The organism is Aquimarina algiphila, from assembly GCF_947494415.1.
Taxonomy (GTDB): Bacteria; Bacteroidota; Bacteroidia; order Flavobacteriales; family Flavobacteriaceae; genus Aquimarina; species Aquimarina algiphila.
The window spans coordinates 288,358-519,043 of sequence record NZ_CANLVC010000008.1 but is presented as its reverse complement, the minus strand read 5'-3'; the positions used below and the strand labels follow the sequence as shown (position 1 = coordinate 519,043).

Genomic DNA, 230,686 nt, shown 5'->3' with positions numbered 1-230,686 from the left:
TTATACTTTTTTCTTTTTAAAATATTAAGTGTGTGGTTTTTTGCAGTGGTATATAACCATGCTTGAGGATTTTCTGGTATTCCGTGCTGTTGCCAATGATCTACAGCCTTTAATAATGTCTCCTGCACGATATCTTCAGCAGTTTCAACATTGTTAGTTCCAATATATCGAGTAACTACAGAGGCTATTTTTCCATATTCATTTCTAAAAAAATGTTCGGTAAGCTCTAAAGTATATTTTTTATCAATTTCATTCATTCAGTATTGTCTATATGGGGAGAGATATCCTATCAGTCATCAATTTTTTTCAATGTTATTTCAATAGCGGTTTCCAAAATTGGTTCCATGATAGCATATCCCTTTGCATTTGGATGTACACCATCATCCCCTAAATCTTTCTGTAAACCATTAGATGTATTTACCATAGCACTAAAATAATCTACATAAGTAATGTTATTTTGGTCTGCATATGATTTTATCATTGTATTAAGTTCTATTACTTTTTCTGCTGGTTTCATCTTTTTTTTCCACGGAAAATTATTTGCGGGAAGTACAGAGCATACAATGACCTTGATGTTGTTAGATTTTGCCAACTCTGTCATTGAAATGATATTATCCATAATCATTTGTAGTGTTGAAGGGCCTGTATTGCCAGCAATATCATTTATACCAGCCAGAATTACAACAATTGATGGTTTTAAATGAACAACATCTTGTCTAAAACGTAATACCATTTGAGGAGTAGTTTGACCACTAATACCTCTATTTATATAAGGTTTATTATTGAAAAATTGTGGCCTTTGTTGTAACCAGAATTCAGTGATAGAATTCCCCATAAATACAACTCGATGTTCTCCGGTAGTAGGCAACTTTAATTCACTATTTTCTTTTTGAAATCGTTTAAGGTTTGCCCAATCCTGAGCTAGCAATGATGTAAACATAAATAGAGTAAATAAAGTGCAACAGGTAATTTTTAAGATATTCATAAGTTAGATAGTTATCGTGATGTGTTAAGTGCTGTTATTCATTAGTTTAGTTCTTTAGGATACCTATCTGCAATGAGATTGAGTTCGATGTTATGCTCCAGATATGATTTTAATCCCGCTAACACCCAGGTAAACCCTCCTGTTGCATCCCTGATTTGACTTATTAATTCATCTGGAGTACCTTTAAATCCAGTATTCGTAATAGTAACAAATGTTTTAGATGCTCCTAAAGATTTAAATGTCCATTCTACAATAGCTTCGGGATCATCTCCCCATTGGATACGGATTTTTTCATTAGTTATAATGAGAATTGCTAATACTGAAACGGTATGATTAAACATTTCCCAGGTCCAGTCGGTTGTTTTACCTTCTTTAAGTATTTCCGAGCCTTTTGTGAACCAAAATTTAGAAGTAATTTCTGGATCTATGAATGCATCAAAAACATCTGAAATTGGTTTACGAATAAGCATTGCAGCTTTGGCAAAATGATTAGTTTTTACTGACATGTTTTTTTATTTAGCAATTCGACACAAGAATTAGGTAATGTACATATAATGAATGGTTTGATTTACTCTAATTGTTCTGTAAAACCAAATGTATTTATGGTGGCGTATGTGCCAATTAATCCAATTACAGAAGCTATAACATCATTAATGTCAAATACATTATTTCCTCCAAGATTATGCCATTTTAGTTCTTGGGATATGACATATAATGATGCTATGCTAACCGCTATCAAATAGATATAAACATCTTTAATACTATGTGTCTTGTTTAAATAATGTCTTAATCGTAATAATAACGCTGTAATAATAAGTGTTCCAAATATAGCTTCGATAGTATTAGGAATTGAGAGCACAATGACTTTAAAAACCATGTAAAAGTTATTATCTAAGACCCATGGTCTTAGATAGAATTTATTAAGCACAAAGACCAAAAAAGCTATTCCAAACAGATATCTAACATATTTTTTGACTTGCATTTTTTAATACTTAAACTATTGTTCCTTTTTTTCAGAATATAAATATCGCAATCCATTTGTAAAGCCAGGCCCAAAAACGGTTCTATGAGTTTCATTTCTCATCACATCTACTTTTAATTCAAGATTCTTTTGTCTTTTAGAATTAAGAGTAAAAACAAAGTCCATTTGTAGATTTTGAATTCGTGTTTCAAGCATTCCTGAAGCCATATAAAGCTTAGTCGGTTTTAGGTTAAGTTCTGTTTCCTTTGCTTCTTTAATTAATAAATTATCTTTAAACCAAAGGGATGGGCTTAATAATAGATATTTGTTAAATAAATGAGGTTTCTTAAGCATTACGTAGCACCCATAAAGTCCACCATAAGAATGTCCATAAATAGCTCGTTCTTCTTCTTTTACTCTATAGTTTTTTGCGATAAAAGGGAAAAGTTCGGACTCTAAAAAATTAGTAAATTCTGGAGCCCCACCAGTTGGGTCAACATATTGTTTACCGCCAATTCTTAAGTTTTTATCTTCGACAGGAGTTAAATCTCTACTTCTTAATTTGTAAAAATCATCGTAGTCTGTACCATAGGCAATACCAACAATCAGGACTTTTGGAATAAGCTTATCTTTTATTAATCTCTGAACAATATAACTTACTCCTCCAAAATTTGTTTCTGCATCCAAAACGTAGAGTACAGGATATTTTTCTGATCCATTTTCATAGCCCTTGGGGAATTTAATCTTGATTTTATAGTTCTGTCCGTTATATGTTGATGTTAATTCTTTGACTTTTGTATTTGCTAGAACAACTTCAGAATTATCAACCAAATATTCTAATGTATTAAGCTGATGTTCTATAGAGTCTATACGTTTTTTTAGAGCATTATTTTCATTTTTCACAAGGTCAAACTCAGACTGAGGTATTCCACAACTTGTTAGAAATATAACGAATACGATGATTATATGCTTGTTCATTTGTACTACAATATATGTTATGAATTAAAGTTCATTTTCCTTTTTCTCCTTCATTTTTTCGATCATTTTGGAGGCATGAGTGTTTTGAGGGTTTAATTCCAACGATTTCTCATAGTTTTCTATAGCCAGATCAAGTTCGCCAATATTCATACAAGCTTCGGCATAACTATCGTAAACATTAGAACTATCAGGGTAGAGTAGTGTATTGACTTTAAACACATCTTGAGCAAGTTTTAGGTTGTCAGTATTCATTAATCGATATCCTAATCCATTTAAATTGTTTTCTGCAATAACAGGATTATTTGGATTGGCCTGTATTAAGGTTTTATACTCTTTTAATCCATTTTCAAAGTCACCAGAAGCTAGAAATTCTAATGGAAGTTTTTGATCTTCATTTAATCGTTTTAAAGTGGCTTCGATTTTGCCATCGTCAGGATTTAAAAGCAACGCCTGAAACTCACCACTTTCTTTATCCATCTTAAATTGAATCGGTCGTTCATTATCTCTACTTATAAATGTACTGTCAGAAATTTTAAATAATTCAACAGGTTTTTCGCCGATACTTTTTCTAAACAGATGCTGGTTAGAGTAATATACTTCGGTTACTCTGTTTTGATCTATCTGATAACGACCACTAATTTTGGAAAGATTTGTTGTATCTATTTCCATTTTCTTATATGTTGGGACATAGTTATCCCATGCATAGGTGTTGGCCACTGATCTAATTAATTCACTAATAAAATCTGGATGATTAGAATTGGTGAGTACAACGACTCCATATCCTTTGTCTTTATGAGCTATTAATTCACTAGAGAATCCTTCATCCCATCCACCATGACCAAAGTATATTTCATTTCCTTTTTTTGTAATGAAAATACCTAGGCCTACAAATTTCTCTACAAAAGGGGTAAGCATTTTAGTAGCCATTTCTTGCGATACTACAATTTTACTATTTCCTTTTATGCTTTCTTGGATATTGACTGCAAATTTCGCAAGATCTTCTGCTGTTGTCCATAATCCTGCAGCAGCCATTTCTGGGTAAGTATGTCGTTTACCATTTGTCATTGAACCATCTGGTAAATATCCTGTTGCTGCCATTTGTAATTGTTCTCCTTCTAAAGGCTGATTATAGGTACTATTATTCATATTTAATGGTTGCAATACCAAATCATTCATTAAGGACGGAAATGATTTACCTTCTACATCCATCATCATTTGTTGCATTATTGTGTATCCTCCACCAGAGTATCGAAAACTTTTTTCCGGGACCTTATCAACAAATATTGGAGCAGAATTAGCAGGGGGCGCTCCATTAAGTACTTGAACAACTGTTGGTACAGGAAGATCAGGACTATATCCTAAAAAACCATGTACAGTAACTCCTCCAGAATGATTTAGAAGGTGTTTGAGTGCTACTTTTTTATCTTTAGTAAATTCGCTATCAGGTAGTTTCCAAGATTGCAGATAGATATTTACATCTTCATCCAAATTAATTTTATTTTGTTCGACCATTCTTAATGCACCATATGCCGCTACAGGTTTACTAATTGATCCAGCCTGAAAAAGAGTTTGCGATGTTACAGGTTTTGCATTCTCTTTATCTACAATACCGTAACTTTTTACCCATTCAATCTTATAGTCTTTAATCACAGCAATACTAACACCTGGTACTCCGTAATGTTCCATACGTTCTTCTATAGTCCATGTAGAGTCTCCTTCTATATGAACCGGGTGTCCAAGACCAGTTTCTACCATTTTAATATAGTCTGGAGGAGTAGCAGTTTTGGTTGGAGTAGAACAGGAAATAAAAAAAAATGGAGCCCAAAAAAGGAAAAGAATTTTTTTCATGATAGTGTGATTTTGTGTGTGATTTTAGTTTTTGATTTATGAATTGTATGTACTTTTTTGATGAGTATGTTTGACAGTTGATAAAGTTACTAAATAAAAAGTAGCCGTATGTATATATTATCACGAGACACCCCTGTCTATGATGACTGGTTCTTATCAAGATCAAAATTAAAAACAACAATAGGGTCTTTGTCTTCTACACCTCCTGCAGCATAATAAGTTTTTCTAGCGGCGACATTAGAGTGTTCTGTAGCTACCCATGCCTCATGGCAATCTAGTTGTTTTGCATATTCGCATAAATAAGCTGTAATTTTTCTTCCTATGCCCATATTTTGATATGTTTCTATAACCCCCACTTCATTTATAAATAAAGAAGGATTCTTATCCGGATGAATGTAGTGAAATGCAGATGCCATGGCGATAATTTCTTTCTTATAATATGCAAGTATCAAATGATGTCTAGGGTCGTTTAGAAATTCTTTGGCACGATTTATTTTAATTGGGAGATCAAATAATTGTGTGCCAACATTTTGCATTGCAGGAAGGTCAGATATTGTGGCTACTTTAAAATATAACTGATCGAGCATGTTGAATATTTTTAAATTTTTATGACCTAAAATTTAAAAGTTAATAGGTTACAATTTAGGCAAAACTAAAAAAGGATTATGTGAAGGTTTAATTAAAGTTTACAATGATCAATACTATAATGATTTATTGAGAAAGCAGAATCAGGTACGTTTTACACTAGGTTTTTCTAAAACATGAGTTGCCTAATCGAAAAGTATACTTCCCTCATTTGTGATTTCCAAAACCCTATTGGTAAAGTACTTTTAAGTGTAACTAAAAACTAACGACTATGAAAAACTCACTACTTTTTAAGTGTATCACTATAACTGTACTGATGTTACTTTGCTATTCAACAGTGTTCTCACAAGATGGAACATTAACTGGAGTATTAGCAGATAATGAAGGATTGCCGCTTCCAGGGGTTAATATTATGATAAAGGGCACTAATGTAGGTGTTCAAACTGATTTTGATGGTAATTATAGTATCAATTGCAATGTGGGAGATGTCTTAGTATTTAGCTATGTAGGGTTTTCTTCTAAAGAGGTTATAGTAACAGCAGAGCTGTTAGGGCAAATAGAAACTATTGCTATGACCAAAAAAGAAGCTGTATTGCCAATGCAAAGCACTGCATATTCTGATGCTATACAAAAAAAGACTAATACACGCTTTAATATCCCTAGCTTTAATGAAAGCAAGTATACTTTTAATCAAAGAGGATCTTATTTTCAATATAACAGGATTAAAGGGATAGACATTGAAAAAGAAAATAATAAAGTTGACCTTACTTATTTTAGTCCGGATATTTTTTACGAAGTTGGATGGAATTCGACTACCAGTTTACAGTTTGTAAAACAAAATAATTTACCTAATCTGCAACGCACGTTTAGTCAAGGACAGCCCTTTAATGCTGAATCTACTTTTTTTGGACCAGAAAGCGGAGTAGTATTTTCTTATGGACCAAGACTAAACAGTTTACAATTTGATGGGATTGCATATCCATTTGATCAGAATGGGAGATTAATACCTCTATCAGATACCGGGGGTGAAAAAGCTAATGACTATGATAACAGTATATTTAAAACGATTACAAAAACCAGTAATAGTGTTTTTTTTAATATCACTACCGATAAGAATTTTTATGGAGTAACTTACCGGGATAAAAGAAACAAAGATATCTTCAATACAGAACGAAGTCGTTTTCAGGAGATAGAATTAAGATATAACAATCCTAAAAATTCTGATAAAAAAGTAACATGGGATACTTTTATTAAGTATGCCAAAAGAATTGATAATCAACCTAACCTTAATGGATTTTTAAATACTTTATTACTTAATACATGGGCTACCCCAGTCAGTTTTGAAAATCAACAAGGGAGTAGACTTATCACAGATACACAGCGTAGTTTTAGTCCGGAGCATTTTAATAATCCCTTATGGTTATTAAAAAATAATAGGAATAGGTCTGTTAATAGCATGTTTTCTGCAAGTATTCAAAATGGTTTTAAATTAGGAGAAGATACCTCGTTATATACCAATATAAATCATAGTTATGTCTCAAATAAACAAAGTTTTGGATTGATTCCAGGTACAGTTGGGTATAATGATGGATTTAGTAGTGATAAGGCTTTTGATACGAATACTTTTAATGCAGAAACTACCTTTAAACTTAATCAATATCTTGATGAATCAGATATTGATTTTACTTCGAAAGCAAGTTATTCTTATAAAGGGTTAAGATATAACTTATCAGAGCGCAGTGGTTTTGATCCTTTTTCTTTCCAAAACCCAACAGATAGCAATATTACAACTCAGAAACTTACTAGAAATACACTTCAATTATTTAATATAATAAGTTATACCATATCAGATTGGGATACAACCATAAAGTTGAGTAATACTTCCTATGTATCATCTGTTCAAAATAACAAATGGTTTTTACCAAGTATAGCGTTAGAGACAGATCTCGCTGATCTATTTGATATGAATGGGGTTGGAGAGTTTAAAATTTCCACAAGCGCAGATTTTAGTGTAAAAGATACTCCTCTGTATTATAATAATCAAAGTCACAATAGTTTAAATATAACCCCGCTTCAAAGTCAAGGTTTAATAGCAAATAATGACTTGTTTGTAAGTGATGCTTTACAGCTAGAAGAAAAAATAAGCTATTCTATAACTACTCAGATTAGGGCCGATGCTTTTAATAAGCCTATAAATTTTGGACTAACATACTATAACAATACGATTGATGAAAGTGTATTTCCTGTGTTAGAGGGAGAAGGATTTCAACTTCAGAATATTGCAGATATTAGAACCTATGGTTTCGAAGCAAATTTAGAAGTATTTGTAAATACATATAATGACTTTTCTTACGCTCCCGGAATTGTTTTTTCATTATACAGAAATAAAGTATTAAAAATACAAGGAAATCAGGAGCGTATTCCTATTGCAGGTTTTACAACCATATCAAAAAACCTGATTAAAGGACAACCTGCAGGCGTATTAGTCGGTACCGCCTATCAACGTGATGCGCAGGATAATGTCATTATAGATGATAATGGATTCCCTTTAATAGCTCAAGACTTACAAGTTATTGGTGATCCTACACCAGATTTTGCAATAGGTTTTTCTAATCAATTTAACTGGAAAAGATTTAAGCTCAATTTCTTAATAGATTTTCAAAAAGGTGGAGATGTGTGGAATGGTACTCAGAGTGCCTTGAATTATTTAGGAACCTCTCAGCAATCTGCAGAAGAAAGAGAGATTACAGGTTTTTTGTTTGAAGGAGTAAATCAGCTAGGGCAACCTAATACAATAACTGTGGACTTTGCTAACCCATCAAATACCATTACAGAGAATCGGTTTGTACGGTATGGGTTTGAAGGTGTCGGAGAAGAGGGAATTGTAGACGGTAGTTACCTCAATCTAAAATCAATTAACCTTTCCTACTCTATAAAAAAACCTGATGATCGAGATTTTATACGTGAGTTTGATATAGGGGTTTATGGAAATAACTTATTCACCTATTCACGATTTAGAGGGGCATCACCGTATAGTAGTTTGTTTGATCATACATCAGGACAAGGTCTTCAGTTTTTTAATACCCCAATTGTGAGTGAAATAGGAATACAAATCAAAATAAAATTATAGCATTATGCGTACATATAAACAAAACATAAAAAAAAGCATCTTGATTTTAATATTAAGCATAGCTTCAATTTCATTTGTTAACCATTCAGATAATCAAGAGCTTATTGAGGATATTTATACTCATGTTGATCGTCCATTTTATTTTCCTGGAGAAACGATCTGGTTTAAATCTTATGTTGTAGATAGTGAACATAAAATTACAACAATAAGTGATGCTATGTATGCCGAACTAATCTCACCTAAAGGGACCGTGGTAAAGCAATTAAAGATCAGAATAAATGAAGGATATGCCTATGGTAATTTTGATACAAAACAAGATTGGGTAGGTGGAATATACACCTTAAAAATGTATACTAATTGGATGCGTAATGCTGGCGAAACCTCTTTTTTTACTAAAAAAGTTACGATTCAAAAGGTAATTCAACCCGAATTACTACTTCAACTCAAATTTGAAAAAGAAGGATACGGAAAAGGTTCTAAAGTAATTGCTAATTTTGAAGTCAAAGACCTTAAGAACAACCCGCTATCTCATAAAGAAATTCAATATGAAGTTGCAGTAAAAGGGAAGAAAATTTTATCAGATACTGTCGAAACAGATATAAATGGTAAAGCAAAACCAACTTTTAATTTACCTAAGGATTTATCTACGATAGACGTTGTTCTTAATGTATTAGTTTCTTATAACGGCTCAACAGAATCTATATCACGCAGTATTCCTGTGGTTCTTGACACAATTGATCTTCAATTTTTTCCTGAAAGTGGAAAAATCATTGCTGGAACCAGAAATCAAATAGCATTAAAGGCCTTAAACGAGTTTGGTAAACCCGTTGATGTATCTGGTAATATTATAGATGATACAGGTGCGATTGTAACCAATTTTAGTAGCTATCACGATGGTATGGGAAGTTTTATGATGAATGCTATTTATGAAACTTCGTATTATGCACAAATTACAGCACCTTTTATTTCTGAAAAGAAAATACAATTACCCAAAGTATATGAAAATGGCTTACGATTTTCTGCAATCACGGATAGTATACAAACCACATTAACAGTTTTTTCTACATTAAAAAAATCCATGCATCTTGAGGTTGCTAATGCGAATAAAGTGTTATGGAAACAAAATATAAAGTCTGATCAGCAAAAAATAATGATTCCTACGGCAGATTTACCTGTGGGAATTACAAGATTTACCTTTTATGATGCTCAGAAGATACCAATAGCAGAACGATTAGTATTTATTAATTCACATAAAAAACTAAAGGTTGAAATTACTACTAATAAAGAACATTATGAAACCAGAGAAAAGGTAGAGGTACAGCTTAAAACTACTGATGATAAAGGAAATCCTATTCCTGCAAATTTATCCATTGCTGTAGCAGATCATAAGTTACTTTCTTTTGTAGATGATAAACAAGATCATATACTATCTTATTTACTGATGTCTTCAGAGTTAAAAGGAAAAATACATAAACCTGTATTTTATTTTGATCCAGAAGAACCTAAAGCTATTAAAGCTTTGGATTATGTAATGCTAACACATGGTTGGAGAGATTATATAAAACCAAATACTTCGACAGAGGACCCGGCATTATACCTTCCAGAAAAAGAAGCGATTCACAGTGGTACTGTTGTTGATACAAAAGGAAATCCTGTAAAAGCACATGTGTTGTTGTTTGATCAACAAGGAAATAAAGTATTAGTATTTGATACTAATAAGAATGGAAAATTCTCTTGTAAGCTAGGAAAAGCAAACACACATATTATGATTGCTTACACCGATGATCATAAGTCATTACGTATTATAGAAACGACTACAGAAAAAGGCTATGATGTGCAAGCAAGGAATAGATTAGAGGATATCAAAGATAATAGTAGAGTAAAGTCTTTTAGAGGAGTGAAATCTCCTGTACAAAAGATTATTAGAAAGAAAGCTAAACCTGCACCAATTGAACTTTCTGAAGATAAGTCACAATTGGAAGAAATTGTAATTGTGGGTAATGGAATACAACAAAAAAGAATGATTTCTGGATCTATTAGTACTGTAAAAAACGAAGAACTAGAAGGGCAGGCGGCAGGAAGCTTTGTAGACGCATTACAAGGAAGAGTTGCAGGAGTAAATATAGTGAATGCTGATGGTATTTATGGGAGTAGCTCAAAAATAATGATAAGGGGCACGAGTAGTATATCAGGTAATAATCAACCGTTGTTTGTTATTGACGGAATCCCGGTTGCAAATGATGAAGTAGGTAACCTGGATGCAGATGTTATAGAATCAATTACAATATTAAAAGATATAGCAGCAACATCACTGTATGGAAGCCGAGGAGCTAATGGAGTAATTGTAATTTCATCCAAACATAAAAAATACTTCCATAACTGGGGAAAGAAAAAATTGAATAATGCAAAATTTAATAATTATGCTTACCATTATTTGTATAAAGGTAGGTCATTAACAAATTATACTCCCCGAGTGTTCTATGTCCCTGTATACGATAGTAAGATGTTACCAGAAGAACGTACAGATTTTAGAAAAACGATTTATTGGAACCCAGTTGTGCAAACGAATGATAAAGGAGAAGCAAACCTGTCTTTTTATAATTCTGACGCGATTACATCATTTAATATCATTGCAGAAGGAATAGGATATAATGGATTAGTGGGAAGAAAAGAAAAGCAATACAGCACTAAGAAACAATTAACTATTGATTTTAAGATTCCTAATTATATGGCACTTCAGGATACTATAAGGTTGCCTTTGACTATTAAAAATGAATCTTCAGATGTACTAGAGGCAGAGGTCGATCTTCATCTTCCAAAAGGGATACAACAAATATCATCTTTTGATTCAGAAATTAAACTTCAACCTAATGAAGTAAGACAAGTATATGTTGAAGTAGTTCCTCTTTCAGTAAGAGCAAATAACAGAATAGTATGTTCTGTAAAATCAGAAATGTATAGTGATACTGTAAATAAAGAAGTCACAGTAATAAGTCCATATTTTCCAACGGAAGTTTCTGTGTCGGGATCGCAAAACAAGGCATATACTTTTGATGTAAATTCAATAGTACCCAATAGCCTTACAGCTGATTTCACCATTTACACTGATATTGTAGGAGATGTGATGAACGGGATAGAATCTCTTATTCGTCAACCCCATGGATGCTTTGAACAGACTTCATCTAGTACGTATCCAAATATTATGGTATTAAAATACCTAAAAGAATCAGGTAAAAGTAATCCTGAGATCACTGCTAAGGCAATGAAGTACATTAAAGAAGGATACAAAAGACTGATTAGTTTTGAAACCAAAGAAGGAGGGTTCGAATGGTTTGGTCATACACCACCGCATGAAACTTTAACTGCTTATGGAGTATTAGAGTTTACAGAAATGAAAGAGATCTATCCTAAGGTGAATCAGAAAATGATTGATCGAACCGTAGATTGGCTTATGAGCAGAAGAGATGGTAATGGAGGATTTAGAAAAAGTAAAAAAGGGTATGATAGTTTTGCCAGTTCACCAAAAGAGGTTGCTGATGCCTATATTGTTTATGCGATTAGTGAAGCAGGTATACAAGTGGATATAGAAAAGGAATATCAAACTACTTATACAAAGGCATTAAAAAGTAATGATACATATCGTATGGCATTATTAGCCGCTGCGAGTTTTAATTTCGGAAATAATAATAATGGTAATATGCTATTAAATGCAATTACCAAAAATATTGAGGAATACAATTTTAAAGCTTTACCTGTAGAAAATACAATTACACGTTCCTATGGAGATTCAAAATATGTAGAAACAGCAGCTTTTGTTGTTTTAGCAATGCTAAAGGCAGAAAACAGAGATGATATATTGATTACAAAAGGGATTGAATATATTATTAGTAAAAGAAATGGAGGAAGGTTTGGATCTACACAGGCAACATCGATGGCACTCAAAGCATTGATTGGATATACAAGAACACAAAGAAATAAAATAATTGCTAATCATGAATCTGTACATTTAAATCTCAATGGAAATACAATTTCCAAGAAATTAAAAATTAATGAAAAAGGACAAGTCGTTATTGATGGTTTAGAAAGTTATATCAAAGAAGGAAAACAAGAAATGACGGTTCGGTTTAACAATAAAGATATAACTTTTCCTTATGAAATGAATATACAATGGGATAGCCCTGTACCAGATAGTTCTGATGAATGTAAATTACAACTAAAAACTACATTGATGAATACGCGATATGAAGTTGGAGATAATGTAAGAATGACAATAGAAGTAAATAATCGATCTACACGCGGAATAGCAATGCCAATGGCAATAGTAGGGATACCATCTGGAACGACACCACAGCCATGGCAACTTAAAGAATTAGTAGAGCGTAAAGAAGTAGCGTATTATGAAATTTTTGAAAACTACCTGATTTTTTATTGGAGAGAGTTTACGGGCTCAGAATCTAAGACAATTCATCTAGATCTAAAAGCTGATATCCCTGGAGTTTATAAAGCTCCTGCAAGTTGTACTTATCAATATTATGCCGATGACTACAAACATTGGATTTCTGGAAACACAGTTACCATAGGAGTGAAGCAATAGAAAGAACTTAATGTATAAATAAAATGAAGAAGAGTGTAAATAAAAAAACCAGGAATCTCAAAGAGAATCCTGGTAAAACATACCATAGAAAAGTGTGAAAAGATACATGTTTTACATGCTATTTCTACATGTGTTTTGATGCGTAATCATATTTAAAAAAAGCTGGTTAATGATTCTCTTTTAAACCGGGAACCTAAATCTACTCTAACAAGATTCCCGGTAACAAGTAGAAGACAAATTAACATTGTATTTACAGCCCCCCGTAAAATACTTCTACTATGTTGTGTGAACAGTGATAATGTGTTAAGTATTGGTTTTCATTAATTCGTAATTTCATTTATATAAGTGTGCAAATTTTGATATAGCATTCATTAAGCTCTTGGTCTATAGTATAATAGATATCATAATGTATCATTATACTCATAGATATAGCATCTACAAATATTATAGTGCAGATAACTGGTGGTTTTCTTTTATGGATTTTAGATGGTGATTGGTCTTAAGGACAATATTATTTTCGATATGATACATTTGATTTTGCTTCTTTTCGTTAGAAGTAGAACAATCCAAACTTATCATATAGAAAATCATTGGGGTTTTAACTACAGGGTTCATGATGGTTGGTGTTATAAACTTATGTTTACTAATAAAATTTTGTAGCGATCTTCTGATGTAAATTTAGGAAATAACTTCATCTTTGAATTATGGTAAATTCTCATGGTCTTGATGGTAAAACTCTATTATATAGGTGTATAGAACCGTATTTTTATATTTTAATGCCTTTGTTTGTAGTATGTTGAAAGGTATATGTGTGTACGGAAAACCGTAAAAATTACATTTATTTTTTATGAATTAATTAACATTTGTTTAAGTATTGTGTTAATTAAGTGTTAATAAAATGAAGGTTGCTCCAAAAAGCAACAATTATATAAGTTCACTATCCCCAATAAATACGGGTAATGACAAGTAAATTCAATTAAAAATGAATGTTTATCAAGAATATGCAACGTAGTTCTGTAGATATAGGGTTTGGACTATAAAATCGTACCAGTTCGAGTGATAAAACATTTCAAATATTATATCTATGTAGAGGATAGTTTTGATATTCTGGACTAAAAACAGCTTCTCAATAGTTCTGCTGAGTTTGCCCAAGTATAATTTCCTCAATTTTATTACAAAAACACTCGAACTGACGATTTTAAAACAACCTAACCCTTATACCAAACTATGTTTGTTTAAGGATGGAGTAAAGATAATGAAGGAGTTATGTAATATTTCGGGGTCAAAAACCCTATTTCTTACAGGGGAATAACTGTGTGTTATACCGTCTCGTGTATGAGCAGTAGCGGATTTAAGCGACTGCATTTCGGATATCAATATACTTTAATTTAATGAAAAACGGTTCGAGTTAGCACTCAAACCACTATTACTTATACACATTGTTGTGTGTAGTTATTTTTTAATTTCATTTTCTAAATGAACTAATTTCAACTCTTTATGATAATTATCAATTCTTCCATAAGCAGTTCCATCTACTAATAAGATAACTATTAGCATAGCAATCGTTGTTATACTAATTGCACGCCAAGTTGGTGTGTTAATAAAAATAATTAACAAGGCTGCCACAATGATTATAATCGGAATAACTTTAAAAACGATTGTATTATATTCTTTCAGAGTGGCTTCAGCACGAGTGATTTCTGATTCTATAAATGCTGAAGCATCCTTATTGTAAGCAGTCTCAAATTGTGTAACCCTTGACTTGTTGGTGAAAAATAATCCAAGTCCAATTGTTAAAAGTAGAATACCTGCCACCAAGCTAGGAATTATGTACGCTTTAGCCATTTCCGTTTTTCCTAACTGCCAAAAACCTAAACTAGCTGCCATAAACGCGAGTCCGAAGAGAATGAAAAATGGGGTTGAAAATAATTCGGCTTTTGCCCAATCTATTGCTGTTTTTAATATATCCATAGTTTTAATTCATTTTATATTTTTCTCTGAATTCCTTTGGGCTTATACCTTCCTTCTTTTTGAATAATCTTGAAAAATATTGAGGATATTCAAATCCTAACTCATAAGCTACTTCCGAAATATTTTTATTCGGTTTCAATAAAACATTCTTTGCTTCATCAATTAAACGTAAGTGTAAATGTTCGGTGGTAGTTTTACCCGTTTCTTTTTTCAAAGTATCGCTTAAGTAACGTTGTGAAACTGACATTTTATCTGCGATTTGTTCTATACTTGGAATGCCTTTTTCTTGCAATTGCCCAGATTCAAAATGTTCAGTTAAATACTGATTGAATTGTTCTAATAAATCGTTCGTTATTTCTTTTCGGTTAAAAAACTGTCTTTCATAGAATCGGTTGGCATATTTGAATAATGTGCTTAATTGAGAAATAATAATTTCTCTACTAAAGACATCTTGATTATTTTGATATTCAATTTCAATATTTTCTACTATCGATTCTATTTGCTTTTCTTCTTTTGGTGAAAGGTGTAATGCTTCATTTACAGAATATGAAAAGAAACCGTATTTTTTTATTTGTAGAGCTAATTCCGTTCCTTTCAAAAAATCTTCGTGAAAGTTTATTGAAAATCCTTTTCGCTCAAAAACTACACTATTATCCCATTGCAAGACTTGTCTTGGTGCAATGAAAATCAAAGCTCCATTAGTGAAATCATATTTTGTTCGTCCGTAGTTTAAATCTCCCTCTACATATTTTTTAAAACTAATGGTATAGCAATCATTGGTAATTGGTGGCGAACTCTCTCTTGGACAAGGTAAGTAGCCATCGCCTTTTGAGTTGAACACGCTCAACATAGGATGCTCTGGTCGAGGTAGTTCTAAATAATCTAAATACGATGATAATGTTTTAAAATGTTGCATACTACAAATTTAGATATTCCATTTTATACCTGTTTCCTTTTCTGAAAGTTCCCATAGTTTTTTAGCAACTACTTTATCTTTGGCGTGTGGCTCTAATTTATGCTCTCCTACAGGACCTACAGTATTCATTCTTTTTGTTGGTCCATAAAATCCACTTTGGTCAAGGTTTGATTCTGTAGCACACATTAATTGTGGATAAGCACCTTTTTCAGCCGATTGTACTAACGGTGATAATTTCATTAGTTGCCAAACAAATCGAGTCATTAAACTACCACTGGTTTTAATTAATGAAGTTTTGGAAGCGCCTGGATGACAAGCATAAGCCTTCACATCAGATTTTCCTGCTTGTTGTAAGCGGTCTTGCAATTCATAAACACACATGATTTGTGCTAATTTACTTTGGCTATATATGCCATTTGGACTGTAGTTTTTATCCCAATTCAAATCGTCAAATTGTATGGTTTTGATCCCTAAATTATAACCCATACTACCAACGGTTACTATTCTCCCTTTAGATTTTTCTATCAGAGGAAATAATAAAGCTTGAAACGTGAAATTTCCGAAGTGGTTCGTTCCCATCTGACTTTCCCAACCATCTACAGTAAGTTTCTGTTTTGGTACTTGGGCTATTGCAGCATTGCAAATTAGCGCATCGATTTGAGGAACTGTTTTAAGAACCTGTTCAGCTGCTTTTTTTACGGAAGCTTGTACAGCTAAATCCATTTTTAAAGCTAAAACGTCTATGTGGCTACCAACTTCTTGTTTTAAAGTTTTAATGGTGTCTTCTGCTTTCTTTGGGTTTCGATTAAGCATTACCACTTTTGCTCCCTTTGATAGCAATATTTTCGCTGCTTCAAATCCTGTTCCGCTTGTAGTCCCTGTTAGGATATATATTTTGCCTTTCAAATTTTCGATTCTATCAGGTGTCCAACCTTTGTTCCCAAATTGATTTGTTTCCATTTTTGTCTAAGTAATTAGTGTTAAAAACTATAAGACAAAGGTCGGATAGAAGAGTACTTGTTTCCTTATACGGATTTTCGAATGTTGTATACTTTTTGGTTTGAGTGGTAATTACACACAACTGTTGAGTATAGAACATTGATATCCCTAATAGAAATATTACCTATGGATTAATACCTTCAACACATAATAGCATTTAAGTTATTTCACAAACTTTTACTCACTTAACTCTACGCGTTGTGAAACGGCATCCAACCAGATATAACTAAGATCAGCACCAGCACTACCATGACAACTCATACAGCTTCGGTTACTGTGTTGTTCTGTTTTTCCGTTTACGGTGCAGTACGTCGACATAAATGATTCAATAACACTATTACGTAAAAAACGAGGTACCATTGTAAAACAATCATTTTCGACACCATTATCCTTACAATTAAGCTTGCTAACTTGGCCATTTTGTTGCCTGCCATTTAGAGCCCATTGGGTGTCCACTAATATATAGTTGGCAAAAGGAGAATCAATTTTTTTAAGTTCTTCCTGAAATGCCAGGTTCATTTTCTGTGCTGCATTATCAATAGGTACAATACGAGTAAGTTGATTAGGTTGGTTTGTAAATTCTTTTGCCAGGCGATTAAGATCTACATTAGGGCAACCTTTTACAATACTATCTCTACTCAAGAATGGGAGTTGATAGCAGTTATCAGGTTCTTTTAACTTAGGATTATAAAAAGTCCCTGTGGGGTTTTGTTGTCCAACATCAGGAACATTATCTTTATGCTCAAAGGTGATCCAGATCCATTGTGGGGCAAAATATGTCTTACGTGCGATATGTAAACCTACCAAGGCCATAGGAGCTCTTCTACAGTATACAGAATCACCTTCGGCTTCATAGATCAATGCATTTCGAACCAGGAATTTCTTTTTTGCAGCTTCAAGATTTTCTGCATCTCTATGATTACAATCAGCTGTTAGACATAATTCTTTCCAAGCGGATTTGATTTCTATCGATCCTTCATTATAGGTAGTATCATCCCGAGTGTCAGGAAAATTTACTTTGTTAACATCTCCTTTTGGCCCACTGGGTGTGAGATTAAGGCTTGCTGCACGACCATTGCCGATGATATATTCGAATTCTGTACGATTAAATAAGACTTCGTAGCGTACTCGGCTGCTATCTTGATCTACCAAGTATCCAAAAGAACCCGCAAAAGCTTGTCCGGTTTCATTAAGGACATCTCTGGTTTTGGATTGCATTGTAATCACAAAATCATGATCTTCATTCTCACAATCTTTTCCTTTGGGAGCAGGTGGAATCTGATTCCAAGGTTGGTTGGTTGGATTCCATGTTATATCTCCAGGTTGAAATACTTCGAATGTAGGCTTATAAGTTTCCCAAACCATTGCATCATCTTTATTAGCTGTAAAAGGGAGTTGAGTATCGGGTTCGCCTCGTTGTGGTTTTTTGGTATCAGGGTTGACACCTTTATTAGGCCAGTTTAAAGCAATAAAGGATTTCCAGGCATAACTATCAAACATTAATTGTGCTATTTCTGGCCCCAAGAATTTAAATACTTTTGTGGGGTCTGCAGGAACATCCTTTGGTAAGGTAGATGTGATTTGAGTATCCATAATATACTGCTCAATTTCATTAGAGAACTGTCCCATATCTTTTGGTTCTTCTGCAGTAAGTAAGGCTGCTTCTTTTGGAGGCTGAGGTCTAAAACGATCACAATAAGGAGTAGTACTAAACTCTGCAAAAGGATTACGAATATCATCTAGAGACCTTACATAATCAGTATTAAACCCCGGAGCATGACAATTCACACAGAACGCACTTACATGAGCCTGTATATCCTTTGATTTATCACTAATTTTACCATCTTCTATATCTTTTTGAAAGAAGAAACCATAAAACCAATTCCCACCATAACAATCAACACCGTTGTAAGAAGCTAAATTTGCTGTTGCACAATAGTTATACTTTGGATCTGGCTTGTATAATACGGTAATGGCAGCTAACGTACTATGATCAGAACTAATAATTCGATTGCTAATGGTATCAGAACGATAATTTTGTTTTACAATAAATGATCCGGGAGGAAACTCCAAAGGTTGAGTGATCGTAGAATCAACTGCCTGGGTTAAAAATTCATGTGCTATATTATTTACATAGGTTCTTACCCAACGTCCATGCACTGGTAAACCTAACCTTTTTAGGGTATTAGAATCATGCGATATTTCTGTGCCTGGAAATAAATGCCAGGAGGAATTTTCGGGATAATTTTCCTTTTTTAAAAACTTCATTACAGCAGATAAATCAGGAAGAACATCTCTGTCGTTAATAGGAGTGTAGTTGTCTTTTTTACAAGAAGAATATAAAATGAATATCGAGATGGTAAGAACCATCATTAGTATAGTTTTGGCAGGTTTCATAAGTAAGAGTATTAGTGTGTATGGTTATCAACATATCAGTTTAGAGTAAAAAAAATCCCCACTAAATCATGAGTGTCTAGAAAGTACATGTATAACAAACAGTTAAATTGAGCAGAGTTGATAATCAAGAATAATTTTTCTCAACTTTGCTCGAGATAACAGAAATGTTAACTTTCAGACAGTTTCATTTTTTAGTGGGGGGAATACTACTAATTTAGTATTTTCTTATCATAATCTCAAATAATAAATGAAGTATGATCTTATAAAGATACGTAATATTTTAGGATAAATTCAATACTAAAAATGTATTTTCGCTTCCTTATAAATGATTGTTATTTGGCCACAACTTCTCAAAATATTTTTCTAACCAAGAAGGAAAAACTTAGATGTATTCAATGCGGTAAACGCATCCCTGTTGGCAAATCATTTGTTGCAGAAAGTGAAAAACATAAAGGAACTTGTTTTAGTTGTTCTCCGTTTGGCGGATATGTATTGTTACCACCCGGAGATGCTGCAATGACTCGTAGATCTAAAAAACATTCTACCTTATGCGCAGTAGTATGGGCATGGAATCAACGTCGTAAACGTTATGAACGACAAGGGCAACTAGTAGAAGAAATTGCTATAGAGAAAGCAAAAATAGAATGTCAGAATGATCAGAATATTCGTGCAGAAAAAAACAGAAAAGCTGCTATTGTTAGAGAACAACAAGACAGAGAGTATATTATCAAGTTTGCCATTGCTATTAGAAGACGGTATCCTAATTGCCCTGTGAAACGAGAATTTGAAATAGCAAAACACGCATGTCAAAAATATAGCGGTAGGGTAGGACGTACTGCAAATGCTAAGGAATTTGATGTTAAAATGATTGACCTGGCAGTAGAAGCACATATACGACATACCGAAACTAATTATGATGACCAGTTTGGGCAAGGAAAACGTAAAAAAGAAATCCGAACAGATATACGATCAGATATTGACCAGATTCTAAGACGTTGGAAACGTACCTTCTGAAAATGGAGTATAATAATAAAATTAAAAAGAGGCTGTCTAAAAAGTCAATTCTTTTTGTCAAACTGAGCTTGTCGAAGTTTTTAATATTTTGATTTTCAATATGTCTTCAACAGGTTCAGACTGAAAATTTTGAGTTTTTATATTTTTTAGACAGCCTCTTTTTTTATATCTATTTATAATGAGAGTTCTTATCTATATACAGTATATTCTATTACACAAGAATTATTCTCTCTATCATTGCATGTCCAAAATATGATATCTGCACTAATAAAGGCTGCTCCGGCAGAACTGGTTAATTGATCTACATGCGCTTGTAAATCATCTTGATAATGGTCTAGATTAATGTCACTATCACCATCAACATAATAGATCATGCTTTTGTAGTGTGTAGAAACAGCTCCTGTTGGCGGCCATATACGAGGGTATGAAGTACATTCTTTTACATAACGCTCGAACTCAGATGCAGCATTATCACTACATCCTTCATCCCCGTGAAGTGTGCAATTAGCCTTAGCTTGCGTAGGAACTAATTTACTTAATTCCTCTTTTGTAGCCTGACGATATTCTACAGTACCCACTAATTCCAAATACGGGTTAGTTTTTACAACTTCTGGTTCCTCTGTATCAGTTTCACAAGAGGTAAGCAATACTAAGAATACGAATAAACCGGATAAGATTTTTGAGTGTAATTTCATTTTATATTATTTATTGGTTAATACTGCTACTAAATAACTAATTATCTGTCTGATAATCTTAGGTTTATGTTTTAAGAATATGTAAAGAAACTAATTCGTTTTATGGGGAAATTTCACCTATTTATAATAATAAGTTAATGAGTAGATAATATATTCTGATTACTACACTAAAATATTGGTTTTTAGTGTGTAAGATGACATGGTGTTTTGTAGTAGATAATCAACTTTTTTAAGGAGTAAGTATGTTTTTTACTATTAATAAAACATATAGAAGGTAACAAAATGCTTTTTTAAGACACTCTATATATAGTAGCAGTAGTCATACTATTATGAGCGTATTAATTCTTAAAATAATTAGCAAATGTCAAGAGAAAATTATAGTATAAAGTTAATGACTTTAGAAGCATTATCTTTAGAAGAAGTAAAAGCACCAACTATTCCGGTTGATATTGCCTTACAAGAGGCAGAAAACTTATTTGTGTGGGCATATGAAGATAAAATTATTTTGGAGAGTAAAGGACTAGATTGGGATACATATTTTGAAGACTTGCCCGTTCGTATAGGTGCATGCCGATATGCACAAGCAGTTTGGATGAAAGAACGTTATACCAAGAAAGAAATTCTAAAAAGATGGAGAACAGAATCTTCTAAGGCATATGAATTTAAAAATGAGGTACTAGCTGATTTATATTTTAAGTTTAGAAAAGATGCTGAGGTATTGGACCGACTAGATAAGATTACACAGGCAGAAGGTGATGATGATATCATCCAGGATCTAATGGATATTAGTGTGTTGGGTAAGTCAAATGCACCAGAACTGGAAAAGATGAGATATGATCTTAGAAAATTTAATATTGCAGAGCAGAAGTCTGATTATCTGGCAGAATTACTTTTTAAAGCTAATGACGATACTTTAGATGATGTTAAAGCCAAAGATTTACGAGATCGAGCATTTACACATCTTAAAGAAGCTATAGATGAGATACGTGATACAGGTAAATATGCATTTAGAAAAGATCCCGAACGCTATATTGGATACGTACAAATACGCATACAAGAAAAGAAAATAATGCCTCACTATAACTAAATTGATGCATTTGCTACTGTTAAAGTGTTGATTTGTAATACATATTATATATAAAAACTTAGAACTCCCTGCCACAACGCCAGTAAGCATAAAATGCTATTATACTAACTGTCAGTACCCATTCACTGAGTATACGTAAAATGCAAAATATAAAACGTAATCCTTTGGTGAGTAAGCGTTATCATCACGATAAAAAAAAGTTTTTGGCTATAACGACAGCCTGTCATTATAGTATTTTATCATATCAAAAATGAATTAAATAAAAACAAATGCTTAGTTATTAGGGAGTTAAAATTTAAAATTAACACAAGATTAATAATAAAAGTGTTAAAAAGATGAAGAATCGGTATTGTAATTGATTTTGTACAAGCTCAAACAAATGTTGAATTTAAAACAAAAAAGTATGAGTAATGTAGTAAACAACCGATTATCGGTTACCGTAGATTCACAAGTGATTACAGAAGTAAAAAGCAAAATAGATGAAATTAGTACGCTATTGCCTTTTTTAACAGGTTTGACCAAAGATGAGCGTAGAAACCTACCAAAGATCAATAGAAGTAATAAGGTATTTGTAGAAGATGCACTAGACAGTATGCGACAGAACGGAGATATCTTGCCAAATTTTATTAAACTAGGAGAAGTAGAAAAAGATTATTCATTATATAATGATCTTAAGGTACTGGCTTTAGAATTAGCAGAACTATCAGAAAAAGTAAATGATACCAGAATACTTGCCGGATCAGAAGCGTATAGTACTTCATTACTAGCGTATAAGATGTTTGGTGTTGCTGCTAATAGTGGTGTACCAGGAGCAGAAGCTTTACATAGCAGATTAAAAGAACGTTTCTCTTCTAATGGAAATAGTATTACAGAAGAAAATGAGCAAGAAGACCAAAACCAGAATCCCGATAATGAAACGGATTCATCTGGCGGCAATAGCACTGCAGAATCGGACTTCGACTCCGCTCAGTCCTCGTAAACAATTGCACCCTGAGCGAAGTCGAAGGGTGAAGTAGACGGGCTTCGACTACGCTCAGCCCTCGTAAGCAATTGAACCCTGAGCGAAGTCGAAGGGTGAGGTTACTCGAAGGGTCGAATTCAGAGACTCTGGAAATATATTAATCAAACACCCCCAATAGTTGGAAACAACTATTGGGGGTGTTTTCGTTTTAAACATTAATGATTATTTCTTGTCTAAATCATACCCAATCTTCCAAAAATACATATCTACAATTTTCATAATAGGATAATAAAAATTTGTTTTTGATAATAATTGTTGTTGAATATCAGAAAGTTCTTTTTTATTCTCTTTTATAAAATTAAAAAGAGCTATTAAAGAGTTTTTATTTATAGTGGAAGCTACTATTCCTTCTTTGATCGCTCCATCTTTAAAAAACCTATCATAGGCAGGTATACAACCTAAAGTCCCCAACAATATTTTGCTAATTAAGGTGTCGGTAGGAGAGATATGTTTGGTTTTATTATCTAGTATATAAGTTATATTCTTATAATAGTCTTGAAGTTTTTTAATTAGGTCTAGAATATTTTCTGTATCCTGAAATTTGACCTCTTTATCTGGTATGCAACGTAGATTAACGAAATTGATAAGTATCTCTACGGCACCTTGGTGGACTAAATAATCCTTTTGTAATAAACCGCTAGATCCTCGATACATACCCCAACTTGCTAAATAAAACCCTAAATGTAGACTTAATATTTTGATATTTTTTACCTCACCAAAAGCACTGTAACAATGCTTCCAAGAATTGTAACGATGGTTTGTGTCGCTAGATAGATTTAAGTAGGTATTAACAATTGAAACCATTCTAATTTATTCCCGTTAAATAAGCTTTCAATTCTAATAAAATTTGATTGGATTGTAGATTATTAGAAGGAGGTAATAAGTTAATCCAAATAGGTAGATATAACTTTTGTAAGTTGTTATGTTTATTAATAAACTCTTTTACCGCTGTATAGGAAGAAATTCTTGTTCTACAACAGCATACAATTACATCGCAATTTTCTTGATGGATTTCATTTAAATGTCTTTTTACAGGTTCATATTCATCTCCTTGAGTGAGTATTCCAATTCTAAAACCATTAATCTCAATTATTGCAATTCTGTCTGGTGGATGAAGTTCTGTTATACTTATATTAGTCAAATTTGGATTACTATTTAACCAATCAATTAGCTTATTAAGAATAGTTGTTTTTCCTACTTCACTTTTTCCTTTCAGGATAATAATTTTTTTCATGTGTATGAATTTAGACTCTATTAAATAATCCTTTATTATTACATTCTTCTAAAAACTTAGATTTTAAAAAACCTAGACTAGAAAGCGGATAATTTTTGGCTTCTTTAACCTGTGATTGAAAATATTGTTCAGGAGTAAGTTCTCCTTCTAATTCGTTATAATTCTCATATTCTCCAACTATTGAGTTAAACCAGGTCAAGCCTGCATTAGGGCTGCATAGTAAAGCAGAATACCGCTCATCTAATCCAAAAATCCGTTTCCAAGTCTCAATTTGTTCTTCTGATCCTTCTTCACAAGATATTTCAAGATCAATTTCCTCGGGTTTGATGGTGTCAATTTTAGCAGAGTTTAATTTTACATCTATATTTATTTTTGGAATAGTATCCGAATATGGATAAAAGGATAGTGTTCTATTCTTTTTTGAAATCATCGGGTCAATATTTTTAATACGATTCTTAAAAATCGGCATCTTAGAAAGCTTATAAGAACTGTTACATTCATGACACATAGGTGCCAGATTATAAAAGTTAACAGCTATAAAAGGATATAGCCCCTTAGGAATATAGTGATCATAGGCTTCACGCGTACTATGATTATTTCCTTTGATGGGATGAATAGCACAAAACGGACAAATTCCCTTATTGTTCACTATCATAAACTCGCGGTAATGATCCGGTATCGTCTTCTTGCTAAAGAAATCAAATGCTTTTAAATTAAAAGGAGAACCTTTACCGTAGAGTTTAGAATAAAACTCTTTTAGTAACCTCCCTAAATTAGGATAATGTCCGTTAATTTCATTAAATGTAATAGGAATCAATTCTTTGTTACAGCATAAGTTTTCTATGTTATTATTTATGATGTAACCTTCTTTTAATCTACTTTTAAAAGGCTCTTTTATTTTTAAAAATTCTTTATAAATAAATTCAATTCTACTTGTGAAAAAATATCCAGTATCAGCATCTTCTGCTTCTAAGACAATATAGATGTCTTTTAGTTTTTGATTCCCATTTAATTTGTCTAATGACCAATCTCCATCAGCTTTCATCCAAACCTCAAAAAACAGAAAATCCAAATAGGTCTGTAACTCTTCTACTTTATGGTTGATGTATGTATATGGAAAGTGCATTGGTTACTTTTATTTTTTATTCATACTATCTACGATCTCATTGATTACAATTAGGCGTTCTACAGATTCACCTAATTCTTTTTGTATGCGTTCTATTAAATCTTCTTTTTGAGTATCAGTTTTCATCATAGGTAACTCTGATCGTAATTCTTTTAACCTAGCTTGTGCATATTCTCCTATAGTATTGGGCATTTTAAAGATTCGAATACCAATTTTGTTTATAGATGTTCCAAAAGTTTGAAATTCGGGTCGTATTACTTCATCTACTTTTAACGTTTTCTCATTCTTTTTAAAAACATGGACATATTTCATATCAGTATCAGAGATCAAAAATGGAGAATGTGTAGTAATTAACATATCTCTTAATGGAAGCTTGTTTTTAAGGCTAGTTTTATTTTCGTCTTGTTCTTGATTAAAACAATTTCGCAAGCTAGAAATATATTTTGCCTTCCAATCAGGGTTAAAATGAGTTTCTGGTTCGTCTAGGAGAAATAAACTTTTGGTATTACGAAACAATAGACTGAGCCCAAGCGTATGTATAAACTGATGTTCTCCATCTGATAGACTTTTGGTATAAATTGTTTTGTCTATATCAGTTTTCTTAATCAAAACATTTTTAAATCGTAAGATTCGATCTTCTTCTATGGGAACTTGTGCAATATCCTGATTTATAAAAGGGTTTACTGATTGATATGCATTTTCCTTGTTCTTAGTACTAATGACATAATTGTTAAGAATAATGCCTAGTTGAAAAAACTCGAATAGTTTTAGTGGATCATTCTCGAAATGTAATTGAAAAGCCATTTTGGTGGCATTGTCAACTTTAAAATCAAAAATAATATATTCATTTGCTTTGGCGGATTTCCCATTCGCGAAACTATCGTCAAAGGAGTCATCAAAATATAATTCATCATATTCATCTTGCTGATACTCATCCCAGCAAGTTGCACAACGTTTTAATTTTTCTATATAAGACCGTGTTCTAATTGTTTCTGTTTTTCCTTCATCAGATAAATGTAAATTTTCAATAAGTGGAATAGGTGTATCTGCAAACTCTGTAGCATTATCCGTAGTATTGATGTCCGTAACTAAAACTTCGGTGTCTGTTCTAAGAATTAGACGAAACGAATCGATAGCTTCTAGTTTTACATACTCACGAAACGGTTCTAAAACAGAAGAATGAGTATCCGTTTCTGGATCATCAAACATCAAAAGACAGGTAAGCATAATAGCCTGACTGAATTGTTCATCCAGAAAAATTAAAGAGGACTCAGGAGATGGGTCCGTAAATTCCTGAGATTCTAGATTACTATAGTATTCATCATATTGCAACAGTCTACTTTTAAAAAAAGGAATACTTAGGGTTTCGTTATGTCCCGATGCATACCCAATAACATATCTGGGTAACAAACTTTTGATTTGTTGTCGTGAAAGTTCATTGTATTCTTTCTCAAAATCATCCAGATTTCTAATAGTAATAAACGGACGATTATTATATTTTTTGATTATTCTAATTTGTGCTACAATTTCAGGGTCGGCTTCTGGAAAAAACTCAGTATCTAAATACGTAAAATACTCTAACTCATATGCATTCACTCTGGAAGTATTAGGATCAAATTTTTTGATAAAATATTCAGGCTTATTATTGAGATACATGCCATCCAGGTGATAAAATATTTCTGCTAGAGCTTCTAATACGTTAGATTTACCACTACCATTACGTCCTGCTAGTAAATAGGGATTGAAATCATCGGTTTTGGTATAATCAAAATCCCTTAAAAAATAGATTTCAAAACCTTTTTTTAAGGAACGGAAACCTTTTGCATTATTTATTTTAAGCCTTAAAAGCTTCATCCGTTAGTTTTAATTTTATTCGACCCTTTTGTTCGTCAAATTCTTGTTTAATGAGTGGAGGAGTAGCTTCAATAAATTTGAAAATTACTTTCTTCCAGGATTCATATTCCATATCGAAATCCTTTTGGATAAAATAGGATTGAAACTGGTCTTGCAAATCTTGATAATCAAAGCTTTTATCTTTAAAATGATCTTTTAATAAAAATTGATAAAAAAGGTCATCACCTCTAAATTGAAAATCCAAGTCTTCCTGAGTTGCTTGAATTTCATCTGGAATACCATAAAAGTCAGCCAATGTCATATTGGTTATGTCCCTTTTGGTTTTTGTATTATTACTAGATTCTTTTAAATAAGATTTGTCAATCTTTATTTTTTTATAAGTCTTTTGCTCCTTACTAATCTTTTTGGGACTGACAACTTCTTCATCCGCCAAAAACTCATCTCTTAATACTACTTTACTCAAATCAAGCTCTCCTTTAAACACATCTTGACTCAATCTACCATATAAGTTTTCAAGCTCATTAAGATGGTTTTGATATAATATTTTTGTTTCTTCTACTTTTTCAACTATTTGTGCGAATTGATTTTGAATTTGCAATGGAGGCAATAAAATTTGAATATCTTTTATTTTTCTTAAAGTCAATCGTTTGATTGCTCCTCCAGCCATTTTTGATATTATTTTTTGTTTAACAATTGGATTATTAAGCCAAGAGTTTAAGTATTCTTTTAGAATCAATGATCTATCGGGCTTTAATAGCGCAACACTAGATAGCAAACTGAATTCAAAGTCATAAGTGTTAATACAAGATTTTCCTGTTGTAGCCCCATCTTTAATATATAGAATATCTCCTTTTTCAGGATTACAACGAGAAAAAATTACTTTATGGTCCTCTTTAGAAATGTACCAAGGTTTTGACCAAAAATCTAAATTATTTTCACTAATATGTTTTGCCGTGATATATGGGATACCTTCATCTTGAATAGGAGGAGAATGATGGGTGCCATCAGTTATTTTAGTGCAAACTTTATTTAAGATAGTCTTTTTCCACCCCTTTTCATTCTTTACGGGATCCCCAAACATCTCCAAAAAGGTACTTTTTACCAGTTCATTAAGTAAGTCAATGCTTTGTTTACGTTTGGCAATCAACACTTCACAATCGGTTAAGACTTGGGCAATGCGTTTTTGATTGCTTAAGGAAGGTTTATTGATTTTAATACCTTTTATCTGTTTAGCAGATAGATGTTTTACTGTTGTGTAAGTGGTTTTTCTGTGAATTTCTTCAAGTTCTTTAGGTAAAAAATGAAGTAAATATTTTTTATTTAGCTCATTTATTTTAGGTACTATTTTACATACCCGTTGATTTAAAAGAGCTTTGCCATAATTCCATTCAACACATTTAAAATCACCATCCATACCTACTAGAATATCTCCATCATTTATTACGAACTTTTCATGATAAGGCCCGGAATAATATTTGCCAGAAAAACCAGAATTAACATCTCGAACTCTTATCAAAGGTAATCCATCACCTAAACTATTGAAGAATTTTGGTTTAAATGCGTAACCAGACAAAATATCAATATATTGATCAAGTACATTTTCGTTTCCCATTATGCAAACAACTCTTTTAATTCTTTCAATTTTTCATTGATTTCTTGCTCTAACCCCCTTACTTGTTTACCATCTTCATCGGTCCCCCCTAAAAGCTTTAAAAGTATTTTTTCAGGCTTTTCATATTCGATCTCTTCAAAAACTTCTTCTTTATAACGGGCAAAACTTAGGTCGTAGCCTTCTGCCTTTATTTCTGCTTTGGGAACAAAGAAGTGTTTTCCTTTATGGTCTGCCTTTTCTCCTTCGACAGGCTTAGGGTGACTTTCTTTTCGTGATCGGTATTTTTCTAAAATATCTTGTAGATCCCCATATCCGTCTAATTTGTTACGCTTGTCATCCAGGCTGTACCCATCATTTTCCATATCGTAAAACCAGACCTTTTCGGTTTCTCCACCTTTAGTGAAAATAAGTAGAGCAGTGCTTACTCCAGCATAGGGTTTAAAAGCTCCACTGGGGATGGTTACTACAGCTTTTAGTTCACTTTTTTCGATCATCAATTTACGAGCTTCTTTAAAAGCTTTTCCAGATCCAAATAAAACACCTTGTGGGATAATTATTCCTGCAGTACCTCCCATTTTTAACATTTGATAGATACGCTCGATAAACAATAATTCGGTTTTGGTAGTGCCTAATTGTAAACTTTCATTAATATCTCCTTTATCGATATTACCTGTAAAAGGAGGATTGGCTAGTACGATATCATATTGACTAGTTTCATTATATACTTTGCTTAAGGTATCCGTATAATCTACTTGTGGAGAGCCAATACCATGCATCATTAGATTCATTAGTCCTAAACGTACCATGGTTTGGTCAATATCGTATCCCTGTAAACTATTATCTAGTATAGTTTTTACATCTTCAGTAAGTTTTGCACTTTTACTAGAGCGTACAAATCCATCTTCATCTTTAGGACGTTGTTCTTTTTCGTCATCCAATTGTGTTACTAAATATTGATAGGCATCCAGTAAAAAACCACCAGTACCACAAGCAGGATCTGCAATACGATTACCCAATTGAGGTGCTACCATCTCTATCAATAATTTAATAATGTGTCGTGGAGTACGAAATTGCCCATTTTTACCAGCACTGGCAATTTCACTTAATAAAAACTCATAAACATCTCCCTGAATATCCTGGAAATCCTGTCCTTTTTCTTCGGCATCTTTTTCCATCTCTTCATAGATCTCATCTATGATTTTGACAGCTTCGACCAATAAAGAGGGTTTCGGTATGATAAACACCGCATTGCGCATATGTTTTACAAAAGGGGAATCTTCTTTATCCAATTCTTTAATAAAAGGAAACACATACATTTGGATAAGTTGAAGCATTTCTTCAGCTTTAAGTCTTTTGAATTCGCTCCAGCGTAATCGTTGTTTATCAATGCCTTTTTCTTTCTCTATTTTTTCAATTTCTTTCTTTCCTGCACGTTCTTTAGGTCGATCTTGAGGTAGAATGTAGATGCTTTCAAAACGAGAAACAAATGGATCTCCTGTAAATTCTGCTTTAGATTGTGCATCGAGATCGTTCTCATCTAGCTTTTTCATAAAGAGCAAATAGGTGATTTGCTCAATAGCTGTTAGGGGATTAGAGATACCGCCACTCCAGAACTTGTTCCATAGTTCTTGTATTTTGGATTTGATGGTTGGATTATGCTGTAATAGACTCATTTATGCTACTAATTGTTCTGTTAGGGTTACTATTTCTTTAATTTCGTTGGGTGTAAAGATACCCTGAATTCCTTTAGGATGTATAACGGTAAAAGGAGCTTCTAATAAATTTCGTTTGTGTATTTGACCTCGTTCTATAACATAATCTCGCAACAGATTGAGAAACTCAATTTGTCGTGTAGTAAGTTGTGTCTGTTTTGTAATAAAAGCAGCTACTTTTTTACTCACGGTTTCCTCAAAACTTTCTAAAACTTCAATACCTAGAACGTGTTTGATAAACTGTATAAAATTTGCGTGTTGGTTTTTATACACTTTTTGTAATAATGCTTCGGTGATATGTGGATCTTCGTTGTAGAGTTCTTCAGCTAATTCTTCTGCTTCTTGTGGGGTTATAGAACCACCATTTTTTATTTTTTGAAGAATTGGATTTCGATCCAGCATTTCAGTAATTTTCTCTTCTACCATTTCGCGGTAGCGAGAAATACTCACGGATTCATGTTGGGGACCAAATTCTACGAATTCTTTGGTGGTAACCAGATCCTTAAGGTTTAAGTGATCTATACCAGAACCTCCTGAAACCTTTTCGATATAACGCATCAAAGGTGCAAGTTTTTTCGATAGTATATCAAACGTTGGATCATCAATAATTGCCCAGTATTTGTTAGATAGTGCTTTTTTAATTAATGAGGTTTCCTTAGCGACGGTATTGACCGATAGGGGTAACAATGCAACTTGTTCCTGTATATCTTCTTTAAGAATTTCAAACCGTTCCTGATCTTTCTCCAAAAAAGCTAAAGAGGTTTCTAATACATCTTTTTTAAAGCGCATTGCTTTAAAATCCACCTGAGAAACCGTTCTAAACAATGGTAAGATGATATCTCTCAAAAAGTCGAAACTTTTAGATTCTAGAGTTTCCCAAAACTCAGCTTTTCTTACTTTAAAAATTGCGGATTGTGCATCTTGGATTGCCACAGATTCTTGCGGTAATTGTGCCAATTGTTTTCTCAAAATTTCTATCTCTTTAAATGCAATATCTTTTTCATCGAGTTCTAAAGCTACCTCAATTTTGTCAATTCGAATACTTGCAAAACGAACTGGTAAAGGAATCTGAGTTTTATTTTCTTTTCCTTTTGGATTGAGTTTAAAGTATTCAAAATTATCCCAGCAGTCCAGAATCAAGAAATTATCTTTTTCCGTACACCAGGGTTTCATTGCCGTAGGTTCGAGCAGTCGAGTTCCACGACCAATCATCTGCCAAAATTTGGTATACGAAAAAACTGGTTTTGCAAACACTAAATTGACCAATTCACGCACATCAACACCTGTATCCAACATATCTACACTGATGGCAATACGTGGCATGTCATTCATTTTGAATTGATCCAACAGACCTCCTTTACCATATACTCTTGGGTCATCAGATACTAATACTTTGGATAATTCACCATTATATTCTGGGTAGAGTTTTTCAAATATTTCTTCTATCTGTCTGGCTTGTGCTATAGATTGGCAGAAGAAGATGCTTTTACCAGGTAATACTCCGTTGGAATCTTTTATAGATTCCTCCATAAATTCCCGTACGATCAATGCGTTTGTTCCACGGTTTCTGACAGATTTTTCTAATTGCTCGCCTTCATAGTTTATTTCTTCAATATCTCGGCCTTCGTATAATAGCTTCTTTTGATCTTCTAGGGATACGGTTCGTTTGTTAATTCCTTCATCCTGAAACTTCGTATGAATCTTCATTACTTGAAAATTGCATAGGTAAGGAGGGATGTTATTTACTGCTTCTTTATAGGAGTATGCAAACGTTGGCAAACCATCTTCGCACTCAAATAATTGGAATGTATTGTGATCGATAACATCTGTGGGAGTAGCTGTAAGACCTAAAGTAATGGTATTAAAATACTCTAAAACCTCTTGATAGGTGTTATAAATGGATCGGTGACTTTCATCAATTACAATCAAATCGAAAAAGTGGGAAGAAAGTGTATTTTCTTCATCTCGCACAATATTCAACATTGTTGGATAAGTGGACACATAAATCCTACGATCGGTTGCTATAGATTTCTCACCACGCTTAGGCCATGTTGGTTCGTTTGGTAAATGTTCTTTAAAAGCTTCTAATGCTTGATCACGTAAAGCGATTCTATCCACTAAAAACAACACCCGTTCTGCCCAACTAGCTCTCATTAAAACATCGGTTAATGCAATGCATGTTCTTGTTTTTCCAGTACCCGTTGCCATAACTAACAAAAACTTAGTTCGTTTTTGCTCAATGGATTCCATAACCTTTCGAATGGCTTGTATTTGATAATCACGACCGGCGATATCCGTATTTATTAATTCTGCGGCTAGTGGTTTTTTACGTTTTCGTATAAACTTATAGCGTTCCAGATCATCACGAGAAGGAAAACCAATTACTTTTTTAGGTGGGTAATTACCCAAATCCCAGAAGTAAATATCCAATCCGTTGGTATAAAAACAAAAAGGGAGTTCTCCACTTTCCTTCTCGATATCAAGAGAATACTGTTTAGCTTGTTCACGTCCTATTTCAGCATTCTTAGAAGTACGCTTTGCCTCAATAACTGCTAAAGGTTTGCCATCTTTACCTAATAATACATAATCACTAAAGGTGGTATTATAAGTAGTGTGAGGTTCATTAGTGCCAGAAATAACAGAATATTCTTCTACAACCTGAGTTTGATCAGTAATATTCCATCCTGCAAATGCAAGCTGATTATCAATTAGCCGTTTTCGGGTTTGAGCCTCGTTCACAAATAGTCTTTAGAATCAATGTTTTATATAGAAAAGACGTTAGGGCGTCAGAAAAGTAAAAATAGAGTTCTTTAATTTGTAAACCAAAAATATTTAATTTTTACTTTTCCTCACTTTTCTTAGCCTTCTTATAAATCCCAAAAGGAATCCCTAAGCGGATTCTCCCTACAAAATAATCAGATGCTTTTGCATCATATAAAGCATTTTCCCAACCTATATCAATACCGAACGATAAAGAGGTGTTATCACTTTTTGTTTTTCTAAATAAAGGACCAAAAAGTATGGTGTAGTTATTTTCATAAAAAGTGTTGTCTGGTCTGGTAATAAGATAATCGTGTCTTGCAGAAATATTGAATCCCAAATTCTTCTTTTTGCCTAAGAAGTATGCTAGGTACCCATAAAATTTGCCAGTACTTACAGTTTTTTCAATTTGATCATAATTACCTAAAACGATTCCGTTTTCGTCTTTGATAGAACTATTAGTATTATTTAAAAACAATGATGGTGTTCCATCAATTAATGTGCTATTAAGAATTGAACCTGTAGTTATAGATGTCCCAACTTGCCAAAACCTAATACGTCTTTTATTATTTGTAATGTAATTGAAATCAAAAAATGTAGTTGTAGTAAGTTTATTTATTTTATCTGTAAAATCTATATTACTATTGCTTAGCAAAGGATCAATGTTTTCTTCTGTAAATGAAAATGTACTATTTCCGATACTAGTGCCAATACGAAACCACGGAAAATAATAACCATACGTTATATCATTATCTTTGTCATATTTATATAGGATTTCTTTTTTAGCAAATTTTTCTAACTCTGTAATGTCTTTTGATTTGTTGACTATAGAATCAAAAAACTTTTTTTGTTCATCTAGTTGAGAATAAGCTTCTTTCAACTTACCTCTTTCTATTAAGCTTTTAATTTCTGGAAACAATTTTAGCTCATTTTTTAGGTTTGATAAGATATATTCTTTATTTGGTTCTGAAACAATTGATTCTTGAATAGATTGAATGGTGTTTATGATATGTTTTGGTTCATCTACAGAATGAATTCGACTTATCCAAAGTTTATATTTGTTACTATATATTTTTCTATTATCGATTATACTTTTACGTTTACTTTTTTTAGTATAGTAAAACTGACCAGAATATTGGGGAGGTTTTATTACAAATGTGGTATTAAAATTTACGTCATTATTCCAGCTTTCATCAGAATAAAAATCAAATAAAGTACCTTGCCCTTTAATAGTAGTACCGGCTATACCATATAGTTTCCATTTACTTTTAGTGTAAATTTTATAGCTAGCATTCATGGTTACATTTGTTTTGTCCTTATTTTGTGTATACCCAAATGCAGATGCGTTTGTAACTAAATCGGTACTACTAAAAACAACAGTATTAAAGGCATTTAAAATATTTTCGTTAAGAAGTTTTGGCTGAACAGCTAAATCAATTTCAATTTCGCCTTTCGAATTAATTGTGTAATAATTATTAATAACTGTATCAAGAGCAGTATTAAAGTTCGTGATAAGCTGATTTTTATCTTGACAATATCCTATTGTTATGATAAAATTCATCAATAATGCAAGAGTAATTTTCTTCATTTTTTAAGTTTTAAATTAAGTGGATAATAACCTAGAGTTAAGGATGATTTAATTATCAAGCTAAATAAGTAAATAAAGGGATTATAAAGTATACCCAGTATTAGGTATTTTGATTACTTTTTTAGTAGAAAACACACAGGTAAGACTGATTATACTTGCGTTATTCATTTTTACCTTCTTTTAACAAAACCACCAAAACCCACTTATCTAAGTGGGGGAGAGTACCTATATAAGTAGGGGGTGTTATGGTTATGCATGTGTTAGGGGTACTTATAGTAGTGGGGTCACTTGTCTCGAACCTAGGTATGGGGTACTTCAAACAGAAGTGATAGGTATGCAAAAGGGAAGTGCCACTTACATAAAAGGGAAGTGTCACTATGCTCAGACAGAAGTGCGTCTTCCTAAAAAGGCAAGACAAGCCACTCTTAATAGTTGGGGTACCCACCTATACAAGTACCCATGTTTATCGATTTTCAGTGTTAAAAAATGAAACTACCAAGTGGTATTGGTATACAGGTAGCACCAAAGATATGGATAGGAGATTGACGCAATATCAAAACGGAGAAGGAGCGAACCATACCAAAAAACGATTGCCTGTTATCTTGCTTTATTACGAAAAATATGATCGTATCGATACTGCGTTTTACAGAGAAAAACAAGTACAAGGATGGTCAAGAGCCAAAAAAGAAGCATTAATGAGAGGGGAGCTGGAGGGGTTACATGATTTAGCAGAATGTAAAAATAATACACATTATTTGGTTTTCAGAACCCCGGACTTCGGCCTTGGTTTATCCTGAGCTTGTCGAAGGACCAGCCCTCGAAATATAACGAAAATACCGATCACTGAGCCCTTCGACTGAGTCAGGGAACACTTAGCCGAAGGGTGATTTCGCTATCTCTTATGCTACTTGATGTATCGTATGAATTCCGACTTTTTCCTGCTTTCCTTTTAGTAGTACACTTCCTAAAAATTGAGATGTTAAATGCGCACTCATTTTTAAATCCTGCATTAACTTTTCTGAAATTAAAAAAGGAACCTTATATGTATTACATTCATCTTGTATTCTGGCAGAAGTATTAATAACATCCCCGTGATATGCAATTTCTTTTTTAATGACTCCAACTTCAGTTACCATTAATTTTCCACCGTGGAGTCCTGCTTTGAATTCTGGAACAACACCATACTTATTTAGGTAATATTCAGATTTATTTCGTTTTTTCTCCTGGAAAGCAAAAAATAGATCTATACAATTATTATTAGTTAACCCTTTTTTATACGGCCAACTTAGGACAACTTCGTCACCAACATATTGATAAATTTCAGCATTAAATTTTGGAACCACAGCATTAAGATCATAAAAACAATCCTGTATAAACTGACTGTATTTATAGTGTCCTAGATTTTCTGCGATACTCGTAGAGTCTTTTAAATCTAAGAACATAAATATTCTTTTTTCTTCCTGCGGAGTTTTATATTTTCCCATCAATATTTTAAGAAACGTACCTTTTCCGAATTTTTCATTAGCAATTTTAATAAATGAAAACACAAAAGAAGCTAATACAATATATAAAATAGCGGACCAAAAAGGTTTGTTTTGTGCCCACCAACCAGAATCTGTATTTGGATTCGTGTTATTCAAATTAGAAAAAACATCAGTAACTATAGTGAATACAGCTATTGTAGCTATAAAATGAAAAATTGTTCTGGTAATAACATTATTGGCTAATGATATTCTGTTAGTCATAAACTTGTCAAAAAGAAGATCTACATGAGTATAAAGAACACCTATTAAAACACCTATACATGTTAATTTTATTAAGGATTGTAACGCTCCGAATATTCCACTATGCGCTCTAATAACCATAAAGTCTTCTTCTTCATCTATTCCGTAATACCTTAATATTGAATATAATCCCATAGCAATAGCCCAAAAAAATACTGACTGTGAAAGTAGCTGTTTATATTGTTTCAACTGATGGTTCATAATATCGTATCGTTTTGTTTAATTTATATCAGCATCAGATAAAATATACTATCCAGTGCTTTTCTATACCTAAAACATATAAACGGGAAAGTTCCCTACTTTTTATTTATTTTTTTTGTATAACAGCTTAGTTTTTAAAGCTCTATGCTTCAGTTTCCGGGACTTTGGCTTCGCTCAGCCCTCGGATGAGAATGAAATTAACGATCACTGAGCGTAGTCGAAGTGAGAGTAAACATGTCAAAAATATCAAGAGGCTTCAAGAGGATGGTTACTGAGTCAGTCAAAGTACAGTCCCCGATACGACCAAAGGGAAGAATGTAAATCCGAAGGGTGAGGCTCTCGAACCCTGAGGTGTCATACCGAACTTGTTGAAGTGCTCTCGAAAAGTAATAAAACCGGACTTCGGCTTCGCTCAGCCCTCAGAGAAAACCCAACCCGAACCCTGAGCCCTTCGACTTGACTCAGGGAACACGTAGTCGAAGGGTGAGCGCCTCCATCAATAATCTCAAAACAAATTGTACATTTGATGATATAACCTATAATTCTATGAAGAACGTACTTTTTTATATGCTGTTGACGATGACTTTTAGCACTACAGCACAAGAAATTATAACATTAACTCCGAGTATTGAGATTTTAGATCTTAATCCTGCCGACGAAAAAGAATTTAATCGTAATAAGAAAGCATGTGAGGAAATTTGGGAACGTATGTCAAATGGACTTAAAGAGGAAGATCTTACTGCATCAGAGAAAGCAGAATTAGAAATGGTAGATGAAACGATGGCTAGTTATTGGGATATAGAAGGACAAGGATGTAGTTGGTATTGTGGGGGTGGTCCCACTACAGAGACTGCTTCATCTACATTACCTTCTCAGGGAACTGTAGATTATAATGTAGATAATATACATGACCTTAATTATAAAAATGTTTGGGTCGAAGGTGTTGCGGGATATGGAGTAGGAGAATATATTGAGTATGGATTTAATCAATCCAGCCCTAGGATAACTGAAATTATTGTTGTCAATGGACATGTTAAAAGTGAAAAAGCATGGCGTAACAATAGTAGGGTAAAAAAGTTGAAAATGTATATAAAAGGAGAGCCTTATGCAATCCTTAATTTGACTGATCAACGTGCAGCTCAGCATTTTAAAGTAGATACTATTGGTTTTTTAGATCGAAATATAGATTATATAGCTGCCAAAAAACTTCCTCAGTGGAAAATGAGGTTCGAAATTTTAGAAGTATATCCAGGAGATAAGTATGAAGACACTGTGATCTCTGAGATTTATTTTGATGGAATTGATGTGCACTGTTTTGCAAAAGGAACCTTAGTCACCATGGCTGATGGTCATCAAGAGCCTATAGAAAATCTTAAAATAGGAGATAAGGTACTTTCTTTTGATCGGGATACCAATACCAACATGTCGGCTACTATAGAAGAACTAGCAAACCCAATTCATGAAGATTTAATTAAGATTTCCTTGGCTGATGGTACTTCTATTACCTGTACAAAAGATCATCCGTTTTTATCTGCTGATGGAAACTGGTTATCATATGCTCCACAAAAAACGCAAATGGATTATCAATTTGATACTGTAGAACAATTGACAATTGGTATGATTTTAAAAACCAATGAAGACGAACACATGATTACTGATATAGATCAGGTATTGGGATCACAACAAACCTATACTATTGTACAATTAGATAAAGGAACTACCTTTTTTGCTAATGATATAGTTGTAGGTACAGAACCTTTAAGAATATTACCAATGTGTAAGAAACATAAAATGATTACAGAATAAGAAATGAGAAAATTAATAACACTATTCCATAAAACATAGTGTTAGAATGCCTTATCATAATCTACAGAATTAGCTCAGATTTGTATTCCATGACTATTGTATTACAAAAATTGAGGAAGTAATGAAAAATCATAATTATTTTCTTGCCCAAACTAATAAGGGGTTTTCAAAAGGATTTTGTATCTTAATTATGAAATAAATACAAACCTTAAAAACAGCATTAGTTATGGAATTTATGGAAATTACAGACAATAAAGGGAATTTGCATTATATTAATCCCAGTCACATTTCAGCGATGTGTGAAATAGAAGGCAAGTGTAAACTTAATTTAATGGGACAAGATTATATGTTCACTAAAGAAACTATGGAAGAAGTAAAGGTTCATCTTATTTCGTTTCGACACTAACATAAATAAGGTATATGCCAAAAAAAGGAAAAGAAAAGAATACTCAAAACAAGGCAAAACATGCTAAGTTGATGAATCGTAAAAAGAATAAACTCAGAAAAGAGAAAGAAGCCAGAGCAGAACGATTAAAAGCTTTAACTCAAAAAATAAATCAACAAAAAGATACCGAAACTTCTCATGAATAATTGCCATTGCGGTAGACCAATAGCTTATCCTTCTTGCTGTGGAAAAATTCATCATGATATTACTGCTGCATTAACAGCAGAAGATTTGATGCGTTCGAGATATAGTGCTTTTGTATTAGCCAAAGGTGATTATCTCATAAAAAGTCATCATAGTAGTACAAGACCATCACGCAAAGAAAAGAAATCAATAGTACGTTGGGCTAAATCTGTGAATTGGGTTAAACTAGAAGTATTACAAACTTCTAAAGGAGCACCACAAGATACTAAAGGCACAGTAGAGTTTAAGGCATTTTATTATGATGATACAGGTATGCAAATGATTCACGAACATTCTAGGTTCATCAAAGAACATGGATATTGGGTATATGTCGGTGTAGTATAAGTAATGTATTGTTCTGTATAGTTTGTATATAAGATACTCAGGTTTCGAGAGCCTCAACCTTTAATACAGCCAAAATAAGCATGCAGATCCGAAGGGTGAGATTACAAGTCTAGTATTGAAACAGCATCTAAGTATTACATTCCGCTAAAAACAAATCGCTTTAAAAAGTATAGATGTTTTGTAAATCGTTCGGTTTTTTGATCTAACAATACTCTTACTTCAGAATTTGACATTTTCTCGAGGAGTTCTTCTTGTAATGGATGTGCTTTTTTATGTATTTGATCAATGGGTGCATGAAAATAACTTTGTAACTGCTGTGCTTCTTTGGATTCATCAACAAAATATCCAAATAGAGAAGTAGTTAAGTGTTTGTATTTACCAATAGGGAGTGCTAATAGAAAGAGCACAGATAAAATTTCGATATCATCACTGGCGTTGGTATACCCAAAATTTTCATGAGCTTTTACAATTCTGTAGATGTTTATAAAACGTTTTATTGCTCTTGGACTTGATCCAATAACAATGGACATATCTTGTAGAAGTTTTATTTCTTGCTCAGAGAATTGTAAGGACTCTATAGTCTCCTTGGTTTCGATACGTTCTATATCTTTGATGTCTTCTTCTGTAGTTTTTATCGGATATTCTGGTGTAGGAATAGTGCTTTCTATTTGTTCGACATCGGTATAACTACTATCATCAATACTAACATGTTCTTCTTGCTCGATATCTGTAATTTCATCGCTAATTATGGGGTTTATCTCAGCCAAAGTCTTAAGCATATGTTTTACACTACTATCTGCTGGAGCCTTTAAATTAAAAGGGACCTGGAATATCTTTTCGAGATAACTTGAAGGATCAATCATTTCTATCTCCGGACTTTTTTCATTCTTTACAAATTGTAACTGATGCTTTTTTATTAACGCATTCTTTACCCATCGTGGATCGACACCTACTACAACAACAAACAGTGGATATGCCATAAGAAGATTAACAGCTTCTAAGACTTCAACAACACGTTCTTCCGGACATCGATCCAGATCATCAATGTAGAGAACAATACGTTGTAAAGGGCGTTCGAATTTTTCTCTAAAATCTTCGATTTTCTTACTGTTTTCGAGCTCTTCGTGATGATCGGTAAACAGATTACTCAAGATTTCGAAATCTTTTCTAATAATAGATATAATCCCTAAATGTTCTTCATACTCTTTACTTGCTGATCTTTTTTCGATAAAAGTATGTAGTGCCTCAGTAGATAAGGTGTTATTTAGCCTAAACTCAATCTCTGTTTTTTGTTTTGTTGTGATGTTAATTTGTTGATTGATATCTACAATCTTGTCTTTGATTTTTTCAATCTCGAGTTGTAATGCTTTTTCTTTTTGTTTAAAGGAAAATATAGCATCTTCTTTTTTAATCTCATATTCTTTTTTGATATTCCAAAAGGAGGCAATGAGGGGTTGCAGTTTTTTATAGACAACAATTCCACGAGTATACAATCCACCCAAAATAGTGAAAAGAGATAGCATTTTGGTAGTGAAACTATAATCAGGTTCGAGTATAGTATCTTTGGAGAAATTAAAATCTGTAAAACCTATGGCGCTAACGATAAGTTCTAAAGCCAGTGGAACCAAGACGACTATAAGTATAATGCCTGTAAGCCAGAGTAGGTTTTTCCATAATTCTCCGGTTTTGAAGAATATTTTTAAGAAGGTTTGCGTTGATCTTGTTTGTTGGTAAAGTTCATCAGGGTTTTTCCAATATTCTTTTGGGATTACTTTTGCCAATTCTTCTTTACTTTTAATTATAGAGGGGTTTTGGTGAACGGCATCTTTAATTCGTGTTTCTACCTGAAAATCATTATTTACCTTTTCTATGACTTTGGTAATCGTAAGATTTTCAATTTCATCTATTTTTTGTTGTAACTCCTCTTCGATGTTATCTTTCTGTGCTACTAAAGTTTCCAGTTGAATATTTATATCACTTTCTTCTTTTTTCAGCTTTGCTAACTCATCATTGGTGATATGTAACTCACTGGTAAGCATTTCTTCGATTTCCTTTTTATAAGCATCGGTGGGAGAATTATTGCTAATGTACTGTTGTAACCCTTCAAAAATTTTGGTAATGATACCTGCCCAAAGATTGGCATCCATATAAGACCATGCATTAAAATGTACATGAGCTATACCTTCACAAAATCCTTTTTCTGGATTAGCATAAGACAACAGTTCAATACGTTCTTTTAGTTTTTTCATAAAAAAACTTTTCCCAGAACCCCATTTTCCAAATAATGCAATTGCCAGAGGAGGAGTAAAGCTTTTTGCAGCAATGACCCGTGCAAATGCAGAGACGTCTTTGGATATATTAAGATGATCTGTTCCAGAATCGATATCGCTAACCAAACCAGCAATCGTTGTAATTTTAGTTACTGTAGTGATTGATGGTACTTCTGTATTGGACTGACTAAGACCTGAACGTTGATCAGTGTCTAATTGAGAAAGTATAGTAAGTAGATGTTCTTTTTTAGGTTCAGAAATGATAGCTCTATAGGATCCAAGCCCCTCAATATCGGTTTGTAAATCCTTAATTGACCAATCCACAGTAAGGTGTTTACCATTATTGTTATTCCCCATTACCGTTCCGAATCCTTTTATTCGAATGTATGATTTACCATTTTTCTTTGCAAAGGTAGATTTCATGATTAGAATATCTCCGGGACGAACATTGTTTACAAGATCAATATATTTCTCATCATATGGATTCTCCCAGGTATTGTTTCTAAAGAAGAGTTCTTTTTTGTCTTGTTTGCCCCAGGAAGACCCAACTAGATAGAACTTACCAGAGAAACCCTCAATAAAATCGTCTCCTTCTGACAAGGGGGCTTTTTTAGTTGTTTTTTGCTTTTTAAGCGGTGCTTTTTGAACATTTTTTGTTTGCTGTACAGGAGGTGTCTGTTTTTTTTGTTTATAAAAATCAGTATCAATTGTTTTTGTTTGCTCTAAGGAATTAAACAACGCTTTACCTTCCTCGCTAATAGGAATTGAGATAATAAAACTAACATTTGCTTGTGATAAATGATTTGAATAGTTAAGAAGTACATCAAGTGTAATTTGGAGGCTTTTAGAAAAGCTTAATCCCCCTTTACCAGTTCCCATAAGGGGTAACCATATTTTTTTATTGGATAACGATTTTAAATAGTATTGTATACTTTTAGCAAGGTTTTCTTTTAGAGCATCTTCTACTTCTCTCTTTTTTTCTACAGTGACTATAAATAGAATAGATTTAAGTCCTCTGTTGTCTTCGACCAAATCGAAACCCTTTTCAAGATCAAGGTTCTTAAGAATGCTAAGATTGTATCCATATGATTTTATAACCAAGCGATTAAGAAGACCCGCAGTAGCTTCTGTACTTACTGTAGTAAAAGCAATATCAGCATCTGTGGGCACAGACCCCAAACTAATTTCGTAGAAATTGCCTTTATTTATATTTTCAATCATAGTGTAGCCTAAATTCGTTGGTGTTTGGTGATGTTCAATAGTCTTTTTATAACTATATGATTATATGATATAGTATATCTCTTTTATAGTATTATTTACAATGTGACGACTATTGATCATTCAATTCAAAAATGAACATTTAGAATTTTTAGATTCAGTGGGGTGCTATAGAAATAGCTTCAATATATAAAAATAGAACTCCTTAGTTTGTAAACAAAAAAAAACCATAATAAACATCAAAAAAACTATTCTGTATCCATAAAAGTCCCTATAAACAAGGAGGCGTTTTCACGGAATATAGGGTGTTGACTGATAGTTAGATGTGATATTTTTGATATGAATATGAAAGTTACTAATGTATTTATATTCTAAGCCTTAAATAATAAAAGTGATATAGGTCATGAAATTTCGTAATTACTTTTTTCGTAAAAATAAATCAAAACTCATTGTAAGCCCATTAATTCTTAAGCATTTAGAATTGATTGAAAAGGCTCCATATAATGATAAATCTACTCGGGATAAGATTTGTAGACAATGGAAAGAGTGTATCAATAAAGATGTTTCTTTTATATATCAGCTCTATAACGTATTGATTCATAAACTAGAAAATTTTGATGGAGAAGCCTCTGAAGAAACAAAGAACTTATATAAATTTCTGACTATATTTTCATCAAGCGATTATATATCTCTTAGTGGAGAAAAAACAAAACATGCTATTTCTAAAAACAATGAAGAACTGATTCGTCATATAAAGAAATTGTTAGAAATTCCTGATTTCCAAATTATAGAAATCAATGTAAAAACTTATAACAAAGGAAATCTTGGTGATTTGATTCAAAAAATATTTGCTTTGTATTTTTATCATACATCTTACTTAGATGAAAAATATAGAAGTGAAATTTCTCAATATATACTACCGCTCTATAAAGCGTTTCCCGAGAATAAGAATACTTTGATTACTGCATTATTAAGATATCATCCCAATGCGATTGATAATTATGCAGAACTCATTATGTTCTATATAACACAGAAAAATACTAAAGGAATTTTGACTGGTATAGCTCTGAAGATGTTTGGTTTAAATGCTGATAGAGAAGATTTTGAACATAAAAATGCAGTAAAAATTATCAAAGCTATACTTGATAAAAGTGATTCCTGGACTGAGGATGTAAAAAGCTTTTTTATTGACACTTTTTTCTTTAACTGCTTTGATATAAAACTGAATACAAAAGAAGAGCAACTACAAGAAGTTAATGAAAAAATAGAAGAGCTAAAATCTATAGGAATACATCAAGGTGTTAAACATTATAAAAAAGAAAAAAAGAATATTGAAGACCATTTTGAAGCTATTAAAGAAAAAAGATGGAATGATGCTGTACAACGAATAGCTGTAAGTAAAACTACGTCTGAATCTATACGATTGGTTATTCGCGCTTTTACAGGAAATTCTAAAATTAACTATCTCACTTTACTAATCTGTGATAGTAACTCATATAAAAACGAACCTAAAAAGTATACCTCATCTCAAAGCCCCAAAGTCATTTTTAAAGATTTTGCCTTAAAACTATGGGTGATTGAAGAACTAATGTATAATCAGAATCTATTAACACCAAAATTTGATATTGCAGAATTTGTAAAGGAACATGAAAAAAGACAAATTGATATAGAAAGTGATGGTTATAATATTATTCCAGAGATAAAAGCATATTTTCAAAACTTAGATATTCCACAAGAATTGCTTAACCAAGTGACAGAGTTGTATATGGATGATGGTTTTGGTGGAGGAGCACAAGTGTATTATCAATTATGGCCATTTTGGGATCCGGGAGTAGGCGATGAGATTATTCCGATTTCTAATACAGCTATTGATGATCTAGAGTTTTTACCAAATTTGAAAAAGATTATAGGGTTAGAAAGTAAGCCTGATAATCAACGACTTGTTCAGGGTATAGAAGAAAAAGGTGTTGTGTTAATGTTAGAGAATTGATTTTTGTAAATATTTGATTTTTAATTTCTTATAATGCTATGTTTACACTGTAAGTTTAAGTGGTTTTTGCAAAATATTGATTCTTTAATAAGCTTAATTTAGAACAAAAATATGCTATCTCTATTTAGATAAGTGATATACAAAGTAATTATGTGGATGAATTGATCAAAGCCAAGAATAGGGAAAAAAACACGAGGTTTTTCCTGGTATTTAGCAGCCAGTTTACTAGTGAAAAAATCAGTAACACCATGTAAAATGCAATTAAGCAATACATAGGTAATAGCAGTTTCTATAGGAAATAATAACAAACCACATACTAGAAGCACAGCAGTATAAGTGATGACATGTATAAAGAGCCATTTGAAATTCTGGCTTTTTCCTAATGCCATTTTTGAAGTTTGAAGAAGAAAATCTCCCACCCAATGTGCTAATAGAATCCACGTAAAGATCATACCTAAAAGGTATTAATTCAGTAGGTTATAACCTAATTGTTAACATAAAGTTTTTATAATAGTAATCCAAAATGCAAAAAGAAACGGTAAACTTAAGTATATTGTAGTAGAAACGTGTTTTTGAATCAAATCGTTAGAAATCTACACTTTTTGATATAATATCTGCACACTATTGTGCAATAAATATATATCTAATTTTAATACTATCAGATGTTTCGTACGTTCCGCCATAGATTGCTATTCTGGTTTTTGGTTTTCATTAGTTTTAGCTTTGTGATTATCATGCTTTCTATTGCGTACCTTAAAAAGCGGGAACATATTTTAAAACGAACAGAAGCTATAGAACAATCGCATGTTATGCTTTTAAAAAGCGTAAAAGCACAACAAGATTTCTTCAGTTATGCAACCAAAGATCAACAATTTTTTAAGACAGGAGACAATAAATACCTAGATCAATATCTCAAATTGCTAGATAGCACAAGATCTTATCTTATGCATGTAGATTTTAAAGATGAAGGAGCATTGGTTGGTGGGATAGATTTTATTAAATCTGATATTACAGAAATTGATGCAGTTTTCTTAGAACTGATTGTCCAAATCCAGGCACGTGGGTATAAGAATTTTAACTTGGAAGGGACAATGAGAAAAGATGTGCACTGGCTTGAAAATATAGAGGAAATTGCTTTAGAAGATATTCTTTTTCTCAGAAGACATGAGAAGGACTATATAATGCGAAATGAACCCATTTATATTACCCAACTTACTCGGCTAGTAGATAAGCTTGCTCAAGAAACTGTGGCAAATAAGAAGATAACCAAAGCCCGAAAAAGTGAAATACTGTCTTATCTATTAGGGTATCGTAATAAATTTTTGCAATTAGTAGAACTAGATCAACGAATTGGGATTAGGGATAACTCTGGATTGAAACAAAAACTGGATCAACGAATCACTATTTGTGAAGCCGATTTTAGTGATATTGTTGTTCATGCAAAAGAATGGGCCAATGCAGAATTTAAACAACTTACAATCACTTTTGGAATCATTTCATTTTTACTCATGATAGTAAGCGTGTGGATAAGTTCATTAATTTCTAGAAAAATAACAAAACCACTTACAGAACTTACATTACACATCACCAGATTTGTAGATAGCAATTTCACATTAGAAACAGAGCACCCTGTAGTTCGCACACAAGACGAAATTGGGAGTTTGACAAGAAATTTTTCTTTTTTGAAAGATGAAGTCATTTCGCGTTTAAAGTTTTTTAAACAAAAAGTAGACGAACGTACTACAGAACTAGCAAATGCTAATAAAAAACTACTTCGTCTTAGTGAAGCCAATAGTCGTTTTGTACCACAAGAATTTTTGCATAATCTAGGGAGAGAAAGTATAGAAGAAGTGCAATTAGGAGATCAGGTTGAACGGGAAATGACTGTGATTTTTTCTGATATTCGTGAGTTTACAAAGATCTCTGAATCCTTGAGTCCACAGGAAAATTTTGATTTTATTAATGAATATCTTAGTGGTATAGTCCCTATTATAAAACGAAACGGAGGATTTATAGATAAGTTTATTGGAGATTCTGTAATGGCACTCTTTCCTGAAAACCCTGATGCAGCGATACAAACTGTTTTTGAATTTGAGGATTTTCTTGAAATTTTTAATCGTAAACTTATAGAAAAAAACCGTTTGCCGATAGAAGTTGGTACTGGTATTCATACAGGAAACTTAATCTTAGGTACTATTGGACATGATCACAGGCTAGAAACTACAGTGATCTCTGATGCGGTAAATACATCATCACGAGTAGAAGGGTTAACAAAGTATTATCAATCCAAGATTATCGCTACAGAGGCAACTTTATCAAAACTAAAAAATAAGCATTCTTTTAACTATAGGTTTTTGGATAAAGTCAAAGTAAAGGGTAAATCTAAAACACTTTCGGTTTATGAATTTTTATCATCTCGCGAGCATATAAAACTAACCTATTTAAAAAGCTACAACACTGCGGTAAAACATATAAAAAATGAAGAGATCGTAAAGGCAACTACAATTTTTACTAAGCTTCGTAAAAAATATCCAGGAGATAAAGCAATAAAAATCTTTTTGGATAGGTGTCATAATTATATAGAACAGAAAGCATCTTCTTGGGATGATATAACCAATATGATTACTAAATAATTAAAAATACAATCTGTGAAAAAATATGATCTTGTTGTAATAGGTTCAGGACCAGCTGGCGAAAAGGCAGCGGTAAAAGCAGCATACTTTGGATATAAAGTAGCCTTAATAGAAAAAGAACACAAATTTGGCGGGGCAGGGGTGCAAACAGGTACTTTGCCTTCAAAAACACTAAAAGAAACCGCACTGTATCTATCAGGAATTTATCAAAAAGGTGTTTTTGGAGTAGATAAAGAGATTGGAAGAGCAACCGGAGTTCATGACTTCTTATACCGAAAAAATGTGGTGACTAACCATATGAATAAAATCGTAAAATATAACCTAGAAAAACATGGCGTTGATTTGTACGAGGGATTTGCCAGCTTTATAGATAAACATCATCTAAAAATATCTGGAGATTTAGAGCAAACTATAGAAAGTAAATACACCCTTATTGCTACCGGTTCCTATCCATATCATCCAGAGTATATACCCTTTGACCATAAAAGAGTATTAGACTCTGATTCGATTTTGAGTATAACCAAGTTTCCTAAGTCAATATGTGTGTTAGGAGCAGGTGTAATCGGTTGTGAATATGCTACCATATTTGGTGCTATGGGAGTAAAAACCTATATAGTTAACGATAGAGATAAAATTCTCGGTTTTTTGGATAGTAAAATCTCTGAAGGGCTGGTAGATCAGATGAAGAAGAATGATATAAAGATTTTGTTTAATAATTCTGTTATTGATTTTGAATTACCAGATGATGATGACAAACCACTTAGACTCGGTCTTAAATCAGGAGAAACTCTTAACGTTGATATGTTTTTGTTTGCCGCAGGTCGCAGTGGTCAAATAAAAGGCTTGAATTGCGAAGGAATAGGCGTTAAAACAGGTAATAGAGAAACCGTTGTTGTAAATGAAAAATTTCAAACTAACATCCCGAATATCTTTGCAGTAGGAGATGTAATAGGGTTTCCAGCTCTTGCGAGTACGAGTATGGAGCAAGGACGTATTGCTGTTACACATATGTTTAATACAGCCGACCTGGAGTCTCTGGCAGATATTTTTCCATATGGTATTTATACAGTTCCCGAAGTTTCTATGGTAGGCATCACAGAGGAGCAAGCCATAGAAACAAAGATTGATTACGGTGTTGGATATAGCTATTATCGTGATACTGCTAGAGGTATGATTATGGGAGACACAGATAGTGGATATTTGAAATTAATTTTTGAAAAAAAAACAAAAATTGTTTTAGGAGTGCACATTATAGGGCATTTTGCAACTGAATTGATTCATTATGGGATGCAACTAGTACGGGAACAAAAAACTTTAGACCATTTGATCGCTACAGTATTTAATTACCCTACATTGCATGATTTATATAAATATGCAAGTTATGATGGACTGGGAAATATAGCAGGTAAAAAAGTTAAAAAAGCAGGTGAATTGATTTAATTGGATAGGTAATATTACAATTTAGCATACCATTTTGCAATAGTATTTTGTGCAGGTTTATATCGAGGAGAAAAACCTAAACTTGTTGGAGCACTATCTTCTGGAGTTCTTGTGTCCCATTGCCAGATATATGTTCCTGCAAACCATTTTTTATTCCAAAGCTGTTTGAATAAGGCTTCATAAGCAAGATGCTGTGTTTGATCTGATTTTTTCTGATATAAAATACCAAGAAAAGATCCCCATTCCCATGGTCGTATAGTTGCTGAAACTTCACTTTTGTAACCAATTTCAGTAAAAAGTATGGGTTTATTATGGGCTTTTGACAGGGATTCTAATTGTATGATATGCTTATCCCAACCTCTTTTTAAGGTTTCGAGATCTGGTTTTGATGTTTTAGTGATAGGAAAATATGCCTGAATTCCTATATAATCTAATTCTTCCCAGAAGTCAATAAGTTCGAACTCTCCATCCCAATTAGCCGCATAAGTAAGTTGCCCATGATATATAGTTTTGATTTCTTTGATTAAAGATGTCCAGCGATCAGGCATGTGTTTTAATGAAGTTCTCAACTCCGTACCTACGCATAATAATTCTACACCTGTTTCTTCAGCCATTTTTGCATAGTGTATTAGATTATCTCGATAAGAATCAAACCATACATTCCACTCATTTTTGGATTTTAATGCAATATCAGAACGCCACCCATCATTAACCCATATATGAGGTTTTAACTGAACATGGATGCCTTTTGCTTTAAGTTGGCTTATGGTTTTTATAAATACAGAATCTCGACGTGACCATTTTCCTATGATTTCAGGAGTTCCCATTGTAGTAATATATTGATCTTTTTGGGCTATGAAAGGGATAACAGCAACCCACTCTATGTTATTTTTAACCAATTCAATAATGGGTTTTTCATTATCCGAACTCCAACCAAAAACACTCATTCCACGGTGTTTTTTATCAATTTTATAGTGGTCTTTGATCGTATTACCAGTATTTTCTACAGTATAATCCCATTCGTATATAAAGTTTTCTGAACTGTTTGCATACACGATGGATTTAAAAATAAGAAAGAGAAATAAAACAGGAATGATTACCCTTAGTACCAATCGTTTACTCATTGTCTTTATACCGTGGTTACGAAATACGCTAATAAAATACCTAAGAATCAAAAAAAGTATATATAATACAGCAAAGAGTACATGTAAACTTATTAAAAATTGAGAGTTGAGAAGAAGTTCAGAAAGTTCCCGAAATGATTTACCTAAACTTAACTCTGCTCTAAATAGTAACAATGACAAGATCAATAGTATAGATATGAGCCAGGTCACTAGATATACTTTAATTGTAGAGAAGAGTTCTTTTTTCATGATATAAACACAGAAACGTATAGTATTAGAAGAGGAATAGATAGAAATGTTACATTGTAAATTTATATTTCCATTTTTCTGTGAAGAAATGTTTTAATGACAACTATAAAAAAATGTAACAAATGTATCTGATTATTTTGTAATGCATTATATTTAAGCATTATAACACAATTTAATCAAGAATACTACACATTCGTCTTATGTAACCTCCCCCTTTTATTATTTAACCTGTTTTTTTAAGAAATAGGTCTTGTATTGTTTTAAAATTTTGGAATAAGATGTTCAAAGTTGAAAAATGAGAGTATTCATGTTTTTATCTTAGTTTACCCTATTAAAGATAATGCATGAAATAGTATGTGAGACTGTGTTATAATTAATAAACCCCACTTAGTAAGTACTTAATAATCTAGCTAATTAAAGTAGTAATGAGTGTAATAGTAAAAAATATTCATATTCCGATTGAGGAATATGACTTTTCAAACCATCACTGTGACGAGAATTCAATATTTATAGGGAGAGAGCAGGCACAGAGAAAATTAAGAAGAAGAATAGATCCACGGGGGAAAAATAAAGATTATAGAGGTGCTTATTTGGTTGCAGGATATAGAGGGATGGGAAAGTCTACTATGGTAGATAATGTGATTAGAGATATCAATAAAAATGAACAAGATTCAGAATTAAATAAGATGAATTCATCTATAGATAATAATGAATCTTTAATTATACCAGTAAAAATATTCCTTTCTCAAGGAGAACTGAGGGATTATGACTTATTACGGCAGGTCTTTATACAAATGGTCGATAAAATCATTTCAAAGAGAGAACCGTTCAATAAGAGTATATTGAGAGTTATAGCGGGTATTATCTCTTTTTTATTAAGTTTTCTTATAATCTATTCCCTTCTATATGGAGTAAAATTAGGGATTATAAATAGTGATCATCAAACATTGATTACCCAGAACCAGACTCTGGTTATTTTATTTTTTTCATTGATATTCATTATTTTATTTGTGTTGGTTAATATCGCTTTAACATGTGCTTATCGAAAAATTCATAAGAAAAAAATTGATTTATATTCAAAAATTGGTCAAGTTAAGAAAAGGATAAATTCAGATTTAGAAGTAGAAAATAAAACCACAAACAATACTGCTTTCTCTGGTTTGGTTAATGAAAGTTCTCTTTTAAATAAGGTGACTGCACTTATCCAAGATATTGGAGAAAGACCTTATAAGCAATCGTTTAATAGATTTACAACAAAAGAACTCGAATTTGAGATTAAAGAAGTACTGAGGTTGTATAAAAATGTAAGAAAGGGTAGGGAAAAAGGATGTATACTTTTTATAATTGATGAATTAGATAAATTAGAAGCAGAATTTGTAGAAGGGGAAAATGATTATTTTGAATTAGGAAAATCCAGAACAGATTTAAGAAAGGAAACACTATCAAAGCTTCTTGCTAACCTAAAAAGCTTTATTCACAGTGCTGATGCTAAGTTTATTTTTATTGGTGGTGCAGAAATGTATGATGCTAGCTTAGCTGATGTGGCAGATCGTGAGTCTTTTTATAGTAGTATTTTTCATGAGGTGATCTATGTCAATAGTTTTTTTAAGGATTTTGAAAAAAGTAAGACAAGAATTACCCAAATGGTAGAAAACTACTTAGTACGAATTATTTTGGGGAATTTTATGGTAGATGAAATGATGAAAGATGACGTAGCTTCAGTAAACTATTTGACATTGTTATACCAAAAATTAGAAGGTATAGACCATAGAGATAGAATCTTTTATCAAATACATCAATTTATCGTTTATCTTACTTATAGAAGCAATGGTAGCCCGAAGAAACTTAAAGAACTTGTAGAAAATTATATGGGGTCTTTAACAGATGAGAAAAATGATAAAGAAAAAGACCTGATTTTACCAAGAAGGAAAGATTCCCGTAGTAATTTATTTTTATCCATCAGCTATAAAGAACAGCATAAAATAGGGGTGCTATCATCTATTTTTTACCCGTATATGATAGAGAATGAAAAGTACCTTAAAGAACTTAATGATAAAAACTTATATCTATCTGCTTTCTTAATGGATCATATTTTAAAATTTCACAAATCAGCATTTTCATGGAGAGAGTTAGAATTAATGCCAGACATTATTATTGGAAGTAAAGGGCCTCATTTAAGAGAGACACTTAAAAACCTGATATCATACTTGTCAATAAAACATATTAGAAGAACAACGAATGCGATGTTTCAATTTAAGTTTCGTAGTCGATCTGCGATGGAATTAAAATATATATCAAAAATATCAGACGAAAGTGAGGCCGCATTTAATTTTACTTTGGATGAATCATATCACATTAAATCATTCTTTAAAAGAAAATTAAAACAAAAGATGGAGTTCTATAAAGATGCTACATCATCAAATATAGATTCATCTTTTATTAATACATTAAGTTATTTGAACTCTACTATTGCTGATATTCATTTTTATGATGAAGATTATGATGCTGCCATACGCTATTATGCAGATGCTATTCAGCCATTAAGAGGTACAAAGGATCTTCATCAACATCAAATGATGCTTTATACCAGAAATCGATTGTTACTAAGTTTGTGTCTTGAAAAGTCGAAGAGATATGATTCTACATATTCGATACTACGCAGTATTACTTTAGATACAAAAGAATGGGTGTTCGATTCTAATGAGGATACTACATTAAAGTATTGGGATTATAAAGAATGGGAAAGCCCTTATAAACGAATGCAATTATTTTTAAGGCCTCATCTCGCATTATTAATGGTACTCGAAAAAGATAGATCAGACGGTATTACAGAAAGTAATTTAGAGAGAAATATTCAAGAATATACCAAGTTTATGGGAGTAATCGATTTGTTCCCTTTTAAGAGTTTTATTTCCGGACTTACATATTACGACTTCTTTGAAAAAAATACTACAGGAGACCATAAAAGAACACAAACATTACTTGCAGATTATTATCAAAGCGTAGGAACTATACTGTACTATAAAAATAGAAATTATAAATCGCTTTATGAAAAAGGGTGTGAAGGTATCTTAAATGAATTTTTAAAAGTTGGTGGATTGAGCAAGGGAAGTATGAAGAATAGAAAGATAGTCATTAATGGGGTAGAAGTAGAGAACCTAAAGAATTACTCTAGTTTGGATAATGTTAGAATACACTTTGGGAAACAGGAATCCAAACATTATTATCCCTCATTTAGTGCGTTCTTTTATTATACAACTTCTTTAGGGCACCTTATAAGCCCATATCTTGAAAATATAAAGTCCATTTTTGGACTTAAAGACTTAAGACCTAAAGATCAAATCATAATACTGGAGAAGTTAATCTTTGAGACCAGAAGCAAACATATTCTTAATGGGAAACAGAAACAGTTCCTTGGTTTAGTTTTAGGGAAATTAGCAGATACTATTTTATCATGCTTAGGAAATAATGAAATTAAAATATCCAGATTAAAGGGGGCATTAGGTTCGCAGAAGTTACATGATTTAACATTAAAAAATCTTACTGCGAAGTCATGGGGGTTGGAACGAAAGGGAAGTAAAGAACGTTTATCTTTTAATGATTTATTTTCCATAAGGAGTGTATTCTATTTTAATATTATTAGTTATAGGTTGTATTATCAAGCAGGGAAATATCATGATGCTTTATTTTATATTAAGAAATGTATGTATATCATAAATGCACATCTAGTTAGAACTCGAGATATTGATAAGGAAATAATAATATTTGTTAAAAATTTTGTGCAATATCTCGTTAAGGAATCCAATAAAGTTTTAACGAATTATACATTGTGGATAACAAAACATAATTCATTGTATGATGATATCATACAAAGTGTTAAGGGAAATGAGGTTAGAGAAAAGGAATTTGATTTAATTTCTGAAGATGAGAAAGAAATAAGCCGAATATATGAAAAGATTAATCTTAAATTTCATCCATCTTGTATCTTATCTAGATATAAAAGAGAACCTGAAATCCAAAGTATATTTGCTAGGATACAATTTTTGAAACATAAAATTGATTGTTGCTTTTATGAGCAGTTAGATTTCTTAACTAATAATGTCACTGTTGATATACATAATGAAGTTGTAGTAAAAAAGCTTAATGCCAGTTTTAAAGAAGTTAATTTTTGTTCGAAGAACTTAATTAATATAATAAAAACGTATGGCTTTAATTATATAATGAGTTATTCTTATATGGGAAGCTTGTATTATAATTTAATTAAATGGACAAGGTTAGTTGTTCAATTACAATCTCAGGAACCATTTGAGGAAACTTACAGTAAATGGGATTTTAAAGATATAGGGTTATTAAAAAATGAAGTTAAGAAATATTATAAAAAAGCAATACGACTTCATTCTGAGGGAAGTGAATATAAAACTGCTATCAAAGAAATGTATATACTAGAGGATGATTTGAACGATTCTTTGGTACATTTCTGCGCATCTTTAGAAAGAAGTTTAATCAATACCGGGGTAATAGAAAGGAAAATAGAAAGAATACCAATATTATGATGTGAACGAGGGACCGAATGGCATTTAGATTATTAAAAAATTATCTCGTATACTTGCTCTTTTTAACAATTAAGAAAATAGTATAGCATTATGATAAATAGAATATTGATATTATCAATAACTATAATTTTTACGCAACTATTATCTGCTCAAGATTATGTAGATATAATAAAGGCTGACTATGCGACAGTATTTGGTGCAGGTTTTGAGAATAATGATAGTGCAGATACCAATGTTAATTTACTTGATATTGCAGTTACATATCCCATAGTGGTTTCTGAAAAACTTGCTGTAATTACTGGTGTGGATTATAATCAACATGGCTTAGATCTAATACCAAATGGAGAAGGAGTAACCTTAAATAATATTACTTTAAAAGCCGGTGTTGCTATTAAACACAATGAAAAATGGTCAGGGACCTATCTCTTTTTGCCCAAAATAGCAAGTCAGGAGTTACATACAGATGGAGATCAATTCTTTTTTGGAGGGTTGGCTCTACTTAAATATCAAAAAAGTAAACGTATGCAGTATCGCATTGGAGCGTATGCCAGTAGCGAAGGGTTTGGTGTAATTATGACTCCTGTTATAGGATTATATTACCTAAACGAGAGTGAAACATGGGAGGTTACTGCTAATTTACCAATCAATGCTGATATTAATTATCGTTTTAATACTGCTGTAGCTGTGGGGTTTGGTTTCCAGGCACCGGTGCGCTCTTATAGTCTTAAACGAGAAGATAATATTCCAGATTTATATACCCAGGTATCTAGTATAGAAGCAGGACCTTATGTACAACATAGTTTTTTAGAAAAAAGTGTATTGGTACGTTTACAAGCTGGGTACTCAAGTGTATCTTATGAAGTCTTTCAAGAAGGAGATACCTTGCCAATTCGCCTTTCTGCTATAGAGTTTGGAGATGATCGTAATTTACTTAACCCAGAAATGACAGGAAATCTGTTTGTTAGAGTAGGTGCTACGTATCGTTTTCACCTAAATAAAAAGAAAGACTGATATTGTTTTCTTAGAGTGATAAAACTAGTATCTTTAAAAGGATAAAAAGTATCATATCACACTTAAAATCAATATGCTATGGCAACTAATGAAATTAGAAAAGAATACACAAACGGAGAAATTACAATTATCTGGAAACCGGGGAAATGTACCCATTCTGGAATTTGTGTTCATACATTACCTAAAGTATATCATCCAAAGGATAAACCTTGGATACAACCAGAAAATGCAACCACTGAAGCTTTGAAAAATCAAATATCAAATTGTCCTTCAGGTGCTTTGACCTATAAAATGAATCAGAACAACTAATCAAGATATCTTCATCTTTTTTGTTTTGAATTAAAGAAGATGTTTTCTGTTTTATAGAAGAAAATTTAATAAAAAAGCACCTTGCCAAGAACAAGGTGCTTTTTTTGAATTTGGCTAATTCAAATATTACGCCTTACAGAATGATATAAAATCTCTTATAGGTCCAGGTCCAGATTCTCCATTGGTAAGTAACACTGATGCTGTCAACTCAATAGTGAATGCACATGATCGAAGATCATTAACAGTTTGCGTACTTGGTGTAAACTGCAATTGTGTTGTACCAAAAGTTTCTGGAGATGCCATTAACGAAATTGGAGGAAAACTAAAACTTTGTCCAGGTTTATTTGGTCCAGTGATTTTAAGTGCTAATGAACCTAGATTTTCATTTCTACCATGATAATTTACATATAATGCATCTATGATCTTAACACACTCATCAGGCGTTTCACCTACAGTTATAATTTCTTGAATATTTACTGATACTGCTGCTATTTGATTATCTTCAGTATCGGGAGCCCAGCTACCATGTTTGTTTACATTATTATATCTAACATTGAATACGGCAATTGGTTTTGAAGTACCTGCGACTGCCTCGCTAGTAGAATTGTTTACCTGCCTTTGTTTCATACGTACTGCAACATATTTATTGAATACCTGTGGTACAAGAGGCGCAGCAGTCATAGGAGGTGCAGGAGGTGTTATAGGCAGAGGAGGTGTAGTCTTCGTACCTATTGAAGAAGGAGGAGCACTCATATCAAGAAAGATTGTACTAAAGATTTGTGTGGTTGCCAACTTAAGGATTTCTGCATCCTGATGTGCTTCAAAGTTAGCTTGTTGCGGTACCCGTATCCAATTATCAACGATATCCACATTATTACTTAATGGATCTGGATGATTAATATAAACAGGATCTTTTATCCAGGGATTTATAGGATTGAAAGTCTCTATTAAAAAATTACCTATCATTGTTGTTGGTACAGCATTAGAGTTTACAGGTGTCCATGTTCCAGTTAACGGTGATGATGGAGAGGATACTATTTGATATTCAAACATGTATTCCATGGGTTGCCCGTTTAATTTTTTGCTAAGACTACCTACCAGATTAATAGTACTATAAAATGCAAAATCACCAGGTTTTGTTTTACCGGTTATACTATCGATATCATCTTGTATATGTATATATTTAGCTTTTCCAAAATGTGTAAATGTAGCCGGAATTGAAATTTCTGGAATAATAATTTCACCTTCAAAACAAAGTGTAACACATAAACATGGACCTACATTATTTCTTTTATCAGATGGTTTTTCAAATACTATAGGAGTTCCATCAAATTCTAGTTCAAAATATACATCTGGTCCACTATTAAATGGAGGGAATGGTGTTTCTACATTAATAACAGGAGAAAGAAATGTTTGCTTAAAATCTTTACTTGTGTAATCAATTCTAAAATGCCCTGTACTATCTGTAATGGCAGAACCTAGTTCATCATCTTGAAACCAATCATCATCCATAGCAATTACTTTTACTCCGGGAAGAGGAATTTGGTCATTATTACAATTTAACAGCCGTCCGCAGATAACCCAGGCATCAAATAATTCACGCATTCTGCACCAGAAACGTTGGTTAATACAATATTTCCAGTAAAATACAATGTCATCGTTAATTTGTCGCCATCTTGGCTGTAGTGTGGTGATATTAAATTGTATTGGATCACGATCCTTACTTTTTTGATTAAATACACGTTTTGTTACAACATCGATCATCAAAGGACCATCATACTGTTCATATTTTCCTTTTAGTTCTGTTTTATAGTTTCCTTGCTCATCAATTTCAGCTTCGGCAATTAGTAATTTGGCTTTGGCTTTGATTTGTTTTTCATCTAAAATTTGTAAAGTGTTTTTTGGATCTGCGGCTACATTTGTAATGATACTAAGATCAAAATTTTCTACGCGATAAAAACGTACTATAGAACCAAATAATGGTTCTTTACAATCTTTGCATAATTCCCCTGCAAGATTTCCTTTAAGAATAAACCCCATGTTGTAAAAAGTTTTAAGATTAATTTGTTGAATGCTCAAAACTATCTATCCATAACTATTTGTAAAAGAGTTTAATAACTCATTAACATTGGTTGATTCCCCTTTTTTGAACAAGTGGTTTCACGGTAGTGTTTTAGGGTTAAGTTCCTGATTAAATATGATGTAATATTTTTTCTGTTTGATAGAAGGAGTGATTTTGATATTACAAATTATTAGATCATAAATTAGGGAGTGGTAAAATATGTTAAAAACTTGTTTTTAGTTTTTGAAAAAAATGTGATTTCTTTGCCATCGGGAAAAAAAGAAATATTGGAAAATCAGGAAAAAGAGAATATAAAGGTATACACGCGCTATAACTTTTTTAATAAAACCTATTGTGTATTTAGGGGAGTACCTCTAAGAGAAATCAGAAAAAGAAAACCCAATTATAGGAGTGAATCTGGAAGTACTTACTATTATACAAAACATGGAGTGTATCGAATGTCTAACCACTGGGGTAGAGCGGCAAAATGTCAATGGCGACTGGTATCTGATTTTCCTGCTGAAATTGATGATTTAAGGTTAGGATTTGCTGAATGGGGAGATTTTAGAGAAAATCTGGATCCCGATGTTGATGCATATTATATTTCGGTTGATTTTGAAACCAAAAAGGTTGGCTATATGCATAAGGATAACCCAAATTATGATCAAGTAGCAGTATTACGTTCTGCAGATGCTACTCGAAAGTTAATTAAACAAATTAAAAACCTTCTTGAAACCTATAAATGGGCAAAATACTATGACTATGATGATTTGGATGAGTTTAGAGGGGAAGTAGTTACCAGGCTCATTAATAGTAATATTTCTTTGAATGAGTTGAGAAGGGAATTGGTGTAATACAAAATATAAATTATTGTACCTCTCTGGAGCGTGTTTGAAATCTCTTATAATTCTGGTAAAGGAACATACGAGTTGTCGTTAGGAACTGTGAGGAAATCGCGTTCCTTCCAACGCATTTTTGCAGCTTCTATTTTTTCTTTACTAGTAGATACAAAATTCCAGTAGATGTGTCGTTCTTCTTCAAAAGCTTCTCCTCCAAACAGTATGACATGAGTATCTGGAAGTAAAGTGATACTACAACTATCTTCAGTTTTAGAAACCAGCATATTTCCTTCTGGGATATGATCTTCACAAGCCTTGATTGCTCCTTTTACAATACAAATACCAATTTCACCTTTCAATTCTCCTTTAATATGTAATTCATGTAAGTGTTTTGATTTAACATCAATCATGAATAATTCAGAATATACAGGAACAGGAGAAGTATAACCATAACCTTTTCCTGCGATTAAACGAAATTCTGCTCCTCCATTCTGCCATACAGGTAAATCCTTGGCATCAAAATGATAAAATTCTGGATCAATCTCTTCAAAGTCTTTAGGTAATGCAATCCATATTTGATACCCATGAGCAGTAAATACTCCATTATTTCTAAGGTCCTGTGGAGTACGTTCTGTATGAGTGACCCCTTTGCCGGCAACCATCAAATTTACAGATCCGGGAGAAATTCTTTGGTTAGTACCAATACTATCTTGATGCATAATTTCTCCTTCGAGCATATATGTCAGAGTAGATAATCCAATATGAGGATGTTGATCAACATCCATATAATGACCTTCTTTGATTTCGGTTGGTCCCATATGATCAATAAAAATAAATGGGCCTACCATTCTCTTTTTTCTAAAAGGAATAAGTCTTCCTACTAAGAAATCACCAATGTCCCGACTTCGTTCTTCAATAATTAACCCTTGATTTGACATAGATAAAGAAGTTTTGATACTGCATTTAAAGATATGGTATTTACATACGAATTATGTTAAAAAAATATTAACCGAGAATACAATATTCTACTCAATATAATGGTTTACAAATTATAATGTGCAAAGACTATGTATATTGAATTTGGTAGCTCTTTTACTTTAAAATAATTTACTATCTTTTCATTCGTTTTTAAATACGAACAACTAATACCAATCAACCTTAAACCTACTCATGGAAATTTTTTCTTCTTATAATGTCATTATTGGAATTTCACTAATCATTATTTTATCTTTTATTTTTAATGGTGTTGCCAAAAAAACTAGTGTACCAGCGGTACTTTTATTAATTATTTTAGGAATCATTTTACAGTATGTACTTAAAGCTTTCGGAGGAGACTCTATTGATTTTTTCCCAATGCTCGAAGTATTAGGTATTGTAGGTTTGATTATGATTGTACTAGAAGCAGCTCTCGAATTGAAGTTAAAGAGTGATAAATTAATGCCTATTCTTAAATCAATGGCAATCGCATTAATTGGTTTAGTAGCTTCAACATTTATAGCGGCAGTAATACTAAAAGCTTTGGTTGAAGGCATGACGATGCAATCAGCTTGGTTATATGCAACTCCATTATCGATATTATCAAGTGCTATTATTATCCCTAGTGTAAGTGGGTTATCAGAAGCTAAAAAAGAATTTCATGTTTATGAAAGTACGTTTTCTGATATATTGGGTATTATGCTATTTTATTTCTTAACCGGAAGATTAAATCCTGCAGAAGATGCAGGAGTTGGTGGTTTTTTTCTAAATCTAATTCTTACCATAGTAATTTCGCTTGTAGCGAGTTATGCTATTATCCTAATTTTCCAGAAAATTAAAAGTCAGGTAAAACTATTTTTGCTTATCGCTGTGTTATTACTATTGTACGGTTTAGGGAAAAAGATGCACTTATCCTCTTTAATTATTATTCTGATCTTTGGGTTAGTAATTGCAAATATGAAGTTGTTTTTCCAGGGGAAACTTAGGGGGTATTTGGATTTTGAGAAAGCAAAATCTATATATCATGAACTGCATGTAATTACCGCAGAAACAGCGTTTGTTGTGCGTACGCTATTCTTTGTGATTTTCGGAATCACAATTGTGTTATCATCATTATTAAGTCTCAAAGTTACCTTAATTAGTGTTTTAATATTAATCTCGATTTATGCAATTCGATATGGGTTATTACGTCTCTTTATGGGAAAAGATATTTCGCCACAGTTATTTATAGCTCCACGAGGATTGATCACCGTACTTCTTTTTTATGCTATTCCGGCAGAAGCTGCTATAGAGGGATTTGAACCTGGAATATTATTATTTGTGATTATTGGAACTAGTTTAATTATGACATGGGGAATGATACGTGATAAAAAACGAAATCCTACCCCTGTAGAAGAAGCAAATGAAGAGTTAGAAGAAGGTGTAGAAGAAACAGAATACTTCATTAATAATACAACAGACTTAAGTGAAATTGATGATGCAGAAGCATCAGATGAATATGAAACTGAATAATGAAACGTTTACATCGATTAACTGCAATATTAGTAAAATTGCAATCCAAGAAAATTGTTCAAGCAGCAGAACTAGCAGACAAGTTTGAGGTAAGTTTACGTACCATATATAGGGATATGCAGGCATTAACAGATGCAGGAGTGCCTGTTGGTGCAGAAGCAGGTACAGGGTATTATCTCGTAGATGGATATTCTCTACCACCAGTGATGTTCACAGAAAAAGAAGCTAATGCTTTATTAACAGCTTCTAAAATTATAAGTACTAATAATGATCAATCGCTAATCGATGAATATCAGGAAGCTGTAGAAAAAGTTATTGCAGTGCTCAAAACTACACAAAAGAAAAAGCTCGAAATTTTAGAACAACGGGTTTTTACGTATAATAGAACCAAAATTAATCCAAGTACTTCTTTATCTGTAATCCAACAGGCAATTACAGATTTTAGAGTTCTCGAAATTCAATACACTAAAGCATCAAAGGAATTTAGTAAAAGATTAGTAGAACCTTTAGGAGTGTATTTTACGAATAATACCTGGATTATGATTGCACATTGTCGATTGAGAAAAGATTATCGAGAATTTAGAACTGATCGTATTATAAACCTTATTGAAACACAAGAATTATTTCCTCCAAAACATTTTACATTAGAAGAATATTATAAACTTAGATATGAGGACTGGATTACTTCCGAACACTCTGATTATGAGCATTCATTACCTAAAGAAAACCAGTGACTCCTGCGATTATCAAGTAGATTTTTAAAAATTGTTTTATCTGTAAAAACACTCCTGACATAGGGTTGTCATATGCTCAATTTAGTTTTGATGAAAATTATAAACCACAAAAAGGTTAATTCTCATTATCATGATCAACCTATTGTTTAATTGTTCAACAAAACTTAATCACAATCCTATGTCAGTGAAAACCAAACCAGGAGTAGTAGAACTCGTATTATTTGAAGTAAATCCAGGATATTCAAAGAAAGATGCAGAAACAGCATTGGCTTCTCTTAATGATGTATTAAAATTATATTATGGATTCATAGAGAGAACCACAGCCAGTAATGGAGAAGGTAAATATGCAGATATTGTGTACTGGAGTGATATGAAATCTGCTAAAGAGGCGTCTACCGAAATCATGAAAAATGAAAAGGCCCTCGAGACTTTTAGTGTTATAAAACCTGAATCTGTTCAAATGTATCATTTTGATGCATTTAATCAATTTGAGGAATAACTTTTTAATAGTAAATATAATTTTAATGCTATCATTTTTAATAGATTTGATAGCATTTTTATCTTAACATATGATTCCAGAACATATTCTTAATAGAAAAGGAGCGCGCAGCTTAAAAGATCTTGATCCAGAAGTAATAGAGTATTTAAATAAAGGGTTGATAGAAACCGCCAATCTCATGGAATGGTTGGCTGTTGATCAATTAGTATTGTTAAAAGGTATCCTTGATACTCTTGGTAAACCTGAGTGGTATGATAGTTTTTATCAAGCCGTGTCTGCCCAAAAAAAGCCATCTGCAAATGCCAATACCAAAATTATAGGAGTAACTTTCTTACAATTGACTAATGATCAAAACATATTAGCATATCTTTCTAAGCATAACTCTGATGTTCCAAGATGTTGGGCTGCATATTGGGCCGGCATAAAGGAAGTAGATATCACAAAACGTTTAAAGGCTATTAAACCATATGCTGCTGATTTACATTTTGGAGTTAGAGAAGTAGCAATATTTGCCACTAAAGAAGCCATTATAGAAGATTTGGATACTGCTATTGCCATATTATCAAAATGGACCTCGAGTACAGATGAAAATATTAGAAGATATGTTGCAGAAGTTACCAGGCCCATAGGTGTATGGACTAAGAAAATTGACGAACTCAAGGAAAATCCCGAAAAAGGAATTATTTTACTAAATCCTCTTAAATCAGATTCATCTAAGTATGTAAGAGATTCTGTAGGAAACTGGTTAAATGATGCTAGTAAAACAAGACCTGATTGGGTTAAAAGGATATGTGATCAATGGAAAGAAGAATCTCCCACAAAAGAATCCCTCTATATTCTTAAAAAAGCATTACGTACAATTCATAAATAATACAGCAACTACTTATTTAGAATATTTCATGTGATATTGAGATAATAGTATCAAATATGAATTTTTTTAGTTATTTTTTTATTAAATAATTATTATCCCTGCTTCTTTTTGGGATAATAATAGGGGAATTTTATCTGCTTTTTTATAGCTTTAACAGATCTTAAAAATAGAGGTAGAAGGTTAAAAAAAGGCTGTTTTATTCATGAATATTCTCCACACAAGTTTTGAATGTTATCCTATTGCAAAAGTTGGCGGACTTGCAGATGTTGTAGGTGCTTTGCCCAAATATCAAAACGATTCAGGCATAAATGCAACTGTAGTAATGCCATTTCCGGATAATAAATTTACACAAGAAGCAGAATTAAAAAAAGTTCATAGCGGAACCATTCATTTAGGAGAAGAAATTCATCAATATTCAATACAAAATATTGTTTCTCCCGATTTAGGATTTATGGTCTCACTTCTTCATATCCCAAGAGTATTAGATAGAGCTAATATATATGGATATAATGATGAAGCAGAACGATCAATAGCTTTTCAATTAGCAGTGTTGGATTGGGTAGTTACAACTCAAAGTATTCCTGATATAATACATTGTCATGATCACCACACTGCATTGATTCCTTTTTTAATGAGTCATGCAGAGCCTTATGAAGCACTTAGGAGAGTACCTTCTATATTAACGATTCATAATGCGCAATATCAAGGGCAACTATCATATGATAGATTAGAATATCTCCCACCATTTGATAAAACACAGATAGGTCTTTTGGATTGGGATAATTGTATTAATCCACTTGCATCTGGAATTAAATGTGCATGGAAAGTAACTACAGTGTCTCCTAATTATATGAAAGAACTTCAAAAACAAGCCAATGGTTTAGAAGCTTTGTTACGAAGTGAAAATAAAAAATGCACAGGAGTTCTTAACGGTATAGATACTAGTACATGGGACCCTGAGACAGACCCAATGGTAGTGAAGAATTATAAAATGACAAATGTTGTTTCTGGAAGAAAAGAAAATAAGAAGTGGATTTGTGATCATTTTAATTTAGATATAGAAAAACCTCTTTTTGCATTTATCGGAAGACTTGTGGGAGAGAAAGGTGCTGATTTATTACCAGAGATTAGTAAAGAAGTTCTACAAAAGAATGAAGTAAACGTTTTGATTTTAGGTTCTGGAATTCCAGAAGTAGAAGAGCAATTACAATCATTGTGTAAAGAATTCGAAGGCACATATAATACATTTATTGGCTATGATGAAAAACTATCTCATATCATTTATGCAGGTGCAGATTTTTTATTAATGCCATCAAGGGTAGAGCCTTGTGGACTTAATCAAATGTATGCATTGCGATATGGACTAATTCCAATTGTTAGAAGAACAGGAGGACTCAAAGATACCGTAATTGATATCGGAGATGGAGGTTTTGGAATCTGCCATGATAGTGCTTTGGTATGGGATGTTTGTTATTCTATCCAACGAGCAGTAACACTCTATAATGATCAAAAAAAATACAAGGCTATTCAGAAAAAAATTATGAAGATCGATCATTCTTGGGATCGATCGGCAAATCAATATAAATATATATATGAATCACTAATACAACGCAAATGATCAACAAAAAAGTTCTCGCTATTATTTTGGGCGGAGGCCAGGGCACTCGATTATCACCTCTTACAGATCAACGATCTAAACCTGCAGTTTCTATTGCAGGAAAATATAGATTAGTTGATATTCCAATTTCAAATTGTATTCATTGTGATATAAAGAGGATGTTTGTCCTTACGCAATTTAACTCTGCTTCCTTAAATAGGCATATTAAGAACACATATGTTTTTAGTAGTTTTAGTGATGCTTTTGTTGATATTCTGGCGGCAGAACAAACTCCTGATAATAAAACATGGTATCAAGGAACAGCGGATGCGGTAAGACAATCGATGCATCATCTATTAAATCACGAATTCGAATATGCATTAATTCTTTCTGGAGATCAATTGTATCAAATGGATTTTAATGAAATGCTAGATTCACATATTGAAAAAGGAGCAGATATTTCTGTAGCTACTATTCCTGTTAAACCCAAAGAAGCTACACAATTTGGGATTCTTAAAACCGATGATGAAAGTTTTATTTCTTCTTTTACTGAAAAACCAAGTTTAGATAAATTACCAGGTTGGGAATCAGAAGTGAGTGAAGAAATGAAAAATGAAGATAGAAATTATCTTGCTTCTATGGGGATATATATATTTAATAAACAACTCTTAATCGATATTTTATCAAATCCAGATACTGTTGATTTTGGTAAAGAGATTATTCCACAATCAATTAATAAAAATAAAGTTTTGGCTTATCAATACGAAGGCTATTGGACAGATATAGGAAATGTTTCAGCTTTTTTTGAAGCAAATATTAACTTAACAGATGACATACCTCAGTTTGATTTGTTTAATAAGAGCAATAGTGTATTGACAAGACCCCGTATATTACCTCCTTCTAAAATTTCTGGAACATTACTCAATAAATCGATGATTGCAGAAGGTTGTATTATTAATGCTAAAGAAATAGATCGTTCTGTAATTGGTATTCGTTCTAGAATAGGAAAAGATACGGTCATAAAAAACACCTATATGATTGGTAGTAATTTATATCAGGATATTAGTGAATTAGAAGAAGATAAACAGAATGGATTGCCTCATGTAGGAGTAGGAGATAGATGTTATATTAAGAATACTATAATTGATAAAGGCGCCAGAATAGGTAATGATGTAAGTATAGAAGGAGGTTCGCATTTAGAAGATACAGAACAAGATGCATATGCAATAAAAGACGGAGTAGTAGTGATTAAAAGTCGTTGCGTTATTCCAGATAATTTTAAAATATAATACTAATTGTATATGGGTGGAGTAACTCCCTTTAGCTTCTTTTCAGAATTTGATATCAATCTTTTTAAAGGAGGTAATCATTATCGGTTATATGAGAAATTTGGATCACATATTACAACAGTAGATGGAGTAGAAGGTACATATTTTGCTGTTTGGGCACCAGCAGCAAAATCTGTCTCTGTAATTGGTGATTTCAATTTCTGGGTTGAAGGAGAACATCAATTGAATGTGCGATGGGATAAATCGGGTATATGGGAAGGTTTTATACCTGGAGTTGGAAAAGGAAATGTATATAAATATAAAATTCATTCTAATGAGAATGATATTAAAACTGAAAAAGCAGATCCTTATGCGAGACGATGCGAGCATCCTCCTAAAACAGCTTCAGTAGTTTGGGATGATGATTATGCCTGGGAGGATAAGGAATGGATGCAAAAGCGCAAAAGACATAATGCCAGTGACGCACCTTACTCGGTATATGAAGTACACCTGGGATCCTGGAAGAAAAGGATAGAAGAAAATCGTTCTCTTTCTTATACAGAATTATCTGATGAATTAGTTGCATATGTAAAAGAGATGCAGTTTACTCATGTAGAGCTGATGCCAATTATGGAGTATCCTTATGATCCTTCCTGGGGGTATCAGTTAACAGGGTATTTTGCTCCTACATCACGTTTTGGTTATCCAGAAGAGTTTAAATTACTCGTAGATAAACTACATCAAAATGATATTGGGATTATTTTGGATTGGGTGCCATCACATTTTCCTGAAGATGCGCACGGACTTGGCTTTTTTGATGGTACCTGTTTATATGAGCATCCTGATAAAAGAAAAGGATATCATCCCGATTGGAAGAGCCTGATCTTTAACTATGAACGTAATGAAGTAAAAAGTTTTCTGATTAGTAATGCTATTTTTTGGTTAGATCAATATCATGCAGATGGATTACGTGTAGATGCTGTAGCCTCTATGCTTTTTCTTGATTATTCTAGAGATGAAGGAGAATGGGAACCTAATATATATGGGGGTAGAGAAAATCTTGCAGCTATTGCATTTATGAAAGAACTGAATATTGAAGTGTATAACAGTTTTCCGGATGTACAGACTATTGCAGAAGAATCTACATCTTTTCCTATGGTTTCTAAACCTACATATTCTGGTGGATTAGGATTTGGAATGAAATGGATGATGGGATGGATGCATGATACATTACAATATTTTGCTAAAGAACCCATCTATAGAAGACATCACCAAAATGATCTTACATTTAGTATGACTTATGCTTTTACCGAAAATTTTATGCTGCCCCTATCACATGATGAAGTAGTGTATGGTAAACGTAGTATCATTGGTCGAATGCCGGGAGACGAATGGCAGCGGTTTGCTAACCTAAGATTGTTATATAGTTATATGTTCACTCATCCGGGGACTAACCTTCTTTTTATGGGTGCAGAATTCGGACAGCATGATGAATGGGATTTTCAAAAAAGCCTGGATTGGCATTTACTTCAATATGATTATCATAAAGGAATTAAAGAAATAATTACCGATCTCAATATTTTATATAAAAATAATCCTGCATTATACGAGCAACAATTTAGTAATTCTGGTTTTGAATGGATTAGTTATGATGATCATGATAATTCTGTCATTGCTTATATACGAAAAGGAAACAAAGACGAAAAGTCATTGATTGTAGCTTGTAATTTTACACCGGTTCCCAGAACCAATTATCGTATAGGATTACCTAGACAAGGAAAATTAGTTGAATTGTTTAGTAGTGATGATTCAAAATATGGAGGTAGTGGTATGAGTACAGAAAAAGAACTTGTAATTGAACAAAAAGATTGGCATTATAGGTCATATTCTGTAGAGATTACTATTCCACCATTAGGTGCTGTTGTTTTTAGTATAGAATAATAAAAAGACGATTAGATAAAGCTGTATAGGAATGAAAATTCAAATCATATATTGTCATCCAAGTGAAAAATCTTATACCCATGAAATTTTAGAACAATTGAAGTCTAGTCTTGAAAAAGAACATTTAGAATTTGAAATTTCAGATTTGTATGAGATGAATTTTATAACTGATATGAATGAAGATGAATATGAAAGAGAAGGGTTTGCAAAAATTGAATTACCCATTCCGAATGACGTAAAAGAAGAGCATCAAAAGATAAACAAGGCAGATTGCATAATTTTTGTTTATCCAGTTTGGTGGAGTGATTGCCCTGCAAAATTAAAAGGTTGGTTTGATCGGGTTTATTCTGTTGGTTATGCTTATGGGAATGAGGAATCAAAACCTGAGGCTAAAATGAAAACTATAAAATATGGATTAGTTATTTGTACTGCTGGACACCCAAATCAATTTTTAGAAGAAATTGGAATTGCAGAAAGTATGAAAAATGTGATGATTAATGATAGGCTTGGAAAAAGATTTAATAAGAAAGAAATGATAATTTTAGGAGGAACTTTGGACAAAGAAAAAGTAATACAGGGTCATTCAGAAATTATAAAATCAATTGGAAAAAAGATAAAAGAATACTGTATCTAATAACTTAGTTTTTATACTTTTTAAATAGGATTAGGTCATATAAACAATCCTTAAAAAGAGTAATAATTAAACAATTGTTAATTAAGAGTTATTTCAAACGTTTTCGTGATTTTTTCTTAATAAATAGTAGTAAAAATGATTCCAAATATGACTTAGAAATTGTTCTTTTACTATCCCAACATCTAACGAAAAATAGATCCATATGATTGTTAGCACAGAACTTGAGCAAAAAGGAAATTTGTTTCCAGGAAAGATTATTTCTTTTTCACAAAATGTAGATAAATTAAACTTTACTACAGAAAATGGTGTAATTCTACAGATTACTATTCTAAGAGGAAGTGTAATCCGATTTAGGTATGCTACCGATAACAATTTTGAAAATGATTTCTCATATGCAATAAGTGAAACCGGAGCTAGAGGATATAGTATATTAGAAGTTGAAGAAAATGATGAAGCATATACTATAATAACTTCAAAGATTGAAATCAGAATTGCTAAGGCAAATATTCATGTCACTATCTTTGATAAAGAAGGGAATGTCATTTGTAAAGACGATTGGGGTTTTCATTGGGAACAGAGTTATGAATACGGTGGTAACATCGTCAAAATGAGTAAATCTGCACCTCAAGGTGAATGCTATTATGGTTTAGGAGATAAACCAATGCACCTTAATCTAAAAGGAAAACGTGTTGAGAATTGGGCGACTGACCAATATGCTTTTGGTAAGGATCAAGACCCTTTATATAAAAGTGTTCCCTTTTATATTGGTTTGTATGAAGAAAGAGCATACGGAATCTTTTTCGATAATACCTTCAGAACTTTTTTTGATTTTTGTCATGAACGACGAAATGTAACCAGTTTCTGGGCACAAGGAGGAGAAATGAACTATTATTTCTTTTATGGTCCTGATATGCAAGAGGTGGTTACTCGATATACAGACCTTACCGGTAAACCAGAATTACCCCCTTTATGGGCTTTAGGATATCATCAATGTAAATGGAGTTATTATCCAGAAAGTAAAGTAAAAGAAGTTACCAGTAAGTTTAGAGAACTTCAAATTCCATGTGACGCTATTTATTTGGATATTGATTATATGGATGGGTTTAGATGCTTCACCTGGAATAAAGAGTATTTTCCTGATCCAAAACGTATGGTTGCTGAACTGGCAGAGGATGGATTTAAAACTGTTGTCATTATTGATCCGGGAATCAAAATCGATGATGAGTATAGTGTCTATCAAGAGGCCATGGAGAATGATTATTTCTGTAAGCGAGCAGACGGACCCTATATGAGAGGAAAAGTATGGCCTGGAGAATGTTATTTCCCAGATTTTACCAAACCAGAAGTAAGAGAATGGTGGGCAGGATTGTTTAAAGAGATTATAGACGAGATCGGGGTAAAAGGAGTCTGGAATGATATGAATGAGCCTGCTGTTATGGAGGTTCCTGGTAAAACATTCCCTGATGATGTACGTCATAGTTATGATGGTAACTACTGTAGTCATAGAAAAGCACACAATATATATGGTACTCAGATGGCCAGGGCTACGTATGAAGGAGTAAAGCGATTTGCTTATCCAAAACGCCCTTTCATCATTACCAGATCGGCATATTCTGGAGCACAACGTTATACATCTTCCTGGACAGGGGATAATATTGCAACCTGGGAACATTTATGGATTGCTAACATTCAGGCGCAGCGTATGAGTATGAGTGGGATGTCTTTTACAGGTAGTGATATTGGTGGTTTTGCAGAGCATCCAACAGGTGAACTCTATGCCAGATGGATCCAATTAGGAGTTTTTCATCCGTTTTGCCGTACCCATTCTTCTGGAGATCATGGTAATCAGGAACCATGGACTTTTGGAGAAGAAGTTGTAGATGTAACCAGGAAATATGTAGAGTTACGATATCAATTATTACCTTATTTATATTCTATGTTTTGGGAATATGCAGAAGCAGGGATTCCGATGTTAAAATCTTTGGTCCTTTATGATCAGGATGATTTACAAACACACTATCGAACAGATGAATTTATTTTTGGAAACCAGATTTTGGTGTGCCCGGTATTAGAACCTAATGCAAAAGGAAGAAGAATGTATATCCCTAGAGGAAATTGGTATAATTACTGGACTAGAGAATATGTAAAAGGCGGAATGGAGCAGTGGGTAGATGCCGATTTAGATGTCATACCATTATTCGTAAAAGAAGGCGCTATTATCCCAAAGTATCCGATTCAGCAATATGTGGGTGAAAAGAAGATCGAAGAGTTGAAACTTGAAGTCTACTATAAATTAGGAAATAAAGAAGTTTCTAAGGTGTACGAGGATGCTCAAGATGGTTATGATTACGCCAAAGGAAGATTTAGTTTAAGAAGTTTCTCATTTACTGGTAAAGAAAATGAAATTATTATTCAACAACATAAAGACGGAACGTATGTTACTGAATATGAAACGATGCAAATTGAATTAATTGGTTTGCCTTTTGAGATTAAAGAAATTGAAATAGATAATGTGGTGGTTTCTTTTGACAGTATAGATTTTAATGTAAAAAATAATGTATTGGTAGTACCTAAAGATTTTACTGAGCTTCATATAGTAGCTTAGTTTTTAAAGATTCGTTAGGGTTTTGATAAGCTCTTGATTTAACAAGTGAATCAAAAGAAGGAAAATTCCATTCTTTGATATGTCCTTTTTTATCCTTTGATATAATGCTTGTATTATCAAAAAAAGCTGCAGATGTTATACTGTATTCGTGTCGAATTAAGCTAGGGATTTGAATGAACTGATTTTTATCGTCTAGTTTTTGATAAATTTGAACCGTATTATCACTACTTGCTGTAAGTACTAAATCGTTATTATAAAAATCTACATCTACAATGTCACCTGTATGAGATCTTAAATTTTGTAACACTGTATATTTTGATGTTGTCTTCATCCAAATAATTGCAGTATTATCTGCGCTTCCTGAAATGGCATACTTTTTATCTCTTGAGTAATCTATATCATACAGATAATCAATGTGTTTTTGTAGAGTGCTCTGTGTTTCTTTACTTAAAGAATTTAGCAAGTGAGCTTTCTTTTCGTTAAGCGATGATACATCATTATTAGTTGGTTTTAAATGATCTCGTTCGGGAAGTGCATTTATAGTATCAGCAATAGGGGTAATGTTCCATATTTTAAGAGTTTTGTCGTCACTACTGGTAGTTATATAGTTTGGGTTCTCTTTCACAAAAGAGACATTTTGAATTGGTTTCGAATGTCCCATAAATTGTTTCAGTAACATGTTGTTTGTACTCAACAAATTAGCTCCATTATCTCGACTACCCAAAAGCATTTCACCTTTTTGATTAACATCAATGGTATTGATTTGCTCATCATGTACATAGTTATTTTTTACTTTTAACGTTTTTAAATTAAGCGTTTTAATTCGCCCTTTCAATCCTAATAATACAGTGGTTGCGGTATCTTTGTTATTTATTTTGAAGGTATGGATGCGATCATTTTCTTCTAATTTGAGGTTACTTTTTACAATGTTGTTTTTTAGTCTACTCCAATTACTAAAATATAATTTGTTAATCCCATACAAGACTAAATAATGTTCTGGATTGTTTTTAAAGGTCTTTATTTTTCTTACTTCTCCATTAAATTCTTTGACGACACTTATTTTATAAGTGTTATTTGGTAAATCTAATTCTAGTTGTATAAGCTTATTATCGATTCCTATTAAAAAAGAATATCCTTTTTGATGCTCAATATCATTTAGTTTCTTTGCATCCCAGATAACAATTTCAACATTTTTATTTTTATCTAGAACCTGTTCTTCTCCTTCTTGGTTAAGGAGTTGTACTATTATTTTGTCATCTTCATTAGCTGCGTTTTTGGCAATCAATGTCATTAATTCACTACCGCCAAAAGGTTTAAATGGTTCAAAACCAAGTAGCTTTTCCGTTTTTTCAAAAATTGTATTGTTTTGAGCGTTCTTTTCTTTAAATGATATAGATTTTAGGATTAATGAATCAGATGTTAAAGTAAATATATACAACTTATCGTCTTGTACTCGGGTTTTTGTAGCTAATAAGGTATCACCTCCCAAAGCGACACTATTATGATAGAAAGGGATTTTGTTGTATTCTTTGTAAAAATCATTTTTGAAATCTTTTACAATATTAAATATTGAATCATTTTCTGAAAAATTTGAAGTTGATTCATTATCCATAAAATTAGTAATCAAATGCCACCATTTCTTATTTTCACCTTCCTTTTTAAGAATTTTTTCTGACTCTAAAATATGATTAAATGAACTTGTTCTATCTATATTATAATCTCGCAGAGCATACCCCATCTTTTCATGGATTTTCATCGATAATTTGTTAATTGTATTTTCTTCCTCCAATCGTATTAAAGAGTACGCTAAAGCTGCCAAAATAAAAAGCAAGCAGGTCATAATAAATGGATAATACACAAACCTTTTTAATCTTTTTTCTAGTCTTTTTTGCTCTAATTCTTCTTTTTGAGTTTCTTCAATACTTTCTTTAAGGAATTGTTTTTTAAGTAGGAGACGATCTGCATTGTCATCGGTCATGATATACTCCATACATTGATTCATTCGTTCTATCTGTTTAGTAGATAGTAAATCTCCTTTGTCCTTAGTGTCCTGATATATATCAAAAGAAGAGATAAAATCTTTTTTAATCAACAACATAAAGTCATCTTCCGTTCTTATTTTACTAATTACTTTAGCAATAATATCATGGCTTAACTCTGTATAATCTGCCCCAAGATTTTGGTCTGTACTTACTTTTAAAATACCTTTCTCTTTTAACTTATTAATGATTTCAGATATGGTTCCATTGTATTCAAGATCATTAGTTTCACCCCAAATATCTTTTTGAATTTTATCTAATATTTTCCGATTGCTTATGACATAATAATTGTCTTTTTCGACTTGTATAGGTATTCTTTTTTTAAGATCGTCTTTAGTTTTAAAATGTCTTAAAAACTTTATCACACTATCTTTATGTTCAACTCTATCATTTAGTTTGTTACTGGTGTTTTTTATAATTTTATTATTAACCTCTCTTATGTAGTTTTCTAAAACCTGCTCGATAGATCCAAATTCTTTAATCTCTTCTTCTTTAAATTCTAGGGGTAAATGTTCTTTGTTGTTTTGTGATGATTTATCTCCATAAGTCCTATAATAATCCACCTTATATAAACTATCCAGATATACCTGCAAAAAGGGGAGGTGGTAACTAGTGGATTCATTATCCTTAATTTTAATTTGATTAAGAATTAATTCTATTCTACTATCTTTCTCTGTATCAGATAACGTTTCTTTTGTGTGATCTTTGTATTGATTGATATTAAATTCTTGAAAGGATTTTTTTATAATATTTTTAATAACGTCCTTATTTGGATGCGCTAATCGTATTTTTTTATAAAATATATGCGGAACATAAGACTGTAATTGATCCAGATGCCCAAAATATTCTTCTCGTAAGGATATGATAATATTAAATGGGATTTTATACTCAAAAATTAGTTTTAAGAATAATCCAAACTTATTAATTTCCTCTTCGGTTCCATAAACAAAAAGCTCTTCAAATTGGTCAAATATAATTAGTGGTGTAAAAGGTGTTTGTGAGTTCTTTGTTCTATTACCCATGAAGTAATCATAGATTTCATTAGATATAGTGGTTACTTGTTTGTTATCTTCTCTTAATTGTTCTAATAAACCTTTTCTTTCGGTAATGAATTTTTGTAATCGCTCTTTGTATTTTGCAATCAATTCCTGGGTGCTCAATGAATCATCTACAGAAGTATTATCAGATGGTTGAGTCGAAGTAGGTACGATCTTATCTTTTCGTTTTAGCTTAATGATTTTTTCTTCCACACTTAGCATCATTCCTTCAATATGCTTAATAGATACTAATACTTTGTTTAAATCTGATTGCGCTAAAAAAAAGTCATCAATTAATTTTGATTGATTATTTGCGATCTTACTTTCAAAACCTTGATGTATAAAAAGTTTTTTCTTGATGGCTTCAATAAGGTCCTCATCTCTTCGAATACTCAGTACTTTTTTCTCTCTTTTAATTCTATTAAGTAATCCACAATAGATGAGACTGGTTTTGCCAGACCCAGAAGGCCCATGTAAGATCATAATGGATGAATCTTTATACAATTCAAAAAAATCCATACTTTCTTTATCTCTGCCAAAATAACTTTGAAAATCATCTTTTTTATAAGAATCAAGAAATTTAAAGGGAGATATTACTTTTCTGTGTGGCATAGCTAGGAATTAGAGATTAGATTCTTTATGTATTCAAAGTGATCTCGTATTTTTTTCTTCTCTTCTATCTCAATAATATCTTTTTTACCATCTTTATATAAACCAAGAATCATGTCTTGATTTAATGGAACTTCAATTTCTTCTCCAAGTTTTTTCTTTTTTGAAGTGTTATCTCTATCTACTCTTGCATTAATGACCTCTTTATATATTAATTTATCAGTAGCTTCTGAGTACCGATCAAGGTAGTATAGTTTTATTTTATCTTTGGCAACAGAGGTAGAATTTACATCCAAATAGAAAGGAGATAAATTGAGTTCTCTTTTTGGTTTTCCTGTACCGTTTTTTGTAGTGCATATATAGACAGAATGCACATCTATATCCAGAGTTGATTCCTCATCAGTTACCTCAAATACCACACTTTTCTTATTGTCTAAGGCTGTTGGTCTATTACTAACAGGGTAATAAGATCTATTAATCACATAAGAACGTTGATTATCATATTTAAATTGATTATAAAAAACATCATAAATAGATTCAATACCAAGGTTTCTAAGGAATTTAAAATTTCGAATAAACTTTTCCAGATATTGTTCTGTTCTTATATAATCTTGTTTACTATTTTTATTATGCTCTAGATGAGTAGAGAAAAAATCTGATACTTCTTTGAATACCTGTTGATTCTCCAGGACACAAGTCTTTAATTCTTTCCAAAGCGGATTTTTATCCAAATATTCGTCCGGAATATTGTTATAAATGTAAACAAGGTCTTCAGAAATTTTATACTGTACATTTGATTCCCATCCAAGTTCTAAATTGTCTCTAAGCGTTTCTTTTAATTGTGAGCTTAATTTGGTTCTAAATTTTGGTTTATCTTTTGATATTGACCAGATTATGGAGTATGCAGAAAATTTAAGAAAATTGAGAAATTCTTTAAACATACTTCTAATAACCCAATAACGCTCTTTGGTTAATTCCTGATAAACACTGTTGTTGATATCATTAAAATCTGATAATATTTCTAGATGTATACACAAAAAATAAGGGTAATATTTATATAACTCTTCTTCTAGGTTTTCTTCCTGTCTGATCTCATCTATTAACTCTTGAAAGTTCTTTTTTACAGGAAAAGTATCTGGATCAGTATGCCATTGTTCGATCTCTTTATTGATTTTGAAGTAATAGTTATTTACTTTTTGCTCAATAGTTTCTGCTGCTCCCGAACCTCTTTCTGTGTCATTAGGAGCTTTATAATGACCTTGTAAAAATCCCTTTGCTTGCTTAAAAACGTCATCTATTTTTTCACTTTCATTGATGTTATCTTTATGATTTAATAATAGTTCATAAAATTTGGTAGATAAGGTATAAGCAAAGTGATCATATACAGGAGTATTGGTACCTATGACTACGGGTATATTATGTAAAGCTTCTACTATTTTATGAGTAGAGCAGCCATTTATGAATACCATTTTTAATTTAGGAGCATTATTTAAAATCTCTATTAATCCTTTATCATTGAATATTTCATCACTTAACTTGATCGCTTTATCACCATCATCATGATGACCGCTAAAATGAAATATGGTCATATCATTAGTAAGTAATTGAAGTTTACTAATAAATCCATCGATACCTTCATTAGGGATAATTTCTTTACTAAAGATATTTTTATGTTTTAGTAAAAGAACATCAATAGCTTTACGCTCATCATCTAAACTGTGTAATGGAGCTTGATCATCATTTTCAAATACTCCAACAAAATATTCATTCATTGTTTGTGTATTTTTTAGACCTAAAAGTCAATTAATAATGGATTTGCCTGGTTATCATCAAGCATAAATTTTGGTATTTTGATTTGCTCTGTACCCGATACAGAAGTACCATTAAAGGATCGTATATTATCTAGCCATTGACCTCTCGAAAATTTTCCGGTTTCAGGATCAATATTAATCTCTACGCAGGTAAAAGCATAGGTTAGGGGAGTGTCTCCTTTAAATTTAACTTCATTTTCTGATACTTTTTCAATGGTAAGTTTAGTATCAATATTTGATAGATATTCTTGTATTAAAGGAATATTTATTTCGGCATGAGTTTCATTGCTCTTATATGTTGATAAAGAGAAATCAGTACTGGTCAAGACATCTGTAATTAAAGCTAATTGTACATCTTTTTTACTTGTAATGTCTGCAATAAAAATATTATCAGAGTCACCTTTGATTTCGTTAGATACCAAAATATGTCCTAATTCTAATGTGTCTATATATTTTCTAATCACATTTCCGAAAGAAAATGCCATTTTCCCCGAACCTTTTACAGAAGCTCCTATCGCAGCCGGATCTAGACCAAAAGCTTTAATAAAATTGCCTAGAATATCAAACCCTATTTTGAAATCAATTTTTTTGGTTTTTACATTTGAGACTTCTGATACAGGTGCAGTTTTTATGTGAATCGAATGTTTAAACCCGTCTTTTACCAAAAATTTGAATTCACCTAAATATTTTTGTTTTTTATTATGTACTTCTAACATGCATAATGGCTGTATTCTAGCTTCTGGAACTCTAAGTGGGTTTGCATCAAAAAGATCTCTTATTTGATCAGTAATATTGTTTTTACATATTCTCATGATATACATATTCTAATTGGTTAATAGCTTCTATAAATTTTCTACCGACTTTGGCAAATCCAACATCATTAGGATGAATTTCATCATACCATTCATCTTTTTTTACCAAATGTCTCATATCAATATATGTGGCATTTTTATGTTTATGGGTTACTTCTTTTAGCAAGTCATTAAACTTGTCAATTAAATACTTAATCACATTGGTTCTATCTTCTTGTAGTGTAATTCCTTTTTGGATTAAATATTTATTTACCCAACCTTTTTTAATGGTTTTGACATTATGATCTGCACGAACATAATCGTACCCATGTACAAATACTTGTTCGACAAAATCAAAGTCATGAATTCGATTAAAAAAATAGTTGTAGGTTGCTTCTATATCTTTGGTTTTTGTATCATAAAAATCATTTAGATATGCAGATGGCGTTAAACCAGATGGCATTCCTTTTTTGAGAATATTTACAATTTCTGGGCCTATGATATCGTTTCCACCACCACTTATTAATACATATTTGGGGCGTTCTTTTTCTATTTCTTTAAGAAGTTGTCTACTTGTTCTATAATTTTGTAATTCATCACCGGCAGCAGCTATACTGCGTAAAGGATATTTTTCCATAACATAATCCAGAGTATCTTTTACCAAAAAAGGGAACAAAAACCAGGAGTCTCCTTCTGCAACAATCACAGGTAATTCTGGTAATAATCGCTTTGATTTCTTAAATTTTCGATATCTGCGCTTATCATCTAGATAGTTAGCTATGTCTATCGTAAAACCAGATAAATTTTTACTGTTGATATCTTTATCTCCCAGAACATTAGCTGTATTCATTTTTGTTTCTATTGCAAATCCATTTTGTTTTTTTTCTGTGTATAGAGAATTAATAAACGGAGCCAAAATTTCATGATTACAATACCAATCCCAATGATCAATTAATTTTTTACTAACAATATTATATGAGGGATTAATAAGGTTTAATGTGGATGTGTATACTCCCCATTTCGTTTTTTCTGGTAAAAAGTCAGAAATTGCACCATGCCCCATTAAATTACCAAGGTGAGTTATTGGAGGTTGAACTCCTATCTGAGTCATATTGGGTATTGACGAAGTAATATCTTCTTTGTTATTAATGATAAACTTATAATGTAGCCAATCATGTTTCCAATTATAAATTTCTTTATAAGTATCAAATGACCAACCAGCATAGGCAGAACTAGTATGCTCATAAAACATAATAGATTCTTTGGGTCTAAGCCTTTTGGTTTTATGATCAAAAGGATCAGAAGAAATTGCCAAATCAGATCCCAATAGTAATGTGGTAACAAAAATGGTTTCCTTTGAAGTATTGGAAACTTTTATCTGATATTTTTGATAAAATTCATCATTACGTGTTAATTGGTCCGTAAGCGTAGTTAAATTAGATTCGGTATTGGTTATGTCTAACCATTGTTGATCCTTTTCTAATCGAATTTCAACTTTAAGTGGGATTTTTGAAAAACCTCCATCTGGATTTTCAAGGGTACGATAATAATTCCATTTAATTAAAGTATTCAATTGATGAGAAAGCATTTTTTTTACTTGATCTAATTGAGTATCTAATAGATCTATTTGTACCGCTAGAGGTCTGTATTGATCATTTGGTAAGTTGATATAAACAGTTTGGTTGAATATTGTAACAAAAAAAGAAGCCTGATCAGCGCTACAGAGGTTAATATTTGGTATGTCTTCTACAATTAGTTTTATATCATTTTCTGCATATTTATCATGATCAAGATTTGAAATAAAAATACCAAGAGATTCATAAATTGTTTCTGAAGAGACAGGATATGATTTTTTGTAATCTAGTAAAACCCCATATTCCATAGGGTCTTGAATTAGAGAATCCTCAAGAGTAACCTCTTTGACTTTTGCAGTAAATGTTGTGTGTTTATTTACGTTAACCGTAATTTCAGATCCTTCTTTTATTCCAAAAAGAAATCCTTTGTTATAATACCAACCATTTTTATTATTAAAGAATATCTCGCCTTGATCAATTTGAGTTTGTTTGGGATATAGGTTCAACCACGCGGAATAGTGATTGTTTTTTCCTTGACCCTGTACACTAATAGTTGGTGTTTGTTTTTTATTAGTTATTCCCTTAAGACTTATTTTTGCCCATTTTGTAATATCAAGATAGTTTATTTTGTTATTTTTTGTTTTAAGAAGTTGTAATAAATATCTGGTAAAAACACCACCTTTAGCATCTTCCCATGAAGATTCAGATGCAAGGCAAGCAGAAATGTTTACTGAGTTTTTATACGGAATTAATGAAGCAAGCTTTTGTGATTTGATTTGATCTTCATCGATCTCTTGTGAAAAGATAAAATCACTATATTTTCTTGAAGGAAATATACCATTTAGTCTTCTTTGTCTGGAACCATTATCTTTTTGAGGGTTAAATGCTCTAACCATATCTCCAGAATGGCAACAATCAAAAACTGTAATTATATGCGGGTCATTTTTAAATATTGAAAATAAATACCGCAATTCTTTATCTGCTAACAAAAAATTATTTTCGTTTTCACCTTCATTATCATAACAAACCAGACATTCTATTGTCCCAGAATGAGCGTCACTAAATCGACCCGAACTTTCTTCTAACGCTCCATGACCACTATAATAAAGAAAGACTGTGTCTTTATTCTTGGCTTTGTTGAGAACTGTATTTATATTCTTAACGATATTAGACTTGGTGGCAGTTTTATCTGTAAGTTTTTGAATTGAAATAGTATCGTAGATTTTTTCACCTTCAAGATTTTTGAGATAGATTTCGAATTTGTTCACATCGTTTACACATTGCCGCAAAGGGCTTATATGATATTCATTGATTCCAATAAGTAATGCATACAGGTTCATAATCGTATATTATTTTAATTGCTAAACAAAAACGATTGCAGTTAAGAAAAACCATTAGTAGTGAATATGACAGAAGGTATTTGGTAAATAGGGGATGGGGTAGTTAAAATGATTTTTTATAAATATTGATAATCAGATAGTTGTGCCCTTTTTCACTATTATAAATATAAGGATATTTATTGTTTTTTGAAAAGGAATAACACCCAAATATAAAAAGGTAAAAACCCCTTTTATGATACAGTGATTCGGTTTAATGAGCCTATCATCGAAAAAATTATACTTTCATCGAAAAAAAGCCAATACAAAAAGGTCAAATGAATTATATAAACCGAGATTTTTGACTATTTTTAACTTACCAATAATTATTATAGTATATCTATCATGAAAATTAGAAAAATTTTAGCTTCATTATCCATCTTATTGCTTATGTCTTGTGGGGCAACAAATCCATTTACTGGTAAAAAAACGTTGTCGTTAGTGCCAAATTCGCAAATATTACCCATGGCTTTTCAGCAGTATAATCAATTCTTAGGAGAGAATAAGGTTGTAAAAGGAACTTCTGATGCAGAAATGATTAAACGAGTAGGACAGAAAATAGCAAAAGCTTCAGAACGATACTTAAATGCAAGAGGGTATGCTGGTTATCTTAAAGATTATAGATGGGAATATAACCTTGTACAGGATGAGACCGTTAATGCATGGTGTATGCCAGGGGGAAAAATTGTTTTTTATACAGGAATTTTACCAATAGCAAAAACTGAGACAGGAATTGCAGCTATTATGGGGCATGAAGTTGCACATGCACTAGCTAATCACGGTCAGCAAAGAATGAGTGCAGGTAAAATACAACAAGTAGCAGGAGCGGCTACCGCAGTAGCTATAAGTGGTAAAGATCAACAAACACAACAGATTGTAGGAACAGCGTTTGGACTTGGTTCTCAATTTGGTGTAATGCTACCTTTTAGTAGAAGCCATGAAACAGAAGCAGACGAAATCGGAATATTGTTAATGGCAATTGCTGGATATAATCCTGATGAAGCTGCCGAATTATGGAAACGTATGAAAGCAAATAGTGGCGGACAAGCACCACCAGAGTTTATGAGCACCCATCCATCAAGTGATACGCGTATAGCAAATCTCACAGCATGGGCTCCGGGAGCAAAAGCTGAAGCAAAGAAATTTGGGGTTACAACCTTTAAATAATTGTAAAGTTTATATTCTTAAAAAGATTATACTTATTTTAGAAGCTGTTCTGAGAAAAATCAGAACAGCTTTTTTAGTTTCATCGATCTCGCTTTGTACAAGTTTTTTTCGGTATCAGGAGGGATTTATTTTTAATTTCACACTACATGAGTAAAGTATTACCTAAAGGACATAAGAAACTGTTGAACGCCTGGGCTTTTTATGACTGGGCCAATTCTGTATATAACTTAACCATTTCTTCTGCGGTTTTTCCAATTTTCTGGGGAGCATTAACTATAACAAAAGTTAATGGTGTTATTACAAATGATACGGTTCGGTTTTTGGGTTTTGATTTTAATAACGATTCCCTTATAAGTTATGTAACCGCATTAGCTTTTTTAGTAGTTTCTTTTATAAGTCCATTACTTTCTGGTATTGCAGATTATGTAGGAAATAAGAAAAACTTTTTAAAATTCTTCTGTTATTTAGGTGCAATATCATGTATAGGTTTGTATTGGTTTAGCTTAGAACACTTATGGTTCGGGTTGCTTTGTTACTTCTTAGCACTGATTGGTTTTTGGGCAAGTTTGGTGTTTTATAATTCTTATTTACCAGATATTGCTTTTCCCGAACAACAAGACGCTATTAGTGCAAAAGGGTATTCCCTAGGCTACATAGGAAGTGTAATTCTATTGATTATCAATCTTGTAATGATTTTAAAATACGATTGGTTTGGTTTTGAAGATGAAGGAGTACCGACTAGGTTATCCTTTATTATGGTCGGAGTATGGTGGATTGGGTTTAGTCAATACACCTATTATTATCTTCCAAAAGGAAATAAAAAAGATGTGTTAACCAAAGCTGTAGTTTTTAATGGTTTTAAGGAGCTAAAAATGATATGGAAAGCACTTAAGAATGACATAAAACTTCGTCGATATCTAAGTGCATTTTTTGTATATAGTATGGCTGTGCAGACTATTATGCTTATCGCAACTTATTTTGGTATTGAAGAGTTAGATTGGGGAGAACAGAATGCTACAACAGGATTGATTATTAGTATTTTATTGATTCAATTGGTTGCTGTGCTTGGAGCATATCTTACTTCTAAGGCATCCTCTAAATTTGGAAATATAAATACCTTGATCGTGATTAATTTTATATGGATTGGGATTTGTGTATTTGCATATACAATTACTACGCCAATGCAATTTTATATTACTGCTTCAATTGTTGGTTTGGTTATGGGAGGAATTCAGGCCTTATCGAGATCAACATATTCAAAATTTTTACCAGAAGATGCGATAGATACAGCTTCTTACTTTAGTTTTTATGATGTGTCTGAGAAGATCGGTATTGTAATCGGGATGTTCTCGTACGGAATTATAGCTCAAGTAACCGGGAGTGTTCGTTATTCGATACTATTCCTGATCTTATTTTTTGTAGTTGGTCTTGTCTTATTATTTAGAGTACCCAGAAAAAAATCGTAATGCTGTTTATGAGGTTACTTGGATAGATTTAATGATTTCAGTAATTAGTTGGTAAGAATATTTTTATCCTTTTTTTATGTATTTCATCTAGTTTCAGTGACTTATTAATTCGTATATTATTATATTAATTTTGAAATATAATAATATTGGATACGTTAACGTTATTAGCTACTTTTATATAATAAAACCCACAATAATGAAAAAACTTATGTTTATGCTGGTAGTAGTGCTACTAGCCTCTTGTAATACCACTCAACAGACTGTTATTGCAGCAAAAAAAACACTTAAAGGAGAGTGGTCTTTAGATAAAATTTCTTACGATCGTTCGGGGGTGTTTGATGTTAATCTTTATAATGATGCTTCGGCTGAATGCTTTACAGGAAGTATTTGGAAATTTATTCCTAATAATAATACTGGAAAGTATGAAGTAAATCAAGGTAGTTGTGTTTCTACGGGGGCAAGAAATTTTAGATTTACAATTCCTAAGCCAGAAGGAAATGGAGATTATAGCTTTTTATTTAAACCAATAAATGAAAAGAAAAAAAGCACCAACAATAATGCTGGTTATAGAATGCTTTTACAGCATCTTGATAATGCTACAATGACTTGGACAATGACGGTAAGCCTAGAAGGGAAACCTTTTGTGATTACAATGAATTTTAATAAAATACAATAAATCAAATCTTTACATAATGAAGACAAATCTAAAAAAAATAGGAGTTGCCTTAATAACGGTTGCACTTTTGACAAGTTGTGAAGCTGTTAAAAACTCAAACAATACACAAAGAGGTGCAGTAATAGGTACTGCAGCCGGAGCTGTTCTTGGAGGTATTATCGGAAACAATGTGAAAAAGAAAAATTCTGCACTTGGTGCTGTTATTGGCGGTGTAGTTGGTGGTGTTGCTGGTGGTGTTATCGGTAAAAAAATGGATAAACAAGCTCAAAAAATCGAATCAGAAATACCAGGAGCAGAAGTTACACGTGTTGGAGAAGGTATTGATGTAGTATTTGATGAGAATAGTGGAGTTTATTTTGCTACGAATCAGTCAACTATTAATGCTAAATCTAAAACAAACCTTAATAAACTAGCTGGTATTTTTAAAGAATATCCTGATACTAATATTATTGTAGAAGGGCATACTGATAGCACGGGTGATGATAGTTATAATATGTCATTATCTCAAAAACGAGCAAATGCCGTTACAAACTATTTGGTATCTCAAGGAATAAGTAAAAGCCGTTTGACAACATATGCTCATGGTGAAACACTTCCAAAATATGATAATGGTACTGCAGAAGGAAGAGCTAAGAATAGAAGAGTTGAACTTGGAATTGTTGCTAACGAAAAAATGAAGAGAGATGCGCAAAACGAAGTAAAACAATAATTCATTTTGTAAGAAATCGTTAAAAATCCCGACTATTTAAGTCGGGATTTTTTTATGCTCAAAATTTATGTATCTTCAATAAATGAATGAGAATTCACATGTACTAATCATCGGTGGGGGACTAGCTGGATTAACCAGTGCTATTCATTTAGCAAAGGCCGGTGTGCTAGTTACGCTCATAGAAAAAGATACGTACCCAAAGCACAAAGTATGTGGCGAATACATATCGAATGAGGTGCTTCCTTACTTTGAATTTTTAGATATAAATCTTGAAAAAGTACAACCTGTTACTATTTCAAACTTTGTTATAACAACTCAAAAAGGAGATCGTATTCAAAGTACATTACCCCTTGGTGGTTTTGGGATTAGCAGATATACATTAGATTATTATCTATGGGAAAAAGCAAAAGAAGTAGGAGTCAGGTTGATAAATGATCAAGTTATAGATATACAATATCAAAACGATACCTTTTCAGTAAAGACAAATAGTAACATAGTTCAAACTTGTGATTACGTTATTGGAGCATACGGCAAGAGGACCACACTAGATAAAGCATTGAAACGAGATTTTAGCTTTAAAAAATCTCCCTGGTTAGCGGTAAAAGCTCATTATAAAGCAAATTTTGATAGCAATACAGTTTCATTACACAATTTTAAAGGCGGATATTGTGGACTTTCTATGGTTGAGGATCAAAAAGTAAATGTATGCTATTTGGTGAACTATGATAGTTTTAAAAAGCATAAAAACATTAATGTTTTTCAGGATGAAGTCATGAGGCAAAACCCTTATCTGAATACTTTTTTTAGTAGTTCAGAGCTTTTGTTTGATAAGCCAATAACTATAAGTCAGATTAATTTTGAAAAGAAAAATCCCGTAGAAGATCATATTTTTATGACCGGTGATGCAGCAGGACTTATTCATCCATTATGCGGTAATGGTATGGCTATGGCTATCCAAAGTGCACAGTTGTTGTGTGAATTATTAATTAAAAACCATAATGCTGAAGTTGCAGGATCAAGAAAAGAAATAGAGAGATTATATATTGAAAAATGGAATAACACTTTTTCCAAAAGATTATATGCAGGCAGAATTTTACAAAAAATATTGCTAAATGGTAACTTACAACAGATATCGTATGCAGTAGCCAATGCAATACCTTCAATAGTTCCAAAAATTATAAAACAAACCCATGGGGAACCTTTGATATGCTAATCAATTTACAACATAGAAGTAATGAGTTAGAACTTATGGATGACCCAGAAGTCGAAGATAAAGCCCTAGAAACGGCTTTATCTGATATTTCAAGGGTAAATAAATTATTAGGAGGCAATAGTATTACAATTAGAGCAGTTCATAAGTTGATTGAAGATACAGATTCTTCACAACAGCTTACTATTCTTGATTTAGGATGCGGTGATGGTGAAATGTTACGGTCTATCGCAAAATCATTGAGAAAGAAAAAAAGGAATGTAAAATTGATAGGAATCGATTTAAGCGAAAAATGTTTGACTTATGCCAGAAAACTAAGTGTATCTTATCCAGAGATATCATATCAAAAACAAAATATATTAAACCTAGAAGCTTCAAAGTTTTCTTATGATATCATTCTGTGTACATTGACATTACATCATTTAAAGTGCAATGAAATAAGAGATGTGATGAAAAAAATGATAGAACTAGCCAAGGTGGGTGTGGTAATAAATGATCTTCACCGTAGTGGTGTAGCATATTATTTGTTTAAGATATTTAGTTTCTTTTTTATTAAAGGATATATTGCAAAAAATGATGGACTGATATCTATAAAAAGAGGATTTAAAAAAAAAGAATTGCTGCAGTATGCCATATCGATGAATCTGCAACATTATAATATCCATTGGAAATGGGCATTTAGATACCGATGGGTAATTATGACAAAGGAAAGTTAACACTAAAAAAGTAAGAAAAATTGAATGTAAAAATTGCTACTGTTGCAAAACAATTACCACAATACATGCGGGAAACCAAAGAGATTTTACCTTTTGTTTCTGAGTGGCTGTCTACACAGAATGATCGTTTCAAACGAAAAGTAATCAAAATCTTTGAGAATTCTGCGGTAGATCGACGTTATGGTATTATGAGTATTGAGGAAGTTTTTAGTGCTACTACTTTTGAAGACAAAAATGACATCTATGTTAGAGAAGTCAAAAAACTTGGCGTGTCTGTATTAAAGAAAGCATTGGATAAAGTAGATTGGGATCCTAAATCTTTGGATTATATTATTACTGTAAGTTGTACAGGTATTATGATTCCGTCTATAGATGCTTATATTATTAATGATCTTAATCTCAAGCAAGATATTGTACGTTTACCTGTTACAGAAATGGGATGCGCGGCCGGAGTTTCAGGAATTATTTATGCTCGTAATTTTCTTCAGGCAAATCCTGGTAAGCGTGCGGCAGTAATTGCGATAGAATCACCAACAGCAACATTTCAGTTAGATGATTATAGTATGACAAATATGGTGAGTGCTGCAATTTTTGGTGATGGAGCAGCATGTACACTATTATCCTCAGAAGAGGACGCTATAGGGCCTAAAATCCTGGGGGATGAAATGTATCATTTTTACGATGCAACAACCATGATGGGTTTTAAATTAACGAATGGTGGGTTACAAATGATATTAGATCCTAAAGTTCCTGAAACTATTGCTGAGCATTTTCCTAATGTGATTCATCCTTTTTTAAAAAAATATAATAAGACAATTGAGGATGTTGATCATCTTGTTTTTCATCCTGGAGGAAAGAAAATAGTGCAGACCGTAGAAGAACTTTTTGGACATCTTGGTAAAAATATAGAAGATACTAAGGCGGTTCTATTAGAATACGGTAATATGAGCAGTGCTACTGTTTTATACGTTTTAGAACGATTTATAGAGAAAAAGCCATCACCAGGAGAGATAGGGCTTATGTTAAGTTTTGGTCCCGGGTTTTCAGCACAAAGAATACTATTAGAATGGTAATAATACATTATTTTTATTTCCACCTAAGAAAATCTTTACTATGAATAAGGAGTTTACAAATAAAAATGAATGGGTACTCATATTAGGAGGAAGTACAGGTCTTGGACTTGCATCAGCTCAAAAACTGGCATCTCATGGTATGAATGTTATTATAATACATCGAAATCGTAAAAGTGAAATCAGTCAGATTGAGGAAAGTTTTGAAGGTATTAGGAACCTAGGAGTGGATTTACTTTCTTTTAATGTCGATTTGTTACATCCTGAAAAACGAAATCTAGTAATAACCGAAATTAAGAATCATATAGGTCAAGGGAGTATAAAAGCATTAATACATAGTGTTGCCAAAGGAAATTTGAAACCAATGGTAAATACTGATCAATTACTAAAGAATGATGATTTTCATCTTACCATAGAGGCAATGGCTATTAGTCTTTATGATTGGGTAACTGCTATTTTTAAAGCACAATTATTTGGAAAAGATACAAGGGTGATTTCTTTTACCAGTGAAGGAAATACAAAAGCATGGAAGAATTATGCAGCAGTTTCTGCTGCAAAAGTAGCTCTTGAGGCAATTACAAGAAGTATTGCTCTAGAATTTGCTCCTTATGGTATCAAAGCTAATTGTTTACAGCCAGGTGCGGTTGACACACAATCTTTGAGGATGATACCTGGTCATGAACAAATCATTAAACACAGTCTGTTGCGTAATCCTTATAATAGGCTTACAGAACCTGATGATGTAGCTAATGCAGTGTATTTGTTGTGTAAAGATGAAGCCTTTTGGATTAATGGATGTGTTATTCCTGTAAATGGAGGAGAGCATCTTTCGTAATAATATGATATAACACTATATAAATAATCACTTTGTTAAATATTTATATTAAAATATAGTATTAATAAATCAAGTAAAGACACAATGAAATATATATTTATTCTGTTATGTTTACCGTTATTGGCAAATACAACAATGTCATGTAAAAATGATGATGATAGAGCTTCTGATATGACGCCGGATATTGATGCAAATGCTACCGCAGAGATTGTAAGTGTAGTAGTCTCTGGAGATGAAAACAGCTATTCTTTTAATGTAGGAATCAAAAGCCCTGATACAGGATGTAATCAATATGCAGATTGGTGGGAAGTTATTTCTGAAGATGGTAAATTGTTGTATCGTAGAATTTTGGCTCATAGTCATGTCAATGAGCAGCCTTTTGTTAGATCTGGAGGTTCTGTTGCTATTTCAAAAGATCAGATAGTGTATGTCCGAGCACATATGAATACTAGTGGATATGGGACAAAAGTCTTTAAAGGCAATGTGAGTCAAGGGCTTGTAGAAAGTGTTTTGGATAAGACTTTTGCAGCTGAATTAGAAACAACGCAACCACTTCCCAATGGTTGTGCATTTTAAAATTAATATACGTTGAAGAAGGAAGATATTATACAGAAATTGCCCTATAGCAAACCTTTTTTGTTTGTAGATGAGATTATTGAGATTGACGATGATCATATCAAAGGGGGATATACATTTCTGAATGACGAATATTTTTATGAAGGTCATTTTAAAGATAATCCTATTACTCCTGGAGTAATCCTTACAGAGTGTATGGCCCAAATAGGAATGGCCTGTTTTGGAATTTACCTTTTAAAAGGTAAATGGGATCAGGGAGAATGGAGTGTAGCAATGACTAGTAGTGAAATGAATTTTAATAAACCCGTTTTTCCAGGAGAAAAAATAATAGTGATTGCAGATAAGGTGTATTTTAGGTTTAATAAACTAAAATGCAATGTAGCTATGTACAATGCAGATGATATTTTGGTGGCAAAAGGTGTTGTAGCGGGTATAGCATTTAAAAAGTAAAATAATCACATGAGTTTAGGATATTCTTTAGTAAAATTAGTACTTAAGTTAAAAGGGGAGAAAAAAACATGGTCTCAGGATCCGATTGACTATATCAAAAAAAGAAAGCAAGATGTTCATGTGCCAAATAGAAGACTGTTTTTGGGTAGTACATATGAGATCAAAGAGCATCTTCAAAGTAAAATAACATATATCACTCCTAAAAATATCAAAACAGATATCCTTTTAATGTATTGTCACGGAGGAGCTTTTGTCTATGGACCAACACAAGAAAATTGGAAAGCATTAGCCAAAATAGCTAAAGAGACAGGGGCTAGAGCATGTATGATAGATTATCCTAAAGCACCAGAGCACACTATAGATGTAATTACAGATAATGTATACCAGGCATATATAGAGGCAACTAAAGTGTATAATGCCTCAAAGATTATTTTACTAGGGGATTCTGCAGGTGGAAGCCTGATACTTACATTAGCTCAGCGATTACAAAGAGAGCAAAAAAATACTCCTAACTGTTTGATTCCTATTTCACCACTGGTAGATGCAAGCGTAACAAATACCAAAATACCAGAAGTTGATGTAAAAGATATTATTCTAAGTCTTAAAGGAGTAAGGTCTGCAAATACTATGTGCGCTGGATCCCTGTCGTTAAAAGATCCTTTGATTTCGCCTTTATACGGAGAGTGTAGTAATCTGCCCCCAATACATCTTTTTATGGCTACAGATGATATACTTACGCCTGATCAGGAGTTATTTGTCGAAAAAGTGAAACAAAATAAGGGAGAGATCGATGTTATTGTGGGAAAAGGAATGCCCCATGTTTGGCCTATTTTGCCAATAATGCCCGAAGCAAAAGTTGGATTGCAAAAAATAATAACCATTATTAATTCGGTTATAAATGATAAGTAAACGGCGTGTAGTGATTACAGGTTTGGGTGTAGTAGCCCCTAATGGAACGAACGTTTCAGTTTTTAGTAAAGCTATTCAAAATGGTACAAGTGGTATACGTTTGATTGAAGTATTAAAAGAGCTTAAATTTTCATGTCAAATTGCTGGTTTACCGAATTATAAAAAAGATTACTTAAACAATTACTTTAATTCAATTCAGCTTAGAGGATTACAGGCCTCAGGGATGGAGTACGGTGTGATTTCGGGTATAGATGCATGGAAAGATGCTGGATTATCGATTAATGATACTGATACTCCGTTATGGGATGCCGGAGTTATTTTTGGTACAGGAATATTAGGAGTTGATAAATTTAGAGAAGCAATTTATAAGGTCGATGAAGGAAATGTAAGACGTCTTGGTAGTACAACCGTTATTCAAACTATGGCTAGTGGTATTAGCGCATTTTTGGGAGGTATGTTAGGGTGTGGTAATGTTGTAACTACAAATTCCTCTGCATGTAGTACGGGTACAGAAGCAATTTTAATGGCCTATGATCGAATAACAAGTGGTTCGGCAGAAATCATACTTGCAGGAAGCACTAGTGATAGCGGGCCATATGTATGGGGAGGGTTTGATGCTATGCGTATTCTCCCATATAAATATAATGATACCCCTGTAGAAGCTTCTCGACCTATGAGTGCAAGTGCTAGTGGTTTTGTGCCAGGTAGTGGAGCAGGGGCTCTTGTCATCGAGAGTCTGGATAGTGCTCAAAAAAGAGGAGCGACCATTTATGCAGAAATTTTAGGCGGACATGTAAATAGTGGTGGGCAACGTAGCGGAGGAAGTATGACTGCACCCAATAGTGAAGCAGTACAGCAATGTATAAAGAGAGCGATAGAGAAATCAGGGATAACAGCGGATGAAGTTGATGCGATTAATGGACACCTTACAGCGACTACAAAGGATAGTGCAGAAATACAAAATTGGTGTGAAGCATTAGGCAGAAAAGGAGCTGATTTTCCTTATATTAATTCATTAAAAAGCCTTGTTGGACATTGCCTCGCGGCTTCTGGAAGTATCGAAAGTGTAGCTGCAGTATTACAATTAAAAGAAAAGTTTATTTTCGGAAATATTAATTGTGAAGATTTGCATCCAGACATTGAGTCTTTGGTAGATAGAGATAAGATACCTACAAAAACACTTGATTTTTCAGCAAATATAATAGCAAAAGCCAGTTTTGGATTTGGGGATGTAAATGCCTGTGTTATCTTTAAAAAATATTAATAATTATGTTGAATTTCGTTTTACATAAGAATTGACATAATAGTACTAATAACAAAAATGATTTATGACTAAAGAAGAATTATTATCTAAATTGAAAATTATCATAACTCCGTACGTTCAAAATCAGGAAGGGCTTAAAAACCTTACTGAGAACACTGACTTTATAAAAGATCTGGAGATTAATTCTGCAAATTTGGTTGATGTAGTGCTGGATGTAGAAGATGAGTTTGATATTGAAATTGATAATGAAGCGATGGAAAAAATGTTAACGGTGAAGGCTTCAATAGAAGTAATAGAACATAAACTTGCTGTAAAGTGATTGGTAATGATATTGTAGATCTTGCACTTTCCAGAACAGAAAGCAATTGGAAAAGAAAAGGATGGGTGCAAAAGATATTTACTGCGATAGAACAACACTATATTTTTGAAGCTGATCATCCTGAAATACAAGTTTGGAAGTTTTGGAGCATGAAAGAGGCTGTTTATAAAGCCCATCAAAGACGATTTGGACATCTGCCAAAGTATAATCCAAAAGATTTTAATTGTACGTTAGGAGGGGAGGTAACGATTGGCAAGTGTGTCTATAAAACCTCTACAATGATTACAGAAAAATACATTTATAGCATAGCAAAAGCATCTAATATCGAGTATGATACTCAGATTTTTGATGAAACACTAAGAATGCATCCCTTGTTATTACAAAAGATTGCTGAAAACTATAAGATAGATTCGTCTATAGTTACAATTAAGAAAGATGGTAATGGAATCCCTATGGTACGTATAGATCAAAAAGCAGAAGACATTCCAATTTCCATAACACACCATGGCCAATATTCAGCGTTTGTTATAGGGCTAGAATAAAGAATATATAAATCAGGATTTAGAAAATCACTTTTGTATTGGGTAAAGCTGTTTTGATTCTGGCTTGTTCTTCCTCAGAGAAATGATTATTGCTTAATTCTAATACTTCTAATTTTGAAAACCCTTTTAGGTCTTTTGGCAGTGATGTAAACTCGTTGTTTCTTAATAAGAGAACTTTTAGACTTTCTGATTGATCAATATTCTTTACAACTTCTGCCATGTGTAGTTCTGGATTTTTATCTAATACCAAACCTTTCAAATTTTTCGCTAAAGCAATTTCTGCAGGGACAGATTGCAGGTTATTATACTTCAAATCTAATATACTTAGAGATTTCATTTGAGCAATAATCTTAAATGTATACGGCAAATCTAAGTTAGGGTTATTAGCGAGACTAAACTCTTGCAAAGTATTAAGGTTTTTTATGTTTTCAGGAAGTCTTTGTATTTTATTCCCATCTAATACGAGTTTGTCTAGTTTTTTAACTTTAGTTAAAGTAGTGATTACTTTTGGGAGCTGTAACTCTAAATTATATCCTAGATCAATCTCTCTTAGTTTAGGCCATTGCAGTATAACTTCGGGTAGTTTTTTAAATTGGTTCTCTCTTAGATTAATAACATCGATATGATCTAAATTTTTAAGATTCATAGGGAGTGATGTCAATGCATTTTTAGAGAGTTTTAATAGTTCTAATGTATTCAATTTCTCTATGCCATTAGGAAGAGTGGTTAGCTTACAATTGGTTAAGAATAATACCTTTATTTTTGGCAGTTTAATGATCTGCTTCTCAAAATCAACCAGGTTTTCTTTATTCAAGTCTAACCATACTACCTCGTTAGTTGTAGTTAGAGCATCTTTAAAAGAAGTATATCGCGTTGGATTTTGACCATACGATGTGGTGAATATAGAGCTTAATGTAAGCAAAATGATAAAAGTAGTTATTTTCATAACTGGTAGGAATTTTATAAAAGAGCCAGAATTATTTATTGAATAACAGGAAAGTAAAAGCGAACATCTAGCTTGTTTTTTTCTCGCTCATCGTGTATGTTAACTCCAAAATCGCTGGTGTAAATTGTGGTTTTACCTAATAATTTTTTATCATCAAGAGAAAAGGTGATGATCACTTCTTTCTTGGTTTCTTTAATGGTAAGCATACCAATAACTTTATAGGTGTTCGTATCAAAAGGAACAACTTGTGTGCTTTCAAATTTGATTTTAGGATATTTTTTCTTGTAAAAGAATTTTTCCCACATGAGATGTCCGTCTCTTAAAAAATTATCGGTATCTAATGTTTTAATTAGCGCAGTACCGCTAAAAGATGCATTGTCGGGATCAGAAGGATTAAAATCTATTTTAAAATCTAGGCCAGAAATAGTCCCGGATGTTTCTTCTGAAACAAAATCAAAAGAAATCCTTGATTTTTCCTTGTCAATAGTCAATCCTCGATAATCATTAATCAAAGCATATTCGCTGGTATTATTAGATATATTGATTTCATTTGGAAAATCAGTTTGAGCAAATCCTTGTGAGATAAGAACAGTGAGTAAAATACTTATTAAAGCTTTCATGGGAGTATGATAATTATTTTTAAAGATAACAAGAATCAAGAATCATTCCAAGGCTTATCAAATTTAGATATTGCTTGTCGGGGGAAATTCACTAGTTGATATTAGGTGTTTTGCCTCTTTCATCTTGGGATTGAACAACATAGTTTTGATAAAAGGGTATTACAAAGAATTATGTTAAAAATTACAGGCTAACCATAGAAACATATGAGTTTGTAGGATTTTGGATTACAAGAGCTCTTAAAATAAATATAAAGTGATACAAATGAATAGATTAAAAGTAAAAAAAGTAATAAATTAGAAAGACCATTGATCGTTAGCCAATTCATGAACCTAAAAAGTTGAATTATGAGTAAAGAAAAATCTAGAAAAAAAAGACGCTTTGCAGATTTCCAGACAAAATATCGTAGATCTTCAAATTTTGGATATGGATCAAAAAGAGATCAGTTTGCCATCGCAGGAAATGGGGAGTTATTTGCTCCGGAGGATGATGAACAAAATAATAAATCTCTGAATTCCTAATATAACATCTTGAGATCATGAATACACCTTTTTTTGGTGTGATAAATACTTCGTTTGTGACTTTTGTTACTTCATAAAAAAATAAGGTATTGTACCTTTGTCTAAAATTATATGAAAAGCTATTTGATAGAGAAGGAACAATAGTATAATGTTATGGGATAGAGTCATAAATATTTTTAACCTCTAGTTGCTCTAACTGCTAATCACCTGCGTAGTGATAATAAATCGTTACTTCTTTCTATTATATATTAAGCTGCCATTATACGTGTCAAATACATGAAAATATTAATTATTCTATGGGCCATATTTTCATATGGTTCTTTTAGCTATCAAAAAGAAGATATAATTAAAATTATAGATATTGAAACCTTCAAAAGTGCAGTTATAGGTAAAGATGTACAACTCATTGATATTCGTACTCCAAGAGAATATAAGGCTGGTTTTATAGATGATGCTATCAATATTAATAGTTATGATGCTCAACAATTTTCTATAGCGTTTCAAAAATTAGATAAAGAAAAGCCAATCTATATATACTGCTACTCTGGTGGTAGAAGCAATCGTGCTAGTAAGAAGCTGGCTGCAATGGGGTTTAAAAAAATCTTTGATTTTAAAGGAGGATATAAGGCATGGAGCAATCAATAACTATTAAGAATACTATAAAACTTAAAAAAATGATGGACAAAGAACAATATGAGAGTATTGCCAAAGAAATTCATAGTGATACTAGTCCTGTAGGGATTGATGCTAAAAAAACTCATATTCTGATCCTTCAAAAATTAATAAAAATTGAAGAACGATTGGATCGCTTGGAAAATAAATTACAATAGAATTATTCATATATAGTTATGTATGTAATTGATATTGTTGTTGTTATGTTTTTTGAGTAAATACATGTAACATTTGTCACAGTATTTTATTTTTTTTCAGAATATATTTGTGTTTATAGTTCTTAGGGAATTTAATTGCTAAAAAAGAAACTAAGTAATTTGGGAAGCTGTCATAAAAGGCTCAAACTTCGACATTGTCAGATTGAATTTTATCAAAACACATTTGTCAAAATGTTTTGTTTTTCTGGATTTCAGAATTCAATTGGATAGAGGAGTATACTTTTTTGACAGCTTTAATATTTTAGTAACCGATATATTTATTTTCATACGTTAAGGATATGAAATTAAAAACTAAAGACATTGGTTTTGTAGTTATACAGTTTTGTTTATTTATCATCTATCTGTTTGATAGCGATTTTTTAAATTTTGATGTATTACATTTTATACGAATTATAGGTATATCTATAGCCATTTTGGGTGGATTTCTTATACTCATTGCTACAATACAACTCAATACAAACCTATCTCCGTTTCCTAGCCCAAAATCAGGCGCTAACTTGATACAAAATGGGGTTTATCGTTATATAAGGCATCCAATTTATACCGCAATTCTATTGATCACTTTTGGCTATGGGATATATATAGGATCTCTTTTTAAGATATTAGTGACTATTGTACTCTATGTTCTTTTTTATTTTAAATCTGTATATGAAGAAGAACGTTTAGCAAAGATGTTTTTACAGTATACCTCATACAAGAAGCGTACAGGACGTTTTCTACCAAAATGGTTAAACTAGATTATGCGTTTATCATTTTTTTTGCAGATACTTTTAAATACATAAGGATTACAATAGATAATATCGAACAGACTAAAAAGCCTATAAATAGAGGTAGAGTAGAGGTTATAACAAACCTTCCGATATAGGTGCTAATAGGAACGGCCATTATAGTAGATATAAATCCTGTTATGGCGGCACCTATTCCTGCAATATGACCGATAGGTTCCATGGCAAGAGCTCTTAAGTTTCCAAATAAAAATCCAATCGCAAAAAATTGTATTCCGAAGAAAATCAATAGAATAACAACATTAGGGTTTGGTGAATTATGAAACAAAACGATATATAGAAGAGAAATAACAAAAAAAGCAAATAGGGAAGTGGTTACCAATTTTTCCATTCCGTACTTTAATACCAGTGTCCCATTAAGGAAAATAGCAGATCCAATAGCTATAGCCAAAAGGCCAAATATATATGGAAATTCTTCTTTTAGGTTATACTGTTGCTCAAAAATCTGTTGCGAAGTACTTAAATATACCATAAACGAACCTACTATAAAACCAGAGATGAGCGTATATCCCATTGTTGTTTTATATTTTAATAGTTCTTTTAGCCCATCCAAGAAAATATTAGAAGTAAATTTTATACGTTTTGAAACGTCGAGGGTTTCTGCTTGTCGTTTCCAGAACCAAAAAGAGACCAACAGACCAAAAATTAATTGTATGTAGAAAATAGCTTGCCAATTATAGTGGTCTAATACAAATTTACCCAAAGCAGGAGCAATAATAGGTACGAGAAGAAATACTACGGTAACAAATGACATAATACGTGCCATATAATCACCACTATAGATATCTCTAATCATTGCTATTGCGATCGTTCTGGGTGCAGAAAGTCCGATTCCTTGTAAAATCCTTCCTACCACCATCATTTCTATACTTGTAGCAAAAATGCATATAAAACTTGCAATGATAAAGAGTAAAAATCCCATATAGACTACAGGTTTTCTACCAAAACTATCAGATATAGGCCCAAAAAAGAGTGGGCCAATACCAAGTCCCAAAAAGATCATGGTAATTAATAATTGATTATCTGCGATTTGTGTGACACCAATAGTAACTCCGATAATATCTAATGCAGGTAGAAGAGCATCTATGGCCAAAGCAACAATAGACATTAAGGATGCCATGAGTGTTACAAATTCGAACTGAGCGAGCTTCTTTTTTAACATCCCACAAAAGTAGCCGTTTTACTATTGTTAAATGATAAAGTAATGTTATAATTATTTAGGATTTGTAACGTGTATATTTTTTTATAGTTATTTTAATAAAACTGTATTAACCAACATGATGAAAAACAACTTCTTTTTAGTATTATCATTCATATCTAGAAAAAATAAAAATTACATTATAACTACTGCGATGGTATGTGCTGCTGTTTTTTTTGGAGATACTATAATGGCACAAAATGAAAGCTATACTTCTGTACCTGCCAGAAGAAAAAGTAGACTAACCATCGACGGAGTTTCTTATGTTGGTCGACCGAGTCTGATTACTCATTTTAGTCCGGGAAAACAATCTAGTTTTACCATTGACTATGAATTTAGTTCTAATTTTCATGCAGAGTTAGAAGGCCATTATTATATTTATGATTTAATGGATGTTTTTATTGTTCCTTTAAAAGCTAAACGATATGTATCTGATAAGTTGTATGTTTTTACAGGAGGAGAAGTGGAGTTTACCAGATCTTTTAGCTATGGAGCAGAACCAATTCCGCCGATTTTTAAAATGATTAATGGAGTTGGGTATGATGTAAATGCTAATTTTTCTTTAGAAGTAAAACAAGATTTTAATTTTAATACGTCGACTCTGGCACCATATAATAATCCAAATATGTTTTCGGTAAAAGGTAAGTTTAAATTTTAATTAAGAGTTAATCACTGATTTACTGTGCTTTATAGCCGTAAGTCATGCTTAAAAAGCGTATATTTGGTATGAAAATTGATAGATGTAGCATATAAATCATGATAAAATGAAGACTCTTTTTTTAGTACTTATAGGCGGGATATTGATAAGTTGCGGAAGCACTCAAAGTATTGAGGTTACTGAAGCACAGCGTAAAGCATTAGATGAAATAGTAACTCAAAAGAAGTATGAGATTATCTCTGATTGGGCTTCACCGCTTACTACGACAAGTGTTAATGCCGTAGCCAATAGTGGATTACTTCCTCCGGGAAGCACGGTAAACAATATTAGTTTGATAGGCAACGGTAACCATTTTAGAATGGATGGAGATAGTGTTGATGTATATTTACCATATTTTGGAGAGCGTAGATTATCAGGTAGATACAGTACAGATGCTGGTATAAAGTTAAAAGGAGCATATGATAATTATAAGGTAGAATATAACGAGAAAAAACAACTGTATTTGATCAAATTTAATGTTGACGATATTCAGGAATCCTATAGAATTATTATACGGTTATACGCTAATTTAAAGAGTGACATTAGCGTTAATAGTAATTATCGAACTACCATTAACTATAGAGGAAACGTATCTAAACTATCAGAAAAAAGTACAGCTACAGTCACTACACAATAGATTATAATAAGTGTTTTTTAATAGAATCTTGTATTGTGGTAGGATCTTGTTCTACCAAAAACTTCATGAATATATAGATGCCCAAAATATGTGCTGAAACAATAAAGAATGTACAGAAATTATTCAATAAAAATAGCTCATTAATAACGGTAAAACCTACAACAAATTGACATAAAAAAGCCGATATGAGCAGTTTAATACCATGACTATAAGTGTCTGATACATATATGTAATAGGAAATTCCAGCATATAACAATAATGTCAAAATTGTAGATACAATATAAGGAATAGCATTGGGTAGTAATTCTAATACTAAGTCTGAAATTGAAAAAATAAGATACCCCAGTAAACCAATACTAATGAATAATGGAAGTGTCATTGTCGTTTTCCATCGAAATGTAATAGGTGCACAGTACTTTTTTAATGCTAAAGAAGAAAATAAGGCATAAATAATGATACAAATGCACATATCTGAAAAGTAATCTGTAAAACTTACATATATTAAGTGGTCTGATATCATTAAAGACATAATACTAATGATAAAAAAGAAATTTATTTTTAGATGTTTTCTTTTAAAAACTTGGTATAAATAGGTAAGCAATAGAAATAGTAACGTGATCGGAAGCAAAATGCTCAAATAATGTTTGTCAAAAAAAAGCGACGTTATAATAACTGTGAGACAACTGAGATATAAAAAATACTGTAGGGGGTTAAATTCTTTCAATATAAAAGTATGTTAGAAACTTAATTGAATATAGCAAAATAAAATGAATCCTTATTAAAAGAGTGTGATTGTAATCAGAATTTATGGAATTAAAAGAGTATAACAAATTTAACCGATAGGGAGCTTCCTAAATATTCTATTTTACATAATATAAATTATAGTACAAATGTATATTATAGCAAATTGACGCATACGTAGTATTTTACATAATTACAGATATCATAACACGCAAGTGTTTTATATCGATAGTAATTATGTAAAAGTCAATTTGCGAAACGTTAAGCTCATTCGTAGCTATAATGTAATACTATGTAAAATATCCCAGGATAATTCTATTTCATAGCAATATTAGCTACTGGGGTCATTAAAATTATTTTAAGACGTTTATGATAGTACCAAAAAAAGCAAACTCTTTTATTTAGGTAGCTTATAAATCGCGTATTTGATAAAATATACGTGATAAAAGTTTTTACGCGATTTTTCGCGAGGTTTATATTGTTTTAAGAGCTCAAGATTGCTATCGCAGTTCTCGTGACGTTGCCGCATAAGTATTTTTAAAGTTTATAGTTTGTATCTCTGCAAACATTATCCAGCCGCATCATCTCGCAGCTTTACAAAATTGATTCACAGGATCAATTTGGTAAACTCGTCTATGCACATGCTAACAACAGAACACAGATTAAACATTTTGAGGGTTTGCATTTCTTTTTGTCTTGACCCTTCGATAAACTCTCAGGGTAAATGACAAAAGAACAAAAAAACCTGTGCTGAGCTTGCCGAAGTATCAAGGCTGCACAAAACTTTGGAAACAGGGCTTAAATAATAAGGTCTGGGAGGCCTTATTATGCAAGAGCCAGCTGGTGCGCTGGAGCGCAGTCGCTATATTTTAGAAAACATTCTAACTCATAAGATTGCTTAGAACTAGAATGAATTTGCATAGCCTTGATTAAACCTTAGTACTTGATCTCTAAAATATGGACGCTCCTTTGCCTATTGTTTATGCCAAAGTTTTCTGAGGCCGTTTTTAAGCTTTTAGATTCTATTTTACATAATGTTAAAAGATTATTCTTCCCATACAATACTAATAACAGTGTTAAATATTGGTGTAACAATACAAAATTCATAAAAATTAAAATCATTATCATTCTCCCACTTTTTTAATTCTAACCAGGTAGATTTCCATATAGGTTGCTTGGATTTTTCCTTCGTATGAATTTTACCTTTTTCAAAAAATTCCATTGCCACAGAATCTTCAGGTGGTGATAATTTAGTGTAATCAGTAATATAGTGCGGGAAATCGTCATTTCTCATCCAATATTTTACTGTTTTATTATAAGAATGGAATAAACAAATTGGATGATCACCTAATTCTAAATACTTAAATGCAACTGACGTTAAACTAGTTTTAAAATAACTTGATAGTTCTCTCAATAATTGAGGTGAAAATTTTTTCCCCTTTTGCTTGTCTTTGAAAATCAAACTTGGCATTAAGAGTTCAGATGCAAATTGGTTTGCCTCATACTCTACTCTACCATTTCGAGCTTGTTTCTCCTTATTATCAAACCAAGACATGGTAGCCTCATTATCATTATGTATATCAATTCCCTTATGCATTACTAAATGGCCAATTTCATGAGCAATCGTAAATCGCCTTTTCTCTTCAAAAGAAATATTATTATTAATTTCAATAATTGTGTTTTTCTTACCGAAAATAATACGCCCATCAGAATTAACCATTGGTTTGTGAACAATTGTAGCTCCTAAACCGCTAGCAAATAAATCTAACGGGAAATCAATTAAATCATCAAATCCATTATCAATTAATAAATCCCTAGCATAAGCAGAACCTTTTGTGTATCTAATCAATTTCTCCATCTAATTCATCCATCAAATCCACTAAATTTTTACCTTTAATTATTTCCTTTATTTCTTCTTCTGTCAACTTATCTAAATTTCTGAATTGAACTGAAAGCTCTTTATCTTCAATTAATTTTTTTAATGAAGCTATTGGTTTATCAATATTCTTTTCAATAGCTTCTTGAAATTTAGATACAATAGTGTCTAATAAATTATCTGTTTTTTCTTTTACTATGATGGCTTTATTCATAAACTTAATTCTTTTTGAGAATTTAGATATTTTCTCATCTTCTTTTGATACATCTACTCCATCATCTTTTAAAGATTCTTTAATAATATCAACATCTAGATTTAAATAAAATTCTGTGATGCCTTTATCTATGTTATTCTTTAACTTACTCATGATTTTTTTTGTAAAATGTTTTTACGCCTTTTTTGTAAACGTTTTAAGGCATTGTAAATGGTGGTAACATCTAGCTCAAGAAAATCAGCAATTTCTTGAGGTTTGAATATTTCATCACACCAACACTCAAAGATTAATATTTCGAGGTCAGTTGCTCCTGAAACTTTTAGTTTATTTAAAAAGTCCTGTTTTTCGGTTTTGTAATCTATTTTTTGCGTAGTTGTATCAACAAAACTAACTTCATCTGGAATTACGGGAATATCTAAGATATACGATTCATCAATGATTTCTTCATCAGGAGTGTTTTTACGTCTTTCTCGCTTTTCAATTGAAGCAGAAATATCGCTTTTAAGTGATCCAAAAACGAATCCTTCAAAATCAATTTTACTTTTATCCCAATTTCTAACACCAGATAGAGCTTTTTCAAACACAGCGAACACAAAGTCTAATGGTTCTAGTCCATCATAGTTTTTTTTATTATATCCTAATTTGCTAATAGTAAAGGCTTGCATTCTTCTTATCAAGCTATCTATATCACAATTTTTAAGGACTTCAGATATTTCGTTGTTAATTTTTAACATAGAAGCGCTTCTATTTATTATATGCTCATAGATTTTAATTTTTTTCCATATACATGGCAAATTATGAAATATTATGAGCATATAACTTATAGAGCACTAAATATTAATTCAAAAAAATAAAAAAAATGGCTAAAAATAAACCCGTTGGAGACAATGCAAGAAAAGGAGCTGTAAAGAAGCGTTCACAAATTAAATCCAAAAACTAATTTATTTGTAAAAAGAAATACGGAAACTGGAAGATTTATGGATGTAAAAACTACAGGAGGAAAATTTAAAGGAGTAACTAATGAATCAAAGAATAAATGAGAAGTATAAAATATAGGTTTTTGGGTTACTTTTTTGCAATACTGGTGTCTATAAGCTATCTGGTTTATAGATACTTCATCTTGGAAAATGTCTCAGATTTTCATAAAGAAATTCTAGTTACCACAGCTATAGGCTTTATAATGACGGCAATCGTAGGTATATATGAAATAGTTAAAAATAATGGTAAATACTTTTGGTTAGCAATTAAATGCTGGCTCTTTGTTCCTAATAAAATTGTTTACGTGTCATTAAGCTATTTGATAAGAATAAAATTGCCAGGATCTGAACGATATTTATTAGTCAAAGGGAGTAAAATAAATCAGTATCAACCGGTAGGTGGAGTTTATAAATTGGTAGGCAATAAAGACATATATAAAGAATGGAATGCATTGAAAAAAGCAGATACAAAAAACCCAAGAGATTTAAGGTTTTTTATTAAAGCAAAGCATTTACCAGATGTTTTGAAATGGTTTAGATCAGGAAAAGATAGAGAAATTGGAGTATGGCGAGAGTTCAGAGAAGAATTAATAGACAATAACATTTTAAGTAATGAAAACTTTAAATCTATTAGAGCTGAATATTTATACTCAAGAGAAAACCTATTATCTAAACAGACAAGGTTTAACAACGAAAGTTACCACTCCTTAGTTTACAACATTTTTAATATTGAATTAAATGATGCTCAACTCAATGAATTAATAAGTCTTGAACAGAAAAAAATATTTACAAAAAAATATGCTTTTGTAACCGAAGATGAAATTAGTAAGGAGTGCTTTAATAATAGTAAAACAAGAATTGGTCAACACGCTAAACACATTAAATAAAAATGAATTTACAACAATATTTACACGAAAATAATCTTCAAAGAGAAGATATTTTAACTCGAATTGCAGTCTCGCTGGAGCTAGATGACACTAGAAAGCAAAGAATGGAATCAGCTTACAATGCTATATATGATATATTAGAGAAGGATGAAGTGTTTTTTTCTAAAGTTGATTTTTTAGTATATCCACAAGGATCAAAAGCTATTGGTACTACGGTAAAACCAAGAGGCAAAGAGGAATTTGATTTGGATATTACTGTTGAAATTAGAGATCCTTATTATAACTATTCTTCATCAGAAATTTATAATCACTTAATAAGGGTTTTGAGTAATAATGATATCTACAAAGAAAAATTAGTGCCTAAAAATAGGTGTGCTAGAATTAATTATGTTGGTGATTTTCATATGGACATACTTCCTGGTTGTATTGTAGTTTCTGGAGATAGTAAGATTATGGTTCCTGATAGAGAATTAAGTTCTTGGACGTCTTCAAATCCAAAAGGTTACGTGAATTGGTTTACTCAAAAAGCTGAAACTGTAGTAATTTCAAATCTTAATAAAGCATTTAGAACATTTTCCGCATTGAATGAAGCAAAGGCAGAGCAAGAAGATTTACCTAATGAGGACACATATAGGAAAGAACCGCTTAAAAGAGCTGTACAACTAACTAAAAGATATAGAGATATTTACTTTGAAAAGAACCCTGATTATAAAACATCAAGTATTGTTCTAACCACAATTTTTGGTCAATTATACGAAGGTGAGTCCTCTATTTATCAAACTATTGATAATGTACTAAATAAGATTGTAACCCAATATACAGATTATCAATATTTGTTTGAAAGTCAAGGTGTCTATAAAAGAATAAAGGTTTTAAATCCTGTTAATTCTGATGAAGATTTTACCGATAAATGGGATAATGAAAAAGAATACTACACCCAATTTATAGCTTTTGCAAAGAGTTATAAGGAGAAATGGGAGAAACTTAAAAACGGGAATTTTGGAGTTGCTGAAGAATTGTTTGGTAGTGATAGAATTAAAGGAGTTTTAACAGAACAATTGAAAGAGATAGCGAAAAATGAGGAGAATCAACTAGAATCAGCCGGTGTAACAATTATGTCTGGTAATACATTTGTAGATAGATCTGGGAATATCAATAGTACTGAAGGTTATAAAAGTAAAGAGAATAGAAATTTTGGTGGTATTGAATAGAATTGATTTGAGCAAGAAATATAGACACCCAAACATATTAAAAGACTTTATTAGTGCATATATTCAACAAAAATTAATTGAAGATAACTTTGATTGGGTTAAGTCTTTTGTAAAGGATGGTAAACTAATAGGAACTGGTAAAATAAAGCCAAAAGGTTGCAAAAATACTTATGATATAATTTTTGAGTATGATCCAAATAAAAAAGATAGGAAAGAAAATATTTTTGTACGAGATGAAAAGATAAAGTTCGGAAAGGTACCTCATTTATATAATAATAATAGTCTTTGCTTGTATCATCCAAGCGACTTTTCTCCATTTATCCCATTTAATTTTGTTGATGTAGTCCCTTGGATTTCAAAATGGCTTGTTACTTATGAGTTATGGTTAAAATACGGTGTTTGGTTAGATAAAGAATTTAAACATTAATAAATCATTCATAAATTAGAATCTAATATAAAATCATCACAATTAACTTAAAATAATATTATGAAATATTCTCAAATTCAATTCGGTAAAGATCTATATGATTTAGATTATAATGATCTAGTTCAATTCTTTGACACAGAAAAGGAAGAAACATTAAATTTAGAATTTAAATCATACCCCGCTCAAGGCAATGCAGCAGAGAAAGAGAATTCTGTATTCAAAGCTATTTGTGGGTTGTTGAATTCTGAAGGCGGAATTATTATTTGGGGAGCTCCTGTTGAAGGACGGAATGCTCAAGGGAACACAACGGCTGAGGGAGCATTAACACCATTTACCACAATTTTAGATAGGGACCGATTTATTAACAAAGTTACTGGTTTAATCACTCCGCTTGCAATTGGTATAAGAGTTCAGCAAATTAATGACGCTAACAATGATTCAATATTTGTAATTGAAGTAGAAAAAAGTGATTTCAAGCCGCACCAATTTAAAGATAAATATTATATCCGCTTAGATGGACAGACTAAAGTTGCTCCTCACTACCTAATTAGTGCAATGATGAAAAGTGTGGATTTCCCAATTATTAAAGGGCATTTAAGATTAAAAAATATAGAAAATCTAGATGGTCATAGAATTTCATTAAGATTCAGAAAACTTATATTTAATACGTCTCCATTCAATAATGATTTAAATGTTTTTATAAGAGTAGTTGCATCTCCAGGTGTTATCATTGTCAATAATGAACAATTTGCTGGGAATTATCATAGTCCTGGTTTAAATATATTGAGTAATGGTAGACCTAGTATGTCCGAATTTAACTTAATAATAACTTCGCAACAATTGATTCAGCGAAATAATGAAGTACAAATAATGTTGAATTTTGGTGGAGAAAAATCTCCATCTAAAGTTTCGTCATATAAATATTCTCTTGCAAATTTAACGCTAGGAAACGTAGAAGATGAAAATACTTTTTTAATTGAAAAAAAAGAAAACTCTCTTCCTTCAGACGCTAACAATAAAACAGCAGAAGATCAAATAAATGAACTTTTAGATTTGTAATACCATTCCACACACATTCCCCTACTCTCCTATCCCTTCGACAAGCTCAGGGGACACGTCGAACAGGCAATAAGTGTTGCATTACTCTTTTTAAAACAACATTTGAGGAAGAAAACTTTTAAGAAGCTTTAGTGTAGATAAACTTTGCTTTTCCCAAAGCAAAGTGACATAACGCAAGTACATTATAGTACAAATATAATATATGAGTAAAACGGCAAATAGAACTTTTTCTGTTCTATTTTACATAGATGCAGATATAGCGCCTTTAGGTCTATATCGTTAGCATTTATGTAAAAGCCGTTTTACGCACGCAAGTTTATTATTAGTAGCTATAATGTTCACATCCACATCAACCCGCAGATTTTAAGAATTGATCATAAAATCAATTCTTAAAACTCGTGTAAAATATCTCAGGATAATTCTATTTCATAGTAATCGTAGCTACTTGGGTCATCATAATTCTAGAAAAACTATTGCTGAAACATACTGCTAAGTATATTTTATTCCATTTCAAGTAGCAAATCACTCCACAATGTTTTTTTAAATTTTCGAGAGAAAAAACCAACATGTCCAATTTTAGCGACCTCTAACTGTTTAGGCGTAATCTCACAAATTTTAATTTGAGCATTCTCATAATATTTAAGCAATTTATTAGATGTTATTTTATTGGCTATTGGGTCATCAGAAATTTGAATTGATGTTAATGGAATTTTAATTTGATCATAACGGTGTAGTTTTTTAGATTTTTTTAAATCATCTTGAAAATAATTTTTATTCTTACTCCATTTCCACCATCTCAAAGCAACTCCCTTAGGAACATCTTCCCCTAATTTGAACTTTTTCATTTTAACATATCCAAAAATAAAAGAGTGTATTAGTATAAAAAAACTCCAAACAGGAGGCATAACCCACCTATAAGGCTTACTCATATCTTTCCAATATGCCGTTGAGGAAGCAATTAAAAATAATTGGTCGATTCTAACATTATTTTCCATCAAGCCTACTAAAGCCCCACCAATACTGTGTGCAATCATAATTTTTTTATCGCTAGGATACTTTTTCACGACCCAATCAAAAACACCTGCCATATCTAATTCGCCCCAATCAATAATATCAGCTTTAAACCCTTTTAGGTTAGCAGGTTTTGATTTCCCTATCCCTCTATAGTCAAATGTAACTGTTGTATATCCGTTTTGGGTAACATAAGTTGCAAAATTTGAATACAATTCTTGTGATAATCCAATTCCGCCTTGAATCTGCACAACCCCTTTCCGTTTATTGTTTGGTTCGCGTACTATAATAGATATTTTGTACCCGTCTTTTGTTGAAATTTTTAATTCTTGAGTGCTCACTGTATATGGGGTATAGATTTGTACTATTTATTTATAAAAGTACTTATTTTATAGCAATTATTACACTGTTAGGTCCAGTCAAAGGCATCAAGTTTTTAATTACTGAATTATTCATAGGAAGTGTTCCTGAACATATTGAAAAGACAAAACAGAAATTGAATATTTAGATAAGTTCGCCATTCCACACACATTACACTCCCCTCCTGCTACTTCGACTACGCTCAGCACAGGCTGGCTCGTATAGTAAGTGTTGCATTACTCTTTTTTAAAGAAGCATTTTGTTATAAAACTTTTAAAATAAACTGTAGAACTAATAAACTTTGCTTAGGAGTAGTTGTTGGATGCGCTCTTCGGTTAAATAACGGCCAAGAAACAGATCAAAGTGAAGCTATTCTAGTAAATTTATAAACAAAACCAAATAAGTAAAATGGAAAATTTTAATGAGATATTCAAAAGCCCCAAAGCCAAAGAAATGGGAAATAAATTAAAGACAATTATTGAATCCTATTTTGGAAATGTAGAGGGTAATATTGTTGGCGGAGCAAAAGTAAAATTAGTTCTTTTTTCAAGAAATGGAAAAAATAACGTGTTATGCGGGATTCAGGAGGGGAATGATGAATCTTGTATGCTTTATGTACATCATGTAAATGAAATTAATCACGAAAGATTGAAATTCAGCGGTAAAGGTAAACACGCCAAACGTATTAAATTTGTTGATATTAAAGACATTCTTGTAAATGATATAGAGTGGTTATTATCTATAGTTAATGAAAATGCTCCATTTTAATAAGTAACAATACGGTTCGATAAAACAAATAAGTTTTATCAATCAAATCTTGGAAGATTATACCTAAGAGTTGTTTATAAATGAAAAGGTGACAGTTTTATCTTAGTTTATCAGTGACCTGTATACCTCTAAATATTAAATTCTTCTCATATTAAGTCAGGTTACACTCAGTTAAAATAGTATAACTATAAAAATTTATGTTATTAATACAATAGAGTTCCAATTCTTCATTAACAATTTATATTAATAAAAACACATAAACTGTTGTAAAAATTTGTGTAATGAATATTTATTCATAATTTTGATTTATGTCTGATACCAAAACAAAACGTCTTGATCAAATTTTTGATGCAACCCTTCGGCTTACAGGAAAAGTTGGGATTGCAGGTTTAAAAATGTCCAATATTGCGAAAGAAGCATCAATGGCCACCGGTACACTTTACATCTATTTTGAAAATAAAGAAGAGCTACTAAATGCTTTATATTTCAAGTTACAGAAAGAAAGTGCTCCCGCAATTATTAATGATATTAGCCATCTTGCAATTAACATCCAACTATATAAGATGTGGAAAATTGCTCTAGAACGTTTGGTTGATAACAATCTAAGAATAATTTTTTTAGAACAATTCGTTATTTCACCATACATTTCAGAGTCCAACAAGGAAATAGATACTGGATTTAAAAACTACTTGAAACAGATATTGGAACAAGGGAAATCAGAAAATTTGATTAAGGATGCCAATAGTGATATGCTCATTGCATTGATAATTGGTTTTGTAAGAAGCTTTTCGACCCATATAGTCAATGATTGCAATGGTCATCTCAGCGAAAAATCTATTGATGAATCGTTCTCTCTATGTTGGGATGCTATAAAGAAATAAAAAAAATTTAACTATAAAATGAATAAATATTCATAAAATAATAGATTATGAAATTGAAACTAATCATACTGAACCTAATCATACCCATAATTTTTATGCAAGCATATACACAAACTTCAAAATCAAAAACCCACGAACATCAAAAAAATAGTTTCACTATGGACAAAACAAAGAAAATTAATATCAATGGAGAAAGCCTTGCGTATTTTGACAATGAGAAAGGAAATACAACATTGTTATTTCTTCACGGCGCATTCATCAATAAGGAATATTGGAACGAACAATTATCCTATTTCTCGAAAAACTATCGGGTTATAGTAATTGATTTGCCTGGTCACGGAAAATCTACTCATAATAAAGAAGATTGGACGGGTCCGAGATTTGGAAAGGACATCAGCAAATTCATTCAAGAATTGGCTATAAAAAATGTGATAATTATAGGACACTCTTTCGGTTCGGACGTTATGCTCGAGACCGTTGCTATCAATGATACCGATATTATTGGTTTAATTGAAATCGACCATATGAAAAACGTGGGTATGGAATTACCCAAGGAGGTCGTCGATCAAATAGTCCAAGGGTTGAACGCCGACTTTGAGAATACTTGTCAGCAATTTGCAAAACAGGCATTGTTAAGCGAAGCAACAGACTCTGGAATCGTTTCACGATTATTGGCGGATTATAAAGAAATGAATCCCGAAATAGGCATTCCCCTACTTGAGTATGGTTTCAGTTATCCACGGCGTGAAGCAGAACTCTTAAAAGAGCTAGAATTAAAGTTATATTCCATTCACGTGAACTATGCACCTACAAACGAAGAAAGCCTTAAAAAATATCTTACTGATAATTATGAATTGCATATTATAGAAGGTACTTGTCACTATCCGATGATTGAGAGTCCAGAAAAATTAAATACTTTGCTTGAAAAGCTTTTTACTGAAATAGTAAAAAACGAATAATATTGGAATTATTTAGGCTAAGTTAAATCTTTGTAGTGATCATAGAATTAGATCTAACAATCTAGTCTAGTGTAGGTGTTCATAGTTTGGATTTCTCTTTTTATAAACAATAGTATATCTTGACATTTATTTATTAAAGATCAAGATATACTATTTGCCTTGGTGATCATAATTCTACCAGTTTAGCCAAAGCATATGTATCTAAAAAAGCGTCAACATTTACAATTTTACCATCATCATTTAGTTTTAATTTCCAGGCATATTCATTGATATAGTCATTCCCGTCAACAGCCTTTGCCCTACCTTTCCATTGAAACCATACAATGTCTTCGGATGCATTAATGTCTATAAGTTCAGGCTCTAGAGCAGTGGATAGAAATTCATTAATAGGTATAACGGCTTTATCCATAAATTCCTTTTTGCCTTTATAGATGCCAGAATAAGGGGCATTACCAGTAACTCGCCAAATCATATCTTCATCCAGTAAGTCAAAGAAGCTACCTTTGCCCGAAATCCAATCCTCGACTGCTTTTTGAACTATGCTGTGATTTTTTGATTCCATATTCTCTGTCACGGTATTTTTATTTGTTTTTTCTATAGTGTTTGTTCTTCTTTCTTTGCAAGAAAAAAGAGCTAGCACCATTATTATTACAATTGCTTTAATGTTCATAGTTTACAATTTTAATCTTCTCTTTTATATAATATCATTCCACCGTGATAGAGTATACCATCCTTAAAATCCCCATCTGCAGTAAAGCCTGTATCATCCTTATACTCGATATGGTTTCCCTTTACCCAATATTTACCTTGGTAGGCACTTTCTGTATGGCCACGAGCTTCATCATAGCGTCCATTAGGTAATAAGTTGTGGCGTACGTGATTATCTTCCGTTACCCACATCCCTATATATTCTTTTGTTTCTTCTATTGTTTTCTTAGTTTCCATCTCTTCATTCTTTATTGCTTCTTTATCTTGGCTTTTACATTCAGTAAAGGTTGTCATTGTTATTAAAAGACCCATAATCGCTATTTTGCTAAAATCCATTTTATTCCGTTTTAATTTATTCTACTAAATTGCTTTAGAAGTACTAATGCTTATTAACTCTCTAGGTTGACATCCATCAGGTGCGAGTATCCCATAATTTTGTAAACGCGTTTTGTCAAAGCATCTCGTGTTGCATTTGCAGGCTCAGCCACATAATCCGAATAATCGATTGTCGGTCTCAAAGGACGGCTTCCTTTTGGCATTCTAATGATTTCCAAAATTTTATCCGCTACACCTTCAATGGGTGCGTTTTCATTGCGAAACAAGTTTCGAAACCCTTGTTCATAGGCATCAAAATCTTTCTTAAGTTTTGCATACGGTTCATCCAGAGATGAATCTTTTGGAAATTCGGCAGTTTCAAAGTGTGAAGTCCCGTCAATGAAAAGACCTGGCATTAGTATACTTGACTCAATGCCGAAAGGATTAAGCTCGAAAGACAAACTTTCTGCAAGTACTGCCTGAGCTGTTTTTCCTACCACATAAGGCGTTACAAATGGCGCAGTTATCGCCGTAACACCACTTCCTATATATAGTAATAATCCATCACGTCTTTCTCGCATATATGGCAAAACTACACGGTTTAGGATGTGTGTGCCCAAAAAGTTGACATTCAATGAATTCATGTATTGCTCTGGCGTAAACGCTTCAGCGAATCCAACATATAAATGTGCAGCGTTATGAATGAGAATATCCAGTTTACCATTTTTCGTTATGATTTTTTCAACCGCTTCTTTACAGGATTCTTCCTTAACAATATCCAAATCTACTATATGTACTTTGGCACCTACACTATTTGCATAGTCCTGTATTGCTGCCGATTTTTTGATATTACGCGTCTTGGGATCTCTAATTCCTGCCCAAACCGTAAACCCTTCTTTTACTAATCGTTTTGAGGTAGAAAGTCCAATACCAGAACCCGCACCTGTTATCAATACTGTTTTATTACTGGTTTCCATTTTTTATTTTTTTAATGTTATTTATTTCTTCTGAAGAGAAAAAGAGCTATTTCAAAAGACATATCATCTTTTACGAAATAGCTCTTCTCAAGATCATAGGATTAAGAAGCATTTACATTTTCATAATCTGTAGAAACACCAAGCGATTTATGAACCTCCATCATTTCCTGAAGACTAGCTATTTTTTGATTTACAAACTCATAAGCGTCACTACCTAGATAGAGATGTATCGGTGGATTATCCATCTTTGAAAGTTCTATAAATACATCGGCTGCCTTTGCTGGGTCGCCAGCTTGATTGCCGTGAATATCCTGAGCGTGAACCCTAACCGTTTCTCTTGCGGATTCATAAACATCGATAGTACGTTCCCCCGTTTGCATTGAATCGCTACTGAGGAATTCCGTTCTAAAATATCCGGGGGAAACACAAGTCACACTAATACCCAGGGGCTTCACTTCGGCTTCTAAAGCCTCGCTGAAACCTTGTACTGCAAATTTTGTTGCGCAATAAATACCATATCCAGGGAACGTTGCTACGAACCCACCTATGGACGCGATGTTCATTATATGTCCAGAACCCCTTTCTCGCATACTAGGAAGTACATTCCTGATTACGTGCAGAGAACCGTAGACATTTACGTCGAAATTCTGATGTACTTCTTTGTGCTGTAATTCTTCAATAGCACCGCCCAATCCATAGCCGGCATTGTTGACTACAACGTCTATTTCCCCGAAATAGCTTAACGCTTTGTCAATGGTGCTTTTTACATCATTTTCATCGGTTAAATCCATTGATAACGGTAAAAAATTATCGCTCTTTTCAGAAACTTTTTCGGTTAGTTGCTTTTTATTTCTTGAAGTTGCCGCAACTTTATGTCCAGATTTCAGTAATTTCTCAACCAGATTTAAACCTAATCCTTTTGATGCACCTGTAATGAACCATACTTTACTCATAATTATTTATTTAAGATTAATACTTTTTGTCTCAAACAAAATTACGGTGGCCAAGCGCCTATTCTCGTATGTCAATCAAACCAACACTTATAGATTTCAAACAATGGTGTGGAATTTAAGCTTTCGCAGAAACCTAAAAGTTACTTTTGATTTAAACTGCCTGACGAATGGACGTAGGCGTTGTAGCAGTCTGCTTCTTAAAAAATGTGGTAAAATGAGCAGGTTCATCAAAACCTAACGAATAGGCTATCTCGGAAATTGACCAATCTGTTAGTCGAAGTAAAATATGAGCTTCGGAAACAATACGTTCTGTGATAAGTTGTGTCGTAGTTTTACCTGTTGTTTTTTTAACCGCCCGATTCAACGAATTTACGTGAATCGAAAGTCGCTCTGCGAAGTCGCTTGGGGTTTTTTCAGTGATGCAATAATTCGTTGACTCTACTGGAAACTGACGTTCTAAGGCTTCTTTAAAGATGATTGTTATTCGAGTGCTCGCATCTAATTTGGTGGCTCTTATTCTGGTAGGTTGTAATTTTAGGGCGTAATGGATGATATCTGAAACCTTACTCTTTATTACTTCATATTTATAGTGGTATGTAGAGTCTATTTCTGTTATAATTTGCTCAAAAACCTGACTTATATAATTATCTTGTTCTCTTGTCAATTCAAAATTGGGATGCCCATCAATGCTAAAAACTGGCAGATTCGATGGACTTTCGTGTATAGAATTCAAAAGAAATTCCTCTTTAAAAATCAAAAAGCTTCCTGAGCATTCCCCACTACCTTGCACAAAGGAATAAGGCACTTGCGGATTAAAGAACATCAGCGTGCTTCCATTAGTCTCAATACTTCTATCGGCATAATGAAAGGTATGTTTGCCACGTATCAATGTAATTTTATAGAAGTCTCTTCTCGTGTAACTAACAGGCTTGGCATTTGGACTTAAACTTTTTTCGAGGTCAAATACATTAAAATGCCCGATTCCTGAAGGTTGAAACCTGTCCGTTGCCAATCCTTTGTTCTTATAAAATTCGGTCAAATTTTCCATATCCCTTTTTTTACAAAATTAGAGATTGTTACTTATATATTTCAAACCGATTTAAAAAAGTAGTGATAAAACGGATTTAAAATCGGTTACTGATAATTAATCCATTACTACAAACTATTTATTCTAATATTAATCGCCTATCCAATCTTCCTGTATCATTTCCATATTAGAAACACCTCCCGAAAGATTTCCAGCGTATACCGCTTGGGCAACCGAACGTATAAAAGTCGTGTTATCCCCACAGGCGAACACACCAGGAACCGATGTTTTTTGGAACATATCCACTTCGATAAACCCTTGCTCATTGATTTGACATCCTAATTTCGAAGGTATAACCGAATGCTGCTCAAAAGGTACTCGCGCATAAAGCGCCTTTAGGGTTTCCGAAGTACCATCACTGAATTTTAGTTTTTCAATATGGCCTTTTGTATGCTCAATAGAAGTAATAGGCTTTTCAATTACGACGATGTTGTTTTGGTTGAGTTCATTAACTTGGTCCTCACTCAGTTCGGATTTTCCGTTGGTGTAAACGGATAGCTCGTCCGTCCAGTTTGAAATCAACTTTGCTGTTTCAAAAGCACCGTCCCCATTTGCGAGGATCCCTGTTTTTACCTTTCGTACTTCATAGCCGTGGCAATAAGGACAATGTACTGCGGTGATTCCCCAGCATTCAGCAAAACCATCTATTTTGGGTAGAATATCCTTTATACCAGTAGCGAAGACAAGTTTTCTACCCTGAAAAGATTGACCGGATTGCGTTATAATTTCAAAACTATCTTTCGTTTTTTTTCCTTGTACTGCAAAATCCTTTAAAAATTGTACCGTTGGATATTCCAAAACCTGTTCTTTTGCTTTTGCGGAAATAGATGCGGGGGCAGCGCCATCTTGCGTAATAAAGTTATGGGAATATGGAGTTTGCTCGTTGCAAGGACTTCCCGCATCGATGATAAGAACGTTTCTAAGTGACCTTCCTAAAGCCATTGCTGCAGAAAGACCTGCATAACTACCACCTATAATCAGCACATCAAATTTTGTTTCTTTTGTCATAATATCTAATTTTTTAAAAGCAGATAACGGCAAGGGTAGCATTACTACCGCTGACGCAAATAAACTTTGTTTTATAAATTTTCTTCGGTTTCCCATTGTGTTCTCAGATTAAGCTATGGTGTAAATCATTAATGGCTTCTTCGATAGAATCCCCATACCCTTTTATAATTCCATCACCATTTAAATCAGTAAGTACCACTGTATATTTGGAATTTAGGACTTCTATTTTTAAGTGTTTTAAATCCATTGGATTTATGGAACACGTTTGTACTGTATCTATTAATTCATTCATTATCATGGTGTTCTAACATCAAAACTCTTATTACTACTAATTAAAAACACAGATTAGTTATTGACTTTTGCAATAAAATCAATAATCAATTTGGTCGTTTCATCAGGTTTTTCTTCAACAATATAATGTCCAGACTCAGCCACTGTAGCAGTAGTTATAGAATTTACCCCTACTAATTCCAAACTTTTTCTCATTTCTGGCAAAGAACTTTCCATACTGTATTGGGCACCAACAAGCAATACAGGAAAATCAATGACAGCTGTATGTGTAATATTAAACAAGGCATCATCGGAAAATGCCCGATACCATTCAAATCCAGCCTTTAGACTTGCCCGGGTAGTGTAGGCTCTAGCGTGTTCCTCAATAACATTATTGTCTATAGCCTTTTTATTTACAGAATGACCATGCATAAAAAAACGGAAGTATTCCTCTTGATTACCGATGACGAGATTTTCAGCAAGTGGTTTTTGGTTGTGAAACAAAAAATGCCAAGCGTGTTCCGTTTTTATCAATTCATCCCACGTACCCAAACCTGGTAAGGGTACATCCAATATTCCTAGACCAACTATATTTTTGGGATATAATCGAGCATAAGCATAAGCTACCATTCCACCGATATCGTGTCCCACCACGATTACCTTATCGAGGTTCAGATGTTCAACAAGTTTATTAATGTCCCCAGCCATTGAAGCCTTATCAAATTTATCCTCAGGCGCGGTTGAACCATTTATACCTCTTAAATCGGGCGCAATTATAGTGAGTGACTTGTCTTTTGAAAGTTTAGGTATTATATGTTTCCACATATAGGAACTTTCTGGCCAACCATGGAGTAAAACTAGAGCATTAGTCCCAGAGCCAGATTGAAGGTAGTGAATTTGTTGACTGTCGAAATTTGCAATCTTATCGCTTATATTGTTGTTTTCTTTGATTTGAGAATTTATTGATTGAATAGCAAGAAGTAGAAAGACAACTACTGCTGATAAATTTAAAATTGATTTTTTCATACATATCTTAGATTAATTATATGTCACAATTTTGAGACATATAAGTGTAAATTTTTTTAAGGTGCAATTCCTTTTATAAATGATTTCCAGGCAAAATTTTTGATATTGGATTTTGATGATTTGCTAGTATCATTCGCATTTACTGTACTATTAATAATTCCAGCGTGTAAATTTTGAATCCACTGAACCGTCATTTGTTTATTGACAACACCACTTTTCTGCAACTCTTTAACGATGTTCGTAAAACTGTTATATATGAAATCATAGTCAGCACAATCTTTATTATTTTTATTATGGCTATGACCATCTTGCTGATGAAGTTTATAGAAAAACGAATACTTTGCACCACAATCAATACCAGCGTATAGCATATTTTCCAACTGAATCAATGGGTCGTTAGAACTTTTTATAGCAGCTATCATTGCTTTCTTGCAACTTACTTCCATTTCTCTCTCACAAACAGCAACCAATTCATTACGGTCTTTAAAATACCTATGCAAAGTCCTTCGGGTAATATTAGCATTGTCAGCCACCTTTTGAAGGGGTGCCGAATAATCGGAATTGAAAACTTTTATTGCAGATTCAATAATTCTAGATTTTGTCTCTAATATCATATAATACAAAAATAAAATAATTTTTACATTGTCACAAATATGTGACATTAAATTATTGATAAAATTCAACTTATCACACTTAGTCAATTCCTTACATTCCCAAAAAATCCTGTCACAAATATTAACGACATTTAAATAATTTCGGTACATCGAAGGCCTAGACATATTTGATTTTTATTTCCTCTGTAGTAAGCTGTACTTTGCTACCTCTCATTTAATTCTAAATTTTCCCGTTTGAAGTGTATGCACTTATCTTGTTTTTTAATCAAATCTGTACATAAACGTTAAATTTTAAGATTTTTAAGAAGAAAAAACGGCTATAAATAAAAATCAACCCTTCATAATAAAGAGGTTATGCATTGTAGCGGGAACAGATATCGAATCTTTGGCCTTCGTCGGGTTATGAGCCATTTCGGTTTCATCAAAAACATATTAATTATCAGTAACTTATATTTTTTGAAGCACCTAAAAACTTGCAAATACCCAAAATATGGTCCAGACCAAGCTATTATATATGGGTGAGGTCTTCCGAATTCTTGATAGAGTACTTAACTTTTTTTAATTCTATCTTAAGTACATCTTCTAAAATAGGAATAGAGAATCTATTTAAAATCTTTATTGGAATTGAAGAGAATTGAATCCATTTGACATTAGAGCTACTGCTTTTTTCGAACTGATATTGTTCACTTTTTCCCATAGCGAACATTGATAATCTATTACCTAAGGTTCCTTTATTGAAGCCTAACTTTTTAAAATATGTATCAGAAATTTGAATATCTCCATTTTTGATTCTGAAATTTAAATCACTTAAATCTTTTAGTATAAAAGCTCTTTGTGTTGCCATAATCATATAAACTTAGAATTAATAACTAGTAATTTGAAAAGTAATCAATTTAATTAATAAAAATCACATAATCAACTAGTAAATAACACGTTATAGTGTTTTAATGATTGTAGATATATGACAAAAAACAGAAAAGGAAGCCCTAGCCTTTAAAAGTATGTTTTCGAAAAATATACTAGAATAATAATCTTCATTTTAAAATAGAATATCAACTAATAATAAAATACATCTTGAATTCATATTGTAATTCACAACCTTGATTTCTTCTTAAACACCCTATTAAACAACCCTATTAAACTTATTTAATATAACGCAGAAATCTTGATTTTAAATTGGTAGTTACATACTTGCATTTTATATAATTGCAGATATAATATTGTTTTAAAAACATTTTGAATTGAATTTAAAAATGACTTAAAACCATTTTTCTTAAACGTACACTTATAGGAATTTCATAATCACCAATAATGATTTGATTTTCTACGATTTTATCTACTTTATATTTTGATACTATATATGATTTGTGTGTTTGAATAAAACTATCTTCGGGTAATTGATCTTTAAAACTCTTTAAAGATATATGTGTAATTATAGTCTCTTTTGGTGTTACGACTTTGATATAATTTTGCATTGCTTCTGCAAACAGAATATCCTTTATATTTATCTTTTTAAGCTGTCTTTCACTTTTTAAAAAAAGTATGTTTTTTTCATCAGAACTACCATAATAACTATTGACTTTATTAACTGCTTGTAAAAACCGTTTAAAAGAAATGGGCTTTACTAAATAATCTAAAACATTATACGTAAAGCTTTGCAAAGCATATTCTTTATATGCAGTGGTCATAATAATTGAAGGAGATTTTTTTAAGCCTTTTAACCAATCAATACCTGATAATATTGGCATATTGATATCTAAAAAGATGATATCAATTTCATTGCTTTCAAGATAATGATTTGCTTGCAATACATTTTTACATAGCGCAACAACATTTAAAAATGAAATCTCATTACAATACTCTTTAATGCCTTCTCTTGCGATAGGTTCATCATCGATGATTAAACAATTTAGCTGTTTCATTCTCTTATGTTCTATAAATCTATGATCAAGTCAGCCATAAATCTTGAGTTTTTCTTGCTTATGGTTAATTCATGTTTATCTGGATAGACTAACGATAAGCGTCTTTTTACATTTATTAAACCGATGCCCCCAACATCATATTTACCAGTTACGTTATCAAAAGTATTTGTACAATGTAGCGAGAGCTTACCTCCTACTTCTTTAATCTTTATATCAATTCTATTATCATTATTATTGGTGTGATTACTACAATGCTTAAACGCATTTTCTATAATCGGAATTAATAATAATGGCACTATTTTTTTTGTAGCATTCTCAAATTCTATATTGTAAGTAAGCTGAATATCTGAACCTTTACGGGTTTTTTCCATCTTAATATACTGCAATACAAAGTCTAATTCCTTCTCTAAGATAATTTGAGTACCGCTTTCATACAATTGATAGCGTAGTAGTTCTGAAAACTGAAGCAAGGTATCTTTAGCCAAGGTATCGTTTTTACCTATTAAGTGATAAACATTATTAATTCCATTAAACAAAAAGTGAGGATTTAACTGTGCTTTTAGATATTTTAATTCTGCCTTAAACGATTCTTGTATTAGTAGTTGTTTTTCTTTTTCAGATGTTTTGTGCGCTTGTCTAAAGATGTAATAAAAACCAGCAACACTATAGAATAGGTTAACAAAAACAGTAAGGCTAAAGTTATCCATAAACTCATCTGTATCATAGATTTCAAATATATCATACAGCATGTAATCAAAATAGGTTTCAATTAGCGAAACTACCAGGCATATAGAAAAAGAAAGTACATAGTATGTTGCTTTTCTTTTAAGCATATACATTTTTGGCACCAACCAAAACACTTGTATATAAAACAAAAAGAAATTGGTAAAAATCCCATAGGTATAGGCATAGGCTAAACTATTATGATCCTCAGAAACATTATTAAACCCATTCCAATCTGAATGGACAACAAAAGCAAACAACAAATAATTTAATATCCAGAACAGCAGATGTAGTGCTATTTTCTTTATTGATTTGATGTTGCTCATTGGTATATTTTGTGCAAAGAAACATATTATTTATTTGTAATACAGCAATTATTACGTTCGTCAATAATTATTCAACGGTCATCAAATTACTAATATTTTAAAGCGTTTTTACCCATTTCTTTGCTCGAAAACTATAAATAATGAAAAAAACGCCCTTAAAAATGACAAAATTCAATCGCTTACATTCTATAACTACTACAGTTCTAGTTGTAATATTCTCAATCCTTATATGCTCATGTTCTAATGATGATGATGGGACACCTCCTAAAGTTATTACCGAACTATCGCAAGACATTAAAGATTTAATTTATTTCAAAGGAGACGAAAAAGCCCCTACGGTGCTGATAACTATCCCTGGTGGCCCTAGTACAGAATTTGCTACAGATGTAGTAGACCAGTTTTCTGGATTTCTTAATCCAAAGGATATTTTAACTGTAACTGTACATCAAGCACAAACATTAAATCCTGATATAGTAGCTGGAAATGATATCACATTAACCCAAGCTAGTTCTTTTAATACAGAAACTATAGAGATGCTTTCTAAAGTGACTACCTATTTTAAAGATCAAGGTAGAACAGTGTATGTTTTAGGATTATCATTTGGTTCGTTTATAACACAAGACCTCATTGCAAAAAAAGGAATAGATAGCGCTGATAAGTATCTTATTGTTACAGGTAGATTAGATATGAACGATGTTATTTGGCAAGGGGCTGCCGAAGGAAGAAATGGATTTTTTGAAAACGGTGTTACTCCCATAGTAGAAACAGACCCAGCTCTGGACATAAAAGATAGAAATCTTAATAGAATAAGTGCCGGATTCTCAATGAACAGGTATACACAACTTTTTAATACCATTTCGGACTTGTCGAACGTAACCTACATTTATGGGGAAATAGATCAAGCTGTCGGCAGTCTTACGCCTAGTGAGGTACAGTTTTTAGAGTCAAAAAACACCAACGTAATCGTTGGTCCTGGAGATCATACTACCACTCTTGAAAATTTCATAGTGCAAGGTTTTAAAGAAGCCTTCGGAATTGAATTATAACAGTAAATAGTAACACGATAATTCAAAAACATGAAAAAATATAGTATTGCTTTGCTATTAATCTATGCCATAAATTTTCAAGCTCAAAGCCAGACTAACGATTCTTCTTTTTTAAATAGAACCGAATTTAAAGTCGGCTATTATGGTAATCTATTATGGGATAACGGTATTAATTTGGGTGCTGAATATCTCTGGAAAGAAAGGAAAAATAGTAAAGAAAAAAAGAAAGGACAAAAAATAATTACCCATCAATTTTTGTTTAACGGAAGCATAGGGTATTCGACCAACTTCGCTAATAAAACAGATAATGGTTTACATACTTATTATGGACTTATATGGCGAAGAACAAGTCCAAAAAGATGGCAGCTACACGTAGCGTTAAACCCATTGGGGTATTATCGCTCATTCTTACCAGAGACCTATGAAGTTAAAGGAGATAATGTAGAGAAAGTGTTTCTGCCTGGACGTGGGTATTATAATCCTACCCTTTCTGTTGGAATAGGCAGACAGCGCAAAGGGAAAATACGTTCTGCCAGTTATTTTAATATCACTTTTAGTCCACGCTTTAACTACAATGCTGGTACGTTCCCTACGCTTTTCTTACAATATGGTTTTCGGTTTAATTTTAAAAACAAAAAACAATGAGACAATTAAATACATCATTCTTAAAAATAGTATTCACAGTAATTACAATATGTTTAGTAACTGCTTGCTCTAAAGATGATAATCTTAATAATTTGAATGAAACCATCTTTGTTCGTCATAAAAATGCAGATATGCCTGCATACATAAAAGGAAACGCCAGTGAAAAGGTTTTCTTAATCACATTACACGGTGGTCCAGGTGATATAGGATTAAGTTTTTCTGGGGAGGCGTTTAACCAAATAGAAAATCAGTATGGCGTTGTATATTTTGATCAACGAGGATCGGGTAATTCACAAGGGCATTACTCTGAAAAAGATGTAAGCATAGATCTTATGGCAGAAGACGTATTAGCACTGATAAAAGTGATGAAACGTAAATTTGGTAGTGATTCACGTTTCTTTTTAATAGGACACAGCTGGGGTGGAACACTAGGAACAGCTACCCTACTAAAAGATCAAAGTGACTTTAAAGGATGGATAGGTTTAGATGGAGCATATAGTCCAGCTAGATTATATGATCAATATATAGAAACATTTACGACTACCGCAAACACCCAAATAGCATTAGGTAATAGTGTTGATTTCTGGAAGTCTGTTTTAGAACTTGTATCTCAAGTAGATCCGGTAATTAATTTCGATGATAATCAAAAACTTAATATGAAGGCTTTCAAAGCGGAGAAAGCATTACATGAAGATGGTTTTATAGATTTTGATGATAACGGATCAGAAGGTGTAGGTACATTCTTTAGATATAACTTTTGGACTAGAAATTGGAATACTCTTCAAATAGGAGGTACAATAGATGATCAAGGTCTATTTCAAACCCTTGATTTCACGAGTCGACTTCCAGAAATAACGATACCATCCCTATTTATATCAGGTAAATACGACATGATAGTGCCTGTAGCTTCTGCTCAAACTGCTTTTGAAAACATAGGTTCAGCGTCCAAAGAATTACTCATATTTGATAGATCTGGTCACGCTCCGCTGTTTAGTGAACCCGACCTGTTTACTACAGAAATTCTTCGTTTTATGGATGAACATAAATAATGTTTTATGACTACATATATTTAACGTTGCCACATCATAAGCAATGTTACCTTTTTAAATAATAACATAAAAAATAAAATGATGAAATTTAAATTAATAACAATGGTAGTAGTATTCACATTGTTTATAACTACAATTTTTTCGCAAGACACAGTAAAACAAGAATTTGAAGTAAAAGTAATTACAAGCGTAGAATCTATTATACCAGATGGATTAGGTAGATCACGATTAATTTCATCAGTTGATAAAAGAGACTATAAAGAATTTACTTCTTGGCGAACAAAAGATGATAATACTAGAAATAAGTCTAAAAGAAAAGATATTAGAGTAAAGGGTTTTGAAGAAACAAAATTATTAAACTTTTATAATCTAGCTGGTATACGATTTCAAAATATAGCAGCGAATGATGCCGTAATTTCCTCAAAATTAACTGCAATGATTTCTCAAGGTTGGGATTTGATATTCGTAACAAGTGCTGTAGAAAGTGATGCAGGAGAAAAAGATGGAAATGGTATTTTTATTACACGCTATATTTTTAAAAGAAAATTGAATTAAAAAAAAGTCCTAATTCGTGTAATTCCTCTGTTTCTGTACTTCTACAATCACAAAATTAACTTTTCGTTTTGTTTTGTAATCTATATTCGCATCAATTAATTAAAAAACATAAATTATGAAAAAATTAGTATTCATAACTATTATTACAGTTTTAGGATTATCCAATGTTAACGCTCAAGAAATTAAATTTGGAGTTAAAGCAGGTTTAAACCTTGCTTTTATCACTGGAGACAACGCAAAAAATATTGATCCTAACACAGATTTTCATTTTGGAGCCTTAGCCGAAATTAAGGTTTCAAACAAATTCTCTTTACAACCCGAATTATTATATTCCGGACAAGGATTTAATACCAATATTGATTCTGAAGGCAGAATTGCACTAAACTATTTGAACATTCCATTAATGGCAAAGTACTATGTCACAGAAAGGTTGAGTCTAGAAGCTGGACCCCAAGTTGGTTTTTTACTTTCTACAAAAGGAGGTGCAGAAAGTGATAAAGACCTTTATAAAACAATGGATTTTGGAGTGAATTTTGGTTTGGGCTATACTCTTGATAACGGTATCTATTTTAGTGCAAGATATAATCTAGGATTATCTAACATTAATGATGTAGATGGTTTTTCTGACAAAAATAGAAATGGAGTATTTCAACTATCCGTTGGATATTTCTTTTAACACCTAAACTTTTATGTCAAAATCATAATCATGAAAAAAAAACATAATCTTATTACTTCTAATTATCTCATTAGTATTAGTAAGTTTTAGTTATAAAAATAGTATCGAGAAAAACGTAATGCTAACCAGACACAAATTCCCCTACTCTCCTATCCCTTCGACAGGCTTAGTGTGACAGCTCATGGTAATACATAATGCAAGTACATTATAGTACAAATGTATTGTTTTGTCTTTTAGTAGAGGGTTGTCCATTTGATAGCTATCATTCTATACTATATAAAATATTCCAGAAACTGTTGTAATTCTTTTTAATGTCTAATACTTGGGTTATTAAAATTTGAAATACTCGATTCTCTGATTAAAATTTGCAGTTATAGTTTACTCATTACAGTTGTTTTTTTGATCAAAATTGATTCTCTATTCAGAAGCCTTAACTTTAAAATCACCATTACTTCTTATATAAATTACAGTTTTTTTATCTGTTGAAATTTTTGATGTCGCGTTTTCTTTAACTCCAAAATAAGAACCAGGTTCTAGCACTTTTTTTGTGTCTTTTGTAGTAAACTGATGTGTTAGTCGACCAGAAATAACTACTGCTCTAAAATTTGGACTTAAATTTTTGATGCTTCCATTAAAACCAGCTGGTAATCTTAAAAGTGTTGCACGTAATTGCTTTTCATTGTGAACTCCCCATAAAAAAGCAGTTTCTATATTACTCTTTTCTGCTACCCATTCTATATCATTAGCAGTTAACCAAACCAAATTGGTTTCATCCACATTAACTGGTCTTTCACCATTATCAAAAGCTTCAGAAGTTGGCTTCACCAAATAAGGACCTTCTTGAATATCTAAAAAAGCCATATTCTCCTCACCATCTGCTGCAGTAATATGTGCTTCACCTGCCGGCTGTTGCCAGTAAGAACCTGCTGGTAACCATTGTTTTTCGGCGTTTTCATCATCGTTGTGTAACAATCCTTGTATTACCACACCACGATACGTAATGTTGTGAATATGTGGTGGTGACGAAAATCCTTTTTTAAATTTTACTAAAAATCCTGCGGGTTCATTTTTAGTACGATCTCCCCAAAGTTTTCCTGCAGCCGGACTTTTATCACCACGTAACGGATTTAACCAACCCCATTCTATGTTTTCGACTGTAACAACTTCATTTTTAGAAGTTCTATCGTCTGTTGTTGGTGTTTGTGCTATTAAGCTTAGATTAAATAAAACAATTAATATTGACGTGATTAATGTTTTCATTATTTTATTAGATTTATTGTACTATATTTTTTATAGTGATAAAAGTATATATAGCATTTAGTTCTCACAATAACGGTCAAAAAGGATAGTAGGAAATAATTCAACAAAATTTTTATTATCAACTAGTTAACAAGTTATTTTTTTGCTATAAAAAGTATAGTTATGTTGTTAAATATAGTATTGTACTTTTGCGCTTTCTAATAAAGTTATTTATGTATAAATTTAAAGGTAAAGAATATCCATATTGTGCCAGTTTAACAATGTTATTAAAATTTCAAATACGCGATTCTCACGGATAAGATAATTGACTTTTTAGAATGGCGCAAAACTATCTTTGGGGCCATCTGGCACACTCCAACGCTGGCGAGCTGTTATATTTTCTGGTACATCAAATTTCGATATTGAATCAGCAGAACTACCATAGCTATTTGTACTACCTCGTGGGATTTTCATACGATCTCCATATAACCACACCACCAAGTTACTTCGCTGTCCACTGGTAATTGGATGTGTAACATGTGGGACATTACCTCTGTGGATTATTGCTTTACCTGGTTCAAAAATAGTCTGTACAGTTTGTCCTGTAGCTTTGTCATAGAAATCAACTTGTGAACCTATAAATTCTTCATCAGGTAAATTAATATTGATATTCAAAGTTGCAGCTGAAGCGTCTGTGTGCGGTTGTAAATCCTTATCCTTATCGGGATTGTACTGAATTGAAAAACCAAATGTTTGATTATCATATCCATAAGTACCTAGTAATAATCGAGCAATCGGACGCATATAGCGGTTCATTATGTCGTTATAAAATGCTTGAAAATTAGGTGCAGCCAGATGTCCTTCAGATCTTGGGTCAAGCATAATCCCATAACGATTTAACTGAATACCATACGGAGCGCGTTTAGGAATTTGTGAGTTCGCTACAGCTTCTAAATAATTACGGAATTCTACTAAACGTTCAAGATCAAAAAATTGTACGCTATAAACATCTGGAATAATTTCTTCCCATAAATCTGCAACAGCATTTTCTTTTTCTGGGTTTTCCCATGCATCGTTAATAGCTTGTCGTAAACGTGGATCAAGTAACGTTTCATCTGGAATCAGTAAAATATCTTTGTTTTCGATTTCCCATTCTGCCCATGCATCTTCAAGCAATTTTTGGTTACTGTTCCAAAAATGCGAGACAGATGCTTCACGTTTTAGTGATGCTTCACGAGATGGCAGAGTGAGCGCACGAGCTTGTGCGAGTGCTTTATTTTTTTTCATTTTTTAATCTTAAAGTTTTTTATAATGGATGCCCAATTTTTATGAGCACCCATTGTAATTATTTAATAAAAATCAATTCTTAATCTCTTTGAATTTCTTGTAAATCAATTAACATACTTTCCCAATTCTTTTGATTATTATGGTCAAATTGTGCTCCATTTTCATCTGCAATCGTAAAACGTTTAATAGCTGGTGTTTTACTTGTTGCCTGAAATAATTGATATGCTTCTTCTTTTAAAGCATCTGCAATTGGTAAATCAATAGATGCGTAAACTGCACGTTTACAAGCCTTGATAGATTCTGCTGGAAATTTTGAAATACGCTCTGCTAATGCATCAACATATGCTCCAATTTCATCTGCATCTAACGCTTTATTAATTGTGCCAAATTTTTCTGCTTCATCAGCATCCCAATCTCTAGCTCCTAAAATAATTTCTAAAGCTTTACCAAGTCCTGCTTGTCTTGCCATACGAGATGCTCCACCACCACAAGGTAAAATGCCCATACCTACTTCCATTTGCATAAATTTAGCCTTCCCTCTAGCTGCAAAACGCATATCTAATGCTAGAGCCATTTCGTGTCCGCCACCACGTGCAAAACCTTCAATTTTAGCAATAGTTGCTTGTGGTACATTACTTAATCTTTCTAATACAGATTGTAAGTCAAGTAACTTAACTTCGTTTCTTGGCACAGCTTCTTCAGACATATCTCTTAATAAGTTAGTATCATAGTGACATACCCAGTAACCAGGATTAGATGATTGAAAAACAACCACTTTTACGCTTCTGTCTCTTTCTAATCGTAGGCAAAGACTACTTAAGTCTGCTAACATTTCTTGTCCTTGTACATTTACAGGTCCAAAGTTGATATCTACTGTTAGAATTCCGCCTTTTTGTTCTGCCGTGAATGTTTGGAAATTTTTGTAATCCATTGTGTTTATTTTTGAAAATTAATTGTTAATTGAAGCAATTGTATTACTATTATAATGCAAATTTACCCTAGGATCTTTGGTTAGTTTTGGTAAGAAAAAAAGAGGTTTTAGTAAAAAACGAGGAGTGGATATTATTACGAGCCTTTAAGGTTTGCTTGATATGCTCTCGCAGTCATTCCTTTGTATACTGTGAATGTTTTATCTAAATGACTACTATCTGTAAATCCTAATTCGTGAGCAATTTCTGAAACAGTTGAATTGGTGTATTTGAGACGTGTTTCTGCCAACGTTAACTTGTAATTAAGTATATACTTTTTTAAGCCAATTCCCATTTTATTTTTAAAGTATTGACTAATGTAATTTTCTGAAATATGGAATTGATTTGCCAACTCTTTCTTTGAGAGTTTTTCAGAATCATGAACATGATAATGAATGTAATTTATAATGCTCTGAATTTTGGAATCTATGATATCTGTTGAAATAAAGCTTACGTTTCTAGATATGATGTGAAGTATGGAGTGTAATACAGATTTTAAGATAGTTTCACTTTTCAAATTTTCATCATTATACTCGTTGCATAGTACGGTGAATAATGAAAGAATACTACTTTCATCAGTTTTCGATTTAAAGTCTAAATGAGAGGTTCTATTTGCTCCGTGCAGTATAGTTTCAATTTTTTTAAACCATTGTTTTCGTTGAACCTGATTTTCACCTGATAACATATCATCAAAAAAACTGTTAAGAAATTTGACAGCACAAACCGTTGTGGATGTTTCAATTTCAAAATTGTACTGATCATTAGGTATTAAAATAAAAATTTGATTGTCATTATATGCAACTCTATGATTATTTATAATTAGTGCGCCCGAACCTTTTTCAACAAATAATATTTCAAAAAATCGAATAGGCGTATACTGGCAAAATGCCAGCGTAGTCATTTCTTCAAACTTTTGAATCACAATATTTTCGAATATGGTTCTGGGCATTATTTATTTCTAATTGATTATATCTTCTGTTTTTCTTATTAATTTCGAAATTAACTCCGCATCATATGCATCAGGATGTGCTTTAGCAAAATTTCCTTTTGGATTGCCTTTGTCGTTATCAAAATATTTACCCGTAATATCTATGTACTCTTCAGAAACAGCCAAATCATATAATATATCTGCGCCTTTTGTCGCTGGAGACCAATGTTGCCCATAAGCTTCATTAGCCATTCGAGTATTTAATAAAGAACCTGGGTTTACAGCTATAACTGAAATAGCATCGTGTTGTTTTGCAAAATTAAAACTCCACATAGTAAGTGCTAATTTACTTTGCCCGTATGCTTCACCTGCATTACTAATTTTCATTCCTGCCAATGCAGCATCAGTGACATGCGTTTGAGCGGCTGAACTTAAATTTACGACGCGCGTTTTATTTCCTTTCTGCAATAAAGGTAACAAAGCATTAGTTAATATATATGGCGCTAAATAATTTACAACTAATCTAATGTCATATCCTTTGAATCCAGTAGTTACAGATGTCTTAAATATACCTGCGTTATTAATTAGTACGTCTATTTTAGAAACTCTGTTTTTTAAGTTCTCTGCCATTATAGAAACAGCCTCTAAATCAGAAAAATCAGCAACAAAACCATCTACATTTTCATTGTTTGAAGCCTCTTTTATTTCTGAAATAACTTTCTTTAATTTTTCCGCATTTCTCCCATGAACATAAACTTCATGACCATCTTTGGCTAGTTTAATGGCTGCAAGCTTTCCAATTCCATCTGTACTTCCTGTAATTAATATGGTTTTACTCATAGTATATATCTATTTCTAATTTTAGATACTTAAATTTTAGGTTCATCCTCAAAGCACAAATTTAGCTAGAGGACAAATACTCCAATGAGTAAAAATTAATGCAATTTTAGTAAAAAACAAGGATTTAATTAACTATAACATCTTAATGCTTAATTAAAGTTGATGTTTACGTTCTATTGTATAATTCCATTCCATACACATTGCACTTCTCTCCTATCCTTTCGACAACACTTCGAAAGGCTCAGGGAAATACATAACCCGCAAGTACCTAATAATGTAATACTATGTAAAATAGTCCTCGTGTATAAATTCAATATTTTGTCAAAGTACCCAAAAAACAAAACTTCTGGGTAGTTTAAATATTATCATTTATCTATCCATTTTCTGAAATCTTTAGTAGATGCTGTACTTGTGATTAAAGAATCAGATAAACCACTTATTCTTATAGACAATCTATTTTTACTATAAGGTAATATTTTTTCTATAAAGCTTATGTTGATTATATAGCTTCGATTGATTCTAAAAAAATGTTCTGGATTTAATTCGCCAGATAATACACCTATGGACTTTGAAATACTATGTAAACCTCCATTACTATCTTTCAGTTTACAAAAATCTCCACAAGCTTCTATATAACAAACATTTTCTGTCTTTACTAGTTTTATACCTTCAGCCTTTTTTATAGCAAATCGTTTCTTAAAAGTATGTTTTTGCTCAATAAGACCTTTAAATTGCTTAAAAAAGTCTTTTTCATTGAATTTTTCATGAAATAAATTTTGATATTTTTTTATTGCTTCATAGATATTTTTTTGAGTATAAGGTTTTAAAACATAAGCAATTCCATTGGTTTGGAACGCTTTTAACAAATGTTCATCAAAAGCGGTACAAAAAATTATTGGTACTGAGGTTTTAACCGAATCAAAAATATCGAATGACATCCCTCCAATTATTTTAATATCAGATAAAATTAAATCATAGTTCGTTTTTTCAAGAGATTTTATGGATTCTTCAATAGAGCGAGTATGCGTGTATTCAAAATCCGATTGTAAAGATTCAGTAACACAAGTAAGTAGTTTTTTAAATGCTGGGATTTCGTCCTCTATAATTAAAATGTTCATGAGTTTTTAATGCTTTTAATCCACAATTGTTAATAAAGGTAGTTTTAGAATAAAAACTTTTTCAGACTGCTTAATATCAATCATTTTATCTGAAAGTAATTCATAACGTTTCTTTAAACTTTTTAACCCTGTACCAAAAGATTCATTAACTTCTCTTGATTTAGCAATAGTATTGGTGATTTTTACTGTTTTGTTTTCTATTAAAATTGTAGTTATAATAGGAGCATTGATTTGTGGTTGATTATGTTTAACAACATTTTCTAATGCAGTTAATAAAACTCCACTTGGTAAGTATCTATCTTTAACAATACTTTCTTCTATTATATTAAACCGATAGTCATTTTCAAACCTTGTCTCTATGAGATAAATATAATTTTTAATTAATAGAATTTCATCTTCTAAAGTAACAATATCTTCTTCATGCGTTTTGATTAAATAACGATATAAGGAAGCAAGGTTTGAAATATATTCTTTTACTTTTTCTTTAGGTGAATAATCAACAAGTGCATCAATAGTATTTAAACTATTATATAAAAAGTGTGGATTGAATTGAGATCTTAATAACTTTAATTCTAGTTCTTTTTGAGTATTCTTTAATTCGATATTATCAATCTTATTATCGTAATAATTTTTACCAAATACAAAACTCATTAGGAAAAAACCATCTGCAGATCTTCTAAAATTTTGAATAAGCATAATGTCGAAAGACGGCATTTTCCAACGCGGAGTCGAGGTATAATAATCCCTTAACATATCTATAAAACCAATTACTTCTATTAAAAAAAAACCAAGTAAAATAAAAATAATATAGCTTTTTTTTATTATTAAAAATTCATTGATTAACCATTTAAAAACAAAAATTAGTGCTAGATTTTTAACAATCATTCCTATCCATCCTGTCCAGATTTCAAAAAACGAATAATTTTCAACATTCCACCGATATAATAACCAAACTGTAGCTCCTATAAAATATATTACAATAAATTTATAATCAGATTTAGTGAACCTTATATTGTTCATTTTTATTTTTTTTAGATCAGAACAAGATAATACTTATTGTTAACTATAAATTAGCTATGGGGTCATCAAATATTGAAGAAATACCATTGGAAGTTGTGATTGGTTTGCGTTTGTAAACATGACATATCCCCATTTTGATTCGGGTTCAATAACAAAAATACTAGTATAACCAGCATTGTTACCACCATGTCCATAAGCTGACCCAAAGGGTAAAGTAGCTTTTGCAAACCCAAGTGTCCAGTCTGTAACTCCTCCTTGTTTTTGTAGATGTCCATCGGGCAAAGTAAATTGAGTTTTAAAAAGCTCGTCATAACTTTCTTTGGATAAGCCTTCTTTATTAATTAAAGCAATTAACCATTTAGAAAAATCTAAAGCTTCTGAATGTATGGAAAATGCCGAACCAAATATTTTTGGGTCATCATCTTCACCAACAACGATTCCATCTTTGTATCCCTCTGCTTTATTCTTCATATTATAAGAGTCTTGAATAAATTTTGTGTATTTCAGGTTTAACTTAGAGGCAACTCGTTCTTGGTATATTTTTTCTAAACCAGCATCGTCTGTTTTTAAAATATGTGCTAAAACTTTAGCCAAATATTGATATCCTTCACCTGAATATTGAAAGGCTGTTCCTGGTTCAAATGATATAAACAACTTATTATCTTCATAGTCTGACCTCCAGTTTGGGAATCCAGTAGTATGACTAAGCACCATTCTAGCTGTTATTTTTTTGTAACGTTCATCGTAGGCAATATCATCATAAGGCAAATATTTATAAAGAGGCTTGTCTAAGTCTAGCTGTACTTCCTCAACAAAACCCATAATAAAATATGCAAATAATGGTTTAGAAAGAGAAGCTCCTTCAAATATGGTTCTATTTGAAACATTTTTCTTTTTAGCTACATCAGCATACCCTTTTGTTAAGTGGTAGGCAACTTTTCCATCATTAATAATAGCCAAAGATATTCCTGGCACATCAAGTGTTTTCATTTGTAAGTTTATAAATGCTTCAACTGAATCGATAGAAACTTCCTTACCAATTAAGTTTTTTATGGTGTTCTTAGTGTTCTTTTCTTGTCCGTATCCTTGACTATGTAATAGATAAATAATAGCCAATAAAATAATTAGTAATAATTTTCGAATAAATAGCATAACTGTTCGTTTTTTGATGTTAGGCTTGCAATATGGTTGTATTAAAAAAATAATGAAAGGATAAAAAACTAAGTTGGGAGAATATACCGTTTAGTTAGGATAAAATTTGGTTTAGAAGTAATTTAGATAAAACGACTCCACACACATTAGCCCACTCTTCTATTCCTTTGACAATACTTCGAAATGCACAGTATGGCCGCTCAGATTGATTTTATCTCTATTTATAATCTAATCTATATGTAATATACACTCAATACTTAAAAACTTGCCTTTTGTAATTATAATACGACCACTTGTCAATCTCTTTTTTATTGTTCATAAGATTACCACTACTTGCATCTAAAATCAATAAAATGAGCTTACAACGTATTGGTATTTTATTAGTATTCGGATTTGCATTTAAAGCATCATCGCAAATAACAGGAACAATTATAGATGAGAAAGGTAATAGCATCGAATTTGCAAATGTAACCTTACATTCTACGAATGAAGAACAATTACTTACAGGGTGTATCAGTGATGAAAATGGTAAATTTAAACTCGATGTTCCAGAGGAAGGAGAATTTACACTCCAAATCAGTCTACTATCCTATAAGACCTGGGTATCTGAATTATTTATTATTACTTCTCTTCCCTATCAAAAAGACTTTCCTCCTATTCTATTAGTTGAAGACCTGACGGAATTAGGTGATGTCTTAATAAAGGGACATCAAAAATTGATTCAACGCACTCAAGAAGGTAGTATTATTAATGTGCAGGCGAGTGTAATGACTCAAGGCAGTACCGCTTTGCAATTAATAGAACGTTCACCAGGTGTTATTTTGGATCAATATAACAATACGTTTTCCTTAAATGGTAAAAGTGGTACTCTGGTGATGATAAATGGAAAAGCACAACGGGTTCCAACAGCAGATTTAATTGCTATGCTTAACGGTATGAGCGCAGATACTATTGAAAGAATAGAGCTATTGACCAATCCATCAGCACGATATGATGTGGATGGCAATGCAGGCATTATCAATATCGTAATGAGCAAAAATGAAACCTTGGGTATTCGAGGTAATCTTAATCTAAGTGTTGGTTACGGCGAAGGCCCCAAGCAGACTACCGGACTTTCTCTCAATTATGGAGGTGAACGTTCTACAGTATTTGGTAGCTATACTTTTTCTTATGATGATAGCTATAGCGGATTTAAGGGGGTAGGAATTACCGAGATACCCGTTTTGGGAGGAAGTACAGATATTAATTTTACCAGTAGAACACAACAGATAAATCGAAATCATAACTTCAACCTGGGGTATGAATATCAACTCTCTAAGGTTTCCTCACTTGGTGCTAGTGCATTGTTCAATCAATCTAAACCATTAGTTATGACCCGAAATTTGGGATTATATGATTTTACTTCCAACCCTTTTCTAGAGGCTCAAATACACCTAAACGGAGATGGAAATCTAAAGAATTTAACCACTTCTGCTTATTTTGAAAAAACCGGTGAGCAAAATAGTTTTACGATAACAGGGGATTACATTAATTACAATAGCCAAACCCCCAATCAAGTAAACAGCAACTATTTTGATGAAAATGGGGATCCTTTTCAGCCTGAAAATGAAATTTATAATAATGGCAACCGTGGCTTTAATGAAACAGATATCAATGTAGGGGTTCTCAAACTAGATTATAAACATACTGTAAACGAAAACATATCCATGGAGAGTGGTATAAAAGGGTCATTATCTGAAACTGTTAATGATGCTCGTATTGAAATTCTGCAAGGAGAAGATTTTGTGACTGACGATAGATTTATTAGTACGATTGAGAATCAAGAAATAATAGGTGCTGGGTATGTGCTGAGCGATTATAGCATTACCAAAAAATTGAAAGCGCAGCTTGGTTTACGTTATGAGTATTGGGACCAAGCTTTTGATGATAGTACTCTAGACCGTAGTTTTGGAAAATTATTCCCTTCATTTTTTCTTACCTATTCTTTTTCAGATACTACAGCCCTCAATTTTGCCTACAATAAGCGTATTACACGACCCAACTATTCTGATTTGGCATCCTTTTTAGTCTATAACGGTCCAACTTCAGTGTTTAGTGGAAATCCGCAACTGTTGCCCGCAATAACTGATAATATTAGCCTTACTTATAACAATAAATCTTTTAGTATCTCTTTATTAGCATCTAATGAAAACAATCCAATTGCACGTTTTCAGATTACCCGGAATGCTCAAAGCAATGTTGCAGTAATAGCTCCGGTAAATATGGAATACCAACGTAATATTGATGTACAAACTAATATTCCCGTTCGTATTACGCATTGGTGGAATATGAATTTTAATGGCACTGTGGGTGTTAGATATTTTAAACTATTACATACCGATGAGAGCTTAACCCATGACTATGTACATTTTAACTTTAATGGAAGCCAAAACATACGATTGCCAGCAAACTTTTCATTAGAAGTATCTGGCTGGTATACATCAAGGCATTTTAATGGGAGTACTAGAAACGAGGGGTTTGGGATTCTGAATGCTGGTTTAAAAAAAGAATTTAAAAATGGAAGTAGTTTACAATTTGCAGTAACAGATATTTTTGAGAGCTTGGATATTAATTTTAAAATTGGGACACTTACCAGAGAGGCCTTCGGGGATGTTTTTGATGGAACTTACAGTCCAGAATCTGGTTTCTCACGCATTTTTAGAATTAGTTACACCTATCCCTTTGGAAACACAAAAGTAAAAGAAACTAAGAGCAAATCGGGTGCGGATAGTGAAAAATCTAGATTGTGATTTTTTAGAGCTCACACTTTTAACCTTAACATAATAATTAAAATTATTCCATAAACGCATCTGGTTATCTGCTATCACTCTGTCATTAAAAAACATCTTCAAACAATTGTTGCAAGCTTTCCCATGATTTTTGATCTGCATCGGCATTATAAGCCAAAGGCAAATTAAATTTTTCTCCATTAGTGTCTGCCTCTTTAGAAGTATAGCTATGTGTTACCCCTGGATAAGCGATGTATTCATACTTGGCTCCTATAGAGTCCATAGCTGTTTTAAAAGCTGTAATAGATTCTGCACTTACAAAAGGATCATCTGCACCGTTGCATACCAATACACGAGCTTTTAGATCTTTGTTTGGCATTACAGGCAAAGCTACACCACTATGAAAGGCCGCAACAGCATCTAGGTCAGCACCATTGTTGGCCATAGTCAATGCTACACTCCCTCCAAAACAATATCCAATGGCAGCTAGCTTTTCCTTATCTACGGATTCATGTTGTTGCAATACATTGATCGCTGCATTAAAACGTGCCGTAGCTTCAGGCAAATTGTTCATAACGCTCATGGCGAACTTACCCGCATCGTCAGGATGATCAGCTTGTTTCCCGTCACCATACATATCTATAGCAATGGCAGTATAACCAAGTTCTGCGAGCATATCAGCTCGCTCTCTTACATAATCATTATGTCCCCACCATTCGTGTACAATAAGAACCCCCGGACGTTTACCTTTTATATTCTCATCATATGCAATATAGCCTTTTAAGTTGGTAGAGTCCGTGGCATAAGTCACTTCGGTTCCCTTAACTTTTACAACGGGTGCTTCTGATGTAGTATCTATTTCAGGTTTGGATTCTGCTTTTTGCTTACATGATATGGTAAATACAAGAGTAACTAATAAAAAATAGGTGATAATTTTCATATTGATGTATTTTTTGACAACATAAATATAGTGAATATCTACCCTACTTTCCTCTTTTGTTGAAGTATAAAATTGTCCTAGCCAATGCACGTAATTGTTTAAAAAATAAATGCTATGACGAGCATTTATTTTTTAAACAATTTCTAACCGGTACGATCAAATCCGTGTTTAATTTTGACTAATTCGTTATTTGCAAAAGTATTTCTTTGGCAGTTTTACCAATATCACCCCTAGAATCCAAAGAAATAGCCTTTTTGAGTGCTTCTGTTGCTTTATCATTATCTTGCAGTGCAATGTACGCTTCTCCCTGATATTTATAAGCGTTTGCAGAATTTGGGAATAGCTGTAAAATCATAGAAAATACCTGAATGGAAGCCTGAATTTGAGGTGTACGACCACTTTGCAATAAAATATTTCCTACTCTAAGTAAGCCTGTCTCAAAATCACAAAACGCATAAAGTGGGTCTTGAATCATTTTAGGAAGTTCTTCTGCCAGTTTTTGTGTTTGCCCAGATAAATACAAGCTAACGATATAATCCATTGGCTTAGGTTTGAAATCTGGAACATCAAAAGTTAATGCTGCATCAAGTACAGGATCTTGATTACTTGCATATTCATTAAAACTCATGGTAACTGGAATACTAGGAGCGATCCAATCTGCATTTTCCATAGCCGGCTTATCTTGCCACCATAAATACGATAAAGAGATATTAATACCACTGTTGGGTAGTGTTACAGGGCGGTTATCCCCCCAGAAATTAACATTTTCTGCTGTGGGTTCTCCCACAAAAATAACATTGGTATAATTGTCTATTTCATTAACTAAGTTTTGGCAAGCAGAAAAGGTTCGTTTTCCGATAATGACAAATAACTTACCTATTTTATTTATCTTTTCGGCTTTTATAAGACCTTTTATAACATCTTTATTTAAATAGTTATTTCCACCACCATTTAGACGCAAATCGATAATTAATTTCTCGGTATCGTTAGTTTCTATTTCATTAAAAACACGGGCATAAAAATCCTTAGTACTTTCTTCGGCTTCATCTCTGATTCTGCTATGTCTAACATACATCGCTTTTTCTTTGGCTAAGTATGTTGAGAAGTAAACCTTGTCTAGATGTTGTAAATATAGAGGTGTTGTTGATGAGTCTCTTGCATCTAACCAATTTTCATTTTGATGTACATAACCACGGTGGGTAGGCACATTTTCTCCTTTAGCTAATGCAGTAAAGGATTGGGTAAATACTTTATCATTTTTTTCTAAAGTAAATGTAACTTCATTTTGAAGGGTTTTTGTAATTTTTTGAGCATGTAGGACTGCAGGATACCGTATATTATTAATTCCGTAGGCTTTAAAATATTGTGTATTCTCTACTTCTACTGTCGGTTCAATTGCTTTTAGAACCTCTGAAATAGGCTTCCCTTCTACTGCTATAACTTTTGCCCCAACTGCTTCTGGGTAGTTCTTGTGCGTTCCCTGAATATAAATGCCATCATTAAATTCATATAAGTTGAAAGGAAATTGTGAAAACTCAAAAGGCTTTTGATGAAAACTAACATAGGTATGCCCGTATTTGAATAAAGACACGAGTCTAGAAATTCCAACAATAATTTCGTGTTCTTGTAAATTCGGAATGTCATTATATAAAGTTTCCACTTCGGTATTAAAATGTTCTTTTGTTGTTTTTACAAAAAGAAATGAATAGTCTTCATGTATTGTATTTTGAATAAAACGAAGGTCTTCTTGCCATTGCGCTGAACTTAGAGTTTCTTGCGCAGACAATTGAAAAAACAATAAGATATTTAGTAAAAAAAATATTTTTTTCATGATATAATGGATTAATGGATATTGTTATTAATTATATCACAAATATTGCTTTATCCTATATTCGAAAACAGTTCTTTTTGTTGAAACGTAGTTTTTACTACTTGAAATGTGACAGGATGGTTATTACTTATCCACTCTTTAAAATTACGTGCCTTTTATATACTTACAATAAATTCTTGATCACGAGAATTTGACAGCGATAACTTTATGTGAAATCGATACTATTAACCTTAAAAGTTTGAATAGCATTGAGTAGATTTTGTACTTGACTTGTACAGCAAGTGATTCATCATCAAGTATTAGTATTTGTATAGTTTTTCTTTTGATCAGATAATTTTAATAAGGGTAAAGAAACAGTAAATTGATCACCATCATTTTTAATAATCGGTAATTTACTTGAAGTTAATGTATATCTTTTTTCAATATTTTTCAATCCAATTTTTGTTGATGGTGTTTGTGTGGATTTTGTTTGAATTTTATTTCTTACAACTAAATAGTCCCCTTTTATTTCTACATATACATTTAAAGGCTTTGCTCTAGAAACAATATTATGTTTTATAGCATTTTCTATCAAAAGCTGTAAACTCATAGGTACTATCATAGCAGCTAATTTAGCTTCTGGAATATTCCAATTTATTTTTAAATTATCTCCAAATCTTTCAGATTGAATATGAATATATGCCTTAACAAATTTTAATTCCTCTTTAAGCGAAATTAAATTTGCATTACCTGACTCTAATATAAAACGATATACATCTGATAAATTGTCTACGAAATCTTTTGCATCTTCTTTAGAATCTTGATCAATAATATCACGTAATGTATTTAAACTATTGAATAAAAAATGAGGTTGCGCTTGATTTCTTAAGGTATCTAATTGTGCCTGAATCATAATTTGTTTTGCCTGTTCTTCTTCCCTAATAGACTTTTTAAGTCTTACATAATAATAAACGGCTTCATATATTGCCATAGTCATAGTAGTGATCAATATAATAGGAATAAGCGTCTTTAATCTTGATGAATGAGAAGAGTTGTATCCCAATAGGTTTAAAGTTGCGGATATTAATTGACCTCCCACAAAATCAACAACAATAATGATACTTACTATAGCAAAAAGAAGAAGTAGAATTCGTTTTATATCATTTCGAAAATCAGGGAATTTTCTACGTAAATAAATTAAAATAGTTCGTAGAATAAGCCAATCACAAATTGTAAAAAATGAGGAAGCCACCCAACCTATAAACTTTAACTCTACTGTTTTTCTTTCTGATTGATTACTAAATAAATAGTCTGTAATAATACTTAAAACAAAAATGCCGATTATTGAAAACCAAATATCATTAAAACCCAAATATTGTATACGTTTTTTCTTGTTAAGTAATATCATAAATCATAAACCTATTAATGGGATCTCTCGACTTGCTTGATAGAATATAAATCCAATTCATGAAGCGTATATTAACCCAAAAATAACAGTTACCTTAGTTTGGTTTATAATAGTAGTTTTCGATTTTTGGATAATCATAATGCGAATAACGGAATTATTTGTATGCCATGCAACCCAAAAAAATGCTGTTAGAGTCAGTTTTATGGTTTAGATTTGAGTAGGGGTATTTAAAAATAACTCAGTCACAAGCATTAAAATAAAATGTGTTTTTTTCATTGTTTACTTATTTGTATTTACAATTCTAATCCGTCGGCTGATCCATTCACAAAAAAGGTTTATCAGAACTTTTCTATATATTCCGCCTTACTTTGGCCTTAGGTTCTCAATTATCTGGGTACTCACCCAATAAGGGCTTCCTATGACATATCTGCTACCATCTTCTCTAACCTTTACATCTCCCTTCCAAAAAAACAAATATTTTCCATCAGGAGTTACCCTAGCGTGCTGTTCATAGAGAGGTGTATTTATTTTATTTCCCATGTTAATTGCTCCCCCCATGAGCCATCTTTTTGCCGAAAACTAATATAGATATCAGGAGTATTTTCACCTTCTTTCTCAGCATCCCATATTAAATAGGATTCATCTGGAGCAATGAAAGGGTGAGCAATATATTTTCCTGTATTAATCGCCTTGCTCATTTTTTTAGGTTTTTCATATTTATCATTTATAAGGCGTGAATAACTCATATGTCCACTGCCATCCTCGAAATCTAAAACATAAAATAATATGTTCTTTTCGATGAGACCGAGAAACCTACAATGGGGATGTCTTTGAAAAGTTTAAGGTTTTTCATTTCTGACACACTGGGATTGAATCGTTCCATATATTTATTGATATCGGTTGATGGAATTGATTTCCTGCTCCATTTATGATTTTTGTATTGCATAACAAACAATGTTGGTTCTTTATATTTCCCACCTGACCTGGTAAAAGAGAGTTCCTTCATATCAGGTAAAAACGTTACAACAGTTTCAAGATATTCTTCTGTTGAAACAATATCGGGAGCAAACGGTTCAGGGATTAATCCTGGTGGTTTTTGATTAAGGTAACGTTTTTCAAATACGGGAAATTAGGTTTTAACAAATGCCGGTACGATGGTTTTTAAAAGCTGAGTCATTATTGTATCTTTACCATCATGGCCAGAGATTACAATAGTTAAGTCAAGCGCTGCGACCACTATTATATGTTGTCCACCGCCTCCCCAAGCAAATGTGGCATCATAACTTTTACTATCTACCATTATAGGTGTTTGATACCAAAAATAGCCGTAACGATACGTTTTAGGTATCCAGTCTTGAGTAGGTTTCACAATGCCACTGTTGGCTTTCTCAAGATAGTCTGCAGAAATAAGCTGTTCCCCGTTTAATTTACCTTTATTAAGAACCAAATTACCCAATTTGATCATGTCTCGCGACATGATACTTGCGCGCCACCCGGCTTCTGGTAAACCGCTAATATGAGTTGACCATTTATAATTTGTAATACCGAGTTTGTCAAGTAACTCTGTTTTAATAAAGTCCTCTGCCGTTCCTGGGACAACGGCGTCAATAACAGTCATTACTAACATTGGATTGAAATTACCATACAAATATGTCTGAGATGCTGAAGTAATAGGTTCACTATGTTCAAGAAGGGTCTGAATGAAGCCTTGACCTTTTAACCGAGTGGAATCTTTCTCGATTTCTTTCCATTTGTCTCTATCAATATTAAGTCCTCCATGCATAGTCAAAGCCTTATGAAGTGTGATTTTTTCGGCTCCTTTGGTGATTTTTTCAGGATTAATATCCTTTAGAAAACTAATCAATGGTTTGTTTAGATCTTCCATGGATAGGTACCCCATTTGAATGGCTCTTCCCAAAACCAAACTAGTATAAGCTTTTACTGCTGAAGCTTGTCCATGAGGCAAGTTGATACGGCCTTTTTTATAATAGGATTCAAAAACTAATTTGTTTTTGTGCGAAATGAGTAAAGCATCATAGCTTCCATGTTTGCCATCAAAAATCTCTTGAGAAAGGTTAAGGATTGCTTTTCGATCATTGCTACTCACCGCCAATGTATCAACAGATATCCGATCCTTTCTATCCTCTGGTGTTGTGTTAACAAATGCATTATTGAGGTACGGGATATCCCAGAATGATACTTCATTACCACTTGAAACATGACTCATCAGGGATGACAACCAAGTGACACTTTGTACAGCAATCATTGGGAAAGCGGTTTGATGATCACCTTCAATTACTTTATTTTGAATGGATACTGTTAAATCTTTTCTGCTATCCAATAATTTAATAAATTCGTCTATAGGTTCGTCCTTTTCTTTTTCTAATGTGCCATAGGCGATAAATACGTTGGCATTCAATGTAGACTCTAAAGGTTCTAATTCGGTATTAATCTCAGAAAGGTAAGGGATAAGGCCTTTGTTCAATGGACTACCAAGAATGTAATTATCAAAAGTATCAGGTCGAGTCAATAGTATATAAGCACCGAATGCACCGCTTAGTGAATACCCAAAATAGGAACGACTATTTGAATCAGTACGATAGTTGTTTTCTACATATTGGATGACATCGTTGCGAATAAATTCTAAGTGATTTTTAGCTTGCCCAAATTTGAGTTTGGGATGATTAGGGTTGGTTTTTTTCCAGAAGGAATAATCTGTAAATCGGCTAGCATGAGCCCCATATTGTTGCTTTAAATCTTTTGCGATGTCCTTCTGCCAGGAAATCCCAACTAGAATAACATTTTCTAGTATGTATTCTGTTGATCCAGATAGCATTTCGAGATGCCACATAGCATCTGTGTAATAAAGGACAGGATACTTTTTACTATTGTTCTCAGTATAATCTTCTGGCAACTCTATATACAATTCATAATTTCTTTCATTATTAGAATCTTTTATCGGAATTACCCTAATTTGGGGTGATTCTAAGGCAGATCCATTCTCTATTTGCGAATTTCCGCTTACATTATTTTCTTGAGCAAAGACAGTGTTTAGCGATAAAGCACATGTCAATATTAATAATTTGATAATTCTCATATTTTCTGTTTTTCCTAGCTAATTGATTTGCGATGAAGTCAATTGGCTATTTCTTTTTTAACTTAATAAATCTACCTAATCGATTTTTGATGAATAAAACCAGGTTTCATTTCTCGAGTCTTTGTAACCACCTTTTAGCAAGTGAAAATTCTGGATCAATTGTCAGTGCTTTTTCGATCATGACCTTAGCACTTTCAAGCTGACCTTGAGCTCTGCGTACAAGTCCCATTCCGAGATAAGATTCCTTCCCTTCAGGATACACTTCTATGGAATATTGAAAGATTTCTTCTGCGGCAATTAAATCCTTACTTAGTATCGTGTGAAAACCAAGGTTAAATATGACGCCTATAGGTGGCTTGATTTCATACCCATATCGTTTTGATAACATATCGAAATGTTGTGTCACTTTATCCAACGATTCTAGGTTTTCACCGGGATTGAAGGGATTGAAATCAGGATATAACGCAAGAAGAAACAGTGTAAAATCCATCGCTGGTACATGACCCTGGTTCACCAATTCATCCACTTTATAGGTAAAACTCTCTGGTTTATGATCCGCTATAACACTAGAGAATTCAGTAACAATATCTGTTAACCCCTCTTCATCGCTATAAATGATGTGTAGAGATCTGTTTTCCGCAATCGATTTTAACGGACCTGTTTTTATTTTTTGTTGAAGCACTGTTGGTATGTGCATAAGGGATGGACTGCTTGCAAAATAGCCATTAAACAGATGGGGCTTATTGAGCAGCGCGTAAACAGTAAAAAAACCACTGTTAGAAGCGCCATAAAGTACATTGTACGGAGCAGTCCGGTATGTATTATCCACATGCGGCATCAGCTCTTTCTCCAAGAAATTAATATAACTATCCGGAATTGTTGTGTCTTGTTTTTCCCTCGTTGGCAGCAAAATACTATTTCCGTCGGGTAGATCTATTCCAATGAGTATCATCTCAGGAATTTGTCCCTCGCCCATGTAGTCAAGTGTAGAAGCTAACATGGCGAATCGGGCCCGGTAATCTGAACCCAACATATACAGCACGGGATAGGTTTTCCTGGAACTATCGTAGTTCGCAGGCAAATGGATTGATAGCGGAATAGTTTTGTTTAACACTTTTGACTGAAGTGAAGATATTTCGCCTAAGGTAACTGCTGGTTCACTGTGTTCTGTTAAACGAGTAACATCAGGATCGTTTACTTTCTGTTTTTTGGTATTGCACGCATTTAGAAATAAAGTGAATACAAGTATTAAAATTATAAAATTGTAATTTCTCATTGTTTATTTTTTACTTAAATGTTGAATAAATGTATAGTATATTCAATGTCGAAATCCATTAATAGGATAAATGCAACAATTAAATGATGAAACAATTTCGTCATTGATATAACCCTTTTGTAAAGAAATTAAGACGATTTGAATTTATAGATAGTATCTTTATTAGATATTAAAATAGTTTATGATTAAAACCTCTTTACAGCATACAATACTCCTTAATATTGGAGCCTTTTTATTGGTACTTACACTTGAAGTATTAAGTATGTGGGCGTTTAAGGATAGATTTGATACTACTTTTTATTTTTACTTACATGGTCTTAATTATACAATGGCAATTATGGGTATCATATGGATAAACCATTTTGTTTTAATCCCATCTTTTTTTGATAAGAGACGCTATTTTTTATATACAATACTTCTTATTGGGAGTTTGTTTTTTGGGGCATATTTGAAAGGATATTGGAAGGATGGCTGGTATGGTGTTTATAAAATGATTTTCTTTCTTATATATACGACCGGAACTGGAATGGCTGCCTTCTTTTTGAGAAGAAATATAGTGTTCAGAAGAGAAAAAGAAGACAAAGAAAAGTTACAAAAAGAGATGGAACTTAACTATTTAAAAGAGCAAGTGAATCCACATTTTTTTTTCAATTCATTAAATAGTATTTATGCACTTTCTAGACAACAATCGCCTGAAACTCCTGATGTTGTTATGCAGCTTTCAGAATTAATGCGGTATCAATTAGAGAGTTCAAAAAAAGAAACGGTTTTATTAAAAGAAGAACTTGAGTTTATAGAAAATTACCTGTTGCTTGAAGAAAAAAGACTCAGTAAACGATGCACTGTTGAATTTTTAATTGAAGGCGATCTTTCGGGATTAGGAATTGCACCAATGTTGTTAATTCCTTTTGTTGAAAATGCTATTAAACATGGAGCGCAAAGTACTAATGAACAGAGTAAAATTGATATTTCTGCCACTATAAAAAATACTACACTACATTTTGGTGTGGTTAATTCAAAGCCTACGATGATTACAGCATCAAATAGAAACGGACTAGGGCTTGAAAATGTAAAAAGGCGTTTAGGTCTATTATATCCTAATGCTCACACATTAGATATTGCAGATAAAGGAAACGAATATCGTGTAAACTTAACTATTGATTTAGCCATATAATATGATGAAAATTGGTATTGTCGATGATGAATTATTAGCACGTAAAGTGTTAGAAGAGTATTGTTCTAAAATAGAGAACTTTGATATTGTAATTAGTACTGGGAATCCACTTGAATTTATCAATTTCATTCAACAAAATGACGTTGATCTCATTTTTCTTGATATAAAAATGCCCGAACTTAATGGAATGGAAATTTTGCGTTCTCTATTAAAACCACCTAAAGTGATTTTAACTACGGCCTATTCTGAGTATGCATTAGAAAGTTATAATTATGGTGTTGTAGATTATTTGTTAAAACCGATAAAACTTGAACGCTTTTTGAAAGCCATAAATAAAGTTTCGGTTTCAAAAATAAAAGACCCTAAAAAAAATAGTGTAAGTGAAGAACTTCAAATAAAACATGATGGTATGCCTGTAAATATTTCATTTACATCAATTCTATACATTCAGAGTTTTGGAAATTATTTAAAAATATTTACAGATTCAAGAATGTACCTTATCTCTGAAACGCTTATTAATATTACTACATTATTATCTGAAAATTTCCAACGCACACATAAATCATATATTTCCAATTTGGATAGAGTTACAAAGGCAACCAAAACATATGTGTTAATCGAAAATAATAAAGTCCCTGTGAGCGCTATGTATAAAGTTATTGTTTTTAAAAAATTGGAAGTTTTAGCAAAATTATAACGTAATTACTTTTTATTTCATACACAGTATACTTGCCTCCTGTCTTATATCATTGAAATTAATTAAGATACAATTCATTTTTTTATCTAACATACAATTCATCCTTAAAAAAATACAATTCAGTAAGATGATTTCAATAGATAGTAATGCGTTCACGACATTTGAGTAATCAATAAGCGCAACTATCTATGATCCAAGTACAAAATCTTTCCAAATCATTTCAAAACGTACTAGCGGTAAACGATATTAGTTTTACCATTAAAAAAGGAGAAATCTTCGGATTCTTAGGCCCCAATGGTGCTGGAAAATCTACCACGCTCAATATGATGAGTACTATTTTAAAAAGTGATACAGGAACTATTCATATCGATGGTAAAAATAGTATTGAGAATTCTAAAGAATGTAAACATTTGATTGGTGTAGTACCTCAGGAGATATCTTTATACGAAGATCTTTCTGCATATGAAAACTTACTGTTCTGGGGTAATTTGTATGGAATTCCTTCCAAAGTATTAAAAGAAAGAATTCATACAACCCTAGAATTAATCGGATTGTTAGATCGGAAAAAAGATTTGATCAAAACCTATTCAGGGGGAATGAAACGCAGAATAAATATTGCCGCGGCGTTATTACATAATCCTAAAGTATTGTTTATGGACGAGCCGACTGTGGGCATCGATCCCCAAAGTAGAAATCACATTTTTGAGGTTATTGAAACCTTAAACAAGCAGGGAATAACCATTGTCTATACAACACATTATATGGAAGAAGTAGAGCGTTTGTGTGATCGTATTGCCATTATAGATTCTGGAGAAATCATCGCACAAGGAACTCAATCTCAATTAAAAGAATTGGTGCAGACAAAAGAAAGCATTCTGTTCGAGTTTGATTTCCTTTCTGAAAGCAATGTAAATCAACTAAGAAAATTACTTTCTTATACCATGACACAAAATAAAAATAAGTTATTAGTAGAAAGTACCGTGAAAGAACTTTCTAATGTGATCACAGCATGTAATGAATTACAATTAAGCATCAAAGACATACAACTAAAAAAAGTAAACTTAGAAGCGATCTTTTTAAACCTCACAGGAAAACAATTAAGAGATTAACAAGCATCAATCCATTACAAAACCAATCATCATGATCATTACTATTTTAAAAAAAGACCTTAGACTGTATTTCTCAGATAAAAAGGGAATTCTAATTACCTTTTTATTGCCTATAATTATGATTACGTTATTTGCATTTGCATTTGGCGGTGTTGGAAAAAAGAAAAGCGCTCCAAAACCTTTAGGGGTTTTAGTTGTGGATAAAGATGCCACAACAGCTTCTCAAGAATTGATTGCAAAATTGAATACTATGCAAACCATTCGTTTGATTCCTTCAGAAGAAGAGAAAGCTTTAGATCTTGTCAGGAAAGGAAAAAATGTAGCTGTTTTAATTTTTGAAAAAGGATTTTCTGATGCTGTCGTTGCTGATGTAGCTTTACCCATCGAATTAAAGTATGACGCAGCAAGAGATATACAAATGCGAATTGTGCATACAGTGTTAAAAGAAGGGTTCAGATACCATTTAGGAAAAATAAATGTGATTAACAATGTAAAGTTAAAAACTACTTCGTTAATAAAAGAGAGTTCTACCAAAGCGCATCCTGGTTTAGTACAAGCCGTAGGAGGAACAGCAATTATGATGTTGTTATTTAGTATAGCCGCTATTGGCGGTGGATTGTTAGATGAAAAAGATGCAGGGACTTTAAAACGTTTGTTAACTGCTCCTGTAAAACCATTACATATTTTATTAGCAAAAATGGGAACGGCCATGGTGGTTTCTATTTTACAATTAACTACCATGTTTGTTTTTTCTTGGTTGGCATTTGGATTACCAATTTTTATGGATACATTCTCATTGATAGTATTGATTTTATGCATCTCGTTTGCAGTGTCTAGTTTTGGAGTTTTCTTAGTCTCTACAGTAAAAACACGTCAACAATTACAAGGAATGAGTACCATTATTATCATTCTGATGTCTGCTATTGGAGGAAGCATGATTCCGATTAGTATGATGCCGGTATTCATGCAAAACATTGCAGTAATTAGCGTAAATTATTGGGGAATTGAAGGTTTCTTTGATATTTTTTGGAGACAATTACCATTGATAGCCATTCTTCCTAAAATGGGAATTCTACTAGCCATTGGTCTTGGAATGACTTTGGTTTCCACAGTATTATTTAAGAAAAATATTATTGCGATAGAATAGCCTGTCCAAAATGCATTGTCAAATACACCTCTATAGTTAGGGTGTTACCCTTCGGGTCGGGCTATCACTTATACTCCTCGCTTCGCTGTGGGGTATCCGTTCTATCCCTAACACAGGTTTCAATCAACGCTTTCTTTTAGAGGATAAGTTAAGGTTGCTATAGTACCAATGTTATTATTTAATTTATAAGTAGTTTATCTATTTGCAATTGCTTATTTGATTTTAATGGCTGTTCTTGTCCTTGAAGGATCAGTATCAAACTGGCTAGAGAAACTAATCACATTACCCTTTTCATCTCTATTAAAATGAAAATCAAAATACCTTCCTAAAATCGCAAATTCAGTCTCGTTAATCACTTGAATTTTCGCTCCCTGGACATCTCCTGTACGAATTAAGGTTAATTCTCCATCTCTAATAACGATCTCACGAACATAAGCCCCATCTTGAAAGGTGCCGCAATATTGTTTTAATGCTTTTTCTGGTACTTTAATAGCAGGTCGCTTATAAGCAAACCTCATGCCTTGATTCATAGCCTCTGCCTCTCCTCCCAAATGCCCCATATTTTCAATCATTCGAAAACCTAAAGTTAAATGATTATAGTTATGCCTTTTTATTTGATCAAACATTGTAATCGCCTTTGGCATATCATTATATTCACTGTTTAAAAATATTACATTGGCGTGTAGACTTTTATTTTTTTGATAAAACGCTTCTTCCAATTGGTATGGATAGTCATCATCCCACCATAAAGTAAGGTTATTAATAATATAATTAGTAAATAAGGAAGGTTGTGTAAACAGTGTATAATGAGTAAATAACCCAGCAAATGAAGTTCCTGCCAACGTTCGATTTGTTTTGTCTGATCTATAATTACGATCTATTAGCGGGATAATTTCATCACTCAATACCTTTAAAAATGTTGATGCTCCACCAGAAGTACTTATTCGCTCTATCGCTGTAGGGGTTAAATCTCTTGTTCTATGTAAAGTTGGGCTTGTCTTTGATCCACTATTAGTAATTCCAACGATAATTATTTCGGGGGCGAAACCATCATCCCAAATACCTTTATAAATGTGTGTAGTAATGCCAAATATGCGGTAGCCGTCCAGTGCATAAAATACAGGGTATGTTTTCGTTGGATCATTAATATAGTTTTCAGGAAGATTAATATGTAATGTATAATCACTATTGTTAATTTCAGATCGAAAACGAATAGATTCACTACCAACTATAAACAAATCTTCTGGTTCTTTTGAGATTACTTGAGCATTACTTAATTGAGAAAGCAGGAATACAAAAAGAATGAGTGTATAAATTATATGGACGTGATTTTTAAGAATTTTCATTTTTTAATTTAGGGTATTTATTACAGGGTTTATCATTGCTTTGGAATATGTATTCGCAAAGGCGTATAAAATGCCTTAGTTTTTATCTTGACTATTTTGTAATGTTAATATTTTAACTTGGTATGTTACTGAGGTCTAAGTGTTTCAATAATTTTAGCATCTACCCAAAATATATCCCCATCTCTGTCTCCCCTATTAAAGAAAAAATATTTTCTGTCTGGTGTTACATATCCTCCGGATTCCCAGGAATCGGTATTAATTTTATCTCCCATATTAATAGCAGTTCCCCATGAACCGTCTTGCTGTCGAAAACTGATATACAGATCAGAATCACCATATCCATTGTCTTTTTCACTATCCCAGATTAAATAGGACTCATCTGGCGCAATGAAGGGATGTGCAGTCCATTTACCTGTGTTAATCTCCTTACCGAGAAGTTTGGGTTCTTCACGCTTACCGTCCTTGAGCGTTGATATGCGGATTACATCGTTGCTTTTATAATCATCAAAAACATAGGTACCATTGGTGGATGCCGATAAGCGCATAATACCCCAATCTTCTCTGTCAAACATGGGGCCAAGACTTTTCACCTCTGACCAACCAGTCTCGGTACGTTCCATATATTTGCTACCCAAGTGCATGATCTTACCATTCGGAGCAATGATGGGTCGACCTACTCTAGGGCCTACCACAGATTTTTGCCATTGATTGTCTTCTAATTTATAAACAACTAAGGACCAGTTTTCCGTTTTGACGTCTTTTCTGGTAAAATAAAATTCTTTCATGTCAGGTGTGAAGAAAGCACTAAGGTCGCGATGCTCTGTCGAAACAATTCCAGGAGCGAATACTTCAGGTGTTAAGCCAGGTGGTTTTTGCCCAAGATAAGGTCCCTCCAAGAGTGGAAAACTAGGTTCACTTTCCATATTTTCTTGAGCAAAGACAATATGAAGCGATATAGCATATATCAATAGTAGTAATTTCATTGTTTTCATGTTTCCTTCTTTTTATTATGGATCATTCTTTGGGGCTAAGATTCTCAATAACTTCTGTGCTCACCCAATAAATGTTTGCCAGTCCAGGTTCTATATCTCGTTCATCCCTACCAAAAAACAAATACTTACCATCTGGAGTGATTCTTGGCCCTTTTTCATTAAAACTAGTGTTTATGGTATTCCCAAGATTTATGGGTTTTGTCCACGTTCCGTTTTTCTTTTTAAAATAGACATACATATCATTATCCTTTCTTCCTTCTTCATCTTTCTGTGCGGTTACTATCAAGTAATCTTGAGATGGCGAAATGAAAGCATGATGACCAAATTCCAATGCAACTTCATGGATTTCAGGAAACTCACCATTTTTATTAGGTGCATAATATGTTTTGAGTTTTGATAGATTGAAATAATAAAGATCACCGTTTTTAGCCTGATTAGGAAAAAACACCAGATCGTCATTTATAGGAGAATCAAGCAGAATTGCATCACTCCAGAAATCTCCTAAACGGTTTACATACCAAATTTTCTCATCCTTAAAAACAGAGTCTAAAGCTGTGAAATAGATCCTTTTGCCATCAGGACTAACGAATGGATGTATTTCTTCATTTTTTTTCCCTTTAGTAAAATTTGCTCTTTTTATTGGAGCCCAATTTTTGTCTTCGAGTTTTGAGAAATAGATAGATGTTTCGTCGTCGTCATTATCAGCTGCAAAATACATTTCAGTCAACTCCGAAGAAAACGAAACGGTCCCTTCAAACCTTCCATTAATTGAAACAATACCTGGAGCAAAAATTTCTGGAGTTAAACCTGGTGGTTTTTGGCCAAAATAAGGTCCCTCTAAGAGTAGAAAACTAGGATCGTTTTCGATATTTTCTTGAGCAAAGGCAGTATGAAGCGATATAGTTAATATCAATAGTAATAATTTCATTGTTTTCATGTTTTCTTCTTTTTATTATGGATCATTCTTTGGGCCTAAGATTCTCAATAACCTCGGTATCTACCCAATAAAAATTTGATAATCCACCTTCTTCGTTATATCTCCCAAAGAATAAATAGTTACCATCAGGAGTTATACTTGGGCATGTTTCATCAAAATCAGAATTTACGGCATTCCCAAGATTCATTGGTTTTGACCAGGTTCCATCTTTCTTCTTAAAATAGACATAGATTTCACTGTCTTTTCTTTGATCATCTTCTCTGTTTTGCCCATTTACCACTAAATAATCTTGAGATGGGGAAATAAAACCGTGAAAACCAAATTCAATTCCAACTTCGTGTACTTTGGGGAATTTATCATTTATTTTAGGTGCATAATACATTTTTCGTTTTGACAAATTTGTATAAAAAATATCTCCGTTTTTCGCTTCATTCGAATAAAAAACTAAATCATTATTTATAGGGGAGTCAAGTTCTCTGGCATCACTCCAGGAATTCTCGGAACGCTTTACATACCAAGTTTTAACTGAAGATTCATGGTGAGGAGATGTAAATGAATCATGAGCTGCAAAATGAATCATTGTACCATTAGGACTCACAAATGGATGCATTTCACCCACTTTTTTGCCTTTTGTAAAATTTACTTTTTTAGGACTTGTCCATTTTTTGTCTTCGAGTTTTGAGAAATATATACTTGGATCTTGGTCTTCATAATTAGCTCCAAAATATAATTCTTCTAAATCAGGAGAAAACGAAATACCATGTTCATATCTTCCATTAAGTGAAATAATTCCAGGAGCAAAAATTTCTGGAGTTAAACTTGGCGGTTTTTGGCCAAAATAAAGATTTTGTACAATTGATGAATCATTATCTTCAGAGTCTTGTTTTTTACTATTACAGGCATTTAAAAATAGTGTCCCTGCAAGCAGTAAAATAGAATACGTTATTCTCATTGTATAAGTTTTATAATGTTTTTCAACAGTTAGACTGAATGATTTTAATATTTGATTCATTTTTAACCACTAAACATGTTACCATATTTCATTTTAGATTTAATTTTGTTTCATTTACTTTTTTGTAATTCCTTAAGTTTATGTTTAGCACCATTATTTTGGGGGTTTAATTCAAGAGATTTCGTGTAATTTAAAATTGCCAGGTCAATTTTTCCTGCTTTCATACAGGCTTCTGCATAACTGTCGTATACTTTATAACTATCAGGATAAAGCATGATATTTACTTTGAAAACATCTTGTGATAATTTCATTCTATCTGCATGGAAAAAATCATAACCTATATCATTTAAATAATCTTCAGTTACTGTTAGGTACGTAGCGTCCTCTTCCTTTTTGATTCTATAAGCATTGAGTGCTTTGTCAAAATCACCTTCAAGAAGGAATTCTATAGGTTCTTTTTTATCAGTATCCATCTTAACAAAAGTTGAAGCTATTGTTCCATCGTTTCTATTCAGGTAAATTAAATTGAGTGTTTGGTTTTCAGAATCTGGCTTGAATTGGATAAGTCGACTAGAATTTCTTTTAACAAAACTACTATCTGAGACTTTGATGAGTTCTTTTGCTTCTAGATCAAGGATATCTTTATAGAACAGTTGATTATCCTTTTGAAAAACTTCAACAATCCTACCATTGGCGTTATATCTACCAGTAATTTCATCGACTAAAGATTGTTCAATTTCTATCTTTTTATGTATTGGAACAAACTTATCCCACTCATAAGCCATAGCAACAGCGCGAATAACTTCGGCATTAAAAGCTGGAAACGTGGAATTGGTCATCACAACCACACCATAACCTTTGTCTCTATGAGCCATTATTTCAGCATAGAATCCTGTATTCCATCCGTGATGCCTTAAGTAGATTTCATTATTTCTATTAAAAAGCTGAAAACCTAAGCCTAGTGTAAATGACCAACCAGAATTATTACTTACACCATATGGCGTGCCCATTAATGCTGTCAGACCTTTTGATAATCCTTTAGTACGCTTATCGTTTAGGGTTTGCTGTACGTTGGCTATAAATTTTGCATAGTCCTCGGCAGTTGTCCATAATCCATTTGAAGCCATTGAAGGATAGATGTTTCTCCTTCCTTTTACCATAGAACCATCTTTTAAATACCCTGTAGCCGCCTTTGCTAATTGTGCTATTGTTAGCGATTGATTAAACGTACTATTGTTCATTTCTAAAGGTTGTAATACGAGTTCATCCATGATTTCTGGGAATCTTTTCCCCTCCACATCCAGCATCAATTGCTGAATAGGCACATAGCTAGTATACGCAAAACGAACACTTTCTTCAGGTTCTTTATTTGTAGTGACTGGCTCGTTTTTAGCTGGAGAAGTTCCGTTTAAGATCTCTACAAGTGTAGGAATTTTTTCATCAATACTATATCGTCCTGTTCCACGCGGATGTATTCCGGCGGAGTGATTCAAAAGGTTTTTGATAGTAACTTTCTTGTCTTTGGTAAATTTATTTTCTGGTATTTTCCAGGATTTTAAATAACTGTTAACATCTTTATCTAAGTCTAATTTATTTTCTTCTACAAGACGTAATGCACCATAGGCTGTTACAGGCATACTAGTTGCTGCTGCCTGGAAAAGAGTTTGTTTTGTTACAGGAGTGTTACTTTCTTTATCAGTTACACCATAGCCTTTTGACCAAGCAATTTCACCATTATATATGACTGCAATACTCACACCTGGAATTCCGTAATGTTTCATACGTTCTTCTATAGACCATGTTGAATCGCCTTCTATATGTACCCGAGTTGTAAGACCTGTTTCTACCTTTTTAACTAAATCAATGGTAGTATCAGTATTTGATTCTTTCGTACATGATTGAAAAAGAATAATAATGAAGAAGACTGAGATAATATTTTTCATTGTTTAAGTTTTTAAAATGTTTGGTAATGATTCAACTAAATCAGTTACCAAAATGAATAATTTTTAATTTTTGCAGGTATGTTTCAAAATGCCCAATTCACATTTTCACTATAATTACTGTTTATTTAGTTATTTTTTACCATGCAGATTATCATCCATAAACCAGTATTAAGTTTGATGGACGTTCATCTTATTGACTTTTTTGTAATTCCTTAAGCGTATGCTCTGTACGGTTATTTTGAGGGTTTAGTTCAAGTGATTTCGTATAATTTTTAATTGCCAGATCAATTTCTCCAATTTTCACACAGGCTTCTGCATAACTTTCGTATACTTTGAAACTATCAGGGTAGAGCATCATATTCACTTTGAAAACATCCTGTGATAATTTCATTCTATCCTCACGAAAAAAACGAAAACCAAGATCATTTAAGTAATCTTCAGTGACTGTAGGATGAATAGAGTGATGTTCTTTTAAGGCTATATATGCATTAAGTGCTTTGTCAAAGTCACCTTCAAGAAGGAATTCTACAGGTTCTTTTTTATCAACATCCATCTTAACAAAAGTTGAAACTATTGTTCCATCATTACTATTAACATAAAGTAAATTGAGCGTTTCATTTTCAGAATTTGGTTTGAATTGCATAAGTCGACTAGCATTTCTTCTAACAAAACTATTATCTGAGACTTTGATGAGTTCTTCCGCTTTTACGTCTAGTATATTTTTATATAACAGTTGATTGTCTTTTTGAAAAACTTCTACAATTCTACCATTGGACAGATATCTACCAGTAATTTTATCAACTAAAGATTGTTCAATTTCCATTTTTTTATGTACAGGAAAATAATTATCCCATTCATAAGCAAGAGCAACAGAACGAAATACTTCAAAAACAAAAGCTGGAAGAGGGGTATTGGTCAACACAACCACACCATAGCCTTTGTCTCTATGAGCAGTCATTCTACTATAAAATCCTGTACTCCATCCGTGGTGTTCAAAATAGACTTCATCTTTCTTATTATAAATTGAAAAGCCTAGTCCATATTGTCCATAACGATTTTTTGAAGATGGTGTAAGCATTAATTCCGTCATATCTTTTGATAATCCTTTATTATGATTATTATCTTTTAGGATTTGCTGTATGTTGATTACAAATTTTGCAAGATCCTCTGCAGTTGTCCATAATCCGTTTGAAGCCAATTCCGGATAGATATGCCTTTTACCTTTTACCATAGAACCGTCTCGTAAATAACCTGTTGCTGCTACCTTTAATTGCTCTGTGCTAAGAGATTGATTAAACCTACTGTTGTTCATTTCTAAAGGATGAAGCACTAATTCATTCATTAGTTCTGTGAATTTTTTACCTTGAACATCCATCATCATTTGTTGAATAATCGTATAGCCTCCAGCTGAAATCCAAAGATTTTCATTAGGTACTTTATCTACAATGATTGGATTTGAATTGGCTGGATGAGTTCCATTTAATATCTCTATAAGCGTAGGTACAGGTACATCTGTACTATACCCCTGAAAATCGTGCACGTTTATTCCGGCAGAATGACTCAAAAGATTTTTTATGGTGACTTTCTCTTCTTTGGTAAATTCACTATCAGGCAATTTCCAGGATTTTAAATAACTGTTAATGTCTTCACTTAAAGTCACTTTATTTTGGTCCACAAGACGTAATGCACCATATGCGGTTAAAGACATACCAATCGTTGATACTTGGAAAAGTGTTTTATCAGTCACAGGAACTTTACTTTTGGTATCCATTACACCGTATCCTTTTGCCCATGCAATTTTACCATTATTGATGACAGCAATACTAACACCTGGAATTCCATAGTGTTTCATTCGTTCTTCTATAGACCATGTTGTATCGCCCTCTATGTGTACTCGAGTTGTGAGACTGGTTTCTACCTTTTTAATTAAATCAATGGTAGTATCAGTATTTGATTGCGCTGCACCTGATTGAAAAAGAAATATAAGTAATAGTACTGAAATAATATTTTTCATATTTATATTTTTCTCATTGTTTAGATTTTTATAATGATTGATGCTCCTCTCACTATTACTTAATAAAAGCAGGTAAAACCCTTGTTGCTGTAACAGATACAGGATCATCAACATTTCTATGGGTAGTGGTCACAACAACAAGATCAAGCTCATCAATGACAATGATAGTTTGCCCGCTACCACCCCTTGCCGCTTTGCTCAAGTAGTTTTTATTTCCTATGAGCATATCGGCTTGCCACCAGAAATAGCCATAAGCCGTACCAGAAACACCACTAGGAATGTCGTCATATTCTTCACTTTGATCGACAATTTTACTAGTAGATCTTGCAATAAAAGCTTCTGGTATTAGTTGTTCGCCATGCCATTTGCCTTTGTTTGCGGTTAATATGCCCCACTTGACCATTTCGCGCGATGTCATGCTAGAGCCACTTCCCGATCTTGGCAGGCCGCTTACATCAGTTAGCCAATGATAATTTGTGATATTCATTTTATTGAGGAGTTCGTTTTTGATAAAATCTTTGGCAGATCCAGGTACAACTGCATCGATGACTTGCATGACTAACCTTGGATCGTCTTTATATTTAAAAATCTGAGAATCTGAAGTAATAGGTGCTGTGTGTTCAAGAAAAACCTGAACATGTTTCTGGCCTTTTATAAGGTCTGAATTTTCCTCGAGTTCTTTCCTTTTATCTTTACTGATATCGATACCAGATCGCATCGTCAAAGCCTGATGTAGTGTTATCTTCTCTACACCTTTAACAAATTTTGATGAATCTAAGTCTTTGAGAAAGCTTATCAATGGTTTGTCTAAATCGGCCATGGTCAAATACCCCAACTGGATAGCACGACCTAGTGCCAAGCTGGTGTAGGTTTTAGTTGCTGATGCTTGTGGATGTGGTAGATTGATACGTCCACGTAAATAATAGGATTCAAAAATTAGCTTCTTTTTGTGGGCAATAAGAAAACTGTCAAAATTGCCATATTTGTTGTCGGCGATCTCCTGTGCTAACTTAAGAATAGCTTCTTTATTACCTCCGTTGACACCCAATTTACCAACGGGGATACCGTCTTTCCTATGGGTTGGTGTGGTAGTGATAAAGGCTTTTTTAAGGTAAGGAATATCTTTAAATGAAAGCTTGGCTTCGGCGACTGTAGCCTCTGGTGGGTTATTATCACTTCGTTGGGAAAAGCTACTATTTGCTAGTATAAGAAAAATTAAAAGTAGTAGTCCAGCTTTGTTTATCATGACTTTTATTATTTAATTGTTTTTAACCATGCAGCCTGTGAACCATGAGCTATAATTTTTCTTATAGAAGAACCATCCTTGTTCATGATATAAATAGTTCTATCTTCTCTTCCTTCACCGGTAGCAGTTGAAAAAATTAGTTGAGAACCATCTGACGACCAGGATGGGTACCAGTCATCAACATCATTATATGTTAATCTTTTTTGATTGGAGCCATCTATGTTCATCACATAAATTTCAAAATTTCCATCTCTATTAGACATAAAGGCAATCTGATCGCCATCAGGAGAAACCTCAGGATGCCATTCTTTAGCATTATTATGTGTCAACTGAATGATGTTTTTTCCATCAATATCTGCTATACTTATTGCACTGCTCTTGTCTTCGAATTCTCGGGAAAAGACAATTCTACCATCTGGAGTAAAATAAGGGTTACTTCCTTTTAGGGACTTTATCTGGGTCTGTTTGCTACCATCTGAATTCATAATCCAAATTTCTGGATGCCAAACTCCTTCAGAATCTTTGTACTCTCTAGCAAAAACAATTTTTTTTCCATCTGGAGACCAATCAGGTGCATTATCCCATTTATTTTTTGCATGTGTCATTCGTTTTCTATTCGTACCATCAATATTCATAGTATGAATAGACCAGGTTTTTTTGTCATCGTATTTACCATAAAATGCAAATTGCTTTCCGTCAGGAGACCAAGCTACATAACCACCGTTCTCATTTGTACTTTTAATAGTTGATTTACCTTTTACGCTACCTGAATAAATTTCTATGTTCCCTGTTTTTACTGAACTATAGGCAATTGTATAGAATGTTAATTTAGATTTGTCACTTTTTTGACATGAAGCAATAAAACCAAGTAATAAGAAGATTATAATGTATAACTCTCTTACTTGTTTCAAATTTGTAACTTTCATATTCTTTTCCTTTATATATTTAAAGTGTTCCTTCTGGTTGTCTCATTTTTTACAAACATGAATACTCAAAGTGATTCGTAATCTGTTATTATACCCTTAATTGTATTTTTTTGATATTTTGTACCTTGCAAAAGATGTTTTTTTCTCTCGAGTATACAATTTAAATTTCACCAACTGCTCTATACCCTAATGAACAACTCTAAAAACAATTACATAATGGTTAGCTTGCATTTGTAAAACTGCATTAAAAATGAATTTGAAATCTTTGCCCAATTTCCTTTTAATATGCTTGGTACTACTTGTAACTTCTTGTTCTCAACCCCCGGTATTTATAGAACACCAAACCCTATCTCGAATAGGTGATCGACCAGAATGGGCAGCTAAAGACTGGAACGATGAGGACTGGGATGAAAGAAAGGCGGTATTAGAGTCTGGTGAGGTGTATTGGACCCGAACTCCCATTGATATTCTAAAAGTATCAAAGCCGTTGCATCCGTACGCAATTCGCCCTTATATTTATGGGGAGTATGAAGTCTTTTGGGATGGGGTTATGATTGGAAAAAATGGAAATCCCGGACAAGAGGAAGCACTTGGTCCAGAAGGTGAAATGTTGACTACATTTATCATTCCTTCTCATTTGACTGAAGTGGGTAAACATATGTTAGCCATACGGTCAAGTATCTATTATTTCCCGGATCATGTGGGTATGAGTGTAGATATAGCTAACTATGATGATTTATTAACCGAGAGACTCATCGAGACTTCTTACATGCACATTTTTGCGGGTGCATTTCTAATCGCTTCGATTTACTTTCTTTTCTTATTCCTAAGTAATAAAAAAGAGTACCCCATGCTTATTTTTAGTATTAGTTGCTTTCTCTTTTTTGTCTTAAATCTTGCAGAATTCATTACAACCTATGTTCCTATCCATTATGCATATCATCATATACGCTTAGAGACCAAGGCTGCTCTGATGTTTGGTATCTCTTTTTTGATTCCACTCTATTTCTCTATGCAATTTCCTTATCCCAAACGAAAATTTTCCTTGCTTGTTTATGCAGGAGTTCTATTTTTTATTTTTTTTATCAAACATAATTTCCTTGATTTTACTACCCGTAACATGGCTATAAGCATGTGGGTGTTTTCTTTTGGGATTGTGGTTTATGCCGTTTATAAAAGAAAAAAGGGGGCTAGTCTTGTAGTAATGTCATTGTTACTATCCTTACTGATAAATTTTGTTACTTCCTTTAACATAGGCCTTTTTGTAGGTTTTAGTCTTATTCTTCTTGGAATGTTTTATTTACTTTCTCACAGGATTAAAGAACAACGGCTTGCGTATGAAACTTCTCTGGTTCAATCTACACGTTTGCGTCTGGAATTACTCAAAAAAAATATTCAACCTCATTTTCTAATGAATACCTTGACTTCACTAATAGATTGGATAGAAGAGGCACCTAAGAAAGGAGTTTTGTTTATAGAAGCCTTAGCCAAAGAATTTGATCTCTTTAATCAAATTGAAAATCAAACATTGATCCCTATTGTTCAGGAAATAGAACTTTGTCGTACACATCTTGAAATTATGAAGTACAGAAAAGAAATCAACTATTCTTGGGAAGAAGAAGGTATAGATATCGCGCAAAAAATACCTCCAGGAATTCTTCACACACTATTAGAAAATGGAATTACGCATAGCTTACCTCTGGATGATAATAGTATTAAATTTAAGCTTGTTTTTGAGTCGAATAATGATTATATATGTTACACATTTTTAACGTTTTCAGCTAATGAGAATGAGAAACAAGAAATAAATAATAGAAAAGAAGGTACAGGTCTTAAATACATAAAAGCTAGGTTAACAGAAAGTTATCAAGAACAATGGGACTTAACTTCTGTACCAACAAATCATGGTTGGAAAAACACCATAAAAATATATTCCTAAGGAGATGAACATTTTAATCGTTGAAGATGAATCAAGAATCGCCAAGAGAATCGAACGAATGACTCGTTCTATTTTTGGGAATACTTTACAATCATTAACGCATATTAATACACTCAATAGGGCATTACAGTTTATTGAAAATAATACATTGGATCTTGTTCTCTTAGATTTGAACCTTAACGGACATAATGGTTTTGATCTGCTAACTACTGCGGTTTCCGGATCGTTTCATACTATAATTATTTCTGCATACAAAGACCAGGCAATTACAGCTTTTGAATATGGGGTTTTAGATTTTGTACCTAAACCTTTTAACAGAGAACGGTTGGAACAAGCCTTAAATAAAGCCATCACAAAAGAAAAAATAGAAACAAATGAGGTTAAATTTTTAGCTGTAAAAAAAAGACACAGGATACAGTTAATACCCATTGAAGATTTACTTTATGTAAAAGGAGCTGGCCCTTATACTGAACTCTTTTTAACTGAAGAAAAAAAAGAATTACATGATAAATCACTCGAAAAGCTAGAACAGCTGTTATCCTACTCTTTTGAACGAATCCACAAGTCATATTTAGTAAAAATGTCTGAGATAAAGGAAATTATTGTAGAGTCTGGAAGCAAATATATAGCTGAGTTAAAAAATGGTGAACGTATCCCTATCGGAAGAACTAAATATAAAGACATAAAAGCAAAATGGCTTTAAGATATCTTTGATGATACTCCTAAAAAGGTTTTCTCTATAAGGTTATTTTTGGAAAATTATAAAATAGTTAATGCTTATTTCATACATCTTCTATTATTTGAATAACGTTTTTATACTATTTTTTAGTTCGAAAACAAATTTTACTTCCTTAAGATCTAATGGCTTATCAAAAACTGTAAGTTCATCCATCATGCCAATATAACCTAAGCCTAGCATGATTTTTGCCTTTTCTTCTTCCCAGGTAAAAGGGTCATTTACATCTTTTATAACACCTTTGAGTTGACCGTCTAGGTATAATTTGCACGTAGATTTATTTGTATTCACTTCAGAATATGTGATGACAATGTGTGTCCATTTTCCGCTTTTAAAAGGAGGTTGTTTTACCGTAACGGTACGTTTTTTCACCTCGGTTTCGTCATTTTTATTCTCTGGATTCCATACTTCTAAATCACCCATAACACCTAATCTAAATTCTCTTGGTTTGTCATCTGTGAAATCTACCCATAAAGCAGCATCATTGAACTTATGATCAGTGATGTTAATTGGATCACAATACCCTGGAGCTAAATCTACCTCAGGGTCTAATTGTAGCCAAAACGAGACGGAGCCACTCCAAGATGTTGGACTATAACCTAAATTTTTAGAACCGTTATAATAAATAGCAGCTGTATTTTTCTTTTTAAAATGAAGCGCATCACCTATATGACCTCTATTTTTTGCTAAAACCACATTAGTGTTGTGTAAGCCAGGTCTGGCTTTATCTGTTTTATTATAATTTTCTGCGGTATATATCTTTGCATCCCCAACAGATACATCTGCAGATAGTTTTCCGTCAAAAGAACTGTAAAAAAGCACATGATCTTTTAATTGTTTGTTTTGCGAAAAAGAAATACTTGTAATGAGAAAAAAGAATACTGTAGATATTGATAAAAGCACAGTTGTTTTCATAGTTTTTAGCTTTTAAACCCTGTTTATTTGATTTCAGTTGCTACAAAATTATGATGAAGAATTAGGTTTAAAACGTTTTGAAGTTGATATAAATAAAATTGTAACTGAAATAATTTCAGCTACAGGGTTATATTTATAACCACTAAGGGTAAAAAAGCAAAGATTTTAAGTTTACATATTCCACTTGAGCAATTATTATAACTCATGTTTAGGTCTCAGTGTTTCAATAATTTGAGCATCTACCCAAAATATATCTACATTATCGTAGTTCTCTGGATTCATATTTCTATTGAAGAAAAGGTATTTACCATCTGGTGTTACACAGGCAACCGCTTCCCACCCCTCAGTATTGACTTTGTCTCCCAAGTTAATAGCGGCACCCCATGAACCATCTTGCTGTTTAAAGCTAATATAGATATCAGAATCACCATATCCACTATCTCTTTCACCGTCCCATATCAAATAAGATTCATCTGGTGCAATAAAAGGGTGAGCATTCATGCTTCCGGTATTAATCTCTTTACCAAATGGTTTTGGTTTTTCACGTTTCCCGTCTATTAATCTCGAATACCGAATAACGCCATCTCCATTTGGCATGCCTATCTCATCAAAAACATAGGTACCTTTTGATGATACCGTAAGACGCATAATTTGTATCTCTTCGAAAGATGGGTCGAGTTTCTTTAACTCTGACCAATCTCCAGTATCAGTACGTTCCCTATATTTTCTTCCTAAATGCATGGTCATACCATCAGGAGCGATAAAGGGAGTTCCAACCCTTGGTGATACAACTGATTCTTGCCACTCATTATTTTGATATTGAAAAACAACAAGTTCTTGTTTTTTAGTTTCCTTACTTTCTCTAATAAAATAGAATTCCCTTATATCTGGTGTAAATACACCGCTGACTTCCCAATCTGATGTGGTAACTATACCTGGAGCAAAAGGTTCAGGTATTAAACCCGGTGGTTTTTGACCAAGATAAGGTCTTTCTATAATTGATGAATCATGATCTTTTGAATGTTGTTTTTTAATACAGCCATTTAAAAATATAACTGATATAAGTATTAGAATAAAATATGTTTTTTTCATGGTTTACGAATTTTTAGCCAGGCCTGACCACCAGCATTCTGTATAAATTTCTTTACTGAAGAACCATCGCTATTCATTATATAAATATGAGCGTTTTCTTCTTTATCATGTGAGGTGTATAGTATTTGAGAACCATCTGGAGACCAAGTGGGTGTAGAATCACGAACATCATTAAAGGTTAATCGCTTTTGATGAGAACCATCTATATTCATTACGTAAATTTCAAAATTTCCATCTCTATTCGACATAAATGCTATTTGCTTACCATCTGGAGAAACCTCGGGATGCCAATCTTCAGCATCATTATTAGTTAATGTAGTCATAGCACTACCATCAGCGTTTGCGATACAAATTTCACTAGTATTTGTTTGAGAATGAAAGACAATCTTTCCATCTAGAGTAAAGTAAGGTCCTCCCCCATTTAATGATTTTATTTGGGTTTGTTTATTACCATCTGAATTCATGATCCAAATTTCTTCTGTCCAAACCCCTTTATCATTTTTATAACTTCTTGAAAAAGCAATCCTTTTTCCATCGGGAGACCAGGCAGGAGAACTATCCCATTTGTTTTTAGCATGAGTCAATCTCTTTCTATGAGTACCATCAATATTCATTGTATGTATAGACCATGTTTTTCTTCCATCATGATAAGCATAACAGGCTATTCGTTTACCATCAGGTGACCACGCCGCATATCCATCATTCCCTGGTCGATTGGTAATTTTTATTTTTGATGTAACTTGACTATTGGTCAAATAAATTTCTCCATCACCAGATTTTTTTGAGGAGTAAGCAATTGTATATTGCGTTGATTCAGGTTTTTCATTACTCTGACTAGAAGTAATCTGCGCAAAAAGGAAAATGGATAACGTATACATGATTTTCACACATCTCATATTCTTATTTTTGATATTTATACACAAACTTATCTAATAGGATAAATGAAAGATTAAAAAGTAGACTAACGATATTTTCTAGCATATATATATTCATCATTAACAGAAAATTTGATACATCCGTAAGAAGTGTAAATTGAGCAAGAGATGATTGAGATTCGTCTTTTTTTGAAGAGATTCTAGATTCATATTTTATATATTTATGAACTATGGTCAAAAAAAAGAACTTGATCGATTGGATCATTCAGAATAGAGTTGTTTCACACCTTATATTTTGGGTTTTATTGTTTATAAGTTTACCCATATTGGCTGCATTAAATGATGGAAGTGTTAAAAAAACTGTGATCAGTGGTTTAAGTTTTTTACCTGCCCAATTATTAGCGAGTTATTTTTTAGTCTATTATCAGGTCCCTAAACTTTTATTTAAAAAGAAATACCTCAAGTTTGGCGTGTCTTTTTTGATATCGGTATATGTACTTTTAGTACTATCAAAGCTTTTGAACATGTATCTGACCGAAATTTTTGCTCCTAAATATTTTGAATATAAAAGTTTATTCGAAATCATAACAGCACCATTTCACCTGGCTGTTGTTTATTTTCCATCCGTTTATGTATTCGTTTTTTTAATGTTTACAACTAAGGCATTTAAGGACCGTTTTGAAGAACGTCACCAACTTGAAGTTTTACAAAAGGAAAAGGCGAATACCGAGCTCAAATTTTTAAAAGCACAAACAAACCCACATTTTTTGTTCAATACGTTAAATAATTTATATTCACTAACATTAGAACGATCAGAAAAAGCACCTGAAGTCGTTTTAAAACTGTCAGACATGTTAGATTATATGCTATATCAATGTAAAGATGCTGAAGTTCCGTTAAAAAAAGAAATTGATTTCATACAGGATTACATCGATTTGGAATCACTACGTTATGGCAATAAGTTAACATTGGACTTCACACACCACCTTCATTCCCCTAACGTAATGATTGCTCCTTTGATCCTTATATCATTTGTAGAAAACGCTTTTAAACACGGCGCGAGTAATAATCTCAATAATTCAGTAATTAAAATTGAATTGACAACTAACCAGGATCAACTTTGTTTTAAGGTTTTTAATACCTTACCTCTGAACAAACAAAACGATATAGAAAATGACTCACATTCTGGAATTGGGTTTTCCAATTCTCAAAGACAACTAGAACTTAATTATAAGAATAATTATAATCTGAAAAGTATCAAAACAGATATTGATTTTCAGATAATATTAAACATTAACTTAAAGTAATATGGGAATAAAATGTATGGTTGTAGACGATGAACCGCTAGCCATTAAGGTACTTGAAAAACACATAATGCAAGTACCAGACCTTGAACTTGTATCAACATTTGATAATCCTATAACTGCCGGAGATTTTCTTCAAAACACTGCTATTGATCTTTTGTTTTTAGATATCCAAATGCCTGTAGTTACAGGTATTGACTTTATAAAAAATACGACTATACAACCAAAAATCATATTAACAACTGCTTACAGAGAGTATGCTCTGGAAGGTTATGAATTGGATATCATTGATTATTTATTAAAACCAATATCTTTTATTCGGTTTTATAAATCTATTAATAAATACAAGGCTCTGAATACAACTATTGAACCCATCGCTCACAAATCCTCTGAAATAGATACAATATCAGATCACATCTTTGTTAATTCAAACAAAAGAATGATTAGAGTAGAGTTTAACAACATTTTATTTATTGATAGTATTAAAGATTATGTAAGAATACATACTGCAGACGATACCATAATTACAAAAGATAAAATAAGTTCTTTTGTAGAAAAACTACCTTCCTATTTTTTAAGAGTTCATCGTTCTTATATCATTAATACTGGAAAAATTGCTTCTTTGACCTCAAAAGATGTAGTCTTACTTGGGGGTATGGAAATTCCGATTGGTGCCTCCTATAAAGAAATTGTCAACCTAATTAAGAATTGATAAGACTCCATTGTAATTCTTAAAGCTCTGCCCTGTTTTGGTCCAAGTTTTTTGAGATCATTTTTCTGATGTTATATCTGGGTAAAACCCTACACGCCAGCTGACTCTTTTACTAAAAAAGTCTGTTAATTCTTTTCTATACGTTGTGCCATATTGTTTTAAGAAATCGTGTACCAAAATGGGTTTTGCTTCCCTTCTGTTATTTCAATTATACTCAGCATCATGATTCCAAAAAAACTATAAAGCATTATAATATAAAAATGTATTTTTAGTTTACTAAACTGATAAAACAATTCAATATTTTAATGTCTGCTATTCTAAAAACAAGATATTTATTTCTGATTTTTTTGCTTTATGCTTGTAATTCTGAGGTTAATGATTTGAATATAAATGATAGAAATTTAACTCTAGATAATGGATACATGTATTATAAAGATAAGCTCTATTCTGGAACACTTTTTTCTAAAATTGATACACTTACGGTAAATGAAATAACATATTTAGAAGGAAAGAAACATGGTAAAGAACAAAAGTTTTTTTTTAATGGTAAGTTAGCAGTATTAAGATTTTATACTCACGGTAAAAAATCTGGAACCCATAAGGCTTGGTGGAATAACGGTCAACTGAAATTTGTAAATCATTTTGATATTAATGGAAATCCAATAGGAACACAGCGTGCATGGTATAGTAATGGAAAACTTGCTGAAGAATTAAACTATACCAATGGTAAAGAAGATGGTACACAAAAATTATGGGATTTTAATGGCAAGATCAAAGCAAATTATCAGGTATTAAACGGTGAACGCTTTGGGTTAATTGGTTCTTTAAATTGTAAATCTGATAATTATGTTGATTAAAAGAATAGGTATAGTTGTATTTTTTTTTGGTAGTTTTTTGATTTCGTGTAAACAGGAAACAGCAAAAAAAGAAATTGAAAATAGCCATGAAAGAATCAAAATTGCATCAAAAAAAGTAGATAAATTGCCCTATTATAATACTCCTGATTTTGTTCCTTCTTGGTTGCCTAGCGAAGATGAACTAAAAAAGTTTCATAAAATTCCGGATTTCAAATTTAAGAATCAACTTGGTAACGAGATCACTAACGATAATTTAAAAGGCTATATTTATATAGCCAATTTCTTCTTTACCACGTGCCCAAGTATTTGTGTAAAACTTACTAATAATATGCGCAAGTTACAAAAGATATATAAGGGTGATGATGAGATCAAATTTATTTCTCATACGGTTTTTCCAAGTTATGATACTGTAGAGGTTCTTAAAAAATACGGTGAGCGCGAAGACGTAAATTCGGAAAAATGGTATTTAGTAACTGGGGAAAGAGAAAAGATCTATAAATTGGCGAGAGAATCCTATTTTGCGGATGAAACATATAAACAAACCAATGATAAAAATGGTTTTATTCATACCGAAAATTTAATACTTGTAGACAAACATGGTCATATTCGAGGAGTTTATAAAGGCACCTTACCAGAAGAAGTTGAACGTATTAAAAGACATATTGAAATTTTGAAAAAAGAATGATTATCCCTAAAACGTTATTAGTTATAATATATCTTATCAAAATACACTGAGCATCTATTTAATTTCTATAAACTGTAAAAGAAAAGTAGTGTGTTACAATCTCTTTTCCTCTCATAATAAGAAGACAGATATAAAAATTAATATTTTAAAGTTTAACTATGTTTATAAAGGAGTTTGTACTTTTAAGTTGTTAAATTATAATAGGAGCTCGTGAATCTCTTATCCTCCTAGAAAATTTTGTATAAAATGGATAACCAATTAAATAATCAATGTTCTTGTATTGTTTATAGTCTTAATTTTTACACATAAATTTTTAACTTAAAACCTTAGTAGTATGATAAAACATGAACTAACTAACAAAACTCGCTTTGGGATTAATATTCCGTTTAAAAGGTGGTTTTCGCATACTTTGATTTGCGCCACTTTTTTATTAGCTCCGATTCAATCCATCCTTACTCATGGCACCGTAACAAATCCACCAAGTCGTGTCTGGATTTGTTTTCAGGAAGATCCACAAAGTCCAGATTCTCCTGCCTGTGAAGCATCGATTATTGGTTGGGGAACGCAAGCATTTTATGACTGGAATGAAGTTGCGCGAATGGATGCCGGTGGCATGCATAGAGAAATTATAGCTGATGGTAACCTGGCCAGTGCCGGACGACCAGATAAGTATGGTGGATTAGATCAGGTAAGAAATGATTGGGTCACAACATCGGTTACTCCAGGTCCATATACTGTAACCTGGACCAATACTGCACCCCATCAAACCTTGTATTATGAAGTATATATAACAAAAGCAGATTGGACCCCTGATCAACCTCTTACTTGGGACAGTCTGGAACTTCTAACACGCACAGATCCAAGACCGGCTTCAGCTACCGATAATATAGATGTAGTGTTGCCACAAAGAACAGGTAAACATGTGATTTATAGTATTTGGCAGCGTTCACTTACTCCAGAAGCATTTTATTCTACAAGTGATGTTGATTTTGGAACTGCATCATTACCAAATAAACCACCAGAAGCTAAATTTACTAGTGATAATGGTCGTTGTGGAGGTCCTGATGTTACTTTTGATGCATCTGATTCTACTGACCCTAATGGTGATACATTAACATATACATGGGACTTTGGAGATGGAACTACTGCCCAAGGTGTTAACGTTTCTCATACTTATACTGGTTTGGATAACGCTACCGTAACATTGACAGTTAGTGACGGTGAATTTAGTAGTGGTTCTGTAGAAACTATTGGTTTAGTTGTAGATCCAGATTGTAAGGAAATTCCTTGTCCTTTTGACACACCTATACAAACAGCGTTACCATCAATAAATGCATCATTTAATAACGTATTTATTTTAGGTGATGAAGGCCCTGATTTAAGCACCTTAACTGATTTTACTATTAATTGGGATGCTACTAATAATGGATTATATCAATTATCTATGAATACTAATAATGGTATCCCTAGTTGGTGGAATAATTTGTTAGAAAGTGCTACTCATACTTTTAATACAGCTAATCCAGAAATCACACTTACAAATACTGGTTTTGCAGGCTTAGATGGTTCTTATTATGTAACTATCGATCAAGGTAATTTTGTCATGGTTTCGCAAACCGATGGGTTTACTATTTATTTCAGTTCATCTAGCACAGCTCCTGATTGTGAAAGTGTAGTAACTACACCAACAAATAATGCTCCAGTGGCTTCATTTATAGCTTCTGTCTTAATAGGAACTGATCCATTAGAAGTAAATTTTGATGCCTCAGGATCCACTGATGCCGATGGAGACGCACTAACATTTAATATTGATTATGGCGATGGGACTTTTGGTAGAGAACCAATATCTACTCATACATATTCAGCAGGAGAATATACCGCTACTCTTACAATAAGTGACGGAAACGGTGGTGCAGCTACGGCTTCAGTTTCATTAGTAGTTGATGGAGATATTATAGTAAACCCTCCAAGTAGTGATTGTGCCTTCGAAACACCATTAAGTACTCCTTTGGAAACTATATTCACATCATTCAATAATGTTCACGTTTTAGGTACCGGTGGTCCTAATATGGAAAATGTCACCAAGTTTACAGTAAATTGGGATTTAGCAAACAATGGCTTGTATCAATTTTCATTTGACCTAAATATCACTCCATGGTATATTAATTTTTCTGAAAATGTTCAAAACTTTAATCAACCAAATCCAGCAATTTCTATAACTGGTACTGGTATACCTGGATTAGATGGAGATTATTTTGCAGCTATTGATAACGGAAACTTTGTGTTAGTTGCAGATGGTTATAGTATTTACTTTAGCAATACAGAAGCAGTTCCTAATTGCGATCCTAAAGTAACGACAACGAAAGATGATGAACTTTCTTTTATATTGTCCCCTAATCCGGCAGTTGAAAAAATTTCAATACTAAACAAAACAGATCTAAAGGGTAATGTAATCACTATCCTTGATATTACTGGAAAGAAAATAAAATCTTTATTGGTAAGTGAAAGTACTAAGAGTATGACTATTGATATTCCCGGACTTAAATCGGGATTATATGTAGTAAGAATTTCTGACCGTTCAGGTTCCAGTCGTACACTAAATTTAATAGTGGACTAAGGTCTTGTTTGAAAAGAATTCAAACTGATTTAAAAAGGTGATGAGAGTATACTACTCTCCATCTTTCAACAAAGACAACCTTTTAATTTTTAAAAGGTTGTCTTTATTTATATAATTTATCTCTAATCCACTTATGTAATTATTTTATTAGACAATTATCTTTTTATATAATATTTAAAAGCTTTATCAATAGTTACGTCTTGTAAATTAGGAATTAAGCCCATCTATTTCGTTTCTAGGTAGTATATTTGTCTCGATTATTATAAATATTTACGCTAAACGGTTATCTCTTTAATTCCTATGCCTTTTAAAAAATTACATTCTGATATACAAGAGAAGCTAGAGTATCTAGATATAATCAAACCTACTCCTTTTCAGAGTAGTAGTATTCCTGTAATAAAAAGTGGTGCCAATGTTTTTTGTACAGCCTCAAAAGGTAGTGGAAAAACAACTACGCTTATACTTACCACATTGCAAAAATTGAAATGTGAAGCAGTTGGAAATGCTCCAAGAGCGGTAGTCCTTGTTGAGAATAAGGAAAAAGCCATGGAATTATATGATGCATTTTTAATGTATACTAAACATAATTCGTTACGAGTTTATGTAGGGTATGAACAACTTCATGTTGATGTGCAAAAATCAGAAATCTTTATGGGTATAGATATTCTTATTTCTACACCTAAATCAATGAATAAGTTGTTTTTATTAAATGGGGTAAATATCTCTGAGTTAAAGATATTTAGTATAGACGATGCTGAGTTTCTAATTCAGAATTTAGCATATACTGCACTTATGTCGATTACTAAAAGTATTAAAAAATGCCAATTTGTGCTATACTCAGAACAAATGCACCCAAAACTAAAACGTTTTGAGTCGTTTTTTATGGAATACTCCAAAATAGTTTCCATTTAGGTATATCCAATAACCAAAAACAAGACATGATTATACCCAAACTACATTATATATCCCAGGGAAACTCTCCAAAAGAACATCTGGAAAACATTCAAAAAGCTTGTACATCTGGTATAGAATTAGTGCAATTACATTTAAAAAATGCTTCAGAAAAAAAAGTTTTAAAGCTAGCCAAAGAAGCAAGAGAAATCACATCTCATTTTCAAACCAGATTAATTATTAATGATCATTATACAATAGCAAAAGAGATTAAAGCTGATGGTGTCCATTTAGAAAAAATGGATTCCTGCCCTACTATTGTCAGAAAGTATTTATACACTTGGCAAAGTATTGGCGCAACAGCAAATACTTTTCAAGATTGCAAAACATTAATTGGTAAAGAAGTTGATTATATTGGTTTAGGCCCTTTTAGAGATGCAATAACCAAAGATAATTTAAATCAGGTTTTAGGTTTAAATGGTTATATTACAATTATAGAGGCCTTAAAAACAGAAACACCAATTATTGGTTTTGGAGGCATAACAACAGAAGATGTTACGGACATATTAGAAACAGGTATTTCTGGAATTGCTGTATCCGGAGAAATTACAGGTAATTTTAATACCATAAGAATATTTAACCAATTATTAAGCGCATCTTCAACAGAAGAACAACGTTATACATTTAAGTAAAACTTATGCTATGCTCGATTGCTTTTTAAAATCAAATAGCTGTTGCAATATATTTTACACATCAATTTACTCATGTGGAATTGTTTCTAATAATTCGGTTTCTTCAAAATAATCTAGGTCAATTCGTCTTACAGCATCTTGCTGAGAAAAAACTAGATTTGAAGCTCTTTTTAAGAGCTCGCTTAATGCCGTTTTTTGTTCCAAAGGTTCTATTACTTTATGTCCTAATAAGGACATTAAATTTATAGTAACTGGAAGTACATATTCTCCAGTATTTTTATAACCCGTCATAAGTTCTTTATCAAATTTATCCTCGTCCCAATGTGCAAATGCCGTTCCTCCACCACCATCTCTTTCTACTTCCATTATTTCTAATTCGTTTAATTTACTAATGGCATCTGAAGTAAATTTACCTGTATTGCTATTGAAAAGTTCACTCCAATCTTCCCACCCTATGCCTAATGTATGACCAATTTCATGAATAATTGTTCCGGCGATCTCATCTTCTGTGAACCTTCCAAGAAATTTCGTGTTAAATTCTACTCTTCCATACCTAACACCTTCATTTTCGTATGGCTTATAAGCACGAGCAATGGTTCCTCCCAAACTAGTAAAGATTCCTAAACGAATTACAATTGATTGTTTTGGTTCAATAAATTGACTCCAAAAATTACATGATGTTCTTGCTCCTTGTTTAAGCTTACCATCCATATCTGATATAATCTTATAAGTAATTAAATTAGACAGCTCTCCAAGATTATTGAGTTCCTGTGAATCATTAGAAATTTCCTTAGCTTTAATTAACCATGAAATAGTATGTTGGATAGTTTTGAGTTGGATCGATTCATCTTCGGTAAGGTCTCTGTTTAAAACATTAATACGAATTGCTTCAGACTTAAGCCCTTCTATAAGTTGATCAACAGTTTGAGCTTCTCTCCTAGTTTTTTGAAGTATTGATTCTGAAGGTTTTACCTCTAATTGTTTTTGTCTTAGTATTTTTATTAACCTACTTTCAGATTGCGATTCTTTTTGAGAAACTAACCCTAAAGGTATGTCCCTACTCCAAGAATCAAAAAATTTTAAGTTAGTGGCTTCCTCCACTTCTTCCAATGTAGCAGGATAATCTTCTGGATAGGAACTTCCTGGTGCGTTTTGAGGAATAATAAAACAGTCTATATAAGCTTTTGATAATGTGTCGTAAGGATATCTATAAGGATCTACAGTAACACAAAAATATGCTTCGGGAACTGGAAGATGTTTATCTTGACCTCGATAAATCATTTCTGGCGTATCACCGAAAATTGGGCCAACTATAACCCAAACATGATCATGCTCTCTTGGTTTATCTTCAATTTCTCGAATGGCAGTTTCCAATTTCAACCATACACCACTATTAAGTGATCCATATTGTGGACTCATATTTGACATAAAAAATGTCTCCATTTGTGCTAATCTTCCAAATTGTCTATTAATAACTTCATTGGGAGTCATATGCCCTACATTTAATTGAATACCTCCAATTTTACCGAAAGTATTTTTTCCTATTCGAAATTGTTTATCAAGTCTTAAGTCATTATAATAGTTAATAGGGCGATCATACTTAACATCATCAGTTGCATATGCCACACGATACGCTGACCAAGCGGGTTGAAGTCGATCGGGACAAAACCCAACTACATGCCCTTGATTTACAAGTATTTGAATTTCTCTATTTTCATCTAAATTCTGTGGTGCTCCTCTCCACAAATGTATATCGATTAGATGTGCAAAGTTTTCACTTTTTGGATGTATTTTAGTGTTGTCCATGATTATTTTTTTATCCTGTTTGTTAAACGAAATTGATAAATCAATTATTTGAATCCTTATCAATAATATTTAATACAAAAAGTATTGATTATTGTAACATTAAAGAACGTCTATACTTTATAGTAGCAAAAAGAGGGGAAATGACGATTGAAGAATTCTAATTTAATCAGAACTCATTTATCAAAAAATAAGTAAAAACACCTGTTTTTAGTATCTAATAAATGTATTCAGAATAGAAGTCAAATAAAATACCCAGTAGTGGGTATTTGTAGTGTGAGTATGTAATGGATTTTTTATTCCTTTAATCTCTCTTTCTCTTCAAAAAGAACAGGCTCCCTTAATGTTACCAAAAATAAAAGATGCTTCAGTTTTATAATTGAAGCATCTTTTGGTGGAGAATTAAGTGTTGGTTAATTATTATTTGACAATTAGTTTTTTCACAACATCTTTGCCGCCTTCAGATTGAATTTTTACAACATAGATTCCAGAACTAAGCTCCATGTTATTAGCAGAGAAATTATTTACCCCTGGATGTAATCTAGCTTCATATTTTTTCTGTCCAATTGTATTATATATACTAATTAGTATTTCACTAGTGCTTTTTGAGTTTACATGAAGAGAAAATTGATCACTTGTCGGGTTAGGCGTCATTATAATAGCATTCATACCTTCATCATCTGTACCAAGTAAAGTTTCTTTATTGTCTAATTGAGCAATAACTTCTTTTGCAGATAATGAACCATTACAAGATCCTTCATATATTTTTACATTTGAAAAAGTGGAATTGTTTCCCGATCCCCCATCGTTATCATTAATAAATACTAACCTATCCATTGCTCCTGTATAGAAATTACCAACCGGAATTACGTACGTAGTAGTACCTGATGAATAATTGTCAAAATTGGTTACTCCATAATTCTGAGTACCATGTACTTTGAAATAACGTGACGAGGTTAACGTATTGTTGTTTTCAAATCCTATGGCATGAATCTCACCTTGAGAGGTACTGCTAAAATCAAATTCGATCACTGTATTAGCTGTTACCGTGTAATCAAGGCCTATGTATTTCCAGGTGTTATTAGATAAAGATAAAGCAGCTCCACCACTTTCTATAGAAAAATCCCCTACATTATCTTGATTTGAGAATCCTGTGATTGTAAAATTATTGAAATCCAATGCCTCACAATCTGGCGTAGGATTTGGATTTCCAGAACCTTCCTGAATCATAATAGCATCAATAGCAATATCACTTTGCCATCCATTATTACCAGAACCTGTTATAACATTAAATCGTAACTGAACATTAGCGTTACCAGCAAAATTGGATAGATTTACACTAGTAGAATTCCAAGTATCTCCTTGATTTCCTGATTCAATAAATACATTTGACCAATTTCCTGAATTATCAGTTCTTGCTTCAACCGTTAAACTATTAATCGCACTACCAAACATATGATATTGAAAGGTAAGCGTAGGAGTAGTTAAACTACTAAAGTTAAGGCAAGGAGAATTAAGTATTGCTCTTTTATTTGGGAAACCGGCATTATTACCAGAAGCCTCTACGTAAAGGTAGAAACTACCGTCCGCTCCATTAGATGGCCCTGTACTATTTGAAGGTGTACCCCCAGAGTCTCTTGTCCAATCAAGGTCATCGCTACTTGACTGTGACCACTGTCCCAAATCACTTTCAAAACTTTCACTATAAGGGAAAGAAGATACATCTCCAGAACACGTTTCACCTGTAGGGGGTGTAGTAGTTGGATCTATTTCTCCATCGATATCAAATCGAGAAAAGAACTTCCATATTTCTTGAGAAGTGTTTACATTTCCACCATTCCAGCTGTGTCCTTTTCCTTGAACTTTAATAAATTCTGCTGTTGTACCATTATCGCCGTTATCCCAAATAGAACGTGTTGATCCTCCTCCTAATTGAATAACTTCTGGTGTAGCATCCCCATTGTTGACGCTTGACCAATATTCCATAACATCTTGTATAGGTTCATTGGAGCCGTTACCGTTTATCGAAATAGTACCATCATTAGTCCCCGTTATTTGTAATACCGCAGTTGGATGTTGTGGTTGACATTGGTTGTTGTCAATCCATCTTCTTGTCATGCTTCCTGCTACAGAAGCTACAGCTGCGATTCTTGGACTTAATTCGCAAGCTAATCTATAACTAAAAAAGCCGCCATTTGAAAATCCAGTTGCATAAATACGTTTTTCATTAATATTAAAATCTGACTGAATTTTATTAATTAGTGCATCTGAAAATCCTAAATCATCCTCATTACCACCAAAATTGTTATTTATTGCCCATCCTGAGAAAAAACCTCCCAGACCTTGAGGTGTAACAAATATAAATTGATTGTCTTCAGCTAGCTGTCTAAAATCACTTTGGTTATACTGTGTATTGATATTGTTGGTAAAACCATGATAATTTAGAATTAATGGAGCAGGTTTGGTAGCATCATAACTTTGGGGAACATAAAGACGATATTGTCTTGTCTTTCCATCATGTTGTAATGTTGCATTTATAACCTGTTGTGCGAACGCAGAGGCAGTAGTTATAAATGTAATGGCTAATAGCCACAAAGATTTTTTTGTAAACGTTAGTTGAGTTTTCATTTTTAGGTTTTAAGGTTAATTGATTTGTATAAAAAATATTATGCATGGATAATACTTTTGCAATATTCGGAAAAAAATAACATAAATAATGATTATATTTAAAATAAATGTTAATTTTTTACATAATCATAATTCAAGTAGAAATCCTGTAACGGGTATTACATTGTCTTTCATAAATAAATTTATTTAGATGTTTACAAATAGTTAACCAGTATAATGATTCCAAAATATACTAAAAACCTATATTCGCGCCATGTGGATGTATTTAGGCTTATTGGCAGCACTTTTTTTGGGATTACACAATTTATGTAAAAAACATGCAGTACAGGGTAATGAGGTTTTTCCTGTACTTTTAGGAACAATTGGGTCTGGTTTTTTATTACTTCTTCCGTTTTTTATAGGTTCACTCTATTTTCCAGAATATACACAACAAATAGGATTTCATATTACATCTATTTCATGGAAAACTCATGGTTTTATTTTTATAAAATCAATGATTATGACAACATCCTGGGTTTTGGCATATCAAGCTTTAAAACATTTACCTATAACCATTGTCACTCCGATACGCTCTGCTGGTCCTTTTTTCACCTTTATTGGTGCTATTTTAATTTATCAGGAAAAGCCTAATTTTTTACAATGGATAGGTTTTTCTCTCATTATTTTTTCGGTAGTATTATATTCTAAAATTGGAAAAAAAGAAGGCATACATTTTAAAAGAAATAAATGGATATTCGCTATTATTGGTGCAACGTTTTTAGGAGCTTCCAGTGGTTTATACGATAAGTTTTTAATTCAGAGTTTGGCATTGAATCCACAAACCTTACAATTTTGGTTTTGTACTTACACGGTGTTAATTTTATTAGGGATTTTATCTATTACATGGTTCCCTCGTGCAGAAAAACGGAAAGATTTCAAGTGGCGTTGGACTATTATTGCTGTTGGTATTCTATTGCAAGCAGCTGATTATTTTTATTTTAAAGCCCTGCAAAATCCTGATGCACTAATTATGCTATTATCTGCGATAAAACGAAGTCAAATATTAATTGCCGTGGTTGTTGGAGGACTTATCTTTAAAGAAAAAAATAAGCGTAAAAAATTAATTCCATTATTTGGTATTATGATAGGTGTATTTTTGATTTTGTATTCATAAATTGATAAAACGAACAACACATTATTCCTAATACTTAGCTATTTTTTAAACCACAATCAATACAAGTTTTTTTGAATAAAAGCATAAGTTATCACCACCAGACTTGATTGACTATATTTTCGTTGTTTAATACAACAGTTTCACCAATTCTTGGGGCTACAATATCAATATTCAATTCTTTTGCTTTTTTACTAAGACGTTCAATCGGATCTGTCCATGCATGCATTGCTAACTTAAAAGCTCCCCAATGAATTGGCATTATTTTTTTCGCTTTTACATCTAATCCAGCTTGCGCAGTTTCTTCAGGGAACATATGTACATCTGGCCACATTTCATTGTATTGACCACACTCCATCATGGCAAAATCAAAAGGACCATACTTCTTCCCTATTTCTTTAAAATGATTCCCGTAACCACTATCGCCACTAAAGAAAATATTGTCGGTTTTGGACTGTATTACCCACGAACTCCATAGTGTTTTTGTTCTGTCCGTAAGTCCTCTCCCAGAAAAATGTTGAGCAGGTGTACATATAAAATTTAACTTTTCCAACTTGATTTCTTGCCACCAATCCAATTCAATAATTCGCTCTTTTTCTACTCCCCATTTCTCCAAATGCACTCCGACGCCCAAAGGAGTATAAAACATCTTTACCTTATTTTTTAGCTTTTTAATCGAATCATAATCTAAATGATCATAATGATCATGAGAAATAAGCACAGCATCTATTTCAGGTATTTTTTCAATCTCAATAGGTAATTCTTTACTAAAACGCTTACTTCCTAACATAGGATGTGGGGCCGGAACTTCTCCAAACATTGGGTCTATTAAGATATTTTTAGTATCAATCTGTAATAAAAAGGCAGAGTGTCCAAACCAAATAAGACGTGTGTCGCCAATATATTTTACAATATCCAGAGAATCTATTTTTTGTACAGGAAGGTTTTCCTTTGGAGTAGTTTGTGATTGTGGTTTAAAATAGCCTATCAAGCTTTTTCCCATATCCCTAAAACTCATATCCAATTGTACTTTGGCTATATTTACGAATCTATCCTCTTTATAATTTTCTGATTTCTCATATATAGCTTTCTGTTCTTTGGTTGCTTTTCCTCCAAATTGAGGACTTAAATTAATAAACAAGATAACGACTAATATGACGATTCCTATGAAGATTCCTATACCTATGATCATTCGCTTTATATATTTTAAAAATTTATGTTTCATTTTATTTTTTAATGTTGAAGTCTTACATGATACTTTCTCCATAGTTATGTTTATGAATGTAAAGTAAAGCTGCTTATTTAAATCGAATATTTATTCTTTTTTAATTTGAAAAAATTAACTTTTAATAGCGTCCCATGCGAATGAGAACATTAAATCTATATCCTTTTTATTAAGCTTTAATTTTTTATCAATTATCAAGTTAACGGTTTCAAGCAAAATAGCTCCCATAGTAGATTCTAATATTTCATTACTCACATTTTTAATTAATCCTTCTTTTTTACCAAGCTCAAAAAGATCTGTTCCTAATCTACTTTTTGTTTCTCTAACTGCTTCTGGAACTTTGTCATAGTAAGGAGATTTTTTTACTTGCGTAATAAAATTCATCTCCTTGCTATGGTTAATACTAAAGTTAATCCAATAAACCCATATTGCTTTAATCTTCAATTTAAAAGGGAGGTCTGCTGTAATACTGTTACTACTTCTTTTTGTCTCTCGTTCTATAAGCTCAGTTGCGATTGATATGATTAAATCTTCTTTGTTTTTATAATATACATAGAGCGTTGAAACAGAAATACCTATTTTTTTTGCTAATGTTGCCATTTTAACACCTGCAAAACCTTTTTCGAAAACAATATCCAAAGTGCTTTCTACAATAGCTAACCGTTTTGTTTCATCTTTTACTCTCACCATACAAACATATGAACAAAAACGAATATTTATTCGCTTATATAGTGTTTTTGTAATTATTTAACATTTAAACATAAGCATCAAAGTATATGTATTGTACTCCCCTACTCAATTTAACAAGAGCACAGAAGGCATAGGGAACGAGTAAATAACTTTAGTGAGAATATAATTTTAATAGGATATATTGATTAAAATCATTCTATTTGAGTTCGTTATAGATATTATAAACTAAATTAGAAAGTTCTTGATTTACACTAATTGCAGATTCATTCGTAAAAATTGAAATGCCTATTTTCTTTTCTGGATAAATAACCAATACATTTTTTGCTCTTGAAATACCTCCATCATGTCTATAATGCACATCGTGATTTTGATTTTTGATATTCCACCAGTAATAACCAATCCAATAATCTGTATCAATTTCATACAACTTTTTATGAGATTCTTTAACGATTGCGTCATTTTTAAATTGATACCTGATATATTTTAACATATCAGTAGTTGTTGATTTTAAAGCACCTTCTGCTCCCCAAAGCGTCTTAGCCAAATTAGTTTCTGGCCTGGGTTTTCCCAATAAATAACCATTGGCGAGCCTATTTCTTTTATCCCTTGGAGTATGAAAATGCGTATCATACATGTGTTGCTTTTCAATTATTTTGGAGATAATCAGCTGTTGAAAGGGCTTTTGATAAACTTTTTCTAGAATATACCCCATTAAATTTGAACCAAAATTAGAATAATTAAATGTGTTTCCAGGTTTTTCTGTTAAGTTGATTTTAGATAAGTCTTTAAAAAACTTCTCTTTGGTCTGTTTGTTTTCAAGTTTGAGATATGTATTGTTAAATTCTATTTCGCTTAAATTTGATGATATTTCATTCATTTCTTCATAACCGCCAGGTAATCCACTGGTATGGGTTAACAGGTGTTTTATTTTTATGGGGTCACCTTTATATTCTAGATTTGGGTATGTTTGAGGTAAATACCTTTGTATATCATCCTCTAAATTCAATTTTCCTTCTAGAACAGCCTTTGAAGCTAATGTACCAGTAAATGTTTTTGTAACCGAAGCGATTTCATATATTGTTTTATTTGTAGGCGTATCTCCCTTTCCTTTTGTTAACTCTCCATAGTGAAAGGTGTATGAAACATTATTTACGTATAATCCAATTGATAAGGAATTTATTAAGGGATCTTTTAATGTTTTTTGAGCATTCTTATCTATAATTTGTTTTACATGTTTATCTATAGAATCACTATATATCTCTATAGATTTATTACAATTTATAACGACACTTTTAATTTTTTTGTTTTGAGATTTACAACTAAAAAAGATAAAGAATAAGATTACAGTTTTTGTAAATAAGTTTTTCATTTCGTAATAGTTTTGATTTACACAAATGAAAATATATTGTGTGAAAAAAGAGTTCGATTACATAAAGTCGAACCCTTTTTTTTAATCGAACTATCTTTACTTATTATTCAATATGGCTTCTTTTTTTATACTCAGAAGGGGTTACGCCAGTTTCTTTTTTAAAAGCCGTGTAAAAAGAAGATTTAGAATTAAATCCTACATCATACATAATTTGTTGTATGGTTAGCTTAGCGTTATTTGAATTTAAAAGCATTTTTTTTGCTTTCTCTATTCTAAATTGATTAATGAAGTCAAAAAACCGTTGATTTAGGTTATGATTAATTAATACGGATAGGGTGCGATTGGGTAATCCCAATTGTTCAGCAAGTTTTTGTAGTGTTAAAGTAGCGTCAAGATAGGGCTCTTCTTTCTTCATAAATATTAATAATCTATTGATATCGTCCTTCGCATTCTTATTTACAATATATACTATATTATTTTCCTTTACTATTCCTTTTATCGATATATGCTTAGTATTAATATTTCTAAAAAGATTTGGGTAATACATACTTTTTAAGACAATCCAGGTTAAAAAACCAAGTAATACCAATGTGAGCATTATTCTTAAGGTATTTAAAATCTCAATATTAGTTCCATAAAATTTATAAGCTTGTTTAAAAAATGAAAAGCTGAAAATAATGCTTAATATAATGAGTAATTGATACAACCATTTATAATTAAAAGCAGATTTGTTAGAATAGTTCTCTAACAATAATTGCTTATATTTTTTTAATTCTATAAACATGGCTACTAAATAAAAAAAGGCTACAAGAAGACCAAAAATGATAGATAGTTTACCTTCTATGGTAGTATTCAAATTTTTAAGCAAGAAATCTCTTGTATTTTGATCAGCAAAATAAAACCTGGGAGAAAATAGTAGTATTTGAATTAAAAAAGGTAATGTATGTAATAGATATTTGTGTTTATATCTAAAATCCGAATATATCGAAGCCAGTAGATATAAAAACAATAATGGGCTGGTAAAAAATGCAATATGATCTCGAAGCATTTCTAAAACCACTGGTAGTGTAATATATTTTGAATAAAAAAATACACTAATATGAATTGCAAAGATTAAAAAATAAATACCTAAAAATGTATTCGCCTTTTTATTAGATGTTTTAACTGTTAAAACAAATAATGCCAGCAATAGAGAAATAAAAAGGATGAAAATTGTCGTTATTCCTAAAATTGAAAAGTCCATCTTAATGTATATGACAAATATAATTTAATAATGTCAATTCATTTTATATCCATTCTGCTACTCTCCTATTTTTTGTAACAATATTTCAGCAAGTTCGATGTAATACCCTCATGTAAGAAATATATCAAGTTTTATAGTTCTTAATTTAAATTAGAAATGAATTTAAAAGCATTTTTTATATTGGTAGCTTGTAAAAATACCTCTTTTGTTTTTTCATCTTCACCGCCAGAAGAAACTAAACCTATGATTCTACCTTTTTTATCTACTATTGGTGCTCCACTTAGACCTCCTAAACTTTTGGGGCCTTTTATTTGTATAAGATTATGGTAATCTCCTTCGGTTGTGTCAAATGTATACTGGTATACACGTTGCGCTCCAATACTATCCTTATAAGACCAACCTATAGCGTATACATACTCTCCTTTTTTAATTGGTTTTTTTCTAAATTTCAAAGGTTTATGGGATGTCTTATTTTCTTTTACAGAAAAAACTAACCAATCATTATAAGTATCCCAATTTGTATCCATATAATTCCAGGTAAGTGAATCTTTTTTATTCGTACTTAATAACTTATCTGCAATTACATATCTAGTACTATCATTTTTAGGATACATTCTCCATTCTTTTAAATTTCCCTCAAAATCAACAAATTTCATATGATCTGTCTTGGCAATCATTAGAATATGCTTTGCTGTAACAGCATAAGTATTGTTTTTGTACTGTACCAAAAATCCATTGGAAGCATTTGGATTATCAAATGATGAATCTGTATAAGCAACATTATTGATTAAGCCAATTGGAGTATTTTGTAACCTTTTTACAGATGAACAACTAATTAAAGTTATGACGACGAGTGTCGTGATTATGATCTTCTTAAGTACTAACATGTTTTCATTGATTTTTTAGTCGAAGCTAATTTCAGAAATAATAACAGATACATTTTAAAAAATTGATGAAACAAAATTAAGTGACTATGTATAGCTATAAACTTCCTGTTTTTAGGTTTGTATACAGTTAATCAAGTTCTGTATACTAGTATTGCCCAAACAGCGGTTTATTTGATGAGAAGGTTATAATTTTATTATATTACCAGCTATGAGTTTTAATACTAAAAAAGCCCTTGGACATATTCTATTTTGGGTTGCAATTTTTCTTTTTTATATTTTTTCTGTTACTAGTTTTGAGTTGTTTGAACAATCTATAGAAACAACTTTGTTTAAACTTCCGTTATTAATCATAGCTGCTTACACGTTTAATTATTGGCAAATACCAATCTATTTAAAACAAAAAAAATATATCGCTTTTGGAGTATCCATGATTTTTGTAATTGCAGTATTAACATTACTATTTCGTCTTATTGGATATTATCATTTGGATAAATATTGCGCAGATGGTCCTTATCCACTGATTAGTTTAGAAGATTTTCCTTTTCATATGTTATCTTTTCATTTTCCAGCATTGATTATGTATTTCTACAAGACTAATAAAGAGCAAGAATTAGAAAAAGAAAAAGTATTTCAGTTGGAAAAAGAAAAAATAGCGACAGAACTTAAATACTTAAAAGCACAATTAAACCCACATTTTTTATTTAATACTCTTAATAATTTATATTCTTATGTCATTACCAAATCCCCGAAGGCCCCGGATATGATATTACAACTTTCTGAAATTTTGGATTACATTTTATATAAAAGCCAACGAATATCAGTTCCTATAATAGAAGAAATTCATGCTATAGAGAATTATATAGCGTTAGAACAAATTAAATATGAAGAAAGGTTAAAAGTTATTTTTAAAAAAGACATCATTGACCAACAACAAAAAACAACTCCTCTTTTGTTATTATCTATTATTGAAAATGCATTTAAACATGGAGTTAGGGACAATATTACCAAACCAGAAATAAGAATTGTACTTGAACAATTTGACTCACATATTGAGTTTAGCGTTTGGAATACAAAAACAGATAACCAGTACAACAATAAAACTGATGAAAATAAAAGCGGAATAGGGCTAGCTAACATTCAGCGACAATTGGATTTAATCTATCCAGGAAAACATAATTTGGAGATCGATGAATCTAATGCTTTTTTTAACTTAAAGTTGACTTTAAAAATAAATTAATATGGTACGATGCTTACTTGTTGATGATGAATCTCCAGCAATTGATTTACTAAAAAATCATATAAAAATGCTTACCGATTTAGAAATTGTTGCCAGCTGTTATAGTGCGGTTGAAGCTTTTGAAGTCATAAAAAAAGAGAAAATTGATTTATTGTTTTTGGATATTGAAATGCCTGTCTTAAAAGGTTTAGATTTTCTAAAAGCTGTAAAAAATCCCCCAAAGGTAATCATCACTACGGCATATAGAGAATATGCGATACAAGGATATGATTTGGATATCGTTGATTATTTATTAAAACCTATTTCTTTTGACAGGTTTGTAAAAGCTGTTGATCGTTATTATGAAAGAACACAATCCCCTATTTTGACTATAACTCAAGAGGAATCTAAAGATGCATTTTTCTATGTAAATGTTAATAAAAAACATATTAAGATAATATTTGAAGATATTCTATATATCGAAAGTTTAAAGGATTACGTTAAAATTCATACTGTTCATCAAAAATTAGTAGTAAAAAGTAATATTGGTAAAATAGAAACTCAACTTCCTTCGACGCTTTTTTTACGTACGCACCGTTCCTATATTGCGGCAATTAACAGAATCACTGCATATACCCAAAAAGATATAGAAATAGGTGAAATAGAAATTCCTGTTGGGTCCAGTTATTCTTCAAAAGTTTTTTCGCTATTATCACATACCTAAAGACGAATACCATTTTATAGACTATAAACATACTACTTAGATACTTTTATATCTTTTATCGTTATTTAATTTATCATGATCTATTTTTAAAAAACAGCAAGCATATCTTATATAATATTGGTTAAAATTAATTAATATATATAGATATGAATAAGGTTAAGCAATTAGTTGTTTTTTTAATTTTATTAATTTTTTTTTCCTGTCAATCCCAAAAGATAGACCGCGAAATTGAAGATGAATTTGTTCAGAAATATGCTCCAGCTAATTTAAACACGCATGGATTCACTTTAGCTGTAGATTCAAAAGTCCCAGAAGTACATCAGCTTTTTAATGACTTAGAAGCAAATTTCTATTTTTATGGTGATAAAGAGGAATTCGAAAAAAAAGCAGCAAAAATATTAGAATTGGATCCGGATTATCCCAGTGGTGTTTTGATGAGTGGTTTTTATGTAACAGATCCAGAGGAATATAAAAAGATGGTTACCAAAGCCTATAATCTCTCTAAAAAATCAACATTAAAATCAGAGCGGGATATCATGCAGGCAGAATATTCGCTTTTGGTAGAAGAAGATTATTCAAAAGCTCAAAAATATTTTCAAAAGGTAGTAGATATGTATCCCGATAGTGCTGCAGCCATATGGTCATTGGGAATGGCTTATTATTATGCAGATGAACTGGATAAAGCTTTAGAATGCTATAAAAAGAGCACCGAATTAATTCAGGATTTACCCAAAGGATATGAATTTATGTCTGTTATATATTATCAAAAGAAGCAGTATAAGAAAGCTTTGGAATATCTAGAAATAGCAAAAAAGCATGGTGCAAAATCCGAAAATGACATCTATTTTTCAGAATACGAAAACATTGTATACTACAAAAACGGTTTTTATGATAAAACCATGAAGTCTATAGAAAAAGCATACACTTATGGAGAGCATTATAAAAATAGTGAAAGCTTAAAAAAGACGTACGATGTTGCTAAATCAAAATTAGACTCGATTCAATCTTCAAATTAACGGTTATTAGCAATAAGTAATCATCTAAATATCCCTCAAAATGAAATTCGAGGGGTATTTAATTTTATACCCTATTCCTTTTTAATCAAAGTCTTATTATGCCATTATTAAATATATACAAATATAGTATCACATAATTGAGATTATAATATTCGGATAATAAAAAAAGCCCATCAATAGATGGACTTTTTAATTAAACTTGAAAGTATATGTATTAGATAACTTTTACGTTCACTGCATTTAATCCTTTGTTACCTTCTTTTAGATCAAACTCAACTTCATCGCCTTCACGAATTTCATCTACTAATCCAGAAATGTGTACAAAATGATCTTTGTTAGCACCTTCTTCAGTGATAAATCCAAAACCTTTGGCGTCGTTGAAGAATTTTACTGTTCCTTTACTCATTGTAATGTAATTAAAATTATTATATTATTTATTTCGCAAAGATGGTGCTATTAATTTGATTTACAACTAATTAATTCATTAATTTTTAAATACCAGCAAAATTAGTTTATAATGCGCTAAGAGATAGGTTATAAACCTCACCTTAACTACTCCTTAAAACACAAGATGAGTTGTGCAAAAAGGAGTAGATTAGATAGCTACATCAAATAAATAGTACTTTAAAAAAGTTTATAATAGTTTATCTGCTTTTACATTTTTATCACGTTTTTTACGTTTTAAGCTCTTATTCTTACCACTTCCAAAACGATATGTAATTCCTGCATAAACAGAGCGAGTATCTCTTCTAAATTCGCCTTCCTGGATAATGGTTCTATAGGTTTCAAAAGCAAAACGTTGCGTTCTAAAAATATCATTAAAATTAAGACTTAAAGTTCCCTTGCCTTTGGCAAAATTGTAACGTGCACCTGCATTCATAAAGAAGTTTTCTTTTAGCTCATACTGCAAAATTTCTTGTCTGCCACTAAAGAATGTAAATAATTGAAACGTAAGATTTTTAGTAGCTTTAAAGCTGTTATTAAGTTTAGCGTTCAATAAAGTGTTGTTGACCTGTACACTTTCTCCTTCAATAACTCCTTTTTGAGTTCTTGAATAGATATCAAAACTACTGTTAAGACTCCACCAATTAGTGAGACGATAATTCGAAGAAAATTCAAATCCATAAGCATCATTGCTATCAAAATTATCATAATCAATGATCAATAGGTTTGGATTATTTTCATCAAAAAACCCTCTTCTATTTATTTCGTCGCTAATTCTCCTGTAAAAACCACCAAAGGTAAAACTACCCTTAGCTAATTTTCTACTATAGTTTAACTCTATCGAATTAGTGAACTGCGGAACAAGGCTAGGGTTACCTGTTAATATAATTTGTGGGGTGTTTAATTGTCGTATTGGATTAATTTGATTTAAGGATGGACGATCTATACGTCTGCTAAAACTTAATTGATACGTGTTTTTCTGATCCTCATTAGGAGTATATTTCAAAAATCCCGAAGGGAATATATTGAACAATTTATCAGTAAAATTAAATGGGTTTTCTCCAACTTCATCAAACTGCGAATCAACATTATAATCCTCTAATCGTAAACCGATATTGTATTGCCATTTATCTAATGTTTGACTAAAAGTAGTATAAAAAGAATAGATGTCTCTATCATAAAAAAAGCTGGAATTATTAAAATTAGGATTACCTGTGATATAAGAATTGTCGGTACGACGTAAACGTGTTTCTAAACCTAATTCTAACATGGTGTTTTCTGAAAGCGGATTTACGTAATCTAGATTTATTGTAGTGTTGGTTCTGGTGTCTTCAATTAATTCTTCATAGTTCTCTACAGGGTTGTTACCTGTAAAACTAAAATCATATTCTTTATCGCTATCTAAAGTATTATAATCTACTTCGAGCTCAATAGTATGTCCTTCTTTTGCAAATACATGCTTAAAATCGGCATTGTACGTTGCATTGACATTGTCACTGTCAGTAATATCCCGCTGTGTGAAATTTGCAGATGGATTATCAAAAAAATTGATTATCCTGTTACCATCAATTATTGTTTCAAAGAGATTTTGATTCGTATAAATAGATAGGGTATTCTTATCATTGATCATATAATCAAAACCTAATTTGAATAGATGTGATGTATTCTCATTAATATTATCTGTTAACTGATTATTGTTTTCTACCGTTCTGGTAACTATTCCATCTGTAGTGCTTTTACCAAGTCTATTGTTATAGCTACCATAAAAATTAGTTTTACCTGCCCTGTAGTTTAGACTTAAAGAATTGTTATACCTGGCTCGTTCTCCGTAAGTAATCCCAGAATTTATTGATCCATTAAATCCTAAATTGGTGTTCTTTTTTAAACTTATATTAATAATACCACTCATACCTTCAGGATTGTACTTGGCAGAGGGATTTGTTATTAATTCTATAGTTTTGATCGAAGTAGATGGAATCTGCTGTAAAAGTTCACGAGAACTTAAATTTGTTGGTTTTCCATCTACAAGGACACGAACATTTTCATTTCCACGAAACGAAATATCTCCATCTTGATTTATACTCACTGAAGGAATATTTCCCATGATATCACTAGCAGAAGCTCCAACCGTCGTTAAATCCTTACCAACATTAATTACTTTTCTATCTATTTTTTGTTCGATGGTAGAACGTTCGGTTACAATCTCAACAGATCCTAAAGCAACGGCATCTTCTTCAATGTAAAGACTTCCTAAATTTACTTTTCTATTTGACTTGTCAACATTTATGGCTTTGGTTATCGTTTTATATCCTATAAACTGAATTTCGAAATCATATGTGTTATATGGTATTTCTTTTACCGAAAAAAAACCTTGTTCATTAGTGATACCTCCTGTAGCAATATTACTACCTGATTTAAGGACTACATTGGCATATGGTACTGGTTCTTGAGTGTTCTTATCTAATACTGTTCCTGTAACAACTCCCTTTTGACCATAAAATGATATAGAAAAAAGAAAGCTAAATATTATGTATAAATGTTGTTTCATATTTATTTTTTCTTAGTTAATTGAATTTCTGCTATAAGGTCAACTTCACTACCAAGAGCAAATTTTGCAGGAGCATAATTGGTTCCAACATTAAAATCTTCACGTTTAATTACACCAGTGACAGTTATAAATTTATTTTCGGTTTTAAATCTTGGATGTACATAGCTACCATTATCTACAGCTTTTAAAACAATAGGTTTGGTTACTCCTGTCATGGTAAAATTTCCTTTAATTTCATATTCATTGTCTCCAGTTTTAGTAATCCCTGTACTTATAAATCTTATTTCAGGATGTTTTTCTGCGTTAAAGAAATCTTTAGTTTTTAAGTGTTTGTCTCTATCCGCTTGATTAGTGCTGATAGAAGCTGTTTGTATGGTAATGTTAATGGTAGATATTTCGTCTTTTTTTTGAATGAATGACCCCGTATATGTCTTAAACACTCCTTTGATTTCACCAACCTTGAAGTAAGAGACACCAAAATTAATGTTAGAATGGTTTGGATCTATTTGCCAAGTAGATTCTTGAGCAGTTGTAGAAAGTGATATTAAATAAAAAGTAAAGCATAAGAATACGATTTTGCTGATAGGTAAAATTGATTTTTTAATACATTTCATTTGAGTATTTTTTTTGATTTGAAAGCTAAATTAGAAGTAAGCTTTACACATTTTAAATAAGTGGTTAGAAAGGCCATAAACGATGATAAAAGACCTACAAATGATGTTCTAAGCTTTTGTCTACAGATACTGTGTTTTTGACATCACTAACCTATAGTTGGTAGGTAATTTTAAAAAAGGTATATTTAGATGTATACCTTTATAGTCTAAAGCATGTTTTATGGTACAAAAAATTCAAAGTTTCCTGGAGGTTTCAAAATTTAAATACCTTGTATTTGGATTGTTGATTTTTGCTTTTTCAGCTTCTACTTCTAGTTGGTACTATGCCACGACCAATGAATTGCTTATCACGTATAGTATACGAGTGACTTTGCAGATTGCTATGGCTTTTATAATTCTGGAGTTTTTGATTCCACAACTTTTAAATAAGGATAAAAAGTTGGCTTTCGGAATTTCAATCACAATAACGTTATTAGCCTTTTATATTATTTGCACATTGATTCATATGAATTATTTTGAAGTTACCTTTCCCAAAACTTATGTGAATTATATAAAACGTTTTAATGACCCTTCTTTTACTGGTAGATTAATGAGTATAGGAGAATTTGTATTTAAAAGCTTGTATTTACTCTATCCAACTATATTATTATTAGTTTTAAAATTATATGTAGAAAAGCAACGTTTGCTTAAATTGAATGAACAAAAGAAAACAGCAGAGCTTGTTGCACTAAAAAATCAATTAAATCCGCATTTCTTATTCAATACATTGAATAATTTATATGCGTTAACCTTAAAAAAGTCTGATGCTGCTCCTAAGGTTATTCAAAAATTATCAGAAATTCTAGATTATATTCTTTACCGATGCAATGATGAATATGTATCTCTAGATAAAGAAATAGAGCTCATTGAGAATTATTTGTCTTTAGAAAAGATTCGATATGCAGATAGAGTAAAAATTTCCTTTAGTAAAAATGTAACTGGTCGGGAAAAAGTAGCTCCTTTACTATTGCTCACGTTTGTAGAAAATGCTTTTAAACATGGTGTTGCTAATGAGATTAATCAAGCCAACATCAACATCAATATATCCAAAAATAAGGAGCAACTTGTCTTTAAGGTAGAGAATAGTAAACCCGTTAATATGAAACCTGTTGTCCAGAAAGAATCAATTGGTCTTCAAAATATTAAAAAACAACTAGAGTTGCTATACCCAAAAGCATATGATTTGATTATCGAAAATAAATCGAATTCCTTTTCTGCTAATCTAAAATTAGATACATATGAAATATAGATGTCTAGTCATAGATGATGAGCCTTTAGCTAGGGAACTTGTCGAGACCTATCTAGAGAAAATCCCAAATTTTGAACTTGTGGCTTCTTGTGCAAGTGCGATTGAAGCTAGTTCTATTCTAACAGCTGAAAAAGTAGATTTACTTTTTTTGGATATTGAAATGCCCGCTTTAAAAGGCACCGATTTTTTTAAAAACCTGGTGTATAAACCACAAGTGATTTTTACAACTGCCTATAGGGATTATGCAGTAGATGGTTTTGAACTTAATGCAGTAGATTATCTTTTAAAGCCTATATTTTTTGAACGTTTTTTCTCTGCTATTCAAAAATTTCTTAAACAGCAAAAAAACTTAGAAAACACTGATAATATTGCTGTTAATAATGACAAAAGTAAATACATATTCGTTAATAAAGCCAAAAAGCAGATAAAGGTGGTTTTTGATGATATTCTCTATGCAGAAAGTTTAAAAGATTATATAAAAATTCATTTATTAGAAGAAACGCTTACCATAAAGGAGAGTATTTCTAACTTTGAAAAACGAATAGATGACCGTTTCATTCGTTTACACCGTTCTTATATTGTAAACAGTGAAAAGATCACTGCATATACCAAAAATGACGTTGAAATAGGTAGAATAGAAATCCCTATTGGTAATGGTTATAAGCATAACATGCATTATTTTAGGTAATTTCTAGTTTAAAAATCATTACATACAGGGTAATTATTATTTTGCACGTATCCCTTTATTTTATGATGATTTTGCTTTTGTGGGTTTAAAAATTAAATGAATTACAAAGCATTGTATAATCGTTATGATTACTGCAATGCTATCAGTAATTCCATGTGGTTCTCCGATAATAAACAATATCATTTGTAGTACTAAAGGAGACAGAACAATCAATGCTTTAATATTATTTAAGCGATTCCAGGGAATATTTGTATTCGGTAACTTCCTATCCTTATAGATTATAGTAACCACTAATAACATAGAAGCAATAGCTAATGGAATTATAATGGTAGAAATTGAAACATGAATATTTAAGGTATCCCCATGAAATACGGTATCTCCATTTTTGATAATATCATATAATAAATTTCCAAAACTATGAAACCACCACCAAATTATAAGAACATGAAATATTAAGCGATTTTTAACCCAGTTAAAGGAATAAAAGAATAAAAAATACAGAAAGGCAAAAACTATTAAAATGGTATAATCTAATGTCAATCCTTTACCAGAGAATGAAATCCCATAATAACTCATTCCCCAAGAATAAGATTTACCGTCAAATAAAGCTCTTAATAAGGGAAGCCATGTGGTTATAAATGTTAATCCTACGCATAAAGATAGAATATTAACTAAGTTATTTCTTGATCGTATCGCAATTGGTGTTTTCATAATAATGTAATTTAAAGCCAGTTAAAATTACATCATTATGATTGTCAATATATCCCATTTCTACAATGCTTGTGGCAAAATTCGTCTATTTGTGGTGAGTGGCTATAATTTCTTTTAAAGGTGATATATATGATCTGGAAACAGGAATAGGCTTTTTAACATTTGGTAAAAATAATTTCATCTGATTACCATTTCCTTTTACTTTTATTATCAGATTTATATTTACCAGATAAGAACGATGACATCTCACTACGGTCATTTCTTTTAGTTTGGATTCTAATACTTTCATAGTAGTACGAAGTAATTGTTTTTTTACTTCATTATTCAATAAGTGATATACATTTACATAATTATCTTGCGCTTCGATATATAGTAATGTATCTAATCGTAAAATAATAGAATCATTTCTATTATCAGATTCTATTGTAATCAATTGTGTTTCTTCTGAAGGATTGAACGTTGGTTTATTTAATAAAATCCTGTAAGCTTTTTTGATTTTGATATAATTATAATATATGTAGATTAGGCTCATAGGGAGAATAGCCATTATAGATACGTCTCTTATAAAGCCAAAAAAACTAGACCATTTCCAATCATGAAAATTTCCTATAACATTATAAAAAAGGTAAATCCCAAAAGGTAAGAGTATGAATGACAAACATAAACGTGTCAAAATTGTAACTCCAGTTTTTTTCTTAATACAATAAGGCATTATAATAAACTCATGTATTGATATTATAATTCCACTTATTAAGCCAAATCCAACAGATCCCAATAGAAAATCTAAACTAATATGATGAGTCGGATCATAATTATTGACTCCAAAAGGCTGAAAAATGAGTAAAAAAAATGAAACATATAAAGTAAAAAAAAGAATAACTCTCCATTTCTCATTTCTCGTTTTAATAATAGAAATAGTATCTTTAGATAAAAGCGTTACATCAGTTTTCATATCTAGAGGGGTATTTCAAAATTAAATCTTATTAATCATTCTTCATTAAGGATTTTTTTAATAATTCTCCTGTTGTTGCAATAATAGGATCTATGATTTAATCAAAAATTTCATTACAAATAATCATTTATTTTCATTAGTTGATATTCTGGTGAAGAGTCAAAGAAAATATTTAATAGGTTCATATGGCCAGAACCATAAATTACCAAGATGCGATCATCTGATTTTGCATTAATTCGTTGAATATTTCTAAAAATCCTTAAATTCCGATTAAACCACCAACTCGTTACAAAGTCCGGTCCAAACTGATCATTTTCTTCTGTTTCATATTTAAAAATACCAATTAAATAGTCTCCCAACCCTTTTTTAACATGTTCATCTGTATTGATTCTTTTCAATTCAGCTAAAATACCTTCGGTTTTAAACACTTTTTTTTCATTCAGCCATGAATTTAAAATAGTATCTGGATTATTATAAAAATAATCCATAAATCTTTTCTTGGACACTGTATCATTTTCATAGACCGCTTTTCTTACATCTTCATAATCTGTTCCCCAAGCATCTACACAATATAATTGTTTTAAACCTAGACGTTTTGATAATCTAAATCCTATTTGCTGTTCCTCACTCCTACTTAATTTATGTGTTCCATTTACATAGGCTGTATAAAGTGAATCATATTTTTGTTGTTTTTTTGGTTGTCTCTCAATAACAATTATGGTAGGTTTAAATTTTTCTAGTTTATCTACAATTAGTTCTATTTCTTCTTGGTATTTAGGTTCTAAAACATCAATTTGATCTTCTTTTGATGTTTGATCGACGTCTAAATTTGGAAATTTAAAATGAAAAGAACCTAATGTAAGGACTTTAACCTGATTCGTTTCTATAATGTTAGCACTATGATTGTCATTAGAAATATCGTTAACCTCGGTTGATTCTTGATTATTTGCTTGACTACAAGAAAATAATGTAAACGCTATTAATAAAAGTAATATATCTTTCATTTTAGTATATTCTTGATCCTTCTAGGATAAAGATTACCAAATTTTGAAATTGTTACACTTTATAAAAAACTCTGTCAAAGACAACACTACAAAAATTAAACTTGATTTTTTCTATATGATGATGGTGTCATGCCTTCAAATTTCTTAAAGGCACTATTAAATGAAGAAAGACTACTAAAACCTGTATCAAAAGCAATTGACGAAATGGTGAATTTATGATTTTCTGTATTTAAAAGAAATTTCTTTGCTTCCTGGATTCGATAATAATTAATAAAATCGTTAAAATTTCTTTTGGCATATTGATTAATTATGGATGATGTAAGTTGTGTGCTCTTTCCTATCATTTTGCTTAATTTTGCAAGGGATATATCGGGTTCTAGATATACCTTAGTATCCACAATTAATTTAGACAGTTCATTAAATAAGAGGTCATTATTATCCTTAAAAGCATTACCATCTAGATCAATAGCTTTCAATTTAAATGCTTTATAACTTAAAAAATAGATGATTACAGAATATACAATAGGACCAACGACATAAGGTACAGTTTCATCTAATATATTGAGTACATAAGATGCCCATATTGCTATAAAACCAATACTTAAATACCTTAGCCAGTTAAAAATAGCTTTTTGAGATTTTGTCTGTAATTCTTGTCTTTGTTTTTGCTTAGCTAATTTGAAAGTTTTCCAACCTAAAATAATATAAATGATAAAATGTAGGTAAATGAAAATAAGCCCACTAGAAAAAATAATAATAACCAATGTGCTATTTTCATACCATTGTCTATTTACAAAAAGACTAGAGGTAAAAACTGTAGCAAATGGAATGATTTCTAAAATATAAAGTTTAGGTAGCTTAAAATTAGGGCGAGTCATTCCCAAAATATACCATCTAAAAAGTGGTCCAATTAATAAAAGAAATGACAACCCTACAAAGATAAATATAGGTTCTAAATCATTCCCAAAATTCAACATCACTGATTTACCAATTCTAAATGCCATAAATACCAGAATCAATCCTAGCATAAGATTAGTTAATGTTTTTTTCTTTTTAAACACCATCAAATAAAAGGCGAATAATATCCCATGCAATAGTCCAGCACTACTAATAATAACAAGTAATATATCAGAAAAATTCAATAGACTTTTTTTTCAAATGTAGCAATATTTTAAAATTCTAAGAAGCTCATGCCAATTGATGAGTTCATGTTTAAAGATAAGATTAGCATTTCCTTTATTAAACAAATTTCTAAATATTTTTTGATTTATTTTTTGCATAAGATGTTAAGCCAACAAGATTAAAAAACCTTCCAATATTACCTCTCATAGCAGCAACAACACTATGCGATGCGATAAGTTGTCTGGCCAGAGGTTTGTTTTCTGCAACACAAATTTCCTCAATTAGCTTTTTGGCTTCATGAGATCCTTTGGTATCATATATTTTCAAGACCATCATAGCATTTTCTTCTGGTGTAATTTCTCTGTGTTTTGGGGTATATCCTAATTCTTTAACCATCGTTTCGGCTAATAACCATGTAGACCAAGGATTCTGCCCTGTCACCAAATTTTTATCATGGCTAATATTCTCCAAATACATACTACCTTCGTTAAACTGTGCACCTTGTGCTACCAATTTATCTTGTAGAAGAAATGGAAATATAACCTTGGCATCCGGTATAAGCAATAATTCTTCTTCATTTGTGAAACCACTAACAGTTTTATTTTTTATTAATGGATGACCATTATCAAGAGTCACATTAACTAAAGCTGCAGGTCCATGACATACAGCACCAACAACTTTATTAGACTGATACAAGTCTCGAACAATATGTTGAATAGATTTATTTTCTGGAAAATCAAACATTGCTCCTTTTCCTCCAGCAAAAAACACACCTTCATACGTCTCTGGAATAATATCTTTTACCGGAATGGTGTGTTTTACTTTATATTGAGCTATACTATCGTTTAAGAAAGCATAATCAAACTTTCCCATATCTTCATCATCAATTACAACCGGTGGTTCGCCTCCTAACGGACTGGCTATATCGACCTCAAAACCATTCGCCTCGAATACGTAATATGCACGTGATAATTCGGTTAATTCATAACCGGTACTTTTATCAGTATTTCCCATAATATCTGTGCTCGTAACTATTGCTAGTATTTTTCCTCTTTTTGGGGTGATATCTTGAGATAAATAAGGTAAGTCAGATACTTGTGTTGTAGATACATTTTGATTCATTTCTCCAGATGGTAATAGACTAATAAACCACCATCCGAAACCAAAAAGTAAGAGAATTACACTAGTGAAGGAGATAAGTATCCATTTAAGGATTGGACGTTTTTTAAGCATAGCATTAATTTTTAGAATTATAATGCGAAGTACTATCTAAGAATTGATAAATACTGTCGAAATGATAATTCCGTCGGATTAAATTATATATTAAATACCCTATTTATGAGTCCGAATCTGGGTTATATCTTTTTTGGAAGCTTAATTGTGTAGAGACAATTGAATAAACTAATTTATAGGGGCTCCCCTTCTGGAACTGATAATCTATAAACGTTCGATTAAATTATTACCTATAATCATCTGATATACCTGACTGCGAAGAGATCTACTAATTCTTATTTTATGTTTATCAATATAAATTAAATTGCCTTCAAGTTTTTTAATATGTTTTAATCCCACTAAGTAATATCTATGAACCCGTATAAATTTTTCTTTAGGGAGTTCTTCTTCTATCTGCCTTAATGAAACCAAAGTAAGGTGTTTATCATATGTTGTGTGAATCAAAACATAATCTTTGGCTGTTTCAATAAATAATATATCATCAATAAATACCTTAATAATCATTCCATCACACTTAATGAAAATATGGTTTTTATCATCTTTATATTCAATTACTTTGTTGTTAGTTACTATAGCTTTGTTCACCGCTTTTAAAAACCTTTGGTAAGAAAATGGTTTTAGTAAGAAATCTACAACATTAAGATCAAATCCATCTAAAGCGAATTCTCGATGTGCAGTGGTAAAGATAATTTGTGGAGGATTTGAAAGTACTTTTATAAGCTCTATCCCAGTCATATCAGGCATTTGAATATCTAAAAACATAATCTCAACAAAATTATGTTTTAAAAACTCTATAGCTTCTAAAGCTGATGATAATGATTTTGTATGTTCTAAAAATGGGGTTTGCTTTACAAAGTCCTCCAACCCTTTTCTAGCTAAATGTTCATCATCGACTATTAAACACCTCATTTTCATTTAACTGTATTTTTAATCGTACTATAAATTTAGCACTATTATGTTCAATGTTAAATTGATATCTATTTGGATAGATTAATGCTAACCTTCTTTTGACATTAGCCAATCCTATTCCATTATTTTCACCATAAGGTGTTTTTACAATTTCCTTTGAAATAGTATTTTCGACTTTAAATAGTAGTGTACTATCCGATATTATTGACGATTGGATAGATATTTGATAGCCCTGGCTACTTTGTCCATGTTTAAAAGCATTTTCGACAATCGGTAACAAAAGCATAGGTGAAATTGTCAAATTGTTTTGATCATCTGGAAAATAATATTCTACCGTTACTAAATCTTCATGTCTTATCTTTTCAATATCAATATAATTTGTCAAATTATCAAACTCCTTTTTTAAATCAATACTTTTTTTATTTGCTTCATATAACTGATGACTTAATATCTCCGAAAATTGAAGTAACATTTTTTTGCCATCTTCTAGATTTTTACTTAACATGATATAGATACTGTTAAGCGAGTTAAAAAGGAAATGTGGATTAATTTGATTTTTTAAAAGATTTAATTCCGTTTCTAATTGTTTTTGTTCTATTTCACGCATTGACCTCTCTTTTCGATACCATTCATCGATTAAAAACAATGTCATCGATAAACCTAATGATAAAATAATTTCGGTAACAATAGCTATTTTACCTTGTAAGCTGATAAAAAAATCTGATGTTGGTAAATAAATATTGATATACTTGAAATAAAACGAAAGATAATTAGATGTTGCCAATGTGGTAAGCGTAATAGTAAAAACCAAAAAAACTATATAATTCATTATTTTTTTACTGAATAAGAATTTAGGCATCAAAAAATAAAGATTAAAATAAACCAGAATAACATACGGAATAAAAGTAAATAGGTTAGTTTGTAGGTTTGATAATATATCTTTGTGATAATTTAGATCATGTGCACTCCATAAAACAAGAAACAATATCCAAAAAACAGTATGCTTGAGACTTTTACCGAATGTAAGATTCATTAAGGTTTATCTAAAATTAAAACATATATAGCTAGTATACTTTAAAGGTATGGAATTATAACACAACAAAAATTGTTATTAAATCCTGCATTTTCACCTTTACTTCTACTCTATTTTTTTGATTAAAAGAATACAATAAATGAAATACTCACTAATTTAGTATAACACCTTGTTTTATCCTAGTAACGATGCTCTTATTTATATTCGTAATATCATCTATGGGATTTTTGTCCAGCACCAAAAAACTGGCTTCATAACCGTGTTTAAGCAGTCCTATTTTCCGATTAGGGAAAATAGTTTTTGTAGAATTTTCAGTCCACATTTTAAGCAATTCTAAATTACTAAAAATATTTAGGTCATATAAAAATTCGAATTCTCCAACCGAATTACCATTATAGTTATCAGAACCAATAGCTATAGTTACATTTTCTTGTTGTAATAATTTTAAATTGGATGAGATATTATGCACCAGGTCTTTATAATTAGTTTTTTTCTTCTTTTTTTTGACTAAAGATACCGTGGTAACAATAATGGTTTTATTTTTTTTAGCCAAAATAACATCATCTCTTTGAATTGACTTACCATTAGATATTTCTGGAAGATGAGCAATTTCATCTACTCCGGCATTAATTGCTATATGAAAATCGTATGCAGTCTCGACATGAGCACTAACTCTTAAATTAGAAGCATGAGCTTTGCGAACAATTTCTTTAATTAATGAGGGGTTCAGCCCTTTTTTACCAAAATATAAAGTATCATTTTTCCTCTTTTCATATTCTTCAGAAAACAAAAGATTTAATTTTATGAAGTTAGGAGAAAAGGATAAGATATTATCCCACTTTTTATTTAAATCTTCATGGTTATTAATAGTTACATAGCCATGAGATTCAATTTCTTCAATTGAATTAAATAAGCCTTCGAAATAACCATAACCCAGATGTCTTTTACGAACCGCAATAGGATGTCCATCGGTCGCAGTTAAGGGAGCATGTGCCATACTGATATCTATAGCATCAGGTCTGTTATAGTTGTGCATCAAAGGGTCTATACGTTTTTTGATTGATGAAAGTAATTTTACATAAAAGACCCCATTATCTAAATAAGATTTAATACGCTTATCTAATTCATAGTTGCTTTCAAGATTATGGTTATGAGCTTCTGCAAATGGAGGAATAACATATTGATTAGATAAATTAAGGACGGTATCAATTTCTTCTTTAAGATCATTAAAGTATAGGATGCCATTTTTGACCCAAACCGTTTCTTTTTTAAACGTTTTTCCATTAAACCAATATCCATCCACAAGCTTTATAGTCAAGCTATTTAAATTTTCCTTTACGTATCTTACATTATCTGTTTTTTGAGAATAACAAGATGAAAAAAATAGTAAAACCATTGCAAAAACAATACACTTCTTCATTTTTAAAAATTTAATTATAATAAAGAAATAGCAAAAGCGATTTTAATAAAAAATAAATCGCTCATTAGAATACCTCAATAGATAGAAGGTGTTTTTTGGTAGACAGGTAGATTCTTTTGCGAAATATATTAATTGAATATAAAAAAAGTGTTATGAGTGCTTAATTTTCCAGGATTTTACCGCATGTAAATATGCGCTGGACTCAGAATAACCCAAAATAAATGCAACATCTTTAGTTTTTAAATGTTTTTCATTTATCAGATAATTTGAAAGCTCTTTTTTTATTGTATTTACGATGCGTCTAAATGACATTCCTTCATCCATTAATTTTCGTTGCATAGTTCGTTTACTGTACGGAAATTGTTTTAAAACCTGTTCAAAATTTGGGATTTCAGGAGAACACATATTTAAAGTCATATTACGTATTTGATTAGAAAAAACCTTCTCCCCTTTTTTATTCTCACTCAGTAACGCTATGAATTTTGGTAATAATAGTTCTATTTCCTTAATCTTATTCTTATTGATTTCAGTCTTAAGTACTTCTATAGGTAATACTATTAGATAGTTTCGGTCATAAACTACCATTGTATTTAGTAATTCATGATACGGTTTATCATTGATATATGGTAATTTAATATTAGGTACTAAAGTATTAGGTAGCATTAATTTTAACTCTCTGTATATTATACTTAGAACCATATCCAACAGATGTCTTTTCGACTTTGGATTTTCTACTGAGCTATCTAACAGTAAACTATAAGTTTCTTTATCCTTAATAATGGAAATTGAAACCAAAGGGAACTTACTTTTAAGAAAATTTTGAAGAATAAAAACACCTTGTTCTATACTTGATGTATTTAGTGATATCTCCAAAACTAATCCTAAAGCTTGTAAATTAAGATAACACCCAAAATTTAAACCGTAGTAATCACTATCTATAACTTCAATTATCTTATTAAAAATGACTAAATATTCCTCTGCATTAATCATTTCCGGTAGATGATTAAGGTCTATGTTTTGATTTGCCAGAACTTCTTCTAGGGCATGGATATCAATCTCCTGATATGCAGCATAATCGAATAAACTGATTAAATAAGGGGCAAAAACTTTCATAGTATAAAAATACAAAGAATGGCGTAAAGTATCAACATTAGTATCAGGGAGAATAATAGTTTTGAATCATAAATAAATAATTTTATTAAGATGAATACATTACAAAAACTACTAACAGCAAATGCTATATTTTCTATTGCCAATGGAACAATATTATTACTATTTCCGAAAAAAATAGCACAAATATTTGATGTAGAACCTGGACTTTTTTTTATAATTCTTGGCATAGCCCTTTTATTCTTTGCAATGACCTTAATTATAGAAATAAAGAAACAGAGAGCAATATCTATATTATGGATAACTATTCAAGATGCACTTTGGGTGGTTGGTAGTATTATTTTGTTGGCTTCAAACCCGTTTACCATTTCAATAGAAGGAAATATAATCATAGCTATAGTTGCGTTAGTTGTATTATCCCTGGGAAGTGGTCAGTTAAAAGCTTTAGCAAGAATTGATGAAGAGAATAAAAAAGGACAGAAAATACTAAAATTTAGAAGAATTGTAAAAGGTAATAAATCAAAGATTTGGGAGATTGTGTCAGATGTTTCAAATTATCATAAAGTAGCCCCTAACATTGATGTTTCCAAAGTGATTTCTGGTAACAAAAAAGGAATGATACGGTCATGCGCACACGGCAAAGATAGCTGGACAGAGACATGTACTTTATGGGAAGATGAAAAACAATACTCTTTTATGGTAGATACCAAAGCTCCCGATTATCCATATCCATTAAAATCGTTAAAAGGTACCTGGATTGTAAATGAAATAGCAAATAACGAATCAGAAATTGTAATGATTTTTGAATTTGAGTATAAGAAAACTGTACAAAATATATTAATTCACCCTATAATGAAACATAAGTTTACCAAAGTATGTAAGGAACTTCTTGATAATTGGCAAAATATGACTGAGGTGGTTTCATAAAGAATACCACTCCGTAGAGTGGTATAAAGGCATTTTACAATCATTATTAAACAATGATCTACATAACGATTATCCGCCTACTGGTAATGATATATCCACGGGAACATGATGGCAACACGCGTTCCATGTAGTTGAATAAAAGTACCCTGTAGGGCATGTTGAAGGTGTAAATCTATCAGGATTATGACATACCAGACCATCAGAATTTGGACGAAGCCCTCCTGTAATTGATTTTTGATCTGCTTTGTTTAGCACAGAGCCTAATTTTGAAAATTTCTGTAACATATAATATGTATTTTAAATATTAATATGCATCTAATCTAATTTGAAAATTAATGTGTTAAAAAGATAATGTGTACGTATACTGTATGCGTACACTTCAACACCCAGATTGAAATAAATTACTACAATAAACAAGCATCTAATGTTTTTTTCTTCTTTTAATTCTGCGAATCATTGCTTTTCTAAACTCTCCTGCAATAATAAAAATTGAATTTCCTATAGGTGAAAAATTGAATTTAAGGTTTTTACCTTTGGCCAATCTGACTATATTTCTTCCATAGAATCCTGCTTCTGCTGATTCTTCAAGTTGATGAATTCCTGTGCGGATAGCCTTGTCTATAAGACTTTTTACTTCACCGTTTAAAAAACCTTTAATTTCGTTGATATTAACAATAAATGGCCTTGCCATTCCTATCATATCCACTTCCCCATTTTTCAAGGTCTCTTCTACAAAATCATAGGTCCTAAAACCACCAGTTACCATCAATGGAATATTACTAACCTCTCTCACTCTGTTGGCAAATTCCATAAAGTACGCTTCACGTTTCATAGTGCTCTCCCGAACCTTTTTTCCATCTTCTCCATTAACCAAAAAGAAAACTAATTTTTCATAGGTCCCTCCAGAAATTTCTAAAAGATCTACTCCAAGAGGTTCTAACATTTTTATTACCGTTAGAGAGTCTTCTTCTGTAAATCCTCCTCGTTGAAAATCCGCAGAATTAAGTTTTAGTCCAACAGGAAATTCTGGACCAACTGCTTCTCGTACATCTTGGATTATAGTTCTTAATAATCGGCTTCTATTTTCTACCGAACCACCCCATTGATCATTTCTATGATTCGTTAATGGACTCAAAAATTGACTTATCAAATATCCATGAGCAGCATGAATTTGCACTCCGGTAAAACCACTTTTTTTAGCAATAACAGCTGCTTTTACAAAACCATTAATCACATCCAGAATATCCTTTTCTGTCATAGCTTTTGGTTTTGAGAAAAGGCCTAATTTTTTTAGCTGTACACCAGATGCAGATTTGGGTTTTAGATTCACAAATCGAGAAGTTTGCCTACCCGAATGACATATCTGTACCCAAATATGGTTTCCGTGTTTTTTTCCTGCATCTGCCCAGGCTTTCATTTCAGGAAGTGCTTCTTCGTTATCAACTACTACATTACCCGCTGATTCCAAATGATAACGATCTACCATCACATTACCCGTTATTAATAATCCGACATTGGTATCTGCCCATTGTTCATATAATCTTACTAAACGAGCATTAGGTTTGCAGTTAGAGCCACTTAATCTTTCAGTCATAGCAGCTTTAACCAATCTATTTTGTATCACAGCACCGCATGGTAATGTAAAAGGTGTATTTAGCATATTTGTATTAAAAGTATTCGTTTGTTTGAGTTTATAGTCTTAATGTATCAGTATTTTATTCCGATTTTTTTGTAGAAATGACCCAAAATCCAAGCAGGACCGACTAATAAAAATTGTAAATCCTTGGCAAAAGATGGTTTTTTGCCCTCATGGTTATGTCCTATAAATTGAAATACCCAGGATACTATAAATATGATCAAAGATATAATCCAAAGAGGAGTAGAAAAATGGAGTGCAATTTGGTAATTACCCCATAATACTAAAAGAGATACAAGAATCATCCCTAAAAATATAGGAATAGACATACGTAAATAAAAAACAAGTCCCAAAACTATCAGAATACTACCAGCATGGGCATAAGGTATTATAGATTGAGGTAATGAAGCGGTTAATGTTCCGACGGGAATAGAAGCTAGTAGCCCTATAATGCTGAAAAATATTAAAGGCACACAAAAATAATGTATGATTTTATTGAATCGTGTTTGATGGCTTTCTCCATATTCTAAAAACCATTGTTCTGCTGTTCTCATTTTTGAAATTATTTTGGGTTATGTATTACGTTTTTACAAACTTTTTTATTTGACGATATTCTTCTATACCTTTTTCGGTTAGATAAGGAAGTAGCAATTGCATCGCCATTTCAACTGGAGTAGTTTTATTTACTGTATAGTTTGATGAAGTAATTACCTGTTCCTGAGAAGACCAAAATGCACTTATCATCCATATATTGTACACCAGTTTATCATAGTCTATAAATTCAGATTCAGGTTTCATTCTCCCGCTCTCAACATAATAATCAACCAGTTTTTTACCTTGTTTAAAACGAATTAGATTTGATTCTTCATACATTTTTGCAACTTCGGGATACTGTCTGGTAATATGTACTACATCATTGAAGAAAAAATGATATCGTTTCATTAATTGATAAAACTTTTTCATCATCAATTCAAAATCATGAAGTGTTATATAACCTTCTGTAGTTATATAATCACTTGCTTCGGTATGCATATTCTTATAAATAACCTGAATCAAATCGGCCTTGGTTTTGTAATGATATGTAAGATTACCCGGACTTATTCCCAGTGATTCTGCTACTTGTCTCATAGTAACACTAGAAAAACCTTTAGCATTAAACAGTGTTAATGCCTTATTATAAATTTTATCTTTGATTTTCATTAGTACAAGTTTACTAATTTTTTTGAAAAATAAAAATGCTTATACTAATTTTAGGATTAAAACATTACATATCATCTATTTGAAATTCTTTTTTGTAGTTACTGTAATGAACTAAATCTCGTATGGAAGAAAATCATTACGAAATATTTTATAAATTTGATTTTAATTCGTCGCAAAACCTACAACAAGCCTAATCTTAATAAAGCCCCATGAAAAACTTAACAAGCTACCTACTAATTTTTGCAATGATATTTACTATGTCATGTAGCAATGAAAAATCAGATTTAGCCGGAAATAATTCAGAATTTGAAGCAGATGCAGAGGATTTAGATGCTAATGGGTTACCAAAAATTCTTTTTGAAGTTCAAACGCCCATAATGCCAAATACTCAGGAATACACTATTGAATTAGATCGATGGGATATACCTAATAATGGAACAAATGCCATTAAAACTACAACTAATTTACAAGCAGCTATTGATTGGGCTCATCAAGAAAGCTATGGTAGAGTTATATTACCTAAAGGTGAGTATCTAGTTGGTGAAGATGTAAATGATATTTATCAAGGAGGTATTAAGATTTATGATAATACCGAATTTATCTTTAGCGAAGGAGCTATTTTAGAAATTGATACTAATGACAAATGGAACTATTGTGTCATTAGTTTAGATGGGGATAATATAATTATTCGGGATGGTATCATTAAGGGAGATCGGGATACTCATATTTTTACTCCACGTGACAGTGATGGAAAAACGGCTCATGATGAAGGTCATGGTATTTGTGTTTGGAATACAAGTAATCAGGTATTAATTGAAAATATGGAAATCCATAGTTTAACCGGAGATGGTTCTTTAGTGCTGGACTCAAACGATGTTACTTTTATTAATAATAACATTTATAATAATAGACGTCAAGGTATTTCAATAGTTGGAGGTAAACGTATTGAAATAAAAGATAATGAAATACATCATATTAGTGGAACTGCTCCGCAATTTGGTATCGATATTGAAGGCGCAGGACGTGTCGATGAAGAAATATTAATCCAAAACAATTATTTCCATCATAATACTGGTGGAGATATTGTTAATACTAGTGGTGAGGATGTGTTTATCCTTGATAACGTTATGGAACAGGGAGAAGGAAGTACTTATGTTGACGGACCTATAGTTAGTTGGCATAAAACTCATAATATCATTGCAAGAAATACCATCACTATGGTTACAGGGTCAGCTAATGGAAGATTGGGATACATACAATACTCTGGAGGAGGAGATAAAGGTCATAATCGAGCCACTTATGTACACGATAATGTCTGTAATAGTTGTGGTATGTATATGTATAAAAGTTCTGATGCAGATGTTCGTCGCAACAAATTCTATGGTTACTTTTTGGCATTTTCTGAATTTGAAAATGCCATATTAATAGATAATTTAGTTACTTATTCTGAAGCACACCCTAAACTTAGATTTTGTTGGTCATACCGTTTTAATGATGTTACGGGTTTTGCTAGCGGAAATTATTTAGGAGATGATCCAGAGGAGATACCACTTTCAAAAACTATACCTCATACACTGCAATGTGTATTAGATGGGTGGTAGGATTTATTTTTCAGGTAAATACATATTAGAGATCACTAATAATGTGATTAAGATTAGATTAATTAAAATAGTAAGCATAGAATCTTTATGCGCTAAATGTGCAACAATTGCAGTAATTAAAAAAAATCCTACTCCGGCATATGTCCATTCCTTTATTTGTAAACTAATATTTGGTATCAGTAATAGAATTGCGGCAATAGTTTTTAATGCCGCTAATTCTATTCTAAAAAAATCTGGAAAGCCTAGTGCTCTGATACCATCAATTGTACTTTTATTGAAGACATAAGTATAAGAACTAAAAAATAAAAAAGTAGAAATTAATATGGTAGATGACCAATACATTATTTTCATGCCTCCTGTTTATAAAAAGTTATTTTTTATTTGACTTACTAATTTAGTACCATCTGGATCCGCTTGTGTTTTTAGCGCAGTAATATTTTCTGCCCATTCTGAAGTACGAATTCGCAAAGGAGGATTTTCATTATTTGCCACTTTTAGCACCACCTCTGCTACTTCTTGGCCGGTTTGATATACCTGAACCTCACTTTCACTTGCTCTTTTTTGAGTACCTGCCAAGTATTTTTCGAATATAGGTAAGTATTCCCCTTTGGCTAACTGTCCTTCACTAGTTGTTTTTTCTACTGCTGATTTCATAAATTCTGTTGCAATACCACCTGGCTCTACACATGTGAATTTAATATTAAAAGGTTCGCTAACATAAGTCGCTAAACCTTCCATAAAACCTTCTGTAGCAAATTTTGCTCCACAATACAACTCATTAAAAGGTTGACCAACCAAACCACCTACAGAGGTTATACTGATGATTTGACCAGATCGTTGTTTTCTCATAAAAGGTAAGACTGCCTGCGTACAAAACACTGTACCATGGTAATTCACATCCGTTACCCATCTTATCTCTTTTTCTGTTGCCTGCTCGGTTGTTTTTGCAAAACCCGCTCCTGCATTGTTTACCAATACATCTATCTTACCATCTTTTTGTATAATAGTTTTTACAGCAGATTCTATTGAGTTAATATCGGTTACATCAAGTGGAAGTAATTCAATATTTAAATTTTCTTTTTCAATTCTTTCGTTAAGAGGAGTTGCTTTTTTTAGATTTCGCATAGTAGCATAAACCTTATATCCATTCTTAGCGAATAGAATTGAACTCTCAAACCCTACTCCTGTAGAAGTTCCTGTAATTAATACATTTTTATTCATTATAGTTGGTTTTGATTAGAATGAATATTCATTCCAAAAATTATATAAAAAATTTACTCTTTAATAGCGTCCCAAACCATTTTAGTTTGATTTAAGCATGAAATTTCTGTTGTATCTTTTTGAAGGAAATACCACCTTAAATAAGATAAAACCGCTCCACCTATAAACAAAAATAGTTCATTTATTTCTATATCTTTAATAACTCGTTCTTGCTTACCTTTTATCAATAATTGCACAACAGGATCAACCGATATCAATCCTTTTTTTTTGCTTTCTTCTGTAATAATAGGAGAAGCTTGTAGTTGCTCCATAAATAGAAAATATATTGGATTTTCTATGAAAAAGTCAATAATAGAAGTGAAATAACCTTCAAATTGTGTTTTTATAGGTTGATTTTGGTCAAAAGATAAATATACCGCCTTTTCTTTTTGTTTTATGTCAACATAAATCTCATTAATTAAAATATCTTTATTAGGAAAGTAATTATAAATAGTTCCCATTCCTGTACCGGCAGCTTTTGCTATTGCAGACATTGGTGTATTATGGACTCCTTTCTCTGCTAAGAGCTGAAGTGCAGAAATTAGTATAATATCTTTTTTACTCATGAAACAAATTTACAAAAATTGGAATAATCATTCCAATTTTTTAACACTTATTTGATATGATTAAAAATTCTATATTTTAAATTATATGATGCGATACTTTATGGTTTATTGCGTATTTGTAAAGTTATCCTCAAAAAATTTCACCCATTTCCCTTCTGTAAGTTTTTCTCCGTATTCTCTAAAACTCTTCACTCCTGTTTTTTCAAACACATATCTTGTATTCTCATTCGCTTTAACAATAAATTGTTGATTATCATATGTGGCAGGAAGTTTATTCACCCCTCTTTTAGAAAAAGGAAAATAGTAATATGTTTCATCTTTTTCATCATAGTATATAATAGTATGCAGTTGTAATAATTTTGAGTTTAACTTAATTACTAATATACTTTTGTCCAGGTCATAGCTTATTTTCTGAAAAGCTGGAGCTTGTTTTGTAATTTCTTCATTTTTATACACTGTTGAAGTGCCAATCCATTGTCCAACCATGAATTCTAAATTTCCCATCTTTTCTTGTTTTACGTTTTGTCCTAATGCTACATTAAATAGGAAAAGAAAAGCGGCCAGATAATGATATTTATAACTTAGATATAAGGTTTTTTTAAATTTCATATTTATTAGTTTTGTCGCAAACAACCTGGTGATATAAATTTATAGTGAATAAGAAGAATAATTAATATGATAGATATTTACTATTTATTGATCATATCTTTTTTTAATTCTATTTAGAGTGTCAATAAAGGGCTTAGTTAACCCCATAGACTTAGATAAAACTAAACTTCCTTGTATGTCAATAAAGGTTTGATTGGCCTTATTTATAGCTTTAGCTTCTATCATTCCTTTTTCCATTCCAAAATGTTTGAAACTTTCAATCCACAAGTTAATACCTTCTCTAATTTGTGCTCCAAACAATGCAATTCCAGAATCTAGTGATAACGACCTATACATGCACACTTCCTGTCCGTCATTATAAATAGTACGAATGTTTTTAATGGCTTCTTCCAAACGAATATTCATAGCTTTATCCTGATCAGTCAAAATTTTGTAAATATTATCTCGTATCCACTCTTCCATATATGTTAAAACAGCAGAAGTCATATCCTTTTTACCACCTGGGTATCGATGATACAAACTTGCTTTTTTTAAACCTGCGGCATTTGCAAGTTCCATTAAACTGGCTCCATCGTACCCTTTTGATCGTAATACAGACATAAGGCCTTCTAACATTTGTTCTTCTTGTACTTTTTGTGGTCTCATGTAACAAATATAAAGGTATTCCTGATATTTTACCAAACGTTCGGTAATTTTTTAACATAATTTTGATATTGAAATCAAACGTTATTTTATATATAACTTTTATATGATTTTATATCTATTATAAAATCGATTTGTTACTTATAAAATACTCTATCCTTCTCACTATTATTCTTAGTACAATTACAACAGACCGAATCGGGATATAATAAAATACTTAGTAACTCTATATATTTAGTAAACCATCTGTTCAATACCTGATTTAATGTTAGTTTCTTTATTTTTGGTTTTGATTTTATACATTCTATATTATATGTTTTCATTACTTTAGTTTTTAGTGATAGTACTATGTTCACACGCCCATTCTACAGCTTTGTAGGCATGAATTTTTGCCGTATGAAATATTGGAATTTTTATATCCTGTTCTGAAAGTAGTAAAGAGAGTTCTGTACAACCAAGAATCACTCCTTCTATTCCTTTTGAATACGAATTTTTAATTATTTCTATGCTATGTTCTCTTGAGGTTGTAGTACATACTCCCTTTACCAGTTCTGTATAAATAATATCATGGATTCGTTGCCTTTCATCAGATGCCGGAATACTAATTTCTAAATCATATTGATTTTCTAAAATGTTAGTATAGAAATCCTTTTCCATTGTAAACTTTGTCCCTAAGAGCAACACTTTTTTAAGTTTTTTTTCTCTAATGGCATCTCCTGTAGCTTCAGCAATATGTAAAAAGGGAATCGACACATGCTCTTTTATAGCATCGCTCACTAAATGTATTAGATTGGTACACAGCACTATGATGTCTGCTCCTGCCCTTTCTAATTGCCATGCACTTCTTGCCATAATAGCTCCAATACTATCCCAATCTCCTTCAAATGTTAGTTTTTCGATTTCTGCAAAATCAACAGATACCATGATTATTTTGGCTGAATGAGAGCCTCCTAAAACTTCATTGATTCGTTTGTTAATCAATTCATAGTAAAGTTTTGAAGATTCCCAACTCATCCCTCCTATTAATCCAATTGTTTTTGATGTTTTCATGTTGTATATTTTTTATCAAAATTATGGGTATAACCTTCTATTTATTAAAAAGTAAATTGAATCCTCATAAGTGACTAATTGATTTTTTTTCAACTACAACTCGTAGTATTGTATTGTATCTTTGTTGAGTATGGAACTTAAGTATTTCAGATTAATAAAAACTATTGCAGAAGAAGGTAGTATTGCTAATTCCTCAGAACGTTTATTTTTAACGCAATCTGCTTTAAGTCATCAATTGCGAGAGCTCGAAGAACGTTTAGGCTTTAAAGTATTTCATAGAACCAGAAATAAATGGGAATTAACCCAAGAAGGAAAAGAATTGTATCGATTAGCCAATAAACTATTTAATACTATAGATGAAGGTTTTAATACTATTAAACACATCAAAGAAGGTTCTAAAGGGGCTATTAAGTTAAGTGCAGAATGTCAATCCTTTTTTCATACTATCCCTGGATTTATTCAAAAAATGGGTATACTTTATCCAGAAATTGATATTGAATTGAGTCTTGGTGCTACCTACCAAACCATCTCACAAGTATTATCTAATGAAATTGATATTGCTATTGTAACAAACAAACCTGAAGAAGAAGAACTTACTAGTTTAGAGGTATTTGAGGATGAAATATTTGCTATTATGCACAAAGAAAGTAAATTAAATGAACATGAATATCTTGAAGCTAGTCATTTTGCCAATATACATTTGTTGATTAATTCGTTTCCATTAGAAGGAGTATCTGTTTATGATCATTTTTTAAGGCCTCATAAAATAAATCCAATTAAAATCTCTGCAATTCCGTTTACCGAAATTACAATCTCGATGATTAAGGCCAATATGGGAATTATGTGTGCTCCAAAATGGCAACTAAAACCTTTTACTCTATCAGAAGATATTGTTTTTAAGCGCATAAGTAAACATGGGGTAAAAAGAAAACATTATCTGGTATTAAAGAAAGAAAACAGAAATAAGAAATATATTAATGATTTCATCTCTAATTTTGAAGAAAATTTTATGGAATTATAAATAAAAGTAATTCAGCATACACATTAGTATACTGAATTACCTGTTGCAAATAATTTTGCTTTTTCTTAGAATCGCTTAATATTTAAAGTCTTAGGTACAAATTATACATCTCGCTATTCTTTTGTTTGTGGTAAAAAAGCTTTAAACTCATAAATTCTTGATACAAGAATCGCAATAATTGCTACAATAGAAGGCATCCATTCTCCATCTCCAACCATATAGTGGGCAAAAAACGCAAGTACTGCATCAAAAAAGAAACCAGCGTATGCCCACTCTTTTAAAAATGTATTTTTTCTACTTAAAACTGCTAACAATCCTAATATCTTAGCTACGGCTAATGGATATATTATCCAAGTCGGAAATCCAAGATTTTCAAAAAAACCAGATGCTCTTTCATAATTAAATATATACATTCCTGCAGAAAATGTGAATACCAGAGTCATAATCCCTGTAGCTATCCAATATATAATTTTATTTGTTTTCATGATAATAGTCTTTAATTGTTTATTAGTTTAATTAATAGGTTGAGAAAAAATAACCTCGCGTGTTACTTGCCAGCGATTATCTTCTCTAACCAAATCAATGCTTAGTACCAATTTTCTTTCTTCTTCTGTTAATTTTACTTTTCGAGTTATTAAAACATGAGCTTTTTGTTCATCTGCTTCAATATGATTGAATTCAGCCCAGGTATTCAATGGAGCTTCTCCATTATCCCGTTTCATTTGAAATAAATTTTTAAAGGTTGCTTTGTCGGCATTCATTAACTGACCTTTATCATCTATCATAATAACTTGGAGATTATCATGATAAATTGATTCTAATTCTTCTACATCAAAACTTGTTCCTGCTTCAATTAATCTTTCAATAGTTTTCTTAACCTCTATTAAAGGCTGATTTTCTGTATTCATTTTACTAATATTTATATTACTATTTAATGTAAAGGGTTGAGATCTCATCTTTTAAAACATTTAATAAATCCTTAGGCTCTAACCTTATCATATGATTCTCTTCAAAATAATCGTAAACGATTTCCAGATCTTTATTAATAACATATATGGCCGGAACCGGAAGTTCATAATTAGAATTATCATGGATCTCACTAAGGTTGATTCCGAAATTGGTATATTCTTCTCTTAATTTCTTATTTAACTGAAAAACAATCCCAAAGGCTTTCATCAGTTTGGCATTTTGATCACTTAATACAGGAAATGAAAGATGATTCTTATTTGAGGTTTGTATCGTTATTTCTGGAGTTTCTGCACTAATTGCTATGATACCTGCCCCTAATTCGGCAAAGTCTTCTTTTAATTTCTCATAAGCTCTTAATTCTGTATTACAATAGGGGCACCAACCACCTCTGTAAAAATTAATGATCAATAATTTATGAGTAACCAATTCTTGTATCGATGTAGATATACCAAAAGAATTTAACACTTCTAAATCTGGAACATAATCCCCTTTTTTAAGAGCATTTTTCTTTAAATTACTTAATCTAACTTCTTTTATCCCATCTAATAAAACTTGGGCAATTGCCTTAGGTATTCTTGAGAATCCAGCATCACTTATTTGTATCAATTGTTGCTTTAGTGTCATCATTGTTTATTTTGATAACACAAAATTACTGAAGCAATAAGGCTTAAGAATGATCAATCAATTATTATAAATAGTCAATCTATAACCGAAGTTGATTAGTTGTATCGTTTGATGAATTTGTTAGGAGTTGTGCCGGTATGTTTTTTAAAAAATCGAATAAAATTTGAAGGTTCGGGAAAACCCATCTTAAAACCAATTTCTTGTGTAGTATATTTTTTTTCAGAAATATTCCGTTTAATTTCAAGAAGAAGCCAACTATCAATAAAAGCTTTGGCAGTTTTATTGGTTACTTCTTTACAGATATCATTAAGGTATTTATATGAAATAGCCAATCGGTTTGCATAATCTTTTGCGTTATGACTTTCCTGATAATACTGACTAACTAATAATTTAAAGTGAATAAAATCCTTAAATCTTCGACTTTCAAAAATTTCATGTTGGTATATAGTAAGTCGCTTAATTTGAATAAGTAAAGATAAAAATATGGTTTTAACAAAGTCTGACTTCAAATTATTATTCGTACTGCTTTGTACTTGCTCTAAAAGAGCTATAAAAGGCAAAAGAAGAGCAATGTTCTCCTCACCTATTAGTAGATTAGAAGTATGATATAAATGAAGAAAATGAAATAGATTCTTTTCACTAATATGTTCTGTAATAAAAGATTCATTAAATGAAATAATATATCCTTTTACTAATAATTCTTTTTTGAAAAAATGTACTTGGCCTTTTACCAAAGGAATTAAGACTCCTGGAGACAATATATACTCCTTAAAATCAACATTATGAGTACTATTGCCCTCTGTGATGATGATAAGTGCATTAAACTGAATTCTATGAGATGAAAATAAATCTACAGAATGGTTTTCAAAGCGCTTATAGAGATTTTCCATTGAAATTATTTCAAAAGGAATAGGTTGTTTTGCAACCTCAGAGTATATTATGTCTTCTATATTTTTGGACAATTAATTATTGATTATTAAGTCAATAAAGATACTAATGAAAATTGATAATCATTCACTCCTTTATAACTGTTCATTTACAAAGAAATCCTGGAAAGAAAAATAAGCTATTTAATACTATCACAAAATACAGAGATTGATATGAACATCTGTTCATATCAATCTCTGTATACTTATTAATACTTATATATTTCTATTTTTTCATTCCTTCCAGATCCATCATGAATGCATAACTCAAGGCAGTACGTTTATAACGCTCAAACCTACCTGACGCACCACCATGACCTGTTTTCATATCGCAATCCATGATTAAAAGATTATCATCAGTTTTTAATTCTCTAAGTTTGGCTATCCACTTAGCGGGTTCCCAATATTGTACCTGACTATCCCAATAGCCTGTTGTAATTAATGTATTTGGATAAGCTTTTGCTTCAACATTATCATATGGTGAATACGATTTCATATATTCATAATATTCTTTGTTTTTTGGGTTACCCCATTCGTCAAATTCAAATGTTGTTAAAGGTATAGTTTCATCCATCATAGTAGATATTACGTCTACAAATGGTACAGCAGCCACTACTCCATTCCATAATTCTGGTTTCATATTCATAATGGCTCCCATTAATAACCCCCCTGCACTACCTCCCATAGCATACATATGGTCTGGACTTGTATAACCTTCACTAACCAAAAAATCGCCACAATCAATAAAATCAGTAAATGTATTCTTTTTCTTAAGTAGCTTACCATCTTCATACCAATGCCTTCCCATTTCTTGTCCTCCTCTAATATGAGCCATGGCATATACAAATCCGCGATCTAGTAGGCTAAGTCTATTGGAGCTAAAAAAAGGTTCTGTGCTACTACCATAAGAACCATAAGAATATAGTAATAATGGAGTTTTACTACTTATTTCTACACCTTTTTTGTATACAATTGATATAGGTACTTTAACCCCATCTCTTACCGTTGCGTATAAACGTTCAGATGTATAATTATCTTTTGAAAAGTTAGGATCTAATACTTCTTGTTCTTTTAAAATAGTTTCTTTCTTCGTTTCCATATTATACTCTATAGTACTTGTAGGAGTAGTTAAAGAAGAATATTGGTAACGAAGAATATTAGTATCAAAATCAAGATTTGTTGTTGGATATGCAACATAAGCAGGATCCTTAAATTTGATATAATGATCATTATCACCATTCCATTTCATCACTCGAATTGTACGTAATCCATCTACTCGTTCTTGTATCACTAAATGCTCTTTGAAAATTTCAAAATTTTGAAGCAAAACATTTTCACGATGAGGAATTACATCTATCCAGTTTTCCTTTGTTGTAGAGGAAATAGGTGTTTTTACTAAACGAAAATTTTTAGCATTAAGATTTGTTCTAATGTAAAAATGGTCATCATAATGATCAACACTATATTCTAAATCTTTTTCTCTAGCTTGGATAAGTTTCCATTCGCCATTTGGAGTATCAGCATTTATATATCTATATTCTGTAGATAAGGTTTGATCACTACCAATCATAATATATTTTCGAGATTTTGATTTATATACGAAACAAAGAAAAGTTTCATCTTTCTCCTCAAAAACTAATTCATCCTGAGATTGATCAGTCCCTAAAACATGTTTATAAATTTTATCTTGTCTTAACGTTATGGAATCTTTTGTAGCATAAAAAAGAGTTTTGTTATCATTTGCCCATACTGCTCTACCACTTGTGTTTTCAAGTTTATCTGATAATAGTTCACCAGATTCTAAATTTTTAAATTGAATTACATAACGACGCCTGGAAACGGTATCTACACCAAATGCTAAAAGCTTATTATTAATACTGATCGACCTGCCTCCAATAGCAAAATAAGAATGATTTTTTGCCATTTCGGGCCCGTTGAGTATAATTTCTTCCTTATTATTGTCATCTAATTTTTTACGGCAATACAAGGCATAATCCAAACCTTCTTCATAACGTGTATAGTAAGAGTAACCATTATCATTATAAGGAACAGAAGCATCATCTTTTTTAACACGACTAACCATTTCATCAAATAACTTCTTTTGAAGACTATCTGTGTGCTTCATTGCTATATTCTTATATTCATTTTCTGCATTTAGATAATCTAATACATCCTGAGTTTGTGCATCAGGTATTTCAGCATTTTTCTGTTTATCACTTAAACGCATCCAAAAATAATTATCAATTCGGATATCATCATGCGCTTCTAACTTCTCAGGAATTTTTTTAGCAATAGGTGGTTTAATTGATGAATGTTCTATTGATTTTGTTTTCTCTGTATCTGTTTTACAAGCAACAAAGAATATAGTGAAAATGATAAAAAAATAAACGAGTTTTGTTTTCATGATAGTGTAAGAATTAATTGATTGACAAATTTGTAATTGTAAAAATAGTTGAAAATATTCTAGTATTCTACTTAAAAATTAATTCATCAGTTCTATTACCTCTCTTACATTATCGTCAATTACACGTTCTATCAGTAGTCGTTTTGGATCAATAGCCGCTTTTATCGGAATATGATCAACTTCAAATGTAAAGCTCATATTTTGATCAGTAAACAACACTCTTTTTACATGTATTAGTTTTTTTTCGTCTGCATCGGCATATACTCCAATATCAACCCAATCATGTTGTTGTACATTATGCTCATTGCCCAAACTATCTACTTTTATTTTATGAGCTTCAATAGACATTGAAACATCATACTTCCCATTATTTTTAGCAGTATAAGTTGCTGTTTTCAAGCGATAATCATACAGTGTAATCTCTTTTAACCAATCTTTTACAAGATACTGCATTGCATCTGGTATTCGAGATTCTAAATATGATATAAAATCTAAGGTTGTTGGATAGGGAGCTGTTTTATATTTATAATCGTTTAAAAATTCCCTTAAGGTCTCATTAATTACTTCCTCTCCAAGATAATCTTGTAAAGCATATAACACTAAACTCCCTTTTCCGTAATGAATATATCCTTGATCCTTTACTTTATATAAAGGATTTTCTTTTTCCGTTTCACGGCTTCTTCCTTTTAAATATTTTTCAAAATCATAAGCCAGGTATTGCTTCATTTTTATATCATCATTAAGCTCTTTTTTCATGACCATTAATGCAGAATACTCAGCAAAACTTTCTGATAGCATTGTAGCCCCTTCTACATTGGCACCCACTACCTGATGTGCCCAATACTGATGAGCCATCTCATGAGCTACTATAGAATAGATGATATTGTTATCATTTTTATTTGAAAGATTAGTGATAAACCCTCCTCCTTCTGTATAAGGCATTGTTCCAGGAAATGCTTGAGCAAAATTATAATATCTCGGAATTTCAACAATTCTTGCTTGATGATGAAAATAAGGACCAAAGTTTTCAGTAAAGTACGTTAGTGATTTTTCAACTGCATTAAGCATCATATCGATATTATAATGATGCGTTTTATGATGATAAACCTCGATATCAATTCCGTTCCATTTTTTGCTGGCAACTTCATATTTGGCTGACATAAAATTGGTAAAGTTTAATGATACGTGATCACTTTTATATTTAAAAAAAGATCTTTCTTTTGTAGACCATTGTTTTATGAGTGAGCCAGGTGCAACTGCTATTTGATCATTCGCCGTAGAAATAGTAGTTTCTATTTGCACCCAATCTGATAGATTTTTAGTTATATAATTTCCTGTAGTTACATCTTTTTTAGCCTTCAAAGAATTCATTACGACCCTCACAGGTAAACCCCTGTTTATTCGATTATTAGCATCTTTTATCTCATTATTAACTTCATATCCAAAAGAAGGCAAAATATGAGATGTATCGAGAAATGTTCCGTTTTTAGCGACGCGAATATTTGATACAGAGTTTTCAAAACCTTTACTGACATACTTTGTTTCGGCAACAATGTGTATCGTATCATTTGGCAATAATGAAGTATTTAATTTAAAAATCTGATAACCAAGTCTAGTATCATTATACACCAATTTTGAATTTGGAATAGCTATTGTTTTTTTCCAGTTTGAAACTCTTAATTCTGGCCCTGTATTGCTTTCTCCAACAAAATATGTAGTTGTATAATGTAGAGAATCAATTGCTTTTTTGCTTTTGTTTACTAAAGTAATGTAGGATTTAGATTTTACATTCCGCTCATTTGGGTAAATATCAACTTCATATTGTATCGAAGTTATTTTGGGCTGTATAATGTGTTCAAATTGTTTGTATTTTTTCTCATAAGACTCTTGCATATTTTCAATATCATCAGCAGATGTATAAGGATTTAATACTTGAGTATTATAGTAAACAAAGCTAGAGGTTAAGATAAACAAAACAGAAATAACAATTAGACTCAAAATATATCTCTTCGTGAAATATTTTTGTGCAGTTTTTAATCTGTTTTTGAATCCGCTAATGGTTCCTCTTACCCAAAACACACTTGTTATTATGGTAAGTAAAACACCAAATAATATCCAATATAAGTTAAACCAGTTTTTTGCGGTTAACACTGCCCCAAACGCATTCATATCAGAATACAAATAACTTGGTGTAAATCCAAGGTTAACCATATAGGATGAAATCCCTAATGTATCTACTACCAAAAATTCTATTAAGAAAATAAGTAAGATTGACACAAAGTATGCAATATATTTATGGTTTATAAGAATTTGTATCGATATCAAAATACAGGACCAAATCGCATACGTTGGTAAACCCGAATAGAGAAAATCTAAGAGATATACTCCGATTTCCGGATTTGTGTACCCGTTTAACAATTGATATCCAATAGATATAAAAATTAGAAATAGGTCAAAGATGATATTTATAACAATTAGCGATATTATTTTAGAAATGATTAAAACAAAAGAATGATGATAGGTACTATCAACTACTCCATTAATCGTATTTGTTCGCTCTCTCCATACTAACTCCCCACTAAAAAACACTAACATGATCATACCTAGAATCATACTAATGGGGCGATTAAAATCAAGGATTTTATAGGTTACAGGATAGGATTGAAGACCATAGTACTCAAAACCATTGATAAGCTTATTAATTAAAGTAAGAGCCCCAAAAATGAGCATTATTTTAAAAGTATTACTTTTTAAAAGAGTATAAAAATTGATTTTAAAGAAACTAATAAACTGTATTGCTGATATTGTATTGTTGAAGTTACTTTTTATTTGAGGGAGATTAAAGCTTTTTGTTTCTGATGTTTTATGCTTTCTTTTCTTAGTAATAGTTGTTTTTTTATTTTTTCGCATAAAAGAAAAGGATATATAAGAGCCAAAAATGATAATTAGTCCAATAGAAAACCAAAGAATTCTATTGACAAGTAACCACCCTGCAAAAGACACGATTTCTATATTTTTTTGAATACCAGTTAAGTATTTGGTATCTATAGTATAAGCTCTTATCCCTAAAATATCAGTAAGTGCTGCCAAATTTTCTGTACTGATATCATTTAAAAATGTTCCTGATAATAAATATCCAATTATAATAATAGTAGTAGCTATAAATGAAATAATTGTGCTTTTCCATGTATTCGCAATAGCAAAAATAATCGCACCAGAAATAAACATATTAGGCAAAATAAATAGTAAATAGTTATTTATAAAAGCACCGAAATGAAGCTCTCCTAACCTGTTTTCGCCTATTATTCCAGTTTCAAGCCCCATATTAGTGCCAATTAGGAAACCAAGAAGTACACCCAATAATGGAATTGTAGATAAAAAAAGAGCACCAAAAAATCGACCAAAAAAATAACCAGCTTTATGGATAGATGTACTAAAAAGAATTTCATCAAAATTATACTGATAATCCCTTAATGCGGCATTATTAAAATAGGTCGTAGCAATTAGCAATCCAAAAATTGACATATTTGCCACATATATTGTCATTACATAGGGAGCATTTCTTAATGTAGTTCCTACTGAGCCTCCAAATGTTATATCATCGTTCAGAACTCCAATGACAGCAATGATTGTAAATATGAAAAAAAATATATAGATCATGGGTTGTTTTAACCCTCTTGTGATCTCTTTTAAAAAGAATGTTTTAAACATCATGTTTTGTTTTAAGATTATACCTAATCAAGAGGCTTAAATAATATTTGTTTTTGCAAAAAAAACATCTTCTAATGTTGGTGAAACTTGAAAAAATCCTTCTCCGGGTATCTGATCACTTAACACATGAATTAGTGGCTTACCTCCTACCATTTTATTTGAAATCACCTTATACATATTTGTATAAGCTTCTAACTCATTTCGTTCTATTAATTTTTGCCAGACTTTATCTTCTAATTCATCAATTACTGATTGAGGTTTGCCCTGGCATATTAATTTTCCTTTATTCATAATGGCCATGTGTTGACATAACTCTCGTACATCTTCGACAATATGCGTAGATAAAATAATGATTACATCTTCTGCTGCATCTGCCAGGAGATTATGAAATCTATTTCTTTCTCCAGGATCCAGCCCTGCAGTGGGTTCATCTACAATTATTAATTTTGGATTACCAATAAGGGCTTGAGCAATGCCAATTCTTTGTTTCATTCCTCCTGAGAATCCTTTTACAGCTTTATTTCGTTTATCATAAAGGTTTACTTTATGGAGTAAATAACGAACTAATTCGGCCCTTTCTTTCTTATGACTTATACCTTTTAAAATGGCTAGGTGATCTAGTAATTGTTTTGCGGTTATTTTTGGGTATACACCAAATTCCTGAGGAAGGTATCCCAATACTTTTCGTAATTCGGTTGGATATTTAAGAATATCTATTTCTCCTAAAAAAACAGAACCACTATCTGCTTCTTGTAGTGTTGCTAATGTTCTCATTAAAGAAGATTTACCAGCTCCATTTGCGCCCAATAAACCAAACATTCCGTTAGAAACTTCTAAAGAAAGATGATCTAGTGCTTTTACCCCGTTTGCATATGTTTTACATAAATCTTGTATAACTAATTTCATAAGTTCGTAGTTTTAGAATCTGGAACAAAAAAAATAGAATGCGTTTGGGGAATCAATTCTTTTTAACGAACAACGCTATACCTGTTGCATATAAGTATAGTTAAACAATGAAATAAGTTCATTAATAAAAAGAATCAATTCATTGATGATATAATGATATTCGTTAAATAGAATAGTCCTACTTCGATAGTTTTAGTACATTAGTTTTCTATGAAAAAAAGAATACTTATTCATATCCTCATTCTTATTAGCATATCATTTGTAATCGGATTAATGTTTGCTGTTGCAAATTGGGATACACTTACTTTTGGTTCATTAGCCATTTACTTTTTGCAAGTTGCTTCGGGTATTTTCTTAATACTTGTTCCACCTATTTATTTCAATATATACTGGCTCATCCCAAAATACCTTGTTAGAAAACAATACATTAGGTTTGGTTTAACAATGTCTGTTGTGATTATTGGTTGGGGATCTGTTATAGCTTATATAGAGCCTTGGATGGATCATTATTGGTTTAATCAACCAAAGGAAGAAAAAAACATAGAAAGTGGAATCTTGATTATGGTTTTTATAATGCTAATCACTACACTATTAAACCTCTCTTATAAATGGTTCTTTCAACTTTCTAAAATTAACAAAATCGAAAATGATCGTCTTCATCTTGAATTATCTTTATTAAAAAATCAAATCAATCCACATTTCTTTTTTAATACGCTAAATAATCTATATGCTCTTTCTCTCGAAAAGTCTGATGAAACTCCTTCTGTTATTTTAAAACTTTCTGAAATGATGCGATATACAATTTATGATTGTAAAGCTTCCAAAGTTTCAATTGCTGGCGAAGTAACATATTTAGATAATTTCATTGCTTTACAAAAGATGAGGCATCACAAGCGTGGAATAATTACATTTAAAAAAGAAATTGAAAATGAATCTATACAAATTGCTCCAATGATTCTAATTGTATTTTTAGAAAATGCATTTAAACATGGTTTTGATCTTATCGAAAAAAATGCATTCCTAAATTTTGAATTAAAAACAACAGAAAAAGAGCTATATCTCTGTATTGAAAATAATTTTAATGATACAATATCCCAAAATCAATCTGGAATAGGACTTGAAAATGTAAAGAGAAGGCTATCTTTAATTTATCCAAATGCTCATTCTCTGGATATTATCAAAAAAGACAATGAATTTATAGTAGAGCTAAAATTAAATTTAGAATGAATTGCATAACGATAGATGATGAGCCATTAGCTCATAAAGTAATCAAAAATTATTGTGAAGATCTTTCTTTTTTAACTATCGAAAAAGAATGTTATTCTGCATTTGAAGCTATGAGTTATTTAAATGAAAATCAGGTTGATTTGATTTTCCTGGATATTAATATGCCAAAACTTAAAGGGCTAGATTTTTTACGTACGCTAAGTAATCCTCCACTAATTATAGTTACTACAGCATATCAGGAGTATGCTATTGAAGGTTATGAGCTTAATATTATAGATTATCTCCTTAAGCCATTCAGTTTTGAGCGTTTTCTAAAAGCTATTGGCAAAGCACGAGATCAAAAAAAATTAATGGAAGGAGCAAACTCTAATCAATCAACATCGGTCACCAACGCAGTTATCAATACAGATGAAAGCATATTCATAAAAGGGGATAAAAAAATTCATCAGATATCTCTAAATTCAATTTTATATTTAGAAAGTTTAGGTAGTTATGTCAAAATACATCTTGGTCATGAAACGATCACATCCTTGGATAGGTTAACAAATTTTGAAAATATGTTACCTAAAAAACAATTTTTGAGAATACACAGATCATATATCGTAGCCTTAAAAAAAATTCAAACAATAGAGGGTAACCGAATTAAAATAGAAGGTGTTCATATTCCAATTGGTAGTGTTTATAAGCATAACTTAATAGAAGCGATACGATAATTTTAATTTTTATATTACTACCATAAAACCAATATAGGAATATCTATTTTTTGTGATACTTGTTTTAAAAGAGCATCAACCCTTCCCTTTTAGCTTATTTCAAGTTTTGTTGTTTTAAATCATTGATGATTTCAAACCTTTTTTGCTGTAATATCTCATTCTTTTTCCTAATAATACAGTTTCTGGTTTTACCTTATCTATATATTCTTTGATACAGTTTTTAATATTTCCGTAGGAAAACTTATACTTTATCGAAATATTATTTTGCTTTTCAATTGTTCTTATAATTTCAACTAATTTGGATTTTGTATTTCCATAATCTTCATGAATTGATCGCATTACAGAAAATTGATTTTCATTTTTTTATAACATCAGTAGGCGCCTTTATATGATGGACTTCTACACTACTACTCGTTGTTGTTTACTCTGAAAAGGATAACACATTATTTTTTGTTTTTCTATCGATGAGTTTATATTTTGGATCTATTCCAGCTTTAGTTGGTTTTTGATTTACTGTAAGTTCTAATTGAGTAATCTGATTTGTAATTTTGTGCTTTTTTAGATAAATCAATTTATCTTTTCCATTCTTTCCATCAGCATAGATACCAATATCAACCCAATCATTAATACTAATTGATTTTTCGACGCCCAAACTATCTATCCTATATTTCACAGCATCTAAAGTTAAATTTACCCGATACTGATCTTTTGATATAGTAGTATAACGAGCTTCGGTAGTTTTGTTTTCATATAAAGTTATGGTCTCAAATAAATCCATAATAATATATTGCAAATGGTCTGGAGTAACTTCTCTAAAATATCCTAATAAATCTGCAGTAGTAGCGTATCTATCGGTTTGCAATTGCCCATTAAAACCATTCCAATCTCTAATAAATCTTCTTAAGGCAAGATTCACTTTTTCTTCAGATATATAATCTTGAAAAGCATATAGGTTTAAAGCTCCTTTTCCATAATGAATGTACTGTTGTCCTTCTACCAATGCTAATGGTAATTCTTTTTTTCTTTCTGAAGTTCTGCCACTTAGATATCGTTCTAATTCTCCTTTTAAGAATTGTTGAATTTTTTCTTCAGAATACACTTGTTTCATAACCATTAATGCAGAGTACTGTGCTAATGATTCTAATATCATATGCCTACCCTCTACATTGGCTGCCACTAATTGCAACCCCCACCATTGATGTGCCAGTTCATGTGCTGTTATATAAAAAGTCATATCTACGTCCTTTTCATCATCAATATCCATCATAAATCCTATGGCTTCAGAAAAAGGTACCGTACTTGGAAAAGACTGAGCAAAGGTTTCGTATCTGGGGAACTCCATAATTCTCATCTGATGATCCTGATATGGGCTAAAGTTTGTACTAAAATAATCAAAAGATGCTTTCATAGATTTCATCATTCTATCCAGATTGTATTCATGCCCTTTATGATAATAGATTTCCAGGTCTACTGGATCTCCTAAACTATCATTTTTTGGAATCCATTGATCTTTCTTTACTTCATAACGAGCAGAAACAACAGCATAAAAATTTATCATTGGAGTATCCATTTTGTAATGAAAATATTTACGATCTCCTTCTATCCATTCTTTTTTTAATGTACCTGATGTAATTGCGGTTTGATCAGCTTCTGTACCAATAACCATCTCAAAGTTGATTTTATATCCGTCTCCCCCAGACCTTCCATTCATTAACTCTTTGGGGTCATCTATTTTGGCCTTTGTCATTCTAGGAGATAATCCATAATCCCTACGAGTATTATTATCCTTTAGTTCATAGCTTTTATTATATCCTAATGTTGGAAAATGATCGTTATTAAAGAATGTACCATTATAAACTATTTGAGTATTTGATTGATTATCGCCTTCAAACCCCTTTGTAGTATAGGTTTGTTTAAATTCCATTTTTAAAGAATCTCCGGGAACTAAAGGCTGATCTAATGTATAAACATAATAACTGAATTCCTCGAATTCGTTACTAATGCTAACTCCTCTGTTAAAGTATACATCCTCTAAAACTACATCATCATTAGCTAACTTTTGAATATGAATTTCTTTAATATTTGTATTGTGCTTGTTTTTAAGTATAAAATACCCTTCAGCAGTATAATTTCTCTCTTTTGGATATAATTCTACTTTTAAATTTACATCTACTATTTTGGGTTGTGGGAGGTATTCATACCTTTTAAGTGTTTTCTCATAATTTGCTTTATACGTTTCTTTTGTTGATATAGAAAAGTGTGTATTAAGAATATTTGTATTATAAAAGATATAACATCCTGTAGTTATAAAAATAAACATTGCCACTGTTCCTAATTTTATCAGGGAACTATTTAATCGTAATTGACCTAATTTTAAACGCTTTTTTAATTGTGTTTCTGTACCTCTTACAGAAAAAACTACCGTTATAATGAATATAAGCATACATATTGCAATCCAATAAACTTTAAAGAGACTATATGATAATGGAAAGTGACCATATCCATTCATATCAGAATATGTTCCCAGATCACCACCTCCAAAACTATAAAGTCCGTGATTAAAACCTAGTATTAGCAAAGCCAAGGTTACAATAAAGAAAATTAAAACCATCAAATGTCCTATATACTTATGGTTACAAATGGTTTGAAAGAAAAAAGAGATAAAACTAAAGAGCATAAGAAAAGGAAAAATCTCGCCAAAGAAACCAACGGTATAATTTACAAGATCAACCTGGTAATATCCTTTTGAAATCTGAAAAACTATTCCTGATACGATTAAAACTACTATCAATATTAAATACATAAGTAACAACCCCAGAAACTTTCCTGTTAAATTGATAAAGTCAGATATTGGTAAAGAATCATGTATTAAATTGAGTTTGACATCCCTCTCCTTCCAGATCAGTTCTCCAGAATAAAATACGAGAAGAATCAAAAAGAAAAACATCGACATTTCCTGAAGTTCTTCGATTACTAGATATGTACTTGGATAACTATTTACACCAAATATATTTCCCAAATCAATAGAATTGATAAATATGATACCTATTCCACAAAGTAGTATAGCCAAAAAGGAACCTTCCTTTAGTATAGACCTTAAATAGAAGAATGTATGATGTTTAAGCTGAATAAAATTTGCTTTAATATCATGACGTATATTCACCTTAGGAATTTCTATATCCTCTTGTAATGATTTTTTTTCTTTATTCTGAAAAGCTTTAGACTTCTTTTTCGATCCTTTATCCCGAACTACATTAAAGCTAAATTTGTAAGCACCAACAATAAAGACAACAATTCCTATAATGACCCAAATTAATCGATTGTATAATAACAATCCATCCATAGGTACCATAGTCAAATTACGCTCTGTAGTTGTCCAAAACCTTACAATTGTATTAATGGTTTGAAAAGAAAATGGATCTAAAGCTGTCACAAAAAATGGATCATCAATCCTCCCTTTGGTTAGCATAGCTGTAATCTGATATAAAACAAAAAATATGATTCCTTGTGTGTATACTACAATGAGTTTACGACTTAGTGCGCCACTAATAAAAAAAATAACTCCTCCACAGAATAAATTTGGTATGACTAAATAAAGAAATGGTTGAAGATAATGCCACAAATTGAAGGTTAGCATATTATCTGTATCTCGCCATGGCATAAACTCTCCTAACATAATACCAAAAAGCAATCCACTATAAATAAATAGTAGGACTACAAAAGAACCCAGAAATCGGCCTAGCAAATAATCTTTTTTCTTAATCGGATTAATAAACATTAGTGATTCCATATTATGATCAAAATCCCTCAATGCTGCAACTCCCATAATCATGGACGTTATCATTGTGAAAATGGCAGTAACAACTGCCATAGTAAAAGCGATAACATAAGGAGCGTTTTCTTTTACAGGGTTTAGACCTTTCTCAAATATGAAGTTAACAGCTATTAAAGAAAATAAAAAGACGATTGCAAAATAGATATAAGTATCAGGGCGTTTTGCTCTATATTTAATTTCAAATTTGAATATTTCGTACCACATCATGATTGATTTTTTATTGTATTGAAAAAATTAGGGTTGAAGTATGCTAGTTTTATGGATTTAGTCTTTGAGATTAACCAAAAATCTGTGAAAAGTACACATCGTTAAGGTCTGCTTCTATAGGAATAAAGTCATTACCGGGATTATGATCACTCAGAACATGAATGACTGGCTTACCTTGTAGTAATTTTTCAGCGATGACCTTATATTCTTGCTTATACATCCCCAATTCATTCTTTTTAATGGTTTTTTGATATACCTTCCCTTCTATCTTTTCAATAGTTTTTGTGGGGTTACCTTTAAGCAATACTTCTCCTTGATTTATAATGGCCATATTGGGACATAATTCTTTTACATCGTCTACAATATGAGTAGAAAGTATCACAATAGTATTCTCGCCAAGCTCACTTAATACATTATAGAATCGGTTTCTTTCAGCTGGATCAAGTCCGGCAGTGGGTTCATCTACAATAACCAATTTGGGGTTAGAAAGTAAGGCCTGTGCAATACCAAAACGTTGTTTCATTCCTCCAGAAAAACCTCCAAGATTTTTCTTTCTATGATTATATAAATTGGTTTTATGTAAAAGTGCTTTAACGATTTCTCTCCTTTCCTTTTTGTTTGTGATTCCTTTGAGAACTGCAAGGTGATTAAGTAATAATTCTGGAGAAACTTTTGGATATAACCCAAATTCTTGAGGTAGATACCCAAGAACTTTTCGAACTTCATTTTTTTGTGTAAGAACATCCAGGTCACCCAGAGTTATTGTTCCCTCATCGGCTTCTTGTAAAGTAGCAATAGTTCTCATTAAGGTAGATTTACCCGCTCCATTAGGACCAAGTAGACCAAACATTCCGGTAGGAATCTCTAGTGAAACATTATTTAGTGCTTTAACCCCATTAGCATAGGTTTTCGAAAGATTTGTTATGTTTAGACTGTTCATATTGATTGATTTTTAAACAAACTTATCAAGTATGTAGGATGCCTTTCAAACAATTGTGATGAACTTAGTTGTATAAGGGATACAAAAACCAAAAGTGTATTTAAAGAGTTTTTATCACACTTTTAGAAGATTTTAACACCGTATAGCGTTTGTTTATCAACTTCTTTGGCTGAACCATTTTATTCAATTAATATTGATCTATGATTTCAATTATTAGAAGATATAAACGTAGTATAATAGCATTAGGGTTTTCTTTATTTTTCCTAATGAATATAGCTTTTTTAGGTGTTCTAGATATATGGTTTACCAGCTCTCTATGTCTTTTTGCTGTGATTTGTATTATGGGATACTCGACTTTTTTTGAGTTCCTTAAAAACAAAATTGATATTCAATCCTGGAAACGTAAGGAATTTAGGGTAATGGCAATATTGATTGCCTTTTTATATTTAATAGGAGCAATCGAAACTGAATCTGATCATAATGCTCTTTCTTTCTTTTTTAGCTTACTATTTTTAGTCATCCTCCTACTTATCTTTATACAATACTATATGGCCAAAAAAAAAATCCGAGCAATCGGTATCTGGAGTATCTCCAAACTTGGTTTTGTAGTGTTATCAATGATCATGATGATGACACTCATTGTGTTATTTATGTATACGGTAGAAGTAGACACGAATCAAAAAGATGTGATACCTTCGGGGAGCGAAGAGTTTTTTGAATTACTCACACCTGTTTTCTTTCTCTCCCTTTTTGTTTTTCTGGCAAATTGGATAATTAGACAGATAAAATCAGTCATTAGGCTTAAAAATGAAAAGGCTCAAACAGAATTATTACATTTAAAAAGCCAGGTTAATCCTCATTTTTTCTTTAATATGCTTAACAATTTGTATGGTTGGGTAGAAAAAGACTCAAAGAAAGCTCAAGAATTAATTCTTAAGCTTTCTGACATGATGCGATATAGTATATATGAAGGAGAGAAAAATTTGGTGCCTCTAGACAAAGAAATATCATATTTAAAAAATTATATCGAATTACATAAAATGCGCTATCATAAAAAGATAGAAATACAATTTGATCTTGATATTGAAGAAGAATATAAGGTGATGCCACTATTGTTTATCATACTTCTTGAGAATGCTTTTAAACATGGTGTAGAAAATTTAAGAGAAAACGCATATGTACATATCAATATGATTGCTAAAAAAAATGAAATCCATTTTATAGTAGAAAATAACTTTGATAATACAGAACTTAATAACCAACCGGGGATCGGTCTTAAAAACCTGAAGCGTAGGCTTGAATTAATGTATCCAGAACAGCACTCCTTATCTTTTATTATAAAAGAAGATGTATATAAGGCAGAATTAACATTAAAGAAATATGATTAGATATATAATTATTGATGATGAATTTGTAGCTCATGATATAATTAAAGGATATTGTGACTTATTGCCCAATATGAGCTTGATGAAGAATTGTTATGATGCACTAGAAGCTTTTGAATATTTAAATAAGAATGAAGTAGATTTGATTTTTTTAGATTTAAATATGCCTAAATTAAAAGGTTTTGATTTTCTAAGAACACTTCCATCACCACCAAAAGTTATTGTTACTACTGCGTATAGCGAATTTGCTCTAGAAGGGTACGAACTTAATATTGCGGATTATCTGTTAAAACCCTTTGGCTTTGAACGTTTTCTAAAAGCAATAAATAAAGCAGTAAGCTCAACCAATAAAGCACAACAGTCAATGTCAATAGCGAACGTCGAAAGTCCTGTTGCAAAAACTATTTTTCTGCGCTCTAATAAAAAATATACACAAGTAGGTATTGATACTATTCTTTATATTGAAGCCGCCGGTAATTATACCAAGGTTATTACTATACATGAAACCATTACTATTCGTGAAAAAATCTCTGAAATGTTAGAATTATTACCTAAAGAAGAGTTTTTACAAGTTCATAAATCATTTGCCGTGGCTAAAAGCCATATAAAGAACATAGAAGGCAATAAAATACACATAAGAGATTATATCATTCCTATTGGGAAGATGTATAAAATAAAAATCAATGAGTTACTTAAATAATTACCTTTCTTGTTGTTAAAATATTAGAATATTCAACTTGGAATTCTATTTCTGCTTCCGTTTTTGATTTAAGTGTA

201 protein-coding genes (2 of these 201 running past the window's edge) are annotated in these 230,686 nt (G+C 31.9%); 84 read left to right on the top strand and 117 right to left on the bottom strand.

All coding sequences use genetic code 11. From position 1 onward, the window contains the following. The 7 genes from PQF96_RS19990 to PQF96_RS19960 all read right to left on the bottom strand — a co-directional run. Nucleotides 1-257 carry the 5' end (the start) of an RNA polymerase sigma factor gene (locus tag PQF96_RS19990; protein ID WP_271767975.1) on the bottom strand. It extends 1,003 nt beyond the left edge of the window, so the window shows 257 of its 1,260 coding nt (coding positions 1-257); it begins with the start codon at nucleotides 255-257; the stop codon falls past the left edge of the window. Nucleotides 258-289: 32 nt separating this feature from the next. Further along, nucleotides 290-985: an SGNH/GDSL hydrolase family protein gene (locus PQF96_RS19985; RefSeq protein ID WP_271767974.1), complete on the bottom strand. Its 696-nt coding sequence runs from the start codon at nucleotides 983-985 to the stop codon at nucleotides 290-292. A gap of 41 nt (nucleotides 986-1,026) precedes the next feature. Next, nucleotides 1,027-1,491: an SRPBCC family protein gene (locus PQF96_RS19980; protein ID WP_271767973.1), complete on the bottom strand. Its 465-nt coding sequence runs from the start codon at nucleotides 1,489-1,491 to the stop codon at nucleotides 1,027-1,029. Nucleotides 1,492-1,553: 62 nt separating this feature from the next. Beyond that, nucleotides 1,554-1,967, bottom strand: a complete 414-nt coding sequence (locus PQF96_RS19975) for a hypothetical protein (protein ID WP_109434960.1) — start codon at nucleotides 1,965-1,967, stop codon at nucleotides 1,554-1,556. Nucleotides 1,968-1,982: 15 nt separating this feature from the next. Continuing rightward, on the bottom strand, nucleotides 1,983-2,924 hold the full coding sequence (locus PQF96_RS19970) for an alpha/beta hydrolase (RefSeq protein WP_271767972.1): 942 nt from the start codon (nucleotides 2,922-2,924) through the stop codon (nucleotides 1,983-1,985). A 24-nt stretch (nucleotides 2,925-2,948) separates the two neighbouring features. After that, nucleotides 2,949-4,772: a beta-lactamase family protein gene (locus PQF96_RS19965; RefSeq protein WP_271767971.1), complete on the bottom strand. Its 1,824-nt coding sequence runs from the start codon at nucleotides 4,770-4,772 to the stop codon at nucleotides 2,949-2,951. A 137-nt stretch (nucleotides 4,773-4,909) separates the two neighbouring features. After that, a complete protein-coding gene (locus PQF96_RS19960; RefSeq protein ID WP_271767970.1) occupies nucleotides 4,910-5,359 on the bottom strand; it encodes a GNAT family N-acetyltransferase in 450 nt (149 codons plus the stop codon). A gap of 269 nt (nucleotides 5,360-5,628) precedes the next feature. Between PQF96_RS19960 and PQF96_RS19955 the strand changes: the two genes are divergently transcribed. Both PQF96_RS19955 and PQF96_RS19950 read left to right on the top strand, forming a co-directional pair. After that, entirely contained in the window at nucleotides 5,629-8,487 is a 2,859-nt protein-coding gene (locus tag PQF96_RS19955; RefSeq protein WP_271767969.1) for a carboxypeptidase-like regulatory domain-containing protein, read from the top strand. Nucleotides 8,488-8,491: 4 nt separating this feature from the next. Then, nucleotides 8,492-13,081, top strand: coding sequence for a TonB-dependent receptor plug domain-containing protein (locus tag PQF96_RS19950; protein ID WP_271767968.1), 4,590 nt, complete (start codon nucleotides 8,492-8,494; stop codon nucleotides 13,079-13,081). A 444-nt stretch (nucleotides 13,082-13,525) separates the two neighbouring features. On the opposite strand, the gene PQF96_RS19945 is transcribed toward PQF96_RS19950, so the two are convergent. The 5 genes from PQF96_RS19945 to PQF96_RS19925 all read right to left on the bottom strand — a co-directional run bounded on the left by PQF96_RS19945 (nucleotide 13,526) and on the right by PQF96_RS19925 (nucleotide 19,364). Then, on the bottom strand, nucleotides 13,526-13,696 hold the full coding sequence (locus PQF96_RS19945; RefSeq protein WP_160114064.1) for a hypothetical protein: 171 nt from the start codon (nucleotides 13,694-13,696) through the stop codon (nucleotides 13,526-13,528). A gap of 837 nt (nucleotides 13,697-14,533) precedes the next feature. After that, on the bottom strand, nucleotides 14,534-15,052 hold the full coding sequence (locus tag PQF96_RS19940) for a hypothetical protein (protein ID WP_271767967.1): 519 nt from the start codon (nucleotides 15,050-15,052) through the stop codon (nucleotides 14,534-14,536). A 4-nt stretch (nucleotides 15,053-15,056) separates the two neighbouring features. Next, the gene (locus tag PQF96_RS19935; protein ID WP_109438592.1) at nucleotides 15,057-15,968 is read right to left on the bottom strand and encodes a helix-turn-helix domain-containing protein; all 912 of its coding nucleotides are present in this window, start codon (nucleotides 15,966-15,968) and stop codon (nucleotides 15,057-15,059) included. A 9-nt stretch (nucleotides 15,969-15,977) separates the two neighbouring features. Continuing rightward, complete coding sequence (locus PQF96_RS19930; RefSeq protein WP_333968124.1) at nucleotides 15,978-16,874, bottom strand: SDR family oxidoreductase; 897 nt, start codon at nucleotides 16,872-16,874, stop codon at nucleotides 15,978-15,980. Between the two features lie 270 nt (nucleotides 16,875-17,144). After that, entirely contained in the window at nucleotides 17,145-19,364 is a 2,220-nt protein-coding gene (locus PQF96_RS19925) for a hypothetical protein (RefSeq protein ID WP_271767965.1), read from the bottom strand. Nucleotides 19,365-19,700: 336 nt separating this feature from the next. Here PQF96_RS19925 and PQF96_RS19920 point away from each other — a divergent pair, with 336 nt between their 5' ends. Next, entirely contained in the window at nucleotides 19,701-20,378 is a 678-nt protein-coding gene (locus tag PQF96_RS19920; protein ID WP_160114343.1) for a DUF2293 domain-containing protein, read from the top strand. Between the two features lie 188 nt (nucleotides 20,379-20,566). Here PQF96_RS19920 and PQF96_RS19915 read toward each other — a convergent pair whose 3' ends face one another. After that, nucleotides 20,567-21,073 (bottom strand): hypothetical protein, encoded by a 507-nt coding sequence (locus PQF96_RS19915; protein ID WP_109438596.1) that lies wholly within the window; start codon nucleotides 21,071-21,073, stop codon nucleotides 20,567-20,569. 361 nt (nucleotides 21,074-21,434) lie between these two features. Between PQF96_RS19915 and PQF96_RS19910 the strand changes: the two genes are divergently transcribed. Both PQF96_RS19910 and PQF96_RS19905 read left to right on the top strand, forming a co-directional pair. After that, entirely contained in the window at nucleotides 21,435-22,160 is a 726-nt protein-coding gene (locus tag PQF96_RS19910) for a hypothetical protein (RefSeq protein ID WP_271767964.1), read from the top strand. Between the two features lie 403 nt (nucleotides 22,161-22,563). After that, nucleotides 22,564-23,139, top strand: a complete 576-nt coding sequence (locus PQF96_RS19905) for a hypothetical protein (RefSeq protein ID WP_271767963.1) — start codon at nucleotides 22,564-22,566, stop codon at nucleotides 23,137-23,139. 204 nt (nucleotides 23,140-23,343) lie between these two features. Here the strand turns inward: PQF96_RS19905 and PQF96_RS19900 are convergent, their stop codons facing one another. From PQF96_RS19900 to PQF96_RS19865, 8 genes are all read right to left on the bottom strand, one after another. After that, nucleotides 23,344-23,985 carry a hypothetical protein gene (locus PQF96_RS19900; RefSeq protein WP_271767962.1) on the bottom strand — a complete coding sequence of 214 codons (642 nt, stop codon included), beginning with the start codon at nucleotides 23,983-23,985 and terminating at the stop codon, nucleotides 23,344-23,346. 1 nt (nucleotide 23,986) lies between these two features. Continuing rightward, complete coding sequence (locus PQF96_RS19895) at nucleotides 23,987-24,415, bottom strand: hypothetical protein (RefSeq protein WP_271767961.1); 429 nt, start codon at nucleotides 24,413-24,415, stop codon at nucleotides 23,987-23,989. A gap of 10 nt (nucleotides 24,416-24,425) precedes the next feature. Next, on the bottom strand, nucleotides 24,426-25,541 hold the full coding sequence (locus PQF96_RS19890) for a hypothetical protein (protein WP_271767960.1): 1,116 nt from the start codon (nucleotides 25,539-25,541) through the stop codon (nucleotides 24,426-24,428). Nucleotides 25,542-25,550: 9 nt separating this feature from the next. Further along, nucleotides 25,551-27,395: a restriction system-associated AAA family ATPase gene (locus PQF96_RS19885; RefSeq protein WP_271767959.1), complete on the bottom strand. Its 1,845-nt coding sequence runs from the start codon at nucleotides 27,393-27,395 to the stop codon at nucleotides 25,551-25,553. Next, nucleotides 27,376-29,007, bottom strand: coding sequence for a restriction endonuclease subunit S (locus PQF96_RS19880; protein WP_271767958.1), 1,632 nt, complete (start codon nucleotides 29,005-29,007; stop codon nucleotides 27,376-27,378). The genes PQF96_RS19885 and PQF96_RS19880 overlap by 20 nt, the downstream gene beginning before the upstream one ends. Then, nucleotides 29,007-30,680, bottom strand: a complete 1,674-nt coding sequence (locus PQF96_RS19875) for a class I SAM-dependent DNA methyltransferase (protein WP_271767957.1) — start codon at nucleotides 30,678-30,680, stop codon at nucleotides 29,007-29,009. The genes PQF96_RS19880 and PQF96_RS19875 overlap by 1 nt, the downstream gene beginning before the upstream one ends. Further along, the gene (locus PQF96_RS19870; RefSeq protein WP_271767956.1) at nucleotides 30,681-33,458 is read right to left on the bottom strand and encodes a type I restriction endonuclease subunit R; all 2,778 of its coding nucleotides are present in this window, start codon (nucleotides 33,456-33,458) and stop codon (nucleotides 30,681-30,683) included. It abuts the gene before it with no gap. A gap of 100 nt (nucleotides 33,459-33,558) precedes the next feature. After that, a complete protein-coding gene (locus tag PQF96_RS19865; RefSeq protein ID WP_271767955.1) occupies nucleotides 33,559-35,067 on the bottom strand; it encodes a hypothetical protein in 1,509 nt (502 codons plus the stop codon). A 476-nt stretch (nucleotides 35,068-35,543) separates the two neighbouring features. On the opposite strand from PQF96_RS19865, the gene PQF96_RS19860 reads away from it, so the two are divergent. Beyond that, nucleotides 35,544-35,864, top strand: coding sequence for a GIY-YIG nuclease family protein (locus PQF96_RS19860; RefSeq protein ID WP_271767954.1), 321 nt, complete (start codon nucleotides 35,544-35,546; stop codon nucleotides 35,862-35,864). A gap of 102 nt (nucleotides 35,865-35,966) precedes the next feature. Here PQF96_RS19860 and PQF96_RS19855 read toward each other — a convergent pair whose 3' ends face one another. Then, the gene (locus tag PQF96_RS19855; protein WP_271767953.1) at nucleotides 35,967-37,052 is read right to left on the bottom strand and encodes an adenylate/guanylate cyclase domain-containing protein; all 1,086 of its coding nucleotides are present in this window, start codon (nucleotides 37,050-37,052) and stop codon (nucleotides 35,967-35,969) included. Between the two features lie 546 nt (nucleotides 37,053-37,598). Here PQF96_RS19855 and PQF96_RS19850 point away from each other — a divergent pair. The 3 genes from PQF96_RS19850 to PQF96_RS19840 all read left to right on the top strand — a co-directional run bounded on the left by PQF96_RS19850 (nucleotide 37,599) and on the right by PQF96_RS19840 (nucleotide 39,831). Continuing rightward, on the top strand, nucleotides 37,599-38,858 hold the full coding sequence (locus PQF96_RS19850) for an NADase-type glycan-binding domain-containing protein (protein WP_271767952.1): 1,260 nt from the start codon (nucleotides 37,599-37,601) through the stop codon (nucleotides 38,856-38,858). A 420-nt stretch (nucleotides 38,859-39,278) separates the two neighbouring features. Next, nucleotides 39,279-39,449, top strand: coding sequence for a hypothetical protein (locus tag PQF96_RS19845; protein ID WP_271767951.1), 171 nt, complete (start codon nucleotides 39,279-39,281; stop codon nucleotides 39,447-39,449). Then, nucleotides 39,442-39,831, top strand: coding sequence for a YchJ family protein (locus tag PQF96_RS19840; RefSeq protein WP_271767950.1), 390 nt, complete (start codon nucleotides 39,442-39,444; stop codon nucleotides 39,829-39,831). The genes PQF96_RS19845 and PQF96_RS19840 overlap by 8 nt, the downstream gene beginning before the upstream one ends. Nucleotides 39,832-39,965: 134 nt before the next feature. Here the strand turns inward: PQF96_RS19840 and PQF96_RS19835 are convergent, their stop codons facing one another. Continuing rightward, nucleotides 39,966-43,322, bottom strand: coding sequence for a P-loop NTPase fold protein (locus tag PQF96_RS19835; RefSeq protein ID WP_271767949.1), 3,357 nt, complete (start codon nucleotides 43,320-43,322; stop codon nucleotides 39,966-39,968). A 400-nt stretch (nucleotides 43,323-43,722) separates the two neighbouring features. Between PQF96_RS19835 and PQF96_RS19830 the strand changes: the two genes are divergently transcribed. After that, on the top strand, nucleotides 43,723-45,309 hold the full coding sequence (locus tag PQF96_RS19830; protein WP_271767948.1) for a DUF6892 domain-containing protein: 1,587 nt from the start codon (nucleotides 43,723-43,725) through the stop codon (nucleotides 45,307-45,309). A 98-nt stretch (nucleotides 45,310-45,407) separates the two neighbouring features. On the opposite strand, the gene PQF96_RS19825 is transcribed toward PQF96_RS19830, so the two are convergent. Next, nucleotides 45,408-45,761, bottom strand: a complete 354-nt coding sequence (locus PQF96_RS19825) for a DUF3307 domain-containing protein (protein WP_271767947.1) — start codon at nucleotides 45,759-45,761, stop codon at nucleotides 45,408-45,410. Nucleotides 45,762-45,971: 210 nt separating this feature from the next. Here PQF96_RS19825 and PQF96_RS19820 point away from each other — a divergent pair, with 210 nt between their 5' ends. Together PQF96_RS19820 and sthA are read left to right on the top strand one after the other, a co-directional pair. After that, nucleotides 45,972-47,942 (top strand): adenylate/guanylate cyclase domain-containing protein, encoded by a 1,971-nt coding sequence (locus tag PQF96_RS19820; protein WP_271767946.1) that lies wholly within the window; start codon nucleotides 45,972-45,974, stop codon nucleotides 47,940-47,942. Between the two features lie 15 nt (nucleotides 47,943-47,957). After that, complete coding sequence (gene sthA, locus PQF96_RS19815; protein ID WP_167571901.1) at nucleotides 47,958-49,382, top strand: Si-specific NAD(P)(+) transhydrogenase; 1,425 nt, start codon at nucleotides 47,958-47,960, stop codon at nucleotides 49,380-49,382. A 14-nt stretch (nucleotides 49,383-49,396) separates the two neighbouring features. On the opposite strand, the gene PQF96_RS19810 is transcribed toward sthA, so the two are convergent. Beyond that, the gene (locus tag PQF96_RS19810; protein ID WP_271767945.1) at nucleotides 49,397-50,755 is read right to left on the bottom strand and encodes a glycoside hydrolase family 113; all 1,359 of its coding nucleotides are present in this window, start codon (nucleotides 50,753-50,755) and stop codon (nucleotides 49,397-49,399) included. Nucleotides 50,756-51,180: 425 nt separating this feature from the next. On the opposite strand from PQF96_RS19810, the gene PQF96_RS19805 reads away from it, so the two are divergent. The 3 genes from PQF96_RS19805 to PQF96_RS19795 all read left to right on the top strand — a co-directional run bounded on the left by PQF96_RS19805 (nucleotide 51,181) and on the right by PQF96_RS19795 (nucleotide 56,628). After that, on the top strand, nucleotides 51,181-55,308 hold the full coding sequence (locus PQF96_RS19805; protein ID WP_271767944.1) for an ATP-binding protein: 4,128 nt from the start codon (nucleotides 51,181-51,183) through the stop codon (nucleotides 55,306-55,308). Between the two features lie 90 nt (nucleotides 55,309-55,398). Then, a complete protein-coding gene (locus PQF96_RS19800) occupies nucleotides 55,399-56,319 on the top strand; it encodes a DUF6268 family outer membrane beta-barrel protein (protein ID WP_271767943.1) in 921 nt (306 codons plus the stop codon). Nucleotides 56,320-56,397: 78 nt separating this feature from the next. After that, on the top strand, nucleotides 56,398-56,628 hold the full coding sequence (locus tag PQF96_RS19795; RefSeq protein ID WP_109438614.1) for a (4Fe-4S)-binding protein: 231 nt from the start codon (nucleotides 56,398-56,400) through the stop codon (nucleotides 56,626-56,628). A 126-nt stretch (nucleotides 56,629-56,754) separates the two neighbouring features. Here the strand turns inward: PQF96_RS19795 and PQF96_RS19790 are convergent, their stop codons facing one another. Then, the gene (locus PQF96_RS19790) at nucleotides 56,755-58,668 is read right to left on the bottom strand and encodes a transthyretin-like family protein (RefSeq protein ID WP_271767942.1); all 1,914 of its coding nucleotides are present in this window, start codon (nucleotides 58,666-58,668) and stop codon (nucleotides 56,755-56,757) included. A 285-nt stretch (nucleotides 58,669-58,953) separates the two neighbouring features. On the opposite strand from PQF96_RS19790, the gene PQF96_RS19785 reads away from it, so the two are divergent. Next, the gene (locus PQF96_RS19785) at nucleotides 58,954-59,544 is read left to right on the top strand and encodes a hypothetical protein (RefSeq protein WP_271767941.1); all 591 of its coding nucleotides are present in this window, start codon (nucleotides 58,954-58,956) and stop codon (nucleotides 59,542-59,544) included. 47 nt (nucleotides 59,545-59,591) lie between these two features. On the opposite strand, the gene PQF96_RS19780 is transcribed toward PQF96_RS19785, so the two are convergent. Further along, entirely contained in the window at nucleotides 59,592-60,467 is an 876-nt protein-coding gene (locus PQF96_RS19780; protein WP_271767940.1) for a pirin family protein, read from the bottom strand. Between the two features lie 232 nt (nucleotides 60,468-60,699). On the opposite strand from PQF96_RS19780, the gene PQF96_RS19775 reads away from it, so the two are divergent. The 9 genes from PQF96_RS19775 to PQF96_RS19735 all read left to right on the top strand — a co-directional run bounded on the left by PQF96_RS19775 (nucleotide 60,700) and on the right by PQF96_RS19735 (nucleotide 72,165). Further along, a complete protein-coding gene (locus PQF96_RS19775; protein WP_109438619.1) occupies nucleotides 60,700-62,016 on the top strand; it encodes a cation:proton antiporter domain-containing protein in 1,317 nt (438 codons plus the stop codon). Continuing rightward, the gene (locus PQF96_RS19770) at nucleotides 62,016-62,750 is read left to right on the top strand and encodes a helix-turn-helix transcriptional regulator (protein WP_109438620.1); all 735 of its coding nucleotides are present in this window, start codon (nucleotides 62,016-62,018) and stop codon (nucleotides 62,748-62,750) included. The genes PQF96_RS19775 and PQF96_RS19770 overlap by 1 nt, the downstream gene beginning before the upstream one ends. Before the next feature lie 178 nt (nucleotides 62,751-62,928). Continuing rightward, nucleotides 62,929-63,249, top strand: coding sequence for a hypothetical protein (locus PQF96_RS19765; RefSeq protein ID WP_109438621.1), 321 nt, complete (start codon nucleotides 62,929-62,931; stop codon nucleotides 63,247-63,249). A gap of 70 nt (nucleotides 63,250-63,319) precedes the next feature. Continuing rightward, a complete protein-coding gene (locus tag PQF96_RS19760; protein WP_109438622.1) occupies nucleotides 63,320-64,120 on the top strand; it encodes a DNA alkylation repair protein in 801 nt (266 codons plus the stop codon). A 202-nt stretch (nucleotides 64,121-64,322) separates the two neighbouring features. Next, nucleotides 64,323-65,738 carry a glycogen synthase gene (locus PQF96_RS19755; RefSeq protein ID WP_271767939.1) on the top strand — a complete coding sequence of 472 codons (1,416 nt, stop codon included), beginning with the start codon at nucleotides 64,323-64,325 and terminating at the stop codon, nucleotides 65,736-65,738. Next, on the top strand, nucleotides 65,735-67,006 hold the full coding sequence (locus PQF96_RS19750) for a glucose-1-phosphate adenylyltransferase (RefSeq protein ID WP_143917729.1): 1,272 nt from the start codon (nucleotides 65,735-65,737) through the stop codon (nucleotides 67,004-67,006). The genes PQF96_RS19755 and PQF96_RS19750 overlap by 4 nt, the downstream gene beginning before the upstream one ends. Before the next feature lie 12 nt (nucleotides 67,007-67,018). After that, nucleotides 67,019-68,926: a 1,4-alpha-glucan branching protein GlgB gene (gene glgB, locus PQF96_RS19745; protein ID WP_271767938.1), complete on the top strand. Its 1,908-nt coding sequence runs from the start codon at nucleotides 67,019-67,021 to the stop codon at nucleotides 68,924-68,926. Between the two features lie 31 nt (nucleotides 68,927-68,957). Then, entirely contained in the window at nucleotides 68,958-69,560 is a 603-nt protein-coding gene (locus tag PQF96_RS19740; RefSeq protein WP_271767937.1) for an NAD(P)H-dependent oxidoreductase, read from the top strand. A gap of 202 nt (nucleotides 69,561-69,762) precedes the next feature. After that, complete coding sequence (locus tag PQF96_RS19735) at nucleotides 69,763-72,165, top strand: glycoside hydrolase family 31 protein (RefSeq protein WP_271767936.1); 2,403 nt, start codon at nucleotides 69,763-69,765, stop codon at nucleotides 72,163-72,165. On the opposite strand, the gene PQF96_RS19730 is transcribed toward PQF96_RS19735, so the two are convergent. Genes PQF96_RS19730 through PQF96_RS19715 form a run of 4 tightly spaced genes read right to left on the bottom strand, consistent with a single transcriptional unit; the run spans nucleotide 72,140 to nucleotide 81,366 of the window. Beyond that, complete coding sequence (locus PQF96_RS19730; protein WP_271767935.1) at nucleotides 72,140-75,853, bottom strand: nSTAND1 domain-containing NTPase; 3,714 nt, start codon at nucleotides 75,851-75,853, stop codon at nucleotides 72,140-72,142. The two genes, PQF96_RS19735 and PQF96_RS19730, sit on opposite strands and share 26 nt — an antisense overlap. 2 nt (nucleotides 75,854-75,855) lie before the next feature. Then, nucleotides 75,856-77,622: a hypothetical protein gene (locus tag PQF96_RS19725; RefSeq protein ID WP_109438629.1), complete on the bottom strand. Its 1,767-nt coding sequence runs from the start codon at nucleotides 77,620-77,622 to the stop codon at nucleotides 75,856-75,858. Between the two features lie 20 nt (nucleotides 77,623-77,642). After that, nucleotides 77,643-78,473, bottom strand: a complete 831-nt coding sequence (locus PQF96_RS19720) for a gasdermin (RefSeq protein ID WP_271767934.1) — start codon at nucleotides 78,471-78,473, stop codon at nucleotides 77,643-77,645. Then, nucleotides 78,460-81,366, bottom strand: coding sequence for a caspase family protein (locus PQF96_RS19715; RefSeq protein ID WP_271767933.1), 2,907 nt, complete (start codon nucleotides 81,364-81,366; stop codon nucleotides 78,460-78,462). The genes PQF96_RS19720 and PQF96_RS19715 overlap by 14 nt, the downstream gene beginning before the upstream one ends. 381 nt (nucleotides 81,367-81,747) lie before the next feature. Here PQF96_RS19715 and PQF96_RS19710 point away from each other — a divergent pair, with 381 nt between their 5' ends. From PQF96_RS19710 to PQF96_RS19645, 14 genes are all read left to right on the top strand, one after another. Next, nucleotides 81,748-82,569, top strand: coding sequence for a M48 family metallopeptidase (locus tag PQF96_RS19710; RefSeq protein WP_200825172.1), 822 nt, complete (start codon nucleotides 81,748-81,750; stop codon nucleotides 82,567-82,569). 146 nt (nucleotides 82,570-82,715) lie between these two features. Beyond that, the gene (locus PQF96_RS19705; RefSeq protein ID WP_143917734.1) at nucleotides 82,716-84,035 is read left to right on the top strand and encodes an MFS transporter; all 1,320 of its coding nucleotides are present in this window, start codon (nucleotides 82,716-82,718) and stop codon (nucleotides 84,033-84,035) included. Nucleotides 84,036-84,231: 196 nt separating this feature from the next. Continuing rightward, the gene (locus PQF96_RS19700) at nucleotides 84,232-84,711 is read left to right on the top strand and encodes a lipocalin family protein (protein ID WP_109438633.1); all 480 of its coding nucleotides are present in this window, start codon (nucleotides 84,232-84,234) and stop codon (nucleotides 84,709-84,711) included. Nucleotides 84,712-84,727: 16 nt separating this feature from the next. Continuing rightward, the gene (locus PQF96_RS19695; protein WP_143917735.1) at nucleotides 84,728-85,420 is read left to right on the top strand and encodes an OmpA family protein; all 693 of its coding nucleotides are present in this window, start codon (nucleotides 84,728-84,730) and stop codon (nucleotides 85,418-85,420) included. Between the two features lie 82 nt (nucleotides 85,421-85,502). Beyond that, nucleotides 85,503-86,633, top strand: a complete 1,131-nt coding sequence (locus PQF96_RS19690) for an NAD(P)/FAD-dependent oxidoreductase (protein WP_271767932.1) — start codon at nucleotides 85,503-85,505, stop codon at nucleotides 86,631-86,633. Then, complete coding sequence (locus PQF96_RS19685; protein WP_271767931.1) at nucleotides 86,627-87,346, top strand: methyltransferase domain-containing protein; 720 nt, start codon at nucleotides 86,627-86,629, stop codon at nucleotides 87,344-87,346. Before PQF96_RS19690 ends, PQF96_RS19685 begins: the two co-directional genes overlap by 7 nt. A gap of 20 nt (nucleotides 87,347-87,366) precedes the next feature. Next, entirely contained in the window at nucleotides 87,367-88,419 is a 1,053-nt protein-coding gene (locus PQF96_RS19680; RefSeq protein WP_143917738.1) for a type III polyketide synthase, read from the top strand. Nucleotides 88,420-88,459: 40 nt separating this feature from the next. Beyond that, nucleotides 88,460-89,251 (top strand): SDR family oxidoreductase, encoded by a 792-nt coding sequence (locus PQF96_RS19675; RefSeq protein WP_109438638.1) that lies wholly within the window; start codon nucleotides 88,460-88,462, stop codon nucleotides 89,249-89,251. Nucleotides 89,252-89,335: 84 nt separating this feature from the next. Beyond that, nucleotides 89,336-89,827: a hypothetical protein gene (locus tag PQF96_RS19670; protein ID WP_271767930.1), complete on the top strand. Its 492-nt coding sequence runs from the start codon at nucleotides 89,336-89,338 to the stop codon at nucleotides 89,825-89,827. 12 nt (nucleotides 89,828-89,839) lie between these two features. Next, entirely contained in the window at nucleotides 89,840-90,277 is a 438-nt protein-coding gene (locus PQF96_RS19665) for a 3-hydroxyacyl-ACP dehydratase FabZ family protein (RefSeq protein WP_271767929.1), read from the top strand. 9 nt (nucleotides 90,278-90,286) lie between these two features. After that, nucleotides 90,287-91,186 carry an alpha/beta hydrolase fold domain-containing protein gene (locus PQF96_RS19660; RefSeq protein WP_271767928.1) on the top strand — a complete coding sequence of 300 codons (900 nt, stop codon included), beginning with the start codon at nucleotides 90,287-90,289 and terminating at the stop codon, nucleotides 91,184-91,186. Then, the gene (locus PQF96_RS19655) at nucleotides 91,176-92,450 is read left to right on the top strand and encodes a beta-ketoacyl-[acyl-carrier-protein] synthase family protein (protein ID WP_271767927.1); all 1,275 of its coding nucleotides are present in this window, start codon (nucleotides 91,176-91,178) and stop codon (nucleotides 92,448-92,450) included. The genes PQF96_RS19660 and PQF96_RS19655 overlap by 11 nt, the downstream gene beginning before the upstream one ends. Before the next feature lie 64 nt (nucleotides 92,451-92,514). Next, on the top strand, nucleotides 92,515-92,769 hold the full coding sequence (locus PQF96_RS19650) for a phosphopantetheine-binding protein (RefSeq protein WP_109438643.1): 255 nt from the start codon (nucleotides 92,515-92,517) through the stop codon (nucleotides 92,767-92,769). Then, complete coding sequence (locus tag PQF96_RS19645; RefSeq protein ID WP_271767926.1) at nucleotides 92,766-93,311, top strand: 4'-phosphopantetheinyl transferase superfamily protein; 546 nt, start codon at nucleotides 92,766-92,768, stop codon at nucleotides 93,309-93,311. Before PQF96_RS19650 ends, PQF96_RS19645 begins: the two co-directional genes overlap by 4 nt. A gap of 19 nt (nucleotides 93,312-93,330) precedes the next feature. Here the strand turns inward: PQF96_RS19645 and PQF96_RS19640 are convergent, their stop codons facing one another. After that, nucleotides 93,331-94,257, bottom strand: a complete 927-nt coding sequence (locus tag PQF96_RS19640) for a leucine-rich repeat domain-containing protein (protein ID WP_271767925.1) — start codon at nucleotides 94,255-94,257, stop codon at nucleotides 93,331-93,333. 35 nt (nucleotides 94,258-94,292) lie between these two features. Continuing rightward, nucleotides 94,293-94,877, bottom strand: a complete 585-nt coding sequence (locus PQF96_RS19635) for a YceI family protein (protein WP_109438646.1) — start codon at nucleotides 94,875-94,877, stop codon at nucleotides 94,293-94,295. Between the two features lie 345 nt (nucleotides 94,878-95,222). On the opposite strand from PQF96_RS19635, the gene PQF96_RS19630 reads away from it, so the two are divergent. The 4 genes from PQF96_RS19630 (at nucleotide 95,223) to PQF96_RS19615 (ending at nucleotide 97,023) form a co-directional block, all read left to right on the top strand. Then, nucleotides 95,223-95,396 carry a hypothetical protein gene (locus PQF96_RS19630; protein ID WP_271767924.1) on the top strand — a complete coding sequence of 58 codons (174 nt, stop codon included), beginning with the start codon at nucleotides 95,223-95,225 and terminating at the stop codon, nucleotides 95,394-95,396. A gap of 276 nt (nucleotides 95,397-95,672) precedes the next feature. Then, nucleotides 95,673-96,041, top strand: a complete 369-nt coding sequence (locus PQF96_RS19625) for a rhodanese-like domain-containing protein (RefSeq protein ID WP_271767923.1) — start codon at nucleotides 95,673-95,675, stop codon at nucleotides 96,039-96,041. Continuing rightward, nucleotides 96,026-96,226, top strand: a complete 201-nt coding sequence (locus PQF96_RS19620) for a hypothetical protein (protein ID WP_271767922.1) — start codon at nucleotides 96,026-96,028, stop codon at nucleotides 96,224-96,226. The genes PQF96_RS19625 and PQF96_RS19620 overlap by 16 nt, the downstream gene beginning before the upstream one ends. A gap of 338 nt (nucleotides 96,227-96,564) precedes the next feature. Further along, complete coding sequence (locus PQF96_RS19615) at nucleotides 96,565-97,023, top strand: methyltransferase family protein (RefSeq protein ID WP_271767921.1); 459 nt, start codon at nucleotides 96,565-96,567, stop codon at nucleotides 97,021-97,023. Between the two features lies 1 nt (nucleotide 97,024). Here PQF96_RS19615 and PQF96_RS19610 read toward each other — a convergent pair whose 3' ends face one another. After that, complete coding sequence (locus PQF96_RS19610) at nucleotides 97,025-98,233, bottom strand: multidrug effflux MFS transporter (protein WP_271767920.1); 1,209 nt, start codon at nucleotides 98,231-98,233, stop codon at nucleotides 97,025-97,027. Between the two features lie 115 nt (nucleotides 98,234-98,348). On the opposite strand from PQF96_RS19610, the gene PQF96_RS19605 reads away from it, so the two are divergent. Next, a complete protein-coding gene (locus PQF96_RS19605) occupies nucleotides 98,349-98,927 on the top strand; it encodes a hypothetical protein (protein ID WP_271767919.1) in 579 nt (192 codons plus the stop codon). A gap of 106 nt (nucleotides 98,928-99,033) precedes the next feature. Further along, a complete protein-coding gene (locus tag PQF96_RS19600; protein WP_271767918.1) occupies nucleotides 99,034-99,603 on the top strand; it encodes a DUF4251 domain-containing protein in 570 nt (189 codons plus the stop codon). Nucleotide 99,604: 1 nt separating this feature from the next. Here the strand turns inward: PQF96_RS19600 and PQF96_RS19595 are convergent, their stop codons facing one another. The 4 genes from PQF96_RS19595 to PQF96_RS19580 form a co-directional block, all read right to left on the bottom strand. Further along, nucleotides 99,605-100,132, bottom strand: coding sequence for a hypothetical protein (locus PQF96_RS19595; protein WP_271767917.1), 528 nt, complete (start codon nucleotides 100,130-100,132; stop codon nucleotides 99,605-99,607). Nucleotides 100,133-101,389: 1,257 nt separating this feature from the next. Continuing rightward, entirely contained in the window at nucleotides 101,390-102,202 is an 813-nt protein-coding gene (locus PQF96_RS19590; RefSeq protein WP_271767916.1) for an ImmA/IrrE family metallo-endopeptidase, read from the bottom strand. After that, entirely contained in the window at nucleotides 102,186-102,587 is a 402-nt protein-coding gene (locus PQF96_RS19585; RefSeq protein WP_271767915.1) for a hypothetical protein, read from the bottom strand. Before PQF96_RS19585 ends, PQF96_RS19590 begins: the two co-directional genes overlap by 17 nt. Next, nucleotides 102,584-103,168, bottom strand: a complete 585-nt coding sequence (locus PQF96_RS19580) for a hypothetical protein (protein WP_271767914.1) — start codon at nucleotides 103,166-103,168, stop codon at nucleotides 102,584-102,586. The genes PQF96_RS19585 and PQF96_RS19580 overlap by 4 nt, the downstream gene beginning before the upstream one ends. A gap of 302 nt (nucleotides 103,169-103,470) precedes the next feature. Between PQF96_RS19580 and PQF96_RS19575 the strand changes: the two genes are divergently transcribed. The 4 genes from PQF96_RS19575 to PQF96_RS19560 are packed head-to-tail and all read left to right on the top strand — an operon-like array spanning nucleotide 103,471 to nucleotide 106,995. Further along, nucleotides 103,471-104,298: an SMODS-associated NUDIX domain-containing protein gene (locus PQF96_RS19575; protein WP_271767913.1), complete on the top strand. Its 828-nt coding sequence runs from the start codon at nucleotides 103,471-103,473 to the stop codon at nucleotides 104,296-104,298. A 2-nt stretch (nucleotides 104,299-104,300) separates the two neighbouring features. Then, nucleotides 104,301-105,509 (top strand): nucleotidyltransferase domain-containing protein, encoded by a 1,209-nt coding sequence (locus PQF96_RS19570; RefSeq protein WP_271767912.1) that lies wholly within the window; start codon nucleotides 104,301-104,303, stop codon nucleotides 105,507-105,509. Then, nucleotides 105,502-105,936 carry a hypothetical protein gene (locus PQF96_RS19565; RefSeq protein ID WP_271767911.1) on the top strand — a complete coding sequence of 145 codons (435 nt, stop codon included), beginning with the start codon at nucleotides 105,502-105,504 and terminating at the stop codon, nucleotides 105,934-105,936. Before PQF96_RS19570 ends, PQF96_RS19565 begins: the two co-directional genes overlap by 8 nt. A 60-nt stretch (nucleotides 105,937-105,996) precedes the next feature. Then, nucleotides 105,997-106,995 carry an AlbA family DNA-binding domain-containing protein gene (locus PQF96_RS19560; RefSeq protein ID WP_271767910.1) on the top strand — a complete coding sequence of 333 codons (999 nt, stop codon included), beginning with the start codon at nucleotides 105,997-105,999 and terminating at the stop codon, nucleotides 106,993-106,995. Nucleotides 106,996-107,495: 500 nt separating this feature from the next. On the opposite strand, the gene PQF96_RS19555 is transcribed toward PQF96_RS19560, so the two are convergent. Then, a complete protein-coding gene (locus tag PQF96_RS19555) occupies nucleotides 107,496-108,347 on the bottom strand; it encodes an alpha/beta hydrolase family protein (RefSeq protein ID WP_271767909.1) in 852 nt (283 codons plus the stop codon). A gap of 427 nt (nucleotides 108,348-108,774) precedes the next feature. Between PQF96_RS19555 and PQF96_RS19550 the strand changes: the two genes are divergently transcribed. From PQF96_RS19550 to PQF96_RS19540, 3 genes are all read left to right on the top strand, one after another. After that, entirely contained in the window at nucleotides 108,775-109,134 is a 360-nt protein-coding gene (locus PQF96_RS19550; RefSeq protein WP_271767908.1) for a hypothetical protein, read from the top strand. A gap of 308 nt (nucleotides 109,135-109,442) precedes the next feature. Continuing rightward, nucleotides 109,443-110,015, top strand: coding sequence for a TetR/AcrR family transcriptional regulator (locus PQF96_RS19545; RefSeq protein WP_271767907.1), 573 nt, complete (start codon nucleotides 109,443-109,445; stop codon nucleotides 110,013-110,015). A gap of 95 nt (nucleotides 110,016-110,110) precedes the next feature. Then, nucleotides 110,111-110,974, top strand: a complete 864-nt coding sequence (locus tag PQF96_RS19540) for an alpha/beta fold hydrolase (RefSeq protein ID WP_271767906.1) — start codon at nucleotides 110,111-110,113, stop codon at nucleotides 110,972-110,974. 166 nt (nucleotides 110,975-111,140) lie between these two features. Here the strand turns inward: PQF96_RS19540 and PQF96_RS19535 are convergent, their stop codons facing one another. From PQF96_RS19535 to PQF96_RS19480, 12 genes are all read right to left on the bottom strand, one after another. After that, entirely contained in the window at nucleotides 111,141-111,644 is a 504-nt protein-coding gene (locus PQF96_RS19535) for a nuclear transport factor 2 family protein (RefSeq protein ID WP_271767905.1), read from the bottom strand. Between the two features lie 11 nt (nucleotides 111,645-111,655). Continuing rightward, nucleotides 111,656-111,976 (bottom strand): Atu4866 domain-containing protein, encoded by a 321-nt coding sequence (locus PQF96_RS19530; RefSeq protein WP_271767904.1) that lies wholly within the window; start codon nucleotides 111,974-111,976, stop codon nucleotides 111,656-111,658. 95 nt (nucleotides 111,977-112,071) lie between these two features. Then, nucleotides 112,072-112,974, bottom strand: coding sequence for an SDR family NAD(P)-dependent oxidoreductase (locus tag PQF96_RS19525; RefSeq protein ID WP_271767903.1), 903 nt, complete (start codon nucleotides 112,972-112,974; stop codon nucleotides 112,072-112,074). A gap of 101 nt (nucleotides 112,975-113,075) precedes the next feature. Then, on the bottom strand, nucleotides 113,076-113,927 hold the full coding sequence (locus tag PQF96_RS19520; protein ID WP_333968114.1) for an oxidoreductase: 852 nt from the start codon (nucleotides 113,925-113,927) through the stop codon (nucleotides 113,076-113,078). A gap of 151 nt (nucleotides 113,928-114,078) precedes the next feature. Further along, nucleotides 114,079-114,939, bottom strand: coding sequence for a helix-turn-helix domain-containing protein (locus PQF96_RS19515; protein WP_271767902.1), 861 nt, complete (start codon nucleotides 114,937-114,939; stop codon nucleotides 114,079-114,081). Nucleotides 114,940-115,104: 165 nt separating this feature from the next. Continuing rightward, nucleotides 115,105-116,118, bottom strand: a complete 1,014-nt coding sequence (locus PQF96_RS19510; protein WP_271767901.1) for an NAD(P)/FAD-dependent oxidoreductase — start codon at nucleotides 116,116-116,118, stop codon at nucleotides 115,105-115,107. 7 nt (nucleotides 116,119-116,125) lie between these two features. Next, nucleotides 116,126-116,314 (bottom strand): hypothetical protein, encoded by a 189-nt coding sequence (locus PQF96_RS19505; RefSeq protein WP_271767900.1) that lies wholly within the window; start codon nucleotides 116,312-116,314, stop codon nucleotides 116,126-116,128. Nucleotides 116,315-116,367: 53 nt separating this feature from the next. Beyond that, on the bottom strand, nucleotides 116,368-117,318 hold the full coding sequence (locus PQF96_RS19500) for an alpha/beta fold hydrolase (RefSeq protein ID WP_271767899.1): 951 nt from the start codon (nucleotides 117,316-117,318) through the stop codon (nucleotides 116,368-116,370). A gap of 56 nt (nucleotides 117,319-117,374) precedes the next feature. Beyond that, nucleotides 117,375-117,851 (bottom strand): TetR/AcrR family transcriptional regulator, encoded by a 477-nt coding sequence (locus PQF96_RS19495; protein ID WP_333968113.1) that lies wholly within the window; start codon nucleotides 117,849-117,851, stop codon nucleotides 117,375-117,377. 589 nt (nucleotides 117,852-118,440) lie between these two features. After that, nucleotides 118,441-118,776 (bottom strand): hypothetical protein, encoded by a 336-nt coding sequence (locus PQF96_RS19490; RefSeq protein ID WP_271767897.1) that lies wholly within the window; start codon nucleotides 118,774-118,776, stop codon nucleotides 118,441-118,443. A 403-nt stretch (nucleotides 118,777-119,179) separates the two neighbouring features. Further along, nucleotides 119,180-119,854 carry a LytR/AlgR family response regulator transcription factor gene (locus PQF96_RS19485; protein ID WP_271767896.1) on the bottom strand — a complete coding sequence of 225 codons (675 nt, stop codon included), beginning with the start codon at nucleotides 119,852-119,854 and terminating at the stop codon, nucleotides 119,180-119,182. An 11-nt stretch (nucleotides 119,855-119,865) separates the two neighbouring features. Further along, nucleotides 119,866-120,903: a sensor histidine kinase gene (locus PQF96_RS19480; RefSeq protein ID WP_271767895.1), complete on the bottom strand. Its 1,038-nt coding sequence runs from the start codon at nucleotides 120,901-120,903 to the stop codon at nucleotides 119,866-119,868. Nucleotides 120,904-121,043: 140 nt separating this feature from the next. Here PQF96_RS19480 and PQF96_RS19475 point away from each other — a divergent pair, with 140 nt between their 5' ends. From PQF96_RS19475 to PQF96_RS19455, 5 genes are all read left to right on the top strand, one after another. Next, nucleotides 121,044-121,949 (top strand): hypothetical protein, encoded by a 906-nt coding sequence (locus tag PQF96_RS19475; RefSeq protein ID WP_271767894.1) that lies wholly within the window; start codon nucleotides 121,044-121,046, stop codon nucleotides 121,947-121,949. A 30-nt stretch (nucleotides 121,950-121,979) separates the two neighbouring features. Beyond that, on the top strand, nucleotides 121,980-122,594 hold the full coding sequence (locus PQF96_RS19470) for a hypothetical protein (RefSeq protein WP_271767892.1): 615 nt from the start codon (nucleotides 121,980-121,982) through the stop codon (nucleotides 122,592-122,594). Continuing rightward, nucleotides 122,591-123,643, top strand: coding sequence for an alpha/beta fold hydrolase (locus tag PQF96_RS19465; protein WP_271767891.1), 1,053 nt, complete (start codon nucleotides 122,591-122,593; stop codon nucleotides 123,641-123,643). The genes PQF96_RS19470 and PQF96_RS19465 overlap by 4 nt, the downstream gene beginning before the upstream one ends. Before the next feature lie 81 nt (nucleotides 123,644-123,724). Further along, complete coding sequence (locus PQF96_RS19460) at nucleotides 123,725-124,198, top strand: hypothetical protein (RefSeq protein WP_408629613.1); 474 nt, start codon at nucleotides 123,725-123,727, stop codon at nucleotides 124,196-124,198. A gap of 115 nt (nucleotides 124,199-124,313) precedes the next feature. Continuing rightward, the gene (locus tag PQF96_RS19455; protein WP_271767889.1) at nucleotides 124,314-124,874 is read left to right on the top strand and encodes a porin family protein; all 561 of its coding nucleotides are present in this window, start codon (nucleotides 124,314-124,316) and stop codon (nucleotides 124,872-124,874) included. Between the two features lie 417 nt (nucleotides 124,875-125,291). On the opposite strand, the gene PQF96_RS19450 is transcribed toward PQF96_RS19455, so the two are convergent. The 8 genes from PQF96_RS19450 to PQF96_RS19415 form a co-directional block, all read right to left on the bottom strand. Beyond that, complete coding sequence (locus PQF96_RS19450; RefSeq protein WP_271767888.1) at nucleotides 125,292-126,134, bottom strand: DUF4437 domain-containing protein; 843 nt, start codon at nucleotides 126,132-126,134, stop codon at nucleotides 125,292-125,294. A gap of 312 nt (nucleotides 126,135-126,446) precedes the next feature. After that, entirely contained in the window at nucleotides 126,447-127,289 is an 843-nt protein-coding gene (locus tag PQF96_RS19445) for a 2OG-Fe(II) oxygenase (RefSeq protein ID WP_271767887.1), read from the bottom strand. Nucleotides 127,290-127,479: 190 nt separating this feature from the next. Continuing rightward, nucleotides 127,480-128,331, bottom strand: coding sequence for an enoyl-CoA hydratase/isomerase family protein (locus tag PQF96_RS19440; protein ID WP_271767886.1), 852 nt, complete (start codon nucleotides 128,329-128,331; stop codon nucleotides 127,480-127,482). 134 nt (nucleotides 128,332-128,465) lie between these two features. Beyond that, nucleotides 128,466-129,317, bottom strand: coding sequence for an AraC family transcriptional regulator (locus PQF96_RS19435; RefSeq protein ID WP_271767885.1), 852 nt, complete (start codon nucleotides 129,315-129,317; stop codon nucleotides 128,466-128,468). Between the two features lie 9 nt (nucleotides 129,318-129,326). Continuing rightward, nucleotides 129,327-130,136, bottom strand: coding sequence for an SDR family NAD(P)-dependent oxidoreductase (locus PQF96_RS19430; RefSeq protein WP_271767884.1), 810 nt, complete (start codon nucleotides 130,134-130,136; stop codon nucleotides 129,327-129,329). Nucleotides 130,137-130,501: 365 nt separating this feature from the next. Beyond that, nucleotides 130,502-131,254 carry a LytR/AlgR family response regulator transcription factor gene (locus PQF96_RS19425; protein ID WP_271767883.1) on the bottom strand — a complete coding sequence of 251 codons (753 nt, stop codon included), beginning with the start codon at nucleotides 131,252-131,254 and terminating at the stop codon, nucleotides 130,502-130,504. Nucleotides 131,255-131,269: 15 nt separating this feature from the next. Further along, nucleotides 131,270-132,274: a sensor histidine kinase gene (locus PQF96_RS19420; protein WP_271767882.1), complete on the bottom strand. Its 1,005-nt coding sequence runs from the start codon at nucleotides 132,272-132,274 to the stop codon at nucleotides 131,270-131,272. 54 nt (nucleotides 132,275-132,328) lie between these two features. Continuing rightward, on the bottom strand, nucleotides 132,329-133,426 hold the full coding sequence (locus PQF96_RS19415) for a serine hydrolase domain-containing protein (protein WP_271767881.1): 1,098 nt from the start codon (nucleotides 133,424-133,426) through the stop codon (nucleotides 132,329-132,331). A 353-nt stretch (nucleotides 133,427-133,779) separates the two neighbouring features. Between PQF96_RS19415 and PQF96_RS19410 the strand changes: the two genes are divergently transcribed. Further along, on the top strand, nucleotides 133,780-136,215 hold the full coding sequence (locus tag PQF96_RS19410) for an outer membrane beta-barrel family protein (RefSeq protein ID WP_271767880.1): 2,436 nt from the start codon (nucleotides 133,780-133,782) through the stop codon (nucleotides 136,213-136,215). Between the two features lie 85 nt (nucleotides 136,216-136,300). Here PQF96_RS19410 and PQF96_RS19405 read toward each other — a convergent pair whose 3' ends face one another. The 7 genes from PQF96_RS19405 to PQF96_RS19375 form a co-directional block, all read right to left on the bottom strand. Continuing rightward, nucleotides 136,301-137,134 carry a dienelactone hydrolase family protein gene (locus tag PQF96_RS19405; RefSeq protein ID WP_271767879.1) on the bottom strand — a complete coding sequence of 278 codons (834 nt, stop codon included), beginning with the start codon at nucleotides 137,132-137,134 and terminating at the stop codon, nucleotides 136,301-136,303. Nucleotides 137,135-137,312: 178 nt separating this feature from the next. Beyond that, nucleotides 137,313-138,965, bottom strand: coding sequence for a S41 family peptidase (locus PQF96_RS19400; RefSeq protein ID WP_271767878.1), 1,653 nt, complete (start codon nucleotides 138,963-138,965; stop codon nucleotides 137,313-137,315). A 292-nt stretch (nucleotides 138,966-139,257) separates the two neighbouring features. Next, nucleotides 139,258-140,352, bottom strand: a complete 1,095-nt coding sequence (locus tag PQF96_RS19395) for a sensor histidine kinase (protein ID WP_271767877.1) — start codon at nucleotides 140,350-140,352, stop codon at nucleotides 139,258-139,260. A gap of 363 nt (nucleotides 140,353-140,715) precedes the next feature. Beyond that, complete coding sequence (locus PQF96_RS19390) at nucleotides 140,716-140,910, bottom strand: hypothetical protein (protein ID WP_271767876.1); 195 nt, start codon at nucleotides 140,908-140,910, stop codon at nucleotides 140,716-140,718. Continuing rightward, complete coding sequence (locus PQF96_RS19385; RefSeq protein ID WP_271767875.1) at nucleotides 140,877-141,050, bottom strand: hypothetical protein; 174 nt, start codon at nucleotides 141,048-141,050, stop codon at nucleotides 140,877-140,879. Before PQF96_RS19385 ends, PQF96_RS19390 begins: the two co-directional genes overlap by 34 nt. A gap of 431 nt (nucleotides 141,051-141,481) precedes the next feature. Then, nucleotides 141,482-143,449, bottom strand: coding sequence for a serine hydrolase (locus PQF96_RS19380; RefSeq protein ID WP_271767874.1), 1,968 nt, complete (start codon nucleotides 143,447-143,449; stop codon nucleotides 141,482-141,484). A gap of 106 nt (nucleotides 143,450-143,555) precedes the next feature. Continuing rightward, complete coding sequence (locus PQF96_RS19375) at nucleotides 143,556-144,725, bottom strand: alpha/beta hydrolase-fold protein (RefSeq protein WP_271767873.1); 1,170 nt, start codon at nucleotides 144,723-144,725, stop codon at nucleotides 143,556-143,558. 181 nt (nucleotides 144,726-144,906) lie between these two features. Between PQF96_RS19375 and PQF96_RS19370 the strand changes: the two genes are divergently transcribed. The 4 genes from PQF96_RS19370 to PQF96_RS19355 all read left to right on the top strand — a co-directional run bounded on the left by PQF96_RS19370 (nucleotide 144,907) and on the right by PQF96_RS19355 (nucleotide 148,852). Beyond that, a complete protein-coding gene (locus PQF96_RS19370; RefSeq protein WP_271767872.1) occupies nucleotides 144,907-145,899 on the top strand; it encodes a sensor histidine kinase in 993 nt (330 codons plus the stop codon). Between the two features lies 1 nt (nucleotide 145,900). Next, entirely contained in the window at nucleotides 145,901-146,596 is a 696-nt protein-coding gene (locus tag PQF96_RS19365; protein WP_109437304.1) for a LytR/AlgR family response regulator transcription factor, read from the top strand. Between the two features lie 188 nt (nucleotides 146,597-146,784). Next, on the top strand, nucleotides 146,785-147,705 hold the full coding sequence (locus tag PQF96_RS19360) for an ABC transporter ATP-binding protein (RefSeq protein ID WP_271767871.1): 921 nt from the start codon (nucleotides 146,785-146,787) through the stop codon (nucleotides 147,703-147,705). Between the two features lie 31 nt (nucleotides 147,706-147,736). Next, the gene (locus PQF96_RS19355; RefSeq protein ID WP_271767870.1) at nucleotides 147,737-148,852 is read left to right on the top strand and encodes an ABC transporter permease; all 1,116 of its coding nucleotides are present in this window, start codon (nucleotides 147,737-147,739) and stop codon (nucleotides 148,850-148,852) included. A gap of 212 nt (nucleotides 148,853-149,064) precedes the next feature. Here PQF96_RS19355 and PQF96_RS19350 read toward each other — a convergent pair whose 3' ends face one another. The 8 genes from PQF96_RS19350 to PQF96_RS19315 form a co-directional block, all read right to left on the bottom strand. Continuing rightward, nucleotides 149,065-150,198, bottom strand: a complete 1,134-nt coding sequence (locus PQF96_RS19350) for an alpha/beta hydrolase (protein WP_271767868.1) — start codon at nucleotides 150,196-150,198, stop codon at nucleotides 149,065-149,067. Between the two features lie 125 nt (nucleotides 150,199-150,323). Further along, nucleotides 150,324-151,094, bottom strand: a complete 771-nt coding sequence (locus PQF96_RS19345; protein WP_271767867.1) for a hypothetical protein — start codon at nucleotides 151,092-151,094, stop codon at nucleotides 150,324-150,326. 118 nt (nucleotides 151,095-151,212) lie between these two features. Continuing rightward, entirely contained in the window at nucleotides 151,213-152,127 is a 915-nt protein-coding gene (locus PQF96_RS19340; RefSeq protein WP_271767866.1) for a TolB-like translocation protein, read from the bottom strand. A gap of 22 nt (nucleotides 152,128-152,149) precedes the next feature. Next, nucleotides 152,150-153,079 (bottom strand): hypothetical protein, encoded by a 930-nt coding sequence (locus PQF96_RS19335; RefSeq protein WP_271767865.1) that lies wholly within the window; start codon nucleotides 153,077-153,079, stop codon nucleotides 152,150-152,152. Between the two features lie 110 nt (nucleotides 153,080-153,189). Then, nucleotides 153,190-155,022 carry a serine hydrolase domain-containing protein gene (locus tag PQF96_RS19330; RefSeq protein WP_271767864.1) on the bottom strand — a complete coding sequence of 611 codons (1,833 nt, stop codon included), beginning with the start codon at nucleotides 155,020-155,022 and terminating at the stop codon, nucleotides 153,190-153,192. A 190-nt stretch (nucleotides 155,023-155,212) separates the two neighbouring features. After that, the gene (locus PQF96_RS19325; RefSeq protein ID WP_271767862.1) at nucleotides 155,213-157,036 is read right to left on the bottom strand and encodes a beta-lactamase family protein; all 1,824 of its coding nucleotides are present in this window, start codon (nucleotides 157,034-157,036) and stop codon (nucleotides 155,213-155,215) included. Nucleotides 157,037-157,091: 55 nt separating this feature from the next. Then, nucleotides 157,092-158,282, bottom strand: a complete 1,191-nt coding sequence (locus tag PQF96_RS19320) for a serine hydrolase domain-containing protein (RefSeq protein ID WP_271767861.1) — start codon at nucleotides 158,280-158,282, stop codon at nucleotides 157,092-157,094. A gap of 8 nt (nucleotides 158,283-158,290) precedes the next feature. Next, nucleotides 158,291-159,208, bottom strand: a complete 918-nt coding sequence (locus PQF96_RS19315; RefSeq protein WP_271767860.1) for a DUF5050 domain-containing protein — start codon at nucleotides 159,206-159,208, stop codon at nucleotides 158,291-158,293. Nucleotides 159,209-159,458: 250 nt separating this feature from the next. Between PQF96_RS19315 and PQF96_RS19310 the strand changes: the two genes are divergently transcribed. Next, nucleotides 159,459-161,147 (top strand): histidine kinase, encoded by a 1,689-nt coding sequence (locus tag PQF96_RS19310; RefSeq protein WP_271767859.1) that lies wholly within the window; start codon nucleotides 159,459-159,461, stop codon nucleotides 161,145-161,147. A gap of 4 nt (nucleotides 161,148-161,151) precedes the next feature. After that, on the top strand, nucleotides 161,152-161,850 hold the full coding sequence (locus PQF96_RS19305) for a LytR/AlgR family response regulator transcription factor (protein WP_271767858.1): 699 nt from the start codon (nucleotides 161,152-161,154) through the stop codon (nucleotides 161,848-161,850). Between the two features lie 93 nt (nucleotides 161,851-161,943). Here the strand turns inward: PQF96_RS19305 and PQF96_RS19300 are convergent, their stop codons facing one another. From PQF96_RS19300 to PQF96_RS19290, 3 genes are all read right to left on the bottom strand, one after another. Beyond that, nucleotides 161,944-162,798: a LamG-like jellyroll fold domain-containing protein gene (locus tag PQF96_RS19300; RefSeq protein ID WP_271767857.1), complete on the bottom strand. Its 855-nt coding sequence runs from the start codon at nucleotides 162,796-162,798 to the stop codon at nucleotides 161,944-161,946. 195 nt (nucleotides 162,799-162,993) lie between these two features. Continuing rightward, the gene (locus PQF96_RS19295) at nucleotides 162,994-163,890 is read right to left on the bottom strand and encodes a TolB-like translocation protein (RefSeq protein ID WP_271767856.1); all 897 of its coding nucleotides are present in this window, start codon (nucleotides 163,888-163,890) and stop codon (nucleotides 162,994-162,996) included. After that, nucleotides 163,887-164,786: a DUF5050 domain-containing protein gene (locus tag PQF96_RS19290; RefSeq protein WP_271767855.1), complete on the bottom strand. Its 900-nt coding sequence runs from the start codon at nucleotides 164,784-164,786 to the stop codon at nucleotides 163,887-163,889. The genes PQF96_RS19295 and PQF96_RS19290 overlap by 4 nt, the downstream gene beginning before the upstream one ends. 209 nt (nucleotides 164,787-164,995) lie before the next feature. Here PQF96_RS19290 and PQF96_RS19285 point away from each other — a divergent pair, with 209 nt between their 5' ends. The 7 genes from PQF96_RS19285 (at nucleotide 164,996) to PQF96_RS19255 (ending at nucleotide 172,523) form a co-directional block, all read left to right on the top strand. Further along, nucleotides 164,996-166,072 (top strand): sensor histidine kinase, encoded by a 1,077-nt coding sequence (locus PQF96_RS19285; protein ID WP_271767854.1) that lies wholly within the window; start codon nucleotides 164,996-164,998, stop codon nucleotides 166,070-166,072. Nucleotide 166,073: 1 nt separating this feature from the next. Beyond that, the gene (locus PQF96_RS19280) at nucleotides 166,074-166,781 is read left to right on the top strand and encodes a LytR/AlgR family response regulator transcription factor (RefSeq protein ID WP_271767853.1); all 708 of its coding nucleotides are present in this window, start codon (nucleotides 166,074-166,076) and stop codon (nucleotides 166,779-166,781) included. A 305-nt stretch (nucleotides 166,782-167,086) separates the two neighbouring features. Continuing rightward, complete coding sequence (locus PQF96_RS19275; RefSeq protein ID WP_271767852.1) at nucleotides 167,087-167,638, top strand: toxin-antitoxin system YwqK family antitoxin; 552 nt, start codon at nucleotides 167,087-167,089, stop codon at nucleotides 167,636-167,638. Next, nucleotides 167,628-168,323, top strand: coding sequence for an SCO family protein (locus PQF96_RS19270; protein WP_271767851.1), 696 nt, complete (start codon nucleotides 167,628-167,630; stop codon nucleotides 168,321-168,323). Before PQF96_RS19275 ends, PQF96_RS19270 begins: the two co-directional genes overlap by 11 nt. Nucleotides 168,324-168,657: 334 nt before the next feature. Continuing rightward, the gene (locus PQF96_RS19265) at nucleotides 168,658-170,940 is read left to right on the top strand and encodes a lytic polysaccharide monooxygenase (protein ID WP_271767850.1); all 2,283 of its coding nucleotides are present in this window, start codon (nucleotides 168,658-168,660) and stop codon (nucleotides 170,938-170,940) included. Nucleotides 170,941-171,240: 300 nt separating this feature from the next. Further along, on the top strand, nucleotides 171,241-171,852 hold the full coding sequence (locus PQF96_RS19260; protein ID WP_271767849.1) for a DEAD/DEAH box helicase: 612 nt from the start codon (nucleotides 171,241-171,243) through the stop codon (nucleotides 171,850-171,852). Between the two features lie 26 nt (nucleotides 171,853-171,878). Then, a complete protein-coding gene (locus PQF96_RS19255) occupies nucleotides 171,879-172,523 on the top strand; it encodes a thiamine phosphate synthase (protein ID WP_271767848.1) in 645 nt (214 codons plus the stop codon). A gap of 66 nt (nucleotides 172,524-172,589) precedes the next feature. Here PQF96_RS19255 and PQF96_RS19250 read toward each other — a convergent pair whose 3' ends face one another. Both PQF96_RS19250 and PQF96_RS19245 read right to left on the bottom strand, forming a co-directional pair. Next, on the bottom strand, nucleotides 172,590-174,329 hold the full coding sequence (locus tag PQF96_RS19250; protein WP_271767847.1) for a DNA/RNA non-specific endonuclease: 1,740 nt from the start codon (nucleotides 174,327-174,329) through the stop codon (nucleotides 172,590-172,592). A 417-nt stretch (nucleotides 174,330-174,746) separates the two neighbouring features. After that, complete coding sequence (locus PQF96_RS19245; protein WP_271767846.1) at nucleotides 174,747-176,954, bottom strand: T9SS type A sorting domain-containing protein; 2,208 nt, start codon at nucleotides 176,952-176,954, stop codon at nucleotides 174,747-174,749. 253 nt (nucleotides 176,955-177,207) lie between these two features. Here PQF96_RS19245 and PQF96_RS19240 point away from each other — a divergent pair, with 253 nt between their 5' ends. Beyond that, nucleotides 177,208-178,107, top strand: a complete 900-nt coding sequence (locus PQF96_RS19240) for an EamA family transporter (protein ID WP_271767845.1) — start codon at nucleotides 177,208-177,210, stop codon at nucleotides 178,105-178,107. A gap of 91 nt (nucleotides 178,108-178,198) precedes the next feature. Here the strand turns inward: PQF96_RS19240 and PQF96_RS19235 are convergent, their stop codons facing one another. From PQF96_RS19235 to PQF96_RS19215, 5 genes are all read right to left on the bottom strand, one after another. Then, nucleotides 178,199-179,329, bottom strand: coding sequence for an MBL fold metallo-hydrolase (locus PQF96_RS19235; protein ID WP_271767844.1), 1,131 nt, complete (start codon nucleotides 179,327-179,329; stop codon nucleotides 178,199-178,201). 114 nt (nucleotides 179,330-179,443) lie between these two features. Continuing rightward, nucleotides 179,444-180,019: a TetR/AcrR family transcriptional regulator gene (locus PQF96_RS19230; protein WP_271767843.1), complete on the bottom strand. Its 576-nt coding sequence runs from the start codon at nucleotides 180,017-180,019 to the stop codon at nucleotides 179,444-179,446. Nucleotides 180,020-180,215: 196 nt separating this feature from the next. Continuing rightward, on the bottom strand, nucleotides 180,216-181,388 hold the full coding sequence (locus PQF96_RS19225; protein ID WP_271767841.1) for a serine hydrolase domain-containing protein: 1,173 nt from the start codon (nucleotides 181,386-181,388) through the stop codon (nucleotides 180,216-180,218). Between the two features lie 103 nt (nucleotides 181,389-181,491). Beyond that, nucleotides 181,492-182,631 carry a helix-turn-helix domain-containing protein gene (locus tag PQF96_RS19220; protein ID WP_271767840.1) on the bottom strand — a complete coding sequence of 380 codons (1,140 nt, stop codon included), beginning with the start codon at nucleotides 182,629-182,631 and terminating at the stop codon, nucleotides 181,492-181,494. Between the two features lie 140 nt (nucleotides 182,632-182,771). Then, nucleotides 182,772-183,518: a trypsin-like peptidase domain-containing protein gene (locus tag PQF96_RS19215; protein WP_271767839.1), complete on the bottom strand. Its 747-nt coding sequence runs from the start codon at nucleotides 183,516-183,518 to the stop codon at nucleotides 182,772-182,774. 208 nt (nucleotides 183,519-183,726) lie between these two features. On the opposite strand from PQF96_RS19215, the gene PQF96_RS19210 reads away from it, so the two are divergent. The 3 genes from PQF96_RS19210 to PQF96_RS19200 all read left to right on the top strand — a co-directional run bounded on the left by PQF96_RS19210 (nucleotide 183,727) and on the right by PQF96_RS19200 (nucleotide 186,474). Further along, nucleotides 183,727-184,755 carry a sensor histidine kinase gene (locus PQF96_RS19210; protein ID WP_109437333.1) on the top strand — a complete coding sequence of 343 codons (1,029 nt, stop codon included), beginning with the start codon at nucleotides 183,727-183,729 and terminating at the stop codon, nucleotides 184,753-184,755. Nucleotide 184,756: 1 nt separating this feature from the next. Next, a complete protein-coding gene (locus PQF96_RS19205; RefSeq protein ID WP_271767838.1) occupies nucleotides 184,757-185,458 on the top strand; it encodes a LytR/AlgR family response regulator transcription factor in 702 nt (233 codons plus the stop codon). 146 nt (nucleotides 185,459-185,604) lie between these two features. Next, nucleotides 185,605-186,474, top strand: coding sequence for a tetratricopeptide repeat protein (locus tag PQF96_RS19200; protein ID WP_271767837.1), 870 nt, complete (start codon nucleotides 185,605-185,607; stop codon nucleotides 186,472-186,474). 214 nt (nucleotides 186,475-186,688) lie between these two features. On the opposite strand, the gene PQF96_RS19195 is transcribed toward PQF96_RS19200, so the two are convergent. From PQF96_RS19195 to PQF96_RS19185, 3 genes are all read right to left on the bottom strand, one after another. Continuing rightward, nucleotides 186,689-186,880, bottom strand: a complete 192-nt coding sequence (locus PQF96_RS19195) for a cold-shock protein (RefSeq protein ID WP_109437336.1) — start codon at nucleotides 186,878-186,880, stop codon at nucleotides 186,689-186,691. Nucleotides 186,881-187,108: 228 nt separating this feature from the next. After that, nucleotides 187,109-189,466: a TonB-dependent receptor domain-containing protein gene (locus PQF96_RS19190; protein ID WP_271767836.1), complete on the bottom strand. Its 2,358-nt coding sequence runs from the start codon at nucleotides 189,464-189,466 to the stop codon at nucleotides 187,109-187,111. Between the two features lie 2 nt (nucleotides 189,467-189,468). Then, entirely contained in the window at nucleotides 189,469-190,080 is a 612-nt protein-coding gene (locus PQF96_RS19185) for a YceI family protein (protein ID WP_271767835.1), read from the bottom strand. A gap of 220 nt (nucleotides 190,081-190,300) precedes the next feature. On the opposite strand from PQF96_RS19185, the gene PQF96_RS19180 reads away from it, so the two are divergent. Continuing rightward, nucleotides 190,301-191,368, top strand: coding sequence for a sensor histidine kinase (locus PQF96_RS19180; RefSeq protein WP_109437339.1), 1,068 nt, complete (start codon nucleotides 190,301-190,303; stop codon nucleotides 191,366-191,368). Beyond that, entirely contained in the window at nucleotides 191,358-192,056 is a 699-nt protein-coding gene (locus PQF96_RS19175) for a LytR/AlgR family response regulator transcription factor (protein ID WP_271767834.1), read from the top strand. The genes PQF96_RS19180 and PQF96_RS19175 overlap by 11 nt, the downstream gene beginning before the upstream one ends. Before the next feature lie 60 nt (nucleotides 192,057-192,116). Here PQF96_RS19175 and PQF96_RS19170 read toward each other — a convergent pair whose 3' ends face one another. The 9 genes from PQF96_RS19170 to PQF96_RS19130 all read right to left on the bottom strand — a co-directional run bounded on the left by PQF96_RS19170 (nucleotide 192,117) and on the right by PQF96_RS19130 (nucleotide 201,553). Next, nucleotides 192,117-192,767, bottom strand: coding sequence for a hypothetical protein (locus PQF96_RS19170; RefSeq protein ID WP_271767833.1), 651 nt, complete (start codon nucleotides 192,765-192,767; stop codon nucleotides 192,117-192,119). Between the two features lie 85 nt (nucleotides 192,768-192,852). Continuing rightward, nucleotides 192,853-193,719: a LytR/AlgR family response regulator transcription factor gene (locus PQF96_RS19165; RefSeq protein WP_271767832.1), complete on the bottom strand. Its 867-nt coding sequence runs from the start codon at nucleotides 193,717-193,719 to the stop codon at nucleotides 192,853-192,855. A 113-nt stretch (nucleotides 193,720-193,832) separates the two neighbouring features. After that, nucleotides 193,833-194,723 carry a DUF5694 domain-containing protein gene (locus PQF96_RS19160; protein ID WP_271767831.1) on the bottom strand — a complete coding sequence of 297 codons (891 nt, stop codon included), beginning with the start codon at nucleotides 194,721-194,723 and terminating at the stop codon, nucleotides 193,833-193,835. Nucleotides 194,724-194,818: 95 nt separating this feature from the next. Continuing rightward, the gene (locus tag PQF96_RS19155) at nucleotides 194,819-195,865 is read right to left on the bottom strand and encodes a helix-turn-helix domain-containing protein (RefSeq protein WP_143918495.1); all 1,047 of its coding nucleotides are present in this window, start codon (nucleotides 195,863-195,865) and stop codon (nucleotides 194,819-194,821) included. 109 nt (nucleotides 195,866-195,974) lie between these two features. Next, nucleotides 195,975-197,078, bottom strand: coding sequence for a type 1 glutamine amidotransferase domain-containing protein (locus PQF96_RS19150; RefSeq protein ID WP_271767830.1), 1,104 nt, complete (start codon nucleotides 197,076-197,078; stop codon nucleotides 195,975-195,977). A gap of 204 nt (nucleotides 197,079-197,282) precedes the next feature. Continuing rightward, a complete protein-coding gene (locus PQF96_RS19145) occupies nucleotides 197,283-197,993 on the bottom strand; it encodes a LytR/AlgR family response regulator transcription factor (protein ID WP_271767829.1) in 711 nt (236 codons plus the stop codon). Next, nucleotides 197,965-198,816: a sensor histidine kinase gene (locus tag PQF96_RS19140; RefSeq protein ID WP_160114256.1), complete on the bottom strand. Its 852-nt coding sequence runs from the start codon at nucleotides 198,814-198,816 to the stop codon at nucleotides 197,965-197,967. Before PQF96_RS19140 ends, PQF96_RS19145 begins: the two co-directional genes overlap by 29 nt. 355 nt (nucleotides 198,817-199,171) lie before the next feature. Further along, the gene (locus PQF96_RS19135; RefSeq protein ID WP_271767828.1) at nucleotides 199,172-200,440 is read right to left on the bottom strand and encodes an amidohydrolase family protein; all 1,269 of its coding nucleotides are present in this window, start codon (nucleotides 200,438-200,440) and stop codon (nucleotides 199,172-199,174) included. A gap of 150 nt (nucleotides 200,441-200,590) precedes the next feature. Next, nucleotides 200,591-201,553, bottom strand: coding sequence for a helix-turn-helix transcriptional regulator (locus PQF96_RS19130; RefSeq protein WP_143918498.1), 963 nt, complete (start codon nucleotides 201,551-201,553; stop codon nucleotides 200,591-200,593). A 90-nt stretch (nucleotides 201,554-201,643) separates the two neighbouring features. On the opposite strand from PQF96_RS19130, the gene PQF96_RS19125 reads away from it, so the two are divergent. Continuing rightward, nucleotides 201,644-202,477, top strand: coding sequence for a type II toxin-antitoxin system RatA family toxin (locus PQF96_RS19125; RefSeq protein ID WP_143918499.1), 834 nt, complete (start codon nucleotides 201,644-201,646; stop codon nucleotides 202,475-202,477). A gap of 69 nt (nucleotides 202,478-202,546) precedes the next feature. Here the strand turns inward: PQF96_RS19125 and PQF96_RS19120 are convergent, their stop codons facing one another. The 4 genes from PQF96_RS19120 to PQF96_RS19105 form a co-directional block, all read right to left on the bottom strand. Then, nucleotides 202,547-202,762, bottom strand: coding sequence for a hypothetical protein (locus tag PQF96_RS19120; RefSeq protein ID WP_271767827.1), 216 nt, complete (start codon nucleotides 202,760-202,762; stop codon nucleotides 202,547-202,549). Between the two features lie 136 nt (nucleotides 202,763-202,898). Next, nucleotides 202,899-204,137, bottom strand: a complete 1,239-nt coding sequence (locus tag PQF96_RS19115) for an NADH:flavin oxidoreductase/NADH oxidase family protein (protein ID WP_271767826.1) — start codon at nucleotides 204,135-204,137, stop codon at nucleotides 202,899-202,901. 47 nt (nucleotides 204,138-204,184) lie between these two features. Then, entirely contained in the window at nucleotides 204,185-204,667 is a 483-nt protein-coding gene (locus PQF96_RS19110; protein ID WP_109437351.1) for an Mpo1 family 2-hydroxy fatty acid dioxygenase, read from the bottom strand. A 25-nt stretch (nucleotides 204,668-204,692) separates the two neighbouring features. Next, entirely contained in the window at nucleotides 204,693-205,313 is a 621-nt protein-coding gene (locus PQF96_RS19105; protein ID WP_167571954.1) for a TetR/AcrR family transcriptional regulator, read from the bottom strand. Between the two features lie 209 nt (nucleotides 205,314-205,522). On the opposite strand from PQF96_RS19105, the gene PQF96_RS19100 reads away from it, so the two are divergent. Beyond that, a complete protein-coding gene (locus tag PQF96_RS19100) occupies nucleotides 205,523-206,914 on the top strand; it encodes a right-handed parallel beta-helix repeat-containing protein (protein ID WP_271767825.1) in 1,392 nt (463 codons plus the stop codon). Nucleotides 206,915-206,917: 3 nt separating this feature from the next. On the opposite strand, the gene PQF96_RS19095 is transcribed toward PQF96_RS19100, so the two are convergent. The 6 genes from PQF96_RS19095 to PQF96_RS19070 form a co-directional block, all read right to left on the bottom strand. After that, nucleotides 206,918-207,265, bottom strand: coding sequence for a DoxX family protein (locus PQF96_RS19095; RefSeq protein WP_271767824.1), 348 nt, complete (start codon nucleotides 207,263-207,265; stop codon nucleotides 206,918-206,920). Nucleotides 207,266-207,274: 9 nt separating this feature from the next. Further along, nucleotides 207,275-208,135: an SDR family oxidoreductase gene (locus PQF96_RS19090; protein ID WP_143918505.1), complete on the bottom strand. Its 861-nt coding sequence runs from the start codon at nucleotides 208,133-208,135 to the stop codon at nucleotides 207,275-207,277. Nucleotides 208,136-208,188: 53 nt separating this feature from the next. Beyond that, nucleotides 208,189-208,740: a TetR/AcrR family transcriptional regulator gene (locus PQF96_RS19085; protein WP_271767823.1), complete on the bottom strand. Its 552-nt coding sequence runs from the start codon at nucleotides 208,738-208,740 to the stop codon at nucleotides 208,189-208,191. 105 nt (nucleotides 208,741-208,845) lie between these two features. After that, entirely contained in the window at nucleotides 208,846-209,349 is a 504-nt protein-coding gene (locus PQF96_RS19080; protein WP_109437356.1) for a hypothetical protein, read from the bottom strand. 84 nt (nucleotides 209,350-209,433) lie between these two features. Beyond that, nucleotides 209,434-209,994 (bottom strand): TetR/AcrR family transcriptional regulator, encoded by a 561-nt coding sequence (locus PQF96_RS19075; protein ID WP_143918507.1) that lies wholly within the window; start codon nucleotides 209,992-209,994, stop codon nucleotides 209,434-209,436. Between the two features lie 324 nt (nucleotides 209,995-210,318). Further along, nucleotides 210,319-211,041 (bottom strand): aspartate/glutamate racemase family protein, encoded by a 723-nt coding sequence (locus PQF96_RS19070; protein ID WP_109437358.1) that lies wholly within the window; start codon nucleotides 211,039-211,041, stop codon nucleotides 210,319-210,321. Nucleotides 211,042-211,171: 130 nt separating this feature from the next. On the opposite strand from PQF96_RS19070, the gene PQF96_RS19065 reads away from it, so the two are divergent. Then, nucleotides 211,172-212,062, top strand: a complete 891-nt coding sequence (locus PQF96_RS19065) for a LysR family transcriptional regulator (RefSeq protein WP_271767822.1) — start codon at nucleotides 211,172-211,174, stop codon at nucleotides 212,060-212,062. Nucleotides 212,063-212,175: 113 nt separating this feature from the next. Here PQF96_RS19065 and PQF96_RS19060 read toward each other — a convergent pair whose 3' ends face one another. From PQF96_RS19060 to PQF96_RS19030, 7 genes are all read right to left on the bottom strand, one after another. Next, complete coding sequence (locus tag PQF96_RS19060) at nucleotides 212,176-212,547, bottom strand: DoxX family protein (RefSeq protein WP_271767821.1); 372 nt, start codon at nucleotides 212,545-212,547, stop codon at nucleotides 212,176-212,178. Nucleotides 212,548-212,574: 27 nt separating this feature from the next. Then, the gene (locus PQF96_RS19055) at nucleotides 212,575-212,970 is read right to left on the bottom strand and encodes a nuclear transport factor 2 family protein (protein WP_271767820.1); all 396 of its coding nucleotides are present in this window, start codon (nucleotides 212,968-212,970) and stop codon (nucleotides 212,575-212,577) included. Between the two features lie 19 nt (nucleotides 212,971-212,989). Continuing rightward, nucleotides 212,990-213,658 carry a peroxiredoxin-like family protein gene (locus PQF96_RS19050; protein WP_143918433.1) on the bottom strand — a complete coding sequence of 223 codons (669 nt, stop codon included), beginning with the start codon at nucleotides 213,656-213,658 and terminating at the stop codon, nucleotides 212,990-212,992. Nucleotides 213,659-213,750: 92 nt separating this feature from the next. Next, entirely contained in the window at nucleotides 213,751-214,545 is a 795-nt protein-coding gene (locus PQF96_RS19045) for a helix-turn-helix domain-containing protein (protein WP_271767819.1), read from the bottom strand. Between the two features lie 262 nt (nucleotides 214,546-214,807). Further along, a complete protein-coding gene (locus tag PQF96_RS19040) occupies nucleotides 214,808-216,985 on the bottom strand; it encodes a S9 family peptidase (protein WP_271767818.1) in 2,178 nt (725 codons plus the stop codon). Between the two features lie 78 nt (nucleotides 216,986-217,063). Then, nucleotides 217,064-220,699 carry an ABC transporter permease/M1 family aminopeptidase gene (locus PQF96_RS19035; protein ID WP_271767817.1) on the bottom strand — a complete coding sequence of 1,212 codons (3,636 nt, stop codon included), beginning with the start codon at nucleotides 220,697-220,699 and terminating at the stop codon, nucleotides 217,064-217,066. Nucleotides 220,700-220,732: 33 nt separating this feature from the next. Next, nucleotides 220,733-221,602, bottom strand: a complete 870-nt coding sequence (locus PQF96_RS19030) for an ABC transporter ATP-binding protein (RefSeq protein ID WP_271767816.1) — start codon at nucleotides 221,600-221,602, stop codon at nucleotides 220,733-220,735. A gap of 210 nt (nucleotides 221,603-221,812) precedes the next feature. Here PQF96_RS19030 and PQF96_RS19025 point away from each other — a divergent pair, with 210 nt between their 5' ends. After that, nucleotides 221,813-222,829 (top strand): sensor histidine kinase, encoded by a 1,017-nt coding sequence (locus tag PQF96_RS19025; RefSeq protein ID WP_271767815.1) that lies wholly within the window; start codon nucleotides 221,813-221,815, stop codon nucleotides 222,827-222,829. Next, a complete protein-coding gene (locus tag PQF96_RS19020; protein WP_271767814.1) occupies nucleotides 222,826-223,542 on the top strand; it encodes a LytR/AlgR family response regulator transcription factor in 717 nt (238 codons plus the stop codon). The genes PQF96_RS19025 and PQF96_RS19020 overlap by 4 nt, the downstream gene beginning before the upstream one ends. Before the next feature lie 114 nt (nucleotides 223,543-223,656). Here the strand turns inward: PQF96_RS19020 and PQF96_RS19015 are convergent, their stop codons facing one another. The 3 genes from PQF96_RS19015 to PQF96_RS19005 form a co-directional block, all read right to left on the bottom strand. Continuing rightward, on the bottom strand, nucleotides 223,657-223,881 hold the full coding sequence (locus PQF96_RS19015; protein ID WP_109437368.1) for a hypothetical protein: 225 nt from the start codon (nucleotides 223,879-223,881) through the stop codon (nucleotides 223,657-223,659). Between the two features lie 82 nt (nucleotides 223,882-223,963). Further along, the gene (locus PQF96_RS19010) at nucleotides 223,964-227,584 is read right to left on the bottom strand and encodes an ABC transporter permease/M1 family aminopeptidase (protein WP_271767813.1); all 3,621 of its coding nucleotides are present in this window, start codon (nucleotides 227,582-227,584) and stop codon (nucleotides 223,964-223,966) included. Between the two features lie 70 nt (nucleotides 227,585-227,654). Next, nucleotides 227,655-228,524, bottom strand: coding sequence for an ABC transporter ATP-binding protein (locus tag PQF96_RS19005; protein ID WP_271767812.1), 870 nt, complete (start codon nucleotides 228,522-228,524; stop codon nucleotides 227,655-227,657). Nucleotides 228,525-228,724: 200 nt separating this feature from the next. On the opposite strand from PQF96_RS19005, the gene PQF96_RS19000 reads away from it, so the two are divergent. Together PQF96_RS19000 and PQF96_RS18995 are read left to right on the top strand one after the other, a co-directional pair. After that, nucleotides 228,725-229,912 carry a sensor histidine kinase gene (locus PQF96_RS19000; RefSeq protein WP_235010989.1) on the top strand — a complete coding sequence of 396 codons (1,188 nt, stop codon included), beginning with the start codon at nucleotides 228,725-228,727 and terminating at the stop codon, nucleotides 229,910-229,912. Next, nucleotides 229,905-230,609, top strand: coding sequence for a LytR/AlgR family response regulator transcription factor (locus PQF96_RS18995; RefSeq protein ID WP_109437371.1), 705 nt, complete (start codon nucleotides 229,905-229,907; stop codon nucleotides 230,607-230,609). Before PQF96_RS19000 ends, PQF96_RS18995 begins: the two co-directional genes overlap by 8 nt. A 45-nt stretch (nucleotides 230,610-230,654) precedes the next feature. Here PQF96_RS18995 and PQF96_RS18990 read toward each other — a convergent pair whose 3' ends face one another. Continuing rightward, nucleotides 230,655-230,686 carry the 3' portion of a DUF5777 family beta-barrel protein gene (locus tag PQF96_RS18990; protein ID WP_271767811.1) on the bottom strand. Its footprint extends 883 nt past the window's final position, so the window shows 32 of its 915 coding nt (coding positions 884-915); the start codon falls outside the window, past its right edge; its stop codon occupies nucleotides 230,655-230,657.

Coding starts and splice junctions, on each gene's coding strand:
- PQF96_RS19590 (WP_271767916.1), bottom strand. CDS start 102,202: ATGGAGAAATTGATTAGATACACAAAAGGTTCTGCTTATGCTAGGGAT.
- PQF96_RS19475 (WP_271767894.1), top strand. CDS start 121,044: ATGAAAAAAACGCCCTTAAAAATGACAAAATTCAATCGCTTACATTCT.
- PQF96_RS19015 (WP_109437368.1), bottom strand. CDS start 223,881: ATGCGATCAATTCATGAAGATTATGGAAATACAAAATCCAAATTAGTT.
- PQF96_RS19275 (WP_271767852.1), top strand. CDS start 167,087: ATGTCTGCTATTCTAAAAACAAGATATTTATTTCTGATTTTTTTGCTT.
- PQF96_RS19675 (WP_109438638.1), top strand. CDS start 88,460: ATGAATAAGGAGTTTACAAATAAAAATGAATGGGTACTCATATTAGGA.
- PQF96_RS19000 (WP_235010989.1), top strand. CDS start 228,725: ATGATTTCAATTATTAGAAGATATAAACGTAGTATAATAGCATTAGGG.
- PQF96_RS19350 (WP_271767868.1), bottom strand. CDS start 150,198: ATGAAAATTCTTAAAAATCACGTCCATATAATTTATACACTCATTCTT.
- PQF96_RS19480 (WP_271767895.1), bottom strand. CDS start 120,903: ATGAGCAACATCAAATCAATAAAGAAAATAGCACTACATCTGCTGTTC.
- PQF96_RS19065 (WP_271767822.1), top strand. CDS start 211,172: ATGGAACTTAAGTATTTCAGATTAATAAAAACTATTGCAGAAGAAGGT.
- PQF96_RS19660 (WP_271767928.1), top strand. CDS start 90,287: ATGAGTTTAGGATATTCTTTAGTAAAATTAGTACTTAAGTTAAAAGGG.
- PQF96_RS19635 (WP_109438646.1), bottom strand. CDS start 94,877: ATGAAAGCTTTAATAAGTATTTTACTCACTGTTCTTATCTCACAAGGA.
- PQF96_RS19760 (WP_109438622.1), top strand. CDS start 63,320: ATGATTCCAGAACATATTCTTAATAGAAAAGGAGCGCGCAGCTTAAAA.
- PQF96_RS19450 (WP_271767888.1), bottom strand. CDS start 126,134: ATGAAAACATTAATCACGTCAATATTAATTGTTTTATTTAATCTAAGC.
- PQF96_RS19165 (WP_271767832.1), bottom strand. CDS start 193,719: ATGAAAACTGATGTAACGCTTTTATCTAAAGATACTATTTCTATTATT.
- PQF96_RS19630 (WP_271767924.1), top strand. CDS start 95,223: ATGAGTAAAGAAAAATCTAGAAAAAAAAGACGCTTTGCAGATTTCCAG.
- PQF96_RS19960 (WP_271767970.1), bottom strand. CDS start 5,359: ATGCTCGATCAGTTATATTTTAAAGTAGCCACAATATCTGACCTTCCT.
- PQF96_RS19585 (WP_271767915.1), bottom strand. CDS start 102,587: ATGAGTAAGTTAAAGAATAACATAGATAAAGGCATCACAGAATTTTAT.
- PQF96_RS19775 (WP_109438619.1), top strand. CDS start 60,700: ATGGAAATTTTTTCTTCTTATAATGTCATTATTGGAATTTCACTAATC.
- PQF96_RS19910 (WP_271767964.1), top strand. CDS start 21,435: ATGTCAAGAGAAAATTATAGTATAAAGTTAATGACTTTAGAAGCATTA.
- PQF96_RS19145 (WP_271767829.1), bottom strand. CDS start 197,993: ATGAAAATGAGGTGTTTAATAGTCGATGATGAACATTTAGCTAGAAAA.
- PQF96_RS19755 (WP_271767939.1), top strand. CDS start 64,323: ATGAATATTCTCCACACAAGTTTTGAATGTTATCCTATTGCAAAAGTT.
- PQF96_RS19810 (WP_271767945.1), bottom strand. CDS start 50,755: ATGAAAAAAGAACTCTTCTCTACAATTAAAGTATATCTAGTGACCTGG.
- PQF96_RS19880 (WP_271767958.1), bottom strand. CDS start 29,007: ATGGGAAACGAAAATGTACTTGATCAATATATTGATATTTTGTCTGGT.
- PQF96_RS19340 (WP_271767866.1), bottom strand. CDS start 152,127: ATGAAAACAATGAAATTATTACTATTGATATTAACTATATCGCTTCAT.
- PQF96_RS19595 (WP_271767917.1), bottom strand. CDS start 100,132: ATGTCTTTAATGATATCAGACCACTTAATATATGTAAGTTTTACAGAT.
- PQF96_RS19725 (WP_109438629.1), bottom strand. CDS start 77,622: ATGAATGAATATTTTGTTGGAGTATTTGAAAATGATGATCAAGCTCCA.
- PQF96_RS19020 (WP_271767814.1), top strand. CDS start 222,826: ATGAATTGCATAACGATAGATGATGAGCCATTAGCTCATAAAGTAATC.
- PQF96_RS19560 (WP_271767910.1), top strand. CDS start 105,997: ATGAAATATTCTCAAATTCAATTCGGTAAAGATCTATATGATTTAGAT.
- PQF96_RS19735 (WP_271767936.1), top strand. CDS start 69,763: ATGATTGTTAGCACAGAACTTGAGCAAAAAGGAAATTTGTTTCCAGGA.
- PQF96_RS19700 (WP_109438633.1), top strand. CDS start 84,232: ATGAAAAAACTTATGTTTATGCTGGTAGTAGTGCTACTAGCCTCTTGT.
- PQF96_RS19950 (WP_271767968.1), top strand. CDS start 8,492: ATGCGTACATATAAACAAAACATAAAAAAAAGCATCTTGATTTTAATA.
- PQF96_RS19045 (WP_271767819.1), bottom strand. CDS start 214,545: ATGGAAAATCTCTATAAGCGCTTTGAAAACCATTCTGTAGATTTATTT.
- PQF96_RS19520 (WP_333968114.1), bottom strand. CDS start 113,927: ATGAGTAAAGTATGGTTCATTACAGGTGCATCAAAAGGATTAGGTTTA.
- PQF96_RS19205 (WP_271767838.1), top strand. CDS start 184,757: ATGGTACGATGCTTACTTGTTGATGATGAATCTCCAGCAATTGATTTA.
- PQF96_RS19570 (WP_271767912.1), top strand. CDS start 104,301: ATGAATTTACAACAATATTTACACGAAAATAATCTTCAAAGAGAAGAT.
- PQF96_RS19380 (WP_271767874.1), bottom strand. CDS start 143,449: ATGAGAATTATCAAATTATTAATATTGACATGTGCTTTATCGCTAAAC.
- PQF96_RS19225 (WP_271767841.1), bottom strand. CDS start 181,388: ATGAAAAACTTATTTACAAAAACTGTAATCTTATTCTTTATCTTTTTT.
- PQF96_RS19610 (WP_271767920.1), bottom strand. CDS start 98,233: ATGTTAAAAAAGAAGCTCGCTCAGTTCGAATTTGTAACACTCATGGCA.
- PQF96_RS19385 (WP_271767875.1), bottom strand. CDS start 141,050: ATGAGCAAGGCGATTAATACAGGAAAATATATTGCTCACCCTTTCATT.
- PQF96_RS19490 (WP_271767897.1), bottom strand. CDS start 118,776: ATGGCAACACAAAGAGCTTTTATACTAAAAGATTTAAGTGATTTAAAT.
- PQF96_RS19230 (WP_271767843.1), bottom strand. CDS start 180,019: ATGGTGAGAGTAAAAGATGAAACAAAACGGTTAGCTATTGTAGAAAGC.
- PQF96_RS19040 (WP_271767818.1), bottom strand. CDS start 216,985: ATGAAAACAAAACTCGTTTATTTTTTTATCATTTTCACTATATTCTTT.
- PQF96_RS19525 (WP_271767903.1), bottom strand. CDS start 112,974: ATGGAAACCAGTAATAAAACAGTATTGATAACAGGTGCGGGTTCTGGT.
- PQF96_RS19250 (WP_271767847.1), bottom strand. CDS start 174,329: ATGGACAACACTAAAATACATCCAAAAAGTGAAAACTTTGCACATCTA.
- PQF96_RS19095 (WP_271767824.1), bottom strand. CDS start 207,265: ATGAAAATAATGTATTGGTCATCTACCATATTAATTTCTACTTTTTTA.
- PQF96_RS19415 (WP_271767881.1), bottom strand. CDS start 133,426: ATGCTATTTATTCGAAAATTATTACTAATTATTTTATTGGCTATTATT.
- PQF96_RS19505 (WP_271767900.1), bottom strand. CDS start 116,314: ATGAATGAATTAATAGATACAGTACAAACGTGTTCCATAAATCCAATG.
- PQF96_RS19865 (WP_271767955.1), bottom strand. CDS start 35,067: ATGAAGAAAATTACTCTTGCATTATTGATGAATTTTATCATAACAATA.
- PQF96_RS19260 (WP_271767849.1), top strand. CDS start 171,241: ATGCCTTTTAAAAAATTACATTCTGATATACAAGAGAAGCTAGAGTAT.
- PQF96_RS19430 (WP_271767884.1), bottom strand. CDS start 130,136: ATGAGTAAAACCATATTAATTACAGGAAGTACAGATGGAATTGGAAAG.
- PQF96_RS19295 (WP_271767856.1), bottom strand. CDS start 163,890: ATGAAAAAAACATATTTTATTCTAATACTTATATCAGTTATATTTTTA.
- PQF96_RS19400 (WP_271767878.1), bottom strand. CDS start 138,965: ATGAAAAAAATATTTTTTTTACTAAATATCTTATTGTTTTTTCAATTG.
- PQF96_RS19110 (WP_109437351.1), bottom strand. CDS start 204,667: ATGAGAACAGCAGAACAATGGTTTTTAGAATATGGAGAAAGCCATCAA.
- PQF96_RS19640 (WP_271767925.1), bottom strand. CDS start 94,257: ATGAAAATAACTACTTTTATCATTTTGCTTACATTAAGCTCTATATTC.
- PQF96_RS19460 (WP_408629613.1), top strand. CDS start 123,725: ATGAAATTTAAATTAATAACAATGGTAGTAGTATTCACATTGTTTATA.
- PQF96_RS19805 (WP_271767944.1), top strand. CDS start 51,181: ATGAGTGTAATAGTAAAAAATATTCATATTCCGATTGAGGAATATGAC.
- PQF96_RS19105 (WP_167571954.1), bottom strand. CDS start 205,313: ATGAAAATCAAAGATAAAATTTATAATAAGGCATTAACACTGTTTAAT.
- PQF96_RS19395 (WP_271767877.1), bottom strand. CDS start 140,352: ATGATATTACTTAACAAGAAAAAACGTATACAATATTTGGGTTTTAAT.
- PQF96_RS19060 (WP_271767821.1), bottom strand. CDS start 212,547: ATGAAAACAAATAAAATTATATATTGGATAGCTACAGGGATTATGACT.
- PQF96_RS19850 (WP_271767952.1), top strand. CDS start 37,599: ATGAAGAACGTACTTTTTTATATGCTGTTGACGATGACTTTTAGCACT.
- PQF96_RS19510 (WP_271767901.1), bottom strand. CDS start 116,118: ATGGGAAACCGAAGAAAATTTATAAAACAAAGTTTATTTGCGTCAGCG.
- PQF96_RS19455 (WP_271767889.1), top strand. CDS start 124,314: ATGAAAAAATTAGTATTCATAACTATTATTACAGTTTTAGGATTATCC.
- PQF96_RS19210 (WP_109437333.1), top strand. CDS start 183,727: ATGAGTTTTAATACTAAAAAAGCCCTTGGACATATTCTATTTTGGGTT.
- PQF96_RS19240 (WP_271767845.1), top strand. CDS start 177,208: ATGTGGATGTATTTAGGCTTATTGGCAGCACTTTTTTTGGGATTACAC.
- PQF96_RS19925 (WP_271767965.1), bottom strand. CDS start 19,364: ATGAAACCTGCCAAAACTATACTAATGATGGTTCTTACCATCTCGATA.
- PQF96_RS19320 (WP_271767861.1), bottom strand. CDS start 158,282: ATGATAAACAAAGCTGGACTACTACTTTTAATTTTTCTTATACTAGCA.
- PQF96_RS19185 (WP_271767835.1), bottom strand. CDS start 190,080: ATGAAATGTATTAAAAAATCAATTTTACCTATCAGCAAAATCGTATTC.
- PQF96_RS19705 (WP_143917734.1), top strand. CDS start 82,716: ATGAGTAAAGTATTACCTAAAGGACATAAGAAACTGTTGAACGCCTGG.
- PQF96_RS19470 (WP_271767892.1), top strand. CDS start 121,980: ATGAAAAAATATAGTATTGCTTTGCTATTAATCTATGCCATAAATTTT.
- PQF96_RS19030 (WP_271767816.1), bottom strand. CDS start 221,602: ATGAAATTAGTTATACAAGATTTATGTAAAACATATGCAAACGGGGTA.
- PQF96_RS19465 (WP_271767891.1), top strand. CDS start 122,591: ATGAGACAATTAAATACATCATTCTTAAAAATAGTATTCACAGTAATT.
- PQF96_RS19765 (WP_109438621.1), top strand. CDS start 62,929: ATGTCAGTGAAAACCAAACCAGGAGTAGTAGAACTCGTATTATTTGAA.
- PQF96_RS19055 (WP_271767820.1), bottom strand. CDS start 212,970: ATGAATACAGAAAATCAGCCTTTAATAGAGGTTAAGAAAACTATTGAA.
- PQF96_RS19730 (WP_271767935.1), bottom strand. CDS start 75,853: ATGCCACACAGAAAAGTAATATCTCCCTTTAAATTTCTTGATTCTTAT.
- PQF96_RS19390 (WP_271767876.1), bottom strand. CDS start 140,910: ATGGGGGGAGCAATTAACATGGGAAATAAAATAAATACACCTCTCTAT.
- PQF96_RS19090 (WP_143918505.1), bottom strand. CDS start 208,135: ATGAATAAAAATGTATTAATTACAGGAACTTCTACAGGAGTAGGGTTT.
- PQF96_RS19580 (WP_271767914.1), bottom strand. CDS start 103,168: ATGTTAAAAATTAACAACGAAATATCTGAAGTCCTTAAAAATTGTGAT.
- PQF96_RS19710 (WP_200825172.1), top strand. CDS start 81,748: ATGAAAATTAGAAAAATTTTAGCTTCATTATCCATCTTATTGCTTATG.
- PQF96_RS19160 (WP_271767831.1), bottom strand. CDS start 194,723: ATGAAAGATATATTACTTTTATTAATAGCGTTTACATTATTTTCTTGT.
- PQF96_RS19120 (WP_271767827.1), bottom strand. CDS start 202,762: ATGTTACAGAAATTTTCAAAATTAGGCTCTGTGCTAAACAAAGCAGAT.
- PQF96_RS19845 (WP_271767951.1), top strand. CDS start 39,279: ATGCCAAAAAAAGGAAAAGAAAAGAATACTCAAAACAAGGCAAAACAT.
- PQF96_RS19800 (WP_271767943.1), top strand. CDS start 55,399: ATGATAAATAGAATATTGATATTATCAATAACTATAATTTTTACGCAA.
- PQF96_RS19075 (WP_143918507.1), bottom strand. CDS start 209,994: ATGAGACCACAAAAAGTACAAGAAGAACAAATGTTAGAAGGCCTTATG.
- PQF96_RS19965 (WP_271767971.1), bottom strand. CDS start 4,772: ATGAAAAAAATTCTTTTCCTTTTTTGGGCTCCATTTTTTTTTATTTCC.
- PQF96_RS19140 (WP_160114256.1), bottom strand. CDS start 198,816: ATGAATTATATAGTTTTTTTGGTTTTTACTATTACGCTTACCACATTG.
- PQF96_RS19305 (WP_271767858.1), top strand. CDS start 161,152: ATGAACATTTTAATCGTTGAAGATGAATCAAGAATCGCCAAGAGAATC.
- PQF96_RS19130 (WP_143918498.1), bottom strand. CDS start 201,553: ATGAAAGTTTTTGCCCCTTATTTAATCAGTTTATTCGATTATGCTGCA.
- PQF96_RS19285 (WP_271767854.1), top strand. CDS start 164,996: ATGGTCAAAAAAAAGAACTTGATCGATTGGATCATTCAGAATAGAGTT.
- PQF96_RS19575 (WP_271767913.1), top strand. CDS start 103,471: ATGAGAAGTATAAAATATAGGTTTTTGGGTTACTTTTTTGCAATACTG.
- PQF96_RS19300 (WP_271767857.1), bottom strand. CDS start 162,798: ATGAAAACAACTGTGCTTTTATCAATATCTACAGTATTCTTTTTTCTC.
- PQF96_RS19830 (WP_271767948.1), top strand. CDS start 43,723: ATGAAATTTCGTAATTACTTTTTTCGTAAAAATAAATCAAAACTCATT.
- PQF96_RS19025 (WP_271767815.1), top strand. CDS start 221,813: ATGAAAAAAAGAATACTTATTCATATCCTCATTCTTATTAGCATATCA.
- PQF96_RS19545 (WP_271767907.1), top strand. CDS start 109,443: ATGTCTGATACCAAAACAAAACGTCTTGATCAAATTTTTGATGCAACC.
- PQF96_RS19900 (WP_271767962.1), bottom strand. CDS start 23,985: ATGGTTTCAATTGTTAATACCTACTTAAATCTATCTAGCGACACAAAC.
- PQF96_RS19985 (WP_271767974.1), bottom strand. CDS start 985: ATGAATATCTTAAAAATTACCTGTTGCACTTTATTTACTCTATTTATG.
- PQF96_RS19895 (WP_271767961.1), bottom strand. CDS start 24,415: ATGAAAAAAATTATTATCCTGAAAGGAAAAAGTGAAGTAGGAAAAACA.
- PQF96_RS19940 (WP_271767967.1), bottom strand. CDS start 15,052: ATGGATATATTAAAAACAGCAATAGATTGGGCAAAAGCCGAATTATTT.
- PQF96_RS19215 (WP_271767839.1), bottom strand. CDS start 183,518: ATGTTAGTACTTAAGAAGATCATAATCACGACACTCGTCGTCATAACT.
- PQF96_RS19200 (WP_271767837.1), top strand. CDS start 185,605: ATGAATAAGGTTAAGCAATTAGTTGTTTTTTTAATTTTATTAATTTTT.
- PQF96_RS19195 (WP_109437336.1), bottom strand. CDS start 186,880: ATGAGTAAAGGAACAGTAAAATTCTTCAACGACGCCAAAGGTTTTGGA.
- PQF96_RS19915 (WP_109438596.1), bottom strand. CDS start 21,073: ATGAAATTACACTCAAAAATCTTATCCGGTTTATTCGTATTCTTAGTA.
- PQF96_RS19370 (WP_271767872.1), top strand. CDS start 144,907: ATGATTAAAACCTCTTTACAGCATACAATACTCCTTAATATTGGAGCC.
- PQF96_RS19220 (WP_271767840.1), bottom strand. CDS start 182,631: ATGGACTTTTCAATTTTAGGAATAACGACAATTTTCATCCTTTTTATT.
- PQF96_RS19135 (WP_271767828.1), bottom strand. CDS start 200,440: ATGAAGAAGTGTATTGTTTTTGCAATGGTTTTACTATTTTTTTCATCT.
- PQF96_RS19100 (WP_271767825.1), top strand. CDS start 205,523: ATGAAAAACTTAACAAGCTACCTACTAATTTTTGCAATGATATTTACT.
- PQF96_RS19150 (WP_271767830.1), bottom strand. CDS start 197,078: ATGCTTAAAAAACGTCCAATCCTTAAATGGATACTTATCTCCTTCACT.
- PQF96_RS19690 (WP_271767932.1), top strand. CDS start 85,503: ATGAATGAGAATTCACATGTACTAATCATCGGTGGGGGACTAGCTGGA.
- PQF96_RS19180 (WP_109437339.1), top strand. CDS start 190,301: ATGGTACAAAAAATTCAAAGTTTCCTGGAGGTTTCAAAATTTAAATAC.
- PQF96_RS18995 (WP_109437371.1), top strand. CDS start 229,905: ATGATTAGATATATAATTATTGATGATGAATTTGTAGCTCATGATATA.
- PQF96_RS19290 (WP_271767855.1), bottom strand. CDS start 164,786: ATGAGATGTGTGAAAATCATGTATACGTTATCCATTTTCCTTTTTGCG.
- PQF96_RS19265 (WP_271767850.1), top strand. CDS start 168,658: ATGATAAAACATGAACTAACTAACAAAACTCGCTTTGGGATTAATATT.
- PQF96_RS19270 (WP_271767851.1), top strand. CDS start 167,628: ATGTTGATTAAAAGAATAGGTATAGTTGTATTTTTTTTTGGTAGTTTT.
- PQF96_RS19625 (WP_271767923.1), top strand. CDS start 95,673: ATGAAAATATTAATTATTCTATGGGCCATATTTTCATATGGTTCTTTT.
- PQF96_RS19010 (WP_271767813.1), bottom strand. CDS start 227,584: ATGATGTGGTACGAAATATTCAAATTTGAAATTAAATATAGAGCAAAA.
- PQF96_RS19530 (WP_271767904.1), bottom strand. CDS start 111,976: ATGACAACCTTTACTGAATGTAAAAGCCAAGATAAAGAAGCAATAAAG.
- PQF96_RS19315 (WP_271767860.1), bottom strand. CDS start 159,208: ATGAAAGTTACAAATTTGAAACAAGTAAGAGAGTTATACATTATAATC.
- PQF96_RS19840 (WP_271767950.1), top strand. CDS start 39,442: ATGAATAATTGCCATTGCGGTAGACCAATAGCTTATCCTTCTTGCTGT.
- PQF96_RS19685 (WP_271767931.1), top strand. CDS start 86,627: ATGCTAATCAATTTACAACATAGAAGTAATGAGTTAGAACTTATGGAT.
- PQF96_RS19035 (WP_271767817.1), bottom strand. CDS start 220,699: ATGATGTTTAAAACATTCTTTTTAAAAGAGATCACAAGAGGGTTAAAA.
- PQF96_RS19540 (WP_271767906.1), top strand. CDS start 110,111: ATGCAAGCATATACACAAACTTCAAAATCAAAAACCCACGAACATCAA.
- PQF96_RS19535 (WP_271767905.1), bottom strand. CDS start 111,644: ATGAACATTAAAGCAATTGTAATAATAATGGTGCTAGCTCTTTTTTCT.
- PQF96_RS19980 (WP_271767973.1), bottom strand. CDS start 1,491: ATGTCAGTAAAAACTAATCATTTTGCCAAAGCTGCAATGCTTATTCGT.
- PQF96_RS19890 (WP_271767960.1), bottom strand. CDS start 25,541: ATGCACTTTCCATATACATACATCAACCATAAAGTAGAAGAGTTACAG.
- PQF96_RS19410 (WP_271767880.1), top strand. CDS start 133,780: ATGAGCTTACAACGTATTGGTATTTTATTAGTATTCGGATTTGCATTT.
- PQF96_RS19255 (WP_271767848.1), top strand. CDS start 171,879: ATGATTATACCCAAACTACATTATATATCCCAGGGAAACTCTCCAAAA.
- PQF96_RS19485 (WP_271767896.1), bottom strand. CDS start 119,854: ATGAAACAGCTAAATTGTTTAATCATCGATGATGAACCTATCGCAAGA.
- PQF96_RS19325 (WP_271767862.1), bottom strand. CDS start 157,036: ATGAAAAATATTATTTCAGTACTATTACTTATATTTCTTTTTCAATCA.
- PQF96_RS19235 (WP_271767844.1), bottom strand. CDS start 179,329: ATGAAACATAAATTTTTAAAATATATAAAGCGAATGATCATAGGTATA.
- PQF96_RS19330 (WP_271767864.1), bottom strand. CDS start 155,022: ATGAAAAATATTATCTCAGTCTTCTTCATTATTATTCTTTTTCAATCA.
- PQF96_RS19365 (WP_109437304.1), top strand. CDS start 145,901: ATGATGAAAATTGGTATTGTCGATGATGAATTATTAGCACGTAAAGTG.
- PQF96_RS19605 (WP_271767919.1), top strand. CDS start 98,349: ATGATGAAAAACAACTTCTTTTTAGTATTATCATTCATATCTAGAAAA.
- PQF96_RS19245 (WP_271767846.1), bottom strand. CDS start 176,954: ATGAAAACTCAACTAACGTTTACAAAAAAATCTTTGTGGCTATTAGCC.
- PQF96_RS19955 (WP_271767969.1), top strand. CDS start 5,629: ATGAAAAACTCACTACTTTTTAAGTGTATCACTATAACTGTACTGATG.
- PQF96_RS19620 (WP_271767922.1), top strand. CDS start 96,026: ATGGAGCAATCAATAACTATTAAGAATACTATAAAACTTAAAAAAATG.
- PQF96_RS19835 (WP_271767949.1), bottom strand. CDS start 43,322: ATGATTGAAAATATAAATAAAGGCAATTTCTACGAAATTAGTTTGGGG.
- PQF96_RS19355 (WP_271767870.1), top strand. CDS start 147,737: ATGATCATTACTATTTTAAAAAAAGACCTTAGACTGTATTTCTCAGAT.
- glgB (WP_271767938.1), top strand. CDS start 67,019: ATGGGTGGAGTAACTCCCTTTAGCTTCTTTTCAGAATTTGATATCAAT.
- PQF96_RS19905 (WP_271767963.1), top strand. CDS start 22,564: ATGAGTAATGTAGTAAACAACCGATTATCGGTTACCGTAGATTCACAA.
- PQF96_RS19435 (WP_271767885.1), bottom strand. CDS start 129,317: ATGCCCAGAACCATATTCGAAAATATTGTGATTCAAAAGTTTGAAGAA.
- PQF96_RS19500 (WP_271767899.1), bottom strand. CDS start 117,318: ATGAAAAAATCAATTTTAAATTTATCAGCAGTAGTTGTCTTTCTACTT.
- PQF96_RS19335 (WP_271767865.1), bottom strand. CDS start 153,079: ATGAGAATAACGTATTCTATTTTACTGCTTGCAGGGACACTATTTTTA.
- PQF96_RS19280 (WP_271767853.1), top strand. CDS start 166,074: ATGGGAATAAAATGTATGGTTGTAGACGATGAACCGCTAGCCATTAAG.
- PQF96_RS19115 (WP_271767826.1), bottom strand. CDS start 204,137: ATGCTAAATACACCTTTTACATTACCATGCGGTGCTGTGATACAAAAT.
- PQF96_RS19945 (WP_160114064.1), bottom strand. CDS start 13,696: ATGAACCCTGTAGTTAAAACCCCAATGATTTTCTATATGATAAGTTTG.
- PQF96_RS19655 (WP_271767927.1), top strand. CDS start 91,176: ATGATAAGTAAACGGCGTGTAGTGATTACAGGTTTGGGTGTAGTAGCC.
- PQF96_RS19650 (WP_109438643.1), top strand. CDS start 92,515: ATGACTAAAGAAGAATTATTATCTAAATTGAAAATTATCATAACTCCG.
- PQF96_RS19310 (WP_271767859.1), top strand. CDS start 159,459: ATGAATTTGAAATCTTTGCCCAATTTCCTTTTAATATGCTTGGTACTA.
- PQF96_RS19600 (WP_271767918.1), top strand. CDS start 99,034: ATGAAGACTCTTTTTTTAGTACTTATAGGCGGGATATTGATAAGTTGC.
- PQF96_RS19005 (WP_271767812.1), bottom strand. CDS start 228,524: ATGAACAGTCTAAACATAACAAATCTTTCGAAAACCTATGCTAATGGG.
- PQF96_RS19750 (WP_143917729.1), top strand. CDS start 65,735: ATGATCAACAAAAAAGTTCTCGCTATTATTTTGGGCGGAGGCCAGGGC.
- PQF96_RS19975 (WP_109434960.1), bottom strand. CDS start 1,967: ATGCAAGTCAAAAAATATGTTAGATATCTGTTTGGAATAGCTTTTTTG.
- PQF96_RS19935 (WP_109438592.1), bottom strand. CDS start 15,968: ATGCAACATTTTAAAACATTATCATCGTATTTAGATTATTTAGAACTA.
- PQF96_RS19085 (WP_271767823.1), bottom strand. CDS start 208,740: ATGAGTAAAAAAGATATTATACTAATTTCTGCACTTCAGCTCTTAGCA.
- PQF96_RS19855 (WP_271767953.1), bottom strand. CDS start 37,052: ATGAACCATCAGTTGAAACAATATAAACAGCTACTTTCACAGTCAGTA.
- PQF96_RS19425 (WP_271767883.1), bottom strand. CDS start 131,254: ATGAACATTTTAATTATAGAGGACGAAATCCCAGCATTTAAAAAACTA.
- PQF96_RS19875 (WP_271767957.1), bottom strand. CDS start 30,680: ATGAGTCTATTACAGCATAATCCAACCATCAAATCCAAAATACAAGAA.
- PQF96_RS19780 (WP_271767940.1), bottom strand. CDS start 60,467: ATGTCAAATCAAGGGTTAATTATTGAAGAACGAAGTCGGGACATTGGT.
- PQF96_RS19375 (WP_271767873.1), bottom strand. CDS start 144,725: ATGAGAAATTACAATTTTATAATTTTAATACTTGTATTCACTTTATTT.
- PQF96_RS19970 (WP_271767972.1), bottom strand. CDS start 2,924: ATGAACAAGCATATAATCATCGTATTCGTTATATTTCTAACAAGTTGT.
- PQF96_RS19825 (WP_271767947.1), bottom strand. CDS start 45,761: ATGATCTTTACGTGGATTCTATTAGCACATTGGGTGGGAGATTTTCTT.
- PQF96_RS19795 (WP_109438614.1), top strand. CDS start 56,398: ATGGCAACTAATGAAATTAGAAAAGAATACACAAACGGAGAAATTACA.
- PQF96_RS19125 (WP_143918499.1), top strand. CDS start 201,644: ATGAATACATTACAAAAACTACTAACAGCAAATGCTATATTTTCTATT.
- PQF96_RS19360 (WP_271767871.1), top strand. CDS start 146,785: ATGATCCAAGTACAAAATCTTTCCAAATCATTTCAAAACGTACTAGCG.
- PQF96_RS19175 (WP_271767834.1), top strand. CDS start 191,358: ATGAAATATAGATGTCTAGTCATAGATGATGAGCCTTTAGCTAGGGAA.
- PQF96_RS19170 (WP_271767833.1), bottom strand. CDS start 192,767: ATGAAAACACCAATTGCGATACGATCAAGAAATAACTTAGTTAATATT.
- PQF96_RS19440 (WP_271767886.1), bottom strand. CDS start 128,331: ATGGATTACAAAAATTTCCAAACATTCACGGCAGAACAAAAAGGCGGA.
- PQF96_RS19190 (WP_271767836.1), bottom strand. CDS start 189,466: ATGAAACAACATTTATACATAATATTTAGCTTTCTTTTTTCTATATCA.
- PQF96_RS19715 (WP_271767933.1), bottom strand. CDS start 81,366: ATGAACCTGTATGCATTACTTATTGGAATCAATGAATATCATATAAGC.
- PQF96_RS19670 (WP_271767930.1), top strand. CDS start 89,336: ATGAAATATATATTTATTCTGTTATGTTTACCGTTATTGGCAAATACA.
- PQF96_RS19615 (WP_271767921.1), top strand. CDS start 96,565: ATGAAATTAAAAACTAAAGACATTGGTTTTGTAGTTATACAGTTTTGT.
- PQF96_RS19080 (WP_109437356.1), bottom strand. CDS start 209,349: ATGAAATTTAAAAAAACCTTATATCTAAGTTATAAATATCATTATCTG.
- PQF96_RS19885 (WP_271767959.1), bottom strand. CDS start 27,395: ATGAAGCTTTTAAGGCTTAAAATAAATAATGCAAAAGGTTTCCGTTCC.
- PQF96_RS19770 (WP_109438620.1), top strand. CDS start 62,016: ATGAAACGTTTACATCGATTAACTGCAATATTAGTAAAATTGCAATCC.
- PQF96_RS19550 (WP_271767908.1), top strand. CDS start 108,775: ATGGAAAATTTTAATGAGATATTCAAAAGCCCCAAAGCCAAAGAAATG.
- PQF96_RS19790 (WP_271767942.1), bottom strand. CDS start 58,668: ATGGGGTTTATTCTTAAAGGAAATCTTGCAGGGGAATTATGCAAAGAT.
- PQF96_RS19070 (WP_109437358.1), bottom strand. CDS start 211,041: ATGAAAACATCAAAAACAATTGGATTAATAGGAGGGATGAGTTGGGAA.
- PQF96_RS19740 (WP_271767937.1), top strand. CDS start 68,958: ATGAAAATTCAAATCATATATTGTCATCCAAGTGAAAAATCTTATACC.
- PQF96_RS19820 (WP_271767946.1), top strand. CDS start 45,972: ATGTTTCGTACGTTCCGCCATAGATTGCTATTCTGGTTTTTGGTTTTC.
- PQF96_RS19720 (WP_271767934.1), bottom strand. CDS start 78,473: ATGAGAATATGTAAAAACAATATTACTGATCAAATAAGAGATCTTTTT.
- PQF96_RS19420 (WP_271767882.1), bottom strand. CDS start 132,274: ATGAACAATATAAGGTTCACTAAATCTGATTATAAATTTATTGTAATA.
- PQF96_RS19050 (WP_143918433.1), bottom strand. CDS start 213,658: ATGATGACACTAAAGCAACAATTGATACAAATAAGTGATGCTGGATTC.
- PQF96_RS19695 (WP_143917735.1), top strand. CDS start 84,728: ATGAAGACAAATCTAAAAAAAATAGGAGTTGCCTTAATAACGGTTGCA.
- PQF96_RS19405 (WP_271767879.1), bottom strand. CDS start 137,134: ATGAAAATTATCACCTATTTTTTATTAGTTACTCTTGTATTTACCATA.